The organism is Clostridium peptidivorans (genome assembly GCF_900205925.1).
Lineage (GTDB): Bacteria > Bacillota > Clostridia > Clostridiales > Clostridiaceae > Clostridium_AK > Clostridium_AK peptidivorans.
Genome location: NZ_OAOD01000004.1, coordinates 1 through 230686 on the forward strand (window position 1 = coordinate 1; position 230686 = coordinate 230686).

At 30.7% G+C, this 230686-nt stretch carries 204 protein-coding genes, 1 tRNA gene, 2 pseudogenes, 3 riboswitches and 2 other annotated features (1 of these 212 cut by a window edge); of the genes and pseudogenes, 156 read left to right on the forward strand and 51 right to left on the reverse strand.

The features are described 5' to 3' along the window. Window positions 1–29: 29 nt before the first annotated feature. The 5 genes from CRN98_RS04645 (at window position 30) to CRN98_RS04665 (ending at window position 2705) form a co-directional block, all read left to right on the forward strand. Window positions 30–104, forward strand: a tRNA-Asn gene (locus tag CRN98_RS04645). A 185-nt stretch (window positions 105–289) separates the two neighbouring features. Next, window positions 290–1366: a LiaI-LiaF-like domain-containing protein gene (locus CRN98_RS04650; RefSeq protein ID WP_097026257.1), complete on the forward strand. Its 1077-nt coding sequence runs from the start codon at window positions 290–292 to the stop codon at window positions 1364–1366. A gap of 1 nt (window position 1367) precedes the next feature. After that, window positions 1368–1898, forward strand: coding sequence for an RNA polymerase sigma factor (locus CRN98_RS04655; protein WP_097026258.1), 531 nt, complete (start codon window positions 1368–1370; stop codon window positions 1896–1898). Beyond that, window positions 1891–2205 (forward strand): hypothetical protein, encoded by a 315-nt coding sequence (locus CRN98_RS04660; protein WP_097026259.1) that lies wholly within the window; start codon window positions 1891–1893, stop codon window positions 2203–2205. The genes CRN98_RS04655 and CRN98_RS04660 overlap by 8 nt, the downstream gene beginning before the upstream one ends. Next, entirely contained in the window at window positions 2202–2705 is a 504-nt protein-coding gene (locus CRN98_RS04665) for a hypothetical protein (RefSeq protein WP_097026260.1), read from the forward strand. Before CRN98_RS04660 ends, CRN98_RS04665 begins: the two co-directional genes overlap by 4 nt. Here the strand turns inward: CRN98_RS04665 and CRN98_RS04670 are convergent. Continuing rightward, window positions 2702–3556, reverse strand: coding sequence for a ComEC/Rec2 family competence protein (locus CRN98_RS04670; protein WP_097026261.1), 855 nt, complete (start codon window positions 3554–3556; stop codon window positions 2702–2704). The two genes, CRN98_RS04665 and CRN98_RS04670, sit on opposite strands and share 4 nt — an antisense overlap. Window positions 3557–3737: 181 nt before the next feature. Between CRN98_RS04670 and CRN98_RS04675 the strand changes: the two genes are divergently transcribed. Further along, a complete protein-coding gene (locus CRN98_RS04675; protein WP_097026262.1) occupies window positions 3738–4466 on the forward strand; it encodes a lysophospholipid acyltransferase family protein in 729 nt (242 codons plus the stop codon). Here the strand turns inward: CRN98_RS04675 and CRN98_RS04680 are convergent. Continuing rightward, window positions 4459–4773 carry a hypothetical protein gene (locus CRN98_RS04680; protein ID WP_097026263.1) on the reverse strand — a complete coding sequence of 105 codons (315 nt, stop codon included), beginning with the start codon at window positions 4771–4773 and terminating at the stop codon, window positions 4459–4461. The two genes, CRN98_RS04675 and CRN98_RS04680, sit on opposite strands and share 8 nt — an antisense overlap. Before the next feature lie 70 nt (window positions 4774–4843). On the opposite strand from CRN98_RS04680, the gene CRN98_RS04685 reads away from it, so the two are divergent. The 7 genes from CRN98_RS04685 (at window position 4844) to argH (ending at window position 11716) form a co-directional block, all read left to right on the forward strand. Continuing rightward, window positions 4844–5290, forward strand: coding sequence for a hypothetical protein (locus tag CRN98_RS04685; protein ID WP_097026264.1), 447 nt, complete (start codon window positions 4844–4846; stop codon window positions 5288–5290). 352 nt (window positions 5291–5642) lie between these two features. Continuing rightward, window positions 5643–6464 (forward strand): ABC transporter substrate-binding protein, encoded by an 822-nt coding sequence (locus CRN98_RS04690; RefSeq protein WP_097026265.1) that lies wholly within the window; start codon window positions 5643–5645, stop codon window positions 6462–6464. Between the two features lie 189 nt (window positions 6465–6653). Continuing rightward, window positions 6654–7451 (forward strand): ABC transporter substrate-binding protein, encoded by a 798-nt coding sequence (locus CRN98_RS04695; RefSeq protein ID WP_097026266.1) that lies wholly within the window; start codon window positions 6654–6656, stop codon window positions 7449–7451. A gap of 24 nt (window positions 7452–7475) precedes the next feature. Continuing rightward, window positions 7476–8123 (forward strand): amino acid ABC transporter permease, encoded by a 648-nt coding sequence (locus tag CRN98_RS04700; RefSeq protein WP_097026267.1) that lies wholly within the window; start codon window positions 7476–7478, stop codon window positions 8121–8123. 15 nt (window positions 8124–8138) lie between these two features. Next, window positions 8139–8870 carry an amino acid ABC transporter ATP-binding protein gene (locus tag CRN98_RS04705; protein ID WP_097026268.1) on the forward strand — a complete coding sequence of 244 codons (732 nt, stop codon included), beginning with the start codon at window positions 8139–8141 and terminating at the stop codon, window positions 8868–8870. Between the two features lie 95 nt (window positions 8871–8965). Beyond that, window positions 8966–10165, forward strand: coding sequence for an argininosuccinate synthase (locus CRN98_RS04710; protein ID WP_097026269.1), 1200 nt, complete (start codon window positions 8966–8968; stop codon window positions 10163–10165). 231 nt (window positions 10166–10396) lie between these two features. Continuing rightward, a complete protein-coding gene (gene argH, locus CRN98_RS04715; RefSeq protein WP_097026270.1) occupies window positions 10397–11716 on the forward strand; it encodes an argininosuccinate lyase in 1320 nt (439 codons plus the stop codon). A 142-nt stretch (window positions 11717–11858) separates the two neighbouring features. Here argH and CRN98_RS17670 read toward each other — a convergent pair whose 3' ends face one another. Both CRN98_RS17670 and CRN98_RS04725 read right to left on the reverse strand, forming a co-directional pair. Next, complete coding sequence (locus tag CRN98_RS17670) at window positions 11859–12605, reverse strand: ferritin-like domain-containing protein (RefSeq protein WP_242960841.1); 747 nt, start codon at window positions 12603–12605, stop codon at window positions 11859–11861. A gap of 135 nt (window positions 12606–12740) precedes the next feature. Further along, complete coding sequence (locus CRN98_RS04725; RefSeq protein WP_097026271.1) at window positions 12741–13484, reverse strand: SagB/ThcOx family dehydrogenase; 744 nt, start codon at window positions 13482–13484, stop codon at window positions 12741–12743. Between the two features lie 144 nt (window positions 13485–13628). Continuing rightward, window positions 13629–13803: riboswitch (Lysine riboswitch) on the forward strand. Window positions 13804–13957: 154 nt separating this feature from the next. Between CRN98_RS04725 and CRN98_RS04730 the strand changes: the two genes are divergently transcribed. Continuing rightward, on the forward strand, window positions 13958–15715 hold the full coding sequence (locus CRN98_RS04730) for a Na+/H+ antiporter NhaC family protein (protein ID WP_097026272.1): 1758 nt from the start codon (window positions 13958–13960) through the stop codon (window positions 15713–15715). Window positions 15716–15760: 45 nt separating this feature from the next. On the opposite strand, the gene CRN98_RS04735 is transcribed toward CRN98_RS04730, so the two are convergent. Beyond that, window positions 15761–15967 carry a DUF378 domain-containing protein gene (locus CRN98_RS04735; protein ID WP_097026273.1) on the reverse strand — a complete coding sequence of 69 codons (207 nt, stop codon included), beginning with the start codon at window positions 15965–15967 and terminating at the stop codon, window positions 15761–15763. Window positions 15968–16173: 206 nt separating this feature from the next. Here CRN98_RS04735 and CRN98_RS04740 point away from each other — a divergent pair, with 206 nt between their 5' ends. Then, window positions 16174–16524 (forward strand): hypothetical protein, encoded by a 351-nt coding sequence (locus CRN98_RS04740; RefSeq protein ID WP_097026274.1) that lies wholly within the window; start codon window positions 16174–16176, stop codon window positions 16522–16524. Window positions 16525–16609: 85 nt separating this feature from the next. Here the strand turns inward: CRN98_RS04740 and CRN98_RS04745 are convergent, their stop codons facing one another. Further along, on the reverse strand, window positions 16610–16873 hold the full coding sequence (locus CRN98_RS04745; protein ID WP_097026275.1) for a late competence development ComFB family protein: 264 nt from the start codon (window positions 16871–16873) through the stop codon (window positions 16610–16612). A gap of 405 nt (window positions 16874–17278) precedes the next feature. Here CRN98_RS04745 and CRN98_RS04750 point away from each other — a divergent pair, with 405 nt between their 5' ends. From CRN98_RS04750 to CRN98_RS04760, 3 genes are all read left to right on the forward strand, one after another. Beyond that, the gene (locus CRN98_RS04750) at window positions 17279–17662 is read left to right on the forward strand and encodes a Rid family detoxifying hydrolase (protein WP_097026276.1); all 384 of its coding nucleotides are present in this window, start codon (window positions 17279–17281) and stop codon (window positions 17660–17662) included. 56 nt (window positions 17663–17718) lie between these two features. Then, window positions 17719–18927, forward strand: a complete 1209-nt coding sequence (locus tag CRN98_RS04755) for a threonine synthase (protein ID WP_097026277.1) — start codon at window positions 17719–17721, stop codon at window positions 18925–18927. Between the two features lie 134 nt (window positions 18928–19061). Next, on the forward strand, window positions 19062–19739 hold the full coding sequence (locus CRN98_RS04760; protein ID WP_207653574.1) for a hypothetical protein: 678 nt from the start codon (window positions 19062–19064) through the stop codon (window positions 19737–19739). Window positions 19740–19821: 82 nt separating this feature from the next. On the opposite strand, the gene CRN98_RS04765 is transcribed toward CRN98_RS04760, so the two are convergent. Together CRN98_RS04765 and CRN98_RS04770 are read right to left on the reverse strand one after the other, a co-directional pair. Then, a complete protein-coding gene (locus tag CRN98_RS04765; protein WP_097026278.1) occupies window positions 19822–20205 on the reverse strand; it encodes a DUF2500 domain-containing protein in 384 nt (127 codons plus the stop codon). A 152-nt stretch (window positions 20206–20357) separates the two neighbouring features. Beyond that, window positions 20358–20948: an acetylglutamate kinase gene (locus tag CRN98_RS04770; RefSeq protein ID WP_242960830.1), complete on the reverse strand. Its 591-nt coding sequence runs from the start codon at window positions 20946–20948 to the stop codon at window positions 20358–20360. A 152-nt stretch (window positions 20949–21100) separates the two neighbouring features. On the opposite strand from CRN98_RS04770, the gene CRN98_RS04775 reads away from it, so the two are divergent. The 3 genes from CRN98_RS04775 to proS all read left to right on the forward strand — a co-directional run bounded on the left by CRN98_RS04775 (window position 21101) and on the right by proS (window position 24701). Further along, window positions 21101–22039 carry a dipeptidase gene (locus tag CRN98_RS04775; protein ID WP_097026279.1) on the forward strand — a complete coding sequence of 313 codons (939 nt, stop codon included), beginning with the start codon at window positions 21101–21103 and terminating at the stop codon, window positions 22037–22039. A 12-nt stretch (window positions 22040–22051) separates the two neighbouring features. Beyond that, window positions 22052–22870, forward strand: coding sequence for a sugar phosphate isomerase/epimerase family protein (locus CRN98_RS04780; protein WP_097026280.1), 819 nt, complete (start codon window positions 22052–22054; stop codon window positions 22868–22870). A gap of 58 nt (window positions 22871–22928) precedes the next feature. Further along, window positions 22929–23144 (forward strand) — a binding site (T-box leader). Window positions 23145–23264: 120 nt separating this feature from the next. Continuing rightward, window positions 23265–24701 carry a proline--tRNA ligase gene (gene proS / locus CRN98_RS04785; protein WP_097026281.1) on the forward strand — a complete coding sequence of 479 codons (1437 nt, stop codon included), beginning with the start codon at window positions 23265–23267 and terminating at the stop codon, window positions 24699–24701. A gap of 438 nt (window positions 24702–25139) precedes the next feature. On the opposite strand, the gene CRN98_RS04790 is transcribed toward proS, so the two are convergent. Next, entirely contained in the window at window positions 25140–25478 is a 339-nt protein-coding gene (locus CRN98_RS04790) for a hypothetical protein (protein ID WP_143331275.1), read from the reverse strand. A 344-nt stretch (window positions 25479–25822) separates the two neighbouring features. Here CRN98_RS04790 and CRN98_RS04795 point away from each other — a divergent pair, with 344 nt between their 5' ends. From CRN98_RS04795 to CRN98_RS04840, 9 genes are all read left to right on the forward strand, one after another. Beyond that, on the forward strand, window positions 25823–26056 hold the full coding sequence (locus tag CRN98_RS04795; RefSeq protein ID WP_097026283.1) for a hypothetical protein: 234 nt from the start codon (window positions 25823–25825) through the stop codon (window positions 26054–26056). Window positions 26057–26279: 223 nt separating this feature from the next. Further along, window positions 26280–27203, forward strand: a complete 924-nt coding sequence (locus CRN98_RS04800; protein ID WP_097026284.1) for a DMT family transporter — start codon at window positions 26280–26282, stop codon at window positions 27201–27203. 90 nt (window positions 27204–27293) lie between these two features. Further along, the gene (locus CRN98_RS04805) at window positions 27294–29777 is read left to right on the forward strand and encodes an MBL fold metallo-hydrolase (protein WP_097026285.1); all 2484 of its coding nucleotides are present in this window, start codon (window positions 27294–27296) and stop codon (window positions 29775–29777) included. Window positions 29778–30599: 822 nt separating this feature from the next. Beyond that, entirely contained in the window at window positions 30600–31049 is a 450-nt protein-coding gene (locus CRN98_RS04815) for a flavodoxin family protein (RefSeq protein WP_097026287.1), read from the forward strand. A gap of 32 nt (window positions 31050–31081) precedes the next feature. Further along, window positions 31082–31402 carry a GNAT family N-acetyltransferase gene (locus CRN98_RS04820; protein ID WP_242960832.1) on the forward strand — a complete coding sequence of 107 codons (321 nt, stop codon included), beginning with the start codon at window positions 31082–31084 and terminating at the stop codon, window positions 31400–31402. 41 nt (window positions 31403–31443) lie between these two features. Beyond that, entirely contained in the window at window positions 31444–32244 is an 801-nt protein-coding gene (locus tag CRN98_RS04825; protein WP_097026289.1) for a M50 family metallopeptidase, read from the forward strand. A gap of 517 nt (window positions 32245–32761) precedes the next feature. Beyond that, a complete protein-coding gene (locus tag CRN98_RS04830) occupies window positions 32762–33631 on the forward strand; it encodes a cation diffusion facilitator family transporter (RefSeq protein ID WP_097026290.1) in 870 nt (289 codons plus the stop codon). A 349-nt stretch (window positions 33632–33980) separates the two neighbouring features. Next, window positions 33981–34370: a bacteriohemerythrin gene (locus tag CRN98_RS04835; protein WP_097026291.1), complete on the forward strand. Its 390-nt coding sequence runs from the start codon at window positions 33981–33983 to the stop codon at window positions 34368–34370. A gap of 572 nt (window positions 34371–34942) precedes the next feature. After that, a complete protein-coding gene (locus tag CRN98_RS04840) occupies window positions 34943–35959 on the forward strand; it encodes an AI-2E family transporter (RefSeq protein ID WP_097026292.1) in 1017 nt (338 codons plus the stop codon). A 416-nt stretch (window positions 35960–36375) separates the two neighbouring features. Here CRN98_RS04840 and CRN98_RS04845 read toward each other — a convergent pair whose 3' ends face one another. Continuing rightward, the gene (locus CRN98_RS04845) at window positions 36376–39456 is read right to left on the reverse strand and encodes a vitamin B12-dependent ribonucleotide reductase (protein ID WP_097026293.1); all 3081 of its coding nucleotides are present in this window, start codon (window positions 39454–39456) and stop codon (window positions 36376–36378) included. 387 nt (window positions 39457–39843) lie between these two features. Between CRN98_RS04845 and CRN98_RS04850 the strand changes: the two genes are divergently transcribed. Both CRN98_RS04850 and CRN98_RS04855 read left to right on the forward strand, forming a co-directional pair. Further along, window positions 39844–40251, forward strand: coding sequence for an RrF2 family transcriptional regulator (locus CRN98_RS04850; RefSeq protein ID WP_097026294.1), 408 nt, complete (start codon window positions 39844–39846; stop codon window positions 40249–40251). Window positions 40252–40322: 71 nt separating this feature from the next. Beyond that, window positions 40323–41696 (forward strand): APC family permease, encoded by a 1374-nt coding sequence (locus CRN98_RS04855; protein WP_097026295.1) that lies wholly within the window; start codon window positions 40323–40325, stop codon window positions 41694–41696. 49 nt (window positions 41697–41745) lie between these two features. Here the strand turns inward: CRN98_RS04855 and CRN98_RS17675 are convergent, their stop codons facing one another. The 5 genes from CRN98_RS17675 to CRN98_RS04875 all read right to left on the reverse strand — a co-directional run bounded on the left by CRN98_RS17675 (window position 41746) and on the right by CRN98_RS04875 (window position 46116). Further along, the gene (locus tag CRN98_RS17675; RefSeq protein WP_179631928.1) at window positions 41746–41910 is read right to left on the reverse strand and encodes a hypothetical protein; all 165 of its coding nucleotides are present in this window, start codon (window positions 41908–41910) and stop codon (window positions 41746–41748) included. A 201-nt stretch (window positions 41911–42111) separates the two neighbouring features. Beyond that, a complete protein-coding gene (locus CRN98_RS04860; RefSeq protein WP_423237084.1) occupies window positions 42112–43257 on the reverse strand; it encodes a DHHW family protein in 1146 nt (381 codons plus the stop codon). Between the two features lie 3 nt (window positions 43258–43260). Next, the gene (locus tag CRN98_RS04865; protein ID WP_097026297.1) at window positions 43261–44667 is read right to left on the reverse strand and encodes an MBOAT family O-acyltransferase; all 1407 of its coding nucleotides are present in this window, start codon (window positions 44665–44667) and stop codon (window positions 43261–43263) included. Window positions 44668–44697: 30 nt separating this feature from the next. Further along, complete coding sequence (locus tag CRN98_RS04870) at window positions 44698–45192, reverse strand: DUF4358 domain-containing protein (protein ID WP_242960833.1); 495 nt, start codon at window positions 45190–45192, stop codon at window positions 44698–44700. 24 nt (window positions 45193–45216) lie between these two features. Beyond that, on the reverse strand, window positions 45217–46116 hold the full coding sequence (locus tag CRN98_RS04875; RefSeq protein ID WP_097026299.1) for a GDSL-type esterase/lipase family protein: 900 nt from the start codon (window positions 46114–46116) through the stop codon (window positions 45217–45219). 335 nt (window positions 46117–46451) lie between these two features. On the opposite strand from CRN98_RS04875, the pseudogene CRN98_RS04880 reads away from it, so the two are divergent. Next, window positions 46452–47357 (forward strand): annotated as a pseudogene (locus tag CRN98_RS04880) (M14 family metallopeptidase); the annotation flags it as partial. A 162-nt stretch (window positions 47358–47519) separates the two neighbouring features. Further along, window positions 47520–49004: an MATE family efflux transporter gene (locus CRN98_RS04885; RefSeq protein WP_179631929.1), complete on the forward strand. Its 1485-nt coding sequence runs from the start codon at window positions 47520–47522 to the stop codon at window positions 49002–49004. Between the two features lie 53 nt (window positions 49005–49057). Here CRN98_RS04885 and CRN98_RS04890 read toward each other — a convergent pair whose 3' ends face one another. Then, window positions 49058–51046: a fructose-1,6-bisphosphatase gene (locus CRN98_RS04890; RefSeq protein ID WP_097026302.1), complete on the reverse strand. Its 1989-nt coding sequence runs from the start codon at window positions 51044–51046 to the stop codon at window positions 49058–49060. A gap of 375 nt (window positions 51047–51421) precedes the next feature. Here CRN98_RS04890 and CRN98_RS04895 point away from each other — a divergent pair, with 375 nt between their 5' ends. Continuing rightward, the gene (locus CRN98_RS04895; RefSeq protein ID WP_097026303.1) at window positions 51422–51853 is read left to right on the forward strand and encodes a DUF3842 family protein; all 432 of its coding nucleotides are present in this window, start codon (window positions 51422–51424) and stop codon (window positions 51851–51853) included. 42 nt (window positions 51854–51895) lie between these two features. Here CRN98_RS04895 and CRN98_RS04900 read toward each other — a convergent pair whose 3' ends face one another. The 3 genes from CRN98_RS04900 to CRN98_RS04910 form a co-directional block, all read right to left on the reverse strand. After that, window positions 51896–52528, reverse strand: coding sequence for a uridine kinase family protein (locus CRN98_RS04900; protein WP_242960834.1), 633 nt, complete (start codon window positions 52526–52528; stop codon window positions 51896–51898). After that, the gene (locus CRN98_RS04905) at window positions 52521–53054 is read right to left on the reverse strand and encodes an ECF transporter S component (RefSeq protein ID WP_097026304.1); all 534 of its coding nucleotides are present in this window, start codon (window positions 53052–53054) and stop codon (window positions 52521–52523) included. Before CRN98_RS04905 ends, CRN98_RS04900 begins: the two co-directional genes overlap by 8 nt. Before the next feature lie 365 nt (window positions 53055–53419). Continuing rightward, window positions 53420–54094 (reverse strand): beta/alpha barrel domain-containing protein, encoded by a 675-nt coding sequence (locus CRN98_RS04910; protein WP_097026469.1) that lies wholly within the window; start codon window positions 54092–54094, stop codon window positions 53420–53422. 329 nt (window positions 54095–54423) lie between these two features. Between CRN98_RS04910 and CRN98_RS04915 the strand changes: the two genes are divergently transcribed. Further along, window positions 54424–55452 carry a DUF1835 domain-containing protein gene (locus CRN98_RS04915; RefSeq protein ID WP_097026305.1) on the forward strand — a complete coding sequence of 343 codons (1029 nt, stop codon included), beginning with the start codon at window positions 54424–54426 and terminating at the stop codon, window positions 55450–55452. Between the two features lie 122 nt (window positions 55453–55574). Here the strand turns inward: CRN98_RS04915 and CRN98_RS04920 are convergent. Then, window positions 55575–55880: pseudogene (locus CRN98_RS04920) on the reverse strand (Uma2 family endonuclease); the annotation flags it as partial. Window positions 55881–56106: 226 nt separating this feature from the next. Here CRN98_RS04920 and CRN98_RS04925 point away from each other — a divergent pair. Next, window positions 56107–56877 carry a DUF2087 domain-containing protein gene (locus tag CRN98_RS04925; RefSeq protein WP_097026307.1) on the forward strand — a complete coding sequence of 257 codons (771 nt, stop codon included), beginning with the start codon at window positions 56107–56109 and terminating at the stop codon, window positions 56875–56877. A 171-nt stretch (window positions 56878–57048) separates the two neighbouring features. Further along, a complete protein-coding gene (locus tag CRN98_RS04930) occupies window positions 57049–57306 on the forward strand; it encodes a hypothetical protein (protein WP_097026308.1) in 258 nt (85 codons plus the stop codon). Window positions 57307–57432: 126 nt separating this feature from the next. Here the strand turns inward: CRN98_RS04930 and CRN98_RS04935 are convergent, their stop codons facing one another. The 4 genes from CRN98_RS04935 to CRN98_RS04950 are packed head-to-tail and all read right to left on the reverse strand — an operon-like array spanning window position 57433 to window position 60813. Continuing rightward, window positions 57433–58284, reverse strand: coding sequence for an ABC transporter permease (locus CRN98_RS04935; protein ID WP_097026309.1), 852 nt, complete (start codon window positions 58282–58284; stop codon window positions 57433–57435). Beyond that, window positions 58284–59189: an ABC transporter ATP-binding protein gene (locus tag CRN98_RS04940; RefSeq protein WP_097026310.1), complete on the reverse strand. Its 906-nt coding sequence runs from the start codon at window positions 59187–59189 to the stop codon at window positions 58284–58286. The genes CRN98_RS04935 and CRN98_RS04940 overlap by 1 nt, the downstream gene beginning before the upstream one ends. 5 nt (window positions 59190–59194) lie before the next feature. Continuing rightward, window positions 59195–60280, reverse strand: coding sequence for a zf-HC2 domain-containing protein (locus CRN98_RS04945; protein WP_097026311.1), 1086 nt, complete (start codon window positions 60278–60280; stop codon window positions 59195–59197). 2 nt (window positions 60281–60282) lie between these two features. Continuing rightward, a complete protein-coding gene (locus CRN98_RS04950) occupies window positions 60283–60813 on the reverse strand; it encodes an RNA polymerase sigma factor SigX (protein ID WP_097026312.1) in 531 nt (176 codons plus the stop codon). A 509-nt stretch (window positions 60814–61322) separates the two neighbouring features. Here CRN98_RS04950 and CRN98_RS04955 point away from each other — a divergent pair. From CRN98_RS04955 to CRN98_RS04965, 3 genes are all read left to right on the forward strand, one after another. Next, window positions 61323–61784 carry a GNAT family N-acetyltransferase gene (locus CRN98_RS04955; RefSeq protein WP_097026313.1) on the forward strand — a complete coding sequence of 154 codons (462 nt, stop codon included), beginning with the start codon at window positions 61323–61325 and terminating at the stop codon, window positions 61782–61784. A 304-nt stretch (window positions 61785–62088) separates the two neighbouring features. After that, on the forward strand, window positions 62089–62853 hold the full coding sequence (locus tag CRN98_RS04960) for a PHP domain-containing protein (RefSeq protein WP_179631934.1): 765 nt from the start codon (window positions 62089–62091) through the stop codon (window positions 62851–62853). 158 nt (window positions 62854–63011) lie between these two features. Then, on the forward strand, window positions 63012–63524 hold the full coding sequence (locus tag CRN98_RS04965; protein WP_097026315.1) for a DUF3189 family protein: 513 nt from the start codon (window positions 63012–63014) through the stop codon (window positions 63522–63524). A gap of 137 nt (window positions 63525–63661) precedes the next feature. On the opposite strand, the gene CRN98_RS04970 is transcribed toward CRN98_RS04965, so the two are convergent. Then, a complete protein-coding gene (locus CRN98_RS04970) occupies window positions 63662–64189 on the reverse strand; it encodes a 2'-5' RNA ligase family protein (RefSeq protein WP_097026316.1) in 528 nt (175 codons plus the stop codon). A gap of 329 nt (window positions 64190–64518) precedes the next feature. Here CRN98_RS04970 and CRN98_RS04975 point away from each other — a divergent pair, with 329 nt between their 5' ends. The 7 genes from CRN98_RS04975 to CRN98_RS05005 all read left to right on the forward strand — a co-directional run bounded on the left by CRN98_RS04975 (window position 64519) and on the right by CRN98_RS05005 (window position 73068). Further along, window positions 64519–65658 carry an MFS transporter gene (locus CRN98_RS04975; RefSeq protein ID WP_097026317.1) on the forward strand — a complete coding sequence of 380 codons (1140 nt, stop codon included), beginning with the start codon at window positions 64519–64521 and terminating at the stop codon, window positions 65656–65658. 120 nt (window positions 65659–65778) lie between these two features. Continuing rightward, the gene (locus tag CRN98_RS04980; RefSeq protein ID WP_097026318.1) at window positions 65779–66318 is read left to right on the forward strand and encodes a chromate transporter; all 540 of its coding nucleotides are present in this window, start codon (window positions 65779–65781) and stop codon (window positions 66316–66318) included. Continuing rightward, window positions 66315–66836, forward strand: a complete 522-nt coding sequence (locus CRN98_RS04985) for a chromate transporter (RefSeq protein ID WP_097026319.1) — start codon at window positions 66315–66317, stop codon at window positions 66834–66836. Before CRN98_RS04980 ends, CRN98_RS04985 begins: the two co-directional genes overlap by 4 nt. A 244-nt stretch (window positions 66837–67080) precedes the next feature. After that, window positions 67081–69750 (forward strand): cation-translocating P-type ATPase, encoded by a 2670-nt coding sequence (locus CRN98_RS04990; protein ID WP_097026320.1) that lies wholly within the window; start codon window positions 67081–67083, stop codon window positions 69748–69750. Between the two features lie 155 nt (window positions 69751–69905). Next, window positions 69906–71093 carry a WD40/YVTN/BNR-like repeat-containing protein gene (locus CRN98_RS04995; RefSeq protein WP_097026321.1) on the forward strand — a complete coding sequence of 396 codons (1188 nt, stop codon included), beginning with the start codon at window positions 69906–69908 and terminating at the stop codon, window positions 71091–71093. Window positions 71094–71231: 138 nt separating this feature from the next. Continuing rightward, window positions 71232–71657 carry a YaaR family protein gene (locus CRN98_RS05000; protein WP_097026322.1) on the forward strand — a complete coding sequence of 142 codons (426 nt, stop codon included), beginning with the start codon at window positions 71232–71234 and terminating at the stop codon, window positions 71655–71657. A gap of 217 nt (window positions 71658–71874) precedes the next feature. Continuing rightward, window positions 71875–73068 (forward strand): hypothetical protein, encoded by a 1194-nt coding sequence (locus CRN98_RS05005; RefSeq protein WP_097026323.1) that lies wholly within the window; start codon window positions 71875–71877, stop codon window positions 73066–73068. Window positions 73069–73431: 363 nt separating this feature from the next. Here the strand turns inward: CRN98_RS05005 and CRN98_RS17470 are convergent, their stop codons facing one another. The 4 genes from CRN98_RS17470 to CRN98_RS05020 are packed head-to-tail and all read right to left on the reverse strand — an operon-like array spanning window position 73432 to window position 76268. Then, complete coding sequence (locus CRN98_RS17470; protein ID WP_143331276.1) at window positions 73432–73641, reverse strand: hypothetical protein; 210 nt, start codon at window positions 73639–73641, stop codon at window positions 73432–73434. A gap of 32 nt (window positions 73642–73673) precedes the next feature. Continuing rightward, complete coding sequence (locus CRN98_RS05010; RefSeq protein WP_097026324.1) at window positions 73674–74120, reverse strand: DUF340 domain-containing protein; 447 nt, start codon at window positions 74118–74120, stop codon at window positions 73674–73676. Between the two features lie 3 nt (window positions 74121–74123). Then, entirely contained in the window at window positions 74124–74945 is an 822-nt protein-coding gene (locus CRN98_RS05015; RefSeq protein WP_097026325.1) for a DUF3100 domain-containing protein, read from the reverse strand. After that, the gene (locus CRN98_RS05020) at window positions 74946–76268 is read right to left on the reverse strand and encodes an amidohydrolase (RefSeq protein ID WP_097026326.1); all 1323 of its coding nucleotides are present in this window, start codon (window positions 76266–76268) and stop codon (window positions 74946–74948) included. Window positions 76269–76695: 427 nt separating this feature from the next. On the opposite strand from CRN98_RS05020, the gene CRN98_RS05025 reads away from it, so the two are divergent. The 30 genes from CRN98_RS05025 (at window position 76696) to CRN98_RS05165 (ending at window position 109103) form a co-directional block, all read left to right on the forward strand. Then, window positions 76696–78069 (forward strand): NCS2 family permease, encoded by a 1374-nt coding sequence (locus tag CRN98_RS05025; RefSeq protein WP_097026327.1) that lies wholly within the window; start codon window positions 76696–76698, stop codon window positions 78067–78069. 34 nt (window positions 78070–78103) lie between these two features. After that, on the forward strand, window positions 78104–79807 hold the full coding sequence (gene ade / locus CRN98_RS05030) for an adenine deaminase (RefSeq protein ID WP_179631936.1): 1704 nt from the start codon (window positions 78104–78106) through the stop codon (window positions 79805–79807). A 159-nt stretch (window positions 79808–79966) separates the two neighbouring features. Then, window positions 79967–80419: a DUF4342 domain-containing protein gene (locus CRN98_RS05035; RefSeq protein WP_097026328.1), complete on the forward strand. Its 453-nt coding sequence runs from the start codon at window positions 79967–79969 to the stop codon at window positions 80417–80419. 149 nt (window positions 80420–80568) lie between these two features. Next, a complete protein-coding gene (locus CRN98_RS05040) occupies window positions 80569–81255 on the forward strand; it encodes a response regulator transcription factor (protein ID WP_097026329.1) in 687 nt (228 codons plus the stop codon). After that, entirely contained in the window at window positions 81245–82792 is a 1548-nt protein-coding gene (locus CRN98_RS05045) for a sensor histidine kinase (RefSeq protein ID WP_097026330.1), read from the forward strand. Before CRN98_RS05040 ends, CRN98_RS05045 begins: the two co-directional genes overlap by 11 nt. Before the next feature lie 148 nt (window positions 82793–82940). After that, window positions 82941–84695: a sigma-54 interaction domain-containing protein gene (locus tag CRN98_RS05050; protein WP_097026331.1), complete on the forward strand. Its 1755-nt coding sequence runs from the start codon at window positions 82941–82943 to the stop codon at window positions 84693–84695. Between the two features lie 346 nt (window positions 84696–85041). After that, the gene (locus CRN98_RS18035) at window positions 85042–85173 is read left to right on the forward strand and encodes a hypothetical protein (protein WP_278335411.1); all 132 of its coding nucleotides are present in this window, start codon (window positions 85042–85044) and stop codon (window positions 85171–85173) included. A gap of 24 nt (window positions 85174–85197) precedes the next feature. Next, window positions 85198–86490 carry an amidohydrolase family protein gene (locus CRN98_RS05055; protein WP_097026332.1) on the forward strand — a complete coding sequence of 431 codons (1293 nt, stop codon included), beginning with the start codon at window positions 85198–85200 and terminating at the stop codon, window positions 86488–86490. A 54-nt stretch (window positions 86491–86544) separates the two neighbouring features. Further along, a complete protein-coding gene (locus CRN98_RS05060; protein WP_097026333.1) occupies window positions 86545–87627 on the forward strand; it encodes a 4Fe-4S binding protein in 1083 nt (360 codons plus the stop codon). 16 nt (window positions 87628–87643) lie between these two features. Next, a complete protein-coding gene (locus CRN98_RS05065; protein ID WP_097026334.1) occupies window positions 87644–88429 on the forward strand; it encodes an FAD binding domain-containing protein in 786 nt (261 codons plus the stop codon). After that, window positions 88429–88878, forward strand: a complete 450-nt coding sequence (locus CRN98_RS05070) for a (2Fe-2S)-binding protein (protein ID WP_097026335.1) — start codon at window positions 88429–88431, stop codon at window positions 88876–88878. Before CRN98_RS05065 ends, CRN98_RS05070 begins: the two co-directional genes overlap by 1 nt. A gap of 1 nt (window position 88879) precedes the next feature. Further along, on the forward strand, window positions 88880–91186 hold the full coding sequence (locus CRN98_RS05075; RefSeq protein ID WP_097026336.1) for a xanthine dehydrogenase family protein molybdopterin-binding subunit: 2307 nt from the start codon (window positions 88880–88882) through the stop codon (window positions 91184–91186). A 195-nt stretch (window positions 91187–91381) separates the two neighbouring features. Beyond that, window positions 91382–91948 carry a nucleotidyltransferase family protein gene (locus tag CRN98_RS05080; protein WP_097026337.1) on the forward strand — a complete coding sequence of 189 codons (567 nt, stop codon included), beginning with the start codon at window positions 91382–91384 and terminating at the stop codon, window positions 91946–91948. Window positions 91949–91970: 22 nt separating this feature from the next. Further along, window positions 91971–94112 carry a xanthine dehydrogenase family protein molybdopterin-binding subunit gene (locus CRN98_RS05085; RefSeq protein WP_097026338.1) on the forward strand — a complete coding sequence of 714 codons (2142 nt, stop codon included), beginning with the start codon at window positions 91971–91973 and terminating at the stop codon, window positions 94110–94112. Then, window positions 94105–94578, forward strand: a complete 474-nt coding sequence (locus CRN98_RS05090; RefSeq protein ID WP_097026339.1) for a (2Fe-2S)-binding protein — start codon at window positions 94105–94107, stop codon at window positions 94576–94578. The genes CRN98_RS05085 and CRN98_RS05090 overlap by 8 nt, the downstream gene beginning before the upstream one ends. Then, window positions 94572–95429 carry an FAD binding domain-containing protein gene (locus CRN98_RS05095; protein ID WP_097026340.1) on the forward strand — a complete coding sequence of 286 codons (858 nt, stop codon included), beginning with the start codon at window positions 94572–94574 and terminating at the stop codon, window positions 95427–95429. The genes CRN98_RS05090 and CRN98_RS05095 overlap by 7 nt, the downstream gene beginning before the upstream one ends. A gap of 744 nt (window positions 95430–96173) precedes the next feature. Continuing rightward, window positions 96174–97388, forward strand: a complete 1215-nt coding sequence (gene dpaL / locus CRN98_RS05100; RefSeq protein ID WP_097026341.1) for a diaminopropionate ammonia-lyase — start codon at window positions 96174–96176, stop codon at window positions 97386–97388. A gap of 9 nt (window positions 97389–97397) precedes the next feature. After that, the gene (hydA, locus tag CRN98_RS05105) at window positions 97398–98780 is read left to right on the forward strand and encodes a dihydropyrimidinase (RefSeq protein WP_097026342.1); all 1383 of its coding nucleotides are present in this window, start codon (window positions 97398–97400) and stop codon (window positions 98778–98780) included. 90 nt (window positions 98781–98870) lie between these two features. Further along, window positions 98871–100091, forward strand: a complete 1221-nt coding sequence (locus CRN98_RS05110) for a YgeY family selenium metabolism-linked hydrolase (protein ID WP_097026343.1) — start codon at window positions 98871–98873, stop codon at window positions 100089–100091. A 134-nt stretch (window positions 100092–100225) separates the two neighbouring features. After that, a complete protein-coding gene (locus tag CRN98_RS05115) occupies window positions 100226–101209 on the forward strand; it encodes an ornithine carbamoyltransferase (protein WP_097026344.1) in 984 nt (327 codons plus the stop codon). A gap of 184 nt (window positions 101210–101393) precedes the next feature. Continuing rightward, a complete protein-coding gene (locus tag CRN98_RS05120; protein WP_423237085.1) occupies window positions 101394–102788 on the forward strand; it encodes an 8-oxoguanine deaminase in 1395 nt (464 codons plus the stop codon). A 19-nt stretch (window positions 102789–102807) separates the two neighbouring features. Further along, complete coding sequence (locus tag CRN98_RS05125; protein ID WP_097026345.1) at window positions 102808–103239, forward strand: MOSC domain-containing protein; 432 nt, start codon at window positions 102808–102810, stop codon at window positions 103237–103239. Window positions 103240–103262: 23 nt separating this feature from the next. Beyond that, entirely contained in the window at window positions 103263–104210 is a 948-nt protein-coding gene (gene arcC / locus CRN98_RS05130) for a carbamate kinase (protein WP_097026346.1), read from the forward strand. A 75-nt stretch (window positions 104211–104285) separates the two neighbouring features. Then, window positions 104286–105308, forward strand: a complete 1023-nt coding sequence (locus tag CRN98_RS05135) for a molybdopterin-binding protein (RefSeq protein WP_097026347.1) — start codon at window positions 104286–104288, stop codon at window positions 105306–105308. A 19-nt stretch (window positions 105309–105327) separates the two neighbouring features. Further along, window positions 105328–105813: a MogA/MoaB family molybdenum cofactor biosynthesis protein gene (locus CRN98_RS05140; protein ID WP_423237086.1), complete on the forward strand. Its 486-nt coding sequence runs from the start codon at window positions 105328–105330 to the stop codon at window positions 105811–105813. Between the two features lie 21 nt (window positions 105814–105834). Beyond that, complete coding sequence (gene moaA / locus CRN98_RS05145) at window positions 105835–106797, forward strand: GTP 3',8-cyclase MoaA (RefSeq protein WP_097026348.1); 963 nt, start codon at window positions 105835–105837, stop codon at window positions 106795–106797. A 2-nt stretch (window positions 106798–106799) separates the two neighbouring features. Next, window positions 106800–107282: a cyclic pyranopterin monophosphate synthase MoaC gene (gene moaC / locus CRN98_RS05150; protein ID WP_097026349.1), complete on the forward strand. Its 483-nt coding sequence runs from the start codon at window positions 106800–106802 to the stop codon at window positions 107280–107282. A 203-nt stretch (window positions 107283–107485) separates the two neighbouring features. After that, window positions 107486–108115, forward strand: coding sequence for an HDIG domain-containing metalloprotein (locus CRN98_RS05155; RefSeq protein ID WP_097026350.1), 630 nt, complete (start codon window positions 107486–107488; stop codon window positions 108113–108115). Window positions 108116–108242: 127 nt separating this feature from the next. Then, window positions 108243–108467, forward strand: a complete 225-nt coding sequence (locus CRN98_RS05160; protein WP_097026351.1) for a helix-turn-helix domain-containing protein — start codon at window positions 108243–108245, stop codon at window positions 108465–108467. A gap of 114 nt (window positions 108468–108581) precedes the next feature. Beyond that, complete coding sequence (locus tag CRN98_RS05165) at window positions 108582–109103, forward strand: peptidylprolyl isomerase (protein WP_097026352.1); 522 nt, start codon at window positions 108582–108584, stop codon at window positions 109101–109103. A gap of 232 nt (window positions 109104–109335) precedes the next feature. Here the strand turns inward: CRN98_RS05165 and CRN98_RS05170 are convergent, their stop codons facing one another. Next, window positions 109336–111267 (reverse strand): NAD(+) synthase, encoded by a 1932-nt coding sequence (locus tag CRN98_RS05170; protein ID WP_097026353.1) that lies wholly within the window; start codon window positions 111265–111267, stop codon window positions 109336–109338. A gap of 291 nt (window positions 111268–111558) precedes the next feature. Next, window positions 111559–112722, reverse strand: a complete 1164-nt coding sequence (locus CRN98_RS05175; protein WP_097026354.1) for a MerR family transcriptional regulator — start codon at window positions 112720–112722, stop codon at window positions 111559–111561. Between the two features lie 606 nt (window positions 112723–113328). Here CRN98_RS05175 and CRN98_RS05180 point away from each other — a divergent pair. The 7 genes from CRN98_RS05180 to CRN98_RS05210 all read left to right on the forward strand — a co-directional run bounded on the left by CRN98_RS05180 (window position 113329) and on the right by CRN98_RS05210 (window position 120900). Further along, the gene (locus tag CRN98_RS05180; protein WP_097026355.1) at window positions 113329–114762 is read left to right on the forward strand and encodes an adenylate/guanylate cyclase domain-containing protein; all 1434 of its coding nucleotides are present in this window, start codon (window positions 113329–113331) and stop codon (window positions 114760–114762) included. Window position 114763: 1 nt separating this feature from the next. Then, window positions 114764–115333: a Pycsar system effector family protein gene (locus tag CRN98_RS05185; RefSeq protein WP_097026356.1), complete on the forward strand. Its 570-nt coding sequence runs from the start codon at window positions 114764–114766 to the stop codon at window positions 115331–115333. A gap of 17 nt (window positions 115334–115350) precedes the next feature. Beyond that, a complete protein-coding gene (locus CRN98_RS05190; RefSeq protein ID WP_097026357.1) occupies window positions 115351–116094 on the forward strand; it encodes an adenylate/guanylate cyclase domain-containing protein in 744 nt (247 codons plus the stop codon). Between the two features lie 334 nt (window positions 116095–116428). Beyond that, a complete protein-coding gene (locus CRN98_RS05195) occupies window positions 116429–118519 on the forward strand; it encodes a hypothetical protein (RefSeq protein WP_097026358.1) in 2091 nt (696 codons plus the stop codon). A 197-nt stretch (window positions 118520–118716) separates the two neighbouring features. Then, entirely contained in the window at window positions 118717–119577 is an 861-nt protein-coding gene (locus CRN98_RS05200; RefSeq protein ID WP_097026359.1) for a damage-control phosphatase ARMT1 family protein, read from the forward strand. A gap of 400 nt (window positions 119578–119977) precedes the next feature. Beyond that, window positions 119978–120190 (forward strand): zinc ribbon domain-containing protein, encoded by a 213-nt coding sequence (locus CRN98_RS05205; protein ID WP_097026360.1) that lies wholly within the window; start codon window positions 119978–119980, stop codon window positions 120188–120190. Window positions 120191–120438: 248 nt separating this feature from the next. Beyond that, a complete protein-coding gene (locus CRN98_RS05210) occupies window positions 120439–120900 on the forward strand; it encodes a DUF5071 domain-containing protein (protein WP_097026361.1) in 462 nt (153 codons plus the stop codon). Window positions 120901–121130: 230 nt separating this feature from the next. Here CRN98_RS05210 and CRN98_RS05215 read toward each other — a convergent pair whose 3' ends face one another. Further along, window positions 121131–122078, reverse strand: coding sequence for a LysR family transcriptional regulator (locus CRN98_RS05215; RefSeq protein WP_097026362.1), 948 nt, complete (start codon window positions 122076–122078; stop codon window positions 121131–121133). Window positions 122079–122197: 119 nt separating this feature from the next. Here CRN98_RS05215 and CRN98_RS05220 point away from each other — a divergent pair, with 119 nt between their 5' ends. From CRN98_RS05220 to CRN98_RS05255, 8 genes are all read left to right on the forward strand, one after another. Beyond that, window positions 122198–122968: a sulfite exporter TauE/SafE family protein gene (locus tag CRN98_RS05220; RefSeq protein WP_207653575.1), complete on the forward strand. Its 771-nt coding sequence runs from the start codon at window positions 122198–122200 to the stop codon at window positions 122966–122968. 72 nt (window positions 122969–123040) lie between these two features. Beyond that, the gene (locus CRN98_RS05225) at window positions 123041–123997 is read left to right on the forward strand and encodes a tRNA dihydrouridine synthase (protein ID WP_097026363.1); all 957 of its coding nucleotides are present in this window, start codon (window positions 123041–123043) and stop codon (window positions 123995–123997) included. A gap of 627 nt (window positions 123998–124624) precedes the next feature. Further along, the gene (locus CRN98_RS05230; protein ID WP_097026364.1) at window positions 124625–124966 is read left to right on the forward strand and encodes a hypothetical protein; all 342 of its coding nucleotides are present in this window, start codon (window positions 124625–124627) and stop codon (window positions 124964–124966) included. A 177-nt stretch (window positions 124967–125143) separates the two neighbouring features. Beyond that, the gene (locus tag CRN98_RS05235) at window positions 125144–125401 is read left to right on the forward strand and encodes a hypothetical protein (RefSeq protein ID WP_097026365.1); all 258 of its coding nucleotides are present in this window, start codon (window positions 125144–125146) and stop codon (window positions 125399–125401) included. A gap of 210 nt (window positions 125402–125611) precedes the next feature. Next, complete coding sequence (locus tag CRN98_RS05240) at window positions 125612–125914, forward strand: hypothetical protein (RefSeq protein ID WP_097026366.1); 303 nt, start codon at window positions 125612–125614, stop codon at window positions 125912–125914. Between the two features lie 95 nt (window positions 125915–126009). Then, window positions 126010–126303 (forward strand): hypothetical protein, encoded by a 294-nt coding sequence (locus CRN98_RS05245; RefSeq protein ID WP_097026367.1) that lies wholly within the window; start codon window positions 126010–126012, stop codon window positions 126301–126303. Between the two features lie 382 nt (window positions 126304–126685). Next, window positions 126686–127117, forward strand: a complete 432-nt coding sequence (locus CRN98_RS05250) for an NfeD family protein (protein WP_097026368.1) — start codon at window positions 126686–126688, stop codon at window positions 127115–127117. 11 nt (window positions 127118–127128) lie between these two features. Continuing rightward, window positions 127129–128073, forward strand: a complete 945-nt coding sequence (locus tag CRN98_RS05255) for an SPFH domain-containing protein (protein WP_097026369.1) — start codon at window positions 127129–127131, stop codon at window positions 128071–128073. Between the two features lie 73 nt (window positions 128074–128146). Here the strand turns inward: CRN98_RS05255 and clcA are convergent, their stop codons facing one another. After that, on the reverse strand, window positions 128147–129727 hold the full coding sequence (gene clcA, locus CRN98_RS05260; protein WP_097026370.1) for a H(+)/Cl(-) exchange transporter ClcA: 1581 nt from the start codon (window positions 129725–129727) through the stop codon (window positions 128147–128149). A 229-nt stretch (window positions 129728–129956) separates the two neighbouring features. On the opposite strand from clcA, the gene CRN98_RS05265 reads away from it, so the two are divergent. The 4 genes from CRN98_RS05265 (at window position 129957) to CRN98_RS05280 (ending at window position 135092) form a co-directional block, all read left to right on the forward strand. After that, complete coding sequence (locus tag CRN98_RS05265) at window positions 129957–131393, forward strand: glycosyltransferase family 4 protein (RefSeq protein ID WP_097026371.1); 1437 nt, start codon at window positions 129957–129959, stop codon at window positions 131391–131393. A gap of 116 nt (window positions 131394–131509) precedes the next feature. Beyond that, window positions 131510–132202: a response regulator transcription factor gene (locus CRN98_RS05270; protein WP_097026372.1), complete on the forward strand. Its 693-nt coding sequence runs from the start codon at window positions 131510–131512 to the stop codon at window positions 132200–132202. A gap of 5 nt (window positions 132203–132207) precedes the next feature. Then, window positions 132208–133629: a sensor histidine kinase gene (locus CRN98_RS05275; protein WP_097026474.1), complete on the forward strand. Its 1422-nt coding sequence runs from the start codon at window positions 132208–132210 to the stop codon at window positions 133627–133629. A gap of 17 nt (window positions 133630–133646) precedes the next feature. Beyond that, window positions 133647–135092, forward strand: a complete 1446-nt coding sequence (locus tag CRN98_RS05280; protein ID WP_097026373.1) for a hypothetical protein — start codon at window positions 133647–133649, stop codon at window positions 135090–135092. Between the two features lie 92 nt (window positions 135093–135184). On the opposite strand, the gene CRN98_RS05285 is transcribed toward CRN98_RS05280, so the two are convergent. Both CRN98_RS05285 and CRN98_RS05290 read right to left on the reverse strand, forming a co-directional pair. Then, a complete protein-coding gene (locus CRN98_RS05285) occupies window positions 135185–135892 on the reverse strand; it encodes a YetF domain-containing protein (RefSeq protein WP_097026374.1) in 708 nt (235 codons plus the stop codon). A 10-nt stretch (window positions 135893–135902) separates the two neighbouring features. Next, window positions 135903–136601, reverse strand: a complete 699-nt coding sequence (locus tag CRN98_RS05290; RefSeq protein WP_097026375.1) for a YetF domain-containing protein — start codon at window positions 136599–136601, stop codon at window positions 135903–135905. Window positions 136602–136792: 191 nt separating this feature from the next. Here CRN98_RS05290 and CRN98_RS05295 point away from each other — a divergent pair, with 191 nt between their 5' ends. Beyond that, entirely contained in the window at window positions 136793–136996 is a 204-nt protein-coding gene (locus CRN98_RS05295; RefSeq protein ID WP_097026376.1) for a DUF1657 domain-containing protein, read from the forward strand. A gap of 215 nt (window positions 136997–137211) precedes the next feature. Here the strand turns inward: CRN98_RS05295 and CRN98_RS05305 are convergent, their stop codons facing one another. Both CRN98_RS05305 and CRN98_RS05310 read right to left on the reverse strand, forming a co-directional pair. Beyond that, window positions 137212–137664: a GNAT family N-acetyltransferase gene (locus CRN98_RS05305; RefSeq protein ID WP_097026378.1), complete on the reverse strand. Its 453-nt coding sequence runs from the start codon at window positions 137662–137664 to the stop codon at window positions 137212–137214. A 21-nt stretch (window positions 137665–137685) separates the two neighbouring features. After that, the gene (locus tag CRN98_RS05310) at window positions 137686–138150 is read right to left on the reverse strand and encodes an aminoacyl-tRNA deacylase (protein WP_097026379.1); all 465 of its coding nucleotides are present in this window, start codon (window positions 138148–138150) and stop codon (window positions 137686–137688) included. A 78-nt stretch (window positions 138151–138228) separates the two neighbouring features. On the opposite strand from CRN98_RS05310, the gene CRN98_RS18040 reads away from it, so the two are divergent. The 3 genes from CRN98_RS18040 (at window position 138229) to CRN98_RS05320 (ending at window position 141823) form a co-directional block, all read left to right on the forward strand. Beyond that, window positions 138229–138354: a hypothetical protein gene (locus CRN98_RS18040; protein WP_278335412.1), complete on the forward strand. Its 126-nt coding sequence runs from the start codon at window positions 138229–138231 to the stop codon at window positions 138352–138354. Window positions 138355–138611: 257 nt separating this feature from the next. Beyond that, window positions 138612–139343, forward strand: coding sequence for a polysaccharide deacetylase family protein (locus CRN98_RS05315; RefSeq protein ID WP_097026380.1), 732 nt, complete (start codon window positions 138612–138614; stop codon window positions 139341–139343). A gap of 122 nt (window positions 139344–139465) precedes the next feature. Beyond that, complete coding sequence (locus tag CRN98_RS05320; RefSeq protein WP_097026381.1) at window positions 139466–141823, forward strand: ATP-dependent DNA helicase; 2358 nt, start codon at window positions 139466–139468, stop codon at window positions 141821–141823. 216 nt (window positions 141824–142039) lie between these two features. Here the strand turns inward: CRN98_RS05320 and CRN98_RS05325 are convergent, their stop codons facing one another. Next, entirely contained in the window at window positions 142040–142801 is a 762-nt protein-coding gene (locus CRN98_RS05325) for an ABC transporter permease (RefSeq protein WP_097026382.1), read from the reverse strand. Further along, window positions 142798–143454 carry an ABC transporter ATP-binding protein gene (locus CRN98_RS05330; protein ID WP_097026383.1) on the reverse strand — a complete coding sequence of 219 codons (657 nt, stop codon included), beginning with the start codon at window positions 143452–143454 and terminating at the stop codon, window positions 142798–142800. The genes CRN98_RS05325 and CRN98_RS05330 overlap by 4 nt, the downstream gene beginning before the upstream one ends. 263 nt (window positions 143455–143717) lie before the next feature. Here CRN98_RS05330 and CRN98_RS05335 point away from each other — a divergent pair, with 263 nt between their 5' ends. Continuing rightward, window positions 143718–144059 carry a hypothetical protein gene (locus tag CRN98_RS05335; RefSeq protein ID WP_097026384.1) on the forward strand — a complete coding sequence of 114 codons (342 nt, stop codon included), beginning with the start codon at window positions 143718–143720 and terminating at the stop codon, window positions 144057–144059. Between the two features lie 78 nt (window positions 144060–144137). Here the strand turns inward: CRN98_RS05335 and CRN98_RS05340 are convergent, their stop codons facing one another. Continuing rightward, on the reverse strand, window positions 144138–144725 hold the full coding sequence (locus tag CRN98_RS05340; protein ID WP_097026385.1) for a TetR/AcrR family transcriptional regulator: 588 nt from the start codon (window positions 144723–144725) through the stop codon (window positions 144138–144140). 230 nt (window positions 144726–144955) lie between these two features. On the opposite strand from CRN98_RS05340, the gene CRN98_RS05345 reads away from it, so the two are divergent. From CRN98_RS05345 to CRN98_RS05355, 3 genes are all read left to right on the forward strand, one after another. After that, window positions 144956–146953 (forward strand): oxidoreductase, encoded by a 1998-nt coding sequence (locus CRN98_RS05345; protein ID WP_097026386.1) that lies wholly within the window; start codon window positions 144956–144958, stop codon window positions 146951–146953. Between the two features lie 187 nt (window positions 146954–147140). Further along, a complete protein-coding gene (addB, locus tag CRN98_RS05350) occupies window positions 147141–150593 on the forward strand; it encodes a helicase-exonuclease AddAB subunit AddB (protein ID WP_097026387.1) in 3453 nt (1150 codons plus the stop codon). Window positions 150594–150777: 184 nt separating this feature from the next. Then, window positions 150778–150990 (forward strand): hypothetical protein, encoded by a 213-nt coding sequence (locus CRN98_RS05355; protein ID WP_097026475.1) that lies wholly within the window; start codon window positions 150778–150780, stop codon window positions 150988–150990. A 75-nt stretch (window positions 150991–151065) separates the two neighbouring features. Here the strand turns inward: CRN98_RS05355 and CRN98_RS05360 are convergent, their stop codons facing one another. After that, a complete protein-coding gene (locus tag CRN98_RS05360) occupies window positions 151066–151719 on the reverse strand; it encodes a DedA family protein (protein ID WP_097026388.1) in 654 nt (217 codons plus the stop codon). 555 nt (window positions 151720–152274) lie between these two features. On the opposite strand from CRN98_RS05360, the gene CRN98_RS05365 reads away from it, so the two are divergent. From CRN98_RS05365 to CRN98_RS05390, 6 genes are all read left to right on the forward strand, one after another. Next, complete coding sequence (locus CRN98_RS05365; protein ID WP_097026389.1) at window positions 152275–153450, forward strand: ABC transporter substrate-binding protein; 1176 nt, start codon at window positions 152275–152277, stop codon at window positions 153448–153450. Window positions 153451–153557: 107 nt separating this feature from the next. Then, window positions 153558–154442: a branched-chain amino acid ABC transporter permease gene (locus CRN98_RS05370; protein WP_097026390.1), complete on the forward strand. Its 885-nt coding sequence runs from the start codon at window positions 153558–153560 to the stop codon at window positions 154440–154442. An 11-nt stretch (window positions 154443–154453) separates the two neighbouring features. Continuing rightward, window positions 154454–155404: a branched-chain amino acid ABC transporter permease gene (locus CRN98_RS05375; protein WP_097026391.1), complete on the forward strand. Its 951-nt coding sequence runs from the start codon at window positions 154454–154456 to the stop codon at window positions 155402–155404. Then, entirely contained in the window at window positions 155382–156164 is a 783-nt protein-coding gene (locus CRN98_RS05380; RefSeq protein ID WP_097026392.1) for an ABC transporter ATP-binding protein, read from the forward strand. Before CRN98_RS05375 ends, CRN98_RS05380 begins: the two co-directional genes overlap by 23 nt. Next, complete coding sequence (locus CRN98_RS05385) at window positions 156158–156862, forward strand: ABC transporter ATP-binding protein (RefSeq protein ID WP_097026393.1); 705 nt, start codon at window positions 156158–156160, stop codon at window positions 156860–156862. The genes CRN98_RS05380 and CRN98_RS05385 overlap by 7 nt, the downstream gene beginning before the upstream one ends. 195 nt (window positions 156863–157057) lie before the next feature. Beyond that, window positions 157058–158779 (forward strand): hypothetical protein, encoded by a 1722-nt coding sequence (locus tag CRN98_RS05390; RefSeq protein WP_097026394.1) that lies wholly within the window; start codon window positions 157058–157060, stop codon window positions 158777–158779. A gap of 114 nt (window positions 158780–158893) precedes the next feature. Here CRN98_RS05390 and CRN98_RS05395 read toward each other — a convergent pair whose 3' ends face one another. Then, a complete protein-coding gene (locus CRN98_RS05395; RefSeq protein WP_242960837.1) occupies window positions 158894–159700 on the reverse strand; it encodes a sugar phosphate isomerase/epimerase family protein in 807 nt (268 codons plus the stop codon). A 135-nt stretch (window positions 159701–159835) separates the two neighbouring features. Then, window positions 159836–161437, reverse strand: coding sequence for a phosphoglycerate dehydrogenase (serA, locus tag CRN98_RS05400; RefSeq protein ID WP_097026395.1), 1602 nt, complete (start codon window positions 161435–161437; stop codon window positions 159836–159838). A gap of 196 nt (window positions 161438–161633) precedes the next feature. Between serA and CRN98_RS05405 the strand changes: the two genes are divergently transcribed. The 15 genes from CRN98_RS05405 (at window position 161634) to CRN98_RS05475 (ending at window position 181728) form a co-directional block, all read left to right on the forward strand. After that, window positions 161634–163421, forward strand: coding sequence for a DUF2207 domain-containing protein (locus CRN98_RS05405; RefSeq protein WP_097026396.1), 1788 nt, complete (start codon window positions 161634–161636; stop codon window positions 163419–163421). A 98-nt stretch (window positions 163422–163519) separates the two neighbouring features. Continuing rightward, on the forward strand, window positions 163520–164254 hold the full coding sequence (locus CRN98_RS05410) for a DUF1361 domain-containing protein (protein WP_097026397.1): 735 nt from the start codon (window positions 163520–163522) through the stop codon (window positions 164252–164254). Window positions 164255–164456: 202 nt separating this feature from the next. Next, on the forward strand, window positions 164457–165203 hold the full coding sequence (gene cas6, locus CRN98_RS05415) for a CRISPR-associated endoribonuclease Cas6 (protein ID WP_179631939.1): 747 nt from the start codon (window positions 164457–164459) through the stop codon (window positions 165201–165203). Window positions 165204–165405: 202 nt separating this feature from the next. Further along, window positions 165406–165507: riboswitch (purine riboswitch) on the forward strand. A 106-nt stretch (window positions 165508–165613) separates the two neighbouring features. Beyond that, the gene (locus CRN98_RS05420) at window positions 165614–169351 is read left to right on the forward strand and encodes a phosphoribosylformylglycinamidine synthase (RefSeq protein WP_097026399.1); all 3738 of its coding nucleotides are present in this window, start codon (window positions 165614–165616) and stop codon (window positions 169349–169351) included. A 30-nt stretch (window positions 169352–169381) separates the two neighbouring features. Next, window positions 169382–169861, forward strand: a complete 480-nt coding sequence (purE, locus tag CRN98_RS05425) for a 5-(carboxyamino)imidazole ribonucleotide mutase (RefSeq protein ID WP_097026400.1) — start codon at window positions 169382–169384, stop codon at window positions 169859–169861. Then, window positions 169861–170571: a phosphoribosylaminoimidazolesuccinocarboxamide synthase gene (gene purC / locus CRN98_RS05430; protein WP_097026401.1), complete on the forward strand. Its 711-nt coding sequence runs from the start codon at window positions 169861–169863 to the stop codon at window positions 170569–170571. The genes purE and purC overlap by 1 nt, the downstream gene beginning before the upstream one ends. A gap of 7 nt (window positions 170572–170578) precedes the next feature. Beyond that, window positions 170579–171985 (forward strand): amidophosphoribosyltransferase, encoded by a 1407-nt coding sequence (purF, locus tag CRN98_RS05435; RefSeq protein ID WP_179631949.1) that lies wholly within the window; start codon window positions 170579–170581, stop codon window positions 171983–171985. 20 nt (window positions 171986–172005) lie between these two features. Continuing rightward, window positions 172006–173004 carry a phosphoribosylformylglycinamidine cyclo-ligase gene (purM, locus tag CRN98_RS05440; RefSeq protein ID WP_097026403.1) on the forward strand — a complete coding sequence of 333 codons (999 nt, stop codon included), beginning with the start codon at window positions 172006–172008 and terminating at the stop codon, window positions 173002–173004. Next, window positions 172992–173600 carry a phosphoribosylglycinamide formyltransferase gene (gene purN / locus CRN98_RS05445; protein WP_097026404.1) on the forward strand — a complete coding sequence of 203 codons (609 nt, stop codon included), beginning with the start codon at window positions 172992–172994 and terminating at the stop codon, window positions 173598–173600. The genes purM and purN overlap by 13 nt, the downstream gene beginning before the upstream one ends. 27 nt (window positions 173601–173627) lie before the next feature. Next, complete coding sequence (gene purH, locus CRN98_RS05450; RefSeq protein ID WP_097026405.1) at window positions 173628–175130, forward strand: bifunctional phosphoribosylaminoimidazolecarboxamide formyltransferase/IMP cyclohydrolase; 1503 nt, start codon at window positions 173628–173630, stop codon at window positions 175128–175130. A gap of 16 nt (window positions 175131–175146) precedes the next feature. Continuing rightward, the gene (gene purD, locus CRN98_RS05455; RefSeq protein ID WP_097026406.1) at window positions 175147–176394 is read left to right on the forward strand and encodes a phosphoribosylamine--glycine ligase; all 1248 of its coding nucleotides are present in this window, start codon (window positions 175147–175149) and stop codon (window positions 176392–176394) included. A gap of 390 nt (window positions 176395–176784) precedes the next feature. Then, the gene (locus tag CRN98_RS05460) at window positions 176785–177387 is read left to right on the forward strand and encodes a response regulator transcription factor (protein WP_097026407.1); all 603 of its coding nucleotides are present in this window, start codon (window positions 176785–176787) and stop codon (window positions 177385–177387) included. Window positions 177388–177661: 274 nt separating this feature from the next. After that, on the forward strand, window positions 177662–178978 hold the full coding sequence (locus CRN98_RS05465) for a glycosyltransferase family 2 protein (protein WP_143331277.1): 1317 nt from the start codon (window positions 177662–177664) through the stop codon (window positions 178976–178978). Continuing rightward, complete coding sequence (locus tag CRN98_RS05470) at window positions 178968–180572, forward strand: polysaccharide deacetylase family protein (RefSeq protein WP_179631941.1); 1605 nt, start codon at window positions 178968–178970, stop codon at window positions 180570–180572. The genes CRN98_RS05465 and CRN98_RS05470 overlap by 11 nt, the downstream gene beginning before the upstream one ends. Window positions 180573–180618: 46 nt before the next feature. Further along, window positions 180619–181728 carry a glycoside hydrolase family 113 gene (locus tag CRN98_RS05475; RefSeq protein ID WP_423237087.1) on the forward strand — a complete coding sequence of 370 codons (1110 nt, stop codon included), beginning with the start codon at window positions 180619–180621 and terminating at the stop codon, window positions 181726–181728. 94 nt (window positions 181729–181822) lie between these two features. On the opposite strand, the gene CRN98_RS05480 is transcribed toward CRN98_RS05475, so the two are convergent. Next, window positions 181823–183043, reverse strand: coding sequence for a NupC/NupG family nucleoside CNT transporter (locus CRN98_RS05480; protein WP_097026410.1), 1221 nt, complete (start codon window positions 183041–183043; stop codon window positions 181823–181825). Window positions 183044–183291: 248 nt separating this feature from the next. Between CRN98_RS05480 and CRN98_RS17680 the strand changes: the two genes are divergently transcribed. The 7 genes from CRN98_RS17680 (at window position 183292) to mnmA (ending at window position 190125) form a co-directional block, all read left to right on the forward strand. Next, complete coding sequence (locus tag CRN98_RS17680) at window positions 183292–183435, forward strand: hypothetical protein (RefSeq protein ID WP_097026411.1); 144 nt, start codon at window positions 183292–183294, stop codon at window positions 183433–183435. A 187-nt stretch (window positions 183436–183622) separates the two neighbouring features. Beyond that, window positions 183623–184525 (forward strand): D-alanine--D-alanine ligase, encoded by a 903-nt coding sequence (locus CRN98_RS05490; protein WP_097026412.1) that lies wholly within the window; start codon window positions 183623–183625, stop codon window positions 184523–184525. Between the two features lie 39 nt (window positions 184526–184564). Further along, window positions 184565–186031 (forward strand): MocR-like pyridoxine biosynthesis transcription factor PdxR, encoded by a 1467-nt coding sequence (gene pdxR, locus CRN98_RS05495; RefSeq protein WP_097026413.1) that lies wholly within the window; start codon window positions 184565–184567, stop codon window positions 186029–186031. 50 nt (window positions 186032–186081) lie between these two features. After that, a complete protein-coding gene (locus tag CRN98_RS05500; RefSeq protein WP_097026414.1) occupies window positions 186082–186519 on the forward strand; it encodes an RrF2 family transcriptional regulator in 438 nt (145 codons plus the stop codon). A 184-nt stretch (window positions 186520–186703) separates the two neighbouring features. Further along, window positions 186704–187633: a cysteine synthase A gene (cysK, locus tag CRN98_RS05505; RefSeq protein WP_097026415.1), complete on the forward strand. Its 930-nt coding sequence runs from the start codon at window positions 186704–186706 to the stop codon at window positions 187631–187633. A 188-nt stretch (window positions 187634–187821) separates the two neighbouring features. Beyond that, the gene (nifS, locus tag CRN98_RS05510; RefSeq protein WP_097026416.1) at window positions 187822–188964 is read left to right on the forward strand and encodes a cysteine desulfurase NifS; all 1143 of its coding nucleotides are present in this window, start codon (window positions 187822–187824) and stop codon (window positions 188962–188964) included. Between the two features lie 90 nt (window positions 188965–189054). Beyond that, window positions 189055–190125, forward strand: a complete 1071-nt coding sequence (gene mnmA / locus CRN98_RS05515; RefSeq protein WP_097026417.1) for a tRNA 2-thiouridine(34) synthase MnmA — start codon at window positions 189055–189057, stop codon at window positions 190123–190125. Between the two features lie 71 nt (window positions 190126–190196). Here mnmA and CRN98_RS05520 read toward each other — a convergent pair whose 3' ends face one another. Continuing rightward, a complete protein-coding gene (locus CRN98_RS05520; RefSeq protein WP_097026418.1) occupies window positions 190197–190448 on the reverse strand; it encodes a CPF_0552 family protein in 252 nt (83 codons plus the stop codon). Window positions 190449–190930: 482 nt separating this feature from the next. Further along, window positions 190931–191171 (forward strand) — a binding site (T-box leader). 61 nt (window positions 191172–191232) lie between these two features. On the opposite strand from CRN98_RS05520, the gene CRN98_RS05525 reads away from it, so the two are divergent. Together CRN98_RS05525 and CRN98_RS05530 are read left to right on the forward strand one after the other, a co-directional pair. Next, window positions 191233–192429, forward strand: coding sequence for a hypothetical protein (locus CRN98_RS05525; protein ID WP_097026419.1), 1197 nt, complete (start codon window positions 191233–191235; stop codon window positions 192427–192429). 59 nt (window positions 192430–192488) lie between these two features. After that, entirely contained in the window at window positions 192489–193664 is a 1176-nt protein-coding gene (locus CRN98_RS05530) for a M20 metallopeptidase family protein (protein ID WP_097026420.1), read from the forward strand. A 69-nt stretch (window positions 193665–193733) separates the two neighbouring features. Here the strand turns inward: CRN98_RS05530 and polC are convergent, their stop codons facing one another. Then, on the reverse strand, window positions 193734–198080 hold the full coding sequence (gene polC / locus CRN98_RS05535; RefSeq protein ID WP_097026421.1) for a DNA polymerase III subunit alpha: 4347 nt from the start codon (window positions 198078–198080) through the stop codon (window positions 193734–193736). Window positions 198081–198284: 204 nt separating this feature from the next. On the opposite strand from polC, the gene addA reads away from it, so the two are divergent. Continuing rightward, the gene (addA, locus tag CRN98_RS05540) at window positions 198285–202055 is read left to right on the forward strand and encodes a helicase-exonuclease AddAB subunit AddA (protein ID WP_097026422.1); all 3771 of its coding nucleotides are present in this window, start codon (window positions 198285–198287) and stop codon (window positions 202053–202055) included. 81 nt (window positions 202056–202136) lie between these two features. Continuing rightward, complete coding sequence (locus CRN98_RS05545) at window positions 202137–203087, forward strand: L-lactate dehydrogenase (protein WP_097026423.1); 951 nt, start codon at window positions 202137–202139, stop codon at window positions 203085–203087. 3 nt (window positions 203088–203090) lie between these two features. Here the strand turns inward: CRN98_RS05545 and CRN98_RS05550 are convergent, their stop codons facing one another. Further along, complete coding sequence (locus CRN98_RS05550; RefSeq protein ID WP_097026424.1) at window positions 203091–203984, reverse strand: patatin-like phospholipase family protein; 894 nt, start codon at window positions 203982–203984, stop codon at window positions 203091–203093. A gap of 177 nt (window positions 203985–204161) precedes the next feature. On the opposite strand from CRN98_RS05550, the gene pepT reads away from it, so the two are divergent. The 4 genes from pepT (at window position 204162) to CRN98_RS05570 (ending at window position 212174) form a co-directional block, all read left to right on the forward strand. After that, entirely contained in the window at window positions 204162–205388 is a 1227-nt protein-coding gene (gene pepT / locus CRN98_RS05555) for a peptidase T (protein WP_097026425.1), read from the forward strand. A 194-nt stretch (window positions 205389–205582) separates the two neighbouring features. Next, entirely contained in the window at window positions 205583–206581 is a 999-nt protein-coding gene (locus CRN98_RS05560) for a sensor histidine kinase (RefSeq protein ID WP_097026426.1), read from the forward strand. Between the two features lie 852 nt (window positions 206582–207433). Continuing rightward, window positions 207434–208648 carry an exonuclease SbcCD subunit D gene (locus CRN98_RS05565; protein WP_097026427.1) on the forward strand — a complete coding sequence of 405 codons (1215 nt, stop codon included), beginning with the start codon at window positions 207434–207436 and terminating at the stop codon, window positions 208646–208648. Further along, window positions 208638–212174 (forward strand): AAA family ATPase, encoded by a 3537-nt coding sequence (locus CRN98_RS05570; protein WP_179631943.1) that lies wholly within the window; start codon window positions 208638–208640, stop codon window positions 212172–212174. The genes CRN98_RS05565 and CRN98_RS05570 overlap by 11 nt, the downstream gene beginning before the upstream one ends. 274 nt (window positions 212175–212448) lie before the next feature. Here CRN98_RS05570 and CRN98_RS05575 read toward each other — a convergent pair whose 3' ends face one another. Next, a complete protein-coding gene (locus CRN98_RS05575) occupies window positions 212449–213249 on the reverse strand; it encodes a putative ABC transporter permease (protein ID WP_097026429.1) in 801 nt (266 codons plus the stop codon). Window positions 213250–213267: 18 nt separating this feature from the next. Further along, window positions 213268–214608, reverse strand: coding sequence for a sensor histidine kinase (locus tag CRN98_RS05580; RefSeq protein WP_097026430.1), 1341 nt, complete (start codon window positions 214606–214608; stop codon window positions 213268–213270). A gap of 210 nt (window positions 214609–214818) precedes the next feature. On the opposite strand from CRN98_RS05580, the gene cobC reads away from it, so the two are divergent. The 3 genes from cobC to cobS are packed head-to-tail and all read left to right on the forward strand — an operon-like array spanning window position 214819 to window position 216808. Further along, entirely contained in the window at window positions 214819–215412 is a 594-nt protein-coding gene (gene cobC, locus CRN98_RS05585; RefSeq protein ID WP_097026431.1) for an alpha-ribazole phosphatase, read from the forward strand. A gap of 19 nt (window positions 215413–215431) precedes the next feature. Next, entirely contained in the window at window positions 215432–216013 is a 582-nt protein-coding gene (gene cobU, locus CRN98_RS05590; RefSeq protein WP_097026432.1) for a bifunctional adenosylcobinamide kinase/adenosylcobinamide-phosphate guanylyltransferase, read from the forward strand. 36 nt (window positions 216014–216049) lie between these two features. Beyond that, on the forward strand, window positions 216050–216808 hold the full coding sequence (cobS, locus tag CRN98_RS05595; RefSeq protein WP_097026433.1) for an adenosylcobinamide-GDP ribazoletransferase: 759 nt from the start codon (window positions 216050–216052) through the stop codon (window positions 216806–216808). A 51-nt stretch (window positions 216809–216859) separates the two neighbouring features. On the opposite strand, the gene CRN98_RS05600 is transcribed toward cobS, so the two are convergent. Both CRN98_RS05600 and CRN98_RS05605 read right to left on the reverse strand, forming a co-directional pair. Next, complete coding sequence (locus CRN98_RS05600; protein ID WP_097026434.1) at window positions 216860–217825, reverse strand: polyprenyl synthetase family protein; 966 nt, start codon at window positions 217823–217825, stop codon at window positions 216860–216862. A 112-nt stretch (window positions 217826–217937) separates the two neighbouring features. After that, window positions 217938–219794, reverse strand: a complete 1857-nt coding sequence (locus CRN98_RS05605) for an FAD-dependent oxidoreductase (protein ID WP_097026435.1) — start codon at window positions 219792–219794, stop codon at window positions 217938–217940. A gap of 332 nt (window positions 219795–220126) precedes the next feature. Between CRN98_RS05605 and CRN98_RS05610 the strand changes: the two genes are divergently transcribed. Further along, complete coding sequence (locus CRN98_RS05610) at window positions 220127–221002, forward strand: FMN-binding protein (protein ID WP_097026436.1); 876 nt, start codon at window positions 220127–220129, stop codon at window positions 221000–221002. Window positions 221003–221101: 99 nt separating this feature from the next. Continuing rightward, window positions 221102–222136 carry an FAD:protein FMN transferase gene (locus CRN98_RS05615; protein ID WP_097026478.1) on the forward strand — a complete coding sequence of 345 codons (1035 nt, stop codon included), beginning with the start codon at window positions 221102–221104 and terminating at the stop codon, window positions 222134–222136. A gap of 15 nt (window positions 222137–222151) precedes the next feature. Beyond that, window positions 222152–223093, forward strand: a complete 942-nt coding sequence (menA, locus tag CRN98_RS05620) for a 1,4-dihydroxy-2-naphthoate polyprenyltransferase (protein WP_097026437.1) — start codon at window positions 222152–222154, stop codon at window positions 223091–223093. 66 nt (window positions 223094–223159) lie between these two features. Next, window positions 223160–223338, forward strand: a riboswitch (cobalamin riboswitch). A 261-nt stretch (window positions 223339–223599) separates the two neighbouring features. After that, entirely contained in the window at window positions 223600–225072 is a 1473-nt protein-coding gene (locus CRN98_RS05625) for a cobyric acid synthase (protein WP_097026438.1), read from the forward strand. 9 nt (window positions 225073–225081) lie between these two features. Further along, on the forward strand, window positions 225082–226032 hold the full coding sequence (gene cbiB / locus CRN98_RS05630) for an adenosylcobinamide-phosphate synthase CbiB (RefSeq protein WP_097026439.1): 951 nt from the start codon (window positions 225082–225084) through the stop codon (window positions 226030–226032). Between the two features lie 4 nt (window positions 226033–226036). Next, window positions 226037–227140, forward strand: a complete 1104-nt coding sequence (locus CRN98_RS05635) for a pyridoxal phosphate-dependent aminotransferase (RefSeq protein WP_097026440.1) — start codon at window positions 226037–226039, stop codon at window positions 227138–227140. 1 nt (window position 227141) lies between these two features. Continuing rightward, window positions 227142–227879 carry an energy-coupling factor ABC transporter permease gene (locus CRN98_RS05640; RefSeq protein ID WP_097026441.1) on the forward strand — a complete coding sequence of 246 codons (738 nt, stop codon included), beginning with the start codon at window positions 227142–227144 and terminating at the stop codon, window positions 227877–227879. Beyond that, on the forward strand, window positions 227879–228178 hold the full coding sequence (locus tag CRN98_RS05645; protein ID WP_097026442.1) for an energy-coupling factor ABC transporter substrate-binding protein: 300 nt from the start codon (window positions 227879–227881) through the stop codon (window positions 228176–228178). The genes CRN98_RS05640 and CRN98_RS05645 overlap by 1 nt, the downstream gene beginning before the upstream one ends. Then, window positions 228141–228842 carry a cobalt ECF transporter T component CbiQ gene (gene cbiQ / locus CRN98_RS05650; protein ID WP_097026443.1) on the forward strand — a complete coding sequence of 234 codons (702 nt, stop codon included), beginning with the start codon at window positions 228141–228143 and terminating at the stop codon, window positions 228840–228842. Before CRN98_RS05645 ends, cbiQ begins: the two co-directional genes overlap by 38 nt. A gap of 21 nt (window positions 228843–228863) precedes the next feature. Further along, window positions 228864–230060 carry a glutamyl-tRNA reductase gene (gene hemA, locus CRN98_RS05655; RefSeq protein ID WP_097026444.1) on the forward strand — a complete coding sequence of 399 codons (1197 nt, stop codon included), beginning with the start codon at window positions 228864–228866 and terminating at the stop codon, window positions 230058–230060. Next, window positions 230018–230686: an NAD(P)-dependent oxidoreductase gene (locus CRN98_RS05660; RefSeq protein ID WP_097026445.1), complete on the forward strand. Its 669-nt coding sequence runs from the start codon at window positions 230018–230020 to the stop codon at window positions 230684–230686. Before hemA ends, CRN98_RS05660 begins: the two co-directional genes overlap by 43 nt. Further along, on the forward strand, window positions 230664–230686 hold the beginning of the coding sequence (hemC, locus tag CRN98_RS05665; RefSeq protein ID WP_097026446.1) for a hydroxymethylbilane synthase. 847 nt of this gene lie beyond the right edge of the window; the window shows 23 of its 870 coding nt (coding positions 1–23); its start codon is at window positions 230664–230666; its stop codon lies off the right edge, out of view. The genes CRN98_RS05660 and hemC overlap by 23 nt, the downstream gene beginning before the upstream one ends.

The window sequence follows — 230686 nt, forward strand, 5'->3', positions numbered from 1 at the left end:
GAGAGTAGGTCGTTGCCAGATAAATTTATTCCGTGGTAGCTCAATGGCAGAGCATTCGGCTGTTAACCGAAGGGTTGGAGGTTCGAGCCCTCTCCACGGAGCCATTTTTATTTTTTGAATAATAAATATAAATATAAAATATTGAGACTTCCTTAACTGGAAGTCTTTATTTTTTATCCATACTTAAAAATGATTGTTTTTTAAAGTATGTTTTTATAAAATTTTGTGGGATATATATATTATTATACGTCTATATTAATAAGAAGATAATTTGAAAGGTGGTAAAGGTATGAAAAGAGTAGGAACTATGACTTCTGCTCTAGGCTTTATATTTCTTGGAGTATGGCTTCTTCTTAGAAATGTAAATTTAAGTTTAGCAGAACAATTCGTTAAGTGGTGGCCAATTTTAATAATATTATTTGGATTAGAGATAATTTTTTTATTCAATAACAAGAAAGAAGGAGAAAAAATAGGATTTAACTTTTTAATAATTCCTTTAATTATAGTGTTTACATTTACTAATTTATATGTAAATATATTAAAACCAATAGGAAAAAAATTTAATATACTTGAAAATGACTTTAATATTTCAAGAAATATGTTTGATTTAGGAGGCGGTAAAAATATTAAGGTAGATAAAACTTTAGATAAAATAGGAAATAAAATGGAATTTATTACAAATAATAGTGATCTAAAAATAAGGAAGTCTACTGATGACAAAATAAAATTTGATATATATGTTCATGTTAAAAATGGAAGTAATATAAATAACTATGATATAAAAGAACAGAAGGTTTCTGACGGATATAAAATAAATATAAATGAAAGTTATGTAAAAGGAGTAAGTGGAGTTATATATATTCCAGACGGATATAATATAAAATTTGAAAATGATAACATGAAATTAAATACAGAAGATGAACTTTTAAATAGTGAGTTTTATATAAATGGAGATAATGGAATTTTCAATTTTAAAGGTCTTAAGTCGCTAAAGATGGATATAGATAACTTTAGTGTAAATGGAAGTGATATAAAATTTTCTAAAATTAATGGAGATAATGGAATTGTAACCATTAAGGGAGATAAAGTAGAAGAGAGTATTATAGAAATAGATAATGGTAAAGTAGATATAGAAAATAAGTTGTGTAAAAATATAAATGTATTACTTAAAAGGGGAACAGTAAATCTAAAAACTATAGACGGTAATATCCAGACTAATTTAAATGTGAACAATGGTAAGGTAAATCTTAATGGTGGAGGAAGAATAAACTCAAGTATAGTGACCACATTAGGAAATGGCACAGGAAAGGTGGATATAAAGGTGGATGCAGGAACTGTAAATGTATCTACTAGTCAGGAGTGGTAGAGTGAAGGAAGATGATATAGTTAAAGGTCTTAAAGAAAATAATGAAGAAAGTTTTATAAATATGGTTGAGATTTATAAAAATAAGATATTATCTCTATGTTATAGCTACACTCAAGACTATGGAGAAGCAGAAGACATATCTCAAGAAGTTTTTATAAGCATATATAAAGGAATAAAAAACTTTAGGGAAGAATCTTCATTATCCACTTATATATATAAGATTACTGTATCAAGATGTTTAGATTATAAAAGAAGAAAAAGTATAAAGGGATTTTTGACCGGATTATTTCAAATGAATAAGGAAATAGAAAATACATTTGATAAAGATGATAAAAATGCAGTAAGAGAAGCAGTATCTAATCTTCCAGAAGATTTAAGAGTTTGTATAGTGCTTTATTATTTTATAGGACTTACTCAAAAGGAAATAGGTGATATTTTGAATATATCTCCTAAAAATGTAGAAGGGCGAATATATAGGGGAAAGAAAAAGCTAAAGTCCTATTTAAAAGAAGGAGGTTTTGAGTTTGTGTAATGAGGAAAAGAATTTTGAAGAAATAATAAAGAATTCTTTTAATGAAGTAAAAGTTTCAAAGGATTATACAGAAAAACTTTTAAATAAGCTTCATACAGAGCCTTCGCAAAGCGTTTGTTCGAGAAAAAATATATCATCAGGGTTAAGTTTTATACTTGCAGGAGTTCTTATGCTTATAATATATAATACTAATATAATGACACAAATTTTAGATATGCAGATTCAGCTTAAGTTAAAGACAAATATAATACAATCTAACTATAAAGAAAATTTTATAATAGAAAATTTTGGGGAGGAAATAAAATGAGAAGGAGTAGTTTATTAACATTTTTATCAGCTCTAATACCTGGAGTGGGGTATATGTATTTAGGCCTTATGAGGAAAGGATTAGAAGCATTAGCTATATATTTGCTTATTGAGCCAGTCTTTGGCATAGTAGGACTAGGTCTTGGAGGTATATTAAAAATAATATTTTGGTTTTATACATTTATAGATACTTTTAATTTAGCAAATAGGATTGATCAAGGGGAAATTATTCTGGATTCAAGCTTCGTAATGGATAAGTTTGTAAATAATAATGGAACAACAGCTAATAATTTTAAAGTAAGCAGTAAAAAGTTATGGAATGTTATAGGAGTACTTTTTATAATTGTAGGTATAATGGCGATACTTGATAGAACATTAGTAGGGCTTGACGTATATTATTATGTTAAATCATTTATGAATAAATTTTTAGTACCTATAATATTAGTATCGTTTGGAGGATATATTCTTTTTAAAGGAAATAAGCAAAACTTCAAGCATTAATATAATTTTGATATAGTTTTACCATTTGTAGTAAGTACAACAGTTTCATCTATATCTGTTCTATAGATTTTCACATCAAGATCTATAAGTTTTTTTAATATATCTTTAGAAGGATGATTAAACATGTTGTGTTTTCCGCAACTTATTACAGCAATTTTAGGGGAAACTTCTTTTAAAAATAATTCCGATGTGGAAGTATTGCTACCATGGTGACCAACCTTTAGCACAGTGGAGTTCACATCGGTTTTTTCTTTTAAAATATCTAATTCACTTTCAAGTTCTGCATCTCCCATAAATAAAAAGGATATATCTCCATAACGTACTTTAAGTACAGCAGAATAGTTATTTAAATTATCATAAGTGCTTCTTATAGGAGAAAGCATTTCACAATGTATCATATCTCCTAAATTAAAAATTACTCCATTTCTAGCTGTTTTTATTTTTAAATTTTTAATTCTTAGGTAATTTACCATGTCTTGAAATGAACTTTCCTCGCTTACAATCTTTGGAGCATAAAAATTTTCTATTTTAAATTCCTTTATAACATACTTCATGCTTCCGATATGGTCATCATGAGGATGGGTAGCTAATACATAATCAAATTTTTTTATATTATTTCGTTTAAGATACTTTATTAAATTATCACTTGATTCCAAAGTACCTGAATCTATAAGCATATGATGATTATTAAATGAAAGAAGTATAGAATCACCTTGACCAACATCTATAAAGTGTACTTTAAGTATATTGTCTTTAAGATTATTATAGGTATTTACACCTGTATTACATGAAGTTAAAAGTAAAGAAATTAATAGTAGTATTACTAGATTATATTTTTTACAAAATTTCATTTATAGGACTCCTCGTCATTGTATCTAAAGCATTTGTAATGCTTCACATTATTAATGATTATAACCAATAGAAGAAATATAATACTTTGTGTTATAATATAAAGTGAAACATAAAGCAGATTAAAGTATTAGAGCTTATAGTCATCGCATAATTGCAATATTTACAGAGGAGTGAAATTACATGAAAAATTTATGGCTGTATCTTCAATTTGGAGTATACATGATAAGACTGTTATTGAAAAAGAATAATTTTAAAAAAATAAAGAGAGAAAATGGAGCAAAGGCAGCAGAAGAATTAGTATATAATTATGCTGTTGAATGGGCAGAATTTGTAATTGATAAAGTAGATATGAAAGTAAATGTAATAGGATTAGAAAATTTACCAGAAGGTAGTTGTTTATATGTAGGTAATCATCAAAGTCTTTTAGATATTCCAGTAATACTTGCAGGGATTAAAAAACCTATGGGATTCATTGCAAAAAAAGAAATGGAAAAGTATAACATTATAAGTGATTGGATGAAGGAGATTCATTGCGTATTTATGGATAGAAGTAATGTAAGAGAGTCAATAAAATCTATAAATGAAGGCATAGAAAATTTGAAAAATGGGTACTCAATGGTTATATTCCCTGAAGGAACTAGAAGTAAGGGGCCTTCCTTAGGGGAATTTAAAAAAGGAAGTATGAAACTTGGAACAAAGGCAGAAGTTCCAATTGTTCCAATAACCATAGATGGAACTTATAAATGCATGGAAGGCAATCCTAAAAATAAAATAAAGAGTGCAGAGGTAAATTTAATAATAAATAAGCCTATAGATCCAAGCACTCTTTCACGTGAAGAACAAAACAATTTAGCAGAAAAAGTTAAAGAAATAATTAAAGAAAGCTTAGATAAACGTAAGCCTATTTAGAAAAAATTATTTCTTGAAGAGCTTCTATATCGGTTTTAAGATTTTCATTTTTAATTTTATATTCTTTAATTTGTAGTACAAGTTTATTATCAGTTTCCTTTAAGGAATTTAACTCTGATAATAAACTTTTTTCCATAGCTTGCTTTTTTGTAATTAATGGATCGTAGCTAGTGTTTATTAGTTCACTTTTGTTTTTAAAAGTATTTATTTTATTTTCTATCTTTATTAAAAATTCTCTTATTGAATGTTGAGCTTTTTTAAAAGAATTATATATAATATCTATGAATATATCTAGTCTTTTTTTCATTACAAATACCTCATTTCATGTTCTTATATATATTTTATAAGAAAAACTATTATATACCAAGGGGAAAATTATGAGTGAAAAGAAAATAATAGAACATTTACTTAAAAAGAAAGAAAAATTAATTTTAAATAGTGAAAAAAATATAGAAAAGTATTTAAAATTTATAAATGATTTAAAAACTGATATATTAAAAAAAGAAAAGGAGATTAATAAGCTTCAGAAAGAAAATGAAGAATTATATAAAAAATATTTTATATTAAAAGAATTTATCCTTAAAAATGGTTTAACATTTTCTGTAGTAAATAAAAATTATAATGTAAAAGAGTGGGATAATCTTTATATAAAAATAAGGGAAGACTTTTTAATCATAACATTAAAGGATGGAACTGAGATTAAAACTATAGAAAACTTAAAGGGTAGATCTTTGAAAAGCCTTTTAAAAGAACATCAATATAGTATAGTAATAACTAGAATTGAAAGCAATTTAATTAAAGCAAAATTGTATTTTAATAAATAACGAGTTAATATTAAAGTTATAAATATATCTAAAAGTTAATTTGATATAAAAAATTTATATTATAAAAACTCTCTATATAAAACTATTTTATATAGAGAGTTTTTATTTATACATGTATGTATAAATATTCAAAAAGTTATCTGAAAAGTTTGAAAAAGTTACAAAGTATTAAAACTAGGCACTGTAAACGTAAAGATGAATAGCTCCATTGTGAATAAAGGAATATAAGGGAAAGAAATAATCTTTTTGTTAAAAAAATATTAATAATTTTTATAAAAAGTATTGCATAAATATAAATATAATTGTATAATCTTTATAATAAGAGGGTAATACAAATAAGGAGTTGGGGGCAATGAAAACTAAGAAAATTATAAGTCTTTTATTTACTATCGTTCTTGCAGGGGTTGTGCTTGCAGCATGCCAAAATACTAAAAGTACTCAAGGGGCAAAGAGTACTGAAAATTTAAATTCATTAGAAAGAGTTCAAAAGGCTGGAGTGCTTACAATAGGGCTTAATGACACATATCCACCAATGGAATTTAGAGATGAAAGTCAAAAATTAGTTGGCTTTGATATTGACTTAGGTCAAGAAATAGGAAAGAAATTAGGGGTGAAAGTAGAAGTTAAAACAAATGATTGGAAGGGAATAATACTTTCATTAAAGTCTAAAAAGTTTGATATGATTCTTTCTTGTATGACTATAACAGATGAGAGAAAACAGGAAATAAATTTTTCTGAGCCATATATAGTAGGCGGACAAAGAATAGTAGTTAAAAAAGGAAATACTGATATAAAAACTGCTGAAGACTTAAAGGGTAAGAAAATAGGAGTTCAATTAGGAACAACAGGAGAAATGGCAGCAAATAAAATAGAAGGTATAAAAGAGCTTAAAAAGTATGACGGAGTAACAGAGGCTTTTAATGACTTAACTGTAGGAAGAGTTGATGCTGTAATTGCAGATGGTCAAGTAGGTGGTTTTTACCTAAAAAAGAAGGGTGATGACTTAGTTTTACTTGATGCTAAGCTTTCTCAGGAACCTGTAGGAATAGGTTTTAGAAAAGAAGATAAGGAACTTAGAGATGCAGTGCAGAAAGCATTAGATGAATTAAAAGCAGATGGAACAATGTCTAAGTTATCAGAAAAATGGTTTGGATTTGATATATATAAGAATTAGCAGACCCCTTTTATAATAATTATATAAGTTGTCCCTGTGTTTCCAATGCACAGGGATAGCTACTGTAAAAAAACTTTGTTAATAATGAATGTTTAGTAGCAATTAATATTAACAAAGTTTAAAATATATAATAAAATTGAAAAATACATACAATAAAAATATAATAAAAATTTAAAAGGAGAGAATAAAATGAAAACTAAAAAGATGTTGTCATTAGTTTTAAGTATGGTAGTAGCAGGAGCAATATTTGCTGGATGCGGAAAAACTGAAGAAAAGAAAGCAGCAAATGCACTTGAAAAAGTAAAAACAGAAAAAAAACTTAGAATAGGACTTGAAGACACATATCCACCACTAGAGTTTAGAGATAGTAAAAATGAATTAGTTGGATTTGATATTGATTTGTCAAAGGAAATAGCAAAGAAATTGGGAGTTGAAGCAGAATTTGTTTTAACTGAATTTGGTGGTCTTACGATGGCACTTAATGCAGGAAAATTCGACGTTGGAATTTCAGCTATAAGTATTACAGAAAAGAGAGCAAAGGAAGTTGATTTTTCTGAGCCATATGTTAAAGGCGGACAGGTAATTATAGTTAAAAAAGGAAATACCGCTATAAAGTCTGCTGCAGATCTAAAAGGAAAGAATGTAGGAGCTCAGCTTGGAACAACTGGAGAGGAAGCAGCAAAAAAAGTTGAAGGAGTTAAGGCTTTAAAGACTTATGATAAGGCTACTGAGCCATTCCATGACCTTGAAATAGGTAGACTTGATGCAGTAGTTGTAGATGAGTTTGTTGGAAGATATTATTTATCTAAACAAAAGGATAAATTTGAAGTAGCTGTTGTACTAGATCAAGAACCAATTGGAATTGCATTTAAAAAGGGTGAAAAAGAATTACATGAAGCAGTTCAAAAGGCTGTAAATGAACTTAAAGCAGATGGAACACTTTCTAAACTATCAGAAAAATGGTTTGGAGAAGATATATATAAATAACATTTTATTAGGGGGTCTAAAACATTGGATATTAACGTATTAAAGGAGATATTTCCAGTACTTTTAAAATCTACAGGTGTAACTATAGAATTAACAGTTATATCAGTAGTATTAGGTACACTCATAGGTATATTTGTAGCATTATTAAAACTCACTAAAAATCCATTTATAAATGTGATAGCTTCATTTTATACATGGATTATAAGAGGAACTCCTATGCTATTACAATTATTCTTCTTTTATTATGGATTGCCTTTTATAGGAATTGAACTAGAGCCAATGAGTGCAGCGATAATTGGATTAAGCTTAAACTCAGGTGCATATATGGCAGAAATAATAAGAGGTGGTATAATTTCAGTAGATAAAGGGCAATTTGAAGCATGTAAGGCATTGGGATTTACTTATATGCAGACAATGACAAGAGTAATTTTACCTCAAACTATTAGAGTATTACTACCACCAGTAGGAAATGAATTTATAACAATGCTTAAGGATACTTCTTTGGTTTCAACTATAGCAATGGTTGAACTTATGAGATCAGCTCAACAGATTTATTCTTCAAACTTTAGACCAATGGAGCCATTCTTCATTGCAGCATGTATATACTTAGCATTAACTACTGTATTTACAGGAATATTCGCAGTTTGGGAAAAGAAATTATCAAGATATTAATAGGAGGACTCTTATATGTACATGATAGAAACTAAAAATGTTACAAAAAGATTTGGAGATTTGACTGTATTTCAAAATTTAAGTGTAAATGTATCAAAGGGAGAAGTGCTTGTTATTATAGGACCTTCAGGTTCTGGTAAAAGTACATTCCTAAGATGCCTAAATCACTTAGAAACAATAAATGAAGGTAAAGTAATAATTGAAGGTGAAGAGTTAATTGAAAGTGATAAAGCTCTTATAAGAAGAATAACTACAAAAATGGGAATGGTTTTTCAAAACTTTAACCTTTTCCCACATATGACTGCTCTTCAAAATGTAATGGAAGCACCTATTACAGTAAAAAAAGAAGACAAAAAGGTTGTAGAAGAAAGAGCTAGAAAGCTTTTAACAAAGGTTGGTCTTGGAGATAAGATGGATTATTACCCATCAAAATTATCCGGTGGACAAAAGCAAAGAGTGGCCATTGCAAGAGCACTTGCTATGGAACCAGATATAATGCTATTTGATGAACCTACATCAGCACTTGATCCAGAACTTGTTGGAGAAGTTTTAAATGTTATGAAGGAACTTGCTTCTGAAGGTATGACTATGGTAGTTGTAACACATGAGATGGGCTTTGCAAAGGATGTAGCGGATAGAGTAATATTTATGGATGGTGGAAAAATTGTAGAAGAAGGAACACCAGCAGAAATGTTCACAAATCCAAAACAAGATAGAACTCGTGAGTTCTTAAAGAAAGTAATTTAATTGGGGCAAAATTACTATTAATAGTTAATGGTGATTGTTCCAAATTAATAGCCATTAACTATTAAATTTTAATAAATAAATCGGGGGGCTTTTAAATGAATAAAGGAAAAGTTGTTTTAGCATATTCAGGAGGACTAGATACCTCAATAATAATTCCATGGCTTAAAGAAAATTATGACCTAGAGGTTATAGCAGTATGCATAAACGTAGGTCAAGATGATAATATGGAAGAAGTTGAAGCTAAGGCTTTAAGAACAGGAGCAATAAAGGCTTATATTGAAGATGCAAAAGAAGAATTTGTTTCAGAATATGTATTTAAGGCATTAAAGGCAGGGGCTGTATATGAAGATGATTATTTACTTGGAACTTCATTTGCAAGACCTTTAATGGCAAAAAAATTAGTAGAAATTGCTCACAAAGAAGGAGCTAAATATATATGTCATGGATGTACTGGTAAAGGTAATGACCAGGTTAGATTTGAAGTTGCAATTGCATCCTTTGATCCAACTATAGAAATTATAGCACCTTGGAGAATATGGGATATAGAATCTAGAGAAGATGCCATAGATTATGCTACAGCTCACAATGTAGAAGTACCTGTAACTAAGGCAAAGATATATTCTGTAGACAAAAATATATGGCATACAAGCCATGAAGGTGGAGATTTAGAAGATCCAGCAAATGAGCATAAGACTGAAATGTATGATATGATTACTCCTGCTGAAAAAGCAAAGGATGAACCTACTTATGTTGAAATATCTTTTGAAAAAGGGATACCTGTAAAAGTAAATGGAGAAGCTGTATCTCCTGTGGAAATTGTGACTATGTTAAACAAAATTGGTGGAGAAAATGGAGTAGGCGTAGTAGACATTTTAGAAAATAGACTTGTAGGAATGAAATCAAGAGGGGTATATGAAACTCCTGCAGGAACTATACTTTATAAAGCGCATAGAGAGCTTGAAAGACTTACATTAGATAAGGAAACATATCATTATAAACAATTAATTTCTCAAAAATATGCAGAACTTGTTTATAACGGATTATGGTTTACTACATTAAAGCAATCTTTAGATGCTTTTGTAGATACTACTCAAGAACACGTTACAGGAGATGTAAAATTAAAACTTTACAAAGGAAATGTAACAAATGCTGGAGCAACTTCTCCTTATGCATTATATGATATGAATATATCTTCCTTTGGAGCTAGTGATCTATATAGCCACAAAGATGCAGGTGGATTTATAAGACTATTTGGATTACCATATAGAATAAAAGCTATGAAAAATAACAAATAATAATTAATGAAAAGTCTGCCTTTGGGCAGACTTTCTTCCTAAATTATTATATATTCATTGCATGATTTATGGAAATCTTTGATTTCGTTGTAAGTCTGCACATCTCAGGTCATTGAGATGTTTCCTTGCATGATTTATAGAAATCTTTGATTTCGTTGTAAATCAGCACATCTCAAGTCATTGAGATGTTTCCTTATTAATTAGTATTTAAGAATTGAAAGGAGCAAACCTATGAAGCTTTGGGGCGGAAGATTTGAAACAGAAGAAAGTAAACTTATGGAGGATTTTAATAGTTCGTTAAGTTTTGATAAAAGATTATATAAAGAAGATATAACAGGAAGTATAGCACATGTAAAAATGCTTGCTAAGTGTAGTATATTGACGGAAGAAGAAAGAGATAAAATTATAGAGGGGCTTAACTCAATATTTGCAGATATTGAAGAAGGTAAGCTTATAATAGAAGGAGATTATGAAGATATACACAGCTTTGTAGAAATGAATTTAACAAAGCGCATAGGGGAATTTGGAAAAAAACTTCATACAGCAAGAAGTAGAAATGACCAGGTAGCAGTGGATTTAAGACTTTATAGCATAAAAAAGAGCAAGGAAGTAATAAAGTATATAGAATCTCTTCAGCAAACTATTTTAAAAGTAGGCAATGAAAATGAAGTTATAATGCCTGGATATACTCATCTTCAAAGAGCGCAAGTGGTAACATTTAAATATCATATGATGGCTTATTATCAAATGCTTTCAAGGGATAAGAAAAGAATAGAGAATGCAATAGAAATAATGAACGAAAGCCCACTTGGATGTTGTGCATTAGCAGGAACTACTTATAGCACAGATAGAGAATTTACTGCAAAGGAATTAGGATTTAATAAACCAGTGGATAACTTTATGGATGGAGTAAGTGATAGAGATTTTGTAATAGAACTTACTGGTGCTTTTTCTATAATAATGATGCATTTAAGTAGATTAAGTGAAGAAATTATACTTTGGAGCAGTAAGGAATTTAACTTCATACAAATTAGTGATGAATTTTCTACAGGAAGTTCCATCATGCCTCAAAAGAAAAATCCTGATGCAGCAGAACTTATAAGAGGTAAAACAGGAAGAGTATATGGAAGCTTAGTTAGAATTCTTACTACAATGAAGGGAATTCCTCTTGCTTATAATAAAGATATGCAGGAAGATAAAGAGGGATTTTTTGATGCATTAGATACTGTACTTGCGTGCATAAAAGTAATGGATGGAATGCTTGGAAGCTTAAAGGTTAAAAAGGAAAATACAATAAATGCTGTTAAGGCAGGATTTTTAAATGCTACAGAAGCAGCGGATTACTTAGTAGGCAAGGGCATGGCCTTCCGTGATGCACACAAAGTAATAGGTGAAATAGTCATTTACTGTGAAAAAGAAAGTAAGCCTATAGAAGAGTTAACTCTTGATGAACTTAAAGGCTTCAGCGAATTATTTGTAGAAGATGTTTATGATTTTATAGATTATGAAAATACATTACAAAGAGGGACTAAGAAGGAAATAATAAAATAATCAAAATAGTGTTTGTAATAGCAATTTATATATATAACTGAAATATTATTACTAATAAACTAATTAATCGCTAATCACCAATCGCTATATTAATTAATATTACTTAGCGACTAGAGACTAGTGATTAGCGATTTTTTAAGTTTTAGCCTTTTGCACCTTTTAGCTCTACAGGTTGAACTTTAATATTTTCAGGTTTTGCTCCCATTTCTATAGGTGTAACATGCTTTCCTGCCTTACCCATGGTATCATTTTGAGCTTCCTTAGCAGGAGCTTTTGCGGCAGGTGCAGTCTCTGCAGGTTTAGCTTTAGTTTCAGGTTTAGTTTTAGTTTCAGGTTTAGCTTTGGTTTCAGTTTTAGCTTTAGTTTCAGGTTTTGTTTCAGGCTTAGTTTTAGTCTCAGGTTTTGTTTCAGCTACAGGGGAAGTAGCTACAGGTGCACAAACACATTCCTTATTTAATGTAAAGATATAATTGTATTTTATGGCATGCTTTATTTCGTCAGTAATAATTTCAAATAGCATATCTCTAAAAGTTCCTAGTGGAAGACATTTTTTAATATCCCTATATCTTTCTACTGCACTTAATTCTCCAAATAAAGCAGTTTTAATGCCATCTATATAGGATGCAGGTCTTTGAAAGGTCTCATCTTCAGAGGCGGTAATATCCTTGTTGGTAAAATATTTATAAATTGCTCTAAACATTTTATTATGTTTTATTTCATCATTTCGTATACTTGTAATTATCATCTTTTCCTCATCAGTAGGAGCTGTACTTATAAGATAGTTGTAAAATAATTCGTCATTTTTTTCTCCTTGAACAGATTCCTTTATAAGCTCCAGGCATTTCTGTAGTGCAGGATTATTTAATGCAGATTTTTTCTTAGAATCCATGTCGTACAAAATAGTTACCTCCTAAATAAATTAACTACAGTATTATTTTATGCATTAATTTGAAAACTGTACCAATCTATAAAAATAACAGGGAAAATTTTAAGAGCCTGTGAACAGATCACAAGCTCTTAAAACTTAATATTTACCTACAGGAGCCAAATATATTGTAAATTCATCCTCACCGTCTACTCCAATTAGTTCATCAATTTTATTTTGCTCATAGGCACCTACAGCACAAGTTCCTGCATTAATTGATTCAGAGGCAAGATATAAGTTTTCACATACATGACCTACATCCATAAGCATTATTCTAGCAGATGCAACATTATATCTCCATTCAGTTCTGTAAGGAATAGCAGTCCAAATAAATGTAACTGCAGAGCTAACTACAAAGTTTTGGTCATAGCAAGCCTCAAGTAAGTGTTCTTTCAAATTAGAAGGAACATGAAGTTTTACTAATTTGTGTTCTAAAGCTAAATATCTATAAAGGCCACTTTCTAGTCCTTCTACATTAAATATAGCTAAATATGTTTCAAAAGGATGTCTTGCACCACCAGAAGGTACAGTTCTAAAGGTTGCATTTTTAGTTGCTCTTTTAACTCCTTGAGTGCTCCAAAGCAAGAAGGAAAGTTCCTCTAATGTAAGTTGCTTCTCAGAAAACACCCTTCTGCTTTTTCTATTTTTTAATGCGTCAATTAAGCTTATATTACCACATGTGAAATTGTCAGGTGAAATTAAGCTTATAAGCTTTTCATCTTCATGATAGCCTTTTTCAAGTGGAGGTTGCGGAAGCTTCTTTTGCTGGTCCGTTATTATAGTTTCTCCAACTTCATCAAATAAAGTTGATTTCATAACCTCTCTAAAGTCTTTAATATCCATGTGGAATCCTCCTTTATATGAAAATATTTACATATAAAATCAATTATACTATTTTCGCATTTAATTACAAGAATAAATTAAGTAAATCATCAATATTGCATTATACTAAACTTAGTGCTATAATTTAGGAAAAGTGAATATATGACGGACGATAGAGGTGCGGTATTTAATAGTATCTGTGTGGATATAAGCAATGTGAAGCATAGTGAAAGGAAATATTGCCGAAGCATATAGCTGAAGCTTTAAGGCTATATAGCTGGTTTTATTCATAACATGAGTAAGATTGTCACAAAGTAATTTGTGGGGAGCTATCATTCAAAGAGCATGCACTTTTATTATTTAAGTGTATCGTTGTCCTTGAGTGAAAAATCTCAAGGGCTTTTTTGTTTTGATGGACTCTCCTCCCAGAAGAATTATTCACCTATTAATTGAACTATGAGTTTAATTAATAAAAAATGAGGAGGAGAAAGATTATGAAAAAGAAAACTTTAATTTCAACACTTACCATTTTATTTCTATTCGTATTAACTACTACAGTATTTGCAGCTGAACCAGATCCAGCACAAATTAATGCGGATAAGTTTGGGTTACTTACAATATTGCCACCGTTAGTTGCAATTATACTTGCCTTTGTTACTAAAAACGTAGTACTTTCCTTAACACTTGGAGTTTTTTCAGGAACATTTTTAATAAAGCTATCAGGACACAATGTGATTTATGGAATATTTTATGGATTTTTAGATCTTATAAATAAGATTAGAGATTCTTTAGCAGATCCATGGAATGCAGGAATAATTCTACAATGCATGTCTATAGGTGGACTTATAGCAATAGTTTCAAAAATGGGTGGAGCAAAAGCAGTAGCAGAAGCTCTTGCTAAAAAAGCAAAGAGTCCAGTGAGTGCACAAATTTTAACTTGGATCTTAGGTATATGTGTATTCTTTGATGATTATGCAAATTCACTTATAGTTGGACCTATAATGAGGCCTGTTACAGACAAGATGAAAATTTCAAGAGAAAAGCTTGCCTTTGTAGTAGATGCTACAGCAGCACCAGTTGCAGGTATTGCTCTAATATCTACATGGATAGGATATGAAGTAAGTTTAATAAAAGATGGTTATTCTCAAATAGGACAAAGTGTAAATGCTTATGGAATATTTTTACAAACAATTCCATATAGATTTTATAATATATTAATACTTATATTTATAGTAGTAACAGCAGTTACTTTAAGAGAATTTGGACCAATGCTTAAAGCTGAAAGAAGAGCAAGATATGAAGGTAAATTATTATCAGATACAGCAAAACCTATGGTATCTTCAGAAGCTACAGGATTAGAGCCAAGAGAAGGAATAAAATTAAGTATTTGGAATGCAATAATTCCTATAGGCGTACTTTTAATAGGAGCCTTTGGAGGATTTTATTTAGATGGATATAATGCAATAATGGGTGGAGAAGACCAAGCTATAAAGGATATAGTAGCTTCAGCACCAGCATCATTTGCAGCAATAAGAGAAACCTTTAGTTCATCTGATGCCAGCATAGTTTTATTCCAAGCGGGATTACTTGCAAGTATCGTTGCTATGGCAATGGGGATATCAAAGAAGATATTTACATTAGGAGAAGCTATTGATACTTGGATAGAAGGAATGAAATCTTTACTTATAACAGGAGTAATACTTTTACTTGCATGGTCATTAAGTGGAGTTATAAAGGAACTTGGAACAGCTAAATTCTTAGTTGCTATATTATCAGATACATTACCAAAGTTCTTACTTCCAACTATAATATTTATAATGGGATCTATAATATCCTTTGCAACAGGAACGTCCTATGGAACTATGGGAATACTTATGCCACTTACTATTCCACTAGCAAATGGTATTGCACCAGGGGATGCTCAATATATCATATTAAGCACCAGTGCAGTTTTAACAGGAGCTATATTTGGAGATCATTGTTCACCAATATCTGATACAACAATATTATCTTCAATGGGTTCAGCTTGTGATCATCTTGACCACGTAAGAACACAAATGTGGTATTCAGTTACAATAGGTATAATAACAATATTATTTGGATATATTCCAGCAGGAATGGGACTTCCAATAATTATAGTACTGCCATTAGCCTTAGTAGCAACTATACTTATTGTTTATATACTTGGAAAGCCAATTGAAAGTAAAGAAGTAGAAAAGGTCTTTAAGAAAAGAACTGTACAAGAAATGTAATAAATTTAAAAGTGCATTTTCAAATTTTGAAAATGCACTTTTGATTTATCTAGCTTCTCTTTCATTATTTCTGCCAAAGAATGATATTGCATACAATCCTGCTATACCAACAAGAGAGTAAATCACTCTGCTAAATGTAGTCATGCTTCCAAATAATGATGAAACTAGGTTAAAGTCAAAGAAGCCTATTAATCCCCAATTTATAGCTCCTATTACTACTAATATAAGTGCAATAACATCTAATCCTCTCATAATTATAATCTCCTTTATATGTAAAATTATTATACTTATATCTTTTCCAAATTTGCTAGCTTTATACTAAAGATTTTAGTATTAATATTTAAAATATAGTAACATATAATTAAGTGTAAGAACTTTTTAAAATTACTGTTGATATATTTTGAAAAATATACAATAATATATATAATAGTTGATTTAATATGAGAGGGGGTCGTCAGATGTCAGGTAATTTAGGATATATATTAAGACTTGTGCTTTTTTCCTTTGTAATAATTATAATATATAATGTTTTAAAAATTTATGTGCTACAAAAATTTAAACCAAATAAGTGGGTAATATTTGCTATAGCCATAGCAGCATTAACAGGTCCATCTTTCATAAGACCTGGTTTTAATACTACTATATGGGGATTAATTCCTTCTGGTATATTTGTAATATTATTTTTATGGTTCTTTGATTTATTTAATGAAGAAAGATATGCAAATAAAGAGAAAAAGAATAATATTAAAATTAAGCCTAAAGCAAAACCTAATAGAATGAAGGATAAGGAAAATAAAGATAACAAGTAAATAAAAATAGAGAAAAGATGCAGTAAATAGCATTTTTTCTCTATTTTTTTGTTGTTAGATAGTTAATTTTTATTGATTACTGATTTTAAAAGTGTCTTGGATTTTTAGATACAATTTCAATTGCATTCATAAGTTCTTTTATTACATCGGTAGTAAATTGAGTCCTCAAATCATTTACCTTTGCATATACCAATCCTGTTTCAGTAGCTACGTACAAAGGCTTTAAGTTGTTTAAAGCTATTGCTTTTATATCCTCAACACATCGTGGACAGGTACATATATCACAATATTTGTCAAGAACATGAGGTAATAATTCATCAACTACAATTTCTATATAATTTTTAAGCATAGTTAAATTCCCCCTCTAATATGCTTGTATTACATTGTTTCTCTATAAATCAGCACATCTCAACTTTATTGAGATATTTCACTATTAATAATATTCATGAGTGATTTTTATAAGTACTAATATATGATTTATTTAGAAAGAAGTCTTACTATAACCCAAACTATAAGTAACCAAATCAAAATTGTTACTATAGCACCAATATTATTCAAATTAATAATATTATAAATCATAAGCATGTAATTATCCACGGATAATTTGTAAGAGTATGAAAATTGATAGATTAAAAGAAGGATTTAGGAACAGCACATAGAATACTATTTAAACAGAAGAAAAAATCAGAATATATAAATTTTTGTCAATTTAACATTTATATCACATATCGAAGCTTGAGGGAGGATAAAACTTATGAAAAAGGAAATTATAAATTGCAAAAACTCAGCTCCAGCATTAGGACCATACTCTCATGCAGTAAGAGTTGGAAACTTATTATTTGTATCAGGGAGAACTCCAAGTATGCCAGTTACTGAGGAACTTGTAGATGATAATATTGAAAATGCGACTAAAAGAGTAATTGAAAATGTTAATGATATATTAGAGGAAGCAGGAACTAAATTAGACAATGTGGTAAAAACTACAGTATTTTTAAGAGATATGAATGACTTTACTGAAATGAATAAGATTTATGGAGAATACTTTAAAGTTGATCTACCAGCAAGATCTTGTATTCAAGTTGCAAAGCTTCCTAGAAATGCAATGGTGGAAATTGAAGTAGTGGCTTATGTAGAATAGAATCAAAATTTAGTTAACGGTTTTAATATATGCTTATTTGGTAAGGGGGAATAAAAATGAAGAATATAAAAATGTATTGTACCAAATGCGGTAGAGAATATCCTATACAAAATGTTCATCCAAGATGTGAAGAGTGTAATGAACCATTGGAGGTTGAACTTGTAAAAGAGGGAAAGATTAGAGAAGGAAATCCATTAAGACAAACTATCCTTGAAAGATACAGCGATTTTTTCCCATTTAATGAAGTTAATAATGATTTATCACTACATGAAGGCTTTACTCCATTAGTACCTTCTCCCAAAGTAGCAAAAAAGGTAGGAGTAAAAAAGGTTTATTTTAAAACTGAAAGCCAAAACCCTACTTGGTCATTTAAAGATAGGGGAACTTTAGCAGGAATACAGCATGCCTATAGCTTAGGATATAAAAAGGTAGGGGCAGTTTCTACAGGTAATATGGCAGTATCTGTTGCAGCTTATGGACAAAGAGCAGGCTTTGAAACATTTATACTTGTAGATAAAAATATTCCCCAGGAAAAATTAAATCCTGTAGCTATATATGGAGCTAATTTGATTAAAGTAGATGGGGACTATGGAAATTTATATTATGAAAGCCTGGAAATAGGCAAGAAGTATGGAATATACTTTATAAATTCAGATGTTACATATAGAGTGGAAGGTTCTAAGACCATAGCTTTTGAAATATGTGAGCAATTAAATTTTGATGTTCCTGATTATGTTATAGTTCCAACTAGTGCTGGTGGAAATATAAGAGGGATACTTAAGGGATTTGAAGAATTTAAGGCAGTAGGATTAATTGATAGAATTCCAAAGATGATATGTGCTCAAGCATCAGGCTGTTCTCCAATATTTAATGCTTATAAGGACCATAAGGAATCTATTGAAAGAGTCATAGATCATGAAACTATAGCTCATGGTATAGAAAATCCGTTTCCACCAAGTGGAAATGAAGTATTAAGAAAGATAAGAGAAAATGGTGGAATATGTGTTGCTGTAACTGATGAGGAAATAGTTAAAGCTCAAAAGGAAATGGCTGAGGAAGGAATTTTTGGTCAGCCTGAGTCTGCAGTGCCATTAGCTTCTATTAAGAAATTAGTAGCTGAAGGATATTTAAAGGATACAGATACTGTTGCATGTGTTGTTACAGGAAGCGGCCTTAAATATACTGCTGCCTTTAAGAGGCATAATCTTAAGGCTTATGATTGTAAAATAGAGGATTTAAGTGATTTCATAGGAAATTTTAAATGAACATGATATTTTTTATTGATATTAATTTTTTATTCTACTTAGGAGACCATAATAAAAAAATATGCTAAAAATTAGTACGTTAGGTAAATTAATACGTATAACAAGTATAGAGTAAATTTAAAGGAGGGAAAATTATGAAATTCAAAAAAATATCTGCAGGAGTTTTATCTGTGGCGGTTTTATCACTTTCATCATCCACAGCCTTTGCAGCTGGTAAGGAAAATTTTAAACACGGTGGCTGTATTGACCTAGTTAAGAGAGTTATGCCTATAAGCAGTAAAATGAATCCAGAGAAACAATGTTCTTTTAACTCTTTTACTGGAACAGTTAAAAAAGTAACGGATTTTGAAGGGAGTAAAAAAGGTTCAAAGTATGTGTTGGTAGAAGATGCAGAAGGGAAAGAATCAAACGTTATAATATCTAAAGACACTTATATTGTAGACAATGAAAAGATTGAGGTAGGATCTGTTATTACTTGGTTCTATGATGCGAATAAACCTATGCTAATGATATATCCGCCTCAATACAATGCTGAAGTTGTTGTTATTAACAATAAAGGTCAAAATGTCAAAGTTGATAGGTTTGATAAAAATTTAGTTAGCTATGATAAATCATTAAAATTAAATATATCTGAGGATACAGAAGTTATTTTACAAAATGGAAAACCTTTTAAAGGGGAACTAAAAAATAGAAAGCTTATTGTAATGTATGGGCCATCTACAAGAAGCATACCTGCTCAAACAACTCCAACTAAAATAATTGTATTATTTGAAAAACCTGCTAATCATATTCAAAATTCAACAGGAAAATAGAGAGTAAAATTTTCAGTGACATATAGTAATAAACAATAATAAAAGTCAGCTAGAGGCTGGCTTTTTTTGTTAAGGCGAAATTTTACATCTCTCTTTCAAAGCCTTTATATCTAGTGCCTTGAAAGGTGAGCCTTCCAGTATCCCCTTCAACTAGTAATCCAAATTCATCTGCGCTAACATTAAACTCCATTCTATCTCCACTTTCTACTTCAAAAGTAACATAGTAAGTTGTTGAATGGCTTGTATGATGCATATTATCATTGTCATGATGAGTATGGCTAGAGACATTTGTTCTTTTTGTTACGACCTTTGACCAAATAGTAAGTACAGGTTGTGAATTATTATACCTTGTTGTTTTGACTGAACCAACTATGCTGAATATAAAACCACCAATAACTAAACAAAAAACAATAATCATAAAAATGGGCGAAAAATAATCAAACAAGAAATTGTCAAAAGGACTCATATATATACCTCCCTTTATAATGAATAGATTTTTTAGAGTAGCATAAAAATTAATTTGTTTATATTTTAAAAAAGAGAATACATAGATTATGCTTTATGCAAATTTATGTATCCTCTTAATTTTTATATCCATTAGAAAGTTTATGATATTTTTTACTTAATAAATTTACATGGAAACTGTCTGATAATACCCTTTGCCATCATATCAGCCATTTCCAGAATTTCCATCTCCATCTTATCGTACACATCAATACTAGCTGCATAATCTTTAGTAAGCATGTAAACTGCTTCAGCTTTAACAAATTTCAAGTGCTTATAAAGCATTATTCTCCAGTCTCTTTCAGACCAACAAGGATTGATACAAGCAAGGAAAGCAGCAATTTCATCTGCATTGCTATACCACTGTTTTTCAATGTCTGCAGCTAATTTAGTATCTCCAGCTTTAGCTGCGTTAACAAGTTGTGCTGCAAGGGTTAAATGACTTGTTAATAAGTCACTAAATTTTGAAGCAATTTTGTCCCCATAGAAAGGCTTTAATGCCATTTCAAAATCTACAGGGTTTCGAAGAAGTCTTTTAGTAACAAAGCTAACATCTGGTAAATCTTGTGTTAAACTTACTATAGCCATCCTTGTCCAGGCACCATGTTGCTCCCAGAGCATACGAATTTCATTTATTAAATCTAGTTGTGATTTAGTAATACATATGTTAGTATAGCAAAGCTTTTGTAATGGACAAAAATACAAATTTATCACCACTTAAAAAATTATTATAACTTATAATATGATTATGAACATAAAAAGTTACATATGCTTCATAAAAGTTTAAATTTTTTATTTTATGTTTATATTTTAACATTATAAGTTATATAATAAGATAAAGTAAGGAGGCGATAGGAATGAATTTCATAGATATGCATTGTGATACTATATACAAGCTTATGGATGATCCAAGGTTTAGTTTGTATAAGAATAATTTTTCGATTGATATAGAAAAGATGAAAAGAGCAAATTATAAGGCACAGTTCTTTGCTATGTTTGTGGATGCAGAAGAAACGCCAAATAGATTAAATAGGGCACTTGATATGGCAAATAGATTTCACCTGGAAATGGATAAAAGTAAAGAATATATAAAACTTGTTACAAATTATGATGAATTTAAAAGTAATGAGAGCCAAGGTAAGATTTCAGCTTTTTTAACCATAGAAGAAGGAGGAGTCTTAGAAGGGGATATTTCAAACCTAAAGAAATTTTATGATTTAGGGGTAAGACTTATGACCCTTACATGGAATTTTAAAAATGAAATAGGATATCCTGCTTATGATAGAGCAAATAATCATAAAGGATTAACTTCCTTTGGTATAGAAGTTATAGATCAAATGAATAATCTTGGAATAATAATAGATGTATCCCATCTTTCAGATGGGGGATTTTATGATGTAGTTAAGTATTCGAAACATCCCTTTGTGGCATCACACTCTAATGCTAGAGCAGTGCAAAATCATCAAAGAAATTTAACAGATGAAATGATAAGGATTTTATCAAATAAAGGTGGAGTTACAGGAATAAACTTTTGTACAGAATTTCTTGCAGAAGATAGAATAAGCAAAGTGGAGGATATGGTTAATCATATAAAGCATATTAAAAATATAGGTGGAGTAGATGTTATAGCTTTAGGTACAGATTTTGATGGTATACATTCTAAAGTAGAAATAGAGGATGCTTCACAAATGGGTAAGCTTGTTTATGCCCTTGAAAAGGAAAAATTTTCAGCAGGTGAAATAGAAAAAATATGTTATAAAAATGTAGAAAGAGTTATAAGAGATACGCTAAAGTAAAGGATGGTTGATATGAAGCAGTTTAAGTTGGGGATTTTTTCTTGGTTTGGATATATAATGCCCTTTGAAGAAAGAATAAAGATTATAAAGGAAGCAGGCTTTGATGCTGTGTCTATATGGTGGGAAGATGAGTTTCAAGATGCTCAAAATAGTATAATTCTAAAAAAGGAAAATATGCCTGAAATTATTTCAAAATATGGACTTGTTCTAGAGAATATTCATGCACCTTTTACAAATACAAATGATTTTTGGATAGGAGATTTAGCTACAAGAAAAGCCCTTGTAAAGCAGTATATAGGATGGATTGAAGATTGCAGTAAATTTAATATACCTATAATGGTAATGCATGTATCGGAGTTTTTTAAGATAGAAAAGCCTAATGTACTTGGAATAGAATGTTTCTTAGAAATAGTAAAGGCAGCGGAAAATTTAGGAGTAAAAATTGCCATAGAAAATACTGATTATAATATATTTGTGGATTATATACTTTCAAATATAAGCTCTCCTAATTTGGGATTTTGCTTTGACACATCTCATAATGTGATTTCTGAGGGAGAAAAAATCAACTTATTACAAAAGCATGGACATAGATTATTTGCAACTCATATATCAGATAATGATGGAATAAAGGATAGACATTGGATACCTTACAACGGAAATATTGATTGGAATACATTAAAAAGGGATTTCCCAATTGAAACATACAAAGGAGTTTTAGGCATGGAACTTCACACAAGGGAAGACGAAAAGGAACTCACTCCAAAAGAATTTGTGGAAAAAGCCTACTTTAATATGAATAAACTAAGAAAGTTTTTAGAAGATAGGAATTAGATGCACTAAGCATATAATATCATATTTTAATATGATATAATAATGATAAATTAATATTTTTATTACTATGAAGGGGAATAGTAGATTTTAAAATCTTTTTAAAGAGAGGAAGCCGTTGGTGAGAGGCTTCTAAAAGAATAATTTTGAACCAGCCTCTGAGTTCTGTACCGAAATAATAGTAGGCTACAGCGGAATTTTACCGTTAAAAGAATGAGTGAATATATTATTTTTATATATTAACAAGGGTGGTACCACCGTAAGCTCGGTCCCTATTTGGGGATTGGGGCTTTTTTGCTTTTTGGAAATCATAAAGAAATTGAGGTAGAATTTACTTCAGTTTTAGAGTATATTCATAAATAATTTTAAACAATTAAAAGTTTAGGAGGAAATAAAAATGGGAAAACAAAAAAAATTCGTTGAGGCCATAACTTCCATGGATATAGACTTTGCTAAGTGGTATACTGACATCGTAAAAAAGGCTGAGCTTATTGATTATTCAAGTGTTAAAGGATGTATGATTATTCGTCCTTATGGATATGCCATATGGGAAAATATACAGAAATATTTAGATGAAAGATTTAAAGAAACAGGGCATGAAAATGTATATATGCCAATGTTTATCCCTGAGAGCTTACTTCAAAAGGAAAAAGATCACGTTGAAGGCTTTGCTCCAGAGGTTGCTTGGGTTACTCATGGAGGTACTGAAGAGCTTGCTGAAAGACTATGTGTTCGTCCTACATCTGAGACTTTATTCTGCGATCACTATGCAAAGATAATTCAATCTTATAATGATCTTCCAAAGAAATATAATCAGTGGTGTTCTGTGGTAAGATGGGAAAAAACAACTCGTCCTTTCCTAAGAACAACAGAATTCTTGTGGCAAGAAGGACATACAGCTCATGCAACAGCTGAAGAATCTGAAGAAGAAACTATACATATGTTAAATGTTTATGCTAACTTCTGCGAAAATGTTTTAGCTATCCCTGTAGTAAAAGGACAAAAGACAGAGAAGGAGAAGTTTGCTGGAGCAAAAGCTACTTATACAATAGAAAGCTTAATGCATGATGGTAAGGCTCTTCAAAGCGGTACATCACATAACTTTGGTGATAACTTTGCAAAAGCATTTAATATTCAATATACTGATAAAAATAGCCAGCTTCAATATGTACACCAAACTTCTTGGGGAATGACAACTAGACTTATTGGAGCAATAATAATGGTACATGGTGATGACAGCGGTCTTAAGCTTCCACCAAGAATTGCTCCAACTCAAGTTATGATAGTACCAATTGCGCAACACAAAGAAGGAGTTATTGAAAAGGCTCAAGAGCTTAAATCAAGAATATCTAAGGTTGCTAAAGTTGGCATAGATATTAGTGATAAGATGCCTGGCTGGAAATTTAATGAATACGAAATGAAGGGTATCCCAGTTCGTATTGAAGTTGGACCAAAGGATATAGAGAACAACCAAGTTGTACTTGTAAGACGTGATACACGCGAAAAACTAATAATATCAATGGATGAACTTGAGACTGTCATACCAAAGCTTTTAGATGATATTCATAATGCTATGTATGAGCACGCTTTAAATCACAGAAAAGAAAATACTTTCACTGCAGCAACTTTAGATGAATTTAAAGATATTGCAGAAAATAAACCTGGCTTTATAAAAGCTATGTGGTGCGGAGATAGAGCTTGTGAAGAAAAGCTTAAAGAAGTTGCTGGAGTAACCTCAAGATGTATTCCATTTGAACAAGAAAATATTTTCGATAAATGTATCTGCTGCGGTGGCGAAGCTAAACACATGGTATGCTGGGGAAAAGCGTACTAGAAGTACTAGCTAATATCTAATCACTAGTTATTAATTTTTTAATAATAATTAATAATTTGAGAAGAAATTTAGGAAACTGAATTTCTTTCTTTTAGCTGTGATAATTTAATACAGAAGTATAAGGGGTAACTTTAAAAAATATTTAAAAGAAAATAAGGAATAAAGATTATGATGAAAATAGAGCAGAAATGCTCTTTTTTGTTTTTATAATAAACATCGTAATTGTTAAGATATAAATTATAGAGAGTATAAAAAAACTTCAGCTCTCATTGCTGAAGTTTTTAATGGGGCTGTTTAAATGGAGTATTTTCGTATGTAACTGTATTATGGACAAATTGGTTTAAATTTATACAATATTTTTAAACTATTAATAGTCCACCTAAATTAAGTTAACTCTTTAATTAAAACTATATCAGAAATAGCAATTATGAAAGTTTTTTATCTTTTATTTTTTATAATTTTAATCAAATCAGTATTATTTCCACCAACCCAGCTTTTATTATCTAGAACTCTAAAGATAAATTCCCCAGTTTCTGTTGATTCTATGACATTTTTATCTCCGGATTTATAAACTAAATTAATAGTAAATTGAGGATCGCTCTCTTGGCTTCCCTTGTTTACGGTAACCTTTGTGTTTAATATAGAGTCATAAACTTTTTTTATAAAATCCTTATCCTTATCAATACTATATGTAGTCTTAGAATTATTATATATTATTTCCATACTACTTACTTGATTAAAGTCATTTGTTACAATATTTTGTTTTGAATTATTCACTATAGTTGTATTTGGAGAGGTCTTTTTACTTTTGCTAGAGTTATTTTTTGTACTATTAGACTCTTGTTTTTTAGTATTATTATCATTTTTGCTAACATCTTGCTTTTAATCTACTTGTTTTTGTTCTACAGATGTATTTGTTTGGGAAGAAGTAGTCGTATCAACATTAAAAATGTCGTAATTTCTTTCTTCTTGACAAACGAACGTATGTTCTGTATAATAAAAATAATTATTACAGGAATATTATATAAAGTTTACTCATATATTTGTTATATATAAGGCATCTTAATTAAATGAGATGTGTTCATTTATAACAAAAGCAAGAATAAATGGGGGTTGTACGTATGAATAATAAATTGTTTGTCAAGATATATTATAATGTTAATGGCAGTGGAGTTTCAGAAGGAGATGCTGCAAAGTATTTAATTGGTGGGGGATTTTATAATAAGGAAGGCGGACACTTTACATTTAAGGCAAGAAGTTTAGATGAGGCAAAGCTTATAGCAAATGATCTTTCCTATAAAAATAAGCTTAAAAATTTAAATTTATTTTTATTACCAGATTCAATTGTGAGTTAATATAGAAGTAAAAAATAAAAAGTTTATATATAAAACAAGATATCCTTATAATAAATATTAATTATATAAAAGTCAGCTAGTATTTAGCTGGCTTTTTTGAGTGCGCAAAAATTATTACAATGTTGTATAAGGTATAGAGAAATTATTATATAATGAGAATAATATAAAGTTTTATATGAATGATTTACTTTAAAGAAAATAAATTAAAATAGGGAGAGTTTTTATGAATGATATAGAGGGAGTTTTAAATAGTAAGCCTGTAGTTTCTTCTAAGGAAAGGTTAGCTTATGTATTTGTAATTTTAACTTCATTACTTTGGGGTTCATCAGCCACTGTAGGAAAAATAGTGCTGAAGGATTTGAATAATTTTCAAGTACTTTTTTATATTTCATTTATAGCTTTTATTAGTTTATTTATTATTTCATGGAAGAGAAAAAGATTAAATGAAGTAAGGCACTATACGAAAAAGGATTATTTTAACTTTGCATATATGGGCTTCTTAGGAGTATTTTTATATGACATATTTTTTTATGGAGCACTTATGTATGCCCCAGCCCAAGAGGTTTTTATAGTTAATTATACATGGCCTGTATGGGTAGGGATATTTTCTTGTGTATTACTTAAAGAAAAGTTTAGCTTAAAAAAAGGCATTGCTATAGGTATGGGGTTTTTAGGAATATATCTTGTAGTAAGTAGGGGGAAGATGGGAATATCAATACAAGCTGAAAATATAAAAGGATATGTAATGGCTTTAATGGGAGCGGTATGTTATGGAGTATTTTCAGTACTTGGTAAAAAACATAATTATGATAAGTTTTTGTCAATGATGTTTTATTATGCTTTTACTTTTATATACATAAGCATTTATTTGTGGATATTTTATTATATACCAGCAATAAATTTTAAGGAGCTTTTAGGATTAATATGGATTGGAGCTTTTTCAGGAGGAATTGCATCGGTATTTTGGTTTTTAGCATTAAAATATGGAGATACATTTAAGATGTCTAATATGATTTTTTTAACTCCTTTTATATCATTAATATATACTCATTTTATATTAGACGAAAGAATATATGTATCTTCTTTTATAGGATTATTATTTATAACAAGTGGTATATTGGTAGAAAAACTAGTAACTAAAGGGTAATATTCATATAGAAATTTAGCCTTGCTAAATTGCATTTAACATTATTAACTATTATCTATTAATTATTAACTGATATTATCGGAGGTTTTTATGGAGCTTAGTTTTTTAGGAGGCGCTTATGAAGTTGGGGGAAGTTCTATCCGACTTAATATAAATGGAAAAAATATTTTGCTTGACTCGGGAATAAGGCAAGGAGCAGCTAAAGATCCTCTTCCAGACTTTAGAACCATTCAAGAAAAGGGTGGAGTGGATGCTATTATAATAAGCCATGCTCATATGGATCATATAGGTTCCCTTCCTATCATAAGCAAAGAATATCCCAATGCAAAAATTTATATGAACAATATGACCAAGGATCTTGTAAGAGTTTTATTACAGGATAGTTTAAGGATTATGAACAATCGTGAAGCAGAAATCCCTTTATATGCTGAAATAGATGTGCAAAATATGCTAGATAGAGTATTTACAATAAATTATCAAGTGGAATTTCCTATATTTGATGATATAACTATTACATTTTATAATGCAGGACACATTGCAGGTGCTTCCTTAGTATACATCAAGTCAAAGGAAGGGGCATTATTTTACTCAGGGGACTTTTCACTGTTTTCTCAAAGAACTGTAGAAGGAGCAAAGGTTCCGAAGCTTAGACCAGACGCTGCCATATTTGAATCAACCTATGGTGATAAGCTTCATTCAAACAGGGAATTAGAAGAGGAAAGGCTTATAAATATAGTCAATCAATGTGTTTTAAATAAAGGTAAAATGCTTATACCAGCCTTTGCACTGGGAAGGGCTCAAGAAATAATACTTATACTTAAAAAGGCAATAAATAAGGGACAATTAAAAAAGGTAAACATATATGTGGATGGGATGATAAGAAATATAAATAGTGCATATAAGTTTAATCCATTGTATCTTAAAAATTCTTTAGGAAAAAAGATATTAAGGGGCATAGAGCCTTTTTATGATGATTTCATAAAGCCCATTGAAAAGCCTGATCAAAGGGAAGAGATATTTAAAAAGGATGAACCAATTGTTATAATTTCAAGTTCAGGAATGTTAACGGGCGGACCAAGTGCACAATATGCAGAAAAAATAGCCACCATGGAAAATGGATACATAGTGATTACAGGATATCAAGATGAAGAAAGTCCTGGTAGAAAGCTTTTAAACCTTTTAGAAGCTATGCCGGAGGATAGAGTCCTTGAAATAAATAATAAAAGTATGCCTGTAAAATGTTCTATAGAAAAGGTTGGACTTTCAGCTCATGGAGATAAAAGTGAAATAAAGGCACTTATTAATATGTTAGCACCTAAAAATGTGTTCTTAGTTCATGGTAATGGAGAAATTATAGAAAATTTAGGTCGGGAACTTATACCAGAATTAAAGGCAAATGTGTTTATCCCAAAGCTTGGAGATAGTTACAAAATAAATATAAATAATCCAAGAAAGCAGTGGAAAAAAGAATTTCAACAGGTTTTGAACATGGAAGTGGAATTATGTGGAGAAAACATAAAAGAGCTGTGGAAATTTATAAGGGAAAATTATGGAGAAAGATTATTTACCATAGAAGAAGTTATTTATTTATGGAGTGGAAGTAACAAGCATACTGTAAGTTCTTTAAAAAAGCTTCAAGATACTATTTTAAAATCTCCATATTTTGAAACGGATAACAAAAGATTATTCTTATTTAAGGTAAAATCTGAGGAAAATGTATTAGAAGCTTTAGCTCCAAAGGAATTAAAACCAAATGAGCTTTCGGAGCTAGTTGAAAAACATTTTAAAGAATATAACTATAAAAAGTCCGGTTTTATATATGCACAAAAGAAGATAATATTAAGCTTTGATTTTCCAAGGGCTGTACCAAATTCTATATGTGAATCTATGAAAGGTTTTGAAGAAGAAACAGGCTGGAAGGTGGAAGTAAATAATGCATTAAACACAAACAAAGCAGAACAAGTGATAAGAGAAATTTTAAAAGATGCAGATATAAAAAAAATATCCTTTAGAGGAAATGATGCCTTGGTAACTTTAAATTCTAATTATAATATTACGGATGAGAGGGGAAAATTTATAGAAATTACAGGTTGTAATCTTGAAATTTTAACAAAGTGCATTGAAAATATAAATGAAGCTTTAAAGGAAAATTTAGAAGAAAGCATCAGTAGTTTTAAAATGGAACAAAATCAAGCACTAAGCTATATAGATGAGGAATTTAGAGAAGAAGAATTTAAACCCTACAGAAAGGGAATTAAAAGTAATCACTTAGGGAAGTACATTGAACTTTCTTTTATAACTCCTATTATAGCTAAAAAATATAAAGATAAGATAAAAGAAATGGCTAATAAAACAGGATGGAACATATCTATATCAAACTCAGCAAACATGAATGAAATAATAAACATAGCTTCTTTATATTGCAGAGAAGAAGGGATAATTTTAAAGAAAAACCCTTCCTTTAACCAAGTAGAATTTTCAATAACTTTAAAAGTGGAAAGTGGAAGTGAAGAAGCTTTGCAAAGGGTAAAAGAAAAGATTGAAAGTAAGACAGGATGCAGAGTTATAGTTTAGAAATTTTGCGATGAAAAATTTGTAGTTAAGAATTGTCTTCTATCAACTAAAAAGGAAAGTCAAAATGGCTTTCCTTAAAAATTTACATATTATTAATACTACTTTAAGTCATATTCAGTATCTAACAAAATTTAATAAAATGCATTAGTTAGACAAATTTTTTATTTTATAAAAACTTGTTGCAAGATTATAGCCACATAAAATACCAAAAATCAAATAAGATGGAATACTTGAATTTAAATTTATTAATATTTTAGATAGGTTAGGAAAAATATTTAAATAATAAATATTTAAACTAAAAGATAACAATAGCAAAGGTATTACAATAAATATTAATTTATTTAGATTAACTTTCCATGCCCCATTTTTCTTAAATTGCTTAAACAAATATTCTATAGACATGAATACACCTAATGTTATAGATATAAATATTGGTATTATTGAATATAAAATATTAATTTCAAAATTCATCTTAATATAATTTCTAGATAAAGTATTAGACCAATTAATAAATAAAACTAAAATATATATTAATACAACATATAGGATATATAACATATATTTTTTAAATTTCATAAAAAATCTCCTCTTGAATTATATTGCAAATATAACATATATATCAATTATTGTAAAACACATATTGATTTTTTTCATATTTCCTATACATAAAATAATATAATTTTCGGTATCAAAATTTAACGGTTATGGCTGTAAGAAGATTATAAGTATAAGAGATACATTATGATATAATATACTTAATAATTTACGTCCTAGTGGCAATTGAAGATGACTTATCAGCAATTAGTTTAGGAGGAGATAAACTTGAAAACCTTAATAATTTATGAATCTATACATCATGGTAATACTGGGAAGATAGGGGAAATAATGGCACAATCATTAAATGCTGACATAATTAAAACAAATGATGTAAATATAAACACTTTAAATAAATATGATTTAATAGGTTTTGGTTCAGGGATATATTATGGGAAATTACATAAAAATATTCTTGATTTGATTAATGACTTACAAATAATATCTAATAAAAAAGCTTTTGTATTTTCAACAAGTGGACAAGGAAAAACCAAATATAATAAGTTAGTTGAACAAAAATTAAAAGAAAAGAATTTTGAGGTTGTTGGTAGCTTTGCGTGCAAAGGTTATGATACTTTTGGACCATTTAAATTATTTGGAGGAATTGCAAAAGGTAGACCGGATGATAATGATTTTGAAAAGGTTAAAGATTTTGCAGAACATCTCATAATTTTATAATAAATTATATTTAATGGAACTTGAGGTTAGAAGTGTTGTATGGAAATAACAATTGTAGGGGATTCATATGGTTTATTTTAGACGGGATATTTCATTCATTCCCGTATCTACATATTATTGCAGTAAAGGAAGAAAGTCGTAAACATGGAATAGGAAAAAAGCTACTAAAATTCTTTGAGGACATTTGCTTTAAAGACTACACAAAACTGTTTTTAGTAGTTGCAGATTTTAATCCAGATGCTAAAATACTATATGAGAGAATTGGATATATTGAAGTAGGTTCTATACCTAATCTGTATAGAGAAGGAATAACTGAATATTTAATGATGAAATTAAGAGAAGAAGAGCTGTAACTTGAAATTCTATAAGTATTGACGGAGGGTGAAAACATACAATGACATTTGTAATTGAATTGCTAATTAGAACTTGTATAGAAACAGTATATCTTACAGGAATGGTTATTTTAGCTGGATTACTTTTGGGAGTATTAAGGAATAATTCTATAAGAAATTTTCAGAGAAGTTTTGGAACTAAAGCACTAATGGTAACAGGGTTTATTGGTGTCCCAATACATGAATTGAGTCACGCCATCTTTGCTCTATTATTTGGACATAAGATTACTCGTATAAAATTACTTCAAAAACCAGATGAAAATGGGGTAATGGGCTATGTACAACACAGCTATAATCAAGGTAGTATTTATCAGCAGGTAGGAAATTTTTTTATAGGTATAGCACCTATATTTGGAGGAGCTTTTTCTATAATAGCTTTAATAAAGTTTATAATACCACAAGCTTATAACAGCTTCATTAATATATTAGTTAAAAGCCTACATGTTGCAGTATTAAATAAAAGTACAATTGAAGGAATAATTAATTCTTATTCACAGTTAGTAAAGGTTATTTTCTCCTTCAGGAACTTTGAAAATCCATACTTTTATGTATTTCTATTTATAGCTATATGTATATCATCTCATATATCTTTAAGTTCTGCGGACATAAAGGGAGCTTCCAGAGGATTATGGGTTATATTTCTAATATTACTTGTACTGAATGCTTTAAATTTATCAAAATATATATTAGCTATTGATTTAATAAAGTATAATATTTTGATAACAGGGATTCTAATTGTAGCTTTGATACTTTCTACAGTAACATTCTTAATAAGTCTAATTTCCATTAGCATAAGTCGGTAATAAGTACATATATGTCCAAATAACAATGTTTGTGCGAAAGCATGAAAAAAATAGGTGAAAAGCCTAAAGTGAATTGCACCCTGTAAGCTGATGTAAACTTATCACATCAGATTACAGGGTTTTGCACGTATATCGGCGTGTACCCTAGAGGAAACAATGCTTCTAGGTTTCTTTTCTTTGATATTTTCTCACGACCTTTTTATAGGTATATAAGTAATAGTATTTATTAGCAATTAATAACGTTCATTTGTTGTGAATAAATCCCATTAGCATCTAATATTTATTATCAATTGATAACGGATACCTGTGAAGTATTTCTATTGAAACGCTTCACAAATATGGAGTTGTGGTGTACAATGTTTATTAATGATATTGTTAGTTGAGAATAAAATGTAAAAGTTGTTTCTACTGGTTGGTTGGAAATACAAGATTCATAGCTACTAAAAAAAGATGTTTCAGTAGACAATATCAAGTGAATATTTTAAGAAATTATTCTATAAATTGAGGTGTGAAAAATATGGAAGAAAAATATAGTGGACTAAAGCTTGCAGAAAGAGGTGCTCGTATAAGTATTATTGCTTATATTGTATTGTCCCTCGTAAAGCTTGGAATTGGGTATTTGTCTAATTCCAAGGCTTTAACAGCAGATGGACTAAATAATACAACAGATATAATTGCTTCAATAGCCGTTTTAATTGGATTAAGAATATCAAGAAAGCCCGCGGATGATGATCATCTTTATGGTCATTTTAGAGCAGAGACTATTGCCTCGCTTATTGCATCCTTAATTATGATAGCTGTAGGTATAGATGTTTTATACAACGCAGTTAAATCTATTATTTTCTTTAAGGCACAAACCCCTGACTTAATTGCAGCTATAGTTGGTATTATTTGTGCCATAGTAATATACTTTGTATATCGTTATAATAAAAAAATTGCGATTCAAATAAATAGTTCTGGACTTATGGCCGCTGCTAAAGATAACCTTTCAGATGCCTGGGTGAGTATCGGTACATCTGTAGGAATTGTTGCTTCTCAATTCGGGTTACCTTGGATAGACCCATTGGCTGCGGTTATAGTTGGATTACTAATTGTAAAGACTGGTTGGGATATTTTTAAAGAGGCATCACATAACTTGACAGATGGTTTCGATAAAGAGCAATTAGATAATATAACTCAATGCTTAAATAAGGTTTCGGGAGTTAAAAAAATTAATGACATTAGAGCTCGATTAAATGGAAATAATATTCTTCTTGATGTAACAGTAAAAGTTAGTGCTGACTTAGGTGTCGTTGAAGCGCACGATATCACTGAAGAGATTGAAGAAAAATTGAGAAGTGAGTTTAATATTACAGAAGCAATAGTTCATGTAGAACCTGAAATTTAGGCAAGAAGCATTTAAAATTATAATAAGAAAGAGATTTGAAAGTATGAGTTTTTCATCAAGGTCATCAAAATTTATTTTTAAACTATAAATAAGTATAGTTACAATTATGAGGTATACTGAAAATGATTATAAACGTTGAAACTGTGTAAACTAATAAATGTAATAAATACAACTCCACCTGTACTGAATGTATGGGTGGTTTTTTTACATACAATTATGAGGTGTGCTGAAATATGAATTAATTAAATTTATAAAAATAATTATTGTTAATTAATAATAATTATAGATAAATTTGAGAATTAGATGTATAATAATTATAATATATTATAGTGAAAGAAGGTAATTTTTGATGTATGAATTTAAAGAAGAATATAAAACTGGAATAGATTTCATTGATGAACAACATAAAGTTCTTTTTGAAATAGCTGAAAAAACTTATACTTTATTAAAGAATGAGTTTACAATTGATAAATATGATAAAATAGTTATACTAATAAAGGAACTTCAAGACTATACCGTTTTCCACTTTGCAGCTGAAGAAGAATACATGAAAAGTATTAATTATAAAAAAATGTTTACTCAAAAAGTTGAACACGATGCATTTATAAAGAGAATTAATGATGTAAATTTTTCAAAGATTGATGAAAATCAGGAGGAATATATAATCAGTATATTGCAACTTTTAAATGATTGGTTAGCAGGACATATCTTTTCAAATGATAAACTTATAGGAAAATAATTATAGACTAGCCCTGCACGTCTATTTGGTTAATAATTTTTAACTAAATAGAAGATGTTTGATTTATACTATATTGATGATATTCACTGTGCGAACTAAACCAACAAAAAACGGACACTGAAAAATTACCCCAAATTGTAGCATAATAAAGCTACGATTTGGGGTATTGTTGTGTCAATGGAAAGATGATAAGATCAAGCGATTAAAAATGGAAGTAGAAGTAATTAAAAAAATGGTTTTCTGTAAAGATAGTAAGCTGTGGTATAATTTAGTTGTAAAATGGTAGAAGAATCTATGATAACATTAGAAAAGCGATTGAATATGTATTTGCTATTCATATTCCTATTGCATTTGCTTCGGTTATTTGGTATGAATTTATAAAGGTTATGAAATATATAAAAAAGTACAAAGGAATGGACTTCAGCAAGCTCGAGGTAAACTTCTCGCTATGGGGTTAGGCCGTGCGCCAAGCAAAGGGGGTAATATACAGTTATTGCTGCGATCTTCCAGGTTATAATATAAACTGGAAGTTACTGTATCATAAAAATTTTATTACGTAAGGAGAATATTTCATGAGTTTCTTGAAAGAATTTTTTTCAAAAGAGTCTACAAAGATGTTTCTATCATTCATTATTATTGTACTGTTCTTTTATTTAGGTAGATCAATGTTAGATTTATTTTTACTGACATTTTTATTTACATATTTAATGAATAGCCTTCAAAATTTAATAATTGAAAAGCTGCATATTGACACAGCTATTAAGCAAAAATTTGTAACAATTATTCTCTATTTTTTCTTATTTTTATCCATTACTTTATTAATAGTTAAATATGTTCCTCAACTAATGATTCAAAGTAGAAATATTGTAAATAAAGTTATGAATTATGATTTTGATTCAACCACGAACTCTAATTTTATACAAAAGTATGTAATTTACATTTTTGAGAAAATTGATTTTAAGAATTATATTAAATCCGGATTTGATTTTACTTTGCAACTGACTACAAATATTGGGAAATGGAGCATGAATATATTTATTGCAATTATGTTAAGTCTATTCTTTATGTTAGAAAAAAGAAAAGTAATTTGTTTTTTAAGGAGATTTAAAAATAGCAAAATATCTTCATTATATAAGTATTTTAGTTTTTTTGGCAATAACTTTTTGAATTCTTTTGGTAAAGTTTTTCAAGCACAAATTGTTATTGCTCTGGTTAACACTATTATTTCTGTTGTTATGTTATATGTGCTTCACTTTCCACAATTGATTACATTAGGATTCATTATATTTATACTGAGCCTAATACCAGTGGCAGGAGTCATTATCTCTCTATTCCCTTTATGTCTCGTTGCGTTTGAAATTGGAGGCTTAACTAAAGTTTTCTACGTTATAATTATGGTAGCAATAATTCATAGCTTTGAAACGTATATCTTAAATCCAAACCTCATGTCTGCAAAGATAAAACTGCCTATATTTTTTACTTTTATAATATTGATAGTTTCTGAACACTTTATGGGAGCTTGGGGACTGCTAATAGGGATTCCATTATTTATGTTTGTATTAGATTTGCTTGATGTGAAGATACATTAGTAAAGCAAAAGACAGTGGCCTGAAGAGAGCCCCATTAAGTAGAAACAGCTAAACAGAATGTTGTAAAATCTATTTAGCGGGGTGATTTTATACCTAAAAAAATATTTAAATTAGAAGAACCATATAATTATGAAAGATACGGATTTAAAGTTGTTGAAAAAGGATTAACCACATTGGGCTATGTTGAGAAAAAAATGAACTTTATATATAATCGCTTATTAAGTAATAAATATTTATACTGCTATTTTAATAATTTTAATCCTTCAGTCAGTAATCATGAATGATATTTTTAATATTGAATAATAGTATGGGATTTACATTGTAGAAATATTAGAGCTTCTTTGCGCAGCGAACCGCTTTCCTAAATGTAAATCCCATACTATAAATTAAATATTAAAAATGTTGTAATTTCCTTTTTAGCTGCATCCAGTAGTGGAGCCGCAGTCTAAGCAAACCATGCACGTTCCATTTCTAACCATTCTGGTGCTGGAACAATGAGGGCAAGTGGAACCATAAACTCTTTCTCCATCCACCTTTTCACCACCAAAAGTTGTAAAGCTTGCCTCTAATGTTGCTGAAGATGAAGCTGTACCAATTATTTCAGGGCAATCAGTAGTTTTCTGATCTTCAATGATATCTTCAGTTGAAATTATATTTGTTTTATTTGTATTTAAGTCGTAGCTTTCAGGTTTTACCTGACACCTTGAATAATCAGCAAGTTCTATATCTATAATCTTACTTATAAGGTCTGATATAGAGGATACATACTTAATATAAGGATGCTTCTGCACAAAGCCATAAGGCTCATATTTTTGACCTCTAAGCATTCTTGCAATGTCCTGAGGTGGTACATGGTATTGAAGCATTACTGAAATTGATTTAGATAGTGAATTTAAAAGTCCAGTAATTATAGTTCCTTCTCTATCTGTAGTTATATATATTTCAGATATCTCTCCATTTTCACGTCTATTAACTGTAGTGTATATTTTAACGTCATTTATCTGAGCAGGGTGAGTAGTGCCACGTCTAATGCCTGCTGCTTTGTCGCGTCTTGGCCCCTTAACGCCCTTTTGAAGTTCCTTTGCTTTTTCAACTAATGCATTATAGGTTAAAGATTCAAGTTTTACTTCTGTATCAGAATTTAAACTTGTATTCAAAGGCTGACTTGCCTTAGAGCCATCTCTATAAAGAGTGATACCTTTAATTCCAAGCTTCCAAGAAGTTAAAACAACCTGTTTAAAATCTTCCACTCTAGCAGTTTTTGGAAGGTTAACCGTTTTGGAGATAGCTCCAGATATAAGTGGAGTAAGTGCAGCCACCATTTTTACATGTCCCATAGGATTTATATATCTTTCACCACTACCACAGCGATTTGCAGTATCAAATATAGCCAAGTGTTCATCTTTTAAATGAGGAGCACCTTCGATTTTCCCATCTATTATTTTGTCATGTTCTTTTCTAAGTATATAATCCATCATATCTCCAATTTGAACTTCATTATATCCTAAGCTTTTAAGTGAAGTTTTTATAACAGGATTTATAACTGTCATCATTCCGCCGCCAACAAGCTTTTTATAAACAATATGACTAAAGAATGGTTCAATTGAAGTTGCTCCAGAATCCATAGCGAAAGAAATAGTTCCTGTAGGTGCTATAACAGATACCTGTGCATTTCTATAGCCATATTCTTCACCGCTTTGAAGAGCCTTAGTCCAGCACTCCTTGAGTAGTGAACTTACATTTTCAAGACATTCTTTTGAAAGTATATCATGATTAATTTTAATAGGATTATAGTTTAAATCCTCATAATCTAAATTAGCATCGCTATCGTCAGTGCTAATAGCACCAGCAACTCTTGAGTGGTTTCTTATAACCTTAAGCATATATGGCTTATTTATATCATACTTATCAAAGGTTCCAATTTCTTTTGCCATTAAAGAGGATACAAAATATGAATGCCCTGTAAGTATTCCTGTTAGAGAAGCAGCAAGTGTTCTTCCTTCTTCAGAATCATATGGGTATCCCATCACCATAAGAAGTGATGCAAGATTGCTTACTCCAAGCCCTGTAGTTCTAAACATATATGTTTTTCTTGCGATGTCTTCTGTAGGGAATTGTCCCCAGTGTATTGAAGCTTCAAGTATAAGTTGAGTAAGTCCTATAATGTGAACATATCCTTCTAAATCTATATTTTTCTTTTCATCATCATAAAACTTATAAAGGTTTATTGATGCTAAATTACAAGATGTATCATCTAAAAACGCGTACTCCCCACAAGGATTAGTAGAATTTATTTTGTTGTAATGAGCACCATAAACTCCATCTTCTCCGGCGGGACAAGTGTGCCAAGCGTTAAATGTATCTAAAAATTGAGGAGCAGGGTCTGCACAAGCCCATGCAGAGTTATTAAATGTATCCCATAAAGTTTTAACTTTAACATTCTTATCTAGCTTTTCATCAACTCTTCCCTTAAGATCAATAATTGCTTCATGATCATTATGTAAATTTTCTACTTTGCTCATAAACTCATCAGAAAATCTCACAGAGTTATTGCTATTTTGTCCTGAAACAGTTTCGTAAGCTTCACCGTCCATATCCATATCATAACCCATTTTGCCTAAGGCTTTAACCTTTTCTTCTTCATGAGCCTTCCAAGTTATAAAATCCATTATCTCAGGATGATCTACATCAAGGCATACCATTTTAGCAGCACGTCTTGTTGTGCCACCAGATTTTATAGCGCCAGCATTACGATCTAGGCCCTTTAAAAAGCTCATAAGACCTGAAGATATTCCGCCGCCAGAAAGATTTTCACCTTTAGCTCTAATGCTTGAGAAATTGCTACCTGTACCAGAACCACCTTTGAAAAGTTTAGTTTCAGTTACATATTGTTCTGAAATAGAATGAGATCCTAAAAGTTTATCTTCTACAGAAAGTATAAAGCAAGCTGAAGCTTGAGTTCTTGTGTAATTATCTTCACTTTCAACTACTTTGCCAAGAGTTTCATCATAATAATAAGAACCTTGCTTACTACCTTTTATATTATAAGAATGAGAAAGCCCTGTATTAAACCACTGAGGAGAATTTGGGGCATACATTTGATTAAGTAGGCCATATACCATTTCATCATAAAATATAGATTTTTCCTCTTCAGTTTTTAAAAGACCCTCATTTATTAAAGCTTCTGTCCAAAAGTTCACCATTCTATGTGCTACCATTTTCATGCTGTTTTCATAGCCACACTCATTTGGTACCCCAGCTTTTCTAAAATACTTAGAAGCAATAATATCACAAGCATTTTGAGAATAATGTTCTGGAAACTCCAAATCCTTCATATCTACTAGTACTTTTGAAGTTTTATGATCTTTTAAAAATACATCAACCTTTTTCCAGCTAAATAAATCATAAACTGTTAAGTTTTCATTGTTTTCTAGAGCTTTTGTATAATATCTTTTTACTATGTGTTTTAAAGAATTAAATTCTTTTAAAAACGGCACATAAATTCCCCCTTTAAATTAAGACTGTTTTAGTATACAATAGAATTAAGAAGCATAATTGCTTATAATTATCTTGCAAATATAATGTGCAAGCAATATATATTGTAGTACATTATAATTATATACACAATATCTAGTTTTTATATAAATTTTTAGTTTAATACTAGTAATATAGTAAAAACAATGAAAATCATCAATTTTTATACAAATTCAAATTTATATATAATTAATGAATGAATAACAAATAGTAATAAATGAATAATAAAGAATAATTAATGTTAGCTATTATTTACTAAATACATTGATAATATATTGACAACTAAAATAATAGATAATAATATAAAAGCAACTAAATAAGTATGAAATTTAAAGTAAGGGTGGATATATATGAATATTACTCAGGAAGCGGATTATGCAGTAAGGGCATTACTGATTTTATCAGAAGAAGGGGATGAGGCTAAACTTGATGCTAAAACAATAGCAGAAAGAGGTTGCATTCCTTTAAGATTCTTGCTAAAACTTTTAAGAAAGCTTATACATGCAGAATTGGTAAAATCTTACAGAGGGGTAAATGGAGGATATGCGCTTGCTAAAAGAAGTAAGGACATAAATTTAAGAGATATTATAGAAGCTGTTGAAGGACCTATAGCTATAAATAGATGTCTAATAAAAGATGGAGTATGCAATGCGAATAGACGTTCATTTTGTACAATTCATAAAGGACTTGAAAAGGTACAAAAGATTCTTTCTAATGAACTAGAAGGAATTACTTTAGAAGAATTAAAAAGTAATTGACATGCATGTCCCTCTATGATAAATTTATTCGGTATTAATTATTTTATTATTGAAGGCGGATAAATTTATAGATGAAAAAGGACATAGTTTTAAAGAAAGAATTGGGATTATTTATGGCTACTGCATTGGTAGCGGGGAATATGATAGGTTCAGGTATACTTATGCTGCCAGCATCACTAGCAAGCATATCAGGGCCTGGATCAACCATACTTGCATGGATATTTACTGGACTTGGTTCTATATTTTTAGCCTTATCTTTTGCAAGACTTGGTACTAAAATCCCTAAAACAGGTGGGCCTTATGAATATAGTAAATTGGCTTTTGGAGGCTTTGTAGGATTTATGAATGCATGGTTATATTGGACAGCTTCCTGGATAGGAAATGCTGCTATTATAACTTCTATTGCGAGTTACACAGGAAGTCTTTTTCCTATAGTTAAAACAAACGGTACAGTAGCTTTTTTATATACAAGTTTAATACTTTGGATTTTTACTATTTTAAATATAAAGGGCGTAAGACTCGCAGGGATTTTTCAATCCTTTACCACAATATTTAAATTAGTTTTATTTATATTTTTTATATGTATTTCAGCATGGCATTTTGACATAGCAAATATTACGCCTATGTTTCCAGTGAATGCAGGAATTGAAACATTACCGGCAGCAGCAGCAATTACTTTATGGGCATTTTCAGGATTTGAAACTTCAACAATAAATGCTGGAGAAATCAAGAATCCAGAAAGAAATATAAAATTGAGTACAGTACTAGGAATAAGTATAACAGTTATACTTTACCTTCTTATAAGTGTTACAGCGATGGGAGCCATGTCACAAGATGGGCTTAAAGCATCAGCAGCACCAATAATTGATATAATGGCTCAATATTTAGGAATAGGTATAACAAAAATAATACTTGTTGCAGCAATAGTAAGTGTTTTTGGAAGTGCAGTAGGATGGATTTTAACAACTGCTCGTATGTCTTATGCAGCAGGTAAGGATAATATATTTCCTAAAGTTTTTGGAAGAGTTCATCCAAAATATAATACTCCACATATGTCGCTTATAATAAATACAGTGCTTACAAATGTACTTTTATTTATGAATTATAGTGGTTCATTATTATCAGCATTTAATTTTATGGTTCTTTTATCTGCATTAGCATATCTGCCAGTATATGCTTGCACAACACTGGCAGATATTTTGTTTCTATATAAAGAAGAAGGAAGCTTTAATAAAGCAAAGTTTATAAAAAGCTCCGTGGTACCTCTTATAGGACTTGGGTATTCTATCTGGGCAATATGTGGTTCAGGCAAAGAAGTAATTTTATATGGATGTTTATTAATGCTTTTAGGAGTTCCATTTTATTTATACAGTAAAATTAAAAACAAATATAAAGACGAAACTAATTTGAAGGTATGTAAAGAGACAGAAGAACAAGTAATATAATGAATTTATATATAAATAAAAGGGACTTAAAAATTTAAGTCCCTTTTATTTATAGGTTGTTATCTTTTATAAAAAGAGTTCCTGTTATAGCAAGTATCCAAGAGTATTCCCATAGAGGTTGAAAAATTATTCCAGCCATTACTGCCACAAAGGCAATATCTGCATTAGTTTTCCTAGCTTTATCTCTTATTTCGGTAATAATTTTTTCAGACATAATTACACCTCTTGCAACTTATTAATATATAAAAATATATAGGAAATAATTCCAATTATTATTATATCACAAATAATGATAATTGGAAAATAGCATTATGAAAATTAATAAGAAATAAATGATAAAAGTAACGGAATAAAAAATGGAAGTTCTAGCATATGCAAGAACTTCCATTAAGAAATCTATTAACTATTAGTTTATCTATCGTATGGTATTTATTGAAGCATCTTCAAAGAATGTATTCACATTATATAATAAAAGTATATCATCTACAGAGTTAGCCTTTGCAAGGTCTGTTATACTATCTGTATAATATCTTGGGTCAACCATATATATTTCACTATAGTGATTTGTTAAAAATGGTACAAGACTATTAGCATAGGAATCTTTTATAACTAAAAGCTTTTTATGATTGTTAATATCAGTTTTTATTTTTACAAGTGGATGATTGCTATTAAAAAACACGGTGTACTTATCCTTTTTATTAGCATTTTCCAAGTGTAAGAAAGAATCACGTTCTTTTTTTTCATCAGAGTACCAAACTTTATAATGTTTTTCTGCCTTAGGGGTATAGACTTCTACAGTATCAGGTGCTATATTTCTAAATCCACTTCTTGAATACAAAGTTCCGTAGAATTGATCACTAACCTTTGTAATATTAAAATCCTCTTTTTTAAGAGGGGAGTAATCCATATATGTACCTAAATCTTCATAGGCATAAAAAGCACCTTCTGTTGTCCAGTGATGGTCTGTTTTATAATATATATACTTATCCTTATTGGAATTCATAGTATCAAATACATTAACAAACTTTATATCTTTACCTAGTTTGTGGCTAACCTGATCTATATAATACTTTTGGTCAGCGGGAGAGGCATAGGAAGGAAGTTTATCTTCCAGTATCTTTGTAGAGTTTGGGGCAAGCATAAAGTATATATTAGCATCCTTATTATTTGAAGCAAATTTGTTTATTGTATTTAATTTATTTTCTAAGTTTTTAATACTTGGCTTTGGAAACTTTTGAAATAAATATCCATCTTTGCCTAAGTACACATCATTATTTTCTGTTTTTCCTAGAAGTTTTTCCGTAGTAGATTTTACTCCTATCCAAAAATCTCTCCCAACAAATTGATCAGAAATATATTTTTCATAGCTGGAGGTATATTTTCCTTCTATTAAACGATCCATAGAAAACTTAGGCTTCTGTTGTAGTGATCTATTTTCAGATTCAGAGAAACTCTTATCTGCTGTTACTATGTTACTTGCAAATATAACAACTATATATAAGAATATAAAGAATCCTAATACGCATTTATATACATTCTTGTATTTTCTCAAAGGTATCACCTCCTAAAATTTAAAGTATAGGAATGGATTATAGCTCGCATTTACTAAATATGAAGTACAAATAAATATAAGTAAAAGATAAATAATAGGAATAAGTATAGCTCCAATAAATTTAACTTTTCCTTTTAACTTTTGCATAAGCTTCCATGGTAGTGGAGTTGCACAAAGTATAAGTAGTATAAATAGTATAAGATTATTTGAAATATAGTAAAGGGTAGTAGTATCCATAAAAGTACGATTTCCAAAACCAAATAATGCTTTAATAAACTCTAATCCTAAACTCATATTCTCAAATTCAAATAATATCCATCCAAATACTATGAGTAGAAGAGCATAAGCATGAGCTATTATCTTAGGTTTATTTTCAAGCCATTTTAAAATAAATGACTTTTCTAAGGCCAAAATAACTCCAAAGTATAATCCCCAAAGTATAAAGTTCCAGTTGGCTCCATGCCAAAATCCTGTTAGAAACCAAACCACAAATAAGTTTCTGTATCTTTTTATAGGACCTACTCTATTTCCTCCAAGAGGTATGTATACATATTCTCTAAACCAAGAACCTAAAGATATATGCCATCTTCTCCAAAACTCAGTTATACTTTTTGAAATATAAGGATAATCAAAGTTTTTCATAAGTTCAAAGCCAAACATTCTACCAAGGCCTATAGCCATATCAGAGTATCCACTAAAGTCATAGTATATTTGAAATGTAAAGCCTATTATTCCAAGCCAAGCTGATAATATTGGAAGCTCACCCATAGGAGTGGCCTTAATAGCTCGCCAAAGTATTCCTATATTATTAGCTAAAAGAACTTTCTTTGAAAGACCTATAATAAACATTTCAGCTCCAGAACCAAATTTAGCTAATGTAACACGTCTATTTCTAAGTTGCTCTTCCACGTCCTCATATTTAACGATAGGACCTGCAACAAGTTGAGGAAACATGGTTATGTAAGTTCCAAAGGATATAATATTCTTTTGGACAGGAGTTTTACCCCAGTACACATCAATTACATATGACATAGTTTGGAAAGTATAAAAAGAAATTCCCAGTGGTAATGATAATTTCTTTGCTTCTATACTAAGATTAAATAGTGCATTTAAATTATCTATGAAGAAACCATAATACTTAAAGAAGCCTAGAATGGATAAATTTACAACTATAGACAATATAAAAACTGCAAGAGAAATTCTCTTGCATGTTTTATATTTGTTTATTATTAATCCAATTATGTAATTGAAGATTGTGGAGAACATCATTAGAAAAATATAAACAGGTTCTCCCCAAGCATAAAATATAAGACTTGATATAAGTATTACTAAGTTCTTCAGAGACTTTGGTACTAAATAGTAAGATAAAAGTGTTATTGGCAAAAATACAAATATAAATAATAAACTACTAAAAACCAAAATAGTCTCCTCCTAAAACATTAGTTTAAGTTATTTAAAAGATTCATTAAAGGCAGTTTCCATCTTTTCAGCATCCTTTGAAATTGCTAAAAATACATAATTGCCCTGAGTTTTTAATACATGATTTTGGATCAAAGAGTATTCTTCAGGAAGATAATCTTTAAAGCTTGCACCCTGATTTTCTACTCTTTTAGCCACCTTATCTTTTATTTCAGCTACTTTTTTTTCATCTTTAACTTTAATTATAGCAAGTTCATCAGCTTTTATATTAGAAGGAGCTATATAAACTTTAAAACCTTCTAAATCAGCTGCATCTATGTCATATAACATCTTTAATTTTTCAGCATCTACTTCTGGCATCTGTGAAATATCAGTAGCACCCTTTACCTTTGCTACGATTTCATCTACAGATGGACTTTTAGCAGCTTTTTTTGAAGAACATCCATAAAGGCTTCCTATAGCTAATACAAGCAATAATAGTAGGGATAATAAAGTTACTTTAGATTTTTTAAAATTTCTTATCATTTTTATCATTCTCCTTTGTAAAAATTAGTTACCTTGGCTCGATTTGTGCTGTCTTATATAATCTAGAAGTAAATTATAAAAACTAGGCTTGTAATGTATACCATCTTGTTCGTGTAAACTTGGATTACTGTCAACTATTGATCTAGCATTTATATAGTCAGCTCCCTTTTCAGATGCAAGACTTTGTAGTGCAGCGTTAAATGTATTAATACGAGAGTTTGCAAAAGCTGGATTTTTATGTTCAGCAGCTTGTGTCACAGGTAAAATAGAAAGTACATGTATTTTAGTATTTGGAACTTTGCTTTTTATAGAATCTATTAAAACACCATATTGATTTGTAAATTTTTCAGGTGTAAGGTTCTTGTCCACTAAATCATTATTACCAAGTAATATATATATATCTTTAGGGTTTGATGCAGTTAAACGCTCCACTTCATTTGTAGCGTGAAATACTGAAAGTCCCTTTTTAGCAATAACATGAGCTGTATCTAGTGCTCCATAATACCACATTCCTTCTGTAATAGAATCTCCTAAAAACATTGAGGTATTAAAAAAGGCCTTATTAACTTCCTTATTAGATGAAGTTGAATTATTAGTTGTAGCATTTGTATTATTGGAAGAACTATTAGTAGAAGAATTTGTATCTGTATTAGTTGTAGTTCCAGCTGCTACACCGCTAGAAGAACTTTGTCCACTTTTATCTGATGAAGTATTTTTATTTTCTTCATTAGCAGAAGGGGCTTGTACATTTTCTTTTTCGTCTTTTACTTCTTTCTTAGTTTCCTCCTGAACAGTTGCATAAGCATTAGTATCCTTATGTAGAAACTTTTTTACGGACACAGTTAAAACGCCAGATAATAGTGCAATTACAGTAAGGGACAGTGCAAATCTTTTAGAGTTAAATTTCTTTTTTCTTCTCTTCAAGGTTAAATACCTCCAGTATAATTTATTTTAAGTTGTATACCTTGCATAATTCACATAACTCTCTAATTTTGTTATAAATCAGTACATCTCAACTTGAGTTAAAATGTTACCTTATATATTATAGTATAATTAATATAAGAAGTGGTTACAAAAAAGTATCGCTATTAATTAATATAATAAAATAATATTAATATGTAAAGGGTTTGCAAAGCTTTATCATTAGATTTCTTCTTTTTTCTTTCATATATTTTATAATGTCAAAATAAACTGATAATGGAGTGATAAAAAGGGGAAATTTTATGAAAAGTATATGTAAAATAAAACCTAAAAATCCTATAGTAGGAACAAATAAAGAATATTCATATGATCTATTAGAAAGAGATATAGGTTACTTGAAGATGAAGTATCCGTTTATAACTGTAGGAAAAATAGGAGCAAGTGTATGTGGAAGAGATTTACATTATATTAAGTTTGGTGATGGACCTAATAAAGTACTTTATAATGGAACTCACCATGGACTTGAATGGATAACTTCATTGTTACTTATGAAATTTACGGAAAATATTTGCAAAGCTTATAAAAATGGAAAACAAATAAGAGGATATGATATAAGAGAGTTATTTAAAAAGTCTACCATTTATATAGTTCCTATGGTAAATCCCGATGGAGTAGATCTAGTTATAAATGGTTTGAAAAAAAGTAATCCTTATTATAATGAACTTTTAAAGTGGAATAATGAAAGTACAGATTTTTCAAAAGTATGGCAGGCTAATGTAAGAGGGGTGGACTTAAATCATAATTATGATGCTTCCTTTGATCTTTCTAAAAAAGCAGAAAAAGAGCATTGTATAGTAGGACCAGGGCCTACTCGTTACTCTGGAGAATGTCCTGAGTCGGAACCAGAAACGAAAGCTTTAGCAGACTTTACACGGAAAGAAGATTTTAAGCTTGTCATGGCCTATCATAGCCAAGGAAAGGAAATATACTGGCAATATGGGAATTCAACCCCACCAATAGCAAGATCAATAGGAAAGATTTTTTCAGAGGTAAGCGGATATAAATTAGGAGAGGTAATAGGAATCGCTTCCTATGCAGGTTACAAAGATTGGTTCATAGATAAGTTTAAAAGGCCGGGATATACTATAGAAGTAGGATGGGGAAAAAATCCTCTCCCATTAAAGCAATTTAATCAAATATATAAAAGTAATGAAGAAATGCTTATATTAGCAGCAATGCTATAAAAATTGGGATGAAAATTAATTGGTGCCTCTCAATACGTTGAGAGGTTTTCTTAATTATTATCTATTAACTATTATTTGAAAAGTAAGGTTTGATAAAAATATTAATTTATTATATAATGATATACTATATGTCTAAACTTGGAAAAGGGGATGGGGAAAGTTATGGATCGCTCAAAACAACTAGGGGAAGAGAGCATAGGTAAGCTCTTATTTAAATTTTCATTGCCTGCAATTATTGGTATGTTAGTAAATGGTCTTTATAATATGGTGGATCGAATATTCATAGGAAGAGGGGTAGGTTCTTTAGCACTTTCAGGACTTGCTGCAGGATTCCCCTTATCAATTATAAATATGGCATTTGGAATGCTGGTTGGTATAGGATCTTCTGCCATGATTTCTATAAAACTTGGTGAGAAAGATAAAGATTCAGCAGAAAAAATACTTGGAAATGCGTTAGTGCTAAATATAATATTATCTTTAATGTTTACAACTTTTGGGTTGTTGTTTTTAGATAAATTATTAATTATATTTGGTGCAAGTGGTGAAACGCTTGGATATGCAAGAGATTATATGAAATATATTATTGGAGGAGCGGTGCTTCAAAATATAGGCTTTGGTATGAATAATATAATACGTTCAGAAGGTAGTCCGCGTACTGCTATGGCTACTATGCTTATAGGAGCTATCATAAATACAATACTTGACCCTATATTTATATTTATATTTGATATGGGAGTTCAAGGAGCAGCTATTGCTACTATAATTTCACAAGGCATTTCTTCAATTTGGGTACTTGCACATTTTATAAGTGGTAGAAGTACATTAAAATTCCACAAGGAAAACTTTAAATTAAGACTTGAAACTATAAAACACATACTTGCTATAGGAATGTCACCATTTGCAATGCAAATTGCATCAAGTGTGGTTATAACAATTTACAATAAGAGCCTTCTAGCTTATGGTGGAAATTTAGCTGTAGCAGCTATGGGGATAATTAACAGTATCATAATGTTGTTTTTTATGCCTATATTTGGTATAAATCAAGGAGTTCAACCTATAATAGGTTATAACTATGGAGCTAAAAATTATGCTAGGGTAAAGAAAGCTTTAAAACTTGCCATTTTAGCAGCAATGGTAACATCTACAGTGGGATTTATAATAATACAGTCATTTCCAAGAGAGCTTATAGGGCTATTTAATAAAAATGACACACAGCTTATTGAAATAGGAGCCAGAGGAATAAGAATAGATATGATGTTTTTACCTATAATAGGGTTTCAAATAGTAAGTTCTAATTATTTTCAAGCTATTGGAAAAGCGAAGATATCAATAATTTTAAGTTTATCTAGACAGGTGCTTATACTTATACCAATACTACTCATAATACCACCAATATTTAAGCTAGATGGTGTATGGGCAAGTGCACCTATATCAGATTTACTTTCTGTAATACTTACTGGTATTTTCTTATATAAAGATATTAAAATTTTAAACAAAGATATTAAAATTCAAGGAAAAATTAAAGAAGAACAACAAACTGTTATTGAGGATGTGGAAAAGCAAGAAATCATTAAAGAAACTTATGATACATTCAAAGAAGAAGATAATATGTTTAAAGAACTATCTGAAATAAAATTTCAAAAATAATAATAAGAAAGGTGAATCCAAGCGGATTCACCTTTTATTTAACACTTGCCACGTTAAACTTGTTCGTCAATTAGGCCTTTTCTATAAGCTATAAGTAGCTTTTCTAAATCTTTTATTTGAAAAGTAATTTCTTTACCTATATCAGTATCTGCTACTCTTTTTCTTTGCATACCATGCTCTACAATTATTGTAGAGGATAAGATGTCCTTTTCTTCTTCAATGGCCTTTTTAATAGAGTCAAAAGGTTCATGAGAAGTTAGCAGAAATCCATAGGAATTATAAATTAAAGTATAGCCTGCAATTCCTGTTTCAGGTTGATAAGCCTTACAAAAACCTCCATCAATTACTAAAAGCTTGCCATTTGCTTTTATTGGACTTTCACCTCGTATTGTTTTTACAGGAATGTGTCCATTTATAATGTGAGAGCAATCTTTATCTAAATGGAATTCTTCAAAAATTCTATTACTTAACTCTTCATCATTCATTAGCTTATAGTAAGTATTTTTTTCTTCTATATGAGTTGATTTATCTTCAATAAAGTATCTTTCAAAGGTGGTTATTCTATTTTTACCAAATAGGGGGGAATGTTGTCCGCACCAAAGATACCACATCATGTCCATAGCATAATTTTTAACATTCTCATCTTTTTTATAAAAATATGCCTCCCTTGCATAACGATCAAACATATCTAATAGAGATTTACCTTTGTAATCTTTTCCTTCAAAGTTGACAGTTTTAAATTCTCCGTTCTCATCAAGAGGAATACATCCATGAAATAATATATTTGAGTTATATACAAGATACAGACTGCCTTTACTGTATAAAAATCTTATATGCCTTTGAAGCTTTTCACTATTAACAAATGAGTGAGTAAGTTTGTTTATTAACTCTTCTTCTTCAGGAGTTAGTTTGTATGGATCATCTTTAAATAATGTAGGGAAATTAGTATCTCTTAATGGATAAGTTTTTCCATCTACGGTTACAGTTTTATTTTCTAGATCCATCTTATCTAAAAGCAGCATATAATCCATTTCAAATTCAGAATGCCTTTTAACCTTTTGTCCTTCTAGTTTAAACTGAATAATTGCTATTGCTTTATGCATCTTAGCTAAAAGGGAGACTTCGTTTTCCGAAAGTTTCTTAGTTAATGTTTTTGGAATAAAGTATTTGCAAGGATCATTGCCGTAAATTTCTAGAGCAAAGGTAGCAAGAGGTAGCAGATTTATGCCATAGCCATCTTCAATACTGCTAAGGTTTGCATATCTTAAACTTACTCTCAGGGCATTAGCAGCGCAAGTTTTAGAGCCTGAAGCTGCTCCCATCCAAATGATGTCATGGTTTCCCCATTGAATATCTATAGAATGATGATTCATTAAAGCATCCATTATTATTTCAGCACCAGGACCTCTATCGTATATATCGCCAATAATATGAAGTCTATCCACAACAAGTCTTTGAATAACTTTAGATAAAGCAACCACAAATTCACTAGCACAGCCAATGTCTATTATGGTATCTATTATGCCTGTGTAATATTCTTGTCTATTAATTCTATCAATTTGTTCATTTAAAAGTTCTTCGATTATATATGAAAAATCTTTAGGTAAAGCTTTTCTAACTTTAGATCTTGTATACTTTGAGGATACTGTTTTACAAACTTGAATAAGTCTGTATAAAGTAATCTTGTACCATTCTTCTAAATCCTGCTCTGTTCTTTTAAGTAGCTCCATTTTTTCTTCAGGATAATATATTAAAGTGGCGAGGCTTGCCTTTTCTCTTTCCATTAAAGATGTACCAAATATTTCATCAAGTTTTCTTTTGATAACCCCAGAAGCATTTTTAAGCATGTGAGTAAAAGACTCATATTCACCATGTATGTCACTAATAAAATGTTCTGTACCCTTAGGAAGATTTAATATAGATTGAAGATTAATTATTTCACTACTAGCTGAAGATATAGTAGGATATTTTGTGCTTAATAACTTTAAATATCTTAAATCGTTTTTTATAATATTAATGTTGTTTTCATCATATAAGGTCATACTCTCCATCCCTCATTTTCAATAGTTTTAAATTTAAACCATATAATATATTATATAGCAATCATATGTTAAATTCTATACTATAATCCATTTTTTTTATATGCAATATGCTACATTTTTCGAAATTAGTATATGCTATTGAATGAAAACATTATACAATAGAGAAATCAATGGGTAATAAGATATTTTAGTATAAAAATATCTTATTTGAAAAGGGAGATAATTGTAGATACATGTATATATATATTATTAAATAGAAAGGAAAAATATATATAGAGATTATTTACAGTAAAAAATACGTATTTGGCATAAACCATAGATTGGAATTTTACACACATGATATAATATTTTATATAAAATGTTGGGGGGATAAAATTGAAAATACTTGTAATAGACGGTCAGGGTGGGAAAATGGGTAAGTTAATTGTAGAAGGGCTTAAAAAAATTTTACCTGAATATGAGATTATTGCACTTGGTACCAATAGTATAGCTACCTCTGCTATGCTTAAAGCAGGGGCGGATTTTGGAGCGACTGGAGAAAATCCGGTGGTATATAACTCCAGCGATGCTGATATAATAATCGGTCCTGTAGGAATTATAATTGCAAATTCTCTTTTGGGAGAAATAACTCCATCAATGGCTCTAGCTATTGCCCAAAGCAGGGCACAAAGAATTTTGATTCCAGTAAATAGGTGTAATAATAAGGTAGTAGGAGTAAAAAATTTACCTCTCAGCGAGTATATTGGACTAGCAATAGAGCAGGTAAAGGAAATTATTAAAGAAAAAACAGGTGATTGTAAAAAATAAGACTGCAAAATTTTTGCAGCCTTATTTTTATATAGTTTAAATTTAAAAAACTAAGTCGCTGTGCTCGGGAATCTTCATCTCTTTAAAATACTCATTTTCTAAGGGAATCCATTCGCAAAGGAAGCGTTTGTGCATTATAGGACCATTTCTTTTTAAAATTCTAAGGCTTTGTTCTTCTGGTTCAATATGCAAAAATATTTTTAAGTCATAGCTATCTATTAAAGTAGGATGCATACTATAAGAACCTTCGATAATATTAAGCCTTTTAGGAATTACTGATATACATTCAGTTAGTGCCATTTGTTTACAATCATATATTTGATATTTAAACTCCTGTCCACTTTTAAGTCCAGTGATAACTTCTTCTTTAAATCTAACGTAATCTACATTTCCACCAACTTCTTTTAATCGCTTTTCTGTCTTTAACTCAGGTCTAAGAAAAAAATCATCCATATGAAATAGGTTACAATCATATACTTCACTTAAAAGGTTAGCTAATGTACTTTTTCCTGAACCGCTATTTCCGTCTACGGCTATCATCATGGTATCATGAGATTTTAACAGAGAATCAATTTTAGAAAATACCTTAAAATATTTATTATCTTGAGCTTGCATCTTCGGATGCAGTTTATGTTGCTTCAACAACAAATTTTTAAAGTCTACTATATTATGCATTTTCTACTACTCTTGCCTTTCTTAAAGTTACAATAATGATAGGAATAATAATGATTTGAAGAAGAATACCTGGAAGTGCATTGATGAATGCACCAGTCATAAAAACTTTCCAAGTAAATGCAGCACCCTTTACTCCATATAAGAAAATGCTAACAATACCCCAAACTACTCGTCCACAAATCATAGATATAATCAATGATATATAAATAAAAATATTCTTTTTTGGAAATAAATTGCCTAAAATTCCTGATATACAGCCATAGGTAGCTAGTTCAAAAGCCATTGCAAGGGCAACAGGAAACATAATTGGCATTCCCAAAATTATGCTTCTAAGTATTGGTACAATAAAACCAACTATTAAACCGTAGGGCCATCCACAAACAAAGCCACTAATTAAAACTGGTATATGCATAGGTAGTAATTTATTACCTATGCTTGGAATTTGTCCTGTGAGAAAGGGCAATATAAGCCCAAGAGCAATAAATAACCCTGAAAATACTAAATTTTTTGTTGATAATTTTTTCATGTTTTAAAATTCCTCCTAATAAAAATATCATGTAGATATAAGGAAAACATCAAAATTTATGTAGTTGTTTTCCAAAGACGATATACCTTCATGGTATAATTATTAAAGAATAATTGTGGTAGTTTGGTGAATTGCTAACTTCGGTTAGCTATTATGATAATTTTAACTCAAAATACAAAATTATACAAATGAATATATAAAATGTCTATCAGTCTGGAGAACTTGTAAAAGAATCAACTGTTTCCATTATGGAAATAGTTTAGATTGTTAATAAAGGCTAAAGGGTAGTATCCCTTTAGCCTTTAGTTTTTTATATAGGGGAGAGGTTATAGATGAAGAGAATCAGCCATTCGTATTAATATTATTTATAGAGTTTCTCTGTAATTATCCATGATATTAGAGAAAAGTTCTGCAGTACTTGGAGGGGTATATGTAATTGCGTTAGCCCCTGCCTTAATTGTATTACGAATACTTTCTACATTGGGTCCTCCTGTGGCAATGATGGGTATGTATGGAAATCTTGTTCTGATGCTCTGGACAAGACTAGCTGTTTTAGGTCCACCTGAAACATTAAGTATAGAAACTCCAGCTTTTATCCTTTCTTCAATACATTCCTTTTCTGATACCACAGTGATTACAATAGGGATATCGATTTTCTTTTTCATTTTCGTAATAATATCATTTGGCGTAGGGGCATTTAAAACAACACCAAAAGCCCCATGTAGTTCAGCATGAAGAGCAATATCAATGGATCTTTGTCCTGATGTCAAGCCTCCTCCTACTCCTACAAAAACTGGACTAGGAGATACTTCTATAATAGCATGAGTTATTGAAAGCTGAGGAGTGAATGGATAAACTGCAATTACTCCATCTGCATTGCAATTTTTGATTATAGCAACATCTGTTGAAAAAATCAGTGACTTTATTCTTTTTCCAAAAATATTGATACCACTTGCATCATATATTTCTTTTGGAACCTCTACAATTCTCTTTCTAAGTCTTGATTCTATTACCGGTACATATTTCTTATCTTTTATCATATTTTCCAAAATAAGATCTCCTAACATGCTTTTAATGATTTTAAAATTAATTTACCCTTTATTTTGTTTGCTATTCGGTATTCGGTATATATGGTTATTAAGTTCATTTTATTTTTTAATTTCTAATAACTCAAAATAACTTAATAAAAATAAAAGTGATTAGTATCTATAAATTTAATTTTAGCTAGTAAACCACCCATATGAATTGTATTATATGAAGAATTAAAAGTAAATAAATTTTATAAAAATTAAGTTGAAATAATATACGATATATATGGTAAAATGTTGAAGAGAATATAAGATAATAAGATAATGTGAGGGACGAATTTATGAAAAATATAATTCATATATGTTTTTCACCAAGTGCAGGTGGAGGCTTAAAATATGCTGTTAAAAATAAAAAGTTATTAGAAGGAAATGAAGTCATTGTATTTCGTGATGATATTTCACAAGGAACAATAGAAAATAGTATAGATATAGATAAAAGAATTGATTGGTGGAAGAACATTGATCAAGAAGATGAACTTTGTCCCAATGATAGTGATTATCTAAGAGGAAATTATAACAAATTTTATAAAAAAATTTCAAAGATTAAAGATTCAGATGTAATTTATTTATGGTATGGTGAGTGTAGTAGTGAGATTTGTGGAATGCTGTATACTTTGGAGCTTTTAAAAGATAGAATCACGAATATGTATCTTATAAATGTATCGGATATAATTAAAGAGTCTGCAAATATTGTATATACATATAGGGCAGTGGCAGAAGTTATGCCTGAAGATCTAAAGAAATTTATTAAGATAAAAAGAAAAATTGAATTAAAAGAATATGATGATTTGATAAATCAATGGAATTCATTAAAAAAGGATAATTCAATACTACGTATTTTTAAAGATGATAAGGTAGAAAGTGTAAATGAAAATTATTTTGATATAGATATATTAAAGTATACAGAAAAGGAATTTAAAAAATCAGCAAGAATTGTAGGAAATATAATGGGATTTAGTGAAACACGAATTTCTGATGACTACATATTCTGGAGAGTAAAAGAACTTGTGAAATCAGGAATGATAGAATTCAAAGGAAAATTTGGGATTATGAGGGAGATGGAAATCAAAATAACTCAAAAGGGACTTGAATACCTTATTACTGATTCAGAAGCAATTGCATTTTGGCAAAATAGAGAAGATGATTTGGATAGAAAAACAGAAATAATAACTGAAGCAAAAAAACAAGGAAGAATGGAAGAAAAAATAAGTATAGCTAAAAAGCTTATTGGTGTTTTAGATATAGAAATTATTTCAGAAAAAACAGGATTAACTGTGGGGCAAATTAGAAGTCTTAAAATTGATATTTAGATTTTTATTAATCACCTCGGGGGCAGAACCAAACTTAATTTAATTTTCATTTTGAGGACAAGTAAACCCATATCAATGGTGATATGGGTTTTTTAGCCTTTCGCTAGCTTGATTTATGTTATCTAATCAAATATATTACTTAATGGAAACTTTAAGTCATTAAAAACAACACTCGTATACTCATCATTTTGGGTAAGATTAGAAGTAACATCATAACTTCCGTCAATTAAACTGTACTGTATAACCTTACCGCCTTGGTGCACAATATTATATTCTCTTACTCCAAACTTTTCATATATCAATGGTTTTACAAACAAGTCATTACTTGTTGTAGCCTTTGACAAAACCTCAAAAATAACTACTGGAGCGGATATATATTTTTCACCTCTGGTTTTCCCGTCACACATAACGAATACGTCAGGCTGATATTCATATTTTGAATTTTCATCTTCATATTTTAAATTCCTTCTGAGATTGCTTACCTATATATTATAGTAAAGTGTTGAGGAGGTAACAAGGTGGTTAGGATATTTAGATATAAGTTTAGATATATATAGACTAATAATAAATATGTTTATATATTTATAGACAAATCTTAAATTAATCAATATAATATTAATAGAGAGATAATTATATTGAAAGGAATTGAGTTTTATGGATATAAAATCAAATGAATTATTTTGGGGTGCAACAATAGATGAAGTAAAAAAAGGATTTACAGAGAATGAGCAGGAGTATAAATGTATAATTTGTGAAGAGGCATTTCAAAAGGGACGTATATATGAAATAAAATCAGAATTATATGATGCAAAAAAGGCAACAGAGATTCACGTAGAGGAAAGACATGGCTCTATGCTTGAGTACTTATTAGGAATGAATTCAGCTTTCACAGGAGTATCAGATGTTCAGAGAGAGTTAATAACCCTAATTGCACAAGGATTATCAGATAAAGAAGTTGCAGCAAAGCTTGGAGTTGCTCAATCAACTATTAGGAATCATCGTTATAAGCTAAGAGAAAAGGAAAAGCAAGCTAAGTTATTTTTAGTTATGATGGATTTACTCACAAATAGTACAAAGAAAAAAATTAGTAAGTTAGAAAAAGAGGTTATATGTGACCCTCATAAGACAGCAACTATTTTAGATGATAGATATAATATTACGGATAAGGAAAAAGAAGATACCATAAAAATTTATATGGATGATACGGGAGCATTGAAGAGCTATCCATCTAAAGCAAAGAAGAAAATTATTGTATTAGAAGAGATAGTTAAAAATTTTTCTAAAGGAAAGACTTATTCAGAAAAAGAGATTAATAGAGTTTTGAAAAGAATATATGAAGATTATGCAACTATAAGAAGAGCCTTAATAGAATATGGATTTATTGAAAGAACAAATGATTGCAATAGCTATTGGGTTAAGGAGTAAATGTTAGAAGATGAGAAAAAGTAAAAATTTGTGGATGTATATAGGAGGACGATTCGTTGCAGTAATATTTCTAATAAATGCCTGTGATGAGGCTTATGAAGCAAAAGAAATATAATTACAAGTGGATATCCATTTTTAGTATCAAGGATATGTCAAATAGTAGATGAGGATTTGTTATCAGAAGAAAAAAGAGAATGGACAGTGACAGATATACAAAAAGCTGTAAAATTACTGTTAGAAGAGAAGAATACCTTATTTGATGATTTGATTAAGAATCTTGAGAATAACTCTGAGCTGTATGAGTATATGTATAATACACTAGTTAGTGGATTACCAACAACATATAATATAAATAATCCTATTATAGATTTAGGGCATATGTTTGGATATCTAGTAAAGGATAAAAATATATTCGAAGTTGTTGTTTAAAAGATAGGCTTATTGAAGTCTATCTTTTTTATGAAAAAACACAATGAAAATTTGAAATAGAAAATAAAATTTAAAGTGCCAAAGTTTTAATAACAATGGCACTTCTTTATTAATATTATCTAAAATCTATCCAATATCCTTCTTCTCAAATCCTTTAATACTCATAAATATAAAGAACACCAAATATACACATACATAAACCATCATCCATACACTTGGTGTGGTTGATTTTCCTGACATACCAAAGCCTCCTATAAAATGAAAGGAGCCCAAGGAGGTAAAGATAATGGAGATCATTTTTCTATAAATTACTTCAAAAGGGGAAATCAAACTGGAAATTATCCCAATGGTTGAAAGGGAGGCATTATTAATAACTGATCCTGCCTGCTCCATTACTCCGCCAATTATCCCAAGCATATATAGCGATATTGTTAATATTCCATTATTTAAGGTTTTGAATTTAGTACTTCCATAAAGAGCTAGTGCCAATATGGTCAAAGGCTGAAGAATAAATAGCAGGAAGCCTTTAGCCAGTGCTGCTATACCAAAGGTTTCTACAATAGATATTTTACTCATGGTAGAAATAATAATCACTGCTATATAAATAATAGCACTGTATAAAATAATAAGAATAGCTGTACCCAGGTACTTTCCTATTATATATTCGCTTCGTTTAATTGGCTTCGTTAAAATGGTCAAAATCGTTCCATTTTCTAGTTCAGAGGAAACTATTCCTATGGACAGCATTACCGTTAAAAATGCTACAAGCATACTGGAAAAATAAAATCCAAGTATAGAAATAGTAGAAGAAAGATCCACAATCATATTTATCATGCCATTATTATCATTGAGATTCTTACCTATAAGTGTAAAAATAATGGTTAAAAGAATAAGATATAATAGAGTTAATATTCCTATAAAATGAAAAATTTTCTTTCTGTAGATTTCTTTAAAAGTGGACAGTGCAATGGCAAACATTATTCTTGCCCCCTTTCAACAAGTTTTATAAATAGCTCTTCAAGACTATTCCTGTGAGGGGTAAGACCATAGAGTTTTCCGCCGCCTGCTATAATTAATGAGGCAACTTCATGGATCTCATGGTTTTCCTTTATATGCATTTTGATATTTTTTCCATCAAAAGTTACGTCTTCATCAATCTTTTCAAGCTTATTTAAAATTTCATTATTTACATCTTCTGCATGAATATCTAAAACAGTTTCTCCTTCTAAAAGGTCATTCATTTTCCCTTGTTTTATAATGGTTCCTTTACTAATAATAGCAGCGCTATCGCAAACCATTTCTACTTCACTTAAAAGATGACTGTTTAAAAATACAGTTTTTCCTCTGCTTTTTAGTTCTAGCATAATATCTCTAACTTCTTTTCTTCCTATAGGATCTAGGGCAGAGGTAGGCTCATCTAAAAAGAGAAGCTCTGGGTCACAAAGAAGAGCACTGGCAATCCCTATTCTCTGCTGCATTCCCTTACTATATGTACCTATTTTATTTTTTTCAGCACCCTTTAGATTAACAATTTCAAGGACTTCTTCTATTTTTATAGAAGAAGTTTTCTTATCAAGCTTATATAATGAGGAGTGGAAGGACAGGAGGTCTAATCCTGTCATCCATTCCTGATACTTAAAAAGTTCAGGTAAATATCCTATTTTTTTCTTTGTTTCAATATCCCCAATAGGTTTGCCTAGTATACGTGCAGTTCCTGAAGTAGGGAACAATAGCCCTACAATGGTTTTTATAAATGTACTTTTTCCTGCACCGTTAGGACCCAAAAATCCATAAATTTCACCTTGTGGTACAGCTATATTTATATCCCTACAGCCCTTATTGGTTTCATATATTTTGGATAGATTTTCAGTTTCAATTATCAATTATATCACCTCATAGATTTTACAATTTCAATTATTTCATTTTTATTTACATCTCCATCAATACAAATTAAAGTATCATCCTTAAGAACTACAACAGAAGATCTATTATTTTCAAAGTATCCAACGGCTTTCATTCCATCTATAGTCATTTCTTCAACGTTATTTTCTACGTTAGGAACATACAAAGTATTTTTCCAATCCTTCATGGATTTTAACTGTTTTTGCATTTGTGGTGGCAATACAGAAAGCTCTGAAAGAGCATTGAATATTTCATCAACATTTGCTTCAGCAGGTGCAAGAATTTCTGGTACTTTGGTTTCTGTTACAGATATATCTTTGTTATTTGAAGCATCTTTATATCTAATATTTAATGTACCAGCCATGTTTAAAGAAAAAGTTTTTCCATCTAAATCATTAGGGAATACCTGTTTACCTCCTAAAGATTTAAGAAGCTCATTCACATTTTTTACATTTAGAGTAAAATCAACCTTTGCAGGTTTATTCATAATAATACTTTCTGTATTTTTCTCTGATATATTTTTAGGAACTAATACTGTGAATGGTAAAGCCTTTTTTGCTTCTTCTATAGTTACAGTCTTTTCCTCGCCCCCTTGGCATTTAACTTTACCTATTTTATCAAGATTAATATCCGCATTACGTTCTTCAAGTGCTTTTTCAAGCTTATTAATATCATCTAATGAAATATCTACACTCTTAATATCCTTTGCTCTAAAAATTGAAACCATGTCAATAACTGCTGCTTTTATAGGTTGAACTGTAACACAAGTAGTTATCACAAGGGCTGCACAGGCAGCTACTGCTATATTTTTATATTTTTTCATATCTTTAAACGCTCCTTTTTTATTCTTTATTTCAATATTCATACTTCCTGTTTTTATATTATTTATATCAAACTCTTTTTTATAATCTTCAAGCTTTCCCATAGAAAAGCTGTTTGTAGAATTTAATTCTTTATAAATTTCCTTACATTTTTCACAGTGAAAAAGATGCATTTCTAATTCTTTTATTTCAATATCATTAAGCTCTCTGTCAATATATGCTTGAATACTTCCTTCACTTGGACACTTCATTTTTATTCACACCTCTTTTCTGCGTTTAAGTAGCTTTCCTTAAATTTTGCTTGTGCTCTCGATATAAGCGTGCCTACAGAGTTTTTATCCACTCCAATTACTTCTGCAATTTCACTATATTTGTATCCTGAAAACTTTAGAAGCAGACACATACGGTCTCTAGGTGAAAGTATATTTAGCACCTTTCTAGTTAAATCTACTTCACAATTATTAATTGCAACTTCTTCAATTGAAACGACGTTATCTATTTCTTTTTCATAAATCACTTCGTTTTTTCCTTCATGAATTTTTTTATTTCTTATATAGTTATATGAAAGATTAGTAGAAACTTTATTTAACCATCCAGCAATATTGTCATGATCAGGAGGTGAATTATATAACTTCACAAATACCTCCTGTGTTAAATCTTCTGCAGCATACATATCCCCAGTGAGGTAGGAAATTCTTCTGAAAATGGTGTCATAATACTTTTCATAGGCAGTTTTAAAATCTTGTTCTTCTTTTTTCTTCTTAAAATAACTGATAACACCCATACCTTTGTCTTTTTCCTCCTCCCTAGGTAACTTTGTTCAAAAGCTTTTGATTGATTAATATATTCTAGAATATTTTTTGATACCTTTTTTTTCCTCGATTTTGGTATCTATAATATTAACACATAAGTATTAAAAATTGTGACAAGGAATTTTGGAAAAATTCTTATTGAATTATAAATTAGGGAATATCACATAAAATATAACAAAGTCTACGTTACTTGTGGTACGATGAAACGTATCTATGGAGAACCAAGATTAATAGAGATTGATTAATGGATAAGAAATAGGAAATGATATTATTGGAAAAGTAGATAGAGAAGTTTTAATGGAAGAACTCTATTATTATAGATTATTTTTAAAGAAAAGAAGAAAATTATTAATAGAATGCATTTTGGAATAAGCATATCTTGGATGTGACGAACATATTACCTTGTGCATAAGTTATTAAGGGAAACAATGAAATTAGATTCAAATAAAGGATAAAAGTAATGAAAAAATGGGGGTTATGAATGAGTATATATTTTAAAGAAATTACTATAGAAAATTGGGAAGAATGTATTGAGTTGAAAATTTCTAAGGAACAGGAAAAATATCTCCCACACTCAAATCTTAAATCAATTGCAGAGTGGAAGTTCAATCCACGTTGGACTGCCTTAGGGATTTATATAGATGGTATTATGATAGGGTTTTCTATGTATGGTATAGTGCAGGATGATAATCCGACATATGATGGAACTATGTGGATTATGCGTCTGATGATTGATGAAAGATATCAGGGTAATGGGTATGGAAAATTAGCTTTAAGTGAATTAATAAAAAAAATTAAAAACGAGGGACATTATAAGGATATATGGCTTAGCTTCCATCCTGAGAGTAAAACAAATCTAAACCTATATTCATATTTTGGATTTAATCAGGTTATTACTGGTTTTGAAGCAGATGATGAAATCTTTTATAAACTTGAATTATGATTTTAATAAAAAATAATTATTAATTATAACGAAAAAATTTTAATGGTAAAAAACAAATACTTGAGTAGAGTGCGATAATTTTATCTTTTTACATCTGACTTGAAATCAGACGTGCGTGTTATGCATGCACCTAGGGTTTGAGTTCCTATCTCTCCGCCAAAATCAAGTATTATACAATAATATGGGCAAAATAAAACTGGATGGTAAACATGCCATAGGGAATTTACATAGGTGGATACAAGAAGCTTTTCAATTTGATAATGAAACAATTAATCAAAAGATATTAAACTATGGAGGGGATAAAATGAGTTTTAAGATTATTGCAGACTATCATACTCATACTAATATTGCAAAGGGGCATATTCCCTTATTTAATATTATTTTTGGAGAACATGCAAAAGGAAGTATTGAATCAAATGTTATAGCTGGAATAAAAAAAGGATTAAAAGAAATAGCAATAACAGACCATGGTTATAGGCATAGTACCTTCGGGATGAAACTAAATCAATATAAAGAAGTACGTAAAGTAATTGATGATTTTAATAAGAGTTCATTATTGAAGGAGAATGATTTTAAGATTCTTCTTGGTATAGAATGTAATATTGTTACTAGAAAAGGGGATATAGATCTTAAAGATGAAATAATTGATTACCTGGACATAATTTGTGTGGGTTATCATCCTGGAGCGGTACAAAATCCACTTTTATTGAGGAATTATACAGAAGCTGCAATTAATGCTATTAAAAAATATGAAATTACAATATTAAATCATCCATTAGAGCATGTTAATCCAGATATTATTGAAATTGGAAAGGTCGCTGTTGAAAGAAATACTGCTTTAGAAATTAACAGATCTCATAGGAATATGGATATTGAAACAATAAAAAAGTTAAAGAACATGGGCGTTAAATTTTCATTGGGAAGTGATGCACACAAATCGGAGGATGTAGGGGATTTTGGTAAAGCATATAATATTGCAGTTGAGGCAGGTCTCACAGATGATGATATTGTTAATGCTGATGGAGATGCACATAAATTAATGAAATTATTAAGAGATTGGGTTCGGTAGTGGTAACGGATTGCAACATATTTATTTTATGTATAAAGAATTGTAGAACATTGGAGAACTTGGATAAAATGTGTTCAAAGAATGTTTAATATAAATGTTTATTGCATATACTACAATTATTAAAATAAAGTAAAAAAAGAAGAAATTAGGTGATTTAAATGATATACATATATAATTGTTTTGGAGGAACCCACTCGTCTATTCTAGCAATTGCTTATCACTTAAAAATGCTAGATGAAACTCGAGAACCAACTAAGGATGAAATATTGAAATTACCTAACTTTAATAAGTTAGTATATGGAAATCGTGGAGAACTTTTTTATTATGGAAGTGATAAAGATGGGAACGAAGTCTATGTTGTAGGCAGGGGACGTTCAAAGGTTTTAATTCCAGGATTATATAATTTAGCTTCTATGCTACATAAACAAAATCTATTAAATGAGAAAATTATATTTTCCAATACGTCGCCAACTGTTCCATTACCAATGACATTTGGTGGATTATTTTCTAGGTGGTTAAAAATTGATTTTATAGGAGTGCCCTTGCTTGTAAAGGGAGCAAAACAATCATACAAGGACGTTATAAAACTTGTAAATCACACAAAGAAAGCAGCAGAGGAAGATAAGTCAGGGGTTATTATTTTAGATAATAAGGAATTTAAGAAAAAATGATTTTTAACTGTTATAGGGGTTATATCAACTAAAAGCTGATATAAATTTTTATCTCAAAACGGAAAAGTAATTGATACCTTTATGCCCTATGAAATTATTACAATTGGAGAGATTTAAGAAAAGCACCCCAGGGGTGCTTACATTAATTGGTATTCTTTATATGATTCCCACTTATAATTTCCCCATTTAAGTATGGTGATGTTATCAAAATAGGTGTCAAATTGAGGATTAAAGTTGCTTATATAATTCCAAATGGAATCATATTTTTCTCTAGGAATACGTGTAACTATGGTGGCATGGAATGTCTTTCCCTTACCATCATTTCTTTTCCATTCAAGCCAAGGCAAAGTTTTTAACTCGTCTATAAAAGCATTATGAACTTTTAAACCATTACTAGACATATTTATATCCATAAAAATTGTATCTGTTCTAAAATGATTGATGCCATCTATTTTCATAGGTTCTTTCTTATTATTAGTTACAAAGTTTTTGATAACAGTTTCAATTTCATTGATTTTATCAGTTTCAAAGGGAGCTTTTATGGTGAAGTGTCCAGGAAGCTTTTGTCTTTTTACATTAAATTTAGAACAAACATCAGTTACTAATTTTTCATGATAGTTTAAAGATTCTCCCTTAAGTAAACAAACAATAACATATCTATCCATGATCACCCTCCAATTACTTTACTTAATAGTTAGTGATGAATAATTAATAATTTTAGTGTTTGCAATACCTAGTCTAATTATGATGATTATATTTTAAATATTGGAATTTCGCTAGTTAAATATGTTAAAATATAAATTAATAATACTAAAGGAGAAAATATTATGCGACGACCTTGATACGCCATGGTAAAAATTCATTTTTAAAGGGAACATCTCAGTTTACTGAGATATGCTGATTTATAACAAAATTAGAAATCGTTATAAGTCATGAAAAAATTAGCCTTTTAAAAGGTTTTTTATGCTGCAAAAAAATAGTGAGGTGTATCAAGGTGAAAAATAAAAATTTATATATAATGTATGCCATATCCTTTCTACATGGGTTGGTGTTTTATGGTCCTGTGGCAACTTTGTTTCGTCAAAGCAGAGGACTTACGCTTTCAGAAATATTTTTGCTTGAAAGCACATTAATGATGCTTATGATAGCTTTTGAAGTGCCTTGGGGATATTTTGCTGATAGGTTTGGGTATAAAAAGACTCTTTCTATAGCATACTTCTTATTTTTATTATCCAAAATAGTATTTTACATGTCCCGTAGCTTTATAGGATTTTTAATAGAAGCAGTGATAGCTGCTTTAGCTATATCAGGAGTTTCAGGCTGTGATTCTGCTTTTATTTATGAGTCTAATAAAGAAGAAGCAGAAAAGTCCTTTGGAAAATATAGTGCGTTTAGTAGCGCGGGATTTTTGATAGGAGCATTTTTATCTACATTTATGATAGATGTATCTCTAGACATTCCGGTAATTTTAACTATAATACCTTATGCTATAGCCTTTTTACTTATATTTTTTGTGAAAGACGTGAAGTACGTAGGAAACGGTATAAATATGAAGGATAGTTTCAAATGTGCATTTAGCGAAAAAAATATATTTTTATTTATAATGTCTCTGGCACTTTTAGGAGAGGTGGCAAGAGCACTATGTGTATTTTTAAATCAACTTAAATACATTGAGGTAGGCATAAACTTAAAGTATTTTGGTATACTTACTGCAATGCTTCAAATAGTAGGGCTTGCATCTTTAAAAACTTATAAGATAAGTGAAAGGTTTGGACAGGAGAAGGTTATAAAAATAATATTTATATTAGTGGCTGTAAATACTTTTATATTAGCATATACCTCTAGCTATATAATTACAGTTTTAGCCCTTATATTCATACAGGGAGCATTTGTGCTATCAAATCCGTTGAGTATGGATATTCAAAATAAATCGGTAACTACAGATAATAGAGCAACAATTTTATCTATATATGCAATGACAGCCGATATAATAAATTCTGCTATCAATATAGCAGTTGGGAAAGCTACAAATGTTTCTCTTAAATTTACCTTTGTATTTTGTGGAGCTTTAATTATAGTAGGATTTATTTTTGTTTCTGTGTACTTTAAAAAGGAAACAGTTCGCAGAAATTGATAGGTGCTGATTTTTAGCTAGATCCTGCAAGGAAATATATCAATAAATTGATAAAGTCAGCCATATGGCTGACTTTAAACAGTGATTATTATCTATTATTTATAAAATTGAGGTGATAACATGAAAAAATTTTTACAAATGTTTATAAGCTTCTTCAAAATAGGAGCTTTTACCTTTGGTGGGGGGTATGCCATGATCCCACTCATTGAAGAAGAAGTAGTTAATAACAAAAAGTGGATATCAAAAGAGGAATTTGTGGATATCGTAGTTATTTCACAATCCTTTCCCGGAGCTTTAGCAGTAAATACTTCAATATTTATAGGATATAAAATAAATGGTATTTTAGGAGCTGTTATGGCACTGCTTGGAACAGTCATTCCCTCATTTATAATAATACTTTTAATAGCTTCAGTTTTTATGCAGTTTAGAAATAATTATTATGTTGAACAAGTTTTTAAAGGTATAAATGGTGCAGTGCCAGTACTTGTGTTAATTGCAATATTAAGCATTTCAAAGTCAGTAAAAAAGAGCTACTTAAATTTTGGCATAGTTATAGTTGCATTAATATTGCTTCAAGTTCTAAATGTTAATCCTGTGGTTGTAATCATTCTTTCAGGGATTTTTGGGGTTATCTATTATAGAGAGAAGGTGGAAGAATGAATATTATATTACAGCTTTTTTTATCCTTCTTAAAGATAGGAGCTTTTAGCTTTGGTGGAGGATATGCCATGCTTCCACTTATTGAAAGGGAAATAGTTAAAAATCATAATTGGATTAATTATAGGGAGTTTACAGATATAATAGGCATTTCACAAATGACTCCAGGACCAATTGCTATAAATTCTGCAACATTTGTAGGATATAAAGTAGGAGGTGTTTTAGGAAGCGTGGCAGCATCCATAGGTGTGGTTACAATATCATTTATATTGGTATCCATTGCCACCCATTACATAATGAAGTTTAAAGAATCTAAGGCTATAAAATCAGCTTTTATGGGAATGAGACCAGCACTTATAGCGCTTATTTTATCAGCATTTTGGTCACTAGCTAAGACGTCTTATGTTGATATCAAAAGCGTAGTAATAGGTATCTTGACTTTAGTAATGCTATTATCTAAAAAAATACATCCAATTATGGTAATTGTAATATCAGGTATACTAGGAGTAATATTATATTAGAAAATCTTCACAAAAATTTCTTGTATGTGGAAAAACTCTATGATATAATTACCTTTGCAAAGGGGAGTAGCAATTATTTAACTATTCGTCATCTCGGTAAGATTTACCCGGATAGTTATTCTCCAAAAGAGTTAGCAAGACCTTTGCTCTATTTGTGCACAAGATAGAGCAAAGGTCTTTTTTATTAATTTTTTTTAATAAATAAAATCTTGAAGACAAATAATAATATATGAGGTGAAGCAGAATGTGGTTTGAAAAAAGTAATGAAGAGGTACTTAAAGAGCTTTCTACAGATCAGCATGTTGGTCTTACTTCGGAAGAAGTAGAATCAAGAAAAGAAAAGTATGGACTAAATATGCTTGAAGGTAAAAAGCCAAAAACAATGCTGAGAATGTTCTTTGAACAATTAAACGATCCAATGATTTTTATCTTACTAGGCGCCGCATTAATTTCTGGATTCATGGGAGAAGTAAGCGATGCAATTATAATTGCAGTAGTTATTATTCTTAATGCTGTTATAGGAATCATACAAGAATCTAAAGCTGAAAAGGCATTGGACGCATTAAAGAAGATGTCTACGCCTAAAGCTGTAGTAAAAAGAGATGGTGAATTAAAGGAAATAGCTTCAGAAGAATTAGTTCCTGGAGATGTAGTAATACTTGATGCTGGTAGATATATCCCATGCGATTTAAGACTTGTAGAAACAGCAAATCTTCAAATTGAAGAATCAGCTTTAACTGGAGAGTCAGTTCCAGTAGATAAGAATGCTAATTTAAAATTTGACACTAGTGAAATACCACTAGGAGATCAAAAGAATATGGCATTTATGTCTACTCTTGTAACCTATGGTAGAGGGGTTGGTATAGCAGTTGGTACTGGTATGTCAACTGAAATAGGTAAAATAGCAAAATTGCTTGATGAACAAGAAAATGAACAAACTCCACTACAAAAGAAACTTGCAGAGCTTAGTAAAACATTAGGTTTTGGAGCTCTTGGAATATGTGTTGTAATGTTTATAGTTGCCATAATTCAAAAAAGAGACTTTTTTGAAATGTTTTTAACAGCTATAAGTTTAGCAGTAGCTGCGATACCAGAAGGACTTCCAGCTATAGTTACCATAGTTTTAGCTATGGGCGTTCAAAAGATGATAAAAGAAAATGCTATAATAAGAAAACTTCCAGCAGTAGAAACTTTAGGTGCAGTTACTGTAATATGTTCGGATAAAACAGGTACACTTACTCAAAATAAGATGACTGTAACTAAGTTTTACGGAGATAATGTTTTAGGAAACATAAACGATTTAGATATAAAAAATTCAGTTCAAAAATTATTATTAGAAAATATAGTATTATGTAATGATGCAACTTATAGTGAAGAATCAAAAACAGGAGATCCAACAGAAATAGCTTTACTTGAAGCTGGTGTAAAGTATGATTTGTTTAAAAAGGGATTAAATGAAGATCATAAAAGAGTAAACGAAATTCCTTTTGATTCAGATAGAAAACTTATGACCACAGTAAATAAGTATAATGATAAATTTTATGTAATGACAAAGGGAGCTACAGATAATTTAATTAATCTTTGTAATAAGGCATATATAAATGGAGAAGTAGTTTCATTAACAGATGAAATTAAAGATAACATAAATAAAGCTTCCTTAAGTATGTCAAATGATGCATTAAGAGTTTTAGGATCAGCATATAAAATATTAGACTCTGAAGCTATAAATATTGATAGTTTAGAAAGTGATCTTATATTTATAGGACTTGTGGGAATGATAGATCCACCAAGAGAAGAGGTTAAAGATTCTATCGCTGAAACTAAAAAATCAGGAATTATAACTGTAATGATTACTGGTGACCATAAAAACACTGCTTTTGCAATAGCTAAGGAACTTGGAATTGCAGAAAGAGAAGATCAGGCAATATTTGGAGCAGAGCTTGATAAAATGAGTGATGAAGATCTTGCTCGTAGAGTTAAAGATTTAAGGGTATTTGCTAGAGTATCTCCTGAGCATAAAGTTAGAATAGTTAAGGCATTTAAATCTAATGGAAATATAGTTTCTATGACAGGTGACGGTGTTAATGATGCTCCATCACTTAAGATGGCAGACATTGGAGTTGCTATGGGTATTACAGGTACAGACGTTGCTAAAGGTGCAGCAGATATGGTACTTACAGATGATAACTTCTCAACTATAGTTTCTGCTATTAAAGAAGGTAGAAATATATTTAACAATATAAAGAAATCTATAGTATTCTTACTTTCTTGTAATATAGGTGAAATTGTAGCATTATTCTTTGCAATATTATTTGGATGGGCGACACCGCTAAAACCAATACATTTATTATGGGTTAACTTAGTTACAGATAGTTTTCCAGCATTATCCCTTGGTGCAGATCCAGGAGATCCTGATGTTATGAAGGAAAAGCCAAGAGACCCTGAAGCTAGTTTGTTTGCTGGAGGAACAGGTTATTTCTTAGTACTAAATGGATTACTCATTGGTATATTAACTTTAGCTGCATTTATAGTTGGAATTAAGGTATATACTGGAGATACAAACTTATTCCCATTATTCCCTAAGGGTAATGTATCTGATGAAGCTTTAAAACATGCACAAACAATGGCTTTTGTTGTGTTAAGTGTATCACAGTTATTCCACTCATTTAACTTAAGGCACCCAAGAAAGTCTATATTCCAGGTTGGAATATTTACTAATAAATACTTATTAGCTTCTGTATTATTTGGAATATTCCTTTCAGATGTTGTAATTACAGTACCATTTTTAGCTAATATATTTGATGTTTGGGACTTAAATCCAAGAGATTGGATGATGGTAGGAATACTTTCAGTAATTCCGCTTGTAGTAAATGAAATAGCAAAAATATTCTTAAGAGCAAGAGACAACGCTTAAAAAATAAGAGGTATTATCTTTTTAGATAATACCTCTTATTTTTTTATGCTAAGTAATAGAAATAATTAATTATTCTATTAAATCCCAGATATAGGCTATAATAATTGGCATTTTAGTCAATAATAGAAGTAAAGTAAAATTAAAGGAGGTAAACTATGAAAAGATTGTTTTATATATTCATAAGCTTAATTTTTATAACTTCAACTACAGCTTGTACTCAAACTTTAAAGAAAAATGATAATAGCAAAGTTGAAGTAAAGTCAGCATTTAAAGTACAAAAATCAGATAAATATAATTTTATAGATTTTAATATGATAGATAATACCTATGGATGGGCAATTGCAAAGGAAGGAATACTTAAAAGTAAAGATGGAGGAGTTACATGGCAGAATATTACTCCAAAAGGCGTTAATTTAATTGATAGTGAGAATATAAGTAATAAAAGCTTTGAGGAAAAATCATTATTTCATGCATTTGTAGATAAAGAAATTGCCTTTGTAGGCTATAGAGAAAAAAATAAGATTAAAATATTTAAAACTTTAAATGGAGGAGAAAAATGGCAAGAAACTAGTTTGGCTCTAGAAAATAATTGGGAGAAGGATACACCAAAAGTTAATATAGATGTTATAAATTCTAAGGAAGCTTTTATAATGATTACATCATCTAAAATCTCAGATAATTCAGATGTTGAATTATACAAAACAGAGGATCTTGGTAGCCATTGGACAAGAATAACTAAAAATGTTATAGCTAGTTTAAATACTAAGGGTGACTTTTGTGATATAGAAAGCATAACTGGTATAGAATTTATTAATAGGAATATGGGATGGTATACTGTTAAAGGTGAAAAAATAAAATATCCATTTATATATAACACAAGGGATGGAGGAGTAACTTGGGAAATTCAAAATTTAAATGTACCTAAAGAGTACTTAAACAGTAAGGAATATGGGATAAATACGTTTCCACCTAAGTTTAGCAAAGATAATAAACAAGGATATCTTCCAGTAGAATTTAATTCTAAGGATAAATCATCTATGATATTTTATAAAACTATAGATGGAGGATTGACCTGGAATCCTTCAATGCCTATTGAAACACAAGGAGGCATAGAAATAATCTACGGAGTAGATAAGGATGGTATACTTTGGATTGTAGATGGAGAAGGAAATAAAATATATAGAATTTTTTATAATGATAACAATGTAAATGAAATAACTACTGAAATAAATCTTAAGGGAAGAAAGGTACAGTTTTTAGATAAGAATACAGGGCTTTTAGTATTAGACGGCATATTATATAAAACTAAAGATAAGGGAATTACATGGGAAGTAGTTAAATAAAGGAAATTGCCACGCAATTTCCTTATTTTTAATTGTACTAAAATGTAACCTTGATATATAATAAAATAGTGAAATAGATTTATATAAGCAATATTTAACTTTAAATTATATATCAGATAAAGGTGAGGGGAGAGTAACGTGGAGATATCGAGAGTTAGAAATTCTTCTTTGATAAATAAAAATGATAATAAACATATAAGTGAAAAAAAGGACTTTTCTCAGAACTTTAGCTTTGCAAGGGAAAGAAGAAATGAACAGCAGTTAAAGGAAATGCTAGAGGAGATACAGAAAAAAGGTAATAGGCTTGCCGTAACAAAGTGTTACTCAGATGTGTTTGCTTATAAAAAAATGATAAAAGAATACTTAAACTCAGTACTATCATATATGTATGGCTTAAAAAAGGATATAAGCTTTTGGCAAACTCAATATTTTATAACAGTAGATACTATTGATGAAAAACTACAAGAACTTACTGAAATGCTTTTAAGTAATGAAAAGGAAAACCTAAATATAGCAAAAACTATAGATGACATATCAGGACTTATAGTAGATATTTATAAATAAATATATTTATTGTATTTTAAGTTTAGCTATGTATAAAAATTTAAGTTCACAATTAAATATTCATGTTATAATAGTTTGTTTTATGGAACCATGTTCAAAGTCTGCATTATATGTAGGTTTTTAACATGGTTTTATATTTTTAAAAATTAAAAGGATAATTATATTTTTATTGAATATATATGTTATATGAATTTTTATAAAGAAAGGAAGGATATGTATGGCTCCTATAACGGCACTTTTAATCATTGCAGTTATTTTTGCACTTGGGGACTTTATAGGAACAAAGACAAAAGCATGGATACCATCGGTATTTGTAGTAGCGATACTATTTTTAGCGGGCTATTGGACTTTTTTACCTAAAAATTTAATTGATCTGCCTGGATTTGGAATGCCTTTTGCAAGTATAGCTATGTATATGTGTATTACTCATATGGGAACCATTATAAGTATTTCAGAATTAATAAAACAATGGAAAGTTATTGCGGTAACCATAGCTGGACTTGCTGGAATGATAATTGCCTGCTGGCTTATATGTATTCCATTAGTAGGAAGAGAATATGTAGTAGCAGGACTTCCACCACTTACAGGAGGAATAGTAGCTGCTCTTATGATGCAGGAAGGTGCTGCTAAGAAGGGGTTAGAGCTTGCTTCAATTCTTGCAATAGTAATGTATGTAATGCAGGGATTTGCTGGATACCCACTTACTGCTATTTGCTTAAAAAAAGAAGGAAGAAGACTTTTAAAGATATACCATGCAAATGGAGGAGCTGAAGGAGTTAAGGCTTTAGAGCAAGCTTCAGCAGCAACAGAAACAAAATTAGAGAAGAAAAAACTTATACCTAAAGTTCCTACAAAGTACAATACTGCTTCAGTAATGTTTGCAAAAATGGCTTTTAGTTCATTTTTAGCAGTGCAAACAGCAGCACTTACTCATAATAAGGTTTCACCATTTGTATTATGTTTAGTTTTTGGTATTATACTTCAAGAAATAGGATTTTTAGAAAGAGATATATTACATGCTTCTAATTCATTTGGTTTTTTAATGTTTGTGCTTATGGTGTATATATTTGGAGCACTTTCTAAAGCTACTCCAGCAATGCTTGTAAAAATAGCTTGGCCGTTGATAATAATTATAGTTGTAGGGGTAATAGGCATGGCTATTACTTCAGTGCTTTTAGGAAAATTCCTGGGAATGACTAAAGAAATGGCTTTTGCAACTTCACTTACAGCTTTATATGGCTTCCCACCAAATTATGTTTTAACAGAAGAAGCTTCTAAGGCGCTTGCAAAGGATGAAGATGAAAAGAAATATCTTATGGATAATATGCTTCCGCAGATGATAGTAGGAGGATTTGTAACTGTTACAATAACTTCTGTAATTATAGCAGGAATATTTATAAACCTACTGTAGAATATTAACACATTTTTAATGCTCAGGGTCGTGTAGAATTTTCATCTAAGAAGGCGGTTCATTTTGCCGAGAGCGGCTAATATTTATAAATTTAAAATCCCTAAGCCTCCTAAACTCGCTGTTGCTCAGACAGTAGGATGCTCTTAACGGTATTTTAAATTTATAAATAAAGCCGTTCTAAGGCTCACTCAATGCCTTCTACGATGCAAATTCTATACTCCTGAGCATTAAAAAGTTCTTCATGTGAACTGCTGGAGGAAGAAATTTCGCTTTGGCGAAAATTTCTAAAAACCTATATATACTATATAATTGCAGAAATTCAGTTTACTGAATTTCATCATTTAGCTAGCAGGTGTTTGTAGGTTATATTTTTAATGTTGAACAAAAGTATGGGATTTGCATTGTAGAAAGCATTGAGCAAACAATTAAAAGCTCTTTATTTCTGATTTCAAGGTGCCGTATAGAGCCTTCTACTGTTTGAGCCATGGCGAGTTTAGAAGGCTTAGGCACCTTAAAATCAGAAATATTAGAGCTTTTTTGCGTAGCGAACGCTTTCTTAGATGCAAATCCCATACGTGATGTTCAACATTAAAAATGTTTGAATTTTATATTTGTCCAAGTGCTTTTAAAATAACTTGAGCAATTATTGCAGAACCAATATAAGTTCCTACAAATACTACACAAGAAACTACAATAAGTCTCCATCCAGATTTTTTAAAGCTATCTAAATCTTTACCTATGGAAAGTCCAACATATGCAAGTATTGGAGTAGTTAAAGCTAAAAAATCTACTTTTGCGATATATTTAGATATTTGAGCCGCACCAGGAAAGCTTGGATAAGTTAATATACAAGCAAGTGTTACTATATAAGCAACTGCTGGGATTTTACCTGGCATTATCTTACTAAGTGCTATGCCAACAATGGATATACCAATTAGTATAAGCATACCAGGAAGAGCTTCAAGTATATTATTTTTAGGACCTATCATATTTCCAACAAGGGAGAGTGCTCCCATTAATACTAGTACAAATAATGAATCTTTAAGTTTCATAGACTATGCCTCCTCTACTGTTTTATGCTGAGCATTCTTTACCTCAGGTGCAGGAACGCCATATTTTAATTTATAACTTTTCCTATAAAGCCATTCAGCAAAAGGAAGAGCAATCCAAAGTGACATATATAACCCATCAAGCCCTGATAGCATATTGCTTGCTGCACCAAAAGCTGCTAAGGTATCTGACATTTCAGGGAACATAGCAGATAATGAACCAACTGATGCAGTCATCATACTAGCACTTCCAACACCAGATGCCATAGCCAGTGCATAAGGATGAAGTGGAGTATAAGCTGCACAGAAACTTGCTATTACTCCAAAGAATACTGTTCCAAGTACTGTTCCGCAAATGTAAACACCCATTACACCTTTTCCTTCATCACCTTCTAAGCCATATATGTCGCTTATTAAAGCTACATTTGGTTCTCTAGCAATTGAGTGAGCAGCACCTATAGATTCACGTTTTAATCCTAGAAATACTGCTAGAGGAATACCTAAAAGTACAGTTCCTATATTACCAAACTCCTGAAGTATTAAAGCAGGACTAGATTGAATTATTTTAGGAAGAGTAGGTCCAATTTGAGAACCATATTTGGCCATTAAAAGCATGAGGGAAATAGTAATAAGAGAACCGGCATCATTCATATCTTTATCATTTAATACTTTTAAAAATTTAGGACTTAAAAATATTCCCATTATTAATGCATAAAGCATAGGTAAAAGAACTATTGTTCCAGGACCAAACTTAAATTTCATAACACCTATCATTTCAGAAATTATAATTAATATAAGAACTAAAACATGGTTTTTCCAATTTTTCATTTACTGAACCTTCCTTTCAAAACGATCTTCTAAAAACTTTATATAATCTTCTTTACTTTTAAATGTTGGAGTATAACAATTCATTAAATATTTAGCTTCCTCAGCATCTCCATAAAGTAAATCTATAACTGTCATAGCCATAAGCTTTGCAGGTAAAATAACAGCCGCATTAAAGTCTTCTACTTTAAAATCCTTAGTATGAAGTGCACCAGATACGCCTCCTATGAATGGATGAATTGATGGAATTAAGTTTGATACATCTCCCATATCTGTGGAAGCTGCAAAATGCCCTGCATCTATAACTTTATCTTCTGGTAAAAGCTTCTGTGCATTTTCTTTAAATATATTATTTAAAGGTAAAGAAGCTTTTAATGGCATATGGCCTGGAATTGTATCTATTATGGTTTGTGCTCCCATGGCGAATCCACCACCAAGTAAGGCGCGGTCAACTTTTTCATTTGTAACTGTAATAGCCTGTACAGACTTAGCTCTTACATAGGTCTCCATTCTTACATCTGATGGAACGCTGTTAACTGTATCTCCGCCTTTAGTTATAACAGGATGCACTCTTATAGAATCTTCATCTCTAAAGGATTCCCTTAAAGCATTTATTCCCATGATTCCGAGTGTAGCTGCGTTTAAGGCATTTACTCCTTCATGAGGTGCTTCTGCTGCATGGGCAGCCTTTCCTATATATTGTATAGTTTTTCCAACAAATCCATTGCTTGATTCTCCAATGGCTACAGTAGGCTCAGGTGAGTTTTTTAAAGAATGAACCATCATAGCTATATCAACGTCATCAAAAGCTCCTCTATATATAAGTTCTTGTTTCCCTGATAAAAAGTGAAGTTTTCCTTGTTCTTTAAGTTTTTGTCTATAAGAAATTTCTATATATTCTTCTGCAGGAACTGCCATAAATGTAACATTTCCACATAATTTATCTTCTATATTTGAAAGTTTTAATCCGAGTGCTGCTCCAAGCATTGAAGCTATTTGCAAGTTATGTCCACAAGTGTGAGAAGCACCAGTTACTTTATTGGCCTTATCGCTATCAAAACATATTACTCCATCTAATTCTCCAAGAATTGCTACATTAGGTCCATTACCACTGGTTTTAAGTTCACCCTTTACTCCGGTAATAGCTAAATTATCTTCGAAGGATATGTTTAGCTCTTTTAAAAACTCACATACTTTTTTAGAAGTTTCTATTTCCTTAAAACCTAGCTCTGGCTCATTTTCTATAGCTAAAGATAAGTTTCTTATTTTATCTACATTTTCATCAATAATGTCGCATACTATTTTTTTCAATTCTTCTCTAATCAATGGTATCCCCCCTAAGTTAAAAATAGTCTAAATATTATGTATTATTTACGAAAACAAGTGTTTCCTGCAAACGCACAATATAATTGTATGCCTCTAAAAACTATTTGTCAACATAAAGAGACATACTATTAAATAAGATATAATAAATTATTAACTCAATTAAACCTACTAAACCATTTATATTAAAAGAGCTTTAAATGGTTATCGATGTGATAAAAATTATCATATTGATAACCATTTTGTTATGTAATTAGATAATTTTTAACATACTTATATCATATATTTAAACATATGCAGTTAATAGTTAATAGGTAAATTAAAGAAAATAAGCTAGCTGATTTTTATTAATAAGTATTAACTATTAACCATAAAAATTGGCACAAATAATGCTATATATATCATTAAAAATAAAAAAGGGGTGAGTTGTATGAAAACAGAATTAAGAGGCGGTAATGATGTAAGTTTTCTTGAAAGGTATTTTAAATTACAAGAAAATAACACTACAGTAAAGACAGAGATAATGGCAGGTATTACTACATTCCTTACTATGGCATACATCATAGCTGTAAATCCAGAATTTTTATCTGCTACTGGAATGGACAAAGGAGCAGTTCTTACATCTACATGTATTGCAGCAGGGCTAACTACAATACTAATGGGTGTATATGCTAATTTACCATTTGCATTGGCATCAGGTATGGGACTTAATGCGTTTTTTGCTTTTTCAGTTTGTATAGGAATGAAAATTCCATGGCAAGTTGCATTAACAGCAGTATTTGTAGAAGGTATCATATTTATAATACTATCACTAACTAAAGTAAGAGAAATGGTAGTAAATTCAATCCCTAAAACTCTTAAAATAGCAGTTAGTGCAGGGATTGGACTATTTATAGCTTTAATTGGATTTGAAAATGCAAAAATAGTTATAAATGATGATGCCACACTTGTTACTTTAGGAAAAATGACAGACCCAAGAGCAGTTATTTGTATGCTTGGTGTAATAGTTATAGCAATTATGACCTATAAAAATATAAAGGGTGCGATACTTTGGGGCATACTTATTTGTTCTGCAGCGGCTTGGGGATATGCATTAGCTATAGGACCAGATATAGCGGCTAAAAACTATGGAATATTTATTCCAAGTGGCATTTTTGCGTTTCATAGTATATCACCGATTGCATTTAAACTAGACTTTTCTATACTCACTCATTCAGAAGGCATTATTACATTTTTAACTGTAATGCTAACATTCTTATTTGTAGATTTCTTTGATACAGTAGGAACATTAGTTGGCGTTGCATCTAAAGCAAATATGTTTGACAAGGATGGAAACGTTGTAAGAGCAAAACAAGCACTTTTAAGTGATGCTATAGGAACAACCTTTGGTGCAGTTATAGGGGTTTCTACAGTTACAACTTACGTAGAAAGTTCTGCAGGAGTTGCTGAAGGTGGAAGAACAGGACTTACATCCGTAGTTACTGGATTATTATTTTTAGTAGCCATAGTATTTGCTCCTATATTTATGTCAATTCCAAGTTGTGCTACAGCGCCAGCATTAATTGTAGTTGGATTATTTATGATGCAGAATGTGGTTCAAATAGATTTTTATAATTACGTAGAGGCAATACCAGCATTTTTAACAATAATATTAATGCCATTAACTTATAGTATAGCTACTGGACTTATGTTTGGAGTTGTATCCTATGTTATATTAAGTGTACTTGCAGGCAAAAAAGAAAAAATATCTGGAACTATGTACGTACTTGCGGTATTATTCTTATTAAAGATGATATTTATGTAAATAGGATATTTAAATTATAAAGGGGAAATGAATTATGCTAGAAAATATGAAAAATAATATTGAAATTGCTGCTCGTAGAGAAAAGGCCCCTTTGGTGCTAAAAAACACTTCTTTTCTAAATGTATTTACAAGGGAGTTTGAAAAAGGAGACATTGCTATAAATAATGGAATCATAGTAGGTATAGGAAGCTATGATGGATTAGAAGAAATAAATTGTGATGGACTCTTTGTAACTCCTGGGTTTATAGATGCTCATGTGCATATAGAATCATCCAAAACAATACCTGAGATTTTTTCTCAGGTATTGCTGAAAAATGGAGTAACTACTTGCATTACAGATCCACATGAAATAGCTAATGTTTTAGGAGAAAAGGGTTTAGACTTTATGCTGGAAAATAGCAAGAAAAGTTTAATGGACATATTTTATATGATCCCTTCTTGTGTTCCAGCTACAGAATTTGAGGACAATGGGGCACTTTTAAGGTCAGAGGACATAGAGCCATATAGGAATAAAGAAGGAGTAATAGGACTGGCGGAAGTTATGGACGTACCTTCTGTGATAAATTGTACCGAATGGATATTAAAAAAGATAAACATGTTTAAAGATAAGGTTATAGATGGGCATTGTCCTCAAATAAGTGAAGACTCATTAAATGCTTATATAACAGCTGGGGTAAAAACTGACCATGAATGCAGTGATGCAAAGCAAGCTTTAGATAAGGTTAGAAGAGGCATGTATGTAATGATTAGGGAAGGATCTGCAGCTAAAAATTTGTTAAGCCTACTTCCAGCGGTAAATGAAAAAAATTACTTAAGATTTTTATTTTGTACCGATGACAAGGACATAGGAGAGCTTATAGAAAAGGGCTCAGTTAATGAAAATATAAAGCTTGCAATAGAACATGGATTAAATGAAGTTATAGCTTATACCATAGCATCTTATAATGCGGCTCAGTGCTATAATTTAAAGGATAGAGGAGCTATAGCTCCAGGATATAAGGCAGATTTAGTAATACTGAGTGATTTAAAAAAGGTTTCCATAAATAAAGTTATAAAAAATGGAGAAGTTTGTAATGACAAGTTTGATTTTAAAGGTACAAATCCTAACTTGAAAAACTCCATGAATTTAGATGCTGTTAGTGAGGAAAGCTTTAAAATAGAAGCTAAGTCATCTAAAATAAATATTATAAAAGTTATAGAAAATTCTATTGAAACAAAAAAAGAAGAAAGAGAAGTTATAATCCAAAATGGCTATGTAGACAGTGTAAAAGGAGAAGATGTTTTAAAAATAGCTGTATTTGAAAGGCATAAAAATACAGGTAAATATTCATTAGGATATATTGAAGGACTAGGTCTTACAGAATGTTCTGTAGCTCAGACAATAGCACATGACTCTCACAATGTAATAGTAGTTGGAAGCTCAGATAGTGACATGGCACTTGCTGTAAATAGGCTTAGAGAAATTGGTGGAGGAATAGTTCTAGTTTCAAATGGAAAAGTAATTGAAGAACTAGAACTTCCAATAGCAGGCTTAATGACATACAAAGAACCAAGTTATGTTATAGCTAAGCTCTCTAATATGAATAGCTTCATAAAAGCTCATGAGAAATATGAAGATAAGGATATATTTTTAACTTTAGGTTTTATGGCACTTCCTGTGATACCGGATTTAAAAATAACAGCAAGGGGGCTATTTTATTTTAAAGATTATAAATTTATAGAGTTGTTTTGTGAATAAAAGATTATATATTAAGTGGTAAGGGAAAATCCTTTATCACTTATTTTTTGTATTGTTTAGATATTCTAATCTAATTTTAATCTTTCATTAATTATTCTCTAATTAATTCGGTCTATAATAAAATCATAATTTAAGTCAATAAATTTTGGAGGGATTAGGATGTCAATAAAATTAGAACAAATTGATGAATTAAGAAAAAGAACTAATGTGAGTTATGAGGATGCAAAAGAAGCTTTGGATAAGTGTGAAGGTGATATGTTAGAGGCAATAATATATTTAGAGAAAAATAATAAAGTTAAAACTGAAATAAATAATGGAGAAAAGGAATGCTTATTTGATAAATTTAAAGCTCTCATAAAAAAAGGAAGTAATATCAGATTTATTGTTAAAAAGAAAGAGAAAGTAGTTTTAAATTTATCTCTTAATGTTTCCGTATTAATAGGGATATTTGCTTTTCATGTAGTTTTTGTTGGGTTAATTCTAGCATTAATATGTGGTTTTAGAATGAAATTTGAAACTAATAAAGGCGAGGATATAAAGGCAAACCAAACTCTTGATAAAGTACAAGATGGTATACAAGAAATTAAAAATGATTTAGTGGGTGAAATATAAATTAAAGAAGAGGTAGTAAAACATGTTATTAATACAATTGCATTGGTATAAATCCAATGCAATTTTTTACTTGCAATGTTTAAGTAATTTAGATTTAATATATAATTAAGATTGAATTTAGATATATGCTAAAATGGAGGAATATCATTATGAACAATCAGAGGATTCTTATTGTTGAAGATGAAATTAAAATAGCTAGGTTTTTAGAACTTGAACTTAAGCATGAAGGATACGAAGTTAATCAAGCACACGATGGAAGGGAAGGTCTTGATAAAGCTCTTGAGAAAGAGTTTGACTTGATTTTATTAGATATTATGCTTCCTTCCATGAATGGTATTGAAGTGCTAAGAAGATTAAGGCAGAGTTCTGAAGTTCCTGTTATTATGCTTACGGCTAAAGATGAAATTATGGATAAAGTTGTGGGATTAGATATGGGAGCTAATGATTATGTAACTAAGCCTTTTGCAATTGAGGAATTACTTGCAAGAATAAGGGCAGCACTTAAAAGGAAAGTAACTCAAATAATGACATCAAGTATCCTTGAATTAGGGGACTTAAAAGTTGATTTAGATAAATATATAGTAACATATAATAATGAGGTAATAGAACTTACTAAAAGAGAGTTTGATCTGCTTCAGTATTTCCTAGAAAATAAAAATATTGTTCTTACAAGGGATAAGATTCTTCAAGCGGTATGGGGCTATGACTATATGGGGGATACTAATGTAGTTGATGTATATGTTAGATATATAAGAGGCAAGATTGATGATAAATATAATAAAAAAATAATCCATACTATCCGAGGGGTGGGATATCTTTTAAAAGATGAAAAATAAGGATGAATATATCAAGTTAGTGAAATGGATTATAAGGCGCATAGCTATAGTACCTGTTTTTTTATTTAAGAAAGTAATAAGTTTAATAAGAGATTTAAAAAATAGGTTTGTTGAAAAATTGAGGTTTTCCTTAACCTTTAAAATAACAATAGTATATATGTCTATAATAAGTCTTATTTTAATCTTATTAAGCAGCGTAATAATAGGTGGATTTGCAATATATGCTGGATGGAATGCTGAAAATAATTTACAAAAAGACTATCAGCTAATTTCAGATTATTTGAAAGAAAATACTGAAATTCCAGTAGAGAAATTAAATAGAATTTCTAAGCTTGATAATATTTCAATATCGGTATTTGATGAAAATAAAAACGTATTATATACGACAGAAAATGAGCAATCGTCTGCAATTTTTTATGATGAAAGTGTACAACAGAGAAATATAATTCTTAATGAAAACTATATGATTATAAAAGATAAAGGCAAAATTTATGTGGATTGGGATTATCTTAATCATAAGGATAATAACTTTGGATATGCAATGATGCTTAGTAATAGGGTGCACTGGCAGTCAAAAGATATTTACATTCAAGTTAAAGATAGATTAATAGACGAAATATTTAGTGGGATAGTTTTGGCTTCTGCCCTATTATTTATAGATATAATAGTAATAATTATAGTTCTACTTGCGGGGGCAAGAGCTAGCAGAAAAACTTTAAAACCAATTCAGACAATGACAAATACAGTTGAGAATATAACTATTAAGGCATTAGATACAAGACTTAATATTAGAGGGTCTCAAGATGAGCTTAAGGATTTAGCAAGAACTTTTAATACTATGCTTGATAGAATACAGCAGTCATATGAGCAGCAAAATCAATTTGTATCGGATGCATCACATGAATTAAGAACTCCAATTTCAGTTATTCAGGGATATGCAAACATGCTGGATAGATGGGGGAAGGATGATAAAAGTATCCTTGAGGAGTCTATTTCTGCAATTAAAACTGAATCTGAAAGTATGAAATCACTTATAGAAAAGCTTTTATTTTTAGCACGTGGAGATAAAAATACTCAAAAAGTTGAAAAAGAAGAGTTTTATTTAAATGAATTAATTGATGAAATAGTTAAAGAAACAAAACTTATCGATAATACACATGAAATAAAAAGTGAAAAAAATGATTTAACAAAAATTAATGCAGATTATAAGCTTATTAAAGAAGCTCTAAGAGTGTTTATAGATAATAGCATAAAATATACTCCGGAAGGAGGAAATATAAAGATTAATTCTGTCCTTCAAGATAATCAAGTTTTAATTTCTGTTGAAGATACAGGCATGGGAATTTCAAAAGAAGACTTACCTCATATCTTTGATAGATTCTACAGAGCTGATAAATCAAGAACAAAACAAACAGGTGGGACAGGACTAGGATTAGCTATTGCAAAGTGGATTATATTTAAACACAACGGTAAGATTACGGTTGAAAGCAGAATTAATGTAGGTACAAAGATAGATATAACATTGCCTATTATCTAAGAAGGAATAGGTAAAAAGAAGGAAAATAGTGAAAAGCAGCTTCTAAAATAGGCTGCTTTTTTTGTGTTTAAGCATTTTTGTATTTTATTTGAAATTGTTATATAATGGATATACAAATAATTCAAAAAATTTAGAAAGGATGTAAACTATGAAATCTATCCTAATGGAAATACAGCCTTCTATAAAAAGATATGCAGATATACTTTCTAAGGTTTTAAAAGTAGATGTTGAAATTGCTGATAGTAATCTTGTAAGGGTTGCAGGTACAGGGATGTATAGAAACCTTATAAATAGGAGCATGGAAAAGGAAGGATACATATATAAGCATATATTAAAAACTGGACAACCTCAAATAATAGATAAGCCAGGAGAAAGTGAACTATGCATACCTTGCAGCAAATATGGGAAATGTAGTGAAAAATATGAAATATGTACTCCAATAAAGCTGGGCAGTGAAATTGTAGGAGTAATTGGACTTATATGTTTTGCAGAAGAACAAAAAAATCACCTTTTAAATGATTTTAATACATATATGGAATTCTTGCAGCAAATTTCCGAGTTTATAAGTATTACTGCCTATGAAAGAAAGGAAAAGCTTAGAGAAAACACTTTAGTTAAAGGATTAAATTTAGTAATAGATAAGATGGATAGAGGAGTTATCATTTTAAATAATCAAGATAAGGTAACTCATATTAATAAAAAAGCTATTGAAATCTTAAAATTTATAAATGGAAATTTTAAGCATGCTATAGAAATAGAAAAAGTAGATGAAAGCATACTGGAAATGAGCAAATATAAATTAACTATAGACAAGCAAACTTTTAATGTCTATGGTCAATTTTATTCTATAGGACTTAATGAAGAACAATTTGATAAATTGTTTATATTTCAAGAAGGGAAAATTACAAAGGGAGAAGTAACATCTCATGTGAAAATGGATATACAATGTAATGATATTTTAGGAGATTCACCTGAAATGCATGAGCTTAAAAATAATATAAAGAGAATAGCATCTTCCTGTTCCACTGTACTTATAACAGGGGAAAGTGGAACAGGTAAAGAAATGTTTGCACGTGCAATTCATAATGAGGGAGCGAGAAAAAGCGAACCATTTATAGCTATAAATTGTGCTGCTATTCCTTATGAATTATTAGAAAGCGAACTTTTTGGTTATGTTAAGGGAGCTTTCACTGGAGCATCTGCATCAGGTAAGATTGGAAAATTTGAATTAGCGAATCATGGAACGATATTTTTAGATGAGATAGGAGATATGCCGTTAGCGCTTCAAACAAAACTTTTAAGAGTACTTCAAGATAGAAGGATAATAAGGATAGGATCAAATACACCAGTCGATATAGATGTAAGAGTAGTTGCTGCTACCAACAAGGATTTAATATCCCTTATTGAAAAGGATAAATTTAGAGAAGATCTCTATTATAGATTAAATGTCATACCTTTTAATATTCCACCCCTTAGAGAAAGAATTAAAGATATAGATTTTTTAGTAAAGCATTTTATAGATAAATATATGAAGATACTTGGAAAGAATTTTTCAAAGATGGATATACAGGAAGAGGTCATGGATTTATTCTATGCATATAGCTGGCCGGGGAATATAAGAGAGCTTGAAAATACATTGGAATTTATGATAAACATGGTTGATACTAGTGGAGTTTTAGTATTAGATATGGTTCCTAAGAGTATAATAAATTCTCAAAGAAAGATTCAAAAGGGAAAGGAAGAAATAATGACATTAAAGGAACTTGAAAAAAGAGAAATATTGAAAGCTATTAATGTGTTTGGAGATACAACTCAAGGAAAAAAGTTAGCTGCGAAAAAGCTTGGAATAGGAATTGCAACTTTGTATAGAAAAATAGATGAATATGAATTGAATAATTTATAGAAATCTATGATTTCGATATAAATTAGCACATTTCATTTTGAGATGTTTCATGCGTGATTTATAGAAATTTATAATTTTGTTATAAATTAGCACATCTCAATTCATTGAGATGTTTCATGCATGATTTATAGAAATTTTTAATTTCGTTATAAATCAGCACATCTCATTCATTGAGATGTTTCATGCATGATTTATAGAAATTTTTAATTTCGTTATAAATCAGCACATCTCAATTCATTGAGATGTTTCATTTAAATATTAATTATCAATATAAGAAAGTTTATCGATTTGATAATATGCATCAAATAGTAATTAGTTAAACATCAATGGATTTTTTATTACTAATATGAACCTTATGAACGATAAGTATAAAAATAATTGTATTGTTAATAATGTGCAGAAGTTTAAAGAACAGTTTTTAATGAATGACAACAAAATTTATATTGGCATAAATAATGCTATAAATAATGGAGATTAAAATTTAATACGAGGGGGGATGAAGGTGAAAGCATTAACAAATGTCTCTATATATGATTTTCATTCATTTAGGGAAAATTGTTATATAAAGTTTAGTTCGCAAATAGAAGAAATAGGAGAAATGAAAAACTTTAACGATGAATGTATAAATGAAATATATGATCTTAAAGGATCGCTAGTGATGCCAGGGCTTACTAATTGTCATACTCATATATATTCTACTCTGTCAAGAGGAATGAACGTTCCTTTTAATCCTAAAAGTTTTCAAGATATTTTGGATCAGCTTTGGTGGAAACTTGATGCAAAGCTTGATAACGAAGCTAATTATTATAGTGCATTAGTTTATGGTATTGATTGTATAAAAAATGGAGTAACTTCTATAATAGATCATCATGCTAGTGGACTTGAGATAATATACTCCTTAAGTGAAATTAAAAAAGCTATTTCAAATGAGCTAGGTTTAAGGGGAATATTTTGCTTTGAAACTAGTGATAGATTTAATATTTATGAATGTATCAAAGAAAACATAGAATTTTCAAGAAAAAAAGATGAAAAATTTGCAGGATTATTTGGAATGCATGCTTCCTTAAGTTTAAGTGATGAGTCATTAAGCATTATCTCAAAAGAACTTAATGGGCTACCTATACACATCCATGTGGCAGAAAGTCAAGAAGACGTGGAAGATTGTAGAGAAAAGTATAATATGTCAATAGTAGAAAGGCTTGATAAGTTTAACCTTCTAAATGAAAACTCTATCTTAGCTCATTGTGTTCATATAAATGATGAAGAAGGAAAAATAATTAAAGATAGAAACTGCAAAATTGCAATGAATCCAACTTCAAATATGAACAATGCAGTAGGCATAGCAAACTATGAAATATTTAGGAAGAATAAAATAAAATGTATGATAGGAAATGATGGTCTGGGAGCGAATATAACCCGTGACTACTTAAATGTAGTATATGCCATGAAAAATAAATTAGGAAGTTCAACAAAGTTCGGATTAGATGATTTATTAGAGCTTATACAAAATGGCTATGATTATGTATCAAATATATTAAATATTAAAATAGGAAAAATAGAAGAAGGATATAAAGCGGACTTTATAACTGTTCCCTATGATGCACCAACACCATTAAATAATAATAACGTTTTAGGACATATCTTCTTTGGAGTTTTTGAAAGTTTTCATCCTAAAGATGTATGGGTAGATGGAAAAATACTAATGGAAAATTATCAGGTTAAATACGATACAGAAGCTTTATATGAAAAATCTAGAAAAGTAGCGGAAAAGGTATGGGAAAGAATTAAAGAATAGTTAATAGTGAATGATGAATAGTCAACTATTAACTAAATTATGGGGGGTTTTTATATGAATTTAAAAACAACTATAGCAGGGATCGAGCTTGCAAACCCAGTTATGCCAGCTTCAGGACCACTAGTTGGAGATTATGAAAAGATGATGGCACTAGCAGGCTTTGGTCTTGGTGGAATGGTAACAAAAACAATATCTATTGATGGAGCAGAAGTTGTGAGACCATGTATATATGGAAATAAGGACAGCATAATGAATGCTGAACTTTGGTCAGAGTATTCACTTAAACATTGGCTAGAGCATATACTTCCTAATTTAAAAAGAGACTTAAATATACCTCTTATAATAAGCGTTGGATACACTAAGGAAGACATGGAAAAATTAATTCCAGCATTAGATCCTTATGCAGATGCCTTTGAAGTTTCAACTCATTATGTGGGAAAAGACCTAAGTATTATAGGGGAAACTGTAAAAGCCATAAGAAGTAATACTAAAAAACCTGTATTTATGAAGGTAAGCCCTCATATTCCAGATCCTGTAGCTTTTGCTCAGGCTGTCAGAGATAATGGAGCAAGCGGAGTCGTAGCTATAAATTCCCTAGGGCCTACTATGAAGATAGACATTCAAAATAGAAAAGTGTTAGTTGGAAATGAAAAAGGGGAAGTTTGGACATCGGGACCTGCTATAAAACCTGTAGCACTTGCCATAGTAAATAAAATAAAGAGTGCTATGCATGATTTTACAGTAATAGGGGTAGGTGGTATAGCAACAGCCGAAGACGTAGTGGAATTTTTACTTGCAGGAGCAGATGCTGTGCAAATGTTATCAGCTGCAATGCTTAGAGGTAAGGACTTATATGAAAAGATAGTAAAGGATCTTCCAAAGGTTTTAGAAAAATACAGTTTTAATAGCGTGCAGGAAGTTGTAAACACAACGCTTCAAAAGGGTGAAGTTAAATATGAACCAGATCATCCTGTAATTGATGAAGATAAGTGCACAAAGTGTAAGCTTTGTGAAAAGGTATGTCCTTATTTTGCAATAGAGGTAAAAGAAATAGTTGAAGTAAATAATGATAAATGTTTTGGATGCGGATTGTGCGAATCTAAGTGTGCTATACATGCTATAAGTGGGGTTTTATAGAAAGGAGTGGGGATATTTGAGAATAAAGGAGTACTTAAAGCCAGTAAGCTTACAAGGAGCTTATAATCTTGTGAAAAACGAACAAGCTATTGTAATTGGAGGAGGAGCATTTATAAGGCTTGGAGATAGAGAAATAGAAAAAGCTCTTGATTTATCAAATTTAAACTTAAGCTTTATAGAAGATAAAGGTGATGAAATAGAAATAGGAGCCATGACAACTTTAAGAGAAATAGAGTGCTCTAAAATTTTAAAAACTGAATTTGATGGAATGCTGTCAAAGGCAGTTTCTGAAATAGCTGGGGTTCAAATAAGAAATATGGCAACTATAGGGGGAAGTGTTTTTGGAAGATACGGATTTTCCGATGTTATAACTCCACTAATGGCACTGGATACTTATGTGGAATTTTATAATTTAGGAAGAGTTCCCTTAGAAGATTTTCTAGAAAGTAAATCTAAGTTACAGGATATTTTAGTGAAAATAATCATAAAAAAGGACGGAAGACGGGGTAAGTTTTTAAGTGTAAGAAATACAACCACAGATTTTTCTATATTAAATGTAGCGATATCAAAAAAAGCTAATGAATTTAAAATTGCTGTAGGGGCAAGACCACTTGGAGCAAAGCTTTCAAAGGAAGCTATGGAGTTTATAAGCAAAGTAGAATTAACTGAAGAGAATGCTAAAAAGGCAGGGGAGTTGGCTGCAGAAAATTTAAGCTTTGGAGAAGATTTAAGAGCTTCTGAAATATATAGAAGAGAACTTTGCAAGGTACTAGTTAAAAGAGGAATCATGGGGGTGATATAGTGAAAATCAAATTGAAAATAAATGGCGATGAAAGATTAATAGAAATTGAAGCAGGAGAAGTACTTCATGATGTTTTAAGAAGATGTGGATTTACAAGTGTTAGAAAAGCTTGTGATACAGGAAATTGTGGGATTTGTACAGTACTTTTAGATGGAAAGCCTATTCCATCTTGCTCCTATCTTGCAGCAAAGGCAGAGGGTCATGAAATAACTACCATTGAAGGAGTAGAAAAGGAAGCGGAAGAAATAGCAAAACTTATAACTGCAGAAGGAGCAGAGCAATGTGGATTTTGTAGTCCAGGATTTGTACTTACAGTAATAGCTATGAAAAGGGAACTAAGTAATCCAACAGTTGATGATATGAAGAGCTATTTAGTAGGAAATTTATGCAGATGCTCAGGGTACCAGGGACACTTAAGAGCAGTTAAAAAGTTTATGGGGGTGCTTTAAGATGAAGGAGGTAAAAAGATCTATACCAAAGTTTGAGGGTATGGGACTTATAAAGGGAAGACCAGCCTACACAAATGATTTAGCACCAGTAAACTCACTGATAGTTAAGGTTTTAAGAAGCCCTCATGCTTTTGCAAAAATTATAAGCATAAATACAGAAAAAGCTGAAACACTTCCAGGAGTAAAATTGGTTTTAACATATAAAAATGTTCCAAAAAATATATTTACCCGTGCAGGACAAGGCTTCCCAGAGCCATCACCCCATGACAAATACATTTTAGATAAATATGTAAGATATGTAGGAGATGAAGTAGCTGCTGTAGCTGCAGAAAATGAAAGCATAGCTATAGAGGCATTAAAACTTATAGAAGTGGAGTATGAAGTATTTGAACCTGTACTAGATTTTGAAAAGGCAGAGGGACATACTTCTATAATACATCCTGAAAAAGAAGCTCATGAAATGTTTCCTATAGGCTTTGAGCCTGAAAAAAATATAGCGGCTGCATATAATATGAGCTTTGGAGATTTTGATGAAGCTTTAAAAAGTTGTGAGCATGTAGTAAAGGAAACTTATTATACTCAAGCCCAAGCTCATACTACTATGGAAACACACTCATCCTTTGCATATTTAGATTTACATGGAAGACTTACCATAGTATCTTCGACTCAAACCCCATATCATGTAAGAAGATTAGTAGGAAGAGCATTAGATATGCCAATAGATAGAATACGTGTTATAAAACCTAGAATAGGTGGAGGATATGGTGGAAAGCAAGGATTACATGGAGAATTCTTAGTGTCCTTAGTAGCCTTAAGAACAGGAAGACCTGCAAAGCTTATATACACTAGAGAAGAGGTATTTGAAGCAACATACTGCAGACATGCTATGAAGGTAGAAGTAACACTTGGCTCTGATAAGGAAGGAAATTTAAAGGCTATAGATATGCAGATTTTATCAAATACAGGAGCTTATGGTGAACATGCTCTTACAGTATTTATGGTAGCAGGTTCAAAAACACTTCCTTTATATAACAAAGTTCTAGCAGGTAGATTTGGAGGAAAAGTAGTGTATACTAATTTAACTCCAGCAGGAGCCTATAGAGGATATGGAGCTATACAAGGTAACTTTGCTTTAGAATCTACTGTAGATAAAATGGCAGAAATTCTCGGAATGGACCCTATGGAATTTAGAAAGAAAAATATGATAAGACAGGGAGAAGGCTCTCCTGTATTTAAGATAATGGGAGAAGGTACAGAGGGAGTTGACATGATAATTGAAAATTGTAAACTTCCTGAATGTATAGAAAGAGGACTAGAACTTTCAAATTGGAAGGAGCAGTATCCAAGAAAACAGGTTACACCAAGCAAGGTTCGTGGTATAGGCTGTGCTATTGCAATGCAGGGGTCAGGTATTCCAGCTATAGATATGGGATCTGCACTATTAAAGTTAAATGATAAGGGATTCTTTAATCTTTTAGTTGGAGCTACAGATTTAGGTACAGGAAGCGATACTATACTTGCTCAAATTGCAGCTGAAACTTTAGGAATTCCTACAGAAAAGATTGTAGTTTATTCTTCAGATACAGATTTAACTCCATATGATGTAGGAGCTTATGCATCAAGTACTACCTATGTTTCAGGTAATGCAGTAAAAAGAGCTGCTGAAAATATGAGAAACATGATTATTGAGGCAGGAGCAGAAAACTTAGAAGTTTCAATAGAGGATGTAGATTTTGATGGAAAATATATTAAAACTCACGATGGACAAAAGGAAATAACACTTGAACAGCTTTCAGTAGAACTTTACTACAATAAACATCACAAACAGTTAATATCTTCAGGTTCTTTCTCAGGAGAAATTTCACCAGCTCCATTTATGGCGGGTTTTGCAGAAGTTGAAGTTGATACTGAAACAGGTAAAGTTGATCTCATTAACTATACTGCTGTAGTTGATTGTGGAACTACAATAAATCCAAATCTTTGCTTAATACAGGTAGAAGGTGGACTTATGCAAGGAATTGGAATGGCAATGTTTGAAAAGGTTAAGCACACAGAAAAAGGCAAACTTTTGACAAATAATTATATGACTTACAACATTCCAACAAGAAAAGATGTAGGGAAACTTACTGTAGAGTTTATAGACAGCTTCGAACCTACAGGACCTCATGGAGCAAAGTCTGTAGGAGAAATAGGAATAGATACTCCACCAGCAGCTATAGCAAATGCTATATATAATGCAGTAGGAGTTAGAATTCAAAAGCTTCCAATAACATCTGAGGATGTTTTGATGGGGATTAAAAATAAGTAAGAAGCTACATTTAAGTTCAGTGGATAATTAAGACTTTTGTAGCAGGTATTAGTTACTAATCTCTAGTCACTAGTCCCTAAAAGCTAAAGATTTAGAAATTAGAGATTAGAGATTAGAGATTAGAGATTAGAACACAGGCATCAGTACGAAGATATAAAAGTTCAATATTAAACAAAAGTAAGGTGGGTGTATTAAATAGTGAGAGCGGGAGTAATTTTAGCAGCAGGATTGTCCTCAAGAGCTAAGGCATTTAAAATGCTTTTGCCCATAAAGGGTAAAACCGTTATTGAAAACACCATAGAAAACATGCTTCAGTTTTCAGAAAGGATAATAGTTGTAGGAGGACATAAAATTGAACTTTTACAGCCTGTTATTCAAAAATACAATAATGTAGAACTTGTATTTAATGAAAACTATGAAGAAGGAATGTTTAGCTCTGTTAAGTGTGGACTTAAGGCTGTTAAAGGTGATGAGTTCTTCTTTACTCCAGGGGATTATCCCCTTATTTCTAAAGATGTATATTCAAAGATTATAAGTAAAACTGGAGATGTAATAATCCCTACATATAAGGGGAGAAAAGGGCACCCAATACTCATAAAGAGTAAGTTTATAAAGGAAATACTTGAAGAAGGTAGATATGAAACTTTAAGAGATTTTATAAATAGCAAAAGTCCAAGTTTCATAGAAGTTAATCATAAAGAAATACTTATGGACATAGATACTATAGAGGATTATGAGAAAGCTTTAAAAAATTTAGGGTGAAATTAAGGGGGTGCAGTTTTATATGAAATGCATCAGTGAATCTATAAAGAGATTTGATACAGAAGATAAGATTGCAGGCAAGGCTAAATATATAGGGGATTATAAATTTCATGATATGCTTTATGCAAAAACATTAAGATCCACAGAGCCAAGGGCTAGAATAAAAAGCATAGAGTATCCAAAGCTTCCTGAAGGATATTATGTAGTAGATAAAAATGATGTTCCAGGGGAAAATGGGGTAAAAATTATAACCTATGAAGAACCCTTTTTTGCAAAGGACGTTGTAAATTATATAGGAGAGCCTATTTCATTAATAGTGGGTCCAGATAAAAATATAATTACAGATATAATTTCAAATACAAAGGTAAATTATGAAGCTCTAGACCCTATTTTAACATTAGATGAGGCTTTAGAAGGCAAAAAAGAGCCTATGTATAAAGATAATAATTGTTTTGTAGAATTTAAGTATTCAAAGGGAAATTTAGAAGAAGTAAAGAAAAATGCAAAGTATGTAATAGATGGAGAATATGAAACAGGTTATCAAGAGCAACTTTACTTAGAGCCACAAGGAGTAATAGGTATGTATAAGGATGGGAAGGTTACCGTGTATGGCTCTATTCAATGTCCATATTACGTTAAAAATGCACTCATAGATGCACTAAAACTTCCTGCAGATAAGGTTCAAATTGTGCAAGCTACAACAGGGGGAGCCTTTGGAGGAAAGGAAGATTATCCTTCACTAATAGGAGGGCATGTTGCTTTTGCAGCATTAAAAGCTAAAAAGCCAGTACAACTTATATTTGATAGAGGGGAAGACTTAGAATGTACCCCTAAGAGACATCCAAGTAAAATTAAAATCAGGAGTTATTTAGATGAAAATTACAAGATAATTGGAAGAGAAGCGGACATAAAGTTAGATGGGGGAGCCTATGAAGGGCTTTCAAGTGTAGTTCTCCAAAGAACTATGTTTGCAGTAATTGGAGTTTATAATGTAGAAAACGTAAATGTTAAAGGAAAGGTTATGGCTACAAATACAGTAGTTACAGGAGCTTTTAGAGGATTTGGAGCACCACAAGCCTTCTTTGCAGAAGAAATGCACATGGAGCATATTGCAAAGAAACTAGGCATTGATTCATTAGAATTTAAAATGAATAACATGGTAAAACAAGGAGATAAGTCATCAACAGGAGGAATATTTAGAGATAAAATAAGAATGCCTGAAATGATTGAAAAGGCTATACAAATGTCATCATATAAGGATAAAAAAGAATCATTTAAAAGTGATAAGAAAAATGGAAAGCTTAATGGAATTGGAATGTCACTATTTTTCCACGGTGGAGGATTTACAGGCAGTGGAGAAAGAGATCATATAAAAGCAAAGGTTAAACTTGTAAGATATCCTGATAATAAAGTAGAAATACTTATAGCTAATGTAGAAATGGGACAGGGCGTTCAAACAGCACTTAGAAAAATAGTAGCACATACTTTAGATGTACCAGTAGACACTATAATTTATCAAAATCCTGATACGGATAGAGTTCCAGATTCAGGACCAACAGTTGCTTCTCGTACCACAATGGTTGTTGGAAAGCTTTTAGAGGAAGCAGCAACTACACTTAAAGAAAGATGGAATGAAGAAGGACAAATAGAATCAGAAGCAAATTATAAATTCCCAGAGATGTATTCTTGGGATGGAGATAATTTCATAGGTGATGCTTATAACTCATATTCCTGGGGAGTAAATGTGGTAGAAGTAGAAGTTGATCCCCTCACTTATTTGCCAGATATAAAGGGAGTATGGTCAGTATTTGATATAGGTTGTGCCATAGATGAGAGAATAGTTAGAGGGCAAGTTGAAGGTGGAATGCTTCAGGGGCTAGGTTATGGTGGCATAGAAGTTATGGAAAGTAAAAATGGACGTATAATGCAGAAGACAAGCAGCGATTATACAATACCAACTATTAAAGATGCTCCTAAAATTGAAAATGAACTTATATGTGAGCCTTACTTTAATGGTCCTTTTGGAGCAAAGGGACTTGGAGAACTAACACTTATAGGTGCTGCACCAGCTTATGCACTAGCTATCCAAGATGCAATAGATAAAAATATTTATAAAATTCCAGTAAGACCTGAACATTTAATGGGGGTGATGGAAAATGAGTAAAATTAGCTTTACTTTAAACTTTGAAAAGGTAGAGATAGATACAAATCCCCTAAGAAGGCTTTTGGATGTGCTAAGGGAAGATTTTAATTTCACAGGTCATAAAGAAGGCTGCGGAGAAGGAGAATGCGGAGCTTGCTCCATTATATTAGATGGAAGGCTTGTAAACTCATGTTTAATGCCAATTGGGAAGATAGAAGGGAAAGAGGTTTTAACCATTGAAGGACTCCAAATGACAAATAAGTATAAGGTTTTAAAGGAGAGTTTTGAAGAAGCAGGAGCAGTACAATGTGGCTTTTGCACTCCTAGTATGATAATGGCTACAGAAGCTTTATTAAGAAATAATCCAAAGCCTACAGTAGATGAAATAAAGATTGGGCTTTCAGGAAACTTATGTAGATGTACAGGATATAACATGATAATAGAAGCGGTACAAATGGCATCAAAAAGAGGTGACGGACTATGGTAGAAATATATAAACCGGTAACATTAAAAGAAGTTCTCCAAATATTAAATAAACAAAAAACAGTAATATTTGCTGGCGGAACAGACCTTATGGTTAAAAGAAAAAGATGGGCAGGAATATCTCCAAAGTTTGAGGAGCCAGTAGTGTTCATAGCAGATATTCACGAACTTAAAAAAATAGAGAGAAGTGAAGATAAGCTTATAATAGGTTCAGCTGTAACTTATACAGAACTTATTGAAAGTACGCTTATACCTGAGTATATGAAAAATATATTTAGTGGGGTAGCATCCCCTGCTATAAGAAATATAGGAACCATGGGTGGAAATATAGGAAACTCATCTCCTGTAGGAGATACTCTTCCTTTACTATACGCATTAGAAGCAAAGGTAAATTTAGAAACTGAAAATTTTAAGAGACAAGTGGATATAAAAGACTTTATATTAGGGCCAGGATTAAATGATTTAAAAGAAGGTGAATTAATAACTTCTATAGAGATACCTTTAAAGAATTTTAATGCTATAGATTATCGCAAAGTGGGAACTCGTAAATCAACAGCTCTTGCAAAGCTATCTTTTCTTGGTATGGCTGAAATTAAAGATGAAAAAGTGCAGGATATAAGAATTTCCTTTGGAGCAGTAGCTCCAACCATAGTAAGGTCCAAGGAAATAGAAAATGAAATTATTGCAAAATCATTAAAGGGTGAAGAAATAGATAAAGATGAATTAATAAAATTATATGACGAACTTATAAGACCAATTGATGATCAAAGATCTACTAAGGACTACAGAAAAACTGTTTGTTTAAATTTACTCCATAGCTTCCTAAAGGAAATAATAAAATCAAGTGATTCTTAGACTCAGGTGGAGTTTGCTTATGAAGAATACTTATCTCCAGCTGAGTCTTAGAAGAACTTATCCAGGGGCGTATCAGCCGTTATCTCCCACCTAAGAGGATGGGAGTATTACGGATGGTTGCCATCGGATAAATTTTAAGGTCATTATGATAAGTTCTAGCTAAAGCTAGATTATCAATATTATAAATAGTTCCCATTTAACATTAGCTTTTTAAAGATATATTCTTAAATCTTAGTTATCAAATTGGTAAGTATTATCGTATTGATAACTATTTTTTTTACTTTATATGAAGTTACAGATTTTTATACTTGTTTATAACTTCTATATCTATTAAAAAGATACTCCTATAAAGTAAAAAGATGGGTGTAGGGAAGGTATTTTTCGACGCTTTCAGGAGGGTGCTCAGACGCATAGCGTTGTCGAAGGGAACCTAGGATTTCCTAGCGAAAGCGGCGTAGGAGCTTTTTTATCTAATTGCTAATACTCCCATTGCACTCTGTGAAAGAGACTCACACTAAATCAAGATTTGAGTTAGATATAAGGCAAAAAATAAAATCATTGGCATGGTTAATGCTAATAAATAAAGAGTAAGGATCAATAAGAAATTCTAATAATTTTTAAAGCTTAAATTTAATTTTTAAAATAAAGAAGTAGAAATCAATGGCTATAACTTAAAGATTGGCAATTAGAAATCACAAACTGATTACTGACTACTTGTTACTAAAAAATAGGGGGGAAGGTCATATGGATATAAAGTATAAAAGCAATGATAAATGTAGAAGTGGAGATTTTGAGAAGACACTGGTAAAAGATTTTGAAATGGATGAAATAAAAAAGGTGAATAAGTTTCATGAAAGCTTTAAAGTTTATAAAAAAACTCCACTGGCAAAACTTGATAACTTAGCTAAAAGCTTGGGAGCTAAAAACATATTTGTAAAAGATGAGTCCTATAGATTTGGATTAAATGCCTTTAAGGTATTAGGTGGATCCTATGCTATAGGAAAGCTTCTCGCAAAAAAGCTTAATATGGATATTTCAGAGGTGAGCTTTGAGTATTTAAGAAGTAAAGAAGTTAAAGAGAAGATAGGACAAATTACCTTAACAACTGCAACGGATGGAAATCATGGAAGAGGAGTTGCTTGGGCAGCTGAGCAGCTTGGACAAAAAGCTGTTATTTATATGCCAAAGGGATCATCACTCACTAGACTAAATAATATAAAGGCAACTGGAGCAGAAGCTTATATAACCGATTTGAACTATGATGATGCAGTAAGGCTTTCACTTGAAAATGCTAAAAAGTATGGATGGGAAATAGTTCAAGACACTGCTTGGGAAGGATATGAAGAAATTCCACTTTGGATTATGCAGGGTTATGCAACTATGATGGTAGAAGCAGTGGAACAGATGAAAGAAGCAGGAACTGAAAAGCCAACTCATGTATTTATACAGGCAGGGGTTGGGGCACTTGCTGGAGCAGTTCAAGGATTTTTAACTGCATACTATGGTGAAGATAGACCAATAACTGCAATAGTTGAGCCTAGTCTAGCAGATTGTATATATAAATCAGCTGTAAATGGAAAGATAACAAATGTAACAGGAGACATGCCAACTATAATGGCAGGACTTGCTTGTGGAGAACCAAATCCAATTGGATGGAACATACTTGATAGATATACTGATATGTTTGTATCCTGTGAAGATTATGTGGCAGCAGAAGGAATGAGAGTTCTTGGGAATCCATTAGGAGAGGATAGAAAAGTAATATCTGGGGAATCTGGAGCAGCACCTGCAGGATTTATGTACTGCATACTTAAAGATAAGAAATATAAAGAAATAAGAGAAGCTCTTAATATAGATGAAAATTCTTCAATACTTGTAATAAGTACAGAAGGAGACACAGATCCAGACAACTATAGAAAAATAGTATGGGATGGAGCATATCCTTATCCTGAAGAATAAGGTGATTTTATGAAGCTATTAATAAAAAACGGCACTATAGTAACTGCTAGTGACATATATAAGGGTGACATCTATGCTGAGGATGGGATTATTAAAGAAATAGCATCAGATATACAACGTAAAACAGATGAAATTATTGATGCGGAAGGTAAGTACGTAATTCCAGGTGGAGTAGATGTTCATACTCACTTAAATATAGATGTAGGATTTGCAAGGGCAAATGATGATTTTTACACAGGCACAGTTGCTGCAGCTTGTGGAGGAACTACTTCAATTGTAGATCACATGGGTTTTGGCCCCAAGGGATGTAATTTAAAGCATCAAGTGGATGTATACCATGAATATACAGGTGAGAACGCAGTAATTGATTATAGCTTTCATGGAGTTATTCAACATGTAAATGAAGATATTTTACAGGAAATGAAAGCTATAGTTGAAGAAGAAGGAATACCAAGCTTCAAAATTTACATGACCTATGATTATAGAATAAATGATGTGGAAGCTTTTAAGGTATTAGAAAGACTTAAAGAGCTTGGAGCAATAACTACTGTTCATCCTGAGAATCATGAAATAGTAAATTATTTTAGAGAAAAGTTCGTAAAGGAAGGAAAGTTTGCTCCTATATATCATGCGTTAAGTAGGCCTGAAAGGTGTGAATCTGAGGCCATAAATAGAATGATAGATTTAGCTTATATGGCAGGTGATGCGCCACTTTATATAGTACACTTAACCAATAAAGACGGGTTAAAGCATATAAAAAGAGCACAAAGGCTAGGACAAAAGGTATTTGCAGAAACTTGTATAAAGTATCTTTTGTTAGATATAGATAGGTATAATGAGCCAAATAATCAAGGGCTTAAATATATAATGAGTCCTCCACTTAGACATAAAAGAAATCAAGGAGCATTATGGCAGGGCATAAGGGATGGAAGTATACAAGTAGTAGCTACGGATCATTGTCCATTTAATTTTAATAAGGATAAGCAAATGGGAAAGAATGATTTCACAAAATGTCCTAATGGAGCTCCAGGAATTGAAGAGAGAATTCCACTTATGTTTTCAGAGGGAGTTGTAAAGGGAAGGATAAGCATAAATAAATTTGTGGAAGTATGTTCAACAAATCCTGCAAAGATATTTGGGCTTTATCCTAAAAAGGGAGTTATACAAGTTGGTTCAGATGCTGACATAGTAATTATAGACCCTGATAAGGAAGTGGAATTAAGTAAGGATATGCTGCATGAAAATGTAGATTATACTGCTTATGAAGGATTTAAACTTAAGGGGTATCCTATATACACCATAGCTCGAGGAGAAATAATAGTAAAGGATAATAAATTTATAGGCAAAAAGGGGTATGGGAAGTTTATAAAAAGAACTAAAAATTACTATTAATGAAACATCTCAAAAAAATGAGATGTGCTGATTTGTGATGAAATTATAAATCGCTGTAAATCATGCAAAAACATTAGGGGGTATGGAAAGATGTCAAGGGATTATAAAGCAGAAGAAATATTAAAACTTGCTGAGGAATACAAGCAGGATATGAGCAGGTTTTTAAGAGATATGATTTCAATTCCAAGTGAAAGTACACAGGAAAAAGAAGTAGTTTTACGTATTAAAGAGGAAATGGAAAAGGTAGGCTTTGATAAAGTAGAGATAGATCCTATGGGAAATGTGCTTGGCTATATTGGACATGGAAAACACATAATAGCTATGGATGCACATATAGACACAGTAGGAATTGGTGACCCAAATCTTTGGCACTATAATCCTTATGAAGGATATGAAGATGAAGAAGTTATAGTTGGAAGAGGTGCAACAGACCAAGAAGGCGGTATGGCGTCTATGGTTTATGCAGGCAAGATAATAAAGGATTTAGGCCTTGAAGATGATTATACATTGATTGTTACAGGCACAGTTCAAGAAGAAGACTGTGATGGATTATGCTGGCAGTATATTATAAATGAAGATAACATAAAACCAGAATTTGTGGTATCAACTGAGCCAACTTCTTGCAACATATATAGAGGGCAAAGAGGAAGAATGGAAATTAAGGTTACAACTAAAGGGATAAGTTGTCATGGGTCAGCACCAGAAAGAGGAGATAATGCCATATTTAAGATGGCCCCAATACTTATTGAACTAAGGGCTTTAGGAGAAAATTTACACTATGATGAGTTCTTAGGAAAAGGATCACTTACAGTATCAGAAGTATTCTTCTCATCACCATCAAGATGTGCTGTAGCAGATGGATGTACAATTTCAATAGACAGAAGATTAACAGATGGGGAAACTTGGCAGGGGGCTTTAGAAGAAATAAGAAACCTTCCAGCAGTAAAGGCAGCTAAGGCTGAAGTTTCAATGTATGATTATTCTAGGGCCTCATATACAGGACTTGTATATCCAACAGAATGTTATTTCCCAACTTGGGTGATTCCAGAAGAACATCCAGTATGCGAAACATTAGTAGAAGGATATAGAAAATTATTTAAGTCTGAACCATTAGTAGATAAATGGACGTTTTCAACTAATGGAGTATCAATTATGGGAAGATATGGAATACCATGCATAGGATTTGGGCCAGGACATGAAGTTGAGGCTCATGCACCAAATGAAAAGAACTGGAAAAGTGAACTTGTAAAATGCGCAGCTATGTATGCAATAGTTCCAATTTTATATGTTAAAGAACAGGCAGAGAAATAAAAGCTAATAGTTAATAGTTAATATTAGGTAATCTTACTTAGAGATAGTGTTGGCTTAAATAAAGATCTTAATAAGCAACTGAATTTTAATAAAATGAAAATTAAAATTAAAGGTAAAATAAGGGGGATATTAATATGCAAACAGTATTTAGAGGAAGACACTTTATAACATTACAGGATTACACAAAGGAAGAAATAGAAACAATGCTGGATGTTTCCTATGATTTAAAGAGAAAATTTGCAATGGGAATAGATACTCCATACTTACCACATAAGACAATATTTTTAATGTTTTTCGAACAGTCTACAAGAACTAGAAATTCTATGGAAGCAGGTATAGCACAATTAGGAGGACACGGAAATTACTTAGATACCAGTACAATGCAAGTGTCCCATGGGGAAAGTCCAAAGGATACAGCAGTAATACTTTCAAGATTTGGACATGGAATAGCTTGTAGAAATTGTTTCTGGGAAGAAGGTAACAAATATATAACGGAAATGGCAAAACACTCATCAGTTCCAATATTTAATTTACAATGTGACTTATATCATCCAATGCAGGCATTAGCAGATCTTATGACTATGCAGGAAAAGTTTAAAGATACTAAAAAACTTAAAGTATCAATAATTTGGGCATATGCAACAACACATAAAAAGCCAATATCCGTGCCAGTAAGTCAAGTGTTACTATTCCCAAGATTCGGAATGGATGTAACTTTAGCTTATCCAGAAGGATACCAATTACCAGATTGGGTAATAGAAAAAGCAAAAGCTTATGCAGCAGAAAATGGTGGCAGCGTAACACTTACTCATAATATGGAAGAAGCATATAAGGATGCAGATGTAGTAATACCAAAGAACTGGGGAAACTGGGTAACAAATCAAAGTAAAGATGTTATAGATGACTTGCTTGAAGCAAACAAAGCATGGAAATGTACAGAAGAAATGATGGCACTTACAAAACCAACTAGCATATACATGCACGCATTGCCAGCAGATAGAAAGAATGAAGTTGTGGATTCAGTAATAGATGGACCACACTCTGTAATATATGATGAAGCAGAAAACAGAATTCATACAGCAAAAGCCGTTATGACACTCTTAATGGGTGGAAAATAGTAGCTCAGTTTTATTAGTAAGTTTCTTTTCACAGTCCTGAAAAATATTGGAGCTTCTACAGCACATAATTCTTAAAAGCTAAGTACTTTTAAAAACTGGCACAGCTCAAACAGTTTAAAAGTACTAAAGCTTTTAAGAATTACTTTCTAAGAAACTCATAACATTTTTCAAAGTAATGATTCAAATGAAACACAAAACAGGGGGTGATTTGCTGTTGAAAAAATTATTAAAAAACTTGAGCAAAGTTGTGACCTTTGATAACAAGGATAGTATTTTTGATAATTATGATATTTTAATTAATGATAGGGTAATTGAAAAGATAGATAAAGATATTAAAGAAGACATGGATATGGAAGTTATAGATTGCAGCGGACTTCTTGCTATGCCTGGATTTGTAAACACTCATCATCATTTATATCAAACTTTATTTAGAGGTATAGATGAGGTTCAAGAAAAGCCTCTTTTTCCATGGCTTGTAGGGCTTTATGAATTTTGGAAGCATATAGGGGCAGAAGCTGTGTATTATGGAGGACTAGTTGGATTTAGTGAACTTCTAAGAACGGGATGCACAACAACTATGGATCATCATTATTTATTCCCAGAGAATAAACCAGCTACATTAATAGATGAACAGATAAGAGCAGCTAAAGAAATAGGAATAAGATTTCATGCTACAAGGGGATCTATGTCCTTAGGAAAAAGTAATGGGGGACTACCACCAGATAGTGTAGTTCAAAATGAAGATAAGATACTTGAGGACAGCGAAAGACTTATAAACAAATATCACGATAAAGAAGATTTTGCAATGACAAGGATAGCACTTGCTCCTTGCTCACCATTTTCTGTAACTGAGAGCTTAATGATTAAATCTCAAGAGCTTGCAAGAAAAAAGGGAGTTATGCTTCATACTCATTTGGCAGAGACAAAGGATGAAGAAAGATTTTGCTTGGAAATGTATGGAAGAAAGCCAGTGGAGCTTATGGAAAGTGTAGGGTGGCTTGGTGAAGATGTATGGTTTGCTCATGTAATTCATGTAAATGAAGAGGAAATGAAAAAGCTTAAGGGGTCAGGGGTAGCTCACTGTCCATCTTCAAATATGAAGTTAAACAGTGGAATATGTTCTACTACAGATTTACTAAAAGCAGGAGTAAAGGTTAGCATAGCAGTAGATGGAAGTGCTTCAAATGATGGTTCAAATATGTGGGAAGAAGTTAGACGTGCATATCTTTTAAATCACTTAAAATATGGTACTGAAGGGTTAAATGCTTATAATATCTTAAGGCTTGCAACTAGAGGAGGAGCAGAGGTGCTTGGAAGACATGATATCGGCATACTTGAAGTTGGAAAGGCCGCGGATATAGTGCTTTATGATTTAGATGACGTAGCCTATGCAGGATGTCATAATCCACTAGTAGGGCTAGTTACCTGTGGAAATACAAGTTTGGTAAAGATGACTATGGTGAATGGAAGGATAGTTGTAAAAGATGGCGAATTATTAACTATGAACACAAAAAATGTAAGAAAAGAAGCACATAAAATTGCAGAAGATATAGTTGAAATGGAAAGAAATAAAAGGTAAAAAGACGGGGGGATGCTCGATGGCTAAAGTTATTTCAATTAACATCAGTAAAGAAAAAGGAGTTATAAAAACTCCTATAGAAAAAGGATTTTTCAAAAAAGATTTTGGGCTAGAAGGTGATGCTCATGGAGGGAATTGGAACAGACAAGTAAGCCTTTTAGCTGAGGAAAGTATAGATAAAATGAAGGAACTAGGGCTAAGTGAGCTGACCCCTGGGGTATTTGCAGAAAATATAACCACAGAAGGAATAATTCTTTACACTTTACCTATAGGCACAAAACTTAAAATAGGTGAAGTAATTATGGAAGTCACTCAAATAGGAAAAGAATGTCATAGTGGCTGTCAAATAAGTAAGATTACAGGAAAGTGCATAATGCCAAAGGAAGGCATATTTGCAAAAATATTAGAAGAAGGCTATATAAAAGCCGGAGATGAAATTAGTATGGTTTAGGAATAAGGAATAGGGGGATTTTTATGAAAATTGTTATAGCACTTGGTGGGAATGCACTTCAAGCAAATCCAAAGGATTTAACATCTGAGGCACAGCTTGTTAAAAGTAGGGAAACGGCTAAGGCGTTGGTTGACTTAATGGAAGATGGACACACAGTTGCAATTGTACATGGTAATGGACCACAAGTTGGACAAATAATAAATACACAAGAAACTGCAAATAAGGCATCAGATTCACAAATCCCTGTTATGCCTTTTGATGTTTGTGGAGCTTTTTCTCAAGGATATATAGGGTATCATTTGCAAAAGAGTATAGAAGAAGAATTGAAAAGAAGAGGAATTAAAAAGCCTGTAGGAACGGTTATAACCCAGATGCTAGTAGATAAAGAGGATTCTGGTTTTAAAAATCCAACCAAACCTATAGGTTCTTTTTATAGTAAAGAGGAAGCAGAAAAACTTATGAAAGAAAAAGGATATGTAATGAAGGAAGATGCAGGAAGAGGATGGAGAAGAGTTGTGGCCTCTCCAAAACCAATTGATATAGTTGAAAAGGAAATTATACACAATATGATAACTTCTGGAATGATTACAATATCCTGCGGCGGTGGGGGAATTCCTGTAGTATATGAAGAAGATAAAATAGAAGGAATTGCTGCTGTAATAGATAAGGATTTTGCAGCAGAAAAATTAGCTGAAATAATAGACGCAGATATACTTTTAATATTAACTGCAGTAGATAGGGTTTATGTAAATTATAATAAACCTAATCAAGAAGAACTCTCCAATATAAATATAGATGAATTAAATGAATATATAGAAGAAGGTCAATTTGCACCAGGAAGTATGTTACCTAAGGTAGAGGCAGCTAAAAAATTTGTGGAATTTGATAAAAATAAGATAGCTATAATAGCATCATTAGGTAAAGCAGAAGAAGCATTAAATAAAACAAGTGGCACAAGAATAGTCAGATAATTCAGTTGAGAAATTTGTTAATAAAGGATATAATACTATTAAGTAACAAATGGGGAGATATATGGAGGTGTGAATATGAAACAAGTCAAAGTAGAAGATGCTATAGGAATGGTACTTGGGCATGATTTGACTAAGATTGTACCGGGAGAATTTAAAGGAGCGGCATTTAAAAAGGGACATGTAATTAGAAAAGAAGATTTACCCATGTTAAAAAGCATGGGTAAAAATCATATAAATGTATTGGAAATAAGTGAGGGAGAACTTCATGAAAATGAAGCAGCTCAAAGAATAGTACAGGCGGTAGCAGGAGAAGGTTTATATTATGGAGATCCTAGAGAAGGAAAAATTGAGCTAAGGGCTAAGAATAGAGGAATTGTAAAGGTTAACATAGAGGCCTTAAAAGAAATAAATAGTATAGATCAAATAATACTTGCTACCCTTCATGATAATACTTTGATAGAAAAGGATCAATCTGTAGGGGCTACAAGAACTATTCCTCTTGTAATAAAAGAGGACAAGATAGTAAAGGTTGAGGAAATTGGAAAGTTAAATAACCAAAATATAATAAGCATAAAACCCCTTAAAGATTTAAAAATTGGAATTGTGGTTACAGGTACTGAAGTCTTTGAAGGAGTAATTAAGGATAAATTTGCACCAGTGTTAACAGATAAAATAAAGTATTACGGAAGTACGCTTATTGATTTAATATATGCTCCAGATAATAGGGAAGTAATAAAAACTGAAATAGAAAAGTTAATTAAAAAGGGAGCAGAAGTAGTGCTTGTATCAGGAGGAATGTCTGTAGATGCAGATGATGTAACCCCTCTGGCAATAGAAGATGCAGCAACAGAGGTGACATCCTATGGAGTACCTGCTCTTCCAGGAAATATGCTTATGATAGCATATAGCGGCGACTGTACCATATTTGGAATACCAGGAGCTGCAATGTATTTTGAAACTACTACTTTAGATATACTTCTCCCAAGAGTACTTGCAGGAGAAAGAATAAAGAGAGAAGAAATAGTAGAATTAGGGCATGGTGGTTATTGCCCAATGTGTAAAGAATGCACATATCCAAATTGTCACTTTGGAAAGTAAGAAATGGGAGGGGCAAATAATGAGGGCTGGAATAATTACGGTAAGCGATAAGGGATCAAGAGGAGAAAGGGAAGATGTAACAGGAAAAGTTTTAAAGGAAATGCTTATTAAAGAAGATTATGAAATATGCCATTACAATATAGTTCCAGATGAAATTGATCAAATAAGCAATGAAATAGTACACTGTTGTTATGAATTAGATATAGATTTGATTCTTACAAATGGAGGCACAGGCTTTGCTAAAAGGGATGTAACTCCAGAAGCTACGTTAAAGGTTATAGATAAACAGGTCCCAGGAATTTCAGAAGCTATGAGGATGGAAAGCTTTAAGATAACTCCAAGGGCAATTCTTACAAGAGGAGTAGCAGGAATAAGGGGAAATACTCTAATAATAAACTTACCGGGAAGTCCTAAAGGAGCATCAGAAAACTTACAGGTAGTACTTCCAGCATTAAAGCATGGGATAGAAGTTTTAAAGGGTGAAGCAAGTGAATGTGCTAGGTGATAAATAAGGTAGGGGATATGTATGATAGACAAGCATGGAAGAAAAATAAATTATTTAAGAGTTTCATTAACGGATAAGTGCAATTTGAGATGCATATATTGCATGCCTGAAATATGTCCAAAATTAAATGAAGAAAATTCCCCTCAGCTGAAAATTAATGACGTCATTAAGGTTGTAAATGCTGCTTCAAAGCTTGGAATAGAAAAAATAAGGTATACGGGTGGAGAGCCACTTATTGTAAAGAATATAGATAAGCTTATATATGAAACTCATAAGCAAGCTAAAATAAGAGATATAGCAATTACTACAAATGGAATATTTTTAGAAGATGTAATATATGACTTGAAGATTTCGGGACTAAATAAAGTAAATATAAGTTTAGATACATTAAAAAATGATAGATACAAAAAAATAACTCGTGGTGGAGAATTAAATAAGGTGTTTAAAGCTTTGGAAAAATGCTTAAGCCTTGGCTTTAAATCCGTTAAAATAAATACAGTACTTTTAAAGGGAATCAATGATGATGAAATAGCAGATTTCATAGATTTAACTAAAAAGTATCCAATTGATGTAAGGTTTATAGAGCTTATGCCATTAGGAGAGGGTATTAAATATTATGATAGGTTTTCTATGACTTCAAAGGAAGTTTTAGAAAAATTTCCTGAACTTATACATGAAAAGGAAAATGAGGTTTCTACCGCAGAGCTTTATACATTAAAAAATGCAATGGGAAAGGTGGGCTTTATAAGTCCACTTAGTTGTAAATTTTGTGATAGTTGCAATAAAATAAGATTGACATCAGAGGGTAAAATAAAACCTTGTCTTCATTCAGATGAGGAAATAGATATAATACCATATTTAGATAATGAAAAAGAGCTTTTAGATAAAATAAGATATTCAATAATGGAAAAACCAAAGGAGCATCATATTGAAGAAGAACATAAAACAAATACACATAGAATGATGTTTCAAATAGGAGGGTAACTATGCATGAGGATAAACTTACACATATAAATGAGCAGGGAAGAGCAAGAATGGTGGATGTAAGTTCTAAGGATGTTACTGAAAGAGAAGCAGTGGCTTATGCATGTATTTATATGAAAAGTGAAACTTTAATGAGAATAAAGGAAGGCAGTATAAAAAAGGGCGATGTACTTTCTGTATCTCAAGTAGGTGGAATAATGGCATCTAAAAATACATGGAGTATTATACCCATGTGCCATAATATAAATTTATCTTCTTGCGATGTAAATTTTAATTTAGATGAGGAAAATAATAAAGTTGATATATATGTAACCACTAAAACCATGGGACAAACTGGTGTGGAAATGGAAGCACTTACAGCGGCATCTGTGGCAGCACTTACCATATATGATATGTGCAAGGCAATAGATAGAGAAATGACAATAACAGATGTAAAACTTTTAAAAAAAACTGGTGGAAAATCAGGAAACTTTGTTAGGAAGTAAATTGAAGATGCTAGTATAAATTCTTTTAAATATAAGCAAATTAATAAGGTACTTAACTATATTTAAAAGGAGTGATTTATATGGCAAAGAAAGGTATGTCAAGACCAGCACCAGAGGAAACAGCAGGTACTAAAGTTAAAAAAAGAAATAAAAATCAGCAACCTGTGCCAGAAACAAAAAAATAACGAAGGACGAGTGTATATATGACTACTCATGAAATTTTTTTAGAAATTACAAAACATATTATGGAGGATGAAAAGCCCTCTGTATATTTAAATGAACTTGCAAAAAGTGAAGTGTTTAATGAATACCCTTTTAAATTGCTTAAAGCTATGATAAAAACAGAGCAAAGTCCAATTCACCACCCAGAGGGTTCTGTTTGGAATCATACAATGATGGTGGTGGATTCAGCAGCTAAAGAAAAGAATTTAAGTGAACACCCTAAAGTATTTATGTGGGGGGCACTTCTTCATGACATAGGTAAGCCCCCAACTACTAAACTTAGAAAGGGTAGACTAACATCTTATGATCATGATAAGGAAGGTAAAAAGCTTGCAGAGGAATTTTTAAGATGTTTTACAGATGATGAAGATTTTATAGAAAAAGTAGTGGCATTTGTAAGATGGCATATGCAGCCATTATTTGTAGCTAAAAATTTACCATTTGCAGATATAGATAAGATGTCTGAGGAGATTGATTTAGATGAAATAGCTCTTCTTTCTCTTTGTGATAGACTTGGAAGAGGAGAAATGACACAAGAAAAGATAGAAAAAGAAAAAAATCATGTAGAAGAGTTTAGACATAAGGTAGAGGAAAAACTTGCTAAGGCATGAAAATAAGTGATAAAGCCCCTTGGTAATAAATACAATTAACTATAAAGCATAGGATTTTTTATAAATAAATGATATAATTGCTTTAGAAGATCTTATATAGTTACTAGTTATATAAGGGGGGCTTTATATGTTAGATGGAAAAAAGGTTAGAGAGTATAGGCTAAGGCTCGGATATACCGCAGCAGACGTGGAAATACTTACGAAAAACCCGAGATTTGAAACATCTATATCTAAATCTTATCTTGAGGAACTTGAGAGAGGAGATAAGAAAAACCCCAGTCTTCAAAAGATAGTGGTTTTAGCAAGTATACTTTGCTGTAAAGTAGATGATTTGTTATTACAGGCTTGTTAAGACTTTTAAAAACATATGTGTATAAAATAGGCGATGTTTAATTAAACATCGCCTTAAATGGCTAATGAAAGCTTTATGTAAAATAAGGCTTTAAAAATAAAGGAGGAATACATAATGCAAAAAAATCCAATTGTTACTTTTACTATGGAAAATGGAGATGTGATGAAGGCTGAGTTATATCCAGAGGTTGCACCAAATACAGTGAAAAACTTTATAAGCCTTATAAATAAAGGTTTTTATAATGGACTTACATTTCACAGAATCATACCTGGATTTATGATACAGGGAGGATGTCCACAGGGTACTGGAATGGGTGGCCCAGGATACGGTATAAAGGGAGAATTTAAGAGAAATGGCGTTAAAAATGATTTAAAGCATACAGAAGGTGTTCTTTCAATGGCAAGAGCAGGACACCCTGATTCAGCAGGAAGCCAATTCTTTTTAATGGTAGCAGCAGCTCCACACCTAGATGGAGATTATGCAGCATTTGGAAAGCTAATAGAAGGAATGGACTTAGCAAAAATGATAGTTAAAGTTCCTGCAGACTATATGGATAAACCATTAGAACCACAGGTTATGAAAGAGGTAACAGTGGATACCTTTGGTGAAGAATATGGTGAACCAGAGACTGTTTAATAGTTTGCTTTAGTGATATTTTTAATATTTAACTGTTAGTATGGGATTTGTATCGCAGAAAGCATTGAGTAAGCATTAAAAGGTCTTTATTTCTGAACTTGAAATACCGTTAAGAACCTTCTACTGTCCGAGCGACAGCGAGTTTAGAAGGTTTAGGCATTTTAAGTTCAGAAATATTAGACCTTTTTTGCGAAACGAACGCTTTCCTAGACACAAATCCCATACTAGTTGTTTATATTAAAAATGAGCTGCTGCTTGCATCTGATGGCATTCTCAAATCTCCTCTAGGGGATAGACTTATAGTTCCAACCTTTGGACCATCAGGCAGTGCTGAACGTTTAAACTGTTGAGTGAAAAATCTCTTAATAAACATTTGAAGCCATTTTTTAATTACATCCTTAGAATAATCTTTTTCAAAGGCTTTTTCGGCTAAAAATAATATTTTTTCAGGAGAAGCACCCTTCATAAAATTATATAAGAAGAAATCATGAAGCTCATAAGGTCCTACTATATCCTCTGTCTTTTGTGCTATTTCACCCTTGCTATTCTTTGGAAGAAGCTCAGGACTTACAGGAGTATCTAAGATATCTAAAAGAATAGCTGATATATCTTCAGAAACCTCATTTTCAGCCACATATCTAACTAAATATCTTACTAAAGTCTTTGGTATAGAGCAGTTTACAGAGTACATTGACATATGGTCTCCATTATAAGTAGCCCAGCCAAGTGCAAGCTCCGATAAATCTCCTGTGCCTATGACAAGTCCGCCTTCTTTATTTGCTATATCCATAAGTATTTGAGTTCTTTCTCTTGCTTGAACATTTTCATAAGTAACATCATGAATACTTTCATCATGACCAATATCTTCAAAATGTTGAAGAGAGGATTTTACTATATTTATTTCTCTAAAATCAGTGCCTAGTTTTTTACACAAATCCACTGCGTTATTATAAGTTCTATCAGTGGTTCCAAAGCCAGGCATGGTTATTGTAACTATATTTTTCTTATCAATATTTAGCATATCATAGGTTTTAAGTATAACTAAAAGTGCAAGAGTTGAGTCTAGTCCGCCAGAAATCCCCACAATAGATTTTTTAAGTCCTGTATGGCAAATTCTTTTAGCTAAAGCTGAAGATTGAATATTAAATATTTCTCTGCATCTATCCATTCTTTCACTTAAATTAGAAGGAACAAAAGGATGTTTATCTATGTATCTTTCAAAGCTATGAGCCTCATTGGATAAAAACTCAAATTCTATTTCACGAACCTTTGATATGGAAGTTTTAGAACCATCTCTAAAGCTCATATTTCTTATTCTATCATTTATAAGTCTTTCTACATCCACAGTAGATACTATGACTTCATTTTCCCTTTGGAATCTATCGTTTTCCTTAAGCATAGCTCCATTTTCAGAAATTAAAAGATGTCCGCTAAATAATAAATCCGTAGAGGATTCAAATACTCCAGAAGATGAGTATACATAAGCTGCCATGCATCTAGCACTTTGGGAATTAACAAGATTTCTTCTGTAGGAAGCTTTACTTACTATTTCATTTGAAGCAGAAAGGTTTCCAATTATATTTGCTCCATTTAATGCAAGGTAGCTGCTTGGAGGAATGGTCACCCAAACATCCTCACAGATTTCAAATCCAAATTTAAATATTCCTGAATAAAATAATAAATCTGTTCCAAAGGGTACATTCTTTTGAAATGGGAGATATACTATTTCATCTGTTATATTAAGTCCTTCAGTAAACCATCTCTTTTCATAAAACTCAGAGTAGTTTGGTACAAAGCTCTTTGGAATAACTCCTAAAACTTTTCCATCAAATATTATAAAAGCACAGTTGTACATGCAGTTTTTGATTATAAGAGGAGCACCTACTGCAATTAGTATATCCTTAAGCTTTGAAAAATCACATAACTCCTTTAAAGCCTCCATAGAAGAGCTATATAATTTGCTATTTAAAAATAAATCTCCACAGGTATAAGAAGTTATAGAAAGTTCAGGAAATACTATAAGTTTTGCTTCTGTATTTAAAGCTTTATCTATACAGTTCTTTATATTTTTCAAATTAAAACTTACATCAGCCACATTTGTAACAGGACATGCAGCCGCAACGTTTATAAAATCCTTAGAAGGAGAGTAAGTTGTATCTTTCATGTTTAAAAACCTCCAAACTTAAATAGTAATCAGTAGCCAGTGACCGATTACCAGTAATTATAATTAATAATGAATGTAAAAAAGTTGGCTGAAGGCCGACTTTTATTATATATATTAGTATAACTCATAGTTGGTAAATTTAACATAAAGGCAGAAAAAAATCTATAATCGCTAAATATGCATTTTCTAATAGGTAGAAAACTGCCAAAATAATATTCAATTATAAAACCCAGTAGAAAGTGCTCTGCATCCTATTGGGTTTATTGTATCAGTTTGTAGTTTTTCGATTCATTACTTATTATTTTCAGAATAAAAATTTAGGGCTTCTCCGATAAATTTAGATGCACCACTGCTATATTTCTTATCGATTACTTTGATATACTCAGGCTTTGATAAATAAAAATCAGCCATAAATCCCCAATAGTTATCTCCCACATCCACTTTTAAAGATTCATGTTGTTTTTTAGTTATATCTGCAATTTCCTCAATAATTTGTTGAATATATTTTGAAGAAGGATCTTTGCTTAAATCAGATGTAAGATTTTTATATAATGTATTTATTTTAGGCTGCTTATCTCCTAAATAATTTTTTAGGGCTTCTCCGATAAATTTAGATGCACCATTTCCATACTTCTTATCAACTTCTTTTATCCACTTAGGAAATTCTAAATAAATTTGTACCATATGGTACCAATAATCATCTCCAAGCATATCCATTTTGAAAATTTCATAATCTTTTTTAGCTGTATTAGTTATTTCTTCAGCAATTTGTTGAATTTCTTTTGAAAAAGGATCTTTACTTAAGTCAGATACAAGCTTTTTATATAGTTCTTTTAATTTAGGATGCTTATCTTCCAAGCAATCTTTTTTAAACTTATCATATTGTTCTGCTATAGTTAACATATCACTATTAAAATTTTTCTTTATAGCTTTAGCATATTTTTCAATGCTTCCATATTGCTTTATTGCCATTTTGGCAATCTCTGATTCCTTAGATTTGGATGTTTCAATAAATTTATTATATTCATCTATACTGCCCCAACTTTTAATTACCTTATCCTCATGTTCTATTTTAAATTCTTCCAATACATTAAAATACTCACTCATATCAAATTCTTTAAAACTCATTGTGTTTTCTCCTTTTAATGTTTTATTTATAAGCTCTATTAAACCATTTAATCTGTTGCGTTTTAAAATAAGCAGCTTTTTATGACTTTTTAGTGATTGCATTTTATCAAAGTGGGGACTAGCCATGATTTCTTTAACTTCTTTCAAAGGTATATCAAGTTCTTTAAAAAATAAAATTTGCTGCAAGGTTTTAAGAGCCTCATCGTCATAAAGTCTGTAACCTGTGTCAGTGATTTCGCTTGGTTTTAATAATCCAATTTCATCATAGTAATGTAGTGCGCGCACACTTATTCCTGTTAAATCAGAAACTTGTTTTACTGTTCTCATTGCTGCACCTCCAAGTTTGATTTTAGAGCTGTCAATACTATCCAACACTCCGCCGGCTGTGAGTTTTTGTCAATATAGTGAAGCTCTATTTTTATAGTACACTATCACGCGGTGTTAGGGTCAACACTTTTTTATCGTTGATATTTTAGTTATGGTAAATGCATAATAGACATACTGGTAACAAAGAGTTAAGCTATATTTACATAATTTAGCTAAAAATTGAAGAACATAATTTGATAAAATCATGGAAGAAAATTTATCTACTAAAATAGTTGGCTTGAAAAATGGAGAAGCTTTTAATATAAACAGCAATGAAATAAAAAATGTGTGCACCGGGCTTAGTTAATGTATATTTTACTAAGTAGATATGATTTTAAGAATGAAAAAGTAATATTATAAACGCTCTAAACTCTAAACTGAGATTAGAGCGTTTAATTTTATAGTATTTAAATTTCCATATTTTGAAGGATGTTGAGGTTATTTGTAGAATAATGGTATTATAGGAAGAGAAATTACATATTGTCAGTATTTCCATAATGCGTAATTCGAAAGACATAAGACTTTAATAATTATGAAATACCTTTAAGAAGGATAGTGAGATAAATAATGAATAATGAAATAATAAAAAAAGAATTTGAAAATGCCAATTCAGCTATTGAATCAATATTATCAGTGGCAGTTGAGAGTATTGAATTGAGTGATAGTTTACCCATTTTAGATGAAATTCCAGATTCTAATAAAGTATTTAAAGGAAAACTGTCAGTATTATTTGTTGATATGAGAAAATCAACGGATTTGACAGATGAAATAAAATCTAAAAAGATGGTCAAGGTATACCGCTCATTTATTCGATTAGTTATTCAAGCCATTCGCTATTCAGGTGGATTTTGTAGGCAGTTTGCAGGTGATGGTGTAATGGGCGTTTTTCAAGATATTACAGAGGGTGAAAACACGATTTCATCTGAGGTACAAGCAGTTAGAGCAGGAAGATATATTATAACTCTGATAGACTTTTGCTTAAATCCACTACTAAAACAGTATATGGATTTAACAATTTCTTGTGGAGTTGGTATATGTACTGGTACAGTTATGATAACGAAGGTAGGCATGAGAGGGAAAGAGAGCGATAGTACCGCAGAAAATGAATTAGGTATTACATGGGTTGGTCCCACTACAAACTATTCAAGTAGGCTCTGTAGCCTTGCACAAGCTGGAGAAATCTTTATAGATGAAGCTACATTTGAAAGGACTGAGAAAAGTAATGAAATATGGAAAAAAACAACAAGAATCAAAGCGGATAAAGCTTATCATGGATATATTGCGCTAGATTATTATCTGTCACTTGATAAAGAAATTGAAGCCCAGCCTATTAGAGGAGAAGATAGAGTAGATGAGACTACATTTGTACAGGAAATCTTTGATGAAACTCAAGAAGAGGCATTAAGACTAATAGGAGAGATTTCTAAAATCTCTATTGATTTTGGGAAAAAACTACAACAAATAACTGAAAAAGAAAAATTATTAAGCGAGAAACAAAAGACCCTTATAGAAAAGGAAAGGCTAGTAAAGCAAGTAGAAGCACAACTAGAAACAAGAAAAGCTACATTGAGTGATTGGGAAAGTCGTCTTAAGAATGAGGAACATTCTTTACATATTAATATTATAAAGAAAGCACATTGTAAAAAAGATTTCACTATTGAAATGGGGAAGGATTTTTGGAAATCTGAATTAGAATATGCGGGTATAACAGGAAAATTAATCGGGAAAAGTGAAACAGAAGTTAAAAAAGATGTATGTTATGCTTTAGTTAGCATTTATCAAGATTTACAAATGTGGAATGAGGCATATTTTGCATTATGCATACAAGCGGAGTATTACTCATGGATACATGCCTTCACTATAGAGCAAATTGTTAATAATTCTAAAATGGGAACCACCATTAAAGAAATAATTGAAAAAAGATTACAAACTGCATTATTTCCAGGCCTTGGAGAGGAATTGCTAAAAGGTCTAGATTTTTTGAAAAGGAGTGGATATTGATATGAATGGGGTTAATAATTTAAAAAAAATAGAAAAGGATGATGCCATAAACATTTTAGATAGAACAATTGGGTTTGTTACTAACTGTGATAGTAAGGCTTCAGTTTTACTTGGTGTTTTTGGTGTACTATTGACAATACTTTTTTCAAGTGATGGAGTTACAGAACTTAAAAGTATAATTAAAATAGCGATAAGTGCTGGTACATGGTATGGAGTTCTATATTGCGTAATTTTAGTTTTTACATCAATTGTATTTTATTTTGGTATAGTTAAGCTGTTACAGGTGTTATTTCCAAAGATAGATTGTGATGAACTTAAACAAGAAGATTTAGAGTTAAACTCGAACATATTTTTTGGAGGTATTTGTAAAAATTCTACATACAAGCAATATAAAGATAAAATGATGAAGTGTAATCAAGATGAGTATCTAAATGATATTATCTCACAAATATATCTAAATTCAGTAATCTGTGATAGGAAATATAAAAATTTTAAGATTGGAGTAGTAGTAGCTCTTATAGGTTTTTTGAGCTTTATAGCAGTATGGGGAATTGGAATAATAGTATATTAGAAAAGGGGGTATTTTATATGGTTGATTATGACTATAAAGCAGGAAAAAAGCGAGTTAAAGAAATATTGGACAATAAATTAGAGGTTATTGAAAAAGATAAAGTGCCATCAGACGAAGAGCTCACTTTTAATAATGGATATTATAGTTGGGTAACAGGTGTTTTTATAGATATTCGAGATTCTTCATCCCTGTTTTCAGATGAAGATAAAGAGAAGGTTTCAAAAATAATTAGAAGCTTTACATCAGAAATCATTGAGATTTTACGAGATGATGATAATTTAAGAGAAATAGGTATTCGTGGCGATTGCGTATATGCAATATATACTACACCATACAAGAGTGATATATACGAGATGGCAAACAAGTCATTTTATATTAATACTTATATGAAAATGCTGAATAAATTATTATCAGATAAAAAGTTTCCCACTGTTTCAGTAGGTATAGGTATTGCAACGGCTCAAGAGCTTGTGGTTAAGGCTGGTAGAAAAGATGTTGGAATTAATAGTAAAGTGTGGATTGGGGATGCCGTCACGAAAGCTTCTAATTTTTCGGCATTAGGTAGCAAAAATGGTCTTAGTGCAATTGTGTTTTCAAGTTGCAGTTATAATAATTTTATAGATGAATTGATTAGCAAAAGCGGCGAAAAAGCAAAGGATTGGTTTACAAAACATTCAACTACAGAATATGGAACGTATTATGATGCAAATATCATTATTATAGGATTTAATGACTGGATTGATAATGGGATGAATGAATAAATATATTTTAGTTTATCATTATCCATAAAACTTGACTTGTTGTGCTGAAAATAGGAAACTAAGTTATTCTCCCCATTAGGCTAATAATAGGAAGCTGATGTAGTCACAAAAAACACCTGAATATTGAATAAGATTTGGGATAATGAATGGTGAACCGTACCATAAGTAAATGAGGTTTTTAGTATTAGACATTGATTTTACTTGGCTAAGGCTATTTTTATTAATAAAAATACCGTATCATAAGTAATAAATGCTCAAATATAAAATAGTTATATTATTTAGAAAATGGTATAATAAAATTATTATTTTATGAAATAAAACTAGGAGGGTTTATATGGGGATACAACCAACAAATGCTGGTATAGATTTTCAACAAAGAGTATCTGCATGGTTTATAATTTGTATGTTGTTTCAAGTAGATATTGAAAATGTACTGAATTTAAATATTAATAGTTCAATTAAGGATATTACATTTGAATCAAATGATAAAATTGATGATTTAGTTATAACATCTAATAACAATAGAAAAATATATATGCAAATGAAACGTACCATTAACTTAAGTGAAAATGAAGGTAGTGAATTCTATAGTGTATGTCAACAATTTGTGAATCAATATTTACAAAACGATATTGATGATTTTGCATATATTCTAGTTACGAGTAAAAATTCTTCGAATAATATATCTGAAACTTTAAGAAGATTACTTGAAGGTATTAGGACAGCAAATAGTTTTTTAATTACTAAGGAGTTTAATAAAAACGAACAAGATGTATTTAGAAAAATTGATAGAGTAATAAAGCAAATATATTTAAATAGTACAGGTAAAGAAATAACAGAAAAAAATTTATTAGAGATATTAAAAAAAACACATGTAGAGATATTTGATATAGAAAATGGGCAGAGTTATGAAAAAGTTGTAAAATTGTATTTATATAATAAAATCAACGTAGATGTAAATTTGTTTTGGAGTTTTATGATTAAAATGGCCTTACAGTTAGCATCTGGTAGACAGACACTTAATAAGAAGTATTTAGATGAAAAATTTGAAGACTATTTAAAAAAACATAAAGAAAGTAATGGTAGTAATGAATTAATTAGTATGATAGGGCAGTTTGATTCACTGGAAGTAAGAAAAGATTATATTTTAGCTCTACAGAACCAACAAATAGATTTACTTTTTAATTTAAAAAATGAAATTCAAGATAATAATAAACTATATATTATAGAATTGTTCAGATTTAATGAAACTGGTAAAAAAGAATTAAGATATGAAGAACCTTATTTTTTAACATTAACCAATGGAATTAAATTAGAATTGGTTTATAGAAGTGCCACAGAACAAGGAATTGAGAGATTTATTTCAAGTAAAGAGTATAAAGATAGGTTTGAAGAATATGCTGTAGTTTATATCGGAAGCAATGATAGTGATGATGAAAATCAATTTGAAAAAATACATAATGATTTACTTTTGAAGTACCTTAATGAAAAAAGTAATTGTTTATGTTCTAATTGTGGTAAAGCAATTTTTCAAGAAGACTCTTTGTTAATTGAAATTGATAATGATAATTGTGAAGCAGATATTGGTATGATACATAAGGAGTGTTTAATACCTGTAAATAGAGTGCTTGGAATAGCAAAAATGCCATCCGTTAGAGATTATAAATTTTTGAAAAATTTTGATGTAAATTTGTGGATAAAGGAAATTAAAGACGGACAGTTTTGTTATAACGGTGCAAGAATATTAAATCAATCAATTAATCCACTTGTAGTGGAAACTGATACTAATTTATTGTTGGGTAGTTATTGTATTAAAACATTATTAGAAGATGGAACATATAAATTTGCTACTAGAAGAGGAAACATAGATAGAGTTAGTAAAAAAGATGCAGAGGATTTTGCAAATGAATTAAATGAAAATATAAAAACTGGGCAAATAGAAAAAAATCCTATTTGCTATTCAAGTAAAAGTTTTATTTTTGGTAGTTACACTACACTTGTAAGTCAACTAGGTGGCACAGAAGAATATATTGAATGTAAAAAATCAGAGGTAGTGAAATATAATGAATCTATAGCTAAGTTGCATAATAAATGCAAAAATTTCTATACCCCATTAATATACTTAGTAATTGATGAAAAACCATTGATAGTCAGTGACATATTTCCTTTATTTACAAATCCGCTTGAGCTTAATTTATATTTAGATAATTTTGAAAAAGTTAATATTAAGATTAAGGAATATCAAGTTGCTATTATTAGAGATGATAAAGAGTTTTGTTTAACAATAATGAACTTAATAAATAAAGGTATACGACCTATAATTGATATTAAATTTGGAAAGAACAATGAAATTATCCAAGGATATGTTGTACATACTATGTATGAAATGATGTTAATGCATAAAATGAAAATGCAGAAACATTAAGGTATATTTATAATACAAAAAGAAATTATACATGAAGAAATGATATCTAAATATTAATCGTAAAAACCTCACTTAGTGCCGATACGGTGAACCGTACCACAAGTAACGGCGGTTTTTTAGTTATAAATTGAAACGGTAGAATTCTGAATATGCTAGTTTATAAGATAAGATCATATTATTCTTAAGGAGAAGATTATATGAAAATTTCACGTGAATGCATTCACTGTCTTGCTAGACAAGCAGTAGAAATAGCTGAAGAAGCGACAAGTAATGTATCAATGCAAGAAGATATAATAAAAAGGTCTTTGAAAGAATTAGGAGAAATGGACTTCAATGAAACAGCACCTGAAATAGCTTTTAGGATGCATCAACATGCTAAGAATATTACTGGTGTTAATGATCCGTATTCAAGATTAAAGGAACAGTACAATGAAATTGCTAAGGAGATTTATGAGAGAATTACTGAAGAAAAATGGTTGGATAAGGCAGAAGATCGCTTCGATATGGCTTGTAGGCTGGCTATTGCAGGAAATATTATAGATTTTTCAGTTGGACTAAAGCTAGAGCAGTTAGATATTGTTAAGTCTGTTGAGGAAAGTATCAAACATGATATTTTTGGTACTGGAATAACTGCTCTACGAGAAGCAGTAGAAAAGTCCAAGTATATTATGTATATTGCTGACAATTCTGGTGAAATCATATTTGATAAATTTCTATTAGAGAATCTTCCAGTAAACAAGGTTACTTATGTGGTAAAGGGAGGTCCAATAGTTAATGATGCAACTATGCACGACGCAATAAGTACAGGTGTTGTAGACTTAGTAAAAGTTATTGACAATGGGCATTCAGCACAAGGGACGATATTAAAAGATTGCTCAAGTACATTTAAGAGTGAATTTAGTAAAGCAGATCTTATTATAAGTAAAGGACAAGCGAATTTTGAGACATTGAGTGATATTAAAGATAAGACTATATTTTATCTATTGCGAGCAAAATGCAGTTCAGTTGCTTCTGCTATCGGTTGTAAACGAATGGACTATGTGCTTACAAGTTACTAGAGTAAATTTCTTAATTAGATGCTTTAGATATGATATCAGGTACAGCACTTAAATACTTATTTTAAAACCGCCGATACTTATAGTGAGGTGAACCTTATCACAAGTAAAGTTAATTATTTTATTATGATTACAACTTCTAATTATCCATATAATGCCTATAAGGTTCGTTGATTATAGATCTAAGGTATTTGAGTATTGTATATGCAAGTGTGAAATAGAGAACGCTTAAATAAACATTAAAAGAGAGTGAAAATAATGGATGTCAGAATAAGAAAAGCAACTTTGAAAGATATAAATACGATTAGCAAAATATATGCTTTAAGTTGGAAGTCTGCCTATAATAAAAATATACATAAATCACTTTAGAATCATATATATAAGTTAAGGGGAGGTGCACAAAATGGAAAAGAAGCAGTATATCTGTCCAAAGTGCGGTAACAATGAATATGAAGCAGATCAATTTCAAGCAACGGGAGGAAATTTTGCAAAGATATTTGATGTACAGAATAAGAAATTTACTACTATTAGTTGTAAAAGATGTGGGTATACAGAATTGTATAAAACACGGTCTTCAGATGGATGGAATGTCTTAGATTTCCTTATAGGTAACTAGCCTAAATTTAATACTTAAAAATAGTAGCTATCAATTTGCGGTTGGAGCTGCTATTTTTTTGAGATTTTTTCTATAAGCAACACTATTAATAATAAACTAATAATTTAAAAATATAGTAATTCAATATATTGGGATTATAATCATAATTGGTATATAATATTAATACGAACTTATATAATGAAGCGTCATAACAGTAATATATTACGAAGTTATAATGAATTGATACTTAAATTATAAAGGGTGATTTTATGGAGGATATTAAAAAATTAATAAAAGATTTAGACTGGAATAAACCTGAAGATATAACACATAGGGCAATGAAAGAACTATTTAAAGTCAATGAAGAAGAAGCAATATTATTAGCAGATCAATCAAATGACTCATGTAGCAAATGTTGTTGGTATAATGCATCGATAATATTAAAAGAAATAGGTTATCCAAGAAATAGACTAACGCTACCTTATTTGATGAGTTGGTTTCAAGATGTTAATTGGCCAGGTGTTCCCAAAATTATAGAACTGCTTAAAGGCATAGATATAGAAATTTTAATACCACATATAAAATACGCCATGGAGAAAGCATTGAAGGAAGAAGATGATTTTTGGGCATTTGGTATCTTACGCCTATTAGATGAACTGAATATACCTAGCTCTAATTTTAAAGAAAATGGCCTTTTTAATCAGTTGGTTAAATTATCACAAGTGGAATAATATTGGTTCGTAATGTTAAAATCTTGCGACACAAGAATAAGATATTGTGAATTTCTTAAATGAACTCCAAAACAAAAAATATTAAAATTTTAACATTACTAATTAATAAAGGGTTGATTGAATCAACCCTTTTAAATGATAGGTTATAAAATATAATATTTAATCACTTTGCTTAAGAGAGAGAATACATAAACTTGTTTACACTCTAATAATAAAATTTTGACAAGCTATTACATTGGAAAAAAAGATGTAATTGAGTTTATGAATACGTCCACGCTTTTAGATAAATATCGATTCTTTTTTCGTATCAAAACTAGTTCTCTGCTAGAAAGCTCGCCATCTAGTTTATAGAAGCAAATATCTTGATTAAAGTTCATATAGCGTACTAAAGAATCTCGTATGAATGCAATTCCCATACCTTTGCAAGCAACATGATAAGATGTCATTAATTGATCTAGATACATTACTGCTTTTGGTACAAATCCAGCTTGTTGACACAATTTCATACTACGTGTATACATATCATTACCTTTTTTAAGTATCACAAAGGGCTCATTTGCAAATTTGTTTAACTGTACAGATGGAAAATCAGGTGACAGATGTCTATTCTCAGCTATATCCTGAAAGGATAAGCGATAGTGATTTAGTTCAGCGTTGATTTTATAATTTTTCGGAACCGCTAAAATGATATTTTCTTTGCCAATTACGTGATTTTCAAAGTGTTTTGTATCTAGATGACAACACTCTATTCCTAAATCAATTGTTTCTTTCATCAATTCTTCCTGTAAAGCAAAGGAGTTTACTTCAAGCAAATCCACAGTTATACCAGGGTGCTTACTTTTGAATTGTGCTATTATGTCAGGAAGTACAAAGGAGCAAAAGAAAGTTGAACCACCAATAGAAATTTTACCTGTTCTTAGAGTTGTTATATCTTGAAAGTACTCTTCAAGATTATTTTGAATGGCCTTGACCTGAAGGATGGCTTGTACATACATTTCCCCTGGCTCAGTTAAATGTATTGGTGTCGTACTTCTATCAAACAAAGGAACACCTAGTGATGTTTCTATTTTTTTGATATAAGCACTTAATGCTGGTTGACTGATATAAAGATTTTTTGCAGCTTTTGAAAAGCTACCTTCTTTATAAACCTCGTATACATAGTCCATTCCTTGAAACACTTCACTATCTCCTGCCTATAATTAAATTTGTATAATAATTATATAAATATACAAATTGGATTATATCATTTTGATGTGATATTATCAAGAAAAGGATAATATTTAAGGAGATGATATTTATGGGTTCACTTTCAATCCCAATGCTAATTATGCTTTATTTTTTAGTTTTTATAGCTGGATTTATTGACTCTATTGCTGGTGGCGGTGGGTTAATTGCACTTCCCGCTTACTTAATTACTGGCATGCCCGTTCATGTAGCCTATGGATGCAATAAGTTTTCTTCTGCCTGTGGGACTACCATTGCTACTATTAGGTTTTTAAAGAACCGCTCCATAGATATTTATATTGCAGCCGTTGCTGCTGTAAGTTCATTTATAGGTTCTGCTATAGCATCACAGATTGTATTAATCCTTGATGAGGAAATTTTAAAGAAGATGCTTGTTTTTATCATACCAGTTGCCGCTGTTATTATTTTATTTAATAGGAACTATGGAAGTGAAAATACTTCTAAAGAGCTTGGTGGTATAAAACGTTTTATTATAGCAGTATTAATAGGATTGCTTATCGGTTTCTATGATGGCTTAATTGGTCCTGGGACAGGCACTTTTGCTATTATTGCTTTTTCAGTGCTTATGAAATACGACTTAAAAACTGCGTCAGGTAATTCAAAACTTTTAAACCTTGCATCAAATTATGCATCCCTAGTAACATTTGTGATTGCGGGCACAATTAACTATAAAATAGCAATTCCAGCTGCTTTATGCGGGATTTTAGGAAACTATCTTGGAGCTGGTTTCGCTATAAAAAAAGGAGCCAAGTTTATTCGCCCGACGATGGTAGCGGTATTAGTTCTATTGTTAGTTAAGATGCTGTCGGATGTGTTTGTTTAACGATGACTATACAAAAATATATTTGTTGGATACAATAGATATGAAATTACTTATGATGAGGAGTCGTATAATATGAAATACTATTTTGCACCGTTAGAAGGTGTTACTGGATATATATATAGAAATGCATATCAAACTTTTTTTGGACAAATTGACAAATACTTTACACCCTTTATCTCACCAACTAGTAATAAGGGCTTTACCTCGAGAGAATTAAATGATATATTACCCGAACACAATCAAGGACTGACTGTGGTTCCTCAAATACTTACGAATAATGCTGAGTATTTCACTCGCACGGTGAACGAGTTAACTAAGTTTGGTTATGATGAGATTAATTTAAACTTGGGCTGTCCATCTGGTACAGTTGTTGCTAAACATAAAGGTTCAGGATTTCTTGCACAAAGAGAACAGCTGGATGAATTTTTAGAGGATATATTTTCAAAGGCATCAACGAAGATTTCCATAAAGACAAGAATTGGAAAGGATTCTCCAGATGAATTTTATGAGCTGATTGAAATCTTTAACAAGTATCCTCTGGAGGAGATTATCATTCATCCAAGAATACAAACGGACTTTTACAAGAATAAGCCGAATAGGTCGGTATTTAAAGATGCATTAGCGTTAAGTAAAAATCCTGTTTGCTATAATGGTGACATTTTTAATAGATCGGACTATAGGGAATTGACAGAAATGTATCCAAGTTTAGGCGCAGTAATGCTAGGTCGAGGCCTTATTGCAAATCCATCATTAATCGGAGAAATTAAGAATAATCATGTCGTAGATAAGCAGGTAATGAAGGCATTTCACGATGCAGTTTATTCAGGCTATCAGGAAATCCTTTCTGGAGATAGAAATGTATTATTTAAAATGAAAGAATTTTGGTTTTATATGATACACTTGTTTGTAGAGAGTGATAAATATGCTAAGAAAATAAGAAAGACAGATAGATTATGCGATTATGAGGCAGTTATATCGAGGCTGTTTCAAGAGCTTGATATAGAAGAAACACTTTTACGCGGATTTTAATATGATCAATATTGATACAAAAAATAGCATATTATTTTATAAAAAGATTATGATTAGATACAATTGCCCCAGTTGATTGTAGCAATTGTTTTAGCAGAGCAACAGATATTAAACAGTCTATCTCAAAATTTTATTTTGAGATAGACTGTTATTTTTCAGTGTGATTAAAATATACTCAGATGTGTGTTTATATGACTTTAAGAGGGTTGATATTAACTTATATTTAGATATTTATACCTAATAATACAATATATATAATATGGTATAATTACTATGTTGTTGTAATAATATAGTATATTTTGTATTAAAAATGAGCTTATAGATGATATTACATAGGAAAAAGAGTAAGGATAAATTGATGTTTGATTAATATATATACTAACGAATAATTTTAGTTTTTTTAGGATTAAATTTTTTAATGCAGGAATTGTGGAACTGGTTTAAAGGAGATTCCCTTATACGCAATGCAGTTGCAATAACTATAGCTAATATATTTATTGATTTGATTAGATTTTTATATAGGAAATATAAAATTACCAAAAACGAATCAGATTGACTGTTTAATTCACAATCTTGTTATTAAGTTCATTAACAATTATAAAGAATATTAATTTGGAGGTATAAATTTTGGGTAAGATTAGAAAGAAATTTGGTGCAGGTTCGCTTTCATTACTACTATGTATTATAGGAGTATTATTTACTTCTTCTTTTGGGGATAAGGGAGCATTTGGAGATGTTATTATAAAGCTTATAGGGCTGAAGGCATGGTCTAATGGAGATAGAGGAATACACTACACTATATATTATGCTCCTATATTTTTTATACCATCTGTCATTTTAGGAATGAAATTCAAAGATGATTCAGGTGCAAAGCTAGGTAAAATAATATCTTCAATTATGCTTATAGTTGTATTTTTAGTAATAATTTTTTTATCAGTAACAGCAACGGGTAGTGCGCAAATTTCTTAAATTGCATAAAATAAGGTAGTCCGCATATGCACTATCTTATTTAGTTCAGAAAATAAATTTTTTATAAAACTTGAAACATTTTAGATACTTAGCCCCTCTTATATAGTGTAAAGTATATAGCTATATGTTAAAAAATAATGAAATGTGGAAAAGAGGAATTAATACTCGGAGGTGTTTATGAAAAAGTTATATATAAGTATTAAAATAAGTGTAATATTGTATTTAGTGGTAGATCTTATGATTGCGTGCAATGTATTTGGTAATAAAATAATTGGCAATTATATGCCTTTATTTGCAGCTCCTATACTATTAATGCTTAACAGTAAATTTTATCAAAAAACTGAATATAAAAATAAAAAAGTAGATTCTATTTTTAATGTTATAGCAATTATTTTATTTATATTAATTATAGCTGTGACACTGATTAATTGGTAAATAAATATTTAGTTTTGTATAGTTATATGGGTTCTTAAGATATATATTCTTAATATATTTATTCAATAAATTAGAATTAGAGGAGTTTAAAGAATATGAAAATAAATATGAAAAAATTCTTTATATTTTCACTTATATTACTTATAATACCAATGTATTTTTACTATACAAAACCTAATATATGTTCAAAATCCTATGAAGGGATACGATGTGTTTGAAGGTGATTTATATATAAACAATGATATATTGAAAAATATTAAATTAGAATTTGATAAATTTAACAACTCACCAATTAGATATGATGATAAAAAAAGTAATACATTAACAACTTATGGATATATAATCATAAGTGATAACATGGATAAATTAACCATATTAGTAGCTGAAAAAGATATTAATAATGATTCTAAAAGTTGGCATTATGAAAATGGATTAATAATATCAGCACCAACTGATACAAAAGAAAATGCTATAAAAATTGCTGATCAGTTATTAACAAAACCTCATCAATAAATAAAAAATAATAGGCTATTAAGGAAATAGTGACATAAAAATACTTCTATTATTCAAAAGATTATATTTCTACATATTTCAAAAGGAGAAACTTCATGAAATTTAAATTTAAAGAAATAGTTAAAATCATATATTTTATTATGTTACAAATATCATTTGGATGTATGTATTGGGTTTCATATGGGTTTTTAACTTATTTTAAAGATATAATATATGACTTTATGATTTGCATTATTTTTATTTTGGGTATTGCTTTTCCTAATTTTTATATAAGTGAAAAATTAATAGATAATAAAAAATTAGCTACATTTCTGCAAATTAGTATTTTAGTTTTAGTAGCAAATATTTTATTTTCTAAATTTGGAAGCCCAATTATTATAGTTAAGTGAATCATCTATATTCAAGAGTTTATAGTATTAGACAGATTATTGGAGACTGTATAATAGTGATAACTTTCATATTTCTAAGTTATATATTTCGAAATGCTATGAATTATTTATTTTATTTAATATCATTTTTAAATGTGTAATAATTATAGTTTGATTTAAAATTAAATATATATTTACAAATATTTAAAGATGAAAAAAGTAATGGGTTATGATAAAGGTTTTAAACCGTTGAGGCTAAAAATTAGGTCGCAATTTTTAGTCAATTGATGTATAATGTTATTAGTGAAACTTCATAAATAAGGTTTCACTTCTAAAATTTTTAAGAAACAAAAAAGTTTAGAGATTTGCTGCAAACAAGTAATAGGTAAAGGAGGGGGTCGGCATGCTTACCACAACAGCTGCAATAATGTGGGTGATTATAGGCGGAGTTGCACTTGCTGTAGATTTAATTACTAGTAGTCTTTTATATGTATGGTTTACAGTAGGAAGCTTAGCAGCATTATTGGCACTTATACTTGGGTATTCATTTACAGTACAAGTCATAGCCTTCATAGCTGTTAGTGTATTGTTTTTAGCTATAGGATATCCTCTTGCAAAAGAAATTCTGAAAAAGTCCGTAGATAACATTCCTACAATGGAGGCAGGATATGTAGGTAGAGAAATCATTGTAGATAATGAAGTTATAGAAAGAGCCATGGTTAAAGTGGATGGAGTTTACTGGACAGTTAAAAACGAAGGAGAACCTATAAATAAGGGTGACAAAGTTAAGGTAACTGGAATAGAGGGCAATAAATTAATAATTAAGAAAATATAGGGAGGGTACTCATGTTATTTGGAAAAATATTTTTTATTATTTTGCTTGTAATTTTACTATCAATGGTTATTTCATCCATAAAGGTAGTTAACACAGGATATGTTTATATACTTGAAAGGTTTGGACAATTTTTTAAGGTGCTTGAGCCAGGTTGGCATTTTACAATTCCATTTGTAGACTTTGTAAGAAAAAAGGTTTCTACTAAGCAGCAGATATTAGACATTGAGCCACAAAGTGTTATTACTAGCGATAATGTTAAGATATCTATAGACAATGTTATATTTTATAAGGTTATGGATTCTAAAGATGCAGTATATAATATAGAAAATTATAAATCAGGTATAGTTTACTCAACTATTACAAATATGAGAAATATAGTTGGTAACATGACTTTAGATGGAGTTTTATCAGGAAGAGATCGAATAAATAATGAACTTTTAAAAGTTGTAGATGAAATTACAGATGCCTATGGAATTAAAATATTATCCGTTGAAATCAAAAATATAATTCCACCTGCAGAAATTCAGCAGGCAATGGAAAAACAGATGAGAGCAGAAAGAGATAAGAGAGCTACTATTCTTCAGGCAGAAGGCCAGAAGCAAGCTGAAATTGCAAGAGCAGAAGGAGAAAAGCAATCTAAAATTTTACAAGCTGAAGCAGAAAAGGAAGCAAATATTAGACGTGCAGAAGGTCTTCGTGAATCTCAATTACTTGAGGCTGAAGGTAAAGCTAGAGCTATAGAAGCTATTTCAGAAGCTGAATCAAAGGCAATTGAAAAGGTTAATAAGGCAATTATAGAATCTGGTACAAATGAAACTGTTATTGCTTTAAAGCAAATAGAAGCGCTACAGGAAATGGCTAAAAATCCAGCTAACAAGCTTATATTACCTAACGAAGCGGTTTCTTCACTAGGAAGCATAGCTGCAATTGCTGAAATGCTAAAAGACAAGAAATAAAATAATGTTTATAAATTTAAAGGAGTATGTGCTATAAAATCATACTCCTTTTTTATGTGTAATTTATTATATTTTATATAACAGGATGTCCACTTATTTTTAATAGTTCTTCGTTAGTTAATGCTGCTTTGTTCTCATTTACCAATACAAGCAAATAATCTCCAGAATGGATTGTTGTACTTCCATTTGGTATGAGTTCTTTTTCTCCTCGTTTAACTCCAACAAGTAAGCAATCAGATGGTAAATCTAAATCTTTAATTTCCTTTCCATCCATTTCACAATCTAAGCAAACGGGCACTTCTAATATTAGCTTGCCTTTGCTCTCTTCTGTAAATTCTTCTTTGCCATTGTTCTTAAGCAATCTATCCAGTAATGATTCATATATAGGTTCTGATTTTAATAAGTCAGCTACTAAATAGGCCACTATAGATATAACGCTTAAAGGGAGTAGATGGGAAAATGAACCAGTCATTTCTGTAATTAATATACTACCTGTAATAGGAGCCCTTACAATAGCAGTAAAATATCCTGCCATAGCAAGTATTATAAAGTTATTAATAAATTCAGGATTAAATCCAAAGAAGTTTACTAATACATTCCCATAAATAGCACCAGTTAAAGCTCCCAAAACTAATAATGGAAAGAATATTCCGCCTGGAGCTCCTGAACCATAACTTATCATTGAAAATATAAACTTTCCAAGGAAAACAATTAATAACATTTTCATTGAAAAACTGCCGTGAATTAATGATTCTATAATTGGGTGTCCACCACCAAGAACCTCAGGAAGAGTTAAAGCAAGTATTCCTGCAATTAAGAAAGGAATCATAGGTCTAAACTTTACAGGGAGCCATTTTTGGTTTCTATAAATAGTTTGAGTTTTTAATAAAGTGTAATTATATATAACTCCAAATATCCCTACAATAATTCCAAGAAGTATAATGTATCCGTAACTCTTAAGAGGAATGGGGGTGATATTTTCAAAGTTAAAAACAGGTTTTAAGCCAAAAAAGTTTTTTGAAATAAAATCCGCAGTTAAAGATGCAGACATAGCAGATAATAGTATTAAGGGAGAAAAGTGTTTATGAACTTCTTCAAGTGCAAACATTACTCCAGCTAAGGGAGCATTAAATGCAGCCGCTAGTCCAGCACTAGCTCCACTGGTAATTAAGTATTTTTCTTCAATTTTAATTCTTTTAAAAACCCTACTAACTCCTTGTCCTACAGCAGCACCAAGTTGGATTGAAGGACCTTCACGTCCTAAGGATAAGCCAGCACCTATTGAGATAACTCCACCTATAAATTTTTTAATAACTACAGGTAGCCAATTCATTTCAAGCTTTCTCATTAATATACCTTCTACTTGAGGTATACCACTTCCACTTATCATAGGCTCATTTTTTACAAGAGTGCCAACTATGTAGGCAGCAATAATAAGTACTACAAACCATATAGATATAAATTTAATATTTCCATTTAAATTTAAAATAATATGTTGCCTAAATTCTTCAGTCTTCTCTAAAGTAAGTCTATAAAGTACAATTAAAAGTCCAGATAAGATTCCTACAAAGATTCCTTCAATCATAAGCTTAAGTCTAAAGCTGTGAAAATGGGACAAAGTTGAGTAGGTATCATTTTTGGTACACGTTTGCATATATTTTTATTCTCCTATTCTATAAAAATTTAAACAATTTCCTCTTAAGTATAGACTTATAAGGGAAAACAATCAAATTTACGTATAACCCTAATAAAACAGGAAAGTAAAAACTTAAAGGAAAATTGCTAAAAATTCAATATAAACATTGAAATAATACTGGTAAAATTTTATAATTTTATTATAGTGTTTTTCTAAATATTTACTTTATAGGATGGGAGTGGCAATAATGAAGATATTAATGTTAAGCTGGGAGTACCCACCTAATAACATAGGGGGATTATCCAAACATGTATATAATTTGAGCCAAGAACTTAGCAAATTAAAACATGAAGTACATGTTATAACCTGTGAAGAAGGCACATCACCATTATATGAAAAAGACAATGGTGTATGGGTTCATAGGGTTGCCTCTTATAATATTGACACCACAGATTTTGCAAAATGGGTAATGCATCTTAATTTTGCAATGATTGAAGAAGCTACAAGACTTATTAGGGAAGTTGGAAGATTTGATATAATACATGCTCATGATTGGCTTACAACATATACTGCAAAAGCTTTAAAGTGGTCATTTAGCAGTCCACTTGTATGTACTATGCATGCTACAGAGCAAGGAAGAAATAATGGCATAAAAACAGAAATGCAGCGATATATATCAAATGCAGAATGGCTTTTAACTTATGAATCATGCAAAACTATAGTATGTAATGAAAACATGAAAAATGAAGTAGTAGAACTGTTTAAAACTCCTGCAGAAAATATATGGATAATACCAAATGGAATAGGTACAGAAAAGTTTAATATACCTTTTGATGAGGAAGCATTTAGAAGCAAATATGCATCATCTGAAGAAAAGATTATATTATTTTTAGGAAAACATTCTTATCAAAAAGGAATTCATCTTTTAATAGAAGCTATTCCTGAAGTAATTTCGGCATATTCTAAAGTAAAATTTTTAATAGTAGGAAAAGGGCCTATGACAGAAGAGCTTCAGGATAGAATAAGCTGTATGAATTTAGAACACAAGGTTATTTTTACTGGATATTTAGGGGAAGAGGAAAAAATTAAACTTTATAGAGTATCAGATATAGCGGTAGTTCCATCTATGTATGAACATTTTGGTACAACAGCATTAGAGGCAATGGCAGCTAATTGCGCAGTTTTAGCTTCTGACATAGGTGGACTTAGTGAGATAGTGGAGCATAAGCAAAATGGATTAAAGTTTATTTGTGGAGTTAGAGAAAGTTTAAGAGATAATTTATTAGAGCTTTTAAATGATGATAATCTAATAGAAAAGCTTAAGAAAAGTGGTAAGAAAGAAGTAGATAAAAGGTATTCATGGTATAATACTGCTAAAATTACAGAACAGCTTTATAAAACTGTAATAAGTGAAGTAGAAGGAAGTCCATGGGCAAGTTGGCCAGAGGAGGAAGAAAAGAAAAAATTACAAGAAAAACTTAAAAAGGAAAAAGAAAAGGCAGCAGAACTTAAAAAGCAGCTTCGAGAATTACAGGCGGCAAAACCAGATAAAGTTAAAGAAGCTGAAGCTTCTAAAGTAAGTAAAACTGAAAAAGCTAAAAAAGCTACAAAGACACCGCGAAAAAAGCAAATAGCAGCCAAGGGCATAGTTAAAGAAGAAGCAGAAAAAATAATTAATACTTAATGGTCAATTTTTAATAGAGAATTGATGAAAGTCAGCCAAGGCTGACTTTTTAAGTTTAATTAAATACTTGAACAATGAAGAGTATAAGGTTAATATTTTAATGTAGAGGTGAAATTATGAAGAATAAAGCAATTATAATTGAAGACGAGGATAATATTAGAGGATTTATAAGAATAAATTTTCAAAGAGATAACTTTACGGTATTTGAAGCTGCTTCAGCGGAAGAGGGAATGAGAATAATTAATTTAGAAAAGCCAGACATAGTTTTATTAGATGTAATGCTTCCGGGTATGAATGGCTTTAACGCTTGTGAGTTAATAAGAAAAAAATTTCCACACATTGGTATAATTATGCTTACAGCACGTGGACAAGATATGGATAAAATAATGGGATTGGAGTATGGAGCTGATGATTATATAGTAAAGCCATTTAACCCTATTGAACTTTTACTGAGAACTAAAGCCATATTAAGACGTATGAAAGAAATAAAACAAGATGATAATAGGCAAATACTTAATAATGGTCCTTTTAAGATAGATACCTATTCCAAAATAGTATATAAAAATGACATTGAATTATATTTAACACCTAAAGAATATATGCTTATGAAAATATTTATTGAAAGTCCAGGCAAAGCATTTACCAGAGATGAACTTTTAGATTTGGTTTGGGGATATGAGTTTATTGGTGATACAAAAATTGTTGATGTTAATATTAGACGGCTAAGAGCAAAAATTGAGGAATCTTCATCTAGTCCAATGTATATTGAAACTGTATGGGGGACAGGGTATCGTTGGAGAAAGGAATAAAGTATATGGAGGATAAAGAAAATAAAAAAGAACAATTTAAGAGTATAAAAAGGAGAATGCTTGTTAATTTTATGCTGGTAATTTTTATAAGTGTAGTTGCATTTGAAACTTTATTAATTAGTTTTACACGATACTATTTTTACAACAATGCAGAGGGGATTTTAACTAATCAAATAAAGTTATCAGCTGATTTTTATAATAGATATTTTTCAAACACCTCCCTTCAAGATAATATAATAGATAATATAGATATATTTTGGAAGCAAACTACAGCTCAAGTTGAAATTATTGATTTAAATGGTAAGGTTTTAATGGATTCCACAGGAGTTATACCAGATAAAAAGGAAGATGGGGCTGACTTTCAAGCAGCTTTAAAGGGAGGAAAGGGAAAGTGGATAGGAAAATCTAATTATGATAGCCCAAGGACTATGGCTATTTCATATCCTCTAATGTCTAATAATAATATTGTAGGTGTATTAAGATTTACAACTTCATTAGAAGAAATAGATAAAACTATAAATATGATTAATTCTATATTTTTATTTATAGGTTTAACTGTAATAATAATTGGAGGGATAGTAAGTATCTTTTTATCCTATAGCATAATACATCCAGTGAAGGAGCTTAAGAAGGCTGCTGAGGAAATGGCAAGTGGTAATTTAAAGATACGTGTAAAAGAAATGAGAAATGATGAACTTGGCAGGTTAGGAAACACCTTTAATTATATGGCAGATGAAATCCAAAAACGTGAAACCATAAAAAATGAGTTCATATCATCTGTGTCTCATGAATTAAGAACTCCTCTTACAGCTATTAAAGGATGGGCAATAACACTAAATAGTGATGCTGGTGCAGATAAGGATATTCTTAAAGATGGTTTAAAAATAATTGAAAATGAAAGTGAAAGATTGACTGGAATGGTAGAGGAACTTTTAGATTTCTCTAAGTTTATTTCAGGAAGAGTTTCACTTCATAAAGAATTAGTACAAATTGAAAATACCATAGAATATATAGAAAAATATATGAAGCCTAGAGCAGAAAGAGAAAAGATAAACTTTGAAGTTAAGTTTAAAGAAGGTTTACCTTTAGTAGAAGTTGATTTAAGCAGAATTAAACAGGTATTAATTAACTTACTTGATAATGCTTTTAAGTTTACTGATAAAGAAGGAAAGGTTTCTTTAGAGGTTATAGAGAAGGGAAAATATATAATTTTTTCTGTAAAAGATAATGGCTGCGGCATTAGCACAGAAGATCTTCCTAGAGTTAAAGATAAGTTTTATAAAGGCAAAAATAGCAAATCTCAAAATGGCTTGGGGTTATCTATTTGTGATGAAATAATAAGTATGCATAAAGGAGAATTAACTATAGAAAGTGAGCTTGGAGTAGGAACTACAGTTTTAGTTAAGATACCGGTTATAAAGAAATAAATTTAGGGGTTAGAAAAATGAAGTTTATAAGAGTTATTATAATATTAATATCAATTTTTTTGCAAGGATGCAGCCCAATCGATATTAATGTAGAGAATAAAATTACACCTCCTAAACACTCGGAATTACATGTTAAAGGTGTATGGAAGATTGAAGAATATAAGTCTTTAAATAGCAAAGTAAATGAAGAGAAATTTAAAAATTACATAGATAAAGTTGTAATTATTGATGAAAATATAGCTGCAGTGGATGATGAAGTTTTTTTAAATCCTAAGTATAAGGTTAAAAGTGTATCAGCTAACAATTTTTTTGAATATAGACATAATATAGACCATAAAAGTATTGGAATAAAAGGGGAAAACGTAGATATAATTTCAGTGTCAGATAGTAACCAGATTGTTTGTGATTTTATTAAAATAAGTGATAATCAATTGGCTTTATATAAAGATCAAGGATTGTTATTAATGAATAAGATATCAAATAATACGGATGAATATATAAGTAAACTTAATTTAAATGATACTAACAATAATTTAAACAATCGTTTTAAAGAAGATAAATTATTGAGATCCGGAGTAATTTTAGGTTTAAGATCTGATAACTTAAAGGAGAGTAAATCAGAGTATAAAACATTATGGATTTCATCTCGTAATAGAAAATTACAAAATACAATAGAACTTTCGCAGCTTTTTGTTCCTAGAAGAAGTGGTTTTTGGGAAGTAGGAGTGGACAGAGAGACTAAGGATGGAAAGCTTATACAAAGCCTATATGCACATCCAGTTATAGAATTTATTAAAGACGGTACTTTATCAAAGGATGAAAACACTCTTCAAGAATCCTTACAAAGAAATATTACTTTTATAGGTAACGATTATATGTGTACAGAAATTCAAGAAAATGGACAGTTTCAGGTTTTGCCTATTGATAATATCTCCATGGCAAAGGGAGTTAATATTTCAGATTTAATATCAGGAAATGCTAATGATACTTTGACTCGTTCACTTAACGCCTTTCGTGCTGCACAGGATAAGAAGAAAGTTAATGAATTAGAAAAACAAATGCGTAAAGATAATTTTACAGTGGTAAGAGGAAATGGACATTGGGTGATGAAAGGAAGACTAAATTACATTTCGCCTAGTGATAATAAAAAATTTGAAGATTTTATAATATATGGGGCTCCACTATCAACACTTATTAACTATGATGAATTATTTGTGCCTTGGAGTGAAGTAAAAGCAAGGGTGCCTGAAGCTGTTGATGTGTTTACTTCTCCTAATAAAGAAATTGCTTTGATAGTTACTAAAAATTATATTTATGTATACTCCATTATAAATGGACATTTATCAGAGCAGCCTATTGATAAAATAAAAATTCAGGAAAATGAGTCAATTATAATGGCTGAGTGGGCTACTGGCGATTATGTGGAAAAGTGGAATGAGATTATAATGAATACTAAAAAATAATATAGTATGCTAAGGCTTTTAACTTAGCATATTATATTTATTTTGTTAGATGATACTAGAATATTGTAACTAAATTCTAGTATTAAATATTATTAATCTTTTTTAGCAACATATAGTTTTTTAGAATTATCTATAGTAGCAAGATAAATGTTTGATATATCAGATACATTATACATAGATAGATTACTCATAAGCCATTCTTTATCTACCCCTGATTTAGTTAAATTTTCTTCAAATAATTTACCATCATTAATAATAACTAGAGGTAAATCTATAGCTTTAGCAGTAAGCTTTAAATCTTTTGGAGTAACTGGTCTATGAAATTCTTTTTTTATAATACTAAAATGACCATTAGGCTCTAAAATCGCATATTTAACTTCTGAAATATCAAAAACATTTTTAACTCTTAATTCACTCATAAGTAAATCAATATTTATAAAATGTTTTTTTAAATTTTTTCTTATTATTTTTCCATTATCTATTAAAATTATGGGTTTACCATTAAAAAATAAAGATAAATCTCTATTTTTTAGAGATATTAAACTAATCATATAATTCCAAAAAAATAAAGTTATTAATGGAACAATTATATATGTGAAGGAAGTTTCTCCATTTAGCAATGGGGCAACTGTAAGAGTTCCCAATGTCCATACCAATGCAAAGTCATAGGAAGTTAGCTGATTTATAGTTCTTTTTAGCATGTATCTTCCTACTAAAAAAGCTACTATACCTACTAAAAAGGTTCTTATTACATATCCAAATAATGAAATATCTTTTACAACACCAAAAACCTTGGGCATAAAACTCCTCCTATGAACTTACATATAATTTTTTATCAGAAGTTAAAATTCCTAAATAAATATCATTTATGGTATCTATATTATTAGATTTAAGTTCAGTTTCAATCCAATCATAACTTAATGAATTCATTTTAAGAATTTTTTCATCTACATTTCCTTTATAAATAAGAATTTGGGATAAAATATCCTGTTTAGATTCTATTGCCATATCTAGTTTAGTTATAGGAAGATTATTGCTGTTTATAGCTGCACTAAAATCCCCTGTGGCTTCTGCAATTAAATATTCTACTTTTTCAAGATTGGGTGCATCTTTTTGTCTTAGTATAGAAAATAAATTATCAATTGTTAGTTTTGCTTTTAAAAGATTATCTTTTATTACCTTTCCGTTTTTTACCAATATAACAGGTTTTTGAGAAACTGCAGATGGAGCTTTAAAATATAAGTATGAAATAAACAAATTAACTAAAGTGTATATTACTATTATAACCATTGCATCTACTAATCTTGATTTAGGATTAACCATACGAGAAGCTGCAATATGACTAATGCCTGAAGCCATTAAAAAGTTATATGGGGTTAACCTACCAGACTGACGAAATCCCATTGTCTTAGTTGAACCAAATAACATAAAGTATAAAATGGATGCTCTGATAAACAGCTCAAGTATATTTAACTTTTCTCCTTCAAAGAAAATAGTATATATATTCATAAAATCACCTCTTGAGGCTTCCTACATTAAGGGAAAATTATTTCCTTTTGGCAAAATTGTGTTTATATATTAATATCGCTTCTAAAGTATATTTTAGACAACAAATAGTTATATTATGTATGTAACCTAAGTTATTATAATCTACACATAATAACTATATAAAATTTTATACTTTAAAGGAGGAATTCAATATGGCAACTGTAAACAAACTTGAGCAAGCTTTAGCGAGTGCTCAAGGATTAGCTGCTCAATTAAAAACATTTTCCATGGATACAAATAATCAGCAATCTAAACAAACTTTTAAACAACTAGCACAAACATCTGAAAATATAGCACAGACACTTCAAAGCAGACTTGATTTTGTAAAATCAGAGGAACCACAATATAGAGAATAATATTAAAAAGGGAATGTAATATGTTTAAAGATGACCATTGTGAAAATGTGCACAAGAATGTCGTACATGTACAGACGAATGCAGAAGAATGGCTGGAATGTAATAGCGTACTAAGAAAAACAGCCAGTAACCTAATAAAGTTACTGACTGTTTTTCTTAGATTATTTATTAGTGTATTTAGCATACTATGTTATTTTAAATATCTAAATTTTACACTATATTAGTTTCTCAAACTCTGTCAAATAAATACCTTTGATGATTTCAATATCTTGTGTTTTCTGATAGCCATTTTTCAAATATAAGTTGACAGCAGGTATATTTTCTTTTCCGGTACATACCATAACTTTATTTATATTATCTTCAATTTTTTCTATAAAGTTAACAAGTTTCCCAGCAATTCCTCTCTTGAAAAAGCATGGATGCACTGCAACTCTATGTATGTCCAAGGTGTTTTCAATAATCTTATAAGAAATTATTCCTGCTAAAATATTATTTGTAAAATATCCATAAAAAATTTCATCACATTCATTTAAACTAGCAAGTGTGTCTTTTAAAGGAGGGATTTCATAAAAACCTATAAGCTCTGCCTCGATTTTGTATGAGGCTATTTGTAATTCTAATACATTTGTTGCTGTTTTCATGTCTTTTAAATTAAGCTTTTTAATCATACATAGTTCTCCTTTTTAAGTTTATCTTCTTATTCTCAATACAAGACCGTTACTTATCTTTTGTAGTTCTTTAGTTGATATTTTCACTAATGAGTACGGGGAGCCTCCACCAGTATATATAAACTCTTTTTCCATTACTTTAGGATCTATTATAAAGGTAGCCTTATATCCAAAAGAAGGAACACCCCCACAAGGAAATCCTGTTTTTTCAAGAATTTCACTTTCATTAACAGTTCTTGGTGCATCAATATTTAAAACCTTACCAACTCTTGAAGTGCTTGCTCTATGTTCACCTTTTACAATGGCTACAATTAAATTATCATTACTATCTACCATACATATATTTTTAACAAGATCTTCTGGTGAAGCACCTACAACGTTTGCGGCTTCCTCCACAGAATGACATGACTCATTAAATACTAGCTGCTCTGCTTGTATATTATTTTTAGTTATATAATTTTTGAGTTTTTCTTCATATACTTTCATGTTACACCTCCATAAGATATATAATAATTATAACATATATGGTAATAATTAAATATTAGTGATAAGAGGTTATAAAGTGTGTGCTATAAAAATTTTGGAGTATCCTACGAAAGCTATACAAATAAATATATGCTGGAAATGGAAACACTTTCTCCACTAATCAAGCTTGATCCAGATGGTATAGTAGGACATATAGAAACTTAGGAGCTTAGAAAAAATGTAAATTTCCCGGGAATTGATGAGAACTTAATAGATGAAGTAGTAAAAAAGGAAATTAATATATGAAAAGGAGGGGAGACCCTCCTTTTTTAGGCATCATGGGATATTGAAATAATATTGCTAGTATAATAAATTAAGTCGAGAACAGGAAGTAGTAGTAAGTTATATCAGAATAAAAACAATTATACTCCAAATACTATCATAGGAGCTTTTAAATTTAAGAGCTAGCAAGGAGAATAATAATGAAAAACATCATGATTAAATTTAGTATAGCTTTTATATTTAGGGGTTGCTTTTTGGGTGAATATGTATATGGCGTACCTGTTCTAACAAACACAAATATGGGTAATATTGAAAAATATAAAATAATATATTTAACTTTTGATGATGGACCTACCCATACTACAAATGATGTGTTGGATGTATTAGAAAAGTTTGATGTTAAAGCTACATTTTTTCTTATAGGAAACCAAATTAAAGGAAATGAGGATATTGTAAAAAGAATAAATAATGAAGGACATACTATAGGGTTACATACGTATACACATAAATTTAAAAAAATATATAGTACTCAAGAAGCATTCATAAGCGAAATTAATAAAACTAAAGAAGAAGTAAAGAGGAATATAGGAAAAGATATCAATATCATTCGCTTTCCTTGGGGTAGCAGAATGAGGCACTTAACTCCTTTTCTATTAGATGAACTTCATTCAAAAAACTACAAAATATATGATTGGAATATAGATTCAAAAGATGGAATAAGGCCAAAGGCACCACCATATAAACTATTTCAAAAGGTCACAAAAGGATATAAAAATGTAAATCCTGTAATATTATTAATGCATTGTAGCTCTAAAAATAGAAATACTTATAAGGCGTTGCCACAGATAATAAAGTTTTATAAAGATAAAGGATATGAATTTAGAGCTATTGATAATGAGACTCCTGAGTATTATTTTAAACTTAAAAAATAGCTTAATTAGACCAATATTTTCAGTTGACTTAATAATTCAATTGGCATCTAAGTTTTTAATGTAAATATGATATAATTGTTTATAAAAAGCAAGTGAAAATATCTACTTGAAGGATTGATTTTATGAGTAAAAATAAAGAAATAAGGATTTCAGTTAGAAACTTAGTGGAATTTATACTGCGTTCTGGAGACTTAAATGCAGGTTTTACAGGGAGCGGAAGAGCAGTAGAAGGAACCAAAATTCATCAAAGGATACAAAGAGCTAAAGGAAAGGAATATTCCCCAGAAGTGTTTTTAAAATACACCTTTAATTATAAAGATATAGCAATGACACTAGAGGGGAGAGCTGATGGGATAATAAATGAAAATGGAGAAATTACCATTGATGAAATAAAAAGTACCACCATGCCCCTAGAAGAAATAGATGAAGAATACAATCCACTGCATTTTGCACAGGCTAAATGTTATGCCTATATTTATGCAAAACAGCAGGAACTGCAATATATAAATGTACAATTAACTTATGCAAGTGTTGATACGGAAGAGACAAAAGAAATAGTTGAAACTTATACCCTTGAAGAATTAGAAGAGTTTTTTTATGAAATTATAGATAAATACTTTATGTGGGCTGATTTTAATAAAAAGTGGCTTGATGAAAGAGATGAAAGCATAGGAACTGTAAATTTTCCATTTAAAAATTATAGAAAAGGACAAAGGGAAATGGCAGTTTCTGTTTATGGAACTATAAGGGATGAGAAAAATATATTTATAAATGCACCTACAGGTATAGGTAAAACTATGTCCACTATCTTCCCAACGGTTAAAGCCATGAAAGAAGGGTTAACTTCTAAGATTTTTTATTTAACAGCAAAAACTATAACTTCAACTGTAGCACTAGAAGCTTTTAATAAAATGGTAGAACAAGGGCTTAAGCTTAAAGTTGTATTTATAACTGCAAAGGAAAAGCTTTGTTTTTGCAAGGAATCTAGTTGTAACGCAGATCAATGTGAATATGCAAAGGGGCATTATAACAGAATAAATCAAGCCATTATGGAAGTATTAAAAAATGAAAATATAATTACAAGGGAGTCTTTAGTAAAATATTCTCAGGAATACAATGTGTGTCCCTTTGAATTTGCACTGGATTTAACACTGTGGGCAGACTGTGTTGTGTGTGATTATAATTATGTGTTTGACCCTAGAGTTTATCTTAAAAGATTTTTTGATGCAGGAAAGACGGATTATGTGTTTTTAATAGATGAAGCTCATAACTTAGTGGATAGAGGAAGGGAAATGTATTCTGCTGAGTTATATAAAAGTAAGTTTTATAAAAGCAAAGAGTTAATTAAAAATGGGTCAAGAAAAATATATATGGCTTTAAGTAGTATAAATAGAGAAATACTTGAATTGGGAAAAAAGTGTGATGAAAAGGGGTATTATCTTCAAGATGAAGAACCAGATGAAATTTATCCTTATTTAAGAAGTTTTATAAAAGAAGGAGAAGAGTGGCTAAAGGAAAATGAAAGTAAAGAAGGTTATGAGGAAGTTTTAGACTTGTACTTTGAAACCATGGCCTTTTTAAGGATAAGCGAATATTATAGAAAAGGTTTTGTGACTTATGTGGAAAAGTTAAGTGATGAAGATGTAAAACTAAAGCTATTTTGCTTGGATCCATCAACATTACTTAAGGATTCTTTAAGCATGGGGAGAGCAGGAATTTTATTTTCTGCAACTTTAACTCCTATGGATTATTTTAAAGAAGTATTAGGGGGAAGTGAAGGAGATTATCAAATGAGGCTTGAATCTCCCTTTAATAAAAATAACAGGACAATAATGGTGAGTTCAAATATATCCACTAAATATAAAGTTAGAGAAAAGAGCTATGAAAAGATAGCGCATTACATAAATACTTTTACATCAGGAAAAATAGGGAACTACATGGTGTTTTTCCCATCATATACTTATATGCAAAATGTAAAAGAAGTATTTGAAGAAAAATACAGTGAAGTGAACACCGTAGCTCAAAGCACAGATATGAAGGATGAAGATAGAGAAGAATTTTTGCGTAATTTTAAAGAAGATGCAGCTGAAACATTAGTTGGATTTGGAGTGCTTGGAGGAATATTTTCTGAAGGGGTAGATCTTAAGGGAAATAGGCTACTCGGAGCAATTATAGTTGGAGTTGGACTTCCTCAAATTTGTTTTGAGAGAGATATAATAATGGATTATTTTAATGAGGAAAATAGTAAGGGGTATGATTATTCATATACCTATCCAGGAATGAATAAAGTACTTCAAGCAGCAGGAAGGGTTATTCGCTCGGAGGAAGACAAAGGGCTTATACTTTTAATCGATGAAAGATTTGTAAATTCAAATTATCAAAGGTTGTTTCCACAGGAGTGGTTTCCTTATACTAGGGTAATGGATTCCAATTTATTACGAAGCATTAATAAGTTCTGGGAAAGCGTAGATAATGAATAACATTGTTAATTATAAAAAGAAGTATTTTTTATTTTAATAACGTGAGTATTAAAATCTAGTTTATTAAATAGAATTTTAAATCCATATTAGAAAATTTTGCATAGTAAAATTTCTAGAGCTACTGGTAACTGATCACTAATTACTAATCTCCAGTTGCTAGTTTTAATAAAAAGCAATTCAACTTAGATACTAGCGACTGGAGACTATAGATTTTTACTAGATAAGTTGTTTTCTTTCATTAAAGAATCCCTTGTATGCCATATAGCAGCACATAAAAGATGTTATTGAGGTGGTAGAAAGCATCATAAACGTAACCATTATTTGAAATTTAATTGCTTCTAATGGAGCAGTTCCAGCCAAAATAAGACCCGTCATCATTCCAGGAAGTGCTACTATTCCTAAGGTTTTTGTAGAATCTATTGTAGGAATCATACCAGTTTTTATGGCATCTCTGATTATTTCAATGGAAGCTGTTGAAATATCTGCGCCTAAAGAAAGTTTTGACTCCACTTCTTCACGCTTTAATTTGAAATTTGATATCATTTGTTTGTAGCAAAGTCCTATGGCAATCATTGAGTTGCTTATTATCATTCCACCTACAGGAATTATTTGATTTGGAACATATTTTATGGCTCTAGCGGCTACTAAAATGCCTAAAGTTACAAAAGTTCCAATTGATATTGAAATAAAAGATATCATAAAACCATTCTTAATATTTTTTCCTCTTTTTGCTGCATTGTAGGATGCATTTATAGTCATAAATAGCAACAAAAGTGTAGTAAACATTGGATTTTCAAGGCCAAATATTATATTAAGTAAGTATCCAACTATGGTAAGTTGAATAACTGCTCTTATAACTCCAATTATAGTTTCTTTTTCTAAATGAAGTTTTTGATAATAGGAAAAGAAAAGGGAAACAAGTATAAGTAGGGAAGCTATCATAAGTGAATTTATACTTATATATGCGGAGCTATTCACTTAATCACCTCCAATTCTTTTAATTCTCCAGAATTTAAGTTAATTCTTTTGTTAGCATATTTAAAACTTTGTTCCATATCGTGAGTAATCCATAAAATCGTAACACCTTTATCATTTAAATCTTTTACTATATCTTCAACGATAGATGTGTTTTCTACATCTAATGAGGAAGTTACTTCATCTAAAAGAAGTACATCTGGAGTATGCATAAGAGTTCTCATAAGTGAAATTCTCTGCTTTTCTCCTCCAGAGAGATTTATTATCTTTTCATCTAATATGTTTTTTCTTATTTTAAATTTATAAGTAAGTTCATGTATCTTGTCCATATTTATTTTTGCATTTCTTATTTTAAAAGGAAAGGATAAGTTATCCATAACTGTTTCTCCAAAAAGATGAGGAATTTGAAGACAGTAAGAAATATCTTTTCTTAAATCTACAGGATTATATTCCGTTATATTCTTGTCATTATAATATATGGAGCCGTCAGAAGGTGATATAAGATTATTGCATAATTTTAAAAGGGTACTTTTACCACTACCTGAAGGACCAACAATGGTGACATAATCACCCTTTTTTATTTCAAAATTTATGTCTTTTAATATAGTTTTTTCTCCATCTGTAAAGTTAACTTTATTAAACTTTAAAATACTCATATATAAATCCTCTATTTATTCCTTTATATAGATTTTGTATAACTTGATTATACCTATGTACTATTTAAAATACAATTTATTATATGTAAAAAATGATAAATTCTATTTTAAAAATTTTGGAATTATAGATTATATTATACTTTAAAGTTATTGAAATCAATACGCCCCATAATGTTTCATCATATATTAAAACATAAGGGACACAATATATTCTGTACTGAAAAATAAAGTACAAAATATGAATTGTGAAAGGGGAAATAAAAATGGATAATAATTTTATTGAAGAAACAAAAAGATTGAATGAGCTATCAAGACAAAATAAAGGTAAACCAGGATATGCACAAAGTGCTATGACTAATAATGTGAATAACGGAATGACAAACAACGCAAATAGTGATTTTACAAATAGTGCTTCACAATATTCAATGGAAGAAGCTAATAGATTAAGTGAAAAGTCTAGACAGAACAATGAATCACAAGCCTATGCTCAAAGCTATATGACTAATAGTGCAGATAGTAGTTTTACAAATAGCATGGGAGAATCTCCAATAGAAGAAGCTAAAAGATTAAATGAACAATCAAGACAAAACAAGGGAATGCAGTAAAATAAACAATAAATAAAAAGTCGGTTGTGTTAAACCGACTTTTTATCTTATATATTGATAAAATTTAATATATAATTTCTAAGGTTTAAAGATAGGAACAAGGCGCTCTAGATATTTCTCCATAAATTTCTTTAAATCATATGTTCCATCATGAATACACCAGTCATAGGCTATACCTCTAGCAGCCACAAAAAGATAATTATTTATTTCATCTGCAGTCATATCAGTAGATATTTGTCCCTTTTCTTGTCCTTTAAGTATAATATTCTTTAACACTTCTTGCATGTATCTACCTTTTGTAATAAACATTTTATTATTTGGACCATATAGCTGCTTCATTGTATCAACACCAACATATTCATCATATTTTGCATAATAAACGAAAAACATTATAATTTCATTTATAGAATTATCGCATTTAAGATTATGAAGAACTTCATTTTTAAAATAATCATCTGCTCTTTTAAATATCTCAACAAGTATATCATTTTTAGATTTAAAGTAATTATAAAAAGATCCTATTGATACCTCAGCCTTCTTGCATATGTCTTCAATTTTAATATTGTCATATCCCTCTTTTTCCATTAATTCAATTGAAGCTTGATAAATTTTATTTTTAGTGGCTGCTGCCTGCAATTGTCTACTAGTTAAATTTTGTTCTTCCATTATTAACCTCCCAATAAAAGGTACTTCACAATAAATTATATTGAATTAAGTTTTTTTGTCAAATTTCATAGTGAATTAATTTTATAAAATTATATTTAAATATTAGTAAATAAATATCAAGTTCATATTGACAGATAAATAACAAGAATGTAAAATGAACTTATTCATTGAATTTATTCATTGAATAAGTTCATTTGATTTGTAGTTAATTTATATGGGAGGTAATTGTAATGAATGAAAAGCATAAAATTCTTTTTGAACCAATAAAAATAGGTAAGCTTGAAATTAAAAATAGATTTGTAATGGCACCTATGGGCCCTGGTGGTTTATGTGATGCGGATGGAACATATAATGAACGTGGAGTAGAATATTATGTTGAAAGGGCAAAGGGAGGCACTGGACTCATTATGACTGGTGTAACTATGGTTGAGAATGATATTGAAAAATGTAACTTACCATCTATGCCTTGCCCAACTCTTAATCCATTAAATTTTATATCAACTGGTAAAAAAATGACTGAAAGAATACATGCTTATGGTTCAAAGATATTTCTTCAATTATCAGCAGGATTTGGTAGAGTTAGTATACCTTCAATAGTAGGAAGAACAGCTGTAGCTCCATCAGCTATACCTCACAGATGGCTTCCAGATGTAACTTGTAGAGAATTAACTGTTGAAGAAATAAAAACTTACGTTAGAAAATTTGCTGAATCTGCAGCTATAGCTAAAAAAGCTGGATTTGATGGTGTTGAAATACATGCCGTGCACGAAGGATATCTTCTTGATCAATTTGCAATTTCATTCTTTAACAATAGAACAGATGAATATGGTGGAAGCCTTAGAAATAGATTAAGATTTGCAATAGAAATAGTTCAAGCTATTAAAGAAGCTTGTGGACAAGATTTCCCAGTTTCCCTGCGTTATAGCATTAAGAGCTTTATAAAGGATTGGAAACAGGGAGGACTTCCAGGAGAAGAATTTGCTGAAAAGGGTAGAGATATCGAAGAAGGTATAGAAGCTGCAAAAATTCTTGAGGAAGCTGGCTATGATGCATTTAATGGAGATGTTGGTTCCTATGATTCTTGGTATTGGAGTCACCCACCAATGTATATGGAAAAGGGATTATATCTTCCTTATAATGAAATATTAAAGAAAGTTCTTAAAGTTCCTGTTATCACTGCTGGAAGAATGGAGGATCCAGAACTTGCAAGTGAAGCAGTAATCCAAGGAAAGACAGATATGATAGCACTTGGAAGACCACTACTTGCAGATGCTGAAATACCTAATAAAATTATGACTCATAAATATCATAAAGTTCGTCCTTGTCTTTCTTGCCAAGAAGGATGTATGGGTAGACTTGCATCATATGCTACTATATCCTGTGCTGTAAATCCAGCTTGTGGAAGAGAAGCAGAATATGGACTAGAACCTGCAAGAGATAACAAAAATGTAATGATAGTCGGCGGTGGAGTAGCTGGAATGGAGGCTGCAAGAGTATGTGCTATAAGAGGACACAAAGTCACACTATTTGAAAAAACAGATAGACTTGGAGGAAATATTATTCCAGGTGGAGCTCCTGATTTTAAAGAGGATGATATAGCACTAGCTAAATGGTATACAAATGAGTTAAAAGAATTAAATGTAGATGTACGATACAATACAGAAGTTTCAAAAGAAATGATTAAAGAATTTAATGCTGATGTAGTTTTAGTTGCAACAGGATCTACACCTAAAGTTTTAAATATAGATAACTCAGACAAAGTTTATACAGCGGAAGAAGTGCTTTTAGGTAAGAAAGATGCTGGTAATTCAGCAATCATTATAGGTGGTGGACTTGTTGGATCAGAAACTGCACTGTGGTTAGCTAATAAAGGAAAAAAAGTTACACTTGTTGAAATGCAGGATGATATCTTAACGGTTGGTGGACCATTATGTCATGCCAATGAAGATATGCTTAAAGCCTTAGTAAAGTTTAAAAACATAGATACTAGATTTAATAGTGTTGTAAGCAAGGCTCACGACAATGGATTTATTGTTAAATCTGGTGATAAGGAAGAACTAATAGAAGCTGATTCTGCAATAGTAGCAATAGGATATGTTTCACAGAAAAATTTATATAATGAAATAAGATTTGATGTTCCTAATGTACAACTATTAGGTGATGCAAATGAAGTAAAAAATATAATGTATGCAATTTGGGATGCTTATGAAGTAGCTAGAAACATTTAATATATAATTTTAGCTTTAAGTCGGTCTTTTAGATCGACTTTTTATTTTGTGGCATGGTATGTATACAACATAACATAAGATTATGGGTAAAATATTTGAAGAAATAAGTGAACTTTTAAAACTATGATATAATGAATTAGTAACTATAAATTCAAGTTAATAATGAAATTAACAAAGGGTGATAAAAATGAGTTTAAGGTTTATATATGGAAGATCAGGCAGTGGGAAAAGTCACTATTGCTTTAAAGATATACAAAAAAAATTAGAAAATGATGAAGAACATTCTCTTATACTTTTAGTTCCAGAGCAGTTTTCTTTTCAAACAGAGAAAAACCTCATTCATTATATAGGAGAAAAGGCAATGGAAAGGACAAGGGTATTAAGTTTTAAAAGACTTGCTCAAGTAGTATTTAGTGAGGTCGGTGGAATAATTCATCAGCATATAAATGAATCAGGAAAAAGTATGCTTATATATAAGATAATGCAGGAACATGCCCATAGACTTAAAATTTTCAATAAAGCTGCAACAAGACAGGGATTTGTTAGTACAATGTCAGAGCTTATAACGGAATTTAAAAGATATAATATAAGTCCAGAAATTTTATATGGAACTCATAATGCAATTCAGGAGAAAAATTTGCAGTGGAAGATGGAAGATATATCACTTATATATTCTCAGTTTGAAGAAAATTTACATAAAAAATATATCGATTCAGAAGATGATTTAACCTTACTTATAGAAAAGTTAGATAAATCAAAGTTATTTCATAATGCAGAGGTTTGGATAGATGAATTTTTTGATTACACTCCTCAGCAATATAATATATTAGAAAAAATAATGAAACAAGCTAAAAGAGTAAATATCACATTAGCTACAAATGGCTTAAATGAAACAGGTGAAATAGATAACTTAGACCTTTTTTATCCTACCAAGAGTACCGAAGATAAGATCTTAAAGATAGCTGAAAGAAATAATGTATCCATTAATAAGCCAATAGCATTAAAATGTTCTCCTTGTTATAGATTTAATGAAAGTAAAGAATTAAGTCACATGGAACAAAATATATTTGCATATCCTTATAAGACTTTTAAGGGAGACACAAAGGATATATGTATGTTTAAGGCGTTAAATAAGTATTCTGAAGTAGAAGATACTGCAAGGGACATACTTACATTAGTAAGAGATAGAGGATATAGATTTAAAGATATAGCAGTGGTTACAGGGGATTTAGATGGATATGAAAATTTAATAAGGGCAATTTTTGATGAACATTCCATTCCTTATTTCATAGATAAGAAAAGAGAAATAGTTAGTAATCCACTTATAGTTTTAATATTGTCTTCCATCGAAGTTATAGTTAAAAGATGGAGCTATGAAGCGGTGTTTAGATACTTAAAAACTGGACTTACAGATATTTCAAGGGAAGATATAGATCTTATAGAAAACTATGTTTTAGCAAATGGAATAAGGGGGAACAAGTGGACAATAGATACGCCCTGGAATTATAGAATAAAATATAGTTTTTCAGGAGATGAAATAAGTGAATCAGAACAGGAAAGCTTAAATAAAATAAATGAAATAAGATTTAAAATAACTAAGCCTTTAATGGAATTTCATGAAAATATAAAAGGCAAAAAAACAGGTAAGGAAATGTCACAGGCACTATATGATTTCTTAATAGAACTTAAGATAGATGAAAAGACTCAAAGCTTAATAGAAGTGTTTAAGGAAGAAAATTTACTAGATAAGGTAAATGAATATAGACAAATATGGGATACCATTGTGGATATAATGGATCAAATTGCTGAAGTTATAGATGAAGATAAAATAGATAGTGAAGTATTTGGCAGAATTCTTAAAAGTGGGTTTGAAGAATATGAGCTTGGATTAATTCCGCCAGCTATTGATCAAATTCTTGTAAGTAGTGTTCAAAGAATTAGAAGCCATGATATAAAAGCACTTTACATAGTTGGGGTAAATGACGGAATATTTCCGGGAGCTATAGCAGATGAAGGAATTCTTACAGATTTAGAAAGAGAAAACTTAAGAGAAACGGGACTAGAACTTGCAAATGATACAAAGAGCTTGGCTTTTGAAGAGCAGTTTTTAACCTATGTTACTTTAACCATTATGAGTAAATATTTAAGACTAAGTTATCCCATAGCAAGTTTAGAAGGCAAAAGCTTAAGACCTTCCATTGTTATATCAAGAATGAAAAAGATATTTCCAGAGCTTTGTGAAAAGAGCAATATAATAGCAAAGCATACTGAAGAAGAAGATATAGAAATGGTTAGCACCCCAAAAGCTACATTTAACGAACTTATATCAGAACTTAGAGGAAGCAATGAAGAAATGAATTTAAGTAAGGTCTGGCTGGATGTATATAGATGGTATAGGGAAAAAGATCAGTGGAATAGAAAATTAAATACAATACTTCAAGGATTTAGTTATAATAATAATGCAGAAATAATGGATACTCAAAAGGTTAGAAAGCTTTATGGGCACAATATGAGCATAAGCGTGTCTCGTTTAGAAAAGTATGCTTCTTGCCCCTTTGCTTATTTTGTAAAGTATGGGTTAAATGCAAAGGATAGAAAAATATATAAGCTTACTTCACCAGACCTTGGAAATTTCATGCATGAGGTATTAGATAATTTCACTAAATACTTAGGAGAAAAGGATTTATCCTGGGAAAATGCAGATAAAAATTTATATGAAGCAGCAGTTGCAAATTTAGTAGATGAAAAAATACAAAGTACTCCAGGGGCAATTTTTAATAGTTCTCCTAGATATGAACATATGGCAAAGGGAGTTAAAAAAATTCTTACAAGGACTTTGGAGGTAATTGGGGATCAAATTAAAAGAGGGGATTTCAAACCGCAAGGATCAGAGCTTTCTTTTAATTTTAATGGGGATTTCCCTCCTATTTCTGTAGAACTTCATTCAGGAGAAAGAGTAAATTTAATAGGTAGAGTTGATAGGTTAGATACATTAAAAGAAGAAGAAGGCACATATATAAGAATAATAGATTACAAATCGGGAAATAAAAAATTTAGCTTGGTGGATGTGTACTATGGTCTTCAGCTTCAGCTTTTAGTATATTTGGATGCACTTTTAACTGATTTAGAAGAAGAAATAAAAAATAATACACTGCCAGCGGGAGTGCTTTATTTTAAAATAGATGACCCTATAGTAAAGGGGACAGGTAAGGAAACTCCTGAAGAAATAGAAAAGAAAATACTTAAAAACCTAAAGATGCAAGGACTTTTACTTGAAGATGTAGATATAATAAAGGCTATGGATAAAGAAGTAAATGGATATTCTGATATTTTACCTGTAGCATTAAGCAGCAAAGGGGAATTTTATAAAAATGTAATGGGATCACTTGCTACAAAAGAAGAATTTGATATATTAAGAGCTTATGTAAAAAAGACAATAGTAAACTTATGTGAAGAAATGCTTGAGGGAAATATTTCAATAAAACCTTATAAGAAAAAAGATGCCACCCCTTGTGGTTTTTGTGAGTACTCTCCAATTTGTCAATTTGACACAGCACTAGATGGAAACTCATATAAAAACATACAGGAAAAAAGCACTGATGAAGTGTGGAAAATGATAAAGAAGGAAGTGAAAGAATAGGGACTAGACCAAAGGTATTATGAGCTAGTAGAGCAGGTTATCAGTAGTCAGTATACTAGAAACCAGTCATTATAATTGCTAGTCTCTAGTCTCTAGTCACTAGGCAGTTGGTATGATGGTATATTCATATTAAGCGTTATATGGTATAATTTGGGGGATGGCATTAAGGGATGGTGAGTTAATAATGGAAAAAAGTTATGAGTGTTTAAGATGTAAAGGAGAAATGGAGTACTTAAAGGATTATAGGTTTGACTCTCAAGATGATAAGAGAGGAATTTTGGGTGCTTTATTTGATATCGAGGAACACCTAGTTTTTGCAGTGTATGTTTGTCCAAAATGCAGACATACAGAATTCTTTTATACAGGGAGAAGAAGTGGGTTTGATGACTGGATTTAATAAGCAATTTTTGCACCCCAAAAGGGGTGCATTTTTATTGGAAAAATGTCAAATTGTTCAGTGTTTATCTATATTTTAAAGCACTGTATCACTGCTGCCCATCTTACTTTTCACATAGGCAAAAGCTCCAGGTAAAATAGATAAAAATATTATTGCAAATATAACTAATGTAAAGTTATGTTGCACTGCTGGTAAATTTCCAAAGAAGTAGCCCATTAAAGTAAATAGGCTTACCCAAGTAATTCCTCCAACAATATTATAAGATATGAATTTTGTGTAATGCATTTTTCCCATACCTGCAACAAAAGGAGCAAATGTACGAATTATTGGAACAAATCTTGCAAGTATTATAGTTTTACCACCATGCTTATCATAAAATTCATTAGTCTTATCTAAATACTCTTTTTTTATAAATTTAATATTTTGATTTTCATAAAGCCCTTTTCCTAATAGCTTGCCTATTTCATAATTTACTGTATCTCCAAGTATTGCGGCAGCCATAAGTACTACAAGTAAAGTAAAGATATTCATAGAACTTACAGAAACTAAAGCCCCAGCGGCAAATATAAGTGAATCCCCTGGTAGGAAAGGAAGTACTACAAGGCCTGTCTCGCAAAATACTATAAGAAATAGTACGGCATAAGACCACATTCCATAGTTTTGTACAATAGCACTTAAATGTGTATCGATATGTAGTATAAAGTCTATAGTCATTTGTATAAATTGCATAATATAACCTCCTGACGTTTATTAAAATGACAATAACTATTATATCACATAACAGGAATAAAATTTTTTTCAATAACTTGGTTAAATGCTAAATGTTGTATCATAAAATTAGATTTTATATTTTTAAAAAAAATTTTTATGTAAATGTTTTCGACACGTTGACACATGTACAAGAACGTGATAATATCTTTAATAACAAATCAAGAATGTTAAGTTAGTTCGAAATAGAATATATATTTTAAAAATTATGACGAAGACAAAACTATCATCACGTTAATTACAGAGAACCGGATAAGCTGAGAACCGGGTTAACTGGATAGCAATACTCACTTCTGAGTTGTATAGTTGAAATTAAGTAGATTATACCGCGGGGCTGCGTTAAAAGGCCAAGGTTTAGAAGAACCTGAAAAAGACTATTCTTTAAATAGAGTAGTGAAGTAGAGTGGTACAGCGTAAATATCGCCTCTACATATGCTTAGCATATGTAGAGGCGTTTTTTTTATAATCAATAACCTTAAATAGGGGGCTATTTAAAAAATAAAGGGGGCAATTTTTATGAAAAAGAAATTATCATTATTACTAGCAGTACTTTGTACAACTGGAGCATTAGTAGGATGCGGAAAAAGTTCGCAGACATCATCTAGTGCCGATGCTAAGACGGTAAAGGTAGGACTTAACTACGAATTATCTGGAAATGTGGCTACATATGGCCAAAGTCTAAGTGAAGGTGTTGAATTTGCAATTGAGGAAATTAATAAAGCAGGAGGAGTTTTAGGAAAGCAAATTGAGGTTGTAAAGGTAGATAATAAGTCTGAAACTGCTGAAGCTGCTAACGTTGCAACTAAGCTTGCAACTAGAGATAAAGTTGTGGCAATACTTGGACCTGCAACTTCTGGTAATACAAAGGCAGCAGCACCAATTGCTGTACAAAACAAAGTTCCATTAGTATCAGCTTCTGCTACAGCAGATGATGTTACCGTAGATAGTAATGGTAAAGTAAGAGAATTTATATTTAAAACTTGCTTTAGCGATTCCTTCCAAGGAGTTATAGGAGCTGACTTTGCAGCTAAGGATTTAGGTAAAAAGAATGCAGCTGTTCTTGTAGATACCACTAGTGACTATAGTAAAGGTCTTTCAAAAAACTTTAAAGAAACCTTTGAAAAACATGGTGGAAAAATTGTAACTGAACAGGCTTATCAAGCAAAAGAAACAGACTTTAAAGCAGTACTTACAAAAATTAAGGGGTCAAATCCTGATGTAATATATCTTCCAGGCTATTATGAAGAAGTAGGTTTGATAGTAAAACAAGCTAGGGATCTTGGAATTACTGTTCCAATAGTTGGAGGAGATGGTTATGAGTCACCAAAGCTTGTAGAACTTGCTGGAAAGACTGCACTAAACGGAGTTTATTTTACAAATCATTATTCTTCAAAGGACACTTCAGCTGAAGTTGTAAATTTCCAAAAGGCATTTAAAGCTAAATATAATAGGGAACCTAATGGATTTAATGCTCTTGGATATGATTTAGGATATTTCTTCGCAGATTCTGTAAAGAGAGCTGGAGAAGCTAATGCTGTTAAAGTTAAAGAAGCTATGGCAGCTACTAAAGATTTTAAAGGAATTACAGGTAAGTTTTCTATAGATGAAAATCATAACCCAGTAAAATCAATAACAATTCTTGAAATGAAGAATGGAGAACAGACTTTCTTAAAGAAGCTAGATCCACAATAATAAATAAACTATAAGATTAGCTAGGGTTAGAGAGTACAAAGAATAGAATATGAAATTAAATAAAAGCTTTGTGCTCTCTAATATATTTTTAAAAGGAAGTGATAAAGATGGAACAAAGTTTACAGCAGTTAGTTAATGGACTTTCACTTGGGAGTATATATGCATTGATTGCATTAGGATATACAATGGTTTATGGTATCATAAATCTTATAAATTTTGCTCATGGTGATATATACATGCTAGGAGCATATATAGGTTTTGCAGTTACAACATTTTTCCATGTTGGTTTTATACCAGCAATCATTATATCAATGATTTCTTGTGCGGTTATAGGGATTATAGTAGAAAAAGTGGCATACAAACCTATTAGAAATTCTACTAGAATTGCTGCACTAATAACTGCTATAGCAGTTTCATTATTTATAGAATATGGAACAATGTATTTTGTTAAGGCGGAGACTAGAACTTTCCCAGAAGAGCTTGCAAGTAAAACTATAAAACTGTTCAATGGAGAAGTAGTACTTAATACTACAGATATATATATAGTAGCGGTTACTATTATACTTATGATAGCTCTTCAATATATAATTCACAAAACAAAGATGGGTAAAGCCATGAGAGCTGTTTCTATGGATAAAGAAGCAGCACAGTATATGGGAATAAGTATTGATAAAACAATATCCTTTACTTTTGCACTTGGTTCTGCACTAGCAGGAGTTGCTGGTGTACTTGTTGGAGTATATTATAACTCAATAAATCCTTTAATGGGTGTTCTACCTGGACTTAAAGCTTTCGTAGCTGCGGTAATAGGAGGAATAGGAATTATACCAGGAGCGGTTTTAGGTGGATATTTACTTGGAATGACAGAAACTATAGTTAGTGCTAATGGTGGATCCTTATATAAGGATGCTGTAGCATTTGCAGTATTAATCATAATACTTTTAGTAAAACCTAATGGACTTTTAGGTAAAAATATAAAAGAAAAGGTATAGGAGGGGATAGTATGAAGGTATTTAATAAAAATAATATAGCAGCAGCGGTTTTCGTACTTCTCCTATATTTATTAGGGCAAATATTAATAAGTACTGGCATTATTGATTCTTACATTTTGCTTAATTTAATAGTAATAGGTATTAATATAATACTTGCTGTAAGTTTAAATCTTATCACAGGTTTTACAGGACAATTTTCACTAGGACATGCAGCGTTTATGTCTATTGGCGCATATGCTTCAGCTGTAGTTACAGCTAAATTCAGTTTACCATTTGGAGCAGGAATACTTGCAGGTGCGGTAATTGCAGCAATTGCAGGAATTGCAATAGGAATCCCTACATTAAGATTAAAAGGGGATTACCTTGCTATAGCAACATTAGGATTTGGAGAAATAGTTAGAATAATAATTCTTAATAATGAATATTTAGGTGGTGCTAGTGGGCTAAATGATATACCACAATATACAGATTGGACATGGATGTTTGCCATGGTTACACTCACTATAATTTTAATAAAAAACTTTATTAATTCAAAGAGTGGAAGAGCTTGTATTGCTATTCGTGAAGATGAAATTGCAACAGAATCTATGGGGGTTAATACCACATTTTATAAGGTACTTGCTTTTGGTGTTGGGGCTTTCTTTGCAGGAATTGCAGGAGCGTTATATTCAGGATATTTTTATTTTATAAAACCAGATGCTTTTGGATTTATGAAATCTATTGATATCCTAGTAATAGTAGTATTTGGAGGTATGGGAAGCATTATGGGTTCAGTAGTTGGAGCTATAGCACTTTCTGTAATATCTCTTTTACTTCAAGGATTCCCTGAACTAAGAATGGTTATATACTCAGTTATACTTTTCTTAATAATGGTTTATAGACCACAAGGAATTATGGGTAATTATAAATTTAGGTTATTTAAGAGAGGAGGTATTCAAAATGTCAGTGCTCACAGTAAATAATATTTCAATGTCCTTTGGTGGAGTAAAAGCAGTAAGTAATGTAAATATGAAAATAAAGCAAGGAGAAATAATTGGTCTTATTGGACCTAATGGAGCAGGTAAAACCACATTTTTTAATTTGCTTACAGGCATATATACCCCAACAGAGGGTGAAATAATCTATAATTTTGATAAAGAAGTTCATCCTAAAAAAATGAAACCTCATGAAATAGCTGCATCGGGAATAGGTAGAACATTTCAAAATATAAGACTTTTTAGTGAAATGACAGTTGAGGAAAATGTTAGAGTAGGATTTCATAAAAATATTAAATATAAAGCAATTTCCTCTTTATTTAGAGCTCCTTCTTATTATAAAGAAGAAGAAAATGCAGATAAAAAAGTTATGGAACTTCTAAAAATTTTGGGTCTTGATGGGAAAAGAGAAGAACTCTCCAAGAACTTATCTTATGGAGAACAAAGAAGACTAGAAATAGCAAGAGCTCTTGCTTCAAATCCAAAGATTTTACTTCTTGATGAACCAGCAGCAGGAATGAACCCAAATGAAACACATGAACTTATGGAACTTATAAGATGGATTAGAGATAAATTTGATATTACTATAATTTTAATAGAGCATGATATGTCACTTGTAATGTCTGTATGTCATAGACTTTATGTGCTTGATTACGGAAAACTTATTGCAAATGGAACACCAGAAGAAATAAGACATAACCCTGCAGTTATTAAGGCATATCTTGGAGGTGAGGATGAAGCATGTTAGAAATGATTGATGTTAATGTATATTATGGAGCTGTTCATGCTTTAAAAGGTATAAGTTTAAAAGTAAATGAGGGAGAAATTGTTACTTTAATAGGTGCAAATGGGGCTGGGAAAACTACAACTCTTAAGACGATTTCTGGAGTTCTAAAACCTAAAGTGGGGAAAGTTATATTTGATGGAAAAGACTTAAACAAAGTTAATGCAAGTAACATGGTAAGTCTTGGAATGGCTCATGTGCCAGAAGGAAGAAGAATATTTGCTAACATGTCAATTATGGAGAACTTGGAAATGGGGGCGTTTTCAAGAAAAGATAAGGCAGAGATAAAAAAGGATTATGAGAAAATATTTGAAACCTTTCCAAGATTATTAGAACGTAAAAACCAAATGGCAGGAACTTTATCAGGAGGGGAACAGCAGATGCTTGCTATAGGGCGTGCTCTTATGTCAAGACCTAAGCTTCTTCTTTTAGATGAACCTTCCATGGGGCTTGCACCTTTAGTAGTTAAGCAAATATTTTCAATAATAGAGGATATAAATAAAAGTGGCACTACAGTTTTACTTGTAGAACAAAATGCTTCTATGGCACTTAAAATAGCTCATAGAGCTTATGTAATACAAAATGGATATGTAGAAATGGAAGGAGACGCTTCAGAGCTTTTAAATGATGAAAGCGTAAAAAGTGCATATCTTGGGGCATGATATGTAGTATTCAATCACTAATCTATAGATTTAGATGAAATGATAATAGATAAAAAGGGGCTTTTACTTAAGATATATTTTATAAAATCTAGCTAATTTATTTAGCTGGATTTTATTTTTTTATATAAATCATTTGAAGAGCAATATAAAATAACCTATAATAAATCTATTGACAAAATTATGTAGGGGGATAAAATGTATTATTTATTAGTTATTTTATTGTTTTTAAAACCTAGTATTAAAAAAGAAGATTTATCTGAACAGATAGGAAGAGGAATTATTGGAGGTATAATTTCATTTTTGGTTTTCTATATCTTTAAGTTTGACCATACTCTTTCCTTTGTTTTATCTATGCTTTGGCTGCCAGCAATTGTTCAGCTATTATTTTATGTCATTTCAGAGGCAGTAAATAAGGGTAAGAAGGATAAAGAGAATACAAAAGCTTCAGGCTTTGTTGGAATATTTTTGATTGTAGTCATGATTCTCAGTATTGGATATAATCAGGTTCCATATATAACGGGCGGGGCAAAAAAACTTGCCCAAATGGTTCCTGTAGAGGAAAGTGCAAAAAAGGTTTCTCAAATTAATGCAGAACATGTTATTGTTATTTCACCAGAAACTGCATATTATGAGATGCAGAAAATGATAGGGACACTTCCTAATCCTAGTGCTTATGAAATTGGGGAAATTGGTATTACAATGACAAAGGATGGAGTTTCATATGTAGCTCCAATAGAATTTGATAGCATTTTTAGAGCCTTTAAGAGTAAAGAGATACCAGGGGTAATCTATGTTTCAGCTGAAAAGCAGGCAGAAGCAAAAATTATAAATATGCCAGTAGGTTATGCTAAATCTTTGGTATTTGGGCATGATATTGAAAGAAGCTTACGTAAGGCTAAACCTGAAGCGATACTTTTTCAGGCAAATGTTGAGCTTGATGACTCAGGTAGTCCTTACTATGTAGGTACCTATGGTCATTACAAGTATGGTCGTAGGGGACCTATAGTTGATGGTGCTGTACTTTTAGATTTTAAGGATGGAAAGATTACAGATTACAGCAAAGATAAAGTGCCTTCATGGGTAGAAGAAATATATCCTTCGGACGTTGCTGAAGTCTATAACGGTTATTTTGGTACTCTTGCTAAGGGATTGATAAATAAATTTTTTGCAAAAGAGGGAGTACATATTCCGACAGAGTGGAGTGGAGATACAAGTATAGGTGGACTTAAAGTTAATTCTTATGAAGTATCAGGAGTTGTAGATAGTAATGGAAAAATGAAGTGGTTTACTGATCACACTAATACATCAAGTAATTCAACTACCATGACAGGGTACACACTTATGGACATGAGAACAGGAAACATGACTTACTACAAAACAGCTGGCTATATGAACGGAAAGGGTGCTATGAATGCTGTGGACAAGACTCTTGGAGCTAATAAAGCAAATTGGGCTCCTGTACAGCCATTATTTTATAACCTATTTGGCTATGAGGCCTGGGTGGTTCCTGTAGTAAATAAGACTGACGGAGCACTAGTAAAGGTAGCTATAGTTGCAGCACAAAACAGTTATGTAGTATTAGAAGACAATAAGGCCTTAGCTATTGAATCTTTTAAGAATGCCATTGCTTATGGAAAAATAAATGATGCAACTAATAAAAATGCAAACAGCATAAAAGCTGACAAAAAGAATATCATAGGAAAAGTTTCAAGAATAAACGCTGTAACTGAGAATGGGAACACTATTTTTTATGTTAAGCTTGCAGAATCAGAAAATATTTATATGGTTAACAAGTCTGCTGGAGTTGATATTGTCTTAACTAAAGAAGAGGATATGGTAGAAATTGAATATCTTGATATTAAAGATAATAATATAGTTTCAACCACAAAGTTTAAAAATAATAGTATTAAAAAATAATGATTCAAAATCACCAAATATATTTACATGGGAATCAGACACAAATATCAATAAGCCTGTAAGGGGACTAGCAAAAAAATAGAGCCGAAAGGCTCTTTTTTATATAGTGGTTACTCATTTTTCTAGTATCCGAGATAACGCCTTTAGGCTTTCAGCTGCCTTTTCCCTAGGCCTTACTTCTATAATATAAATTATAGGCTTATCTTTCATAAGGTCAAAATGCCAGTTAAAATCAATGAGCCCCGTGCCCGGAATTTGATGGTCGCTTTTGCCATTGTTATCATGAATGTGGCAAGTACGTATTTTATCTATATTTTTTACGAAAAATTCAATTTCCTTATACTTATTTTCAAGGGAATGACCTATATCCCAAGTTAAGTATAAATTATCATTAGCTAAGAGTTCTTGAATAGTTTCTTGAACAACTTTTTTAGGAAATCTTCCTGAGTTTTCTACGCATATTTTAATTTTATTTCCAGCAAAATCTATAATTTCTTTTAAGTTAGTTTTTAAAATATTTCTATATTCATTTTCGTAAGACTCCTCCATATAGCTTTTCCTATCTGTTAAAGTAAAGCATACAGAAGGACCAACATGTAAAGTTAAATTCTTTGCACCAATATCTATTCCAAATTGAATTATGGTCTTAAATCGACTTATTACAGCCGCTCTAATATCTTCTTGAAGCTGAAGTAGGGAAATATCTTCAGGAGCGTGTAATGTTAAAACTATACCTTTATGTGAAGTATAATTTTTAATATTAAGTCTTTCCTCTTTAGAATAATTTTCAGGAAAAAACATTGGAACATTCATATTTATTTCTACTGCATTAAAGCCGTTTTTAATTGCAAAATCAAGAGTATCATATATACTTTTTTCTCCTAAGCAAGCTGCATATCCCATAGGGTTAAGATTAAACAAATTAAATTCACCTCACTTCTATTTTAGATAATAAATAATAACTTTTTCTATGCATGATTTATAGAAATTTATAATTTCGTTATAAATAAGCACATCTCAGTTATACTGAGATGTTTACTTAATTATTAACTGATATTATAGATTTATATTTTTTGCCCATATTATATCAGGAATGTTTTCAAGTTCGTTTAAGGCATCTTTAGGTATTCTTTCATCGATTGTAAGTATCATAAGGGCCTTGTCGCCTTTAAGCTTTCTTCCAACCTGCATAGTAGCTACATTTATATCTTGATCTCCAATAAAGGTTCCAACTTGGCCGATTACTCCTGGCACATCTTTGTTTTGTATAAATAACATATGTTCTGTAGGTTTTACATCTACTTCATAGCCAGCAATTTCAACTAGTTTTCCTTCTCCCTTAGTTGAAATTGTACCTGCAAGAGTAAAAGTAAAGCCTCTATTGCTTCTAATTTCTACAGTAATTAAATTTGAATATCCATCATAAGCTTCAGGTGTATTATTAACATTAACTGCAATTCCACTATCCTTAGCTGTTACTCTTGAATTTATATAGTTAATCTTATCCTTCATAACAGGCTCTAAAAGTCCCTTTAAAAAGGCTATAGTTACAATTTCAGTATCTTGAACTCCTATTTCTCCACAGTAGTTTATTTCCACTAATTCAATAGGGGCTTTATGAAGCTGATAGTATATTTTACCTAGATTTTCCATCAAATCTATATAAGGAGTTATTTCCTTTAACTCATCTCTGTGTATAACAGGAAGGTTTACTGCATTAGGAACAATTCCACCTTTAAGTCCATTGATAACCTGTTCAGCTATGGTAATTCCAACATTTTGCTGTGCTTCTACAGTAGTTGCTCCAATATGAGGAGTTACAACTACATTTTCAAATTGATAAAGAGGGGAGCTGTATCTAGGTTCTTTGTCATGTACATCTAAGCCCACACTTGCAATTTTGCCACTTTCAAGTCCTATAAGAAGTGCTTTTTCATCCATAAGTTTTCCTCTAGCTGCATTTACAAGTCTAACTCCATCTTTCATTATTCCTAGTTCTCTTTCACCGATAATTCCAATTGTTTCTTCTGTACGTGGAGTGTGGATGGTGATGTAGTCAGATTGCATTAAAAGCTCATCTAAAGTTTCCATTCTTTTTGCATTATATCTTTTAAATCTTTCATCAGAAATATAAGGGTCATATGAAACTATTTTCATACCAAATGAATGCATGCGAGTAGCAACTAAAGCACCAATTCTTCCAAGACCTATTATACCAAGGGTCTTGTTATATAGCTCATTTCCCATAAAACTATCTCTATCCCAATTGCCGTCCTTTAAAAACTTATCAGCGCTGCATACATTTCTGCTTTGAGCAAGTAATAGTGATATAGCAAGTTCACAAGCTGAAATACTATTACTATCAGGAGTATTTGCTACAATTATGCCACGCTTTGTAGCTTCTGGTATATCTATATTATCAACTCCATTACCAGCTCTTCCTACAATCTTAAGATTAACAGCTTTATCCATAAGTTCGCTATCAACTTTAGTATCACTTCTGATCATAAGAGCATGATAATTTTCAATTATATTTAAAAGTTCCTGTCTTTCTATACCAATTTTTATATCTAATTGAAAATCCTTCTCTTTCTTTAAAAGTTCAAGCCCCATTGGATCGATATTATCTACAACTAATATCTTTTTAATGTCATTCATTTAAACTGCCCCCTTTTTTTATATAATATTAAATAATAAATGAATTCAAACAAAAGTATATTTTTAAAATTATATTATATGTGCTCATAAAACACAAGTGTTTGTCCTAATAAATTTTATTAAATAAATTAAGCTTATGTAGATTTAATAATTCAACTGATATAAAATAAAATTATTAGTTAAAAGGAGGTAAATTATGAAAAATTTAAGAAAATATCAATTAAGTCTTTGTATGTTTATAATGATAATTACTTTAATTTTTGGTAAAAGTACTGTAAAAGCAGAGGAAAAAATAATTATTTCTAACTGGAATGTAAACTCTAGTGTAATGGAAGATGGTTCGATAAATATAAATGAATATATAACCTTTAAATTTAATGATAAGTTTAATGGTGTATATAGAAGTATAGTGCTTACAGGAACAGAAGGAATAAGTAATTTAAGAATATATGAAAAAACTCCCTATAAGGATATAGAATATAAAAAAGTGGATAAGGCATCTAAAGGAGATAAAAATGTATATACTGTGGACATTAAAAAAGATACAGCTGAAATAAAGATATTTTCTCCTTCTAAATCTAAAGAACAAAAAACTTTTAATTTGGTTTATATGATGTCAAAGGTTTCTACTAGATACAATGATACAGCAGAACTTTATTATAACTTTTTGGGCAATGAAAATGAAACTCCTATAGAAAATTTTAATGTAAACATAGGATTTTTATATAATTTTGATAAGGATAAAGTTAAGATATTTGCTCATGGTCCTTTAAACGGAACTGTAAAGTTTGTAAATAACAATACAGTAAATTTAAATGTTAAAAATGTGCCTAAAAAAACCTCGATAAGTGGAAGAATTTTATTTCCAAGAGAGTTTTTAGATAAGAAGTTATATCCTAAGACTAAAAATGAAAAGGGCTACAATAAAATTTTACAAGAAGAATTAAAGTCTGCAGAAAATATAAAAAAGAAATTAGAAAGAAAGAATACTTTAAAAAATACTTTTAATAATATATCACTAATACTTTCAATAGCTATATTAGCTGCTCTATTTTATATATTTAATAAATTAAAGAGAAATAAAATTGATTTATCAAGGGATTATAATATTTCTCCTAAAATTTCCACTCCAGCAATGCTTAGCATATTGTACTACAATACTTTAGATTTTAAAAGTATACTTGCAACTCTCTTAGATTTAAATAAAAAGGGATATATAGAAGTTAACGAAATAGGAGAAGTCGATGAAAAGACAAAGGATTATTTAATGCAAAGAATAAAAGAAAATACTGAAGAATTAGAAAAACATGAAGTTTTCTTTATGAATTGGATATTTGGGGAAATATCAGCTAATAACTGCATAACTACAAAAAAGTTAAAAGAATATGCAGAAAGCCATAAAAATGAGTTTGCAGAACAGTTTAAAAAATGGGAAAATATAGTAAAAGATAAATTTGACGAAAATAATTATATAGATAAAGGAGGAAAAAAATATGGAACACCAGTAATGGTTACTTCATTTATATTCTTAGGAGTAAGCATAGCTGCATTAGTAAATGAAGCTATGGCTGGAGTGCTTTTAATGATAATTTCAATTATAAGTTTAATAACGGGTTTAACCTTGTTTTACCGTAAAAGTGACCTTGGATATGAGGAATATACTAAGTGGCAACATTTGTTTAAAAGGGTTAAGAAAAAGGATGAAGCAGGAGATATATATTTGTTTGAAAACTATTTACCTTATTTCATAGTAATGGGTTTAAATCATAGACATGTGGAAAACTTCAAAATTAAAACTCAAAAAACTTCATATAGCACAGGATTTTTTGCATGGTATTATTTAGCTAATAGCACATCGGGAAATAACTTTAATAGCTCTTTAAACTCAGCACTTCAAAGCACCGTTCCAGGATCAGGTGCTGGAGGAGGATTTTCATCAGGAAGCGGTGGTGCTTCAGGAGGTGGAGGAGCTGGAGGTTTTTAAAACTTAACATGGGGAAGGCAAATTGCTAAAGATAAATCATTCGCAAAATTATAAAAATATAATAGCAATGTAAAATTTAAATTGGGGAGTTACTTTAAATGAAAAAAGTTAAAAAAACAAAGGATACCTGGGGAAAATTAAGAAATGGATTCATGGTAATAAGCCTTATGTACTTTATATGGATTATAGGAAAAGGGAGATTTAAGGAATTTTATATGATATGGAACATAACACTGTGCTGGATACCCTTTGAATTATCTTTATTTTTCCTTAAAAATAACTCAAATAAAAAGGGAACATCTAAATTTTTGATGATTTTGTGTGCAGTACTTTGGGTACTATTTTTACCTAATTGTTTTTATATAATTACAGACTTTATTCATATAAGTGGGAATTCCTATATGGTTATAAATCCTAACTATAAGCCTTATACAACAACTAATGAGAGTATGTATTTTTTTAGTGATAATATAACAATATGGTATGATTTTTTATCTATATCATTAGGAGTTTTTATAGGATTAAGCCTTGGAGTAATATCTCTTTATATAATACAAAGTCTTATTAAAAAGAAATATAATAAATTAGTTTCTTGGATAACTGTTGTAGTTATAAGTTTTATAAGTGGATATGCTATATATTTAGGAAGATTTTTAAGATGGAATAGTTGGGATTTAATATTAAAGCCCATAAATATAATAAATATGTTTATCCATCACTTAAATGCTAAATCCTTAAAATTTGCAATGCTTTTTGGTACATTAAACTTTGTAGTATATGTTTTAGCCTATATACTTATAAATGTTTCTAAACATATTTCTAGCGAAAATTAATATTTTTTTTAAATTTTATGCACATTTTTAAAATTAATGAATAAAATAAACAGGTGGGGAAAAACTACCTGTTTTTTTAAGTTAATATTTTTAACAAAATTCAAAAAAATATTATATGCGCAAAAGGAAATATTTTACATGCGTCGAATACATTATATGGAAAAGACGCAAGAAAATTTATGGCACAAAGGGGATATGGAAAATGAGAGCAAATATTGAGATGAGTTTTAACGACGAACTAACAGTACCAATTGACTACAATTACATTTTGCATGAGATGATATTAAATTGTATGGGTAAAGAGGGATATGAAACTTTAATTCATGATAAAAGGTATGAGTATAAAAATAGAAGTTACAAGCTTTTTACCTTTTCAAAGCTTTTTGGAAAGTTTGAGATGGACAAAGAAAATAGTACCATAACTTATTTTGATAGGGCTAATTTTACGGTATCTAGTCCAGATTATACATTTTTAAACTATCTTATAAATAGAGTTTTAAAAAATCCTAATTTTAAAATAGGCTGGAATGATATAAAAATAAAGAAAATCGAAAATTTTCATGCTCAGCTTGGAAGTTCTGAAACAATATATACAAAATCACCTATAGTTGCATATAAAACATTAGAGAATGACAAAAGAAGGAAAACCTTATACTATAGTCCTTATGAAGATGAATTTCAAGAAATTTTAAAAGAAAACCTAATTAATAAATATAAAGCAATTTATGGATATAAGCCTGAACATAATGAGTTCAAAATAAATGTATTGGAAACTAAAAAACCTAAGTCTAGTTCTATTAATTATCAAGGTCACATAATAAAGGGATGGAATGGAGAATTTTTAATAGAAGGCTCTCCAGAACTTTTACAAATTGCTTATGATACAGGATTAGGTTTGAAAAATTCACAAGGTTTTGGATGTATAGAAGTAAAGGAAATAATAGATTAATAATATTGAGGTAAAAAGTTCATGATTTAAGGTCTTACATTTTAAATTGAATGTAAGACCTTAATATTTTCATAGGATTTATTCAAAAATACGAACATTAAAATATAAATAAAATAAAATATCTAGAATAATACGAATGATTATATAAAAAAATAATAAAATGTATTGAAAAATAACTTATTAAGTGTTACTATAAGTATAAGATAATTAAATATTAGTTACCCATATAATCTCGATAATAAGGTTCGAGAGTTTCTACTAGAAGACCGTAAATTTTCAGGCTATGGGTAAGTCCAGATTTTTAACTACATTTTATGTAGTGTATTTGGCATCTTTAAAAATCTATCTTGGGCTTACCTAAAAGCTTGAGGTGGATTATTTTTTTAAATAAAAATAAGGAGAAGTCAAATATGAAAAATAATGTTATAAGACTTTATGTAGAGAAAAAGCCTGGTTTTGATGTTGAGGCAAAGCATTTGTTAAATGATTTAAGGGATAACCTTGGAATGACTCAAGTTCCAGGATTAAGGCTTGTAAATAGGTATGATATAGATGGTGTTTTAAAAAGTACGTATGAAAAGGCAAAGGATTTAATATTTTCAGAGAAAACTGTAGATAAAATTTATGAGGAAGAATTACCAGTTAAAGAAAACAGCAAAATTTTTGCAATGGAATACTTGCCTGGGCAATATGACCAAAGATCAGATTCAGCTTGTCAATGTATACAAATCTTAACAGAGGGTGAAGTAGCAGAAGTAGCTTCTGCAAAAGTCATAATAATAGATGGAGAAATAAGCGAAGAAGATTTTGCTAAGATAAAAAATTACTGTATAAACCCTGTAGATTCTAGAGAAGCTTCTTTTGAAAAACCAAATGGTATTTATAATGAGAGTAAAATACCAGAGGATGTAATAATCTTAGAAGGCTTTATAGATTATGATAAAGAACAACTAAATACATTTTTAAATAAATTTAATTTAGCTATGAGCTTTGAGGATTTATGCTTTTGTAAAGAATACTTTAAAGAAACTGAAAAGAGAAATCCAACGTTGACTGAGCTTAAGGTTATTGATACTTATTGGTCAGATCACTGTAGACATACAACCTTTATGACCTCCATAGAAGATATACAGATAGAAAAGGGAATTTTTACTGAACCTATTGTAAGATCTTATGAGGAGTACTTAAAAGCTAGAGAATATGTTTATGAAGATAAAAAGAAAGATGTATGTCTTATGGACATTGCTGTTATAGCAATGAAAGAACTTAAAAAGAAAGGTTTATTAGAAGATTTAGATGTTTCAGATGAAATCAATGCCTGCAGCATAGAAATTGATGTAGATGTGAATGGCAATGATGAAAAGTGGCTTTTAATGTTTAAAAATGAAACTCATAATCATCCTACAGAAATTGAACCTTTTGGAGGAGCAGCTACTTGTCTTGGAGGAGCTATAAGAGATCCGCTATCTGGAAGAGCATATGTTTATCAAGCTATGAGAGTCACAGGAAGTGGAGATCCTAGAACAAAGGTTTCTGATACTCTTCCAGGGAAAATTGCTCAAAGAAAGATAACAATTGGGGCAGCTCAAGGCTATAGTTCTTATGGAAATCAAATTGGTCTTGCAACTGGCCAAGTTTCTGAATTATACGATGAAGGCTTTGTAGCTAAAAGAATGGAAGTAGGAGCAGTAATAGCTGCGGCACCAAAGGAAAATGTAGTAAGAGAAGAACCTAAGTGCGGGGACATAGTAGTTTTAATTGGTGGAAGAACAGGAAGAGATGGCTTAGGTGGTGCTACAGGTTCTTCAAAGGAACATGATGAAGAATCAATTTTAAATTGTGGTGCTGAGGTACAAAAAGGAAATGCAGTAACTGAGAGAAAGATACAAAGATTATTTAGAAATCCTAAAGTAAGCAAAATGATTAAAAGATGTAATGACTTTGGAGCTGGTGGAGTTTCAGTAGCTATAGGAGAGCTTACAGATGGACTTGATATAAATTTAGATTTAGTTCCTAAAAAATACGATGGATTAGATGGAACAGAGCTTGCTATATCAGAATCACAGGAGCGTATGGCTGTGGTTGTAGCTAAAGAAGATGTAGAAAAGCTTATAAATTTAGCAATAGATGAAAATGTTGAAGCTACAGTGGTTGCTGAAGTAACAGACAGCAACAGACTTAAAATGACCTGGAGAGGAAAAGACATTGTAAATGTAAGTAGAGACTTCTTAAATACCAATGGAGTTAAACAAACTACAGAAGCAGTTATAAAAGCTCCTTCTATAAAAGAAAATTACTTTAATAAAGAAGCTCAAAATAAATTAAGTATTAAGGAAGCTTGGCTTTCTAATTTACAGAAGCTTAATGTATGTTCCCAAAAAGGAATGGGTGGAAGATTTGACAGCACTATAGGAACAGGTACAGTTATTATGCCTTTTGGTGGAAGATATCAGGCAACACCTGCAGAAGGTATGGTAGCAAAGATACCAGTGCTTAATGGAGAAACAAATACAGTGTCTATGATGACTTATGGATATAATCCTGAAATAGGAAAGTGGAGTCCATATCATGGAGCTATATATTCAATCGTTGAAGCCGTAACTAAAATGGTAGCTATGGGTGGAGATTACTCAAAGATAAGATTATCCCTTCAAGAATACTTTGAAAAGCTTGGTAAGGAATCAGAAAAATGGGGAAAACCTTTAGCAGCACTTTTAGGTGCATTGCATGCACAAAGAGAATTTGAAATACCTGCAATTGGAGGTAAAGACAGTATGTCTGGAACATTTAAGGATTTAAGTGTCCCTCCAACGGTAGTAGCATTTGCAGTTGCAACAAATAAGGCTTCTGATATTGTATCATCTGAATTTAAAAGAGCAAACAGCAAGGTAGTTTTAGTATCTGCTGTAAGAGATAATGAAGAAATTCCTGATTTTGAAGCTTTAAAGAAAAACTTTAACAAGATAACAGAACTTATAAAATCTAATAGAGTTTTATCAGCCTTTTCAGTAAAAGGTGGTGGAGTTTCAGAAGCTATTAGTAAAATGTGCTTTGGAAATAAAATAGGAATGACTTTTGAGAAAGATATAGAATTTGAAGAATTGTTTAAACCAGATTATGGTTCAATCATTTTAGAATTAAATGAGATAGATAATTTAGAAGAAGTTTTTGGTGAAGCTCAATTTAAATTATTAGGATATACAAAGGAAAATGAAGTAATTGAAGTTTGCAATGAAACAATAAGTTTAGAAGAAGCATATAAGGCATATGAAAAGCCATTAGAAGCAGTTTTCCCTACAAAAGCTGAAGACTATAGCCAAGTTCTAGAAAATATAAGCTTTAATAATAAAAATATAAAAACACCTGTAATTAAAGTTGCTAAACCAAGAATATTTATTCCAGCATTCCCAGGTACAAACTGTGAATATGACTCTCAAAGGGCCTTTGAAAGAGCAGGGGGAGTAGTAGATAGCTTTATATTTAGAAATTTATCATCTAAAGACATTGAAGAATCCATAGATGAAATGGTTAAAAAAATAAATAATTCACAAATTATTATGCTTCCAGGAGGATTCAGTGCAGGTGATGAACCAGATGGTTCAGGAAAGTTCATAGCAGCAGTATTTAGAAATGAAAGAGTAAAGTATGCAGTTATGGAACTTTTAAATAAAAGATATGGTTTAATGCTTGGCATATGCAACGGCTTCCAGGCACTTATAAAGCTTGGACTAGTACCTTATGGAGAAATAAGAGATTTAGATGAAACCAGCCCAACACTTACTTACAATAGCATAGGAAGACATATATCTTCTATGGTAAGTACAAAGGTAGTATCAAAGATTTCACCATGGTTAAACAATGTAGGAATTGGTGACATCCATACTATACCAATATCTCATGGAGAAGGAAGATTTGTTTGTAGTGAGGATGAAATAAAGACATTAATTAAAAATGGACAAGTAGCTACCCAATATGTAGGAGATAATCCAAATGGTTCTTTCTATGGTGTAGAAGGTATAACAAGTCCAGATGGAAGAGTATTTGGTAAAATGGCCCACAGCGAAAGAGTTGGGGAATGGCTATATAAAAATATACCAGGAGATAAAGATCAGAAGTTATTTAAAGCAGGAGTTGACTATTTTAAATAACAATTTAAAACCAACTAAGGAGGCGTTTTTATGAAGGTTGCAATTATATTTGGAAGTAAGTCAGATACAGACGTTATGAAGGGAGCAGCAACAGCATTAAAGGAATTTAACATTGATTATAAAGCCTTTGTGCTTTCTGCTCATAGAGTACCAGAAAAACTTGCAGAGGTTTTAAAACAAGCTGAAAAAGATGGCTGTGAATGTATTATAGCAGGAGCAGGCCTTGCTGCGCATTTGCCTGGAGTAATAGCTTCTCATACAACGCTGCCAGTTATAGGAGTACCAATTAATGCGGCTATTAATGGATTAGATGCTCTTTTATCTATAGTTCAGATGCCCAAATCCATACCAGTAGGCACTGTTGGAATAAATAATAGTTATAATGCTGGAATGCTTGCGGTACAAATGTTATCTCTTAAGTATCCAGATTTAAAAGAAGCTTTAGTAGAGTATAGAAAAACAATGAAAGAAAAATTTATAAATGAAAATAATGAAGGAGTGGAATTATAATGGAAAAATTAAACATGATTTATGAAGGAAAAGCAAAAAAGGTATATAGTACAGAGGATAGCGATAAAGTTGTTATATATTATAAAGACGATGCAACAGCTTTTAATGGAGAGAAAAAAGGACAAATTGAAGACAAAGGCGTTTTTAACAATACAATAACTTCTGCAATTTTTAATCTTCTTGAAAGCAAGGGAGTTAAGACTCACTTTATAAAGAAATTAAGTGACAGAGAGCAGCTTTGTAAAAAGGTGGATATCATACCTCTTGAGGTTATAGTGAGAAACGTGGCAGCTGGAAGTATGGCAAAAAGACTAGGACTTGAAGAAGGCTATAGATTAAATACTACAGTTTTTGAACTTAGCTATAAAAATGATGAATTAGGAGATCCGTTAATAAACGATTATCATGCAGTGGCAATTGGGGCTACAACTTTTGATGAACTTCAAGCTATATATGTAATGACTTCAAATATTAATAACATATTGAAAGATTTCTTTATAAAGCAAAATATTAAACTTATAGACTTTAAACTTGAATTTGGGAAAACAAAGGATGGGGAAATAGTTCTTGCAGATGAAATATCCCCAGATACTTGTAGATTTTGGGATGCAGAAACCAATGAAAAGCTTGATAAGGATAGATTTAGAAGAGATCTTGGAAATGTAAAAGAAGCTTACACTGAAATGTTAAAAAGAGTATGTGGAGAGTAGGGATATGATGATATTTGAAGATGAGGATAAGTTCAAAGAAGAATGTGGAGTATTTGGAATTTTTGCAAATGAAGACCTTGATGTATCCTCTATAACTTACTATGGACTTTATGCTCTTCAACATAGAGGGCAAGAAAGTGCAGGGATAGCAGTATCAGACAATGAAAAAATAGAATGCCACAAGGACATGGGTCTTGTGGCAGATATATTCAATCAAGATAATCTTAGAGATATGAAAGGCTCTATTGCAATAGGTCACGTTAGATATTCAACTACAGGATCAAGTAATGTAAATAATGCTCAGCCTATAGTTAGTAAGTACAAGCTTGGAACAATTGCTATAGCTCATAACGGAAATCTTGTTAATGCAGATGTTATAAGGGAGTTATTAGAAGATGGGGGATGTATATTCCAAACATCTATAGACTCTGAAGTTATTCTAAGTCTTATAGCAAGGGGAGCAAAAAGAGGAATAGAAAGAGCTGTAGTGGATGCAATACAAGCAGTTAAGGGTTCATATGCTATAGTTCTTTTAACAGAAGATAAATTAATCGGAGTAAGAGATCCAGCTGGTATAAGACCTCTTTGTATAGGAAAGATCAATGAAAGCTATATACTTTGCTCTGAAAGTTGTGCACTAGATGCAGTAGGAGCAGAATTTATTAGAGATGTAGACCCTGGTGAAATAGTTATTATTGATAAAGAAGGATTAAGATCCATAAGTTTTGGAGAAAAAATAAAGCCGGAAACCTGTGCCTTTGAGTATATATATTTTGCAAGACCTGACAGCGTTATAGACGGAATAAATGTGTATACTTCAAGAATAGAAGCAGGAAAGCAGCTTTTTAAAGAGCACCCTGTGGAAGCGGATATAGTCATAGGAGTTCCTGATTCAGGATTGCAGGCTGCTATGGGCTATGCTAAAGCATCAGGAATACCTTATGATACGGGTTTTATAAAAAATAAGTATGTAGGAAGAACTTTTATTTCTCCTTCTCAAGAACTTAGAGAAAGAGCTGTTGCTGTAAAGTTAAATCCTTTAAAGATTAATGTGGCAGGAAAGAGAGTAGTACTTATTGATGACTCTATAGTTAGAGGAACCACCAGTAGAAAACTTGTAGATTCCTTGAAAAAAGCTGGAGCTACAGAGGTTCATTTTATATCAGCTTCACCTGTAGTAAAGTACCCTTGCTATTTTGGCATAGATACGCCTTATAGAAATGGATTAATTGGTGCCTGTAAAGATATTGATAGCATAAGAGAAGAAATTGGTGCAGATAGCCTAGGATATTTAAGTATAGAAGGACTGCTTAAGGCATTAGGCGGAAAAAATAAGTTTTGTTTAGGATGCTTTAATGGATTCTATCCAGTTTCAGCTCCAATGGAATCGGCAAAAGATCGTTTGGAAAAATAAATAGTCTTGGAGGATAGTAAATGATAACTTACAAGGATTCAGGAGTAAATATTGAAGAAGGTTACAAGTCAGTAAGTCTTATAAAGGAACATGCTAAAAAAACCTTTATTCCAGGAGTTATAAACAATATAGGAAGTTTTGCAGGAATGTTTGAAATAGGAAGTGGATACAAAAATCCAGTACTGGTTTCAGGCACAGATGGAGTTGGTACAAAGCTTGATATAGCCTTTAAGACAAAAAAATATGACACTGTAGGTATAGATTGCGTTGCCATGTCTGTTAATGATATTTTATGCCATGGAGCAAAACCACTTTTCTTTTTAGATTATTTAGCTTGTGGAAAGCTTGAAGCAGAAGTTGCTGAACAGTTTGTTAAAGGCGTTTCAGAGGGATGCATAGAAGCAGGATGTGCATTAATTGGCGGAGAAACAGCAGAAATGCCTGGTTTTTATAGAGATGGAGAATATGACATTGCAGGATTTGCAGTGGGAATAGTTGATAAAGATAAAATTATTGATGGAAGTAAGATTAAAGAAGGTGATGTTCTTATAGGAATAGAGTCTTCAGGAATACACAGTAATGGATATTCTTTAGTTAGAAAACTTATAACAGATTTAAATGAAGATTTTAATGATAAAAAAATGGGAGAAGTACTTTTAACTCCAACTAAAATATATGTAAAGCCAGTACTTAAACTTTTAGAAAGCTTTGATGTAAAAGGTATGGCTCACATTACAGGAGGAGGATTCTTTGAAAATATTCCTAGAATGTTTAAAGATGATTTAACTGCTGTAATTGATAAAAATAGTTTTGATATGCCAGATATATTTAAGTACATTATGTCATTAGGTGTTAAAGAAGAGCATATGTTCAATACATTTAATATGGGAATAGGTTTTGTAATTTGTGTTAAGGAAGAGGATAAGGATAATGTACTAAATGCGTTAAAAGAACTAAATCAAAAAGCATATCACATTGGACATGTGGAAGCTGGGGGTGCAGGAGTTTGCTTAAAATAGCAGTACTAGTATCAGGAAGCGGAAGCAATCTTCAATCCATAATTGATAGTATAGAAGCTGAAAAATTGAAATGTACCATAGAAATGGTTATAAGTGATAGAGAAGGAACTTTTGGAATTGAAAGAGCAAAACAAAAGGGAATAAAAACTTATGTTTTAGATAAGAAAATATATGGAAGAGAAATTTCAAAAAACATTCTTAGCTTAACTGAAAATAAAGTAGATTTAATTGTTTTAGCAGGCTTTTTATCAATTTTAGATAGTGAACTAATAACTAGTTTTAAAAATAAAATTATAAATATTCATCCTTCGCTTATACCTTCATTTTGTGGACCTGGTATGTATGGAATTAAAGTTCATGAAAAAGCAATAGATTATGGAGTTAGGTTTTCAGGATGTACAGTACATTTTGTAGATGAAGGCACAGATACAGGAGCTATAATTTCTCAAAGAATAGTTCCTGTTTACCAAGATGATACTGCAGATACTCTTCAAAAGAGAGTGCTTAAGGAAGAACATGAAATCCTTCCTGAGGTTATTAATTTAATAGCTGAAGGAAGAGTTAAAGTGGAAGAAAGAAAAATAACTATTGTATAATCATAAATTTTTAGGAGGCCTAAATCTATGTTGAAAAGAGCGTTAATAAGTGTTTATGATAAGACTAATTTACTGCCATTAGCAGAGTTTTTAGTAAATAAAGATGTAGAGATATTATCTACTGGTGGAACTTATAAATTTTTAAAGGAAAATGGAATAGCTGTTACAGAAGTTTCAGAGGTAACAGGCTTTGAGGAAATTCTTGATGGAAGAGTTAAAACTCTTCATCCAATAATACATGGTGGAATACTTGCCATAAGAGATAATAGTGAACATATGGAAACCATAGGAAGAAAGGGCATAACACCTATCGATATGGTAGTAGTTAATCTTTATCCTTTCTTTAATAAAGTTGAAGAAAATATATCCTTTGATGAAAAGGTTGAATTTATAGATATTGGTGGTCCAACAATGATAAGGGCAGCAGCTAAAAACTTTAGAGACGTAATTGTTCTTACAAACACATCAGATTATGAAATAGTTATGAAAGAGCTTCAAGAAACTGGAGAAGTTGACTTTGGAACTAGAAAGAAATTAGCTGGAAAAGTATTTAATCTTATGTCAGCCTATGATGCAGCTATTAGTAATTTCTTATTAGAAGAAGAAAATTACCCAGAATACTTAACTATTTCATATAAGAAAGAATTAAATTTAAGATATGGTGAAAATCCACATCAAAGTGCATCTTACTATACTCAAACCACAGGAAAAGGTGCTATGAAAAACTTTGTACAGTTAAATGGAAAGGAACTTTCCTATAATAACATAAAGGATATGGATGTTGCTTGGAATATTATATGTGACTTTCAAGAAACTGTATGTTGTGCAGTAAAGCACAATACTCCTTGTGGTGTAGCATTAGGTACCAATGTTAAGGAAGCTTACTTAAAAGCTTATAAATGTGATGAGATGTCCATATTTGGAGGTATAGTAGCCTTTAATAAAAAAGTAGATAAGTGTGCAGCAGAGGAACTTGTAAAGATATTCCTTGAAATAGTTATAGCGCCAGAATTTGATGAGGAAGCTTTAGAAATTCTTAAAGGAAAGAAAAATTTAAGAGTTATAAAAGGAGAAATTGAGCCACAAAATGGATTTGAGTTTGCATCTGTTGATGGAGGAATACTTGTACAAGAAAGAGATAATAAACTTATGGAACATATAGACTATGTAACAGAAAATAAGCCAAGTGTAGAACAAATGACAGATTTAGTATTTGGTATGAAGGTTTGTAAATATGTAAAATCCAATGCTATTGTAGTAGTTAAAGACGGTATGGCAAAGGGAATTGCAGGAGGACAAACAAATAGGATTTGGGCAGCGGCTCAGGCGTTAGATAGAGCAAAGGATGGAGTTATCATAGCTTCAGATGCGTTCTTCCCATTTGGTGATGTAGTAGATGAAGCGGCAAAGTACAAAATAAAGGCAATAATTCAACCTGGTGGTTCAATAAGAGACACTGAGTCTATCGAGGCATGCAATAAATATGGAATTTCAATGGTGTTTACAGGAGTAAGACATTTCAAACATTAAGGTGGGTGTTGTATTAATGAAAGTATTGGTTATAGGAAGCGGCGGACGTGAGCATGCTATAGTTTGGAAGCTTGCGCAAAGTCCTTTGGTACATCAAATATATTGTGCTCCAGGAAATGGAGGGACTGCTTTAGAAAACAAATGCAAAAATTTAAATATATATAAGAACGAAGAGCTTTTACAATTTGCTAAAGAAAATGATATTAATATTACTGTAGTAGGTCCAGAAGTACCTTTGGTTGAAGGAATAGTAGATATGTTTAAAGAAGCTTCACTTAAGATTTTTGGGCCTTCAAAAAAGGGCGCAGATCTTGAAGGAAGTAAAGCTTGTGCAAAGAACTTTATGAAGAAGTATGGTATTAAAACAGCAGCTTATGAAGTTTTTGAAAATCCTGTTGACTCCATTGAGTACTTAAAAAATTGTTCCTATCCAACAGTTATAAAAGCAGATGGCCTTGCAGCGGGAAAAGGTGTTGCTATTTGCCAAAACTTTGAGGAAGCAAAGGCATGTATTGAAAGCTTTATGGTTGAAGATGTATTTAAGGGAGCAGGAAATAGAGTTGTTATAGAGGAATTTTTAGAAGGTGTTGAAGCTTCTATACTTGCAATAACAGATGGAGAAACTATGATTCCATTTTTATCAGCAAAGGATCATAAGACTATTTATGAAGATAACAAAGGCCCTAATACAGGTGGTATGGGAGTAATCAGCCCTAATCCTTATTGCACAAATGAGGTTTTAGAAAGCTTTATAGAAGATATAATGAATCCAACCTTAAAAGGTTTCTCAGAAGAAAATATGGATTACACTGGAATTGTATTCTTTGGTATTATGATAACTAAAAAGGGAGTATATCTTTTAGAATACAATGTGCGCATGGGAGATCCAGAAACTCAAGCTGTACTTCCACTAATGGAAAGCGATTTTATGGAACTAATTATGTGTGCTTTAAATAAAAATCTTAATAATTATAGTATAACATGGAAAGATAAGCATTCCTGCTGTGTAGTTGCAGCTTCTGGAGGATATCCAAGCAAATATGATACAGGACTTTCAATAAGTGGAGTAGACAGTACTGAGGACAAGGTATTTGTTGCTGGAGCAAATCTTGAAGGAGAAAGCCTTTTAACTTCTGGCGGTAGAGTATTAGCAGTTACTGCTTTAGGAGATACATTAGATGAAGCTAGAAGTAATGCTTATAATGAAATTAAAAAAGTTAATTTTGAAGGGATGTATTATAGAAAAGACATAGGAAAGATTTAGGAAAAATGCCAAGGTTTTTTTCTAGGCACCAGGAGTTAGGAGTCAGGAAAACACTGATTAAGATGAAGTTATAATAATTTTATTTTAGATTTGCTTAATATTATAACATAGGCACCAGCTTTTGAGCTGGTGTTTTTTTGTTTGGTGTTTTTAAAATTAGGGGTTAGGTAACAACTTAATAATAAGTATATATTAAAATGTAGACATTTATATATAAATGGCGAGCGAAAGTAAGTACTACCTAAGTATAAGTTACTATTATAATTTATAAGATAAGAAGTGAAGAGGTATATTCCTTAATTGGGAGCTTGGAATATATTAAGCTAGTAGTGCAAATGGATTTTCTAATAAAATAATTATTGCTTATACGAAAAGGGGGGAGCAAGTAGTATGAATATATTACTAGTATCAGAGTCATTTATGGTTAGAGAAGGGATGGAAAATTTATTTAAGAATGAATTTAATTCAGTACATGTAAAGGCATTCTCGAGATTATCTGAATTAAAAATTATAGATTTTTTAGATATAGATTTTACATTTATAGATATGAAACAGGAATCAGTAGATAATTTAAAGATTATAGGCGAGGCAAAGCAATTATTTACAAATTTAAGAGCTATGGTATTAGACTTAAATAGAGATAAGGATATATTTAAAAAGGTAATTGATTTTGATATAGAAGGTTACGTACTAAGTATATGTGAAAAAGAAGAGTTGATTTATGAAATAAATAAGATATTAAAAGGGAGAAAGGTCTATGAGGCTGATCTATTAAAAAGTGTAATGAATGACTCGGGACAAGATAGTATAAGCATATTAACTACTAGAGAAAGAGAAGTTATGAATAAGGTTGCAGATGGTCTTAATAATAAAGATATAGCCAAAGTATTATTTATAACAGAGTCTACTGTAAAAAAACATGTTAGTAGCATACTTTATAAATTAAATTTGAGAAATAGAAAAGAAGTTATAATCTTATGTAAGAAAAAATAAAAATCAAATAATATGAACATACATAAGAAGGCGCCGAGAGGGCTTCTTTTTGTTTATCCGATGCTAAGAATCATTTGATAAGTATACTAAAGAGGTAAATTAGGAGTACTCGAAATAATACTTTAATATACTTCAAAGCTATAGTTTTATAGCCTAAAAGAGTAGACTTGTGAGGAATATAAAATCCTAACCATATTTACTAAAATTAAACTAAAAAGTCTAATTTTAGAATAGAAGAGGAGAAAACAAATTGTTTATATTCTTAGAGTCAGTAATGAAAGGACTTTTAGTTTTACTCTTTGGGTTTGGTATATATTCTATTATATGGAATATATATTTATTTTTCGTAAGTATAAGTGGATTTGGAGAGATTAGTAGAGATTATAATATTAAGGCTGATGAAACTCGGTTTTTACTTCTTGTCGCAGCAAATAATGAAGAAAATGTTATAGGTAGTACCGTAGATTCTCTAAGAAATATTGACTATGATAAGGATTTATGCGAAATCATTATAATTAATGATAATTGCACAGATAAGACAGGGGAAATATGTAAATCAAAAGGGGTAAGATATGTAAATACATCACTTGAAAAATTTGAACGTGAGGGTATAGGAAAACCAGGGGGAATACAATATGCTTTAAGAGATATAGGTTTTAAAAATATAATGAAAAACTATGATTTAGTTATGATATTTGACGCAGATAATCATGTCTCTAGTAATATATTAAAAGAAGTCAATTCTCAATTCATAGATTTAGGCAAGCCAGAAGCAATTCAAGTATATATAGACTCTAAAAATAGCACATCTTTGGTTTCACTTGGATATAGTATGTCATTTTTTGTATCTAATAGATTTAATCAATATGCTAAGTATAAAAAAGGCTTGCCTGTGTATTTAGGTGGAACTGGATTTGCTATAAGAAGTGATTATTTGATAAGTAAGGGCGGATTTAAATGCCAATCTTTAACAGAAGATTTAGAGTTTGCAGTTGATATATGGTTAGATGGTGGAAAGGTTGTATGGAATCATTTTGCAAGTGTTTATGATGAAAAACCAGATAAGCTTGGAGCATCTGTTCGCCAGAGAACTAGATGGTGTAAGGGTCATGCCTATGTAGCTATAAAGAAGTTTAAATTAATAATGAAGCAAATTTTAAAAGGAAAAGATAGAAAAATATATATAGATCTATTTATACATTTATTTTCAATAGGCAGATCTATTCAATATATAATTTTATTATTTGGATTTTTGATTTCTGTTATTGGACTAAATATAAATAGTTTATCAAAGTATTTTAATATGTTTTCTAATGAGTTACTCAGCTCAATAGCCTTTGGAGGTTTAATTGGAATTATGTTGTTAATTTATAATTACGGTATTCTTCCTTATTATGCACTAAAAAAAGACTTTCATAAGAAAATTGAGTTCAAGCATATTTTAGCTTTGCTTATATATAGTTTTTCATTTATATATCCGCAGATAAAGGGATTGATGAAATGGAAAAACCAAAAGGTATGGATAAAGACTCAGCATATATATAGTGAGCGTATAGAGGATAATAAGGAAGTGTATGTACATGAAAGGTAAATTGTTGACTTTAATTTCACTTGTTTTAATATTTTTTAATGTTGGATTAGGAACTATATTGGCAGCAAGTACTGAATCAGAGGGGAATAATGCAAAAGTACTGATAATTTATCCCAGTTCTATACGCTCTAATATTGAGAAATTAGATGAATTAAGAGTATTAGATACCCTAGTAGGACATTTTAGTAATGATATAGAGGTTGTACCATCAGATTTTAGAATTAACAGTAATATAAATGATTATACTAATGTAATTTATTATGGGTTAGTAAAGGAAGATTTAGATAAACAAATTGTAGAATATCTAGAAAATTTTAAAGGAAAGCTTATCGGTATTGGATATAATGTAGAACAAATAAAAAAAAGATTTTCATTTATTAATTTTGGTCAGAATATGAATATAACAGAAGTTGTATTAAAGGGTAAAACATATAAGTTAGAAATTACAGAATATATAAGAAGTATAAATGATGTAGATAATAAATACATTTTAGCAAATGGAAAATATAATGATAAATTAAGACCGTTGTTTGTTGTTAATGATAAGAATAATACATTTTATTTTGGAGCTACAAATATATATTCAGGATTACATTATTATTTAGGAGAATGTTTATTTAAATATTTTAACGATGTAAATATTGAATCTTCTAATGTTGCTTATTTAAGGTTAGAGGATGTTAATCCAACTAGAGATCCAGATAATCTTATGGAGATAGCTAAATATTTAAAGGAAAAGGATATACCGTATATGGTTGTATTAATACCTACTTATAGAGAACCAAAAACAGGTAAAATACTACATGTAAAAGATTATCCTAAATTACTAAAAACTATAAAATATATGCAAAATAATGGTGCAGGTATTATATTACATGGATATACACATCAATATAGAGATACTGAGACTGGCGAGGGATTTGAATTTTGGGATTCAATAAATGATGCTCCTATAAATCCAGATAATGGAGTATCAGAAGATGAGTATATAAGAGCAAGAATAGAGAATGGAATAGAAGAATTAGTTACTCATGGGATATATCCATTGGCCTTTGAGGCACCTCATTATGCTATTTCTCAAAATGGATATAAAATAGTGTCAGAATATTTTTCAACTTATGTTGGCAATATACAGATTAATGATGATACCTATGAAAATAGTTTTTCACCTGCATATATATCAACACCTTCATTTTTAAATGGTCTTAGTGTTATTCCAGAAAATATAGGATTTGTAGAAAATGAAGATATTAATGCTATAAAATCTATGGTAAAAAAGGCTGAATTTTATAGTGGCTTATCTGATAGTATAATAGGTGGTTTTTACCATCCATATTTAGGTCTAGACAAACTAAAAATGTTAGTAGAAGAATTAGAAACTATAGAAGATATAAAATGGTTTGATTTAAAAGAGCAAGCTAATACAGTGAAGACATCTAATATAAGTATAAAAAGTAAAGACGGGATAATAGATGTAGATAAACCATTAATATTCTCAAAATACCAAGTTGAATATGTAGCTATATTCTTTTACGTAGGAATTGTAGTAATAGGATTTTTGATATTTATATTAAGGAATAGAAAAAATGAGTAGAGTAATGAGTATATTAAATAGTAATTCAAAGCGTAGATTTAAACGTATGTTCAAGAGAAAGAAGGTTATGTTTTATAAAAAAATTTCTATTATTATAATTATTATTTTTTCATTAGAATTACTATATTTTTTTAATAATTATGATATAAACAATGGTAAAACTATGTTTTATATTAAAGAAAAAGCTTTAACTAAGGAGTTTAACACCAAAATAAAGAGTGGAAATTTATCTACAGACTATGAAATAGATCAAGTAATTAAAGATATAAATTATATGAAATTAAATACTATTAATATTCCTATTGTTATTAATATAGAGTCTTTAAATTCTAGTGATATGAATATAGACAAATACAGTTTAAAAAAGGCTGAAAATTTAATAAATACTTTACAAGGAACTAATGTAAGTATAATATTAGAACCTTATCCATGGATAAAAGATGGGAGTTTATCTGAGACCAAGTGGAAGCCACAAAATATAGAAGCTTTCTTTTATAATTGGAAATACAAAGTTTTGGAACGGATAATAACTACTATAGGAAACCCTTATAATATAGATGCAATAAATGTCGCTTCTAATTTAGTTTGTATTGAGATGTATGAAAATCAGTGGTGTTATGTAATAAAATTTGTAAGAGATATGTATAAAGGTTGTGTAACTTACAGAACTAATTGGTGGTGCACATCTGATGAAGATGAAGAGAGTTATGTAAATTATCAAAAAAAGTTAAATAATAAGTTGTTTGGAGAAGTTGATTTTATATCTATTGCAGCTTATTTTGAACTTACAGATAATAATATGAGTACAGTTAAAGATATTGTGGACTCATTAAGTCTTAGCACTGCCCACAATAGAAATCAAAATATAAAACAACAAATCTATAATTTTAATAAAAAATGGCATAAGCCTATATTTTTTGGAGAGTTAGGATTTCCCAAAAGGATAGGTGCTTATAGTCACCCACATAATCCTAAACCATCTATTATATTTAATGGTAGCCAACAGGCTAATGGATTTAAAGCATATAATAAGGCTTTTAAAGATGAAGATTGGTTATTAGGTTTTTCAGTATTTGCTATTGGAGAAAAATTTTTGGATAAAACATATTATCCATCAAGAAAAAGTATAAAAGTAATTCGAAATTGGTATGATTAAATTTATGTTGTTAAAAAATTTTGCTTTTAAAATAAATGAAAGAAAAATAATAGCAAGCAGGAAACTGTTTCTAGTTTTCTGCTTGCTACTGATTTTATAGTAAAATTCCTGCTATAGTTCCTGTCATACATGTAGTTATTAATCCACCTATTAATGCTTTCACTCCAAGTTCAGCAATTTCTGCACGTCTTTCTGGAGCAAGGCCGCCAATACCACCGATTTGTATGCCTATAGAGCTAATGTTTGCAAATCCGCAAAGGGCATAAGTGAGTATTACTGTTGCTTTGTCACTTAATGCTCCAGCTTTAATCATTGTTGCTAAGTTAGCATAAGCAACGAATTCGTTTAAGACTACTTTCTGACCTATTAACTCTCCAGATTTAATGATATCTTGAGCTGGTATTCCCATTACATATGCCAGTGGTGAGAATGCTCTTCCAAGAATCCATCCAAGACTTAAGAAATCTGCTCCTAATAATCCACCAACCCAAGCAATGATTGAGTTTATAAAAGCTATTAATGCTATAAATGCAAGTAACATTGCTCCAACGTTTAATGCAAGAGAAAGCCCTTCACTAGCTCCCGTTGCTGCTGCATCAATAACATTAGAATTTGTTACTTCCAGTTCAAGGTTGGTTTCTCCTTTAGTAGCTGGTGTTTCAGTTTCCGGGAAGATTATCTTAGAAACAATTAATCCTGCTGGTGCGGCCATGATGCTTGCTGCGAGCAGGTGTGATGCATTTATCCCCATAGCCACATATCCAGCCATTACTCCTCCTGCAACTGTAGCCATTCCACCAATCATTATAGTAAGCAATTCTGATTTTGTCATAGATTTTATGAAAGGTTTGATGAGTAAAGGTGCTTCTGTCTGACCAAGGAATATGTTCCCTACAGCTGATAAAGTTTCTGCGCCACTAGTTCCAAGTAATTTAGCGATTCCCTTAGCTAAAACCGAAATTATGACTTGCATTACACCTAAATAATATAAAATACTCATAAATGCAGAGAAAAATATAATAGTTGGTAACACTTGAAACGCAAATATTGAGCCGAATTTATTTGTTGCTACTAAATCACCAAATAAGAAAGATGAACCTTCCCTGGTAAAATCTAATAACTTAGTTACGAGTCCGCCTGCTGACTCAAAGACTTTTCTTCCTGCAGGCACCTTTAATATTAAAATTGCAAATGTTACTTGTAAACTTATACCTATACCTACTAATTTCCAATTGATTGCTTTCTTATTATTTGATAATAGATAAGCTATACCTAGCAGGATAATTAATCCTAATATTCCTATAAATCTACTCATCTTAATTTCTCCTTTATTCTTTTTGCGATAGCTTTCCCTGCACAAGTATATAAGAGAAAATTGCACTTGTCTATTGGTATATAAAGGAGTAGCTGTTGAAGGAGGATTTATAACAAGTAATCCTATGTATATGTTATAAATTTAAATAATAAAATGATTACAAAAAAATTAGAAATTCAGTAACTTTTATCATAGAATAAATTACTCTTACCTTGGGGAAAATTTTAATGAAAGGGAGAGTGATTTAAATGGGAAAAAGTAAAAATATTAAAGCACAAAATCAAAGTATGATAGATAATAGTAATGACAGCAGAAATGCTACAAATGGATATATGCAAAATGGAAATGCAAGTAAATATGCTGCACAGCAGGGAACAAGAAATAAGAACTAGATATAGTAAAAGAGGATGATTAAGTTTCATCCTCTTTTTTATTTTTGTAGTACCACTAGTAACAAAAAATACCTATTAAGTGGAGCTTTCTATAAAAATTAAATTATATATAATATAATTAAGGATATTTAAATATATAGATAATAATTACTAAATGATGTTATTAATTGTTCGGAGGAGAAAAGTTATGCATGTAGGCGTTATAATGGGTGGAGTTTCTGATGAAAGAGAAATATCAATACTCACCGGAAATGAAATAATAGATAATCTTGATAAAGAAAAATATGAGGTACTTCCTGTACCTATAAATACTGAATATGAACTTATAGATAGAGCAAAATCTTTAGAGTTTGCATTTATTGCCCTCCATGGTAAATTTGGGGAGGATGGTAAAATTCAAGCAATTCTTGAAAGTCTTAAAGTACCATATTCAGGATGCGGAGTTTTAGAAAGTGCATTGTGTATGGATAAAAATATATGTAAAAAAATATTTTTAGGAGAAAATATATCTACGCCTAAATGGATCATGACAAAACATGAAGAAAATATAGATTATGAAAATGTAGATAAAATGAGCTACCCTGTAGTAGTTAAACCAAATAGCGGTGGATCAAGCATAGGTGTATTTATAGCTAAAAATAAAGAGGATTTAAAAGCAGCTATAAAGGAAGCTTTAAAACATGATAAGGAAGTTATGATTGAAGAATATATAAAGGGTGAAGAAATAACCTGTTGTATGCTTGATGGAGAAATCTTACCTATATTATCTATAAAACCTAAGAGAGATGAGTTTTTTGATTACAAATCAAAATATGAAGATGAAGGTGCAGAAGAAGTTGTAGTAAATTTACCTGAGCATATTGAAAAGAAAGTTAAAGATATTTGTAAAAAATGCTGGGAAGGTTTAAACTTAAGAGTATACGCACGTGTGGATATAATGATAAGAGGGGAAGATATATATGTACTTGAGGTAAATACCCTATCCGGAATGACTAAAAATAGCTTGTTTCCTAAAAGTGCCAAGGCAGCAGGCATAAGTTTTAAAAATCTTTTAGATAAAATAATAGAATTATCAGGAAAACAATTTTAGAGAATTCATATGAATTAAGTTGATATATAAGGAGCTAATATGTTTAGAAATATAAATTTTCATAAAAAAGAGCCTATATATGAGCAGCTTTATAATTATATAAAAAATATGCTAGAGGATGGAATGCTTTCATCCTCTAGTAAGCTTCCTTCCACAAGAGAAATAAGCGAAAATCTCAATATAAGTAGAAATACAGTGGTAAAGGCATATGAAATTTTAGAAGCTGAGGGATACATATATACTATAAAAGGTAAGGGAAGTTTTGTAAGTAAAATAAAAAAGACAAAGATTAAAGATTGGAATATAAATTGGGAAGAAACTATAAATTCCTTTGCTAAAAATGCAGAGAATTTAGATATTATGAAAAATGAGGCTCTTTTTCAAAAAGGTATGATATCTTTTAAAAGTATTGCTCCAGATGAAAATTTATTTGATATAGAAGAATTTAAAAAGGCTTTTTTAGATAGGATGGCATTAGAAGGAGAAAAACTTTTAAATTACGGATATGCTCAAGGATACAAACCTCTAATAAACTATCTTATGGATTATATGAATAAAAAGGGAGTTAGTATAAAAGATAGGGATATACTTATAACTAATGGTTTTACTGAGGGTTTTGATATAATTTTAAGTGCACTAACTAATAAAGGCGACAGTATACTTTGTGAAAATCCTACTCATAATACAGCTATAAAGATAATGAAGCTTCATGGAATTGATATTCATGGAATTCCTATAGGCGATGAAGGAATTGACGAAAATAAGCTCAAAGAAGAGCTTAATAAAAATAAATTTAAGTTTGCTTTTTTCATACCATCATATCATAATCCTACAGGTATGGTTATGTCTTATAAAAAAAGAGAAAATGTATATAATATACTTAGAGAATATAATGTTCCTATAATTGAAGATGGATTTAATGAAGAATTGCAACATTCAGGATCTCACATTGCACCTATAGCTAGTATAGGTGGAGATGGAAACGGAGTAATTTATATAGGAAGTCTATCAAAAATACTTTTTCCAGGTCTCAGAATTGGATGGATATTTGGAGATACAAGACTTATAGATATACTTCAAAGTGTGAAAAGAAGCAGAAATATACACACTTCGTTTTTAGATCAAGCACTTTTGTATCAATATATGAAAAATGGAAGTTTTGAAAAGTATTTAAAAAAGGCTAGAAGTATATATAAATCAAAATATAATTTTACAAAAGAACTTATTGAGAGATATATTCCTCATGAACATATATTAGGGGATGGAGGATTATATGTATATATAAAGCTTAAAGGAATAAATTCAAGAGAACTCTTAAAAAACTGCTCTAATAGAGGGGTAATATTTACTCCAGGAGATATATTTTATGTAAATAAAGGTGGATATAATGAATTAAGACTGAGTTTTTCTAGAGTTTCATTTGATGAGATAGAAAAAGGCATAAAAATAATTGGAGAAGAAGTCAAAAAATTTAAAAACAATGTTGACAAATTAAGTGGAGATTAATATAATAAATATAACATATAAAACTTATTTGTTTAATAGGAGTTGTTGAAGTGAAGATATCTACAAAAGGAATATATGGATTAAAAGCAATACTTGATTTAGCTACAAATTCATTTAATGATGTGGTTACGCTAAAAAGTATATCAGAAAGACAAAATATATCAGAAGGATATTTAGAGCAAATTTTTTCCCTTTTAAGAAAAAGAGAACTTGTGAAGGGAAGAAAAGGTTCTCAAGGAGGCTACACTTTAGTAAAGGAACCTAAAGATGTTACAGTAGGAGAAATACTAAGGGCACTAGAAGGAGAACTTTTTCAAGTAGATGTTCCTGAGGAAGAAAAAGACTCTAAAATAGAAAGATGTATAGAAGATAAGGTTTGGGGAAATCTAAGAGAAAGTATAAATCAAGTTGTAGACTCTATAACTTTAGAAGAGCTTGTAGAAGATTATAAAAAATATAATAATGAAGTAGCCATGTATTATATATAGGAATTAGGGACTGTTAATAAAATTTAATTTCTATTTTGGTTACATATAATTTATAAAAGAAATATTATTTAATTGGGATGTGCGGTTTATAGAAAAATCAATGATTTTTACAAAAATATGTCCCAATTAAAATTTTACATAAAAACATAGTAAACAAATATGTATAATAAAGGAGAGATGGGTTATGAAAAGGGTATATAATAATTTAACAGAATTAATAGGAAATACACCACTTGTAAAAGTTGATAAATTTAAAGAAAAACACGATTTAAAGGGGAATATAATTGCAAAGGTAGAATATTTTAATCCAGCAGGAAGTGTAAAGGATAGAATTGCATTTGCAATGCTTGAAGAAGCTGAAAAACAAGGACTTTTAAATAAGGATTCTATAATTGTAGAACCAACTAGTGGAAATACTGGTGTAGGACTTGCTTTTGCAACTACAGTAAAAGGATATAAGTTAATACTTACTATGCCTGATACAATGAGTATTGAAAGAAGAAATCTACTTAAGGCTTATGGAGCAGAACTTGTATTAACACCTGGAGCAGAAGGAATGAAGGGTGCAATTAAAAGGGCAGAAGAAATAGCAGCTGAAAATAATAATTCCTTTATACCTCAGCAGTTTGAAAACAAAGTAAATCCGAAAATTCATAAACTAACTACAGCAAAAGAAATATGGAAAGATACTGAGGGCCAGGTAGATATATTCATAGCAGGAGTAGGAACTGGTGGAACTATAACAGGAGTAGCTGAATACTTAAAAGAAAAAAATCCAAATGTTAAAATAATAGCAGTGGAACCAGAAGCTTCAGCTGTACTTTCAGGAGAAAAACCAGGTCCTCATAAAATTCAAGGAATAGGTGCAGGATTTGTTCCAAGCATATTAAATACAGAAGTAATTGATGAAATAGTAAGAGTTACAAATGAAGATGCATTTAAAACTACAAAGGAAATAGCTCATTTAGAAGGAATGTTTGTTGGAATATCTTCTGGAGCAGCACTATACGCAGCAAAGATAATAGCAGAAAGAGAAGAAAACAAAGGTAAAAATATAGTTGTACTTCTTCCAGACACAGGAGCAAGATATTTATCCATGGGAATATTCGACTAATAATTAGTATCAATGGCTAGTGACCAGTAGACAGTTATAGATGTTTTGCAAGTCAAAACTGAAATATACTGACTGCTGGTTATTATTTTAATTAATAAAAATTGAAGAAATTTTATTAATTAAAAATTTCTCAGTACTAGAACTTAGTGCTTTGTGTTATACTATATTGTTGTACGGAGGTGAATAATTTGGATAAAATATATATGGATTATAGTGCTACTACTTATGTAAAACCAGAAGTAGTAGAGGCTATGGAACCTTACATAAAAGAGTATTTTGCAAATCCTTCTTCTGCATATTCTTTTTCCAATAGGGCAAAGATGATTATAGATGAAAGCAGAGAAGCATTGGCAAGTTTAATAAATGCTAAGAGCAGTGAAATATATTTTACTTCAGGGGGAACTGAAAGTGACAACTGGGCGATAAAAGGGGTGGCCTTTGCAAATATGGATAAAGGACGCCATATAATAACTTCTTCTATTGAACATCATGCAGTTTTAAATGCTTGTGAATATTTAAAGAAGTTTGGCTTTGAAATAACTTATCTTCCTGTGGATGAATACGGTCTTATAAGTTTAGATAAATTAAGAAGTAGTATAAGAAAAGATACTATTTTAGTTTCAGTAATGGCTGGAAATAATGAAGTAGGAACTATACAGCCTATAGATGAAATAGGAAAGATTTGCAAGGAAAGAAATATAGTTTTTCATACAGATGCAGTGCAGGCAGTAGCAAATATTCCTTTGGATGTGGAAAGCATGAATATAGATTTATTAAGTTTTGCTTCTCATAAAATATACGGACCAAAGGGAATTGGTGCATTATATATAAAAAGAGGTACTAAAATAGATAATTTAATTCATGGTGGAGAGCAGGAAAAAGGCAGACGAGGAGGCACGGAAAATTTAGCTTCCATTGTTGGATTTGGAAAGGCTTCCGAAATTGCTTTAAATAATTTAAATGAGCATAGAGAAAAATTAACTTATTTAAGAGATATACTTATAAATGAACTTTTACAAATACCTGAAACTAAGCTAAATGGTGCTAGAGGTGATAAAAGGCTTCCTGGAAGTGTAAACATAACATTTAATGATGCTCAATCAGAATTAATGCTTATGATGATGGACAGAGAAGGAATTTTTGTATCCTCAGGCAGTGCATGCCAAGCCGGAGCCGTGGAGCCTTCTCATGTACTTAAAGCTATAGGGCTTTCAAATAAAGAAGCTAAGGAAGCCATAAGATTTAGTTTAGGAGATAAAACTACAAGAGAAGATGTGGATAAGGTTATTAATGTGGTTCGGGATTGTGTACAAAAATTGAGAAGTTGTTAGTAATTACTACTAACTAAGAAGCTCTAACTTTAGTTATTAAAAATGTAATTGGTTTCTAGGCTAGGATTAAGTTTAATAGGAGGTATTAACTTGAAGAAGAAAGTTTTACTTGGTATGAGTGGAGGAGTGGACAGCTCTGTTGCTGCTTATCTTTTAAAAGAGCAAGGTTATGATGTAATTGGAGTTACAATGCAAATATGGCAGGATGATGAGGAGTTTGAAGAAAGAGAGGGAGGATGCTGTTCGCTAAGTGCTGTGGCAGATGCTAGAAGAGTTGCGCAGTCTTTAGACATCCCTTTTCATGTAATGAATTTTAAAGAAGATTTTAAAGAAAAAGTAATAGATTATTTTGTGGATGAATATCTTGTAGGTAGAACTCCAAACCCATGTATAGCTTGTAATAAGCACATAAAATTTGATTTGTTTTTAAAGAAAGCAATGGCCATGGGAATAGATTATGTAGCTACAGGTCATTATGCAATAATAGGCCAAAATGGTCATAGATATACTCTTAGAAAGTCGGAAGACTCAAGAAAAGATCAAACTTATGCACTTTATAATCTTACTCAATTTCAATTAAGCAGAACTCTTATGCCTTGTGGAGAATATACAAAGGATGAAATAAGAGAAATAGCAAAAAAAATAGGACTTAGAGTACATAATAAAAAGGATAGTGAAGAAATATGCTTTGTATATGATAATGATCATGGCGGATACATAAATAGAAACTATCCTGGAAAAGTTAAAGAAGGAAACTTTATAGATAAAAATGGAAAGATACTTGGAAAGCATAAGGGAATAGTTTATTATACAATAGGCCAAAGAAAGGGACTTGGAATAGCTTTAGGTAAACCTGTATATGTTACAGATATCAAGCCTGAAACTAATGAAGTTGTATTAGGAGACGAAGAAGAGATATTTACAAGAGTACTTGTAGCAAAGGATATAAATTTAATTTCCATGGATATTTTATACGCTCCAATGGAAGTCGAAGCTAAAATAAGATATTCTGCACGTCCTGAAAAAGCATTAATAGAGCCAATTGATGGTGGACATAAAATAAAGGTTACTTTTAAGGAAAAGCAAAGAGCTATAACTAAAGGTCAATCTGTAGTATTTTATGATGGAGATATGGTTCTTGGCGGAGGAGTTATTGAGTAGTCAATATTTGATGTTAAATGATTAATAATTAATTCAAGATATAAAAAAGCTTGCTAAGATGCAAGCTTTTTTTAAATGTCCATTTTGTTTACATGAACTCCTTCAATAGAGGTTAAGTCATTCTCTAATGCTTCTACATCAGATTTTTCAGCAAATATTTGAAGAAGTATAAGTCCCTTTGGAGAACAAGAATTTTCTTCAGTTTCATGTAAGCCTATTCGTGTTTTTATTATGCAGCCATGGTCGGTTAAAATTTGTTGTGCTTTTGGAGCATGTTCATCTCTGCCGTCAATGGTAACAGCCATTATAGTAGTTTTTTTCATAAATAAATAACTCCTTTCATGTAAATTTTAAGGTTGGTTTGTGATTTTCAATTGTACAATACAATAGCATACAGATATTATTTTATCCAAATTTAGGGAAAATATATGCTGAAATTATAATATTTTTTTAAAATAAATGAAAAACAAAATAAAATGAGGAATTATGATATAGTAAACCATGTGAATTTTATCTTGCATTACATTAAAATCATGAAGTAATAATGTTATTTTTAATAGAAAATGTATAGAAAAACTTACTTTAACTTTTTATAATCCTATAATATTTAGCATAAATGAGCCTATATATTTCAGTAGTCGTTTTCAAAGAATTTGTTTGTTTTGCAAGTGATTATTCATAAAAAAGCAATTGTAAAATATTAGATTTTTTTACCGAAATACCGTTGACACCCTTTTTTATAGGTGATAAGATAAATAACAATAACTCGGAAAAAATAAAAATTGGGCAAATAAGTTAATAAATGTAAAATGTTATGATGGGAAAAAGCTATATAAATTTAGTTACAGAGAGCCAATGGTTGATGAGAATTGGTGCTAATGATATAGGTAATACTCGACCCTGAACATAAGAGCTGAAACTTAAGTAAGTTTTTACGGCAGCATCCGTTATAATGCAAAAGTTTTATAAAAACTTTCAGAGGCCATAAATAGATTGAAAAGTTTGTGGCGAAGTAGAGTGGTACAGCGTTAGTATACGCCTCTATATATTTAAAAAATATATAGAGGCTTTTTTATATACTAATATAAATTTAAGGGGGAAAAAATTATGGATGGACTTCTTGCGTTTTCGGTATTATTTTTAATCTTTGGTGTTGGGGACTTTATATCATCAAAGACAAAGGCTGTTTGTTCTACTATGTTTGTATCTTCAGTAATTCTAATGGTTGGTTTTTGGGTGGGGCTCCCAAAAACTATATTTAAGGATTCATCATTACTTGCCATGGGAAGTATATTAATGGCAGTATTGATTACTCATATGGGAACACTTATGAGTATAAATGATTTGGTAAAACAATGGAAAACTGTTGTAATAGCATTAGCTGCAATTGTAGGAATTGGTATTTTTGTATATTTTGCAGGTACTCCAATTTTAGGAAAAGATTACGCTGTAGCTGCAGCACCACCAATAGCCGGAGGAGTTGTAGCAGGTATCATTATGGGTGAGGCTGCAAAAGCAAAAGGACTTGAAACAATCATGGTTTTTGCAACATTACTTGTAGTAGTTCAAGGTTTCTTTGGATATCCAATTGCATCAATTTGTCTTAGAAAAGAAGCAAAAAGATTATCAAAGGAATTAAAAGAAGGTAAATCAAATATAAATAATAAGAAAGCCACAGCAGAGATGGCCGCCGCAGCAGAAAATACAGTTAAACCAAGAAAATATTTAATACCAGCTCTTCCAAAAGAACTTCAAACATCTTCCATACTTTTAGCAAAGCTTGGACTCGCAGCGGTGCTAAGTTATAAAATAGCAGCACTTACAGGAAATGTGGTAAATAAGTATGTTGTATGTTTAATTATAGGTGTAGCTTTAAAGGAACTAGGATTCTTAGAAACTGATGGCATGACTAAAGCAAATGCCTTTGGATTAGCAATGGGTTCACTTATGGTTGTTATATTTTCAAATCTAGTAAGTGCAACTCCACAAATGGTATTAACATTATTATGGCCTTTAGTTGCAAGTTTAACATTAGGAGTTATAGGTATTGCGATTACCAGTATACCTGTAGGTAAGGCTTTAGGCTATAGCTGGCAGATGTCTTTATCAATAGGAATTACTGCATTATTTGGCTTTCCAGGAACATTTATAATTTCTCAAGAAGTTGCAAATGCAGAGGGAAAAACTGAAGAAGAGAAAAAAGCAATATTAGATGAAATACTTCCTAAGATGCTTATATCAGGATTTGTAACAGTAACCATAGCATCCGTAGTACTTGCAGGCTTCATGGTAAAAATGATGTAATATGATAGTTAATGATTAATACTGAATATATAACTATAAAGGAATGGGGGACTTTCAATATGAAAACTTTAGATCTTGCAAAAGAAAATTATGAGTGGATGGTGGATTTAAGAAGGGATTTTCACAGACATCCAGAGGCATCCTTTGAGGAGTTTAGAACTACAGATAAAATTGAAGAAGAATTAAAAAAAATGGGAATAGAAACTCTCAGAGTAACCAAAACAGGCGTTGTAGGACTTTTAAAAGGGGCAAAAGAAGGAAAGGTTGTAGCTTTACGTGCTGACATAGATGCATTATCCGTAAATGAAGAAACTGGACTTCCATATAGCTCAGAAGCTCCTGGATTAATGCATGCTTGTGGACATGACTGTCATGCTGCAACATTACTTGGAGCAGCAAAGGTTTTATCAACAATGAAAGATGAATTACAAGGAACAGTAAAGTTTATATTTCAGCCTGCAGAAGAAGTAGCAGGTGGCGCAAAAGCTATGATAGAAGGCGGAGTGCTAGAAAATCCTAAGGTAGACATGATATTTGGAATGCATATTTGGTCAGATGTGCCTACAGGACAAGTGGCGCTTCAACCAGGACCTGTAATGGCATCAGCAGATACTTTTGATTTAACTATAACAGGAAAATCAGCACATGGTTCTTCACCATGGCAGGGGGTTGATGCATTAACTTGTGCAACAGCGGTAGTTCAAGGACTTCATACTATTGCAACAAAGGTAAATGATGCAAGACAGCCTATAGTTATAAATGTAGGAACATTTCATTCAGGAGAAAGATTTAACGTAATACCAGGAAAGGCAACATTACAAGGAATGAATAGAGCCTTTACTGAACATTCAAGAAGAATGCTTCCTGAATGGATTGAAAAAATGGTCAAAAATACTTGTGAAGCTTATGGTTGTGAGTATGAGTATAAGTATACATTTATGTGTAGTCCTACTATAAATGAAGAAAACTCCACTAAACTTGCGCAAGAATCTGTAGGGAAAATAGTAGGAAAAGAAAATATACTTACTATAGATAAGGCAATGGGCTCTGAAGACTTTTCAGAGTATGTACAAAGGGTACCAGGAGCCTTTATGTTCTTAGGTGGAAGAAATGAAGAAAAGGGATGTAAGTATTCCCATCACTCAAATTTCTTTAATGTAGATGAAGATGCACTTCCACTTGGAGCTGCAAGCTATGCACAAGTAGCATTGGATTTTTTAAATATAACTAAATAAAAATAAAACACCTCAAGAATAAAGAAGCATTCTTGAGGTGTTTTTCTATAAATAGTGATTTTTCGCTAGTTAAATTACATCAAAAAAGCTCAGTTGATCACTTTCTGGAAGACCTTTTAAGCAGCCAAACTTTCTAAGTGAATCTATAGCAGAATTTCCTATCTTAGCACGTTTCTTTAGATCTTCTATGGAGCTAATAGGATTTTCTTCTTGGACTGCATTGTATATACCTTCTGCTGCCACGGTTCCCATGCCGGATATACTGTTTATAGGTGGCCTTAAGCCATCTTCCTCTACTATAAATTTGGATGCATGGGATTTGTATAAATCAATGGGCAGGAATTTAATTCCTCTCTCATACATTTCAAAAACCAATTCTAAGTCATCATACATATCCTTATCCTTAGGGGTAGCTTGATTGCCCATTACTTCAATTTCCTTCATTTTTTCTTTAACCTTCTCTTTTCCAAATATCATAAATTCTGAGTCAAAGGCCTTGGCTCTAATGGTGAAGTATGCTGCATAATATGCCTTAGGTATGTGAACCTTAAACCAGGCTATTCTAAAGGCCATCATTACATAGGCTGCAGCATGGGCCTTAGGAAACATGTATTTTATCTTTCTGCAGGAATCTATATACCATTCTGGTACATCATGTTCTCTCATCATTGCTTCATATTCAGCCCACTTTTCAGGGTCCTTTAATGCCTTTCCTTTACGAACTAGCTCCATTATCTTAAAGGCAGTATTGGGCGGCAGACCCTTTTTGATAAGATAAACCATGATATCATCTCTGGTACACACTGCCTCATTTAAGGTTACTGTTCCCGCATCAATTAAGTCCTTAGCATTTCCCAGCCATACATCGGTACCGTGGGAAAGTCCTGATATACATATTAAATCAAAAAAGGCTTTTGGCATTGTATCTAAAAGCATTCCTCTTACAAACTTGGTTCCAAATTCAGGAATTCCAAAGGTTCCAACCTTGGAATTTATCTGCTGCGGGGTTACTCCTAGGGCTTCAGTGGATGAAAATATAGACATGGTCTCCTTATCATCCATAGGTATTTTTTGTGGATCTACTCCGGTTATATCCTGAAGCATTCTTATAACTGTTGGATCATCGTGACCCAGTATATCGAGCTTCAACAAATTCTGGTCAATGGAGTGATAGTCAAAATGTGTTGTAATAATATCTGAGGTAGAATCATCTGCAGGATGCTGTACGGGACAAAATTCAAAAATTTCGCGTCCCTTTGGCACCACTATGATTCCACCAGGGTGCTGACCCGAGGTTCTTTTTATACCTGTACAGCCTCTTGAAATTCTGATGATTTCTGCCTTATTTACTGTAAGGTTTTTTTCATCAAAATACTTTTTCACGTATCCAAAAGCTGTTTTTTCTGCTATAGTACCTATGGTTCCGGCCTTAAAGGTTGTGCCCTTCCCAAAGATAACCTCTGTATATTTATGGGCTTTTGCCTGATATTCTCCTGAAAAGTTTAAATCTATATCCGGCTCCTTATCTCCATTGAAGCCTAAGAAGGTTTCAAAGGGGATATCTATGCCATCCTTAGCTAGCTTTTCTCCACAAACAGGACAAACCTTATCCGGCAAGTCAAAGCCATTTTTATAGCCATAATCGGAAAAGTCCGAGTATTTGCAGCTTGCGCATCTGTAATGTGGAGGCAGGGCATTTACTTCCGTTATACCGGTCATATATGCTACAACAGAGGAACCAACGGAACCTCTAGAACCTACTAGATAGCCATCTTCGTTTGATTTCCATACCAACTTTTGAGCGATAATGTACATCACGGAGAAACCATTTTTTATAATGGAATCCAGCTCTCTATCAAGCCTTTGCTGAATAATTTCAGGAAGAGGGTCACCATAAAGTTCATGAGCCTTACCATAGGTAATATCTTTAATGGTCTGTTCACAGCCATCTATGTGTGGTGTAGCTTTTTCTGGTGAAATAGGACTGATTTGCTCACACATATCTGCTATCTTATTAGTATTTGTAACTACCACTTCATAAGCCTTTTCCATTCCCAAATAGGAAAATTCCTGAAGCATTTCATCAGTGGTTCTTAAATATAATGGAGCCTGATTATCTGCATCCTTAAAGCCCTGACCTGCCTCAAGTATACGTCTGTATATCTCATCTTCAGGATCCACGAAGTGAACATCTCCTGTAGCTACTACAAGCTTACCTAACTTTTCTCCCAGAGCTACAATTTTTCTGTTGATTTCCTTTAAATATTCTTTGTTTGGTACTTGCTCTGTCCTTACCAAATAATCATTATTGCCTAGAGGCTGGATTTCCAAATAATCGTATTCCTTAGCAATGTCTTCAATTTCTTCATCGGATTTTCCTAGGAGTATTGCCTGATACAATTCACCTTCACTGCAGGCGCTGCCAAGAATTAAGCCCTCGGAATATTTTTCATACATACTCTTCAATATACGGGGCTTTTTATAAAAGTAATCTAAATGTGAATAGGATACAAGTCTATACAAATTCGTTAATCCCACATAATTCTTTGCGAATATTATTGCATGATGGGTTTTAACTTTTTTATATTCTTCCTTCTTAGCCTCTTCATCAGAACCGTATATATCTATATCCTCAATGGTTTTTGCTCCTCTTTCCTTCAGCTTTTCAAGCATTATATTAAACACCTTAACAGTGGTAGCAACGTCATCTAAGGCTCTATGAGCAACCTCAACCTTTATGCCAAGATTTTTAGCAATTCTTCCTAATTTATAGGTTTTAAAATTAGGGAATACTGACTGTGCCAAGGATAAGGTATCTACATATGTAAAGTCAAAGTCATAGTTTAGCACTCTAGCATTATGCTTTAAGAAGCCCACGTCAAATCCAGCATTATGAGCAACCAGAACGGTTCCATCAATAAAATCCATCATTTTAGGAAATACATTTTCTATGGTTTCTGCATTCCTTACCATATCATCAGTTATATTGGTAACCTCCACAACCCTTGATGGAATAGGCTTTTCAGGATTTACAAAGCAGCTGAATTTGTCTATTATCTTTCCATCCTTTAGTTTCATGATTCCTATTTCAGTAATTTTTTCTGTTACTGGTGAAAAGCCTGTGGTCTCCAAATCCAGCACACAATAGGTAGTATCAATGTTCTGTCCATTAGGATTTGTTACAGAAGGCTTTTTATCCGGTGCCAAATAGGCCTCTACTCCATATATAACCTTCATGTCAGAGTTATCTCTTCCTAATAATTTATGAGCCTCAGGGAATGACTGCACTACTCCATGGTCCGTTATGGCAATGGATTTCATGCCCCAGCTCATGGCTCTTTTAATTAAATCAGAGGCACCAGTCATAGCATCCATCTGACTCATTTGTGTATGCATATGCAGCTCTACCCTCTTCACTTCTGCCTTATCCTGCCTCTTAGCCTTCTTCCTGATTTCTATTTCTACTATGGTATTGGCAATAATCTCAATTTCATCAGTAAACTTACTATACCCTGCATTTCCAGAAAGCCTAACACCCTTAGCTTTGTTAAGCTTTGATAATGCCTCACTTTCTTCACCGGGCTTCAAGAAAGCCTTACAAGTCATGGAACTTGAGCCGTCATATAAATCAAAGGAAATTAATGTTTTTCCGCTTCTTAATTCCCTTGCTTCTATATTGGATATTTCACCCTCTATAGCTACCTTTCCTTCATCTGGCGTAATGTCAGTAATTTTTATTATAGCTTCCTTGATATTAGCACTTCTGCCTAATATTAAGAATGGATTGCCTTTCTTTCCATCGGTTTCTGATTTTGCTTCCTGTTTTTTTTCTACAGCTTCCTTAGTCAATTTAGGAGCGCTATTACTTGATGCAGCCTTAACTTGGTTTTGAATAAACAGCATTTCCTGTTCACGTATATCCTCTTGCAGCCTTATTAAATCTTCACTGCTTACTTTATCAACAAAATTTATTTTATATGCTGTGCCATACAGGTTTTTTATGGCCTTATGGATCTTTTGATCATAATCCATGGATTTTAAAAAGCCTGACACTGCAATTTTAAAACTAAAATTTATTGTGTCTTTATCAACTTTATATTCGCTATCATTTAGCACTGCTTTTAAGGCAGGATATTTATCTGCGAGTGAAGATACAATATTCTTCAATTCCTCTTCTATGGGCTTTTTCACTGTTCCCTCAACATACTTTACAGTGATTTTAGAATCTTTTAATGCAAATCTTTCCCTTATAAACTTATTAAGGCTTTCAAATTCTCCTATTTCAATATATTTATCTGAGCTGATTTTAATATCCAGGGTTTTAGTATTTTTTCTTAAGACCACCCCTTCTACAATTGCAGTATTTATGTTACCCCTAGCTTCATAATCACTAAAAATTTCATTTATTCTTTTCATGTTATTACCTAACCCTCTCCCTAAAATTTTTAGTATGCTACTATTATATAGGATAGACTTATGATTTGTCATGTAGAGAAAAATGTAAACAATGTACAAAGTTATATATATCCTATTTTGTGTTAAAATATAAGCATAAGATAATCCAGCAGAGTATTAAAGATTAAGTGTTAAGCATTAGCTACAAAAAGAGGAGGATATAAGGTGGGGGAAACTAAGTGGACTAAGGAGCAGGAAAGTGCCATATATACGAAAGGGTGTAACCTTTTAGTAGCAGCAGCAGCGGGTTCTGGTAAAACTGCGGTACTAGTGGAAAGAATAATAAAGAAAATAACGGATAAAGAAAATCCTATGGATATAGATAAATTATTAGTTGTTACATTTACAAATGCAGCAGCAGCTGAAATGAAAGAAAGGATAGGGGAAGCTATTACAAGGGAACTAGATAAAGATCCAGATTCAAAAGTACTTCAAAGGCAGTTAACACTTTTAAGTAAGTCAAATATAACTACAATACATTCATTTTGCCTAAATGTAATAAGAAATAATTTTCATGTTTTAGATATAGACCCTTCCTTTAGGGTTGCAGATGAGACAGAAACAATTTTATTAAGACAGGAAGCATTAGATGAAATATTTGATGAAAGTTATGAAGAGAATAAGGTAACTTCTGAATTTTTAAGTCTTGTGGAATCTTATGGGGGAAGAGATGATAAAAAAGTTATGGAAATGGTAGAAAGTCTTTATCATTTCTCTCAAAGTATGCCTTGGCCTGAAAATTGGTTAGAAGAAGCAATTGAAGCTTTTAATGTAAAAGAAGATTTTAATTTTGAAGAAACCACGTGGGCAGAGATTTTAGTACAAAATATAAAAATAGAGCTTGAAGGACTTAAAAACAGGTTGAAAAAGGCAGTAAATATACTAGAAGAAGATGAACTTTTAAATTCTTATAAGGAAGTTATTAAGGAAGATTTAAATTTTGTAGAAGCTCTTATAATGGAAGAAAGTTTTGGGAGTATGGCAGACAAAATATTTTCATACTCACATCCAGCGATGCCTCGTAAAAAATTAGATGAATATTTAAAAGAAGTAAAAGAAAAGGCTGTAAAAATAAGAAATGATGTAAAAGACAAGTTAAAAGGCTTAAAGGAGAATTATTTCCAGGGACATGAGGACATAAAGAGCCAGCTGCATGGTTTGTATCCACGAATGAAGGTTTTAAAAGATTTAGTGATAAATTTTAGCACAATATATGGTGAAAAAAAGAGAGAAAAAAATATAGTGGATTTTAATGATATAGAGCATTTTTGTCTGTACATACTTACACAATTTACAAAGGAAGATGAGCTTATCCCATCATCTATAGCTGTAGAGTATAGGAGGAAGTTTGAAGAAGTACTAGTGGATGAATATCAAGATAGCAACTTGGTTCAAGAGGTTATATTAAACTCAGTATCACGTCAGCCTAACATTGAACTAGAAGATGTAAAGTTAACTGTGCCAAATTTATTTATGGTTGGCGATGTAAAACAAAGTATTTATCGCTTTAGACAGGCAAAACCTGAGCTTTTTTTAGAAAAGTATAACACCTATGAAGAAGATAAAGGAGAAAACCGAAAGATAAAACTATTTAAAAACTTTAGAAGCAGGGAAAATGTTATACGTGGAGTAAACTTTATATTTAAACAAATAATGTCTAAAAGTTTAGGTGAGCTTGACTATACCGATGAGGAAGCCTTAAACCCAGGAGCATATTACCCAGAGCCAGAAGAAGAGATAAATTACGCAGGAGCTGTGGAACTTCATCTTATGGAAAAAAATTCTTCTAAAAATGAAAGTATATTAGAAGAAGAAGGAGGAGAAGAAGAACCAGAAGAGGATGCTCCAGATAATATTAAGCTTGAAGCAAGCATGGTATGCAAGATAATAAAAGACCTTATGGGATCAAGGGAAAATCCATATATGGTATGGGATAAGAATATAAATAATTATAGAAGGCTTCAATATAGGGATATAGTAATACTTATGAGAGCAACTAAAAGCTATGCTCCCACATTTACAGATGAACTAAATAATACAGGAATACCAGTGTTCGCAGATTCAAGTTCAGGATATTTTGAAACAGCAGAGGTAAAAACAATACTTGCTCTTCTTCAAGTTATAGATAATCCAAGGCAAGATATTCCTCTTTTGGCGGTTTTAAGAAGTCCTATATTTTCTTTTTCAGCAGAGGAAATAATAGATGTAAGACTTATAAATAAGGAATTAAATTTTTATGAAATAATAAATAAAATAGTAAGCAAGGATGATATAGAAGAGGGAGAGGAAAAAAGTAATATTAAAGCTTTAAACAAGGAGCTTATAAATAAAATAGAATATTTTCACGAAAAACTTGAAAAATGGAGAAATAGAGCTGTAAATTATCCTCTAGACCAATTTATATGGGCTTTATACACAGAAACTGGTTATTATGGGTATGTAGGAGCAATGGCTGGAGGAATTCAAAGACAGGCAAATTTAAGAGTTCTATTTGAAAGAGCAAAGCAATATGAAAGCACAAGCTACAGGGGATTATTTAATTTTATAAATTTCATGAATAAGCTTCGCTACAGTAGTGGAGATATGGGAAGTGCTAAAATAATTGGGGAAAATGAAGATGTGGTAAGAATTATGAGTATTCATAAGAGCAAGGGACTTGAATTTCCGGTAGTAATACTTGCAGGTTCTGGTAAGCAATTTAATCTACAAGATACTAAAAAAAGTGTGCTTTTTCATCATAAACTTGGATTTGGACCTGAATATGTGGATTTAGAAAAGAGAATATTCTATGATACTATAATGAAGGAAGTAATAAAAAAGAAAATTAATTTAGAGACACTTTCTGAAGAACTAAGAATTTTATATGTTGCATTTACAAGAGCTAAGGAAAAACTAATCATCACTGGAATGGTTAAGGATTTAGATAAAACTCTTGAAAAATGGTGTGATAAAGCTAATGAAGAAGGAGAAAAAATACCCACTTATGCAGTAATGCAAGGTAAAAATTATTTAGATTGGATAGTGCCACCATTAACTCGTCATGGTGATTGCAAGTGTTTATTAGAAAGAATAGGACTTGGTATTTCTTCAAGCCATTGGATTATGGATGATTCACATTGGAAAATAAATATATGGAGTAAGGAAGATTTTAAAGAGGAAATAATAGAAAAAGAAGAAAGAGATATATTAAAGGAACTTGAAGTTTTTTCACAAACTGAAGAAATAAGCAAGTTCAAAGCTGAAATAGAAAAAAGGCTTCAGTTTGAATATCCTTATAAAGAAGCTTCCGTTATACCTGCAAAGTTCTCAGTATCAGAAATTAAAAGAAGATTTTCAATCTTAGATGAGGAAAACTCTGAGGATATGTTTAAATCATTTATACTTAAAAAACCTCTTTTCTTAGAAAAGGTAAAAAAGTTTACAGGAGCGGAAAAGGGAACTTTCATGCATCTTGTAATGCAACATTTAGATTTAGAGAATACTAAAAGTATAGAAGATATAAAAAGACAAATAAATTTAATGGTGATAGAAGAATTTTTAACTGAGGAGCAGGCAGAATCTATAAATATTTATAAAATACTTAAATTTTTAAAAAGTGATTTAGGCCAGAGAATGAAGGAGTCTATTAAAGTAAAAAGAGAACTTCCTTTTTATATAGAAATACCAAGCAGTGAACTTTATAAGGAACTTCCTTCTAATATATATGATGATGAGAAGATACTTATACAGGGAGTGATAGATGCCTTTTTTGAGGAAGAAGATGGATTAGTACTTTTGGATTATAAGACAGATTATGTAGAAGATGTAGAAGAATTTAAGAAAAAATATGTGATTCAGCTAAAATATTATAGAAGGGCTTTGGAGAAAATAACAGAGAAGAAAGTTAAAGAGGTTTATATTTACTCTTTTCATAAAGAAGAATTTTATAAACTATAACGATTATTACTGGATAATTATTATTAGTTATGCTATAATATACCTAAGTTAGAAAGAAAATATAAACTAGAGGTGAATATTATGAATAAGAATACTATAAAAATTTCTATAATAGGTGCGGGATATGTAGGTTCTACTACTGCATACGCATTGATGATGGAAGGGTTAGCTTCGGAAATAGTAATAGTTGATATAAATAAAGAAAAAGCTATAGGGGAAGTTATGGACTTAGCTCATGGAATTCCTTTTGTAAAGCCTGTGGATATAATTGCCGGAGATTATAAAGATACAAAGGATTCAGATATAGTAATTATAACTGCAGGAGCAGGGCCAAAACCTGGAGAAACAAGACTTGATTTAATAGATAAAAATTATAAAATATTTAAATCCATGGTACCTGAAATAGTAAAATATAGTCCTAACTCAATATTACTTGTGGTTTCAAACCCTGTGGATATATTAACATATGTAACTTATAAGCTTTCAGGATTTCCACCTGAAAGGGTAATTGGTTCAGGTACTGTGCTCGACAGTTCAAGATTTAGATATCTTTTAAGTAAGCATTTTAACGTGGATGTAAGAGATGTTCACTCTTATATATTAGGGGAACATGGGGATTCTGAAATAGCTGCTTGGAGTTTAACTAACATAGCGGGCATAGATGTAGATAACTATTGTAAGTGTATATGCAAAAATTGTGACGGAGACTTTAAGATGGGCATTCTTGATCAAGTAAGAAATGCAGCATATGAAATATTGGATAGAAAAGGATATACTTCCTATGCAGTAGCACTAGCAGTTGTAAGAATAGTAGAAGCAATACTTAGAGATGAAAACTCAATACTTACAGTATCCACCTTACTTAAAGGAGAATATGGCATTGAAGATGTATATCTGGGAGTGCCTACAGTAATAGGAGATACTGGTGCGAAAAGAATACTTGAAGTAAACTTAAATGAAGAAGAAAAAAGAAACTTAAAAGAATCTTCAGGAGTTTTAAAGGAAAGCCTTAGTGAAATAAAATTTGACTAGGAGTTAGGAAAGGCTTTGCCTTTCCAAAAACTCCTGAGCACTTCTATAGCCTGAGCGATAAAGACTTAGGCTTTTTTCTTTACTTATATCGAATTCTTTAGAATCCACATCCTCTATAGGAATTAAAATTGAACGTTTTAGATTTTCTTCATTTATCCAGTTTTCTTCTACATTTTGTTTTCTTATGGTGTCTGCCATATCAAATAATAGAGAAAGAGGATCGGTTTTTCCTAGAGCAGTATAGCTAACATTAGATACTTTGAACTTAAATCCTAAAGTGGAAATGGAAGTATTCATATTATCAAATATAGTTATTGGATAATTACAACAAAGAGAACCATCTACTATAAAACTTGTTCCATCCTTATAGTTAAGTTCTACAGGCTTAAAGTAAAAGGGGATGCTGCAGCTCATTCTAACAGCTTTTGCAATAGAAAAACTATCTGAATCAATGCCGTATTCGGGTAAATCATCAGGCAAGATTAGCATTCTTTTTTTCGTTATATCAGAAGCTATTATTTTTAAAATACATCTATTTTTTGATTTTAAATCTCCAAAGGTTGTTATTCCTTTTTCTTTAAGTAACTTATCTAACCACTCTTCTAAATAATCTCCTGAGTAAATACCCTTGTCTTTAAAAAAGCTTATGGCCTTAGTTACCATATTTTTTTTTATAAGTGTATCGCTATCTATAAATTTAAGAAAGTTTATATTTATAAGCAAATCTTTTAATTCTTTAGAAGTATAGCCTGAGCAAACCAAAGAGGCTATTAATGAACCAGCAGAGGTACCAGCAGCATTTCCCCATATATATCCCTGCTTTTCTAAACAGGATAGTGCACCAACAAAGGCGATAGCTCGAAGTCCTCCTCCTTCAAAAACAGCGTTAAACTTCATTTCATCACTTCCTCGTCAAAATGCTATTAATATATTTATATGCTTAATAAATTGTTAAATTTCAATTTTAAATTATAAGCTAGAAATTTATTTTTAGGATACTTTGATTTTATTTGGGCAAATTGGTAAAATAGGTTTATAATAACTAGAAATTATGAATAGGGAGCGTGAATATAAATGAAAGAAGTAGTAGAAAGATTTTTGAAATATGTAAAGCTTGATACAAAATCAGATGAAGAATCAGGAGTTACTCCAAGCTCAGAAGGTCAAAAAGTTTTTGCAAAGGAACTTGGTAAAGAACTTGAAAATTTAGGATTTACCAATGTAACAGTGGATGAAAATTATTATGTAATGGCTGAAATTCCTTCAAATATAGATAAAAAGGTTCCGATAGTAGGATTTATAGCACACATGGATACAAGTCCAGATATGAGTGGAAAAGATGTAAATCCTCAGTTTGTGGAAAATTATGATGGAGGAGATATAGTTTTAAATAAGGAAAATAATATAGTGCTAATGCCTAATGAATTTCCAGATCTTAAAAACTACATAGGTAAAACATTAATTACAACTGATGGCACTACACTTTTAGGTGCAGATGATAAGGCAGGAGTTGCAGAAATAGTTACTGCTATGAAGTATTTAATAGATAATCCTGAAATTCCTCACGGTACTATAAAGGTAGCCTTTACTCCAGATGAGGAAATTGGAGAAGGTGCAAATCATTTTGATGTGGAAAAATTCAATGCGGATTTTGCGTATACTGTAGATGGAGGAGCCATAGGAGAATTAGAATATGAAAACTTTAATGCTGCTTCAGCAAAGGTAATCGTAAAAGGAAGAAATGTTCATCCAGGTACTGCTAAAAATGCTATGATAAATTCTGCACTTGTAGCTGCAGAATTTATGAGAAGTCTTCCAGCAGCTGAAGTTCCAGAAAACACAGAAGGATATGAAGGATTTTATCATTTAACTTCTATAAAAGGTGAGGTAGAACTGACTGAACTTAGCTATATAATAAGAGATTTTGATAAAGAAGGCTTCCAAAATAGAAAAAATGTCATGCAAGAAATATCAAATAAAATAAATGAAAAGTATGGAAGAGAACTTGTATCTTTAAAAGTAAAAGATCAGTATTATAATATGAAGGAAAAAATTGAACCTGTTAAACATATAGTAGACATTGCGCATAAAGCTATGATTGACGCAGGAGTAACTCCGAAGGTAACTCCAATAAGAGGAGGAACTGATGGTGCTAGACTATCCTTTATGGGATTACCTACACCAAACTTTTTTACAGGCGGACATAACTTTCATGGAAAGTATGAATATATACCTGTAGAGTCTATGGAAAAGGCAGTAGAAGTAATACTTAAGGTAGTAGAAAAAACAACTACACTTTAATATCTTAATAAAACTATATTTATAGAAAAACATTGATCATGGAAGGATCGATGTTTTTCTTTTTTATTATTTGTAGTAAACGCTAAAAGATTGTAAAAAATAACAATTATTTTGAAAAAATATGTTGCAATTTGTTGAAAAGGTAAAAAAACAATGTTAATATTAAATTATGAAAGCAAAAAGGAGTTGAAATCATGGAAGCTTTAGAAAGTTTGCTTAGCAAGCAGGATATTTATAGGGTTTTAATGTTTATAATTTTTATTTTTGTAATAATTATGCTTATTATTAACATATATAAAAGAAAAAAAGCAGAAGAAATGCTTCTAAAAACTCAACAGCTTTTAGATGAACTTAAAGTGCAGGATGAAGTCACAACGGAGTTTTTTACAAATGTGTCACACGAACTTAGAACTCCTTTAAATGTAATGCTTAGCGGTTTACAACTCATAGAGCTTTACATACAAAAGGGAATGATAAAAGAACAAGGGGTAAATTTACATAAAAAAATAGATGCAATTAAGCAAAATTCACTAAGACTTTTAAAGCTTATAAATAACTTAATAGATATGACAAAAATAAGCTCAGGGTTTTATGAATTACAGCTTAAAAACTGTAATATAGTATCTGTAGTAGAAGAAAGCGTATTGTCTATGATAGAATATGTAGAAAGTAAAAATATAGAGTGCATTTTCGATACAGAAGTAGAGGAAATGTATATGGATTGTGACCCTGAAAAAATTGAAAGGGTAATGCTAAATTTATTATCCAATGCAGCTAAGTTTACTCCTAGGGATGGAAAAATATATGTAAATATTTATGAAAGAAAAGATAAAGTTGAGATTAGTGTTAAAGATACAGGGATAGGTATTGCAAAGGATAAACAAAAGGTAATATTTGATAGATTTAAGCAAATAGAAGGAGCGTCAAGAGATAGTAAGGATAAAGGTAGTGGCATAGGACTTTATTTAGTAAAATCAATGGTAGAACTTCATAATGGAAATATTAAATTAAAAAGTGAACTGGGAAAAGGAAGCGAATTTATAATAACCTTTCCTATAGAAAATATTAATAAAACTCATAATAAAATTAATAAAGAACTTAGTAAAGAAGTGAAATCCCAGTGGGTAAATTATGAAAAAAATGAATTAGCAGTACTCGAACTTTCAGATTTACTGAGTGGAAATGTCAAATAAGAAAGAACAGGTAACCCCTGTTCTTTCTTATTTGACAATATTTTTAAATATGTTTACTATTTACAAAACCTTTTGTAATGAACTGTAATACGAAATATCTTGCAAAATAATAAAAACGTGATATACTAATACATATACTAAAATAGGTTAACATAATATTGGAGAGGAGGAATATAGAATGAAAGACGAAAAGGTATTTAATTTAACACAAGACGTTATAGACGAATGCTTAGAAGAAAGCATGGAAAAACCAGAAGAAGAAAACTCTGCTTACAAAAGAAGCGCCTAATAAAATTTTTAGGAAGGAGTGAAAACCATGGGAAACCCTGTCTCCATGGTTAAATATATGATAAAATATAATTTATCAAAAAACAAATAAAAAACTTCCATGCAATAATTAAGGCTTGGAAGTTTTTTATTTGTTTTTTGAATTAAAAAAGGGATGCCATGTAAGGGCACCCCTGAATGATCTATGCAAATTTTTTATTTTTGTATTATATTATATTATATTATATTATATTAACAGCAGCAAGAACACCTAAATAGATGCCTTATTATTGAAATAATTATCGCAATAATTATAATGAAGAATATAAAAAAGCAGCAACACATAAATTTCACCTCCTCTTTAAAAGACCGAGGCTATTATCCAAGGTTATTACATTATATGAAGATATACACAGCTTTGATACTATAATAGTTTGCTAGAAAAAGAAATACAAGTTTAGTATAATTGGGATAAATACTAGTTTAAAAGTTAAGTATGAATATAAATATAAAATTTAAATTTTAATAATATAAAAAATAGAAATAAAGTGATACTTTAAATACTTAAGATTGGAAGTGATAATATTGCGAATACTTCATACATCAGATTGGCACCTAGGAAAAAATTTAGAAGGATATAGCCGTTTAGAAGAGCAAGAGTTGTTTTTGGAGGACTTTATAAAAGTTGTAGAGGAAAATGATATAGATTTAGTAATAATTGCAGGAGATATATATGATAATTCAAATCCACCTGCTAGAGCTGAAAATTTATTTTACAGAGCACTTAATAGAATTTCTCAAGGAGGAAAAAGGGGAATACTTATAATTTCAGGTAATCATGATAATCCTGAAAGGCTTGTAGCCGCAAATCCATTAGCTAAAGAGCAAGGAATTATAATGGTGGCACTTCCTAAAACCATAGTTCCTGTAGGAGTTTATGGAGATATAGAGGTAATAGACTCATGTGAAGGATGTATAGAGGTCAAAATAAAAGATGAAAATGCAGTTATTATAACTCTTCCTTATCCAAGTGAAAAAAGACTAAATGAAATAATTTCTGAAAGTCAAGAAGATGAAATTAGAAGAAGGGATTATGCAGAAAAGGTAGGAGAAATTTTAGAAAAGTTATCTTGTAAATTTAGAGAAGATACTGTAAATGTAATAGCTTCTCATCTCTTTATAAGAGGAGGAGAAAGCAGTGATTCAGAAAGACCTATAGAACTTGGTGGAAGTCTTGCAATAGATGTGGATAAAATCCCTGAAAATGCTCAATATGTAGCATTAGGACATCTTCATAAACCACAAAGTGTTAAGGGAGCAAAATGTCCTGTGTATTATTCAGGATCTCCTATTCAATATAGTAAAAGTGAAATAAACTATGCTAAATGTCTTTACATAGTAGATGTAGAGCCTAAGAAAGAAGCAAAGATAGAAACTATTATGATAAATACATATAAGCCAATTGAAGTATGGAAGTGCAATGGAATAGAAGAAGCTATAAAAAAATGTGAAAAAAACTCTTCAAGAGAAGTATGGGTATACTTGGAGATTACTATGGATACCTTCTTATCTCAAGAAGACATAAAAACACTTAGGGAGCTAAAAAAGGATATTGTAGAAATAAAGCCTAAAATAAAAGGTGAAGTAGAAGAGGAAATTGCTTGTGAAAGCTTAAAAGAAAAATCCATGGATGAAATATTTAAGGAATTTTATACAAATCAAAGAGGAATAGAACCTGAAAGTGAAGTTATGAATTTATTTTTAAGTATAATACAGGGAGATGAAGAAGATGAAGCCTAAAAGACTTAAGATAAAAGGGTTAAATAGCTTTATAGAGGAACAGGATATTTATTTTGATGAGCTAGTAGAGAGAGGTCTTTTTGGAATATTTGGTCCTACAGGAAGCGGTAAGTCTACTATATTAGATGCTATAACATTATCTCTTTATGGTTCTATTGCTAGGGGAAGCAATGAGTACATAAATAGTTTTTCAGAAGATTTGTATGTATATTATGAATTTGAGGTATTAAATGAGGGAATAAGAAAAACTTATAGTGTAGAAAGGATTATAAAGAGAGATAAAAAGGATAGAAATAAATATAAAACCACTTCTTCTAGACTTATATATATTAAAGGTGATGAAAAAGAAATAATAGCAGAAGGGGTTAGAAGTGTAGAGGAAAACATAAAATCAATAATAGGTCTTACCTTAGATGATTTTACTCGTTCGGTGGTACTTCCACAGGGTAAGTTTAGTGAATTTTTAAAGCTTACGGGAAGGGAAAGGAGAGATATGCTGGAAAGAATATTTCTTCTTGAAAAGTACGGGAAAAATCTTTCAGAAAAGATAAAAAAGATTAGAGGAAAGACATATACTGAGCTCCAACAGCTTGAGGGACAATTAAAAAGTTTTGAAGGAATATCAAAAGAAGAATATGATTCTTTAAAGGAAAAAGCACAATTACTTCATGAGGAAGAAGAAAAGTTAAATTTAGAAAAAGCATCTGCTGAAAAGGAATATGAAAAGTATAAAAGGATTTGGGAACTTCAACAGGAGCTTAATGGATATTTAGAAAAGCTTCAAATTATTAAAGAAAGAGAAGAAGAAATAAAGCTTAAAAAATATAGATTAGATAGAGGAATAAGGGCTTCAAAAGTAAAACCATTTCTGCAAAGTGTAATAGATACAGAAGAAAAGCTTGAGAAAAATAAAGCTAATATAGAAATGCTAAACACACAATTTAACTTAAAGGAAGTAACCGTAAGACGATTAGAAAATAAATATAATTATGCACTAGAAGAAAAAAACAATAATCTTCCTATTTTAATTAAAAAGGAGTCAGATCTTTTAATAGCCAAGGATAGAAAAGAAAAGCTAAATGTTATAATAAAAGATAGAGATGCCCTGCAAATAGAGTGGAAAAAAAGAGATGCAGAAGGAAAATCAACACAAAATGAATTAAATAAAGTGAATAAAAATATAGAGCTGATAAAGTTAAATATTGAAAGCTTGGAAAAGGATATAAGTGACTTAAAGGTTCAAGGTGCGTTCAAAGAAAAGGTACAAGAAGGTTCTTTAAAGGAAAGAGAACTTAAAGAATTATCAAAAAGACTTCAGAATGGAGAAAGTAGGCTAAATTTAAAAGCAGATGAGCTGAAAAAGATTAATGAAAATTATGATGCTTTAAAGAAGAAAGAGGAAGAATTATCGCACTCATTAAGCTTATTCCAAAAGGAAATGCAAGAGCTTGAAAAACTAAATCCTGGGGATGAAAGCACTTTATTATCTTTAAAGGAAGAAAGATATTTAAAAAGTCAAAGACTTGATGAAATTTTAAAGGATGAGGGGAAAAAATATGAGCTCCAAAACAAACTAAGGCCTTTTACTGAAAAAAAGGTTTTATTAGAAAATAAATTAGAAAAAGTTATAACTGAGTTGAATACGAAAGAAAATGCGCTTAGAAGTATTAAAATAAATATAGAAGAATACAAGAAGAAAAACATGGCTTCTATTTTAGTCAATGAAATTGAAGAAGGAAAAGCTTGTCCAGTATGCGGCTCCATACATCATCCATCTTTAGCAGAAAATACTTCTTTAGATAAATTAGAAGATTTACTTAAGATAGAAGGGGAACTTAAGGAAATAGCTGATATTTTACAAAATGATAAAAGAAAATTTGAAGAAGAATTATTTCAAGTTAAGCTGCAGCAAAGTAATATAACTGAACAGTTAAATGATTGTCTGGATAAATTAAAATATATAAAAATAGAAGAATTTCAGCAAGAAGTAAATAAGCTAAATGCAGAAGCTTATAATTTAGATAAAGCTATTAAGGAATATAAAACTAAAAAAGAGAAAGTAGAAAATAAAATAAATGAAATAAAGGAAGAAAAGTTAACTATTGAAAAATCCATAATTACATTGGATGGGAAAATTAGTTCCTGTAAAGTTTCCATAGAAGAAATTAACTCTGAAACCAAGGGCTTAAGAGAAAGACATATGGAATTAAAAAATCAGTGGAATAGTATAGCAAGAGAGCTTAACATAGAAAGCTTAATAAAGGAATTAGAAAACATAAATAAAAAGGATAAAGAAAGAGAAAATAAGGAAGTTTTACTGAAAGAAGAAAGAAATAAATTAGAAAATCTTCAAAATATAAAGAGTGGGTTAGAAGCCAAGCTAAATGAGTTTAAAAATCAAATGAATGTTATAACTCAAAGTGGCAAAGAAAAAACAAACTTTATAAAAGCAGAAGAAGGGGAAATAAATAGGCTTTCTGAAGGAAGAGAGATTGAAAATTATATAAAAGAAATAATAAGTAAAATAGATCTTATAAATAAAAATGAGAAGGAACTTAAAGAAGCATTTGAAAGAGAAAAGGCTGAAAAACAAGCTATTCAAGAAAGAAAATGGGGAGAAGAGCAGTTAAAGGAAAGTCTTAATGAATCATTAAAACAGTATCAAGCAAAATTAAATGAGGCTCTTATAGAAAATGGATTTGTAACCTTAGGAGATGCTGAGGATTCATTAATGGAAATTAAGGAAATAGAATGGCTAAGAACTGCTGTGGATTCATTTGAAGAAGAGTTTAAAAATACAACAAATAATATAACCAGAGTTAACGAAAGATTAAATGGAGAAAGCATTGAAGAAGAAAGATGGCTCCAAATTATAGATAAGAAAGAGGAAAAATCAAATCTTTTAACATCAAAGATAAAAGAAATAGCAGCTTTGGAAAAAGAGCTTCAAGACATGGAAAGGGCCTTAAAAAGTGTGGAAGGTTTACTGGAATTTCAAAAGAATATAAAACATAAATTAAGCCTTATCCAAGACATAGAAAAACTTGTGGAAGGAAATAAATTTGTGGAATTTGTGGCAACCAATCATCTTAAGTATATAGCCTTAGAATCATCTAAAAGGCTTAAGGAAATCACAGGAGATAGATATGCACTGCAGCTTGATCCAAATAGCAATTTTGTCATAAGAGATGATAACAATGGTGGAAGCATAAGAAGTACAGCTACACTTTCGGGGGGAGAGACCTTTGTTACATCCCTTGCCCTTGCTCTTGCGCTATCTTCTCAAATTCAGTTAAAAGGAAGTGCGCCTCTTGAGTTCTTTTTCTTAGATGAAGGTTTTGGAACTTTGGACAATACTCTTTTAGAAGTGGTTATGACGTCTCTCGAAAGATTAAGAAGTAATAAATTAAGCGTAGGAATAATAAGCCATGTGGAAGAGCTTAAAAACAGAGTACCTGTAAAACTTATAGTAGAGCCGCCAATATCAGGAACTGGTGGAAGTAAGGTAAGAATTGAATACAGTTAGGAAATTGCTACATTTTTAATGTTGAATATAGCATGGGATTTACATCGTAGAAAGCATTGAACAAGCATTAAAAGCTCTTTATTTCTGATTTTAAAACACCGTTAAGAGCCTTCTACTGTCTGAGTGATAGCGAGTTTAGAAGGCTTAGGCGTTTTAAAAGGAGGAAATATTAGAGCTTTTTGCGCAGTGAACTGCTTTCCTAGATGTAAATCCTATACTCCTAATTCAGCATTAAAAATGCGGTAATTTTTTAGAGATTGGAGATTATAAGGCATTATTTCTTACCATAGATTTTTTCTCTTATATCCCTTAACACTTGACTAAACCTCTTAGATTTAAATTCAGGGAAGGCAGCTCTTATTCTTGAAGATCTTCTAATGGCTTTAGATATGATATATTCATGGCGAATTTTTAACTCAGCTATTAAATTCTCTGAAGCCTCTTCAATTTGACTGCTTCTTCTTAGTGCTTTTATATGAAGGTTTAAGTTTTCAAGTTTTTCTTTTATTTCTAAGTTTATATTATGTAGCTCTTTAAATAATGAATGCATATGAATTACTTCTATTAAAGTAGCTGTAAAGTCTGCTATAAAATATGCAAATAATGCAGAAAAAATCCAAGTTCCAATTGGGAAAGGAATCCATTTTATAATGAAGTCTACAGTTGGATGAACTATTTTTAATATAAAAATTGAAAGTAATCCCCAATATATTAAAAACTCTAAACAAATTCTGCCCTTTATATTATATTTTCTATTGTTATAATCCCACCAACTACTATGAAATAAGGTTTCTAAAACATATCCTGTAAAATATTCTAGGAGTGAAGTAAGTATAATAGAAAATATAAATAGTATAAATATGTTATTCATAAAGGGTTTTAGAAATGTTATTAAAAATACAGTTCCAAAGCCATAAATAGGACAAAAGGGTCCATTTAAGAACCCTCTATTTATAAAACTGCCATTTTTAATAGCGGCATATATAGTTTCTAAAACCCAACCTAAAAAAGCATATATAGTAAAGCATAAAAATAAATAATAAATATTATAGTTTATTAAATTTAGCTCATTCATGCATAGCTCCTTGTGGGATTATTTATATATATCTGAAAACTCTATATTTATTCTTTCAACTAAGTTATCAGTTAAATTGTTTTCATAAGTGTTAATTTTTTCATTTGTGAGCACTGCAGGAAGCGTGATTATAAATTCGCAACCGTTTCCAAATTTACTTTTAACATCTATCCATCCACCATGAAGCTCTACTAAAGATTTTACTAAGGAAAGACCTATGCCGCTGCCATCTTTGTTTCTTTCTAAAGTTCTATCTACTTGAGAAAATCTTTCAAATATAAGATCTAATTTATCCTCGGGAATACCAATTCCGGTATCTTTAACATACAATTTAACTTCATGTCCTAAATCTTCTAAAGTAACCATGATCGAGCCACCAGGATTAGTAAATTTTAATGCATTAGATATTAAATTTAATACTATTCTCTCGATTTTTTCAGGGTCACAGGATATTATTTTTTCTTCTACATTTGTATCAAATATAAGTTCAATGGATTTATCCTCTACATAACTAGCTATGGATAGTGTTATATTTTCAACCACATCTACAATATTATAGTTGCAGCAAGATAATTTATAATACCCAGCTTCTAGTTTAGTTATATCTATTAAATTGTTTATTATTTTAATAAGTCTAAATGAATTTTGTTTTATGCTATTATAATAAATTTCTTTTTTCTCATGATGTATTGAAAGCTGTCCATGCAAATCCATAGCTAAAAGTTGTGTAGCACTTAATATTACATTAATAGGTGTTCTAAGCTCGTGGGATATATTTGCGAAGAATTCTGTTTTCATCTTATCTATTTCTTGAAGCTTTTTAAGAAGTTTATCTTCTGCTTCTATTTTTTCAGATAGCTCCTTTAAAAGTTCTTTATCTGTTACATCTTTCATAAGTATCAAAGTCCAATTTTGATCTTTTCTCTTGGATGCGCTAAATTCTATTTCAACCTTTCTAAGGCTACCTTGATTATTTATAAATTTATGACAAAAAGAGCATAAAGGAGTAGAGTCATAAGACTCAGAGGATAAATATTTATTTACAGTTTTATTCTCAACGAAGCACTCAATATCCGGAATTTCCTTAAGAAAAGGAAAAGCCTTAAAAAGGCATGAGTTTATTACATCTCTTTCATGCAATCCTGTAATTTTACTCATAGTATTGTTCCAAACAATTATATTGAAGTGTTCGTCCACCACAGTAATGCCTACATTTGCATGTATTAGAAGTGATTCTAAAAGAGAAGCATTAAATTTATCCATCAGAAAGTGGGATGACACCACTTCTATAATATCATCATTGGAAGGCATACTTGAATTTAAATATGTTTTATTGTTAGAATTTTGTACCTTCAACATGAATAATTGACTCCCTTCATAAACCTAAATCCGCTAAATATACTTAAGTATTCTATAAAAGTGCAGAAAATCCTTCACAAAACTTATATAATATTAAAAAGCTATGTATTTTTATAAGACATTATTTGCAATGAGCTACAATAAGTGCTATATTTTTATTAGTTTCATAATATTAAATTGTGTTTATAAGTAATATTAGAGGTGAAAGTGTTGAATATATATCTTTTAAGGCATGGACAGACAGAACAAAATTTAAAGGGATTTTATTATGGTAATTTAGATGTAGATATTACAAGTAAAGGAATAAAACAAATAGAGTACATAAGTAACAAAGTTAAAAATGTAACTTTTGATAAAATATATGTAAGTAATATGAAAAGAGCACTATCTAGTGCAAGTATTATATCAAGAAATAAAGATATATCTTTTATAAGAGATAAAAGATTAAATGAAATGAATTTAGGAGTATTTGAAGGAAAGAGTTATGAAGATATACAAAGGGAATATCCTAAAGAATTTCAAAAGTGGTCAGATGATTGGAAATATTATGCACCTCCAGAGGGGGAAAGCTATGTGGATTTTTATGAAAGAGTAAAAGTATTCTTTCAAGAAATACTAAAGCTTGAGGATGAAAATGTACTCTTAGTAACTCATGGTGGGGTGATAAGATCTATACTTACTTATGTTATGGGAGAAGATTTAGATGTGTTTTGGAAATTTGGTTCAAAAAATGGTGATTTAACATTAGTAAAATATGAGTATGAAAATTTATACATAGATTCTATTATTCATGCAGATATATAAAGTTTAGGAGGAAACTAGTATGGAACAGGGAAAAATAATATTAGTTACAGGTGGAGCAAGAAGCGGAAAAAGCACATTTGCAGAAAATTTATTAAAGGATAAGGATGATGTATTGTATATTGCAACATCAGTTGTCACAGATGAAGAAATGCAGGATAGAGTGGCAAAGCATAAAGAAAGAAGGAATCCTAAGTGGGATACATTAGAGGGATATAAAAACCTTGCGGATAAAATTCAAAATTTTGATAATAAATATATGCTTTTAGATTGTGTGACAGTAATGACTACAAATACATTATTTGATAAGGAACAGGGATTACTCTCTATAGGACTTGATAATGATTTTGATTTTATATCCATGGAGGACGTGGATAAAATAACTGCACTTTTAAAGGAAGAATTTAAAAGATTAATAGAAAAATCACGAGAATTAAATAGAACTTTAGTATTAGTTACAAATGAAGTTGGCTGGAGTTTAGTTCCGGAGTATAAGCTTGGGAGAATATTTAGAGATACTGCAGGTTTTATAAACCAATACATAGGAAGTTTAAGTGATGAGGTTTATCTTATATGCTGTGGGCAGCCACTTAAGATTAAATAACAGTTAATAACTAATAAATTAATGTAGGTGATTATAATGAAGGAATACATATATGATTTGCTTTTAATGATTCAATTTTTAACAAGACTTCCTGTAAAAAGAAGTCTTCCTTGTGAAGCTAAAAATTTTAGAGATGGAGCAGCTATGCTTCCTTTAGTAGGATTATTAGTTGGAGGAATACAGTGGATAGTGTACTATGTTTGTATAAAGTTATTTCCTGTAGAGGTGACTACTGTTTTAACTTTAGCAGTAGGGGTGCTTATAATGGGATGCCTTCATCAGGATGGCTTTGGAGACATATTTGACGGATTTTTTTCATTTAAAGGAGACAAAGATAAGATAATAGAAATAATGAAGGATAGCCGTATAGGAACCTTTGCTTCCGTAGCACTTATATTTGATATTTTAGTAAGATATGCAGCACTAAATTTTATAATACTTAAAGGATGGCATTTTGTAATAATAATTGCTCCAGTTATCAGTAGATGCGCATTAGTATTTTTATTTTTAATAGGTAAAAGGGCCAAGAAAAATGGTACAGGCAATTTATTTATAGGAAATATAAGCATTTGGCATTTTGTAATAAGTTTTATTATTACTATAGCACTTTCAGTAGTGTTTATAGGGGTGAAAAGCACAAGTATAATAATTCCTGTGGCTTTTATTGTTACTTTATTATTTTTAAAACTTTCTAATAATAAAATAGGGGGAATTACTGGAGACTGCTTAGGTGCCAATAATGAATTTGTTGAACTTGCAATTTTAATAGCATTTACGGCAATTTTAAATGTATAAAATAATGGACAATATTCTAATTGAATATTGTCCATTTAAAATTATACCTAGTTAATACTTTCTTATAAGAAGCTTTTCTGAAAGCTCTTTTAAAACTTTTTTATATGGGTTTTCAGGAAGGGTATTTATTAGTTTAAAGGCCTTTTTTGTATACTTATCTGCAAGATCTATTGCTTTATCTACACCGTTATGTTTATTTACCAACATAATTATGTCATTTACATCTTCATGGGAAAAGAAATCCTTTTTAAAATAGGGCTCAAAATCTTTTTTGCTTTTTAATGCAGCATAGATAAGCGGTAACGTAAATATTCCTTGTTTTATATCATTTGCTGGAGTCTTTTTTATTGAAGCATCCGTGCCGATATAGTCTAAAGTATCATCTATAATTTGAAAGGCCATTCCAATATTATGTCCTATCTTCCAAAATTGCTTAGAAAGGGCATCGCTACAACCACTTTCTGCAGCCCCAATATATAATGATAGTGAAAAAAGTTCAGCAGTTTTACCAGAAATTCTGCTTAAATAACTTTTTATAGAAAGCTCAGTATCAAATCTTGAACTCAATTGATCTATTTCTCCTAAGCAAATTCTTGACATGGAATTGCTATCTATTTTTATATTTTGAAGAGATGACATTGACGCTAAAATTTTAAAGCAAACACAAAATAGAAAATCTCCTATATAAACTGCATAATCTTTGCCATACTTTGATTGGGTTGTTGGTTGTCCTCGTCTAAGTTTAGAATCATCTACAATATCATCATGAACCAAAGTAGCCATGTGCATCATTTCCATTACAGCAGCTAAAGATTTAGCTTTATTAGAATCATACTCACCAAAATGTGATGAAATTAGAACAAATGCTGGACGTAGCATTTTTCCACCGGAGTGAATTAAATCTTTTATGGAGTTTTCTATCTTTTTATTTTTACATTTAGTGCTTTTTTCCATAATCGAAATTACAGAAATCAATTCAGTTTTTATCTCTTCATAGTCATTCCAGATTTTATCCATATAATCAGTCCTCTACATTAAATATCAACTTATAAATAGTGAGAAGGTAGAGTGGGATTCACTCTACCTATTATTAGCTTTAATTATTTATTATATATATATTCATATTATTTTATTTTTGTTTATAAACAGGCATTTTCTTTCCAAGCCACCAATTACTAACTTTATTATTTATCCATGGAATTACCCAGTAATCTAAGCCAAAGGTTCTACCAGCTCCGCCCATTAGTGCAATAGCACCAAAGAAGTACCATAATATGTCCCAACCAGCCATTGCTGAAAGGATAAAGTTAACAACCATAAATGCTGATGCAGCACTTGCTAAGAAGGTAAATAATCCTGCAAGTAAAGCAAGTCCAACACCTACTTCAATAAGAACAACCATTCTTTGGAACCAAACAGCTATATCAGCATTTGGTATCATAAATTTCATTATTGCAGAATAAAAGCTTGGCATACTGCTTAATATTGGCTGTGGAGTAGTACCAGTGGCAGCTTCTGAAGCTCCAGAATTAGCTGCTGTGTATAACCATTCAAAAGGCATTTTTATATTGCCTGACATAATCCAGCTGTCTGAATTTGCACCATAAAGTAATGATTTAAATCCTTCTTTAGCCCAAGTATCTTCTCCAATAAATTTCTTTAAGCCTTCAAGTAACCAAATACAACCCATAAACAATCTTAGTGGAACAAGCCACAGTCTATTTGCCTTTGAGGATAAATGTCCTCTCATTATACTTCTCTTATCTTCCATGGAGAAGAATTCATGAATTAAATAATGATAACAAGCATTAATATTATTTACTCCCCATAGATAATGAAGATTAACCAAATGTTTCATTAGCATTGCAAAGAATCCAGCGAGCTTCATACCTGAAAGATTAGCAACACAATATCTTCCGCCAATTGAAACCATAAAACCATGGTATTTTCCATTGTACTTAGACATTTCTTTCTTTTCTATTGACGCTACTATATTATTAACTACTGTACCACCAGTTTGAAGTGCTGCTTCAACTATTTGAGGGTTTGCACCACAGGAATCCTCTTCATTGTAAGCAATATCCCCAACTACGAATACATTTTCTTTTCCAGCTGCTTGCAAATATTCATTTGAAACAAGTCTACCAGCACGTCCAGTTTCTAATCCATATTCTTCTGACTCTTGATTAGCTTGTATACCACAAGTCCAAATAAGAGTTTGAGTTGGAATTTCTTTTCCGTCTTTTAGTTTTATGCTGTTTGAAGTTACTTCAGTTATTGGTGAGTCCTTTAAAAGCTCAATTCCATGTTTAGCCATATACTTTTCAGCTTTATCTGCTTGTTGTCTATCAAGCATGTTTAAAATAGTGGACATTGCTTCTACAACTAAAAGCTTAACTTCTGTTTCATCAACATTGTGAACTTTAGCTAGTTTAGTCTTCCATTCAAGAAGTTCTCCAGCCATTTCAACTCCAGTAAATCCAGAACCTGCTACCACAAAAGTAAGCATTTCATGTCTTTTATTTTCATTTCTTTCTTTTGAAGCTTTTTCAAACATAGATTGAATATGGCTTCTTATTCTTAGTGCATCTTCAAATGACCAAAGTGTAAATCCATTTTCTTTTACGCCTGGCACACCAAAAAATGCAGGTTCTGAGCCAGTACCTATTACAAGATAATCATACTCATATTTACCATGTGAAGTTGTTACAAGTTTATTATCAGTATTTACATTTTCTATATAATCTGTAACAACATTAACCTTTGTTCTACTAAAAATTTTACTCAGTTCAATTTGAACTGATTCCGGATGAACTCTTCCTCCTGCTACTTCATGAAGTTCTGTCATTAAAGTATGAAAGGGATTTTTATCAATTAATGTTATTTCTACAGAACTATCTTTCTTATATTTCTTTGCTAGTTTTTTTGCCACATGTACGCCACTGTATCCAGCACCTAAAATTAGTATCTTTGTGTTATTCGACATTTAACCACCTCTTCTTATATATTTAAAGTTAATAACCCTCATAAGTAAATTTTATATCCAAATTAACAATATGTCTACATTTTTAATGACATATACATGATACAATAGCATGTTATGAAATAGCAACAGTAAATATATGTTCATATGTGAATTTATCAATATATAAATTGACTTTGATTAGGTAACGTAAATACAAATAATGTAATATTGAAAATTTTACTAGAAAAAATTCGTATATTTGTGTATAATTTCATTGTAAAGGTTTTAAAGGAAGTTTGTTATATAACAAACTTCACGAAATTGATTCATAATTATTAAGGGGGAAAAATTGAATGAAAAAAAGATGGTTATCAGGAATACTTGCTTTAAGTATCGTATGTACAAGTTTATTTGTAGGATGTCAAAAGAGAGAGGAAGCAAAACCTGCTTCAACAAATGAAACAACTAAATCTGCTTTAAAGGATGGAAAATATAAGGCAGAAGCTTCAGACTTTGATGAAAGAGGATGGAAGCCATTTGTTGAAGTGGAAGTAAAGGACGGAAAAATTTCTGTAGCTAAATTTGACTATGCTAATAAAGATGGAAAGTTAAAGAGCGAAGATGTAGAATATAACAAGAATATGGAAGCTAAGGTTAAAACAGGCCCAGCTAAATATACTAAGGAATTAGCTGCTGCATTAATTGAAAAGCAAGATCCAGCAAAAGTTGACACTATAGCTGGTGCAACTCACTCCGTAGATAACTTTAAGAAGCTTTCTACAGGATTACTTGAAAATGCAAAGAAGGGTGATACTTCAGTATTAAAGGTTACTTTTGAGACTGAAGAAAAAGCAGCTGCTTTAAAGGATGGAAAATATAAGGCAGAAGCTTCAGATTTTGATGACAAAGGATGGAAGCCATTTGTAGAAATGGAAGTAAAAGATGGCAAAATTTCTGCAGCTAAATTTGATTATACTAATAAAGAAGGAAAACTAAAGAGTGAAGATGCAGAATATAACAAGAATATGGAAGCTAAAGTTAAAACTGGTCCAGCTAAGTATACTAAAGAGTTAGCTGCTGCATTAGTTGAAAAGCAAGATCCTGCTAAAGTTGACACTGTCGCCGGTGCAACTCACTCCGTAGAAAACTTTAAGAAGCTTTCTACAGAATTACTTGAAAATGCAAAAAAAGGTGATACTGCAGTATTAAAAGTTAATTTTGCTAAATAATAAGCTATATGAGATAATTATATATAAAGACCTTAGGTTAATAAGCCTAAGGTCTTTTGTTTAGATAATACATAAGGAGGATATTCTAAAATGCTTAATATGAAAAAATTATATTTCATATTGATAGTAATTACAGTCACCATTACGGCCGCAGCGTGTAGTAGCAATAACTCTAGTAAGTACAGTTCACCTATAAGCAAAACTGATTTTTTCATGGGTACAGTAGTGAAAATTTCATTATATGATAAAAAAGATGAAAATATAATTAGCAAGGCATTTGATAGGATAAAGGAAATTGAAAATGAAGTAAGTATAAATAAAGAAGGTACAGAACTTGACAAATTAAACAGTTTTGCTGGAAAAGAACCTCTAAAAGTCAAGGATGATACATACATGATGATAAAAAAGGGGCTGGAATACTCTAAGTTGTCACAAGGAAGTTTTGACATAACTATAGGGCCAATTGTAAAGCTTTGGAGTATTGGGCTTCCAGAAGCTAAGGTTCCAACTGAATTAGAAATAAGTGATAAACTGAAACTTGTAGAATATAAAGATGTTAAAATAAATGAGGATAAATCTATTTTTTTAAAAAGACCAGGGATGATTATTGATCTAGGTGGTATTGCCAAGGGGTATACTGCAGATGCAGTTGTAGATGTACTTAAACAAAATGGGGTAAAAAGCGCGGTTATAGATCTTGGTGGGAATGTATTTGCAATGGGGAGCAAGACGGATGGACAGCCGTGGAAAATAGGTATTCAAAATCCATTTGAATTAAGAGGAAAAATTATTGGAACTATTGAAGTGCAAAATAAGTCTATTGTTACATCCGGTATTTATGAAAGATTTATAGAAAAGGATGGGAAAAGGTATCATCATATTTTGAGTCCTTTTAATGGGTATCCATATAATAATGAAATTGCAGGAGTAACTATAGTAAGTGATAAATCAATAGATGGAGATGCACTTTCCACTACGGTATTTTCAAAAGGATTAAATGGCGGAATGAAGTTTGTTAAGAAAACTAAAGGAATAGAAGCTATTTTTGTAACTAAAAACAAAGAGGTATATATAACTGATGGATTAAAGAATAACTTTAAACTTACAAATACTGAATTTAAGATGATGAACTAGCTAGGAGGAAGAGAAATGTCACTAAGCGGGTTTTTAAAATTTGTTGAAATTCAAACAAAGGTTGCAAGTGTTATACCATTTATACTTGGAACACTTTATTCATTATATAGATATGAAACTTTTAACTTTCAAAATTTTATAACTATGTTTATATCATTAATAACATTTGATATGGCTACCACAGCCATTAATAATTACTGTGATTATAGAAAGGCAAATGTGGATTATGAAGTTGAAAATCCAATTATATCACATGGAATAGGTAATACTACTGCTGTGTTTATAATATTTGCTTTAGTTATAATTGCAGTTGCATTTGGAATAAAGCTTACACTTAATACAAATATAGTTGTTCTTTTAATAGGGCTTATTTCTTTTGCAGCAGGTATTTTATATACCTTTGGACCTATTCCAATTTCCCGTATGCCTCTAGGAGAAGTTTTTTCAGGAATATTTATGGGATTGATAATTACATTTTTGGCTATATATATTCATATATATGATGAGAATATTCTTACATTAGCATATCAAAATAGTATATTAAAAATTAACATAAATATATTTGAAGTGTTTTATATATTCTTAGTTTCTATACCAGCTATAGGTGGTATTGCTAATATAATGCTTGCCAATAATATTTGTGATGTTGAAACGGATATTATAAATAAGAGGTTTACATTGCCATATTACATAGGTAGGAAAAGTGCATTAAACTTATTTAAGTTCTTATATTATATTGGATATGTAGATATAGCAGTATTAGTGATATTGGGAATTTTGCCTATAACTTCTCTATTAGTGTTAGCTACTTTACTTCCAGTAAACAAAAATATAAAATTATTTTGTGAAAATCCATCTAAAAGTAAGACATTTGTTTTAGCAGTTAAAAATTTTGTAATAATCAATGTAGCTAATGCTTTATTAATAGGGATAATGGTAGCAATTAAGTATCTATAATTAATAAATTAAACGTTTTTATTACTTGACATATTGTATTTAAAGTAGTAAGATTATATCGTAAATTGAATATTATGTATTCAGGTGCCTATTTAAAAGTAGGTGAAAAGGGAATGCGGTTAAATTCCGCGGCAGCCCCCGCTACTGTAAATGATGACGAGCCTTTTATATCCACTCTGTAAAGGGGAAGGAAAAGGTAAGGGTGATTCATAAGCCAGGAAACCTGCCTGTGATACTTTTTAAGAGCTTTCGGCGGGAAAGATCACAAATGTATTTGATAAAATCCGGCTTTGTCCGGTTTTTTTATTTGTTGATAACAGTAGGCGAAAGTCTACTGTTTTTTACTATTTATAAGGACTCCTAGAAATTTAAAATAAATCTCCTATCAAACTATCAATGGTTAGTTTTGTCCATAAAGCTAACCATTGATAATTTAAAATTAATAATTGAAATTTTAACATATATAATAGATAATATATAGTGGATAATGGAAAGGAAGTGCTTTTATGCCAAAGATAATGTTACAGGGGACAGGCTCTACTGTTGGAAAAAGTATATTAGTAACAGCATTGTGTAGAATATTTAAACAAGATGGATATAGTGTATGTCCATACAAATCACAAAATATGGCGTTAAATTCATATATAACTCATGATGGTAAGGAAATGGGAAGAGCTCAGGTGCTTCAGGCCTATGCAGCAGGGTTAGAACCAGAAGTATACATGAATCCTATACTTTTGAAACCATCCAGTGATAAAAAGTGTCAAATCGTATTCAATGGTAAAGTTTATGGAAATAGCACTGCTATGGAATACCATAATATGAAACTTCAGTTTGCAGAAAAGCTAAAGGAGCAATTTGAAGAAATAGAAAAGAATTTTGACATAATAGTAATTGAAGGGGCAGGAAGCCCAGCTGAAATAAATTTAAGAGAAAGAGACATAGTAAACATGGGTCTTGCAGAAATGGTAGATGCACCAGTGCTTCTTGTAGGAGATATAGACAAGGGTGGCGTATTTGCATCACTGGCAGGAACACTTCTTTTATTAAGTGATGATGAGAAAAATAGAGTAAAGGGAACTATAATAAATAAGTTCCGCGGAGACATAGACATATTAAAGCCAGGCATTACAATGCTTGAAGATATAATACATAAACCTTGTATTGGAACTGTTCCATACTTTACATTAGATTTAGAAGATGAAGATGGTGCAACAACATTTAACAAGGAAAAAACTAATGACATAGACATAGCAATTATAAAACTTCCTCATATTTCAAACTTTACAGATTTTGATGCATTAAAGCTTGAGGAAGATGTTTCAGTAAGATACATAACTTCCAAAGAAGAGTTTGGAAATCCAGATCTTTTAATAATTCCAGGTACAAAGAACACTATAGAAGATTTACTTAAGTTAAGGGAAAGTGGACTTGAGGATATTATAAAAAACTATTCTAAACAGGGAATGGTTATGGGTATCTGTGGAGGATATCAAATGCTTGGAAACATGTTAAAAGACCCTTATGGAGTGGAATCTAATTGTGAGGAAACAAAGGGTATGGGACTTTTAGACGTAGATACAGTATTTGAAAATGAAAAGGTTACTACAAGGGTTAAGGCTAAAGGACATGAGTGCGATATATACGGATATGAAATTCACATGGGTATTTGTACTTATGGAGAAAATGCAAAACCAATGTTTAACATATATGATTGCAATGGAGAAGCTCAGGAAAGATTAGATGGAGCAGTAAATAAAGAAGAAAATATATTTGGAACTTATATACATGGTGTATTTGATGGAGTAGAATTTAGAGAAAAACTTATAAATAAATTAAGAACTAAAAAAGGAATAGAACTTAAAAAATCTAAGGACTATGAAAATATAAGAGAAAAGAACTTGGACATGCTTGCAGATATAGTAAGAAGAAGTCTTGATATGGATAAGATATATGAAATAATGGCACTTAAGAAGTAGGAGTTTTAAATGATACATTTAATAGATTTAACTTTAGCAGTAATAATTGACTGGATAATAGGAGACCCATATTGGTTTCCTCATCCAGTTATATACATAGGAAAACTTATAAGAGCTTTAGAAAATAAGGGTAGAAAAATATGCAAAAGCAATAAGTCATTAAAAGCTTTTGGAGGACTTATAGTTTTAAGTGTAGCTTTTGTAAGTTTTATAATTCCATTTTTGATACTTTACATAGTGAGAGATAATTTTTGGATTTATCATATATTGAATACATTTATATTATGGACTACACTTGCTTGTAAGTCCTTAGGTACTGAGGCAAAAAAGGTATATGATTCATTGAAAATGGGCGACATAAAGGATGCAAGATTAAAGCTTTCCTACATAGTTGGTAGAGATACAAATGAGCTGAGTGAAGAAGAAATAATCAGAGCAGATGTGGAAACGGTAGCGGAAAATGCCTCTGATGGAATAATTGCTCCTCTTTTTTATGCCATGATAGGGGGAGCACCATTAGCTATGATGTATAAGGGAATAAACACTATGGATTCAATGCTTGGATATATGAATGAAAAGTTTTTACATATAGGATTTTTCCCAGCTAAGGTAGATGATTTATTTAACTTAATACCTGCAAGAATCTCAGGAATGCTAATGTGTCTTGTAGCTCCAGTGGTTAATGGAAGTATAGTAAAAAGCTTTAAAATAATGATTAGAGATAGAAAAAACCATAAAAGTCCTAATTGTGCCTATCCTGAAGCGGCTACAGCAGGAGCTTTGAAAATACAAATTGGGGGAACTAACAGATATTTTGGAGAGATAGTAAATAAGCCTACTATTGGAGATAAGATAAATAAGTTAAATTATACTCATATATTTGGAAGCATAAAGCTTATGTATGCATCAGAAATTTTAATGATTTTATTATATGCACTTATAATGCTTAATTTGAGGTGATGGTATGCAGCATGGTGGAGATATATATACGGAAGGGCTTCTTAAAGGAAGGGAGCTTATAGATTTTAGCTCTAACATAAATCCTTTAGGAATACCAGAAAGTTTTACAAATCATATTGATGAAGCAGTGAAAAATTTAAATAGATACCCAGATGCTAAGTATAGAGAACTTAAATATAACTTAAAACAATATATAAATAAAAGTTTCACTCTTTTTAGTGATGGAAAAGAGCAGGAGTTTATAAAAGAAGAACATATTATAGTAGGAAATGGAGCAGCAGAAGTAATTGATGCTGTAATAAGCACTTTTAAAAGTATATTAATTACGGCTCCAGCCTTTGGCGAATACGAAGAAGATGCTTTAAAATGGTGCCTTAACATAAGATATTCTAAGCTTACAGAAAATATGGAATATGACTATGAAGATATAATGATAAAACTTCATAAGGTAGATGCCTTAATAATAGGAAATCCAAATAACCCTAATGGTTCTATAATAAATAGGGAAAAGTTAAAAAAAATACTTCATTTTTCAGAGGAAAATGGGAAAAAAGTAATTATAGATGAAGCTTTTATAGAATTTGTAGGAGATATAAATCAGAGTTTTGTAGATGAAATTAAGAACTATAAATGTTTATTTATAGTAAGAGCCTTAACTAAGTTTTATGCAATGCCAGGAATAAGATTGGGTTTTGGATTATGCAGTGATATCCAATTTATAGAAGAAATAAAAGCAAGGCAAAATCCATGGAATATAAATTCCTTTGCAGAAGTAGCCGCAAAGTATGTACTTAAAGACAAAGAGTATATACAAATGTCTCTAAACTGGATAAGGGAAGAAAGAGATTACTTGACTAAAGAATTAAAATCTATTCCTTTTATAGATAAGGTTTATGAAACTCATGGTAATTTTATATTATGCAAGTTAAAAAATATAAGTTGCTATAGATTTTATGATATGTGCATGGAGAAAGATATAGTTATAAGAAAATGTGATAATTATAAGGGTCTTGGAAAAGAATATGTAAGATTTGCAGTAAAGGATAGAAACACCAATTATCTGCTCATAGAGGCTATTAAAAATCTAAATATAAATGAGGTGTATTAAAATGAAATTTATCAAAAATAACTTTAAAACTATGTTATTTTTATTATTTGGTATAATATTTTCAATTACCCCAAGTGCACATGCTATGCATATAGCAGAGGGATTTTTGCCTCCAGTTTGGGCAGGAATTTATTTTGTACTTTCAATACCTTTTATAGTTATTGGACTTAAGCACATAAGAAAACAAACTCAAAAAAACGGAGATTTAAAAATGCTTTTAGGTCTCGTTGCAGCCTATGCTTTTATACTTTCCGCTATGAAAATTCCATCTGTTACAGGAAGCTGCTCTCATCCAACAGGGACAGGTCTTTCAGCTATAATATTTGGACCATTTATATCATCAGTAGTAGGACTTGTAGTACTTGTTTTTCAAGCACTTTTCCTAGCTCATGGAGGAATTACTACATTAGGCGCTAATACATTTTCAATGGGAATTGTAGGACCGATAGTTGCTTATAGCTTATATACTATATTAAAAAATAAAAATAAGAAGGTAGCAGTTTTTACTGCAGCATGTTTTGGAGATTTAGCAACTTATTTAGTAACTTCAATACAACTTGCATTAGCTTTCCCATCACCAACAGAAGGATTAATGCACTCCTTTATAAAATTTGTATCTATATTTTCAATAACTCAAATACCTTTAGCTATAATAGAAGGAATTATTACAGTTATATTATTTGAATTTATTGCTAAATATTCTTCTAAGGAATTAGAAATATTAGGAGGCGCAAGATAATGAAAAAAAGAACTATTGGGTTAATTACATTATGTATTGCAATAATGGGATTATCACTTATTATAGGAACAGCTAACGGAGGAGAATTTGGGGGAGCGGATGGACAAATAGAGGAAGTTATAGATGAAGTAAGCCCAGGCTACACTCCATGGTTTAAAAGTGTATGGACACCACCTTCTAGTGAAATAGAAAGTCTTTTATTTGCAGCACAAGCATCCTTAGGAGCGGGATTTATCGGATATTACATAGGAAAGAAGAAAAATGCTAAAGCTTATAATGGCTCTTGCCAGAAGGAGTAAACTTGCATATATACATCCTTTAGAAAAGGCATGTCTTGCACTAGTTCCTATTATAATAATGGGATTCGTTAAAAGTCCAATTATTATAATTATAAATATTTTTATATTTATAATATTACATATAAAAACTAAGAATAATTTGCAAATAGTAAGGAAATTTTCTTTAGAAATTGCTTTGTTTTCTGCATTTTCATCAATTACATTTATATTTGATTATGGATGGAATTTTATATTAGTAATAATTTTAAGAAGTATTTCTGCAGGATTATGTCTTTCATTTTTTTCATTAACAACTCCTATAGATCAAGTGTTTTATGTTTTATCTAAAAGAAAAAGCTTAAGGGATATATGCGATATAGCTAAATCCATGGAAAGATTTCTTATAGTAATAAGTGAAGAGTATAGTATAATGTATAATTCTATGAAATCTAGGGGAGGGTTTGATAGCTTTAGTTTAAAAATAAAAAGTACGGGTAAACTGGCAGCACTTTTATTTGTAAACACTATGGAAAGATGGAAAAGTATAAAGGAAGGAATATATAGTAGGGGATATAGAGGGTATATGCCTTATATTCATAGGGAATTTGACCTTTCAATAAGTAGGTTTATGTTTGTGATAATGTACAACCTAGTTTTAATAGCATTAATATTTTATTTTAAATAATTTATGGAGATGGTAGCTTAAATGTTAGGAGTCATAGGTTTAAAATCCGATGTGAAATTGGAGATAAGAGAAAAGCTTTCTATAATACCAAAGCACTATGGAAAAGCCTTAGAAGGTTTAATGGAAGTTTGCGAAGAAGTGCTAATACTCAGTACTTGCAATAGAACGGAAATATATTATAATTCAAATAAAAATTATGAAGAAGTGATTTTTAAGATATTCGAAAAGCTTAATTGGCATGAAGACTATTTTAAGTACATATTTCACTATGAAGAAGAAAATGCAATAAATCATATAATGCAAGTTGTATGTGGATTTGATTCTTTAATACTTGGAGAAGATCAAATACTTGCACAAGTTAAAGAATCTTATAAAATTTCATTAGAACATAAAAGCATAAAAAAAGATCTTCAAAAGCTTTTTCAAATGGCAATTACTTGTGGTAAGGAATTTAGGTGTAAAACTGAACTTTATAAAGTTCCTGTATCATCAGCATCCATTTCTGTAAATGAAGCGAGAAAGCAAGGTGCTAAAAGCTTTATGGTTTTAGGATATGGGGAAGTAGGAAGTTTAGCCTCTAAATATATTATGTCAGGAAGCTTTGAAAAATTATACATTGCAGTAAGAAATACTTCAGTTGTAAGTGTAGATGATCCAAGAGTACAAGTAATAAACTTTAATGAAAGAGGAAATTATTACAAATATGTAGATGCCATAATAAGCTGCACTTCTGCACCACATACAGTTATACATAGTTCGGAATTACCACGAAAGGCTTTTATTATATATGATTTAGCTGTGCCAAGAGATGTGGATAAAGAAGTAAATTACATGGAAAATGTAAAGCTTTATGATATAGATAAAATAAGTTCCATGAATGATGAGAATTGCAAAAAAAGAGAAGATATAATGAAATCCAATATGAATATAATCCATAAATATAAACAGGAATTTTATGAGTGGAGAAGCATTAAGGAAGTTTCAGGAGACATTTTAAATCTTAAAGTTCACGGTGAAAAAGTATATAAAAGTAGGCTTGAAACTTTTAAAAATAAAAAGGATACAAAAGATAATGAAAAATTAGCAGAAGTCCTTTTAAAAAGTACTTCAGATGCTTACATAAACAGAGCTATTGAAGTTTTGAAAGAAGAGAAGCTGAAAGGCAGGTATGAGGAATGCTTGAAGCTAATAGAGAAGATATTTTATCAGGCGGAATAAATGATATGTTTTTATCCATTGTTTCTTCTAAGATGAATGTTTTAATAGTAGGTGGAGGAAGAGCAGGATTTATAAAAGCTAAAACTCTTACAAAAAGAGGATGTAATGTTACAGTGGTATCTACAGAAATATCCTCTGATTTTAAAATGTTAGAAGAATACAATAATATAAAGTTTATAAGAGATGTTTATAAAAAAATATATATAAAGGATAAACATTTAATAGTTATAGCAGTTCCAGAAGAAGTTGCAATAGAAGTGAAGAAACATTGTGAAGAAGAGTTTAAATTATATATAGCTAGCTATAGCTTTAGGGAAGGAACAGCAGTGCTTCCCTATCAAAGAAGTACTAAAAATATGAGTTTTGCTTTAAAATCCATGAATGCTAGCCCAAAAACCACTAGATTCATTGGACAAAAACTTGAAAAAACCTTAAAGGAATATGATGACTTCATGGAATATTCCTGTACTTTACGAAAAAAATTAAAAAGTTGTGAAAAGAGAGAAGAAATACTAAGTTTTATAGCGAGTGATGACTTTTATTTCTTTTACACTAAAAATAATCAGGATTTAATACTTAAAATGTTTTTTGGAGATGATTTTAATGAATATAATAGTAGCTACTAG

Excerpts from the sequence above, each read along its gene's own strand:
- CRN98_RS04650 (WP_097026257.1), top strand. The coding sequence starts at position 290 with ATGAAAAGAGTAGGAACTATGACTTCTGCTCTAGGCTTTATATTTCTT.
- CRN98_RS04665 (WP_097026260.1), top strand. The coding sequence starts at position 2,202 with ATGAGAAGGAGTAGTTTATTAACATTTTTATCAGCTCTAATACCTGGA.
- CRN98_RS04670 (WP_097026261.1), bottom strand. The coding sequence starts at position 3,556 with ATGAAATTTTGTAAAAAATATAATCTAGTAATACTACTATTAATTTCT.
- CRN98_RS04675 (WP_097026262.1), top strand. The coding sequence starts at position 3,738 with ATGAAAAATTTATGGCTGTATCTTCAATTTGGAGTATACATGATAAGA.
- CRN98_RS04680 (WP_097026263.1), bottom strand. The coding sequence starts at position 4,773 with ATGAAAAAAAGACTAGATATATTCATAGATATTATATATAATTCTTTT.
- CRN98_RS04685 (WP_097026264.1), top strand. The coding sequence starts at position 4,844 with ATGAGTGAAAAGAAAATAATAGAACATTTACTTAAAAAGAAAGAAAAA.
- CRN98_RS04690 (WP_097026265.1), top strand. The coding sequence starts at position 5,643 with ATGAAAACTAAGAAAATTATAAGTCTTTTATTTACTATCGTTCTTGCA.
- CRN98_RS04695 (WP_097026266.1), top strand. The coding sequence starts at position 6,654 with ATGAAAACTAAAAAGATGTTGTCATTAGTTTTAAGTATGGTAGTAGCA.
- CRN98_RS04705 (WP_097026268.1), top strand. The coding sequence starts at position 8,139 with ATGTACATGATAGAAACTAAAAATGTTACAAAAAGATTTGGAGATTTG.
- CRN98_RS04710 (WP_097026269.1), top strand. The coding sequence starts at position 8,966 with ATGAATAAAGGAAAAGTTGTTTTAGCATATTCAGGAGGACTAGATACC.
- argH (WP_097026270.1), top strand. The coding sequence starts at position 10,397 with ATGAAGCTTTGGGGCGGAAGATTTGAAACAGAAGAAAGTAAACTTATG.
- CRN98_RS17670 (WP_242960841.1), bottom strand. The coding sequence starts at position 12,605 with ATGGATTCTAAGAAAAAATCTGCATTAAATAATCCTGCACTACAGAAA.
- CRN98_RS04725 (WP_097026271.1), bottom strand. The coding sequence starts at position 13,484 with ATGGATATTAAAGACTTTAGAGAGGTTATGAAATCAACTTTATTTGAT.
- CRN98_RS04730 (WP_097026272.1), top strand. The coding sequence starts at position 13,958 with ATGAAAAAGAAAACTTTAATTTCAACACTTACCATTTTATTTCTATTC.
- CRN98_RS04735 (WP_097026273.1), bottom strand. The coding sequence starts at position 15,967 with ATGAGAGGATTAGATGTTATTGCACTTATATTAGTAGTAATAGGAGCT.
- CRN98_RS04740 (WP_097026274.1), top strand. The coding sequence starts at position 16,174 with ATGTCAGGTAATTTAGGATATATATTAAGACTTGTGCTTTTTTCCTTT.
- CRN98_RS04745 (WP_097026275.1), bottom strand. The coding sequence starts at position 16,873 with ATGCTTAAAAATTATATAGAAATTGTAGTTGATGAATTATTACCTCAT.
- CRN98_RS04750 (WP_097026276.1), top strand. The coding sequence starts at position 17,279 with ATGAAAAAGGAAATTATAAATTGCAAAAACTCAGCTCCAGCATTAGGA.
- CRN98_RS04755 (WP_097026277.1), top strand. The coding sequence starts at position 17,719 with ATGAAGAATATAAAAATGTATTGTACCAAATGCGGTAGAGAATATCCT.
- CRN98_RS04760 (WP_207653574.1), top strand. The coding sequence starts at position 19,062 with ATGAAATTCAAAAAAATATCTGCAGGAGTTTTATCTGTGGCGGTTTTA.
- CRN98_RS04765 (WP_097026278.1), bottom strand. The coding sequence starts at position 20,205 with ATGAGTCCTTTTGACAATTTCTTGTTTGATTATTTTTCGCCCATTTTT.
- CRN98_RS04775 (WP_097026279.1), top strand. The coding sequence starts at position 21,101 with ATGAATTTCATAGATATGCATTGTGATACTATATACAAGCTTATGGAT.
- CRN98_RS04780 (WP_097026280.1), top strand. The coding sequence starts at position 22,052 with ATGAAGCAGTTTAAGTTGGGGATTTTTTCTTGGTTTGGATATATAATG.
- proS (WP_097026281.1), top strand. The coding sequence starts at position 23,265 with ATGGGAAAACAAAAAAAATTCGTTGAGGCCATAACTTCCATGGATATA.
- CRN98_RS04795 (WP_097026283.1), top strand. The coding sequence starts at position 25,823 with ATGAATAATAAATTGTTTGTCAAGATATATTATAATGTTAATGGCAGT.
- CRN98_RS04800 (WP_097026284.1), top strand. The coding sequence starts at position 26,280 with ATGAATGATATAGAGGGAGTTTTAAATAGTAAGCCTGTAGTTTCTTCT.
- CRN98_RS04805 (WP_097026285.1), top strand. The coding sequence starts at position 27,294 with ATGGAGCTTAGTTTTTTAGGAGGCGCTTATGAAGTTGGGGGAAGTTCT.
- CRN98_RS04825 (WP_097026289.1), top strand. The coding sequence starts at position 31,444 with ATGACATTTGTAATTGAATTGCTAATTAGAACTTGTATAGAAACAGTA.
- CRN98_RS04830 (WP_097026290.1), top strand. The coding sequence starts at position 32,762 with ATGGAAGAAAAATATAGTGGACTAAAGCTTGCAGAAAGAGGTGCTCGT.
- CRN98_RS04835 (WP_097026291.1), top strand. The coding sequence starts at position 33,981 with ATGTATGAATTTAAAGAAGAATATAAAACTGGAATAGATTTCATTGAT.
- CRN98_RS04840 (WP_097026292.1), top strand. The coding sequence starts at position 34,943 with ATGAGTTTCTTGAAAGAATTTTTTTCAAAAGAGTCTACAAAGATGTTT.
- CRN98_RS04850 (WP_097026294.1), top strand. The coding sequence starts at position 39,844 with ATGAATATTACTCAGGAAGCGGATTATGCAGTAAGGGCATTACTGATT.
- CRN98_RS04855 (WP_097026295.1), top strand. The coding sequence starts at position 40,323 with ATGAAAAAGGACATAGTTTTAAAGAAAGAATTGGGATTATTTATGGCT.
- CRN98_RS17675 (WP_179631928.1), bottom strand. The coding sequence starts at position 41,910 with ATGTCTGAAAAAATTATTACCGAAATAAGAGATAAAGCTAGGAAAACT.
- CRN98_RS04870 (WP_242960833.1), bottom strand. The coding sequence starts at position 45,192 with ATGATAAGAAATTTTAAAAAATCTAAAGTAACTTTATTATCCCTACTA.
- CRN98_RS04885 (WP_179631929.1), top strand. The coding sequence starts at position 47,520 with ATGGATCGCTCAAAACAACTAGGGGAAGAGAGCATAGGTAAGCTCTTA.
- CRN98_RS04890 (WP_097026302.1), bottom strand. The coding sequence starts at position 51,046 with ATGACCTTATATGATGAAAACAACATTAATATTATAAAAAACGATTTA.
- CRN98_RS04900 (WP_242960834.1), bottom strand. The coding sequence starts at position 52,528 with ATGCATAATATAGTAGACTTTAAAAATTTGTTGTTGAAGCAACATAAA.
- CRN98_RS04905 (WP_097026304.1), bottom strand. The coding sequence starts at position 53,054 with ATGAAAAAATTATCAACAAAAAATTTAGTATTTTCAGGGTTATTTATT.
- CRN98_RS04910 (WP_097026469.1), bottom strand. The coding sequence starts at position 54,094 with ATGATAAAAGATAAGAAATATGTACCGGTAATAGAATCAAGACTTAGA.
- CRN98_RS04915 (WP_097026305.1), top strand. The coding sequence starts at position 54,424 with ATGAAAAATATAATTCATATATGTTTTTCACCAAGTGCAGGTGGAGGC.
- CRN98_RS04925 (WP_097026307.1), top strand. The coding sequence starts at position 56,107 with ATGGATATAAAATCAAATGAATTATTTTGGGGTGCAACAATAGATGAA.
- CRN98_RS04935 (WP_097026309.1), bottom strand. The coding sequence starts at position 58,284 with ATGTTTGCCATTGCACTGTCCACTTTTAAAGAAATCTACAGAAAGAAA.
- CRN98_RS04945 (WP_097026311.1), bottom strand. The coding sequence starts at position 60,280 with ATGAAGTGTCCAAGTGAAGGAAGTATTCAAGCATATATTGACAGAGAG.
- CRN98_RS04950 (WP_097026312.1), bottom strand. The coding sequence starts at position 60,813 with ATGGGTGTTATCAGTTATTTTAAGAAGAAAAAAGAAGAACAAGATTTT.
- CRN98_RS04955 (WP_097026313.1), top strand. The coding sequence starts at position 61,323 with ATGAGTATATATTTTAAAGAAATTACTATAGAAAATTGGGAAGAATGT.
- CRN98_RS04960 (WP_179631934.1), top strand. The coding sequence starts at position 62,089 with ATGAGTTTTAAGATTATTGCAGACTATCATACTCATACTAATATTGCA.
- CRN98_RS04965 (WP_097026315.1), top strand. The coding sequence starts at position 63,012 with ATGATATACATATATAATTGTTTTGGAGGAACCCACTCGTCTATTCTA.
- CRN98_RS04970 (WP_097026316.1), bottom strand. The coding sequence starts at position 64,189 with ATGGATAGATATGTTATTGTTTGTTTACTTAAGGGAGAATCTTTAAAC.
- CRN98_RS04980 (WP_097026318.1), top strand. The coding sequence starts at position 65,779 with ATGAAAAAATTTTTACAAATGTTTATAAGCTTCTTCAAAATAGGAGCT.
- CRN98_RS04985 (WP_097026319.1), top strand. The coding sequence starts at position 66,315 with ATGAATATTATATTACAGCTTTTTTTATCCTTCTTAAAGATAGGAGCT.
- CRN98_RS04990 (WP_097026320.1), top strand. The coding sequence starts at position 67,081 with ATGTGGTTTGAAAAAAGTAATGAAGAGGTACTTAAAGAGCTTTCTACA.
- CRN98_RS04995 (WP_097026321.1), top strand. The coding sequence starts at position 69,906 with ATGAAAAGATTGTTTTATATATTCATAAGCTTAATTTTTATAACTTCA.
- CRN98_RS05005 (WP_097026323.1), top strand. The coding sequence starts at position 71,875 with ATGGCTCCTATAACGGCACTTTTAATCATTGCAGTTATTTTTGCACTT.
- CRN98_RS17470 (WP_143331276.1), bottom strand. The coding sequence starts at position 73,641 with ATGGGATTTGCATCTAAGAAAGCGTTCGCTACGCAAAAAAGCTCTAAT.
- CRN98_RS05010 (WP_097026324.1), bottom strand. The coding sequence starts at position 74,120 with ATGAAACTTAAAGATTCATTATTTGTACTAGTATTAATGGGAGCACTC.
- CRN98_RS05015 (WP_097026325.1), bottom strand. The coding sequence starts at position 74,945 with ATGAAAAATTGGAAAAACCATGTTTTAGTTCTTATATTAATTATAATT.
- CRN98_RS05025 (WP_097026327.1), top strand. The coding sequence starts at position 76,696 with ATGAAAACAGAATTAAGAGGCGGTAATGATGTAAGTTTTCTTGAAAGG.
- ade (WP_179631936.1), top strand. The coding sequence starts at position 78,104 with ATGCTAGAAAATATGAAAAATAATATTGAAATTGCTGCTCGTAGAGAA.
- CRN98_RS05035 (WP_097026328.1), top strand. The coding sequence starts at position 79,967 with ATGTCAATAAAATTAGAACAAATTGATGAATTAAGAAAAAGAACTAAT.
- CRN98_RS05040 (WP_097026329.1), top strand. The coding sequence starts at position 80,569 with ATGAACAATCAGAGGATTCTTATTGTTGAAGATGAAATTAAAATAGCT.
- CRN98_RS05045 (WP_097026330.1), top strand. The coding sequence starts at position 81,245 with ATGAAAAATAAGGATGAATATATCAAGTTAGTGAAATGGATTATAAGG.
- CRN98_RS05050 (WP_097026331.1), top strand. The coding sequence starts at position 82,941 with ATGAAATCTATCCTAATGGAAATACAGCCTTCTATAAAAAGATATGCA.
- CRN98_RS18035 (WP_278335411.1), top strand. The coding sequence starts at position 85,042 with ATGAACCTTATGAACGATAAGTATAAAAATAATTGTATTGTTAATAAT.
- CRN98_RS05060 (WP_097026333.1), top strand. The coding sequence starts at position 86,545 with ATGAATTTAAAAACAACTATAGCAGGGATCGAGCTTGCAAACCCAGTT.
- CRN98_RS05075 (WP_097026336.1), top strand. The coding sequence starts at position 88,880 with ATGAAGGAGGTAAAAAGATCTATACCAAAGTTTGAGGGTATGGGACTT.
- CRN98_RS05085 (WP_097026338.1), top strand. The coding sequence starts at position 91,971 with ATGAAATGCATCAGTGAATCTATAAAGAGATTTGATACAGAAGATAAG.
- CRN98_RS05090 (WP_097026339.1), top strand. The coding sequence starts at position 94,105 with ATGAGTAAAATTAGCTTTACTTTAAACTTTGAAAAGGTAGAGATAGAT.
- CRN98_RS05095 (WP_097026340.1), top strand. The coding sequence starts at position 94,572 with ATGGTAGAAATATATAAACCGGTAACATTAAAAGAAGTTCTCCAAATA.
- dpaL (WP_097026341.1), top strand. The coding sequence starts at position 96,174 with ATGGATATAAAGTATAAAAGCAATGATAAATGTAGAAGTGGAGATTTT.
- hydA (WP_097026342.1), top strand. The coding sequence starts at position 97,398 with ATGAAGCTATTAATAAAAAACGGCACTATAGTAACTGCTAGTGACATA.
- CRN98_RS05110 (WP_097026343.1), top strand. The coding sequence starts at position 98,871 with ATGTCAAGGGATTATAAAGCAGAAGAAATATTAAAACTTGCTGAGGAA.
- CRN98_RS05115 (WP_097026344.1), top strand. The coding sequence starts at position 100,226 with ATGCAAACAGTATTTAGAGGAAGACACTTTATAACATTACAGGATTAC.
- CRN98_RS05120 (WP_423237085.1), top strand. The coding sequence starts at position 101,394 with ATGAAACACAAAACAGGGGGTGATTTGCTGTTGAAAAAATTATTAAAA.
- CRN98_RS05125 (WP_097026345.1), top strand. The coding sequence starts at position 102,808 with ATGGCTAAAGTTATTTCAATTAACATCAGTAAAGAAAAAGGAGTTATA.
- arcC (WP_097026346.1), top strand. The coding sequence starts at position 103,263 with ATGAAAATTGTTATAGCACTTGGTGGGAATGCACTTCAAGCAAATCCA.
- CRN98_RS05135 (WP_097026347.1), top strand. The coding sequence starts at position 104,286 with ATGAAACAAGTCAAAGTAGAAGATGCTATAGGAATGGTACTTGGGCAT.
- CRN98_RS05140 (WP_423237086.1), top strand. The coding sequence starts at position 105,328 with ATGAGGGCTGGAATAATTACGGTAAGCGATAAGGGATCAAGAGGAGAA.
- moaA (WP_097026348.1), top strand. The coding sequence starts at position 105,835 with ATGATAGACAAGCATGGAAGAAAAATAAATTATTTAAGAGTTTCATTA.
- moaC (WP_097026349.1), top strand. The coding sequence starts at position 106,800 with ATGCATGAGGATAAACTTACACATATAAATGAGCAGGGAAGAGCAAGA.
- CRN98_RS05155 (WP_097026350.1), top strand. The coding sequence starts at position 107,486 with ATGACTACTCATGAAATTTTTTTAGAAATTACAAAACATATTATGGAG.
- CRN98_RS05160 (WP_097026351.1), top strand. The coding sequence starts at position 108,243 with ATGTTAGATGGAAAAAAGGTTAGAGAGTATAGGCTAAGGCTCGGATAT.
- CRN98_RS05165 (WP_097026352.1), top strand. The coding sequence starts at position 108,582 with ATGCAAAAAAATCCAATTGTTACTTTTACTATGGAAAATGGAGATGTG.
- CRN98_RS05170 (WP_097026353.1), bottom strand. The coding sequence starts at position 111,267 with ATGAAAGATACAACTTACTCTCCTTCTAAGGATTTTATAAACGTTGCG.
- CRN98_RS05175 (WP_097026354.1), bottom strand. The coding sequence starts at position 112,722 with ATGAGAACAGTAAAACAAGTTTCTGATTTAACAGGAATAAGTGTGCGC.
- CRN98_RS05180 (WP_097026355.1), top strand. The coding sequence starts at position 113,329 with ATGAATAATGAAATAATAAAAAAAGAATTTGAAAATGCCAATTCAGCT.
- CRN98_RS05185 (WP_097026356.1), top strand. The coding sequence starts at position 114,764 with ATGAATGGGGTTAATAATTTAAAAAAAATAGAAAAGGATGATGCCATA.
- CRN98_RS05190 (WP_097026357.1), top strand. The coding sequence starts at position 115,351 with ATGGTTGATTATGACTATAAAGCAGGAAAAAAGCGAGTTAAAGAAATA.
- CRN98_RS05195 (WP_097026358.1), top strand. The coding sequence starts at position 116,429 with ATGGGGATACAACCAACAAATGCTGGTATAGATTTTCAACAAAGAGTA.
- CRN98_RS05200 (WP_097026359.1), top strand. The coding sequence starts at position 118,717 with ATGAAAATTTCACGTGAATGCATTCACTGTCTTGCTAGACAAGCAGTA.
- CRN98_RS05205 (WP_097026360.1), top strand. The coding sequence starts at position 119,978 with ATGGAAAAGAAGCAGTATATCTGTCCAAAGTGCGGTAACAATGAATAT.
- CRN98_RS05210 (WP_097026361.1), top strand. The coding sequence starts at position 120,439 with ATGGAGGATATTAAAAAATTAATAAAAGATTTAGACTGGAATAAACCT.
- CRN98_RS05220 (WP_207653575.1), top strand. The coding sequence starts at position 122,198 with ATGGGTTCACTTTCAATCCCAATGCTAATTATGCTTTATTTTTTAGTT.
- CRN98_RS05225 (WP_097026363.1), top strand. The coding sequence starts at position 123,041 with ATGAAATACTATTTTGCACCGTTAGAAGGTGTTACTGGATATATATAT.
- CRN98_RS05235 (WP_097026365.1), top strand. The coding sequence starts at position 125,144 with ATGAAAAAGTTATATATAAGTATTAAAATAAGTGTAATATTGTATTTA.
- CRN98_RS05245 (WP_097026367.1), top strand. The coding sequence starts at position 126,010 with ATGAAATTTAAATTTAAAGAAATAGTTAAAATCATATATTTTATTATG.
- CRN98_RS05250 (WP_097026368.1), top strand. The coding sequence starts at position 126,686 with ATGCTTACCACAACAGCTGCAATAATGTGGGTGATTATAGGCGGAGTT.
- CRN98_RS05255 (WP_097026369.1), top strand. The coding sequence starts at position 127,129 with ATGTTATTTGGAAAAATATTTTTTATTATTTTGCTTGTAATTTTACTA.
- clcA (WP_097026370.1), bottom strand. The coding sequence starts at position 129,727 with ATGCAAACGTGTACCAAAAATGATACCTACTCAACTTTGTCCCATTTT.
- CRN98_RS05265 (WP_097026371.1), top strand. The coding sequence starts at position 129,957 with ATGAAGATATTAATGTTAAGCTGGGAGTACCCACCTAATAACATAGGG.
- CRN98_RS05270 (WP_097026372.1), top strand. The coding sequence starts at position 131,510 with ATGAAGAATAAAGCAATTATAATTGAAGACGAGGATAATATTAGAGGA.
- CRN98_RS05275 (WP_097026474.1), top strand. The coding sequence starts at position 132,208 with ATGGAGGATAAAGAAAATAAAAAAGAACAATTTAAGAGTATAAAAAGG.
- CRN98_RS05280 (WP_097026373.1), top strand. The coding sequence starts at position 133,647 with ATGAAGTTTATAAGAGTTATTATAATATTAATATCAATTTTTTTGCAA.
- CRN98_RS05285 (WP_097026374.1), bottom strand. The coding sequence starts at position 135,892 with ATGCCCAAGGTTTTTGGTGTTGTAAAAGATATTTCATTATTTGGATAT.
- CRN98_RS05290 (WP_097026375.1), bottom strand. The coding sequence starts at position 136,601 with ATGAATATATATACTATTTTCTTTGAAGGAGAAAAGTTAAATATACTT.
- CRN98_RS05295 (WP_097026376.1), top strand. The coding sequence starts at position 136,793 with ATGGCAACTGTAAACAAACTTGAGCAAGCTTTAGCGAGTGCTCAAGGA.
- CRN98_RS05305 (WP_097026378.1), bottom strand. The coding sequence starts at position 137,664 with ATGATTAAAAAGCTTAATTTAAAAGACATGAAAACAGCAACAAATGTA.
- CRN98_RS05310 (WP_097026379.1), bottom strand. The coding sequence starts at position 138,150 with ATGAAAGTATATGAAGAAAAACTCAAAAATTATATAACTAAAAATAAT.
- CRN98_RS05315 (WP_097026380.1), top strand. The coding sequence starts at position 138,612 with ATGAAAAACATCATGATTAAATTTAGTATAGCTTTTATATTTAGGGGT.
- CRN98_RS05320 (WP_097026381.1), top strand. The coding sequence starts at position 139,466 with ATGAGTAAAAATAAAGAAATAAGGATTTCAGTTAGAAACTTAGTGGAA.
- CRN98_RS05330 (WP_097026383.1), bottom strand. The coding sequence starts at position 143,454 with ATGAGTATTTTAAAGTTTAATAAAGTTAACTTTACAGATGGAGAAAAA.
- CRN98_RS05335 (WP_097026384.1), top strand. The coding sequence starts at position 143,718 with ATGGATAATAATTTTATTGAAGAAACAAAAAGATTGAATGAGCTATCA.
- CRN98_RS05340 (WP_097026385.1), bottom strand. The coding sequence starts at position 144,725 with ATGGAAGAACAAAATTTAACTAGTAGACAATTGCAGGCAGCAGCCACT.
- CRN98_RS05345 (WP_097026386.1), top strand. The coding sequence starts at position 144,956 with ATGAATGAAAAGCATAAAATTCTTTTTGAACCAATAAAAATAGGTAAG.
- addB (WP_097026387.1), top strand. The coding sequence starts at position 147,141 with ATGAGTTTAAGGTTTATATATGGAAGATCAGGCAGTGGGAAAAGTCAC.
- CRN98_RS05355 (WP_097026475.1), top strand. The coding sequence starts at position 150,778 with ATGGAAAAAAGTTATGAGTGTTTAAGATGTAAAGGAGAAATGGAGTAC.
- CRN98_RS05360 (WP_097026388.1), bottom strand. The coding sequence starts at position 151,719 with ATGCAATTTATACAAATGACTATAGACTTTATACTACATATCGATACA.
- CRN98_RS05365 (WP_097026389.1), top strand. The coding sequence starts at position 152,275 with ATGAAAAAGAAATTATCATTATTACTAGCAGTACTTTGTACAACTGGA.
- CRN98_RS05370 (WP_097026390.1), top strand. The coding sequence starts at position 153,558 with ATGGAACAAAGTTTACAGCAGTTAGTTAATGGACTTTCACTTGGGAGT.
- CRN98_RS05375 (WP_097026391.1), top strand. The coding sequence starts at position 154,454 with ATGAAGGTATTTAATAAAAATAATATAGCAGCAGCGGTTTTCGTACTT.
- CRN98_RS05380 (WP_097026392.1), top strand. The coding sequence starts at position 155,382 with ATGTCAGTGCTCACAGTAAATAATATTTCAATGTCCTTTGGTGGAGTA.
- CRN98_RS05385 (WP_097026393.1), top strand. The coding sequence starts at position 156,158 with ATGTTAGAAATGATTGATGTTAATGTATATTATGGAGCTGTTCATGCT.
- CRN98_RS05390 (WP_097026394.1), top strand. The coding sequence starts at position 157,058 with ATGTATTATTTATTAGTTATTTTATTGTTTTTAAAACCTAGTATTAAA.
- serA (WP_097026395.1), bottom strand. The coding sequence starts at position 161,437 with ATGAATGACATTAAAAAGATATTAGTTGTAGATAATATCGATCCAATG.
- CRN98_RS05405 (WP_097026396.1), top strand. The coding sequence starts at position 161,634 with ATGAAAAATTTAAGAAAATATCAATTAAGTCTTTGTATGTTTATAATG.
- CRN98_RS05410 (WP_097026397.1), top strand. The coding sequence starts at position 163,520 with ATGAAAAAAGTTAAAAAAACAAAGGATACCTGGGGAAAATTAAGAAAT.
- cas6 (WP_179631939.1), top strand. The coding sequence starts at position 164,457 with ATGAGAGCAAATATTGAGATGAGTTTTAACGACGAACTAACAGTACCA.
- CRN98_RS05420 (WP_097026399.1), top strand. The coding sequence starts at position 165,614 with ATGAAAAATAATGTTATAAGACTTTATGTAGAGAAAAAGCCTGGTTTT.
- purE (WP_097026400.1), top strand. The coding sequence starts at position 169,382 with ATGAAGGTTGCAATTATATTTGGAAGTAAGTCAGATACAGACGTTATG.
- purC (WP_097026401.1), top strand. The coding sequence starts at position 169,861 with ATGGAAAAATTAAACATGATTTATGAAGGAAAAGCAAAAAAGGTATAT.
- purF (WP_179631949.1), top strand. The coding sequence starts at position 170,579 with ATGATATTTGAAGATGAGGATAAGTTCAAAGAAGAATGTGGAGTATTT.
- purM (WP_097026403.1), top strand. The coding sequence starts at position 172,006 with ATGATAACTTACAAGGATTCAGGAGTAAATATTGAAGAAGGTTACAAG.
- purH (WP_097026405.1), top strand. The coding sequence starts at position 173,628 with ATGTTGAAAAGAGCGTTAATAAGTGTTTATGATAAGACTAATTTACTG.
- purD (WP_097026406.1), top strand. The coding sequence starts at position 175,147 with ATGAAAGTATTGGTTATAGGAAGCGGCGGACGTGAGCATGCTATAGTT.
- CRN98_RS05460 (WP_097026407.1), top strand. The coding sequence starts at position 176,785 with ATGAATATATTACTAGTATCAGAGTCATTTATGGTTAGAGAAGGGATG.
- CRN98_RS05465 (WP_143331277.1), top strand. The coding sequence starts at position 177,662 with ATGAAAGGACTTTTAGTTTTACTCTTTGGGTTTGGTATATATTCTATT.
- CRN98_RS05470 (WP_179631941.1), top strand. The coding sequence starts at position 178,968 with ATGAAAGGTAAATTGTTGACTTTAATTTCACTTGTTTTAATATTTTTT.
- CRN98_RS05475 (WP_423237087.1), top strand. The coding sequence starts at position 180,619 with ATGTTCAAGAGAAAGAAGGTTATGTTTTATAAAAAAATTTCTATTATT.
- CRN98_RS05480 (WP_097026410.1), bottom strand. The coding sequence starts at position 183,043 with ATGAGTAGATTTATAGGAATATTAGGATTAATTATCCTGCTAGGTATA.
- CRN98_RS17680 (WP_097026411.1), top strand. The coding sequence starts at position 183,292 with ATGGGAAAAAGTAAAAATATTAAAGCACAAAATCAAAGTATGATAGAT.
- CRN98_RS05490 (WP_097026412.1), top strand. The coding sequence starts at position 183,623 with ATGCATGTAGGCGTTATAATGGGTGGAGTTTCTGATGAAAGAGAAATA.
- pdxR (WP_097026413.1), top strand. The coding sequence starts at position 184,565 with ATGTTTAGAAATATAAATTTTCATAAAAAAGAGCCTATATATGAGCAG.
- cysK (WP_097026415.1), top strand. The coding sequence starts at position 186,704 with ATGAAAAGGGTATATAATAATTTAACAGAATTAATAGGAAATACACCA.
- CRN98_RS05520 (WP_097026418.1), bottom strand. The coding sequence starts at position 190,448 with ATGAAAAAAACTACTATAATGGCTGTTACCATTGACGGCAGAGATGAA.
- CRN98_RS05525 (WP_097026419.1), top strand. The coding sequence starts at position 191,233 with ATGGATGGACTTCTTGCGTTTTCGGTATTATTTTTAATCTTTGGTGTT.
- CRN98_RS05530 (WP_097026420.1), top strand. The coding sequence starts at position 192,489 with ATGAAAACTTTAGATCTTGCAAAAGAAAATTATGAGTGGATGGTGGAT.
- polC (WP_097026421.1), bottom strand. The coding sequence starts at position 198,080 with ATGAAAAGAATAAATGAAATTTTTAGTGATTATGAAGCTAGGGGTAAC.
- CRN98_RS05545 (WP_097026423.1), top strand. The coding sequence starts at position 202,137 with ATGAATAAGAATACTATAAAAATTTCTATAATAGGTGCGGGATATGTA.
- CRN98_RS05550 (WP_097026424.1), bottom strand. The coding sequence starts at position 203,984 with ATGAAGTTTAACGCTGTTTTTGAAGGAGGAGGACTTCGAGCTATCGCC.
- pepT (WP_097026425.1), top strand. The coding sequence starts at position 204,162 with ATGAAAGAAGTAGTAGAAAGATTTTTGAAATATGTAAAGCTTGATACA.
- CRN98_RS05560 (WP_097026426.1), top strand. The coding sequence starts at position 205,583 with ATGGAAGCTTTAGAAAGTTTGCTTAGCAAGCAGGATATTTATAGGGTT.
- CRN98_RS05570 (WP_179631943.1), top strand. The coding sequence starts at position 208,638 with ATGAAGCCTAAAAGACTTAAGATAAAAGGGTTAAATAGCTTTATAGAG.
- CRN98_RS05575 (WP_097026429.1), bottom strand. The coding sequence starts at position 213,249 with ATGAATGAGCTAAATTTAATAAACTATAATATTTATTATTTATTTTTA.
- CRN98_RS05580 (WP_097026430.1), bottom strand. The coding sequence starts at position 214,608 with ATGTTGAAGGTACAAAATTCTAACAATAAAACATATTTAAATTCAAGT.
- cobU (WP_097026432.1), top strand. The coding sequence starts at position 215,432 with ATGGAACAGGGAAAAATAATATTAGTTACAGGTGGAGCAAGAAGCGGA.
- cobS (WP_097026433.1), top strand. The coding sequence starts at position 216,050 with ATGAAGGAATACATATATGATTTGCTTTTAATGATTCAATTTTTAACA.
- CRN98_RS05600 (WP_097026434.1), bottom strand. The coding sequence starts at position 217,825 with ATGGATAAAATCTGGAATGACTATGAAGAGATAAAAACTGAATTGATT.
- CRN98_RS05605 (WP_097026435.1), bottom strand. The coding sequence starts at position 219,794 with ATGTCGAATAACACAAAGATACTAATTTTAGGTGCTGGATACAGTGGC.
- CRN98_RS05610 (WP_097026436.1), top strand. The coding sequence starts at position 220,127 with ATGAAAAAAAGATGGTTATCAGGAATACTTGCTTTAAGTATCGTATGT.
- CRN98_RS05615 (WP_097026478.1), top strand. The coding sequence starts at position 221,102 with ATGAAAAAATTATATTTCATATTGATAGTAATTACAGTCACCATTACG.
- menA (WP_097026437.1), top strand. The coding sequence starts at position 222,152 with ATGTCACTAAGCGGGTTTTTAAAATTTGTTGAAATTCAAACAAAGGTT.
- CRN98_RS05625 (WP_097026438.1), top strand. The coding sequence starts at position 223,600 with ATGCCAAAGATAATGTTACAGGGGACAGGCTCTACTGTTGGAAAAAGT.
- cbiB (WP_097026439.1), top strand. The coding sequence starts at position 225,082 with ATGATACATTTAATAGATTTAACTTTAGCAGTAATAATTGACTGGATA.
- CRN98_RS05635 (WP_097026440.1), top strand. The coding sequence starts at position 226,037 with ATGCAGCATGGTGGAGATATATATACGGAAGGGCTTCTTAAAGGAAGG.
- CRN98_RS05640 (WP_097026441.1), top strand. The coding sequence starts at position 227,142 with ATGAAATTTATCAAAAATAACTTTAAAACTATGTTATTTTTATTATTT.
- CRN98_RS05645 (WP_097026442.1), top strand. The coding sequence starts at position 227,879 with ATGAAAAAAAGAACTATTGGGTTAATTACATTATGTATTGCAATAATG.
- cbiQ (WP_097026443.1), top strand. The coding sequence starts at position 228,141 with ATGCTAAAGCTTATAATGGCTCTTGCCAGAAGGAGTAAACTTGCATAT.
- hemA (WP_097026444.1), top strand. The coding sequence starts at position 228,864 with ATGTTAGGAGTCATAGGTTTAAAATCCGATGTGAAATTGGAGATAAGA.
- CRN98_RS05660 (WP_097026445.1), top strand. The coding sequence starts at position 230,018 with ATGCTTGAAGCTAATAGAGAAGATATTTTATCAGGCGGAATAAATGAT.